Annotated in this window: 205 protein-coding genes, 3 tRNA genes, 1 other RNA gene and 1 riboswitch (2 of these 210 only partly in view); of the genes, 107 read left to right on the forward strand and 102 right to left on the reverse strand. The window is 42.7% G+C overall.

The window, feature by feature from the left end; translation table 11 throughout:
- Positions 1 to 81: the 5' end (the start) of a DUF4251 domain-containing protein gene (locus ACFQZS_RS07220; RefSeq protein ID WP_377098716.1), read on the reverse strand. Its footprint begins 513 nt before the window's first position; the window shows 81 of its 594 coding nt (coding positions 1–81); it begins with the start codon at positions 79 to 81; the stop codon falls past the left edge of the window.
- A gap of 124 nt (positions 82 to 205) precedes the next feature.
- Positions 206 to 2,089 (reverse strand): molecular chaperone HtpG, encoded by a 1,884-nt coding sequence (htpG, locus tag ACFQZS_RS07225; RefSeq protein ID WP_377098718.1) that lies wholly within the window; start codon positions 2,087 to 2,089, stop codon positions 206 to 208.
- A 291-nt stretch (positions 2,090 to 2,380) separates the two neighbouring features.
- Between htpG and ACFQZS_RS07230 the strand changes: the two genes are divergently transcribed.
- The 8 genes from ACFQZS_RS07230 to ACFQZS_RS07265 all read left to right on the forward strand — a co-directional run bounded on the left by ACFQZS_RS07230 (position 2,381) and on the right by ACFQZS_RS07265 (position 12,489).
- Complete coding sequence (locus ACFQZS_RS07230; protein WP_377098720.1) at positions 2,381 to 2,755, forward strand: response regulator; 375 nt, start codon at positions 2,381 to 2,383, stop codon at positions 2,753 to 2,755.
- An 81-nt stretch (positions 2,756 to 2,836) separates the two neighbouring features.
- Positions 2,837 to 5,608 (forward strand): glycoside hydrolase family 2 protein, encoded by a 2,772-nt coding sequence (locus tag ACFQZS_RS07235; protein ID WP_377098722.1) that lies wholly within the window; start codon positions 2,837 to 2,839, stop codon positions 5,606 to 5,608.
- Positions 5,609 to 5,756: 148 nt separating this feature from the next.
- The gene (locus ACFQZS_RS07240) at positions 5,757 to 5,999 is read left to right on the forward strand and encodes a PqqD family protein (protein ID WP_377098724.1); all 243 of its coding nucleotides are present in this window, start codon (positions 5,757 to 5,759) and stop codon (positions 5,997 to 5,999) included.
- 4 nt (positions 6,000 to 6,003) lie between these two features.
- Positions 6,004 to 7,062 carry an ATP-grasp domain-containing protein gene (locus ACFQZS_RS07245; RefSeq protein WP_377098726.1) on the forward strand — a complete coding sequence of 353 codons (1,059 nt, stop codon included), beginning with the start codon at positions 6,004 to 6,006 and terminating at the stop codon, positions 7,060 to 7,062.
- A 12-nt stretch (positions 7,063 to 7,074) separates the two neighbouring features.
- Positions 7,075 to 8,436: a hypothetical protein gene (locus ACFQZS_RS07250; RefSeq protein WP_377098728.1), complete on the forward strand. Its 1,362-nt coding sequence runs from the start codon at positions 7,075 to 7,077 to the stop codon at positions 8,434 to 8,436.
- Positions 8,437 to 8,537: 101 nt separating this feature from the next.
- On the forward strand, positions 8,538 to 10,709 hold the full coding sequence (locus ACFQZS_RS07255; protein WP_377098730.1) for an urea transporter: 2,172 nt from the start codon (positions 8,538 to 8,540) through the stop codon (positions 10,707 to 10,709).
- Positions 10,685 to 11,878, forward strand: coding sequence for a hypothetical protein (locus ACFQZS_RS07260; protein WP_377098732.1), 1,194 nt, complete (start codon positions 10,685 to 10,687; stop codon positions 11,876 to 11,878). Before ACFQZS_RS07255 ends, ACFQZS_RS07260 begins: the two co-directional genes overlap by 25 nt.
- The gene (locus tag ACFQZS_RS07265; RefSeq protein ID WP_377098734.1) at positions 11,866 to 12,489 is read left to right on the forward strand and encodes a tetratricopeptide repeat protein; all 624 of its coding nucleotides are present in this window, start codon (positions 11,866 to 11,868) and stop codon (positions 12,487 to 12,489) included. The genes ACFQZS_RS07260 and ACFQZS_RS07265 overlap by 13 nt, the downstream gene beginning before the upstream one ends.
- Positions 12,490 to 12,518: 29 nt before the next feature.
- Here ACFQZS_RS07265 and ACFQZS_RS07270 read toward each other — a convergent pair whose 3' ends face one another.
- Both ACFQZS_RS07270 and ACFQZS_RS07275 read right to left on the reverse strand, forming a co-directional pair.
- Positions 12,519 to 13,802, reverse strand: coding sequence for an alpha/beta fold hydrolase (locus ACFQZS_RS07270; RefSeq protein WP_377098736.1), 1,284 nt, complete (start codon positions 13,800 to 13,802; stop codon positions 12,519 to 12,521).
- 54 nt (positions 13,803 to 13,856) lie between these two features.
- On the reverse strand, positions 13,857 to 15,803 hold the full coding sequence (locus ACFQZS_RS07275; protein ID WP_377098737.1) for a tetratricopeptide repeat-containing sensor histidine kinase: 1,947 nt from the start codon (positions 15,801 to 15,803) through the stop codon (positions 13,857 to 13,859).
- A gap of 176 nt (positions 15,804 to 15,979) precedes the next feature.
- On the opposite strand from ACFQZS_RS07275, the gene ACFQZS_RS07280 reads away from it, so the two are divergent.
- Together ACFQZS_RS07280 and ACFQZS_RS07285 are read left to right on the forward strand one after the other, a co-directional pair.
- Positions 15,980 to 16,723: a hypothetical protein gene (locus tag ACFQZS_RS07280; RefSeq protein ID WP_377098739.1), complete on the forward strand. Its 744-nt coding sequence runs from the start codon at positions 15,980 to 15,982 to the stop codon at positions 16,721 to 16,723.
- A gap of 11 nt (positions 16,724 to 16,734) precedes the next feature.
- Positions 16,735 to 18,687 (forward strand): c-type cytochrome, encoded by a 1,953-nt coding sequence (locus ACFQZS_RS07285; protein ID WP_377098741.1) that lies wholly within the window; start codon positions 16,735 to 16,737, stop codon positions 18,685 to 18,687.
- Positions 18,688 to 18,875: 188 nt separating this feature from the next.
- Here ACFQZS_RS07285 and ssrA read toward each other — a convergent pair.
- The 4 genes from ssrA to ACFQZS_RS07305 all read right to left on the reverse strand — a co-directional run bounded on the left by ssrA (position 18,876) and on the right by ACFQZS_RS07305 (position 21,772).
- Positions 18,876 to 19,243: a transfer-messenger RNA gene (gene ssrA, locus ACFQZS_RS07290) on the reverse strand.
- A 211-nt stretch (positions 19,244 to 19,454) separates the two neighbouring features.
- Positions 19,455 to 19,943 carry a DUF3347 domain-containing protein gene (locus tag ACFQZS_RS07295; protein ID WP_377098743.1) on the reverse strand — a complete coding sequence of 163 codons (489 nt, stop codon included), beginning with the start codon at positions 19,941 to 19,943 and terminating at the stop codon, positions 19,455 to 19,457.
- 41 nt (positions 19,944 to 19,984) lie between these two features.
- On the reverse strand, positions 19,985 to 21,220 hold the full coding sequence (locus tag ACFQZS_RS07300) for a pyridoxal phosphate-dependent aminotransferase (protein ID WP_377098745.1): 1,236 nt from the start codon (positions 21,218 to 21,220) through the stop codon (positions 19,985 to 19,987).
- Between the two features lie 141 nt (positions 21,221 to 21,361).
- Positions 21,362 to 21,772 carry a DUF1573 domain-containing protein gene (locus ACFQZS_RS07305; RefSeq protein WP_377098747.1) on the reverse strand — a complete coding sequence of 137 codons (411 nt, stop codon included), beginning with the start codon at positions 21,770 to 21,772 and terminating at the stop codon, positions 21,362 to 21,364.
- 133 nt (positions 21,773 to 21,905) lie between these two features.
- On the opposite strand from ACFQZS_RS07305, the gene ACFQZS_RS07310 reads away from it, so the two are divergent.
- Positions 21,906 to 24,338 carry an alpha-ketoacid dehydrogenase subunit alpha/beta gene (locus ACFQZS_RS07310; protein ID WP_377098749.1) on the forward strand — a complete coding sequence of 811 codons (2,433 nt, stop codon included), beginning with the start codon at positions 21,906 to 21,908 and terminating at the stop codon, positions 24,336 to 24,338.
- Positions 24,339 to 24,581: 243 nt separating this feature from the next.
- Entirely contained in the window at positions 24,582 to 25,157 is a 576-nt protein-coding gene (locus ACFQZS_RS07315) for a nitroreductase family protein (RefSeq protein WP_377098751.1), read from the forward strand.
- 54 nt (positions 25,158 to 25,211) lie between these two features.
- On the opposite strand, the gene ACFQZS_RS07320 is transcribed toward ACFQZS_RS07315, so the two are convergent.
- Genes ACFQZS_RS07320 through ACFQZS_RS07330 form a run of 3 tightly spaced genes read right to left on the reverse strand, consistent with a single transcriptional unit; the run spans position 25,212 to position 27,787 of the window.
- Positions 25,212 to 25,742, reverse strand: a complete 531-nt coding sequence (locus ACFQZS_RS07320; protein ID WP_377098753.1) for a cytochrome P460 family protein — start codon at positions 25,740 to 25,742, stop codon at positions 25,212 to 25,214.
- A 45-nt stretch (positions 25,743 to 25,787) separates the two neighbouring features.
- Complete coding sequence (locus tag ACFQZS_RS07325; RefSeq protein WP_377098755.1) at positions 25,788 to 26,948, reverse strand: DUF1624 domain-containing protein; 1,161 nt, start codon at positions 26,946 to 26,948, stop codon at positions 25,788 to 25,790.
- Positions 26,949 to 26,977: 29 nt separating this feature from the next.
- Positions 26,978 to 27,787, reverse strand: a complete 810-nt coding sequence (locus ACFQZS_RS07330; protein ID WP_377098756.1) for a hypothetical protein — start codon at positions 27,785 to 27,787, stop codon at positions 26,978 to 26,980.
- 198 nt (positions 27,788 to 27,985) lie between these two features.
- Here ACFQZS_RS07330 and ACFQZS_RS07335 point away from each other — a divergent pair, with 198 nt between their 5' ends.
- Complete coding sequence (locus ACFQZS_RS07335; protein WP_377098758.1) at positions 27,986 to 29,017, forward strand: sensor histidine kinase; 1,032 nt, start codon at positions 27,986 to 27,988, stop codon at positions 29,015 to 29,017.
- Entirely contained in the window at positions 29,014 to 29,760 is a 747-nt protein-coding gene (locus tag ACFQZS_RS07340; RefSeq protein ID WP_377098760.1) for a LytR/AlgR family response regulator transcription factor, read from the forward strand. Before ACFQZS_RS07335 ends, ACFQZS_RS07340 begins: the two co-directional genes overlap by 4 nt.
- Here the strand turns inward: ACFQZS_RS07340 and ACFQZS_RS07345 are convergent.
- From ACFQZS_RS07345 to ACFQZS_RS07380, 8 genes are all read right to left on the reverse strand, one after another.
- On the reverse strand, positions 29,752 to 31,737 hold the full coding sequence (locus ACFQZS_RS07345; RefSeq protein ID WP_377098762.1) for an HRDC domain-containing protein: 1,986 nt from the start codon (positions 31,735 to 31,737) through the stop codon (positions 29,752 to 29,754). The genes ACFQZS_RS07340 and ACFQZS_RS07345 overlap by 9 nt on opposite strands.
- A 76-nt stretch (positions 31,738 to 31,813) precedes the next feature.
- Positions 31,814 to 32,245, reverse strand: coding sequence for an SRPBCC domain-containing protein (locus tag ACFQZS_RS07350; RefSeq protein WP_377098764.1), 432 nt, complete (start codon positions 32,243 to 32,245; stop codon positions 31,814 to 31,816).
- A 61-nt stretch (positions 32,246 to 32,306) separates the two neighbouring features.
- Positions 32,307 to 33,521, reverse strand: coding sequence for an acyloxyacyl hydrolase (locus ACFQZS_RS07355; protein ID WP_377098766.1), 1,215 nt, complete (start codon positions 33,519 to 33,521; stop codon positions 32,307 to 32,309).
- Positions 33,522 to 33,797: 276 nt separating this feature from the next.
- Positions 33,798 to 35,534: an MFS transporter gene (locus tag ACFQZS_RS07360; protein WP_377098768.1), complete on the reverse strand. Its 1,737-nt coding sequence runs from the start codon at positions 35,532 to 35,534 to the stop codon at positions 33,798 to 33,800.
- Between the two features lie 89 nt (positions 35,535 to 35,623).
- On the reverse strand, positions 35,624 to 36,760 hold the full coding sequence (locus tag ACFQZS_RS07365) for a four-carbon acid sugar kinase family protein (RefSeq protein ID WP_377098770.1): 1,137 nt from the start codon (positions 36,758 to 36,760) through the stop codon (positions 35,624 to 35,626).
- 1 nt (position 36,761) lies between these two features.
- Complete coding sequence (gene pdxA / locus ACFQZS_RS07370; protein WP_377098772.1) at positions 36,762 to 37,805, reverse strand: 4-hydroxythreonine-4-phosphate dehydrogenase PdxA; 1,044 nt, start codon at positions 37,803 to 37,805, stop codon at positions 36,762 to 36,764.
- Positions 37,806 to 37,940: 135 nt separating this feature from the next.
- Entirely contained in the window at positions 37,941 to 39,143 is a 1,203-nt protein-coding gene (locus tag ACFQZS_RS07375) for a PQQ-dependent sugar dehydrogenase (RefSeq protein ID WP_377098774.1), read from the reverse strand.
- Positions 39,144 to 39,324: 181 nt separating this feature from the next.
- The gene (locus tag ACFQZS_RS07380; RefSeq protein WP_377098776.1) at positions 39,325 to 41,793 is read right to left on the reverse strand and encodes a TonB-dependent siderophore receptor; all 2,469 of its coding nucleotides are present in this window, start codon (positions 41,791 to 41,793) and stop codon (positions 39,325 to 39,327) included.
- Positions 41,794 to 41,935: 142 nt separating this feature from the next.
- Here ACFQZS_RS07380 and ACFQZS_RS07385 point away from each other — a divergent pair, with 142 nt between their 5' ends.
- The 3 genes from ACFQZS_RS07385 to ACFQZS_RS07395 are packed head-to-tail and all read left to right on the forward strand — an operon-like array spanning position 41,936 to position 46,144.
- Positions 41,936 to 43,453 carry an ankyrin repeat domain-containing protein gene (locus ACFQZS_RS07385; protein WP_377098778.1) on the forward strand — a complete coding sequence of 506 codons (1,518 nt, stop codon included), beginning with the start codon at positions 41,936 to 41,938 and terminating at the stop codon, positions 43,451 to 43,453.
- Between the two features lies 1 nt (position 43,454).
- Positions 43,455 to 43,943: a DUF2271 domain-containing protein gene (locus ACFQZS_RS07390; RefSeq protein ID WP_377098780.1), complete on the forward strand. Its 489-nt coding sequence runs from the start codon at positions 43,455 to 43,457 to the stop codon at positions 43,941 to 43,943.
- An 8-nt stretch (positions 43,944 to 43,951) separates the two neighbouring features.
- Positions 43,952 to 46,144 (forward strand): PepSY domain-containing protein, encoded by a 2,193-nt coding sequence (locus tag ACFQZS_RS07395; RefSeq protein ID WP_377098782.1) that lies wholly within the window; start codon positions 43,952 to 43,954, stop codon positions 46,142 to 46,144.
- 128 nt (positions 46,145 to 46,272) lie between these two features.
- Here ACFQZS_RS07395 and ACFQZS_RS07400 read toward each other — a convergent pair whose 3' ends face one another.
- Both ACFQZS_RS07400 and ACFQZS_RS07405 read right to left on the reverse strand, forming a co-directional pair.
- Positions 46,273 to 47,259, reverse strand: a complete 987-nt coding sequence (locus ACFQZS_RS07400; protein ID WP_377098784.1) for an FAD:protein FMN transferase — start codon at positions 47,257 to 47,259, stop codon at positions 46,273 to 46,275.
- A gap of 45 nt (positions 47,260 to 47,304) precedes the next feature.
- Positions 47,305 to 47,793 (reverse strand): SRPBCC family protein, encoded by a 489-nt coding sequence (locus ACFQZS_RS07405; RefSeq protein WP_377098786.1) that lies wholly within the window; start codon positions 47,791 to 47,793, stop codon positions 47,305 to 47,307.
- Positions 47,794 to 47,993: 200 nt separating this feature from the next.
- Here ACFQZS_RS07405 and ACFQZS_RS07410 point away from each other — a divergent pair, with 200 nt between their 5' ends.
- Positions 47,994 to 48,737, forward strand: coding sequence for a TerC family protein (locus tag ACFQZS_RS07410; protein WP_377098788.1), 744 nt, complete (start codon positions 47,994 to 47,996; stop codon positions 48,735 to 48,737).
- 58 nt (positions 48,738 to 48,795) lie between these two features.
- Positions 48,796 to 49,131 carry a hypothetical protein gene (locus ACFQZS_RS07415; RefSeq protein WP_377098790.1) on the forward strand — a complete coding sequence of 112 codons (336 nt, stop codon included), beginning with the start codon at positions 48,796 to 48,798 and terminating at the stop codon, positions 49,129 to 49,131.
- Positions 49,132 to 49,262: 131 nt separating this feature from the next.
- On the opposite strand, the gene ACFQZS_RS07420 is transcribed toward ACFQZS_RS07415, so the two are convergent.
- The 4 genes from ACFQZS_RS07420 to ACFQZS_RS07435 all read right to left on the reverse strand — a co-directional run bounded on the left by ACFQZS_RS07420 (position 49,263) and on the right by ACFQZS_RS07435 (position 54,312).
- Positions 49,263 to 50,690, reverse strand: coding sequence for a COG3014 family protein (locus ACFQZS_RS07420; protein ID WP_377098792.1), 1,428 nt, complete (start codon positions 50,688 to 50,690; stop codon positions 49,263 to 49,265).
- 56 nt (positions 50,691 to 50,746) lie between these two features.
- On the reverse strand, positions 50,747 to 51,340 hold the full coding sequence (locus ACFQZS_RS07425; protein WP_377098794.1) for a penicillin-binding protein activator LpoB: 594 nt from the start codon (positions 51,338 to 51,340) through the stop codon (positions 50,747 to 50,749).
- A 40-nt stretch (positions 51,341 to 51,380) separates the two neighbouring features.
- Positions 51,381 to 51,803, reverse strand: coding sequence for a hypothetical protein (locus tag ACFQZS_RS07430; RefSeq protein WP_377098796.1), 423 nt, complete (start codon positions 51,801 to 51,803; stop codon positions 51,381 to 51,383).
- A gap of 148 nt (positions 51,804 to 51,951) precedes the next feature.
- Positions 51,952 to 54,312: an ABC transporter permease gene (locus ACFQZS_RS07435; RefSeq protein ID WP_377098798.1), complete on the reverse strand. Its 2,361-nt coding sequence runs from the start codon at positions 54,310 to 54,312 to the stop codon at positions 51,952 to 51,954.
- Between the two features lie 213 nt (positions 54,313 to 54,525).
- On the opposite strand from ACFQZS_RS07435, the gene ACFQZS_RS07440 reads away from it, so the two are divergent.
- Positions 54,526 to 55,350, forward strand: coding sequence for a mechanosensitive ion channel family protein (locus ACFQZS_RS07440; protein ID WP_377098800.1), 825 nt, complete (start codon positions 54,526 to 54,528; stop codon positions 55,348 to 55,350).
- 107 nt (positions 55,351 to 55,457) lie between these two features.
- On the opposite strand, the gene metE is transcribed toward ACFQZS_RS07440, so the two are convergent.
- Positions 55,458 to 57,749 (reverse strand): 5-methyltetrahydropteroyltriglutamate--homocysteine S-methyltransferase, encoded by a 2,292-nt coding sequence (gene metE, locus ACFQZS_RS07445; protein WP_377098802.1) that lies wholly within the window; start codon positions 57,747 to 57,749, stop codon positions 55,458 to 55,460.
- A gap of 345 nt (positions 57,750 to 58,094) precedes the next feature.
- On the opposite strand from metE, the gene ACFQZS_RS07450 reads away from it, so the two are divergent.
- Positions 58,095 to 58,556 carry an Lrp/AsnC family transcriptional regulator gene (locus tag ACFQZS_RS07450; protein ID WP_377098804.1) on the forward strand — a complete coding sequence of 154 codons (462 nt, stop codon included), beginning with the start codon at positions 58,095 to 58,097 and terminating at the stop codon, positions 58,554 to 58,556.
- A 256-nt stretch (positions 58,557 to 58,812) separates the two neighbouring features.
- Here the strand turns inward: ACFQZS_RS07450 and ACFQZS_RS07455 are convergent, their stop codons facing one another.
- The 3 genes from ACFQZS_RS07455 to ACFQZS_RS07465 are packed head-to-tail and all read right to left on the reverse strand — an operon-like array spanning position 58,813 to position 62,840.
- Entirely contained in the window at positions 58,813 to 60,264 is a 1,452-nt protein-coding gene (locus tag ACFQZS_RS07455; protein ID WP_377098806.1) for a TlpA family protein disulfide reductase, read from the reverse strand.
- Positions 60,265 to 60,302: 38 nt separating this feature from the next.
- A complete protein-coding gene (locus ACFQZS_RS07460; RefSeq protein WP_377098808.1) occupies positions 60,303 to 61,058 on the reverse strand; it encodes a LytR/AlgR family response regulator transcription factor in 756 nt (251 codons plus the stop codon).
- Between the two features lie 3 nt (positions 61,059 to 61,061).
- Positions 61,062 to 62,840: a sensor histidine kinase gene (locus ACFQZS_RS07465; RefSeq protein ID WP_377098810.1), complete on the reverse strand. Its 1,779-nt coding sequence runs from the start codon at positions 62,838 to 62,840 to the stop codon at positions 61,062 to 61,064.
- 383 nt (positions 62,841 to 63,223) lie between these two features.
- On the opposite strand from ACFQZS_RS07465, the gene ACFQZS_RS07470 reads away from it, so the two are divergent.
- From ACFQZS_RS07470 to ACFQZS_RS07480, 3 genes are all read left to right on the forward strand, one after another.
- The gene (locus ACFQZS_RS07470; RefSeq protein ID WP_377098812.1) at positions 63,224 to 64,597 is read left to right on the forward strand and encodes an aspartate kinase; all 1,374 of its coding nucleotides are present in this window, start codon (positions 63,224 to 63,226) and stop codon (positions 64,595 to 64,597) included.
- Positions 64,598 to 64,766: 169 nt separating this feature from the next.
- Positions 64,767 to 66,173 carry a glucuronate isomerase gene (gene uxaC / locus ACFQZS_RS07475; RefSeq protein WP_377098814.1) on the forward strand — a complete coding sequence of 469 codons (1,407 nt, stop codon included), beginning with the start codon at positions 64,767 to 64,769 and terminating at the stop codon, positions 66,171 to 66,173.
- A gap of 94 nt (positions 66,174 to 66,267) precedes the next feature.
- Positions 66,268 to 66,801, forward strand: a complete 534-nt coding sequence (locus ACFQZS_RS07480) for a pyridoxamine 5'-phosphate oxidase family protein (RefSeq protein WP_377098816.1) — start codon at positions 66,268 to 66,270, stop codon at positions 66,799 to 66,801.
- A 62-nt stretch (positions 66,802 to 66,863) separates the two neighbouring features.
- Here ACFQZS_RS07480 and ACFQZS_RS07485 read toward each other — a convergent pair whose 3' ends face one another.
- Positions 66,864 to 67,391 carry a hypothetical protein gene (locus tag ACFQZS_RS07485; protein WP_377098817.1) on the reverse strand — a complete coding sequence of 176 codons (528 nt, stop codon included), beginning with the start codon at positions 67,389 to 67,391 and terminating at the stop codon, positions 66,864 to 66,866.
- A gap of 113 nt (positions 67,392 to 67,504) precedes the next feature.
- A complete protein-coding gene (pyrF, locus tag ACFQZS_RS07490) occupies positions 67,505 to 68,335 on the reverse strand; it encodes an orotidine-5'-phosphate decarboxylase (RefSeq protein WP_377099619.1) in 831 nt (276 codons plus the stop codon).
- Between the two features lie 374 nt (positions 68,336 to 68,709).
- Between pyrF and rho the strand changes: the two genes are divergently transcribed.
- The 3 genes from rho to purS all read left to right on the forward strand — a co-directional run bounded on the left by rho (position 68,710) and on the right by purS (position 71,396).
- The gene (gene rho / locus ACFQZS_RS07495) at positions 68,710 to 70,299 is read left to right on the forward strand and encodes a transcription termination factor Rho (protein ID WP_377098819.1); all 1,590 of its coding nucleotides are present in this window, start codon (positions 68,710 to 68,712) and stop codon (positions 70,297 to 70,299) included.
- Between the two features lie 139 nt (positions 70,300 to 70,438).
- Positions 70,439 to 71,161, forward strand: a complete 723-nt coding sequence (locus ACFQZS_RS07500) for a CDP-alcohol phosphatidyltransferase family protein (RefSeq protein WP_377098821.1) — start codon at positions 70,439 to 70,441, stop codon at positions 71,159 to 71,161.
- Positions 71,142 to 71,396: a phosphoribosylformylglycinamidine synthase subunit PurS gene (gene purS / locus ACFQZS_RS07505; RefSeq protein ID WP_377098824.1), complete on the forward strand. Its 255-nt coding sequence runs from the start codon at positions 71,142 to 71,144 to the stop codon at positions 71,394 to 71,396. Before ACFQZS_RS07500 ends, purS begins: the two co-directional genes overlap by 20 nt.
- On the opposite strand, the gene ACFQZS_RS07510 is transcribed toward purS, so the two are convergent.
- On the reverse strand, positions 71,393 to 71,764 hold the full coding sequence (locus ACFQZS_RS07510; RefSeq protein ID WP_377098826.1) for an Hpt domain-containing protein: 372 nt from the start codon (positions 71,762 to 71,764) through the stop codon (positions 71,393 to 71,395). The two genes, purS and ACFQZS_RS07510, sit on opposite strands and share 4 nt — an antisense overlap.
- A gap of 22 nt (positions 71,765 to 71,786) precedes the next feature.
- Positions 71,787 to 72,266, reverse strand: coding sequence for a 2-amino-4-hydroxy-6-hydroxymethyldihydropteridine diphosphokinase (folK, locus tag ACFQZS_RS07515; protein WP_377098828.1), 480 nt, complete (start codon positions 72,264 to 72,266; stop codon positions 71,787 to 71,789).
- An 89-nt stretch (positions 72,267 to 72,355) separates the two neighbouring features.
- Here folK and sppA point away from each other — a divergent pair, with 89 nt between their 5' ends.
- From sppA to ACFQZS_RS07555, 8 genes are all read left to right on the forward strand, one after another.
- Positions 72,356 to 74,131 (forward strand): signal peptide peptidase SppA, encoded by a 1,776-nt coding sequence (sppA, locus tag ACFQZS_RS07520; RefSeq protein WP_377098830.1) that lies wholly within the window; start codon positions 72,356 to 72,358, stop codon positions 74,129 to 74,131.
- 97 nt (positions 74,132 to 74,228) lie between these two features.
- The gene (locus ACFQZS_RS07525) at positions 74,229 to 75,923 is read left to right on the forward strand and encodes a helix-hairpin-helix domain-containing protein (protein ID WP_377098831.1); all 1,695 of its coding nucleotides are present in this window, start codon (positions 74,229 to 74,231) and stop codon (positions 75,921 to 75,923) included.
- Positions 75,916 to 76,893, forward strand: coding sequence for a D-glycero-beta-D-manno-heptose-7-phosphate kinase (rfaE1, locus tag ACFQZS_RS07530; RefSeq protein ID WP_377098833.1), 978 nt, complete (start codon positions 75,916 to 75,918; stop codon positions 76,891 to 76,893). The genes ACFQZS_RS07525 and rfaE1 overlap by 8 nt, the downstream gene beginning before the upstream one ends.
- Positions 76,862 to 77,452, forward strand: coding sequence for a D-glycero-beta-D-manno-heptose 1-phosphate adenylyltransferase (gene rfaE2 / locus ACFQZS_RS07535; RefSeq protein WP_377098835.1), 591 nt, complete (start codon positions 76,862 to 76,864; stop codon positions 77,450 to 77,452). The genes rfaE1 and rfaE2 overlap by 32 nt, the downstream gene beginning before the upstream one ends.
- 48 nt (positions 77,453 to 77,500) lie before the next feature.
- On the forward strand, positions 77,501 to 78,103 hold the full coding sequence (locus ACFQZS_RS07540; RefSeq protein WP_377098836.1) for a DUF4254 domain-containing protein: 603 nt from the start codon (positions 77,501 to 77,503) through the stop codon (positions 78,101 to 78,103).
- Positions 78,104 to 79,132: a glycosyltransferase family 9 protein gene (locus ACFQZS_RS07545; RefSeq protein ID WP_377098838.1), complete on the forward strand. Its 1,029-nt coding sequence runs from the start codon at positions 78,104 to 78,106 to the stop codon at positions 79,130 to 79,132. It begins immediately after the preceding gene.
- Positions 79,132 to 79,764 (forward strand): porin family protein, encoded by a 633-nt coding sequence (locus ACFQZS_RS07550; protein ID WP_377098840.1) that lies wholly within the window; start codon positions 79,132 to 79,134, stop codon positions 79,762 to 79,764. Before ACFQZS_RS07545 ends, ACFQZS_RS07550 begins: the two co-directional genes overlap by 1 nt.
- Before the next feature lie 6 nt (positions 79,765 to 79,770).
- A complete protein-coding gene (locus ACFQZS_RS07555) occupies positions 79,771 to 80,250 on the forward strand; it encodes a SixA phosphatase family protein (RefSeq protein ID WP_377098842.1) in 480 nt (159 codons plus the stop codon).
- Here the strand turns inward: ACFQZS_RS07555 and ACFQZS_RS07560 are convergent.
- Together ACFQZS_RS07560 and queA are read right to left on the reverse strand one after the other, a co-directional pair.
- A complete protein-coding gene (locus ACFQZS_RS07560; RefSeq protein ID WP_377098844.1) occupies positions 80,247 to 80,945 on the reverse strand; it encodes a 2-C-methyl-D-erythritol 4-phosphate cytidylyltransferase in 699 nt (232 codons plus the stop codon). The two genes, ACFQZS_RS07555 and ACFQZS_RS07560, sit on opposite strands and share 4 nt — an antisense overlap.
- Before the next feature lie 71 nt (positions 80,946 to 81,016).
- Complete coding sequence (gene queA / locus ACFQZS_RS07565) at positions 81,017 to 82,066, reverse strand: tRNA preQ1(34) S-adenosylmethionine ribosyltransferase-isomerase QueA (protein ID WP_377098846.1); 1,050 nt, start codon at positions 82,064 to 82,066, stop codon at positions 81,017 to 81,019.
- Between the two features lie 247 nt (positions 82,067 to 82,313).
- Here queA and ACFQZS_RS07570 point away from each other — a divergent pair, with 247 nt between their 5' ends.
- Positions 82,314 to 83,561, forward strand: a complete 1,248-nt coding sequence (locus tag ACFQZS_RS07570; protein ID WP_377098848.1) for an ABC transporter permease — start codon at positions 82,314 to 82,316, stop codon at positions 83,559 to 83,561.
- A gap of 9 nt (positions 83,562 to 83,570) precedes the next feature.
- On the opposite strand, the gene ACFQZS_RS07575 is transcribed toward ACFQZS_RS07570, so the two are convergent.
- Positions 83,571 to 84,206, reverse strand: a complete 636-nt coding sequence (locus tag ACFQZS_RS07575; protein WP_377098850.1) for a bifunctional 4-hydroxy-2-oxoglutarate aldolase/2-dehydro-3-deoxy-phosphogluconate aldolase — start codon at positions 84,204 to 84,206, stop codon at positions 83,571 to 83,573.
- Positions 84,196 to 85,197, reverse strand: a complete 1,002-nt coding sequence (locus tag ACFQZS_RS07580; protein WP_377098852.1) for a 2-dehydro-3-deoxygalactonokinase — start codon at positions 85,195 to 85,197, stop codon at positions 84,196 to 84,198. The genes ACFQZS_RS07575 and ACFQZS_RS07580 overlap by 11 nt, the downstream gene beginning before the upstream one ends.
- Here ACFQZS_RS07580 and ACFQZS_RS07585 point away from each other — a divergent pair.
- Positions 85,184 to 85,783 (forward strand): YdeI/OmpD-associated family protein, encoded by a 600-nt coding sequence (locus ACFQZS_RS07585; protein WP_377098854.1) that lies wholly within the window; start codon positions 85,184 to 85,186, stop codon positions 85,781 to 85,783. The genes ACFQZS_RS07580 and ACFQZS_RS07585 overlap by 14 nt on opposite strands.
- Before the next feature lies 1 nt (position 85,784).
- Here ACFQZS_RS07585 and ACFQZS_RS07590 read toward each other — a convergent pair whose 3' ends face one another.
- From ACFQZS_RS07590 to pyrE, 5 genes are all read right to left on the reverse strand, one after another.
- The gene (locus ACFQZS_RS07590) at positions 85,785 to 86,381 is read right to left on the reverse strand and encodes a C40 family peptidase (protein WP_377098856.1); all 597 of its coding nucleotides are present in this window, start codon (positions 86,379 to 86,381) and stop codon (positions 85,785 to 85,787) included.
- Positions 86,382 to 86,460: 79 nt separating this feature from the next.
- Positions 86,461 to 87,279 carry a carboxypeptidase-like regulatory domain-containing protein gene (locus tag ACFQZS_RS07595; protein ID WP_377098858.1) on the reverse strand — a complete coding sequence of 273 codons (819 nt, stop codon included), beginning with the start codon at positions 87,277 to 87,279 and terminating at the stop codon, positions 86,461 to 86,463.
- Between the two features lie 4 nt (positions 87,280 to 87,283).
- Entirely contained in the window at positions 87,284 to 88,912 is a 1,629-nt protein-coding gene (locus ACFQZS_RS07600; protein WP_377098860.1) for an ABC-F family ATP-binding cassette domain-containing protein, read from the reverse strand.
- Positions 88,913 to 89,442: 530 nt separating this feature from the next.
- The gene (locus ACFQZS_RS07605) at positions 89,443 to 89,838 is read right to left on the reverse strand and encodes an SRPBCC family protein (protein WP_377098862.1); all 396 of its coding nucleotides are present in this window, start codon (positions 89,836 to 89,838) and stop codon (positions 89,443 to 89,445) included.
- 10 nt (positions 89,839 to 89,848) lie between these two features.
- Positions 89,849 to 90,493, reverse strand: a complete 645-nt coding sequence (gene pyrE, locus ACFQZS_RS07610) for an orotate phosphoribosyltransferase (RefSeq protein WP_377098864.1) — start codon at positions 90,491 to 90,493, stop codon at positions 89,849 to 89,851.
- Here pyrE and ACFQZS_RS07615 point away from each other — a divergent pair.
- A complete protein-coding gene (locus ACFQZS_RS07615) occupies positions 90,492 to 91,124 on the forward strand; it encodes an NUDIX hydrolase (protein WP_377098866.1) in 633 nt (210 codons plus the stop codon). The two genes, pyrE and ACFQZS_RS07615, sit on opposite strands and share 2 nt — an antisense overlap.
- Here ACFQZS_RS07615 and coaD read toward each other — a convergent pair.
- From coaD to ACFQZS_RS07630, 3 genes are read right to left on the reverse strand one after another with little or no spacing between them, the layout of a single operon-like run.
- Positions 91,099 to 91,560, reverse strand: a complete 462-nt coding sequence (coaD, locus tag ACFQZS_RS07620) for a pantetheine-phosphate adenylyltransferase (RefSeq protein WP_377098868.1) — start codon at positions 91,558 to 91,560, stop codon at positions 91,099 to 91,101. The two genes, ACFQZS_RS07615 and coaD, sit on opposite strands and share 26 nt — an antisense overlap.
- Positions 91,561 to 91,613: 53 nt before the next feature.
- On the reverse strand, positions 91,614 to 92,150 hold the full coding sequence (rsmD, locus tag ACFQZS_RS07625; RefSeq protein ID WP_377098870.1) for a 16S rRNA (guanine(966)-N(2))-methyltransferase RsmD: 537 nt from the start codon (positions 92,148 to 92,150) through the stop codon (positions 91,614 to 91,616).
- Positions 92,126 to 92,935, reverse strand: coding sequence for a DUF3822 family protein (locus ACFQZS_RS07630; protein WP_377098872.1), 810 nt, complete (start codon positions 92,933 to 92,935; stop codon positions 92,126 to 92,128). Before ACFQZS_RS07630 ends, rsmD begins: the two co-directional genes overlap by 25 nt.
- 63 nt (positions 92,936 to 92,998) lie before the next feature.
- Here ACFQZS_RS07630 and ACFQZS_RS07635 point away from each other — a divergent pair, with 63 nt between their 5' ends.
- The gene (locus tag ACFQZS_RS07635) at positions 92,999 to 94,423 is read left to right on the forward strand and encodes an ATP-dependent DNA helicase (protein WP_377098874.1); all 1,425 of its coding nucleotides are present in this window, start codon (positions 92,999 to 93,001) and stop codon (positions 94,421 to 94,423) included.
- Positions 94,424 to 94,628: 205 nt separating this feature from the next.
- Here the strand turns inward: ACFQZS_RS07635 and ACFQZS_RS07640 are convergent, their stop codons facing one another.
- Positions 94,629 to 94,853: a hypothetical protein gene (locus ACFQZS_RS07640; RefSeq protein WP_377098876.1), complete on the reverse strand. Its 225-nt coding sequence runs from the start codon at positions 94,851 to 94,853 to the stop codon at positions 94,629 to 94,631.
- 31 nt (positions 94,854 to 94,884) lie between these two features.
- On the opposite strand from ACFQZS_RS07640, the gene ACFQZS_RS07645 reads away from it, so the two are divergent.
- A complete protein-coding gene (locus tag ACFQZS_RS07645) occupies positions 94,885 to 97,887 on the forward strand; it encodes a glycoside hydrolase family 2 TIM barrel-domain containing protein (protein WP_377098878.1) in 3,003 nt (1,000 codons plus the stop codon).
- Between the two features lie 116 nt (positions 97,888 to 98,003).
- On the opposite strand, the gene ACFQZS_RS07650 is transcribed toward ACFQZS_RS07645, so the two are convergent.
- The gene (locus tag ACFQZS_RS07650; RefSeq protein ID WP_377098880.1) at positions 98,004 to 99,131 is read right to left on the reverse strand and encodes a PepSY-associated TM helix domain-containing protein; all 1,128 of its coding nucleotides are present in this window, start codon (positions 99,129 to 99,131) and stop codon (positions 98,004 to 98,006) included.
- A gap of 248 nt (positions 99,132 to 99,379) precedes the next feature.
- On the opposite strand from ACFQZS_RS07650, the gene ACFQZS_RS07655 reads away from it, so the two are divergent.
- Positions 99,380 to 102,139 carry a carboxypeptidase-like regulatory domain-containing protein gene (locus tag ACFQZS_RS07655; protein WP_377098882.1) on the forward strand — a complete coding sequence of 920 codons (2,760 nt, stop codon included), beginning with the start codon at positions 99,380 to 99,382 and terminating at the stop codon, positions 102,137 to 102,139.
- 156 nt (positions 102,140 to 102,295) lie between these two features.
- On the opposite strand, the gene ACFQZS_RS07660 is transcribed toward ACFQZS_RS07655, so the two are convergent.
- The gene (locus ACFQZS_RS07660) at positions 102,296 to 103,627 is read right to left on the reverse strand and encodes a sensor histidine kinase (RefSeq protein WP_377098884.1); all 1,332 of its coding nucleotides are present in this window, start codon (positions 103,625 to 103,627) and stop codon (positions 102,296 to 102,298) included.
- A gap of 242 nt (positions 103,628 to 103,869) precedes the next feature.
- On the opposite strand from ACFQZS_RS07660, the gene clpB reads away from it, so the two are divergent.
- The gene (gene clpB, locus ACFQZS_RS07665) at positions 103,870 to 106,479 is read left to right on the forward strand and encodes an ATP-dependent chaperone ClpB (protein ID WP_377098885.1); all 2,610 of its coding nucleotides are present in this window, start codon (positions 103,870 to 103,872) and stop codon (positions 106,477 to 106,479) included.
- A 61-nt stretch (positions 106,480 to 106,540) separates the two neighbouring features.
- On the opposite strand, the gene ACFQZS_RS07670 is transcribed toward clpB, so the two are convergent.
- Both ACFQZS_RS07670 and ACFQZS_RS07675 read right to left on the reverse strand, forming a co-directional pair.
- Complete coding sequence (locus tag ACFQZS_RS07670) at positions 106,541 to 107,449, reverse strand: hypothetical protein (RefSeq protein WP_377098887.1); 909 nt, start codon at positions 107,447 to 107,449, stop codon at positions 106,541 to 106,543.
- Between the two features lie 40 nt (positions 107,450 to 107,489).
- Positions 107,490 to 109,184, reverse strand: a complete 1,695-nt coding sequence (locus ACFQZS_RS07675; RefSeq protein WP_377098889.1) for a phospholipase D-like domain-containing protein — start codon at positions 109,182 to 109,184, stop codon at positions 107,490 to 107,492.
- A gap of 265 nt (positions 109,185 to 109,449) precedes the next feature.
- Between ACFQZS_RS07675 and ACFQZS_RS07680 the strand changes: the two genes are divergently transcribed.
- On the forward strand, positions 109,450 to 109,680 hold the full coding sequence (locus ACFQZS_RS07680; protein WP_377098891.1) for a hypothetical protein: 231 nt from the start codon (positions 109,450 to 109,452) through the stop codon (positions 109,678 to 109,680).
- 52 nt (positions 109,681 to 109,732) lie between these two features.
- Here the strand turns inward: ACFQZS_RS07680 and ACFQZS_RS07685 are convergent, their stop codons facing one another.
- Positions 109,733 to 110,083 (reverse strand): DUF7009 family protein, encoded by a 351-nt coding sequence (locus tag ACFQZS_RS07685; RefSeq protein ID WP_377098893.1) that lies wholly within the window; start codon positions 110,081 to 110,083, stop codon positions 109,733 to 109,735.
- Positions 110,084 to 110,471: 388 nt separating this feature from the next.
- Between ACFQZS_RS07685 and nirB the strand changes: the two genes are divergently transcribed.
- The 7 genes from nirB to ACFQZS_RS07720 all read left to right on the forward strand — a co-directional run bounded on the left by nirB (position 110,472) and on the right by ACFQZS_RS07720 (position 122,384).
- A complete protein-coding gene (gene nirB, locus ACFQZS_RS07690) occupies positions 110,472 to 112,964 on the forward strand; it encodes a nitrite reductase large subunit NirB (RefSeq protein WP_377098895.1) in 2,493 nt (830 codons plus the stop codon).
- A 143-nt stretch (positions 112,965 to 113,107) separates the two neighbouring features.
- Complete coding sequence (nirD, locus tag ACFQZS_RS07695) at positions 113,108 to 113,464, forward strand: nitrite reductase small subunit NirD (RefSeq protein ID WP_377098897.1); 357 nt, start codon at positions 113,108 to 113,110, stop codon at positions 113,462 to 113,464.
- A gap of 98 nt (positions 113,465 to 113,562) precedes the next feature.
- The gene (locus ACFQZS_RS07700; protein WP_377098899.1) at positions 113,563 to 115,098 is read left to right on the forward strand and encodes an alginate export family protein; all 1,536 of its coding nucleotides are present in this window, start codon (positions 113,563 to 113,565) and stop codon (positions 115,096 to 115,098) included.
- Between the two features lie 35 nt (positions 115,099 to 115,133).
- Positions 115,134 to 116,426 carry an MFS transporter gene (locus ACFQZS_RS07705; RefSeq protein ID WP_377098901.1) on the forward strand — a complete coding sequence of 431 codons (1,293 nt, stop codon included), beginning with the start codon at positions 115,134 to 115,136 and terminating at the stop codon, positions 116,424 to 116,426.
- 21 nt (positions 116,427 to 116,447) lie between these two features.
- Positions 116,448 to 119,966, forward strand: coding sequence for a molybdopterin-dependent oxidoreductase (locus tag ACFQZS_RS07710; protein ID WP_377098903.1), 3,519 nt, complete (start codon positions 116,448 to 116,450; stop codon positions 119,964 to 119,966).
- Positions 119,967 to 121,397: a rubredoxin gene (locus tag ACFQZS_RS07715; RefSeq protein ID WP_377098905.1), complete on the forward strand. Its 1,431-nt coding sequence runs from the start codon at positions 119,967 to 119,969 to the stop codon at positions 121,395 to 121,397.
- 282 nt (positions 121,398 to 121,679) lie between these two features.
- A complete protein-coding gene (locus ACFQZS_RS07720; protein ID WP_377098907.1) occupies positions 121,680 to 122,384 on the forward strand; it encodes a DsbA family oxidoreductase in 705 nt (234 codons plus the stop codon).
- Between the two features lie 7 nt (positions 122,385 to 122,391).
- Here the strand turns inward: ACFQZS_RS07720 and ACFQZS_RS07725 are convergent, their stop codons facing one another.
- Positions 122,392 to 123,057 (reverse strand): flavodoxin family protein, encoded by a 666-nt coding sequence (locus ACFQZS_RS07725; RefSeq protein ID WP_377098908.1) that lies wholly within the window; start codon positions 123,055 to 123,057, stop codon positions 122,392 to 122,394.
- Positions 123,058 to 123,194: 137 nt separating this feature from the next.
- Between ACFQZS_RS07725 and ACFQZS_RS07730 the strand changes: the two genes are divergently transcribed.
- The 10 genes from ACFQZS_RS07730 (at position 123,195) to ACFQZS_RS07775 (ending at position 130,631) form a co-directional block, all read left to right on the forward strand.
- Positions 123,195 to 123,341, forward strand: coding sequence for a hypothetical protein (locus ACFQZS_RS07730; RefSeq protein ID WP_377098910.1), 147 nt, complete (start codon positions 123,195 to 123,197; stop codon positions 123,339 to 123,341).
- Positions 123,342 to 123,434: 93 nt separating this feature from the next.
- Positions 123,435 to 123,635: a hypothetical protein gene (locus ACFQZS_RS07735; RefSeq protein ID WP_377098911.1), complete on the forward strand. Its 201-nt coding sequence runs from the start codon at positions 123,435 to 123,437 to the stop codon at positions 123,633 to 123,635.
- Positions 123,636 to 123,687: 52 nt separating this feature from the next.
- Positions 123,688 to 124,074: a hypothetical protein gene (locus ACFQZS_RS07740; RefSeq protein ID WP_377098913.1), complete on the forward strand. Its 387-nt coding sequence runs from the start codon at positions 123,688 to 123,690 to the stop codon at positions 124,072 to 124,074.
- Positions 124,075 to 124,096: 22 nt separating this feature from the next.
- Positions 124,097 to 124,573 (forward strand): HAD domain-containing protein, encoded by a 477-nt coding sequence (locus ACFQZS_RS07745; protein ID WP_377098915.1) that lies wholly within the window; start codon positions 124,097 to 124,099, stop codon positions 124,571 to 124,573.
- Between the two features lie 85 nt (positions 124,574 to 124,658).
- Positions 124,659 to 126,023 carry an exonuclease domain-containing protein gene (locus tag ACFQZS_RS07750; RefSeq protein ID WP_377098917.1) on the forward strand — a complete coding sequence of 455 codons (1,365 nt, stop codon included), beginning with the start codon at positions 124,659 to 124,661 and terminating at the stop codon, positions 126,021 to 126,023.
- A 323-nt stretch (positions 126,024 to 126,346) separates the two neighbouring features.
- Positions 126,347 to 126,748 carry a c-type cytochrome gene (locus tag ACFQZS_RS07755; protein WP_377098919.1) on the forward strand — a complete coding sequence of 134 codons (402 nt, stop codon included), beginning with the start codon at positions 126,347 to 126,349 and terminating at the stop codon, positions 126,746 to 126,748.
- 146 nt (positions 126,749 to 126,894) lie between these two features.
- A complete protein-coding gene (locus ACFQZS_RS07760) occupies positions 126,895 to 127,710 on the forward strand; it encodes a ThuA domain-containing protein (RefSeq protein WP_377098921.1) in 816 nt (271 codons plus the stop codon).
- A gap of 42 nt (positions 127,711 to 127,752) precedes the next feature.
- Complete coding sequence (locus ACFQZS_RS07765) at positions 127,753 to 130,062, forward strand: DUF7133 domain-containing protein (protein ID WP_377098923.1); 2,310 nt, start codon at positions 127,753 to 127,755, stop codon at positions 130,060 to 130,062.
- Positions 130,063 to 130,230: 168 nt separating this feature from the next.
- Positions 130,231 to 130,449 carry a helix-turn-helix domain-containing protein gene (locus tag ACFQZS_RS07770; RefSeq protein ID WP_377098925.1) on the forward strand — a complete coding sequence of 73 codons (219 nt, stop codon included), beginning with the start codon at positions 130,231 to 130,233 and terminating at the stop codon, positions 130,447 to 130,449.
- A 26-nt stretch (positions 130,450 to 130,475) separates the two neighbouring features.
- A complete protein-coding gene (locus ACFQZS_RS07775) occupies positions 130,476 to 130,631 on the forward strand; it encodes a Sec-independent protein translocase subunit TatA/TatB (protein ID WP_377098927.1) in 156 nt (51 codons plus the stop codon).
- A gap of 14 nt (positions 130,632 to 130,645) precedes the next feature.
- On the opposite strand, the gene ACFQZS_RS07780 is transcribed toward ACFQZS_RS07775, so the two are convergent.
- The 3 genes from ACFQZS_RS07780 to ACFQZS_RS07790 are packed head-to-tail and all read right to left on the reverse strand — an operon-like array spanning position 130,646 to position 132,277.
- Positions 130,646 to 131,416 carry an oxygenase MpaB family protein gene (locus ACFQZS_RS07780; RefSeq protein ID WP_377098929.1) on the reverse strand — a complete coding sequence of 257 codons (771 nt, stop codon included), beginning with the start codon at positions 131,414 to 131,416 and terminating at the stop codon, positions 130,646 to 130,648.
- Positions 131,413 to 131,895 (reverse strand): hypothetical protein, encoded by a 483-nt coding sequence (locus tag ACFQZS_RS07785; protein ID WP_377098931.1) that lies wholly within the window; start codon positions 131,893 to 131,895, stop codon positions 131,413 to 131,415. Before ACFQZS_RS07785 ends, ACFQZS_RS07780 begins: the two co-directional genes overlap by 4 nt.
- Entirely contained in the window at positions 131,876 to 132,277 is a 402-nt protein-coding gene (locus ACFQZS_RS07790; RefSeq protein WP_377098933.1) for a ribosomal maturation YjgA family protein, read from the reverse strand. Before ACFQZS_RS07790 ends, ACFQZS_RS07785 begins: the two co-directional genes overlap by 20 nt.
- A gap of 199 nt (positions 132,278 to 132,476) precedes the next feature.
- Between ACFQZS_RS07790 and ACFQZS_RS07795 the strand changes: the two genes are divergently transcribed.
- The 3 genes from ACFQZS_RS07795 (at position 132,477) to obgE (ending at position 134,345) form a co-directional block, all read left to right on the forward strand.
- Positions 132,477 to 132,550, forward strand: a tRNA-Arg gene (locus ACFQZS_RS07795).
- Between the two features lie 57 nt (positions 132,551 to 132,607).
- Positions 132,608 to 133,180, forward strand: coding sequence for an adenylate kinase (locus ACFQZS_RS07800; RefSeq protein ID WP_377098935.1), 573 nt, complete (start codon positions 132,608 to 132,610; stop codon positions 133,178 to 133,180).
- A gap of 163 nt (positions 133,181 to 133,343) precedes the next feature.
- Entirely contained in the window at positions 133,344 to 134,345 is a 1,002-nt protein-coding gene (gene obgE, locus ACFQZS_RS07805; protein ID WP_377098937.1) for a GTPase ObgE, read from the forward strand.
- 1 nt (position 134,346) lies between these two features.
- Here the strand turns inward: obgE and rlmH are convergent, their stop codons facing one another.
- Entirely contained in the window at positions 134,347 to 134,817 is a 471-nt protein-coding gene (gene rlmH, locus ACFQZS_RS07810; protein WP_377098939.1) for a 23S rRNA (pseudouridine(1915)-N(3))-methyltransferase RlmH, read from the reverse strand.
- Between the two features lie 43 nt (positions 134,818 to 134,860).
- Between rlmH and ACFQZS_RS07815 the strand changes: the two genes are divergently transcribed.
- Complete coding sequence (locus tag ACFQZS_RS07815; protein ID WP_377098941.1) at positions 134,861 to 136,678, forward strand: MutS-related protein; 1,818 nt, start codon at positions 134,861 to 134,863, stop codon at positions 136,676 to 136,678.
- A gap of 161 nt (positions 136,679 to 136,839) precedes the next feature.
- Complete coding sequence (locus ACFQZS_RS07820) at positions 136,840 to 138,021, forward strand: asparagine synthetase B (RefSeq protein ID WP_377098943.1); 1,182 nt, start codon at positions 136,840 to 136,842, stop codon at positions 138,019 to 138,021.
- 109 nt (positions 138,022 to 138,130) lie between these two features.
- On the opposite strand, the gene ACFQZS_RS07825 is transcribed toward ACFQZS_RS07820, so the two are convergent.
- From ACFQZS_RS07825 to ACFQZS_RS07840, 4 genes are all read right to left on the reverse strand, one after another.
- A complete protein-coding gene (locus tag ACFQZS_RS07825; RefSeq protein WP_377098945.1) occupies positions 138,131 to 140,317 on the reverse strand; it encodes a putative porin in 2,187 nt (728 codons plus the stop codon).
- Entirely contained in the window at positions 140,310 to 141,131 is an 822-nt protein-coding gene (locus ACFQZS_RS07830) for a purine-nucleoside phosphorylase (RefSeq protein ID WP_377098947.1), read from the reverse strand. The genes ACFQZS_RS07825 and ACFQZS_RS07830 overlap by 8 nt, the downstream gene beginning before the upstream one ends.
- A complete protein-coding gene (gene lpxK, locus ACFQZS_RS07835; RefSeq protein WP_377098948.1) occupies positions 141,103 to 142,155 on the reverse strand; it encodes a tetraacyldisaccharide 4'-kinase in 1,053 nt (350 codons plus the stop codon). Before lpxK ends, ACFQZS_RS07830 begins: the two co-directional genes overlap by 29 nt.
- Positions 142,156 to 142,270: 115 nt before the next feature.
- Complete coding sequence (locus ACFQZS_RS07840) at positions 142,271 to 143,365, reverse strand: AI-2E family transporter (RefSeq protein ID WP_377098950.1); 1,095 nt, start codon at positions 143,363 to 143,365, stop codon at positions 142,271 to 142,273.
- Positions 143,366 to 143,505: 140 nt separating this feature from the next.
- Here ACFQZS_RS07840 and ACFQZS_RS07845 point away from each other — a divergent pair, with 140 nt between their 5' ends.
- Entirely contained in the window at positions 143,506 to 143,682 is a 177-nt protein-coding gene (locus tag ACFQZS_RS07845; protein WP_377098952.1) for a DUF6496 domain-containing protein, read from the forward strand.
- 37 nt (positions 143,683 to 143,719) lie between these two features.
- Here the strand turns inward: ACFQZS_RS07845 and ACFQZS_RS07850 are convergent, their stop codons facing one another.
- From ACFQZS_RS07850 to ACFQZS_RS07860, 3 genes are read right to left on the reverse strand one after another with little or no spacing between them, the layout of a single operon-like run.
- Positions 143,720 to 144,244 (reverse strand): hypothetical protein, encoded by a 525-nt coding sequence (locus tag ACFQZS_RS07850; protein WP_377098954.1) that lies wholly within the window; start codon positions 144,242 to 144,244, stop codon positions 143,720 to 143,722.
- A 54-nt stretch (positions 144,245 to 144,298) separates the two neighbouring features.
- Positions 144,299 to 145,291: a Gfo/Idh/MocA family protein gene (locus ACFQZS_RS07855; RefSeq protein WP_377098956.1), complete on the reverse strand. Its 993-nt coding sequence runs from the start codon at positions 145,289 to 145,291 to the stop codon at positions 144,299 to 144,301.
- Between the two features lie 18 nt (positions 145,292 to 145,309).
- Positions 145,310 to 146,599 carry a bifunctional folylpolyglutamate synthase/dihydrofolate synthase gene (locus ACFQZS_RS07860; protein ID WP_377098958.1) on the reverse strand — a complete coding sequence of 430 codons (1,290 nt, stop codon included), beginning with the start codon at positions 146,597 to 146,599 and terminating at the stop codon, positions 145,310 to 145,312.
- Between the two features lie 136 nt (positions 146,600 to 146,735).
- Between ACFQZS_RS07860 and ACFQZS_RS07865 the strand changes: the two genes are divergently transcribed.
- Entirely contained in the window at positions 146,736 to 147,221 is a 486-nt protein-coding gene (locus ACFQZS_RS07865) for a hypothetical protein (RefSeq protein ID WP_377098960.1), read from the forward strand.
- Positions 147,222 to 147,227: 6 nt separating this feature from the next.
- On the opposite strand, the gene ACFQZS_RS07870 is transcribed toward ACFQZS_RS07865, so the two are convergent.
- Entirely contained in the window at positions 147,228 to 147,869 is a 642-nt protein-coding gene (locus ACFQZS_RS07870; RefSeq protein WP_377098962.1) for a PepSY-associated TM helix domain-containing protein, read from the reverse strand.
- Entirely contained in the window at positions 147,862 to 149,385 is a 1,524-nt protein-coding gene (locus tag ACFQZS_RS07875) for a DUF2271 domain-containing protein (protein ID WP_377098963.1), read from the reverse strand. The genes ACFQZS_RS07870 and ACFQZS_RS07875 overlap by 8 nt, the downstream gene beginning before the upstream one ends.
- A gap of 201 nt (positions 149,386 to 149,586) precedes the next feature.
- Here ACFQZS_RS07875 and ACFQZS_RS07880 point away from each other — a divergent pair.
- Positions 149,587 to 149,668, forward strand: a tRNA-Leu gene (locus ACFQZS_RS07880).
- Positions 149,669 to 149,711: 43 nt separating this feature from the next.
- Here ACFQZS_RS07880 and ACFQZS_RS07885 read toward each other — a convergent pair.
- The gene (locus ACFQZS_RS07885; RefSeq protein ID WP_377098965.1) at positions 149,712 to 150,344 is read right to left on the reverse strand and encodes a hypothetical protein; all 633 of its coding nucleotides are present in this window, start codon (positions 150,342 to 150,344) and stop codon (positions 149,712 to 149,714) included.
- A gap of 163 nt (positions 150,345 to 150,507) precedes the next feature.
- On the opposite strand from ACFQZS_RS07885, the gene ACFQZS_RS07890 reads away from it, so the two are divergent.
- Positions 150,508 to 150,834: a glycine zipper domain-containing protein gene (locus tag ACFQZS_RS07890; protein WP_377098967.1), complete on the forward strand. Its 327-nt coding sequence runs from the start codon at positions 150,508 to 150,510 to the stop codon at positions 150,832 to 150,834.
- A 69-nt stretch (positions 150,835 to 150,903) separates the two neighbouring features.
- Here ACFQZS_RS07890 and efp read toward each other — a convergent pair whose 3' ends face one another.
- The 9 genes from efp to hscA all read right to left on the reverse strand — a co-directional run bounded on the left by efp (position 150,904) and on the right by hscA (position 158,315).
- Entirely contained in the window at positions 150,904 to 151,464 is a 561-nt protein-coding gene (gene efp, locus ACFQZS_RS07895) for an elongation factor P (RefSeq protein WP_377098969.1), read from the reverse strand.
- A 117-nt stretch (positions 151,465 to 151,581) separates the two neighbouring features.
- Complete coding sequence (locus ACFQZS_RS07900) at positions 151,582 to 152,658, reverse strand: NAD(P)H-dependent flavin oxidoreductase (protein WP_377098971.1); 1,077 nt, start codon at positions 152,656 to 152,658, stop codon at positions 151,582 to 151,584.
- Positions 152,659 to 152,669: 11 nt separating this feature from the next.
- Complete coding sequence (locus ACFQZS_RS07905; RefSeq protein WP_377098973.1) at positions 152,670 to 153,050, reverse strand: nuclear transport factor 2 family protein; 381 nt, start codon at positions 153,048 to 153,050, stop codon at positions 152,670 to 152,672.
- 7 nt (positions 153,051 to 153,057) lie between these two features.
- The gene (locus ACFQZS_RS07910) at positions 153,058 to 153,792 is read right to left on the reverse strand and encodes an SDR family NAD(P)-dependent oxidoreductase (protein WP_377098975.1); all 735 of its coding nucleotides are present in this window, start codon (positions 153,790 to 153,792) and stop codon (positions 153,058 to 153,060) included.
- Positions 153,793 to 153,795: 3 nt separating this feature from the next.
- The gene (locus ACFQZS_RS07915) at positions 153,796 to 154,014 is read right to left on the reverse strand and encodes a tautomerase family protein (protein ID WP_377098977.1); all 219 of its coding nucleotides are present in this window, start codon (positions 154,012 to 154,014) and stop codon (positions 153,796 to 153,798) included.
- Positions 154,015 to 154,042: 28 nt separating this feature from the next.
- Positions 154,043 to 154,561: a YceI family protein gene (locus tag ACFQZS_RS07920; RefSeq protein ID WP_377098979.1), complete on the reverse strand. Its 519-nt coding sequence runs from the start codon at positions 154,559 to 154,561 to the stop codon at positions 154,043 to 154,045.
- 104 nt (positions 154,562 to 154,665) lie between these two features.
- The gene (locus ACFQZS_RS07925) at positions 154,666 to 155,244 is read right to left on the reverse strand and encodes a Crp/Fnr family transcriptional regulator (RefSeq protein ID WP_377098981.1); all 579 of its coding nucleotides are present in this window, start codon (positions 155,242 to 155,244) and stop codon (positions 154,666 to 154,668) included.
- A gap of 42 nt (positions 155,245 to 155,286) precedes the next feature.
- Positions 155,287 to 156,381 carry an MBL fold metallo-hydrolase gene (locus ACFQZS_RS07930; RefSeq protein ID WP_377098983.1) on the reverse strand — a complete coding sequence of 365 codons (1,095 nt, stop codon included), beginning with the start codon at positions 156,379 to 156,381 and terminating at the stop codon, positions 155,287 to 155,289.
- Positions 156,382 to 156,458: 77 nt separating this feature from the next.
- On the reverse strand, positions 156,459 to 158,315 hold the full coding sequence (gene hscA, locus ACFQZS_RS07935) for a Fe-S protein assembly chaperone HscA (protein WP_377098985.1): 1,857 nt from the start codon (positions 158,313 to 158,315) through the stop codon (positions 156,459 to 156,461).
- 103 nt (positions 158,316 to 158,418) lie between these two features.
- Here hscA and ACFQZS_RS07940 point away from each other — a divergent pair, with 103 nt between their 5' ends.
- From ACFQZS_RS07940 to ACFQZS_RS07950, 3 genes are all read left to right on the forward strand, one after another.
- The gene (locus tag ACFQZS_RS07940; protein ID WP_377098987.1) at positions 158,419 to 161,229 is read left to right on the forward strand and encodes a hypothetical protein; all 2,811 of its coding nucleotides are present in this window, start codon (positions 158,419 to 158,421) and stop codon (positions 161,227 to 161,229) included.
- Between the two features lie 30 nt (positions 161,230 to 161,259).
- On the forward strand, positions 161,260 to 162,222 hold the full coding sequence (locus tag ACFQZS_RS07945) for a helix-turn-helix transcriptional regulator (protein ID WP_377098989.1): 963 nt from the start codon (positions 161,260 to 161,262) through the stop codon (positions 162,220 to 162,222).
- 69 nt (positions 162,223 to 162,291) lie between these two features.
- Entirely contained in the window at positions 162,292 to 162,720 is a 429-nt protein-coding gene (locus tag ACFQZS_RS07950) for an SRPBCC family protein (RefSeq protein WP_377098991.1), read from the forward strand.
- A 98-nt stretch (positions 162,721 to 162,818) separates the two neighbouring features.
- Here ACFQZS_RS07950 and ACFQZS_RS07955 read toward each other — a convergent pair whose 3' ends face one another.
- Positions 162,819 to 164,153 (reverse strand): dihydroorotase, encoded by a 1,335-nt coding sequence (locus ACFQZS_RS07955; RefSeq protein ID WP_377098993.1) that lies wholly within the window; start codon positions 164,151 to 164,153, stop codon positions 162,819 to 162,821.
- A 181-nt stretch (positions 164,154 to 164,334) separates the two neighbouring features.
- Between ACFQZS_RS07955 and ACFQZS_RS07960 the strand changes: the two genes are divergently transcribed.
- The 17 genes from ACFQZS_RS07960 to ACFQZS_RS08040 all read left to right on the forward strand — a co-directional run bounded on the left by ACFQZS_RS07960 (position 164,335) and on the right by ACFQZS_RS08040 (position 183,157).
- Positions 164,335 to 165,672 (forward strand): DEAD/DEAH box helicase, encoded by a 1,338-nt coding sequence (locus tag ACFQZS_RS07960; RefSeq protein ID WP_377098995.1) that lies wholly within the window; start codon positions 164,335 to 164,337, stop codon positions 165,670 to 165,672.
- Position 165,673: 1 nt separating this feature from the next.
- Positions 165,674 to 165,940 (forward strand): hypothetical protein, encoded by a 267-nt coding sequence (locus ACFQZS_RS07965; RefSeq protein WP_377098998.1) that lies wholly within the window; start codon positions 165,674 to 165,676, stop codon positions 165,938 to 165,940.
- 8 nt (positions 165,941 to 165,948) lie between these two features.
- Positions 165,949 to 166,278 (forward strand): gliding motility protein GldC, encoded by a 330-nt coding sequence (gldC, locus tag ACFQZS_RS07970; RefSeq protein WP_377099000.1) that lies wholly within the window; start codon positions 165,949 to 165,951, stop codon positions 166,276 to 166,278.
- Positions 166,279 to 166,289: 11 nt separating this feature from the next.
- Positions 166,290 to 166,712, forward strand: coding sequence for a hypothetical protein (locus tag ACFQZS_RS07975; RefSeq protein WP_377099001.1), 423 nt, complete (start codon positions 166,290 to 166,292; stop codon positions 166,710 to 166,712).
- An 80-nt stretch (positions 166,713 to 166,792) separates the two neighbouring features.
- Complete coding sequence (locus tag ACFQZS_RS07980) at positions 166,793 to 170,227, forward strand: response regulator (protein WP_377099003.1); 3,435 nt, start codon at positions 166,793 to 166,795, stop codon at positions 170,225 to 170,227.
- 1 nt (position 170,228) lies between these two features.
- The gene (locus ACFQZS_RS07985; protein WP_377099005.1) at positions 170,229 to 171,056 is read left to right on the forward strand and encodes a CheR family methyltransferase; all 828 of its coding nucleotides are present in this window, start codon (positions 170,229 to 170,231) and stop codon (positions 171,054 to 171,056) included.
- The gene (locus tag ACFQZS_RS07990) at positions 171,046 to 171,633 is read left to right on the forward strand and encodes a chemotaxis protein CheB (RefSeq protein ID WP_377099007.1); all 588 of its coding nucleotides are present in this window, start codon (positions 171,046 to 171,048) and stop codon (positions 171,631 to 171,633) included. Before ACFQZS_RS07985 ends, ACFQZS_RS07990 begins: the two co-directional genes overlap by 11 nt.
- Positions 171,634 to 171,657: 24 nt before the next feature.
- Complete coding sequence (locus tag ACFQZS_RS07995) at positions 171,658 to 173,592, forward strand: hybrid sensor histidine kinase/response regulator (protein WP_377099008.1); 1,935 nt, start codon at positions 171,658 to 171,660, stop codon at positions 173,590 to 173,592.
- Positions 173,593 to 173,660: 68 nt separating this feature from the next.
- Complete coding sequence (locus ACFQZS_RS08000) at positions 173,661 to 174,344, forward strand: heme exporter protein CcmB (protein WP_377099010.1); 684 nt, start codon at positions 173,661 to 173,663, stop codon at positions 174,342 to 174,344.
- 64 nt (positions 174,345 to 174,408) lie between these two features.
- Complete coding sequence (locus ACFQZS_RS08005) at positions 174,409 to 175,611, forward strand: carboxypeptidase-like regulatory domain-containing protein (protein ID WP_377099012.1); 1,203 nt, start codon at positions 174,409 to 174,411, stop codon at positions 175,609 to 175,611.
- A 57-nt stretch (positions 175,612 to 175,668) separates the two neighbouring features.
- On the forward strand, positions 175,669 to 176,343 hold the full coding sequence (gene ccsA, locus ACFQZS_RS08010; protein WP_377099014.1) for a cytochrome c biogenesis protein CcsA: 675 nt from the start codon (positions 175,669 to 175,671) through the stop codon (positions 176,341 to 176,343).
- The gene (locus ACFQZS_RS08015; protein ID WP_377099016.1) at positions 176,343 to 176,552 is read left to right on the forward strand and encodes a CcmD family protein; all 210 of its coding nucleotides are present in this window, start codon (positions 176,343 to 176,345) and stop codon (positions 176,550 to 176,552) included. Before ccsA (ACFQZS_RS08010) ends, ACFQZS_RS08015 begins: the two co-directional genes overlap by 1 nt.
- A 153-nt stretch (positions 176,553 to 176,705) precedes the next feature.
- Positions 176,706 to 178,139 carry a Glu/Leu/Phe/Val family dehydrogenase gene (locus ACFQZS_RS08020; protein ID WP_377099018.1) on the forward strand — a complete coding sequence of 478 codons (1,434 nt, stop codon included), beginning with the start codon at positions 176,706 to 176,708 and terminating at the stop codon, positions 178,137 to 178,139.
- A 125-nt stretch (positions 178,140 to 178,264) separates the two neighbouring features.
- Positions 178,265 to 179,989, forward strand: coding sequence for a T9SS type B sorting domain-containing protein (locus ACFQZS_RS08025; protein ID WP_377099020.1), 1,725 nt, complete (start codon positions 178,265 to 178,267; stop codon positions 179,987 to 179,989).
- Between the two features lie 108 nt (positions 179,990 to 180,097).
- Positions 180,098 to 180,508, forward strand: coding sequence for a cytochrome c maturation protein CcmE domain-containing protein (locus ACFQZS_RS08030; RefSeq protein ID WP_377099022.1), 411 nt, complete (start codon positions 180,098 to 180,100; stop codon positions 180,506 to 180,508).
- A 9-nt stretch (positions 180,509 to 180,517) separates the two neighbouring features.
- Positions 180,518 to 182,995 (forward strand): cytochrome c biogenesis protein CcsA, encoded by a 2,478-nt coding sequence (gene ccsA, locus ACFQZS_RS08035; RefSeq protein WP_377099024.1) that lies wholly within the window; start codon positions 180,518 to 180,520, stop codon positions 182,993 to 182,995.
- An 18-nt stretch (positions 182,996 to 183,013) separates the two neighbouring features.
- Positions 183,014 to 183,157 carry a hypothetical protein gene (locus ACFQZS_RS08040; RefSeq protein ID WP_377099026.1) on the forward strand — a complete coding sequence of 48 codons (144 nt, stop codon included), beginning with the start codon at positions 183,014 to 183,016 and terminating at the stop codon, positions 183,155 to 183,157.
- Positions 183,158 to 183,270: 113 nt separating this feature from the next.
- Here ACFQZS_RS08040 and ACFQZS_RS08045 read toward each other — a convergent pair whose 3' ends face one another.
- The 3 genes from ACFQZS_RS08045 to mqnE form a co-directional block, all read right to left on the reverse strand.
- Entirely contained in the window at positions 183,271 to 184,014 is a 744-nt protein-coding gene (locus ACFQZS_RS08045) for a menaquinone biosynthetic enzyme MqnA/MqnD family protein (RefSeq protein ID WP_377099028.1), read from the reverse strand.
- A gap of 9 nt (positions 184,015 to 184,023) precedes the next feature.
- Positions 184,024 to 184,641 carry a histidine phosphatase family protein gene (locus tag ACFQZS_RS08050; protein WP_377099030.1) on the reverse strand — a complete coding sequence of 206 codons (618 nt, stop codon included), beginning with the start codon at positions 184,639 to 184,641 and terminating at the stop codon, positions 184,024 to 184,026.
- Between the two features lie 93 nt (positions 184,642 to 184,734).
- Positions 184,735 to 185,928, reverse strand: coding sequence for an aminofutalosine synthase MqnE (gene mqnE / locus ACFQZS_RS08055; RefSeq protein ID WP_377099621.1), 1,194 nt, complete (start codon positions 185,926 to 185,928; stop codon positions 184,735 to 184,737).
- A 440-nt stretch (positions 185,929 to 186,368) separates the two neighbouring features.
- On the opposite strand from mqnE, the gene ACFQZS_RS08060 reads away from it, so the two are divergent.
- The 6 genes from ACFQZS_RS08060 to ACFQZS_RS08085 all read left to right on the forward strand — a co-directional run bounded on the left by ACFQZS_RS08060 (position 186,369) and on the right by ACFQZS_RS08085 (position 193,227).
- Entirely contained in the window at positions 186,369 to 187,487 is a 1,119-nt protein-coding gene (locus ACFQZS_RS08060) for a trans-sulfuration enzyme family protein (protein ID WP_377099031.1), read from the forward strand.
- 173 nt (positions 187,488 to 187,660) lie between these two features.
- A riboswitch (SAM riboswitch) is annotated at positions 187,661 to 187,772 on the forward strand.
- A 177-nt stretch (positions 187,773 to 187,949) separates the two neighbouring features.
- On the forward strand, positions 187,950 to 189,005 hold the full coding sequence (locus tag ACFQZS_RS08065) for a homoserine O-acetyltransferase family protein (protein ID WP_377099033.1): 1,056 nt from the start codon (positions 187,950 to 187,952) through the stop codon (positions 189,003 to 189,005).
- A complete protein-coding gene (locus ACFQZS_RS08070) occupies positions 189,005 to 190,219 on the forward strand; it encodes a homoserine dehydrogenase (protein ID WP_377099035.1) in 1,215 nt (404 codons plus the stop codon). Before ACFQZS_RS08065 ends, ACFQZS_RS08070 begins: the two co-directional genes overlap by 1 nt.
- A gap of 105 nt (positions 190,220 to 190,324) precedes the next feature.
- The gene (locus tag ACFQZS_RS08075; RefSeq protein ID WP_377099037.1) at positions 190,325 to 191,506 is read left to right on the forward strand and encodes a glycosyltransferase family 87 protein; all 1,182 of its coding nucleotides are present in this window, start codon (positions 190,325 to 190,327) and stop codon (positions 191,504 to 191,506) included.
- Complete coding sequence (locus tag ACFQZS_RS08080) at positions 191,503 to 192,438, forward strand: glycosyltransferase family 2 protein (protein ID WP_377099039.1); 936 nt, start codon at positions 191,503 to 191,505, stop codon at positions 192,436 to 192,438. The genes ACFQZS_RS08075 and ACFQZS_RS08080 overlap by 4 nt, the downstream gene beginning before the upstream one ends.
- A gap of 3 nt (positions 192,439 to 192,441) precedes the next feature.
- Positions 192,442 to 193,227, forward strand: a complete 786-nt coding sequence (locus ACFQZS_RS08085) for a polysaccharide deacetylase family protein (RefSeq protein ID WP_377099041.1) — start codon at positions 192,442 to 192,444, stop codon at positions 193,225 to 193,227.
- A 114-nt stretch (positions 193,228 to 193,341) separates the two neighbouring features.
- Here the strand turns inward: ACFQZS_RS08085 and fabF are convergent, their stop codons facing one another.
- Positions 193,342 to 194,586, reverse strand: a complete 1,245-nt coding sequence (fabF, locus tag ACFQZS_RS08090) for a beta-ketoacyl-ACP synthase II (protein WP_377099043.1) — start codon at positions 194,584 to 194,586, stop codon at positions 193,342 to 193,344.
- Between the two features lie 432 nt (positions 194,587 to 195,018).
- On the opposite strand from fabF, the gene ACFQZS_RS08095 reads away from it, so the two are divergent.
- Together ACFQZS_RS08095 and ACFQZS_RS08100 are read left to right on the forward strand one after the other, a co-directional pair.
- A complete protein-coding gene (locus tag ACFQZS_RS08095) occupies positions 195,019 to 195,672 on the forward strand; it encodes a YiiX family permuted papain-like enzyme (RefSeq protein ID WP_377099045.1) in 654 nt (217 codons plus the stop codon).
- 8 nt (positions 195,673 to 195,680) lie between these two features.
- Positions 195,681 to 196,103, forward strand: coding sequence for a DUF1801 domain-containing protein (locus ACFQZS_RS08100; RefSeq protein WP_377099047.1), 423 nt, complete (start codon positions 195,681 to 195,683; stop codon positions 196,101 to 196,103).
- Between the two features lie 96 nt (positions 196,104 to 196,199).
- On the opposite strand, the gene ACFQZS_RS08105 is transcribed toward ACFQZS_RS08100, so the two are convergent.
- Complete coding sequence (locus tag ACFQZS_RS08105) at positions 196,200 to 196,940, reverse strand: hypothetical protein (protein WP_377099049.1); 741 nt, start codon at positions 196,938 to 196,940, stop codon at positions 196,200 to 196,202.
- Between the two features lie 101 nt (positions 196,941 to 197,041).
- Here ACFQZS_RS08105 and ACFQZS_RS08110 point away from each other — a divergent pair, with 101 nt between their 5' ends.
- Positions 197,042 to 197,899, forward strand: coding sequence for a glycoside hydrolase family 25 protein (locus ACFQZS_RS08110; RefSeq protein WP_377099050.1), 858 nt, complete (start codon positions 197,042 to 197,044; stop codon positions 197,897 to 197,899).
- Between the two features lie 271 nt (positions 197,900 to 198,170).
- On the opposite strand, the gene ACFQZS_RS08115 is transcribed toward ACFQZS_RS08110, so the two are convergent.
- Positions 198,171 to 199,058, reverse strand: coding sequence for an NAD(P)H-binding protein (locus tag ACFQZS_RS08115; protein WP_377099052.1), 888 nt, complete (start codon positions 199,056 to 199,058; stop codon positions 198,171 to 198,173).
- A 79-nt stretch (positions 199,059 to 199,137) separates the two neighbouring features.
- Here ACFQZS_RS08115 and ACFQZS_RS08120 point away from each other — a divergent pair, with 79 nt between their 5' ends.
- The 4 genes from ACFQZS_RS08120 (at position 199,138) to ACFQZS_RS08135 (ending at position 202,434) form a co-directional block, all read left to right on the forward strand.
- A complete protein-coding gene (locus ACFQZS_RS08120; protein WP_377099054.1) occupies positions 199,138 to 199,530 on the forward strand; it encodes a winged helix-turn-helix transcriptional regulator in 393 nt (130 codons plus the stop codon).
- A 40-nt stretch (positions 199,531 to 199,570) separates the two neighbouring features.
- On the forward strand, positions 199,571 to 200,440 hold the full coding sequence (locus ACFQZS_RS08125; RefSeq protein ID WP_377099055.1) for a bestrophin family protein: 870 nt from the start codon (positions 199,571 to 199,573) through the stop codon (positions 200,438 to 200,440).
- 2 nt (positions 200,441 to 200,442) lie between these two features.
- On the forward strand, positions 200,443 to 201,372 hold the full coding sequence (locus ACFQZS_RS08130; protein WP_377099057.1) for an NAD(P)-dependent oxidoreductase: 930 nt from the start codon (positions 200,443 to 200,445) through the stop codon (positions 201,370 to 201,372).
- Between the two features lie 81 nt (positions 201,373 to 201,453).
- Entirely contained in the window at positions 201,454 to 202,434 is a 981-nt protein-coding gene (locus ACFQZS_RS08135) for a zinc metalloprotease (protein ID WP_377099059.1), read from the forward strand.
- Positions 202,435 to 202,566: 132 nt separating this feature from the next.
- On the opposite strand, the gene ACFQZS_RS08140 is transcribed toward ACFQZS_RS08135, so the two are convergent.
- Positions 202,567 to 202,646, reverse strand: a tRNA-Leu gene (locus ACFQZS_RS08140).
- A 27-nt stretch (positions 202,647 to 202,673) separates the two neighbouring features.
- On the reverse strand, positions 202,674 to 203,201 hold the full coding sequence (gene hscB, locus ACFQZS_RS08145; RefSeq protein WP_377099061.1) for a Fe-S protein assembly co-chaperone HscB: 528 nt from the start codon (positions 203,199 to 203,201) through the stop codon (positions 202,674 to 202,676).
- 125 nt (positions 203,202 to 203,326) lie between these two features.
- On the opposite strand from hscB, the gene kdsA reads away from it, so the two are divergent.
- The 4 genes from kdsA to ACFQZS_RS08165 all read left to right on the forward strand — a co-directional run bounded on the left by kdsA (position 203,327) and on the right by ACFQZS_RS08165 (position 207,869).
- Complete coding sequence (kdsA, locus tag ACFQZS_RS08150) at positions 203,327 to 204,100, forward strand: 3-deoxy-8-phosphooctulonate synthase (RefSeq protein ID WP_377099063.1); 774 nt, start codon at positions 203,327 to 203,329, stop codon at positions 204,098 to 204,100.
- A gap of 83 nt (positions 204,101 to 204,183) precedes the next feature.
- Positions 204,184 to 205,125, forward strand: a complete 942-nt coding sequence (locus tag ACFQZS_RS08155) for a KpsF/GutQ family sugar-phosphate isomerase (RefSeq protein ID WP_377099065.1) — start codon at positions 204,184 to 204,186, stop codon at positions 205,123 to 205,125.
- A gap of 250 nt (positions 205,126 to 205,375) precedes the next feature.
- Positions 205,376 to 206,554, forward strand: coding sequence for an endo-1,4-beta-xylanase (locus tag ACFQZS_RS08160; protein WP_377099067.1), 1,179 nt, complete (start codon positions 205,376 to 205,378; stop codon positions 206,552 to 206,554).
- Between the two features lie 37 nt (positions 206,555 to 206,591).
- The gene (locus ACFQZS_RS08165; RefSeq protein ID WP_377099069.1) at positions 206,592 to 207,869 is read left to right on the forward strand and encodes an endo-1,4-beta-xylanase; all 1,278 of its coding nucleotides are present in this window, start codon (positions 206,592 to 206,594) and stop codon (positions 207,867 to 207,869) included.
- A gap of 258 nt (positions 207,870 to 208,127) precedes the next feature.
- Here ACFQZS_RS08165 and ACFQZS_RS08170 read toward each other — a convergent pair whose 3' ends face one another.
- The 12 genes from ACFQZS_RS08170 to ACFQZS_RS08225 all read right to left on the reverse strand — a co-directional run bounded on the left by ACFQZS_RS08170 (position 208,128) and on the right by ACFQZS_RS08225 (position 222,812).
- The gene (locus ACFQZS_RS08170) at positions 208,128 to 208,304 is read right to left on the reverse strand and encodes an RNA-binding protein (protein ID WP_377099071.1); all 177 of its coding nucleotides are present in this window, start codon (positions 208,302 to 208,304) and stop codon (positions 208,128 to 208,130) included.
- A gap of 49 nt (positions 208,305 to 208,353) precedes the next feature.
- Entirely contained in the window at positions 208,354 to 209,166 is an 813-nt protein-coding gene (locus ACFQZS_RS08175) for an energy transducer TonB (RefSeq protein ID WP_377099073.1), read from the reverse strand.
- Between the two features lie 78 nt (positions 209,167 to 209,244).
- A complete protein-coding gene (locus ACFQZS_RS08180) occupies positions 209,245 to 209,646 on the reverse strand; it encodes an ExbD/TolR family protein (protein WP_377099075.1) in 402 nt (133 codons plus the stop codon).
- Positions 209,643 to 210,344, reverse strand: coding sequence for a MotA/TolQ/ExbB proton channel family protein (locus ACFQZS_RS08185; RefSeq protein ID WP_377099077.1), 702 nt, complete (start codon positions 210,342 to 210,344; stop codon positions 209,643 to 209,645). Before ACFQZS_RS08185 ends, ACFQZS_RS08180 begins: the two co-directional genes overlap by 4 nt.
- Before the next feature lie 29 nt (positions 210,345 to 210,373).
- Positions 210,374 to 211,651: an HU domain-containing protein gene (locus ACFQZS_RS08190; protein WP_377099079.1), complete on the reverse strand. Its 1,278-nt coding sequence runs from the start codon at positions 211,649 to 211,651 to the stop codon at positions 210,374 to 210,376.
- Positions 211,652 to 211,698: 47 nt separating this feature from the next.
- Positions 211,699 to 213,501: a hypothetical protein gene (locus ACFQZS_RS08195; protein ID WP_377099081.1), complete on the reverse strand. Its 1,803-nt coding sequence runs from the start codon at positions 213,499 to 213,501 to the stop codon at positions 211,699 to 211,701.
- Positions 213,502 to 213,530: 29 nt separating this feature from the next.
- Positions 213,531 to 216,563, reverse strand: a complete 3,033-nt coding sequence (locus tag ACFQZS_RS08200) for a tetratricopeptide repeat protein (RefSeq protein ID WP_377099083.1) — start codon at positions 216,561 to 216,563, stop codon at positions 213,531 to 213,533.
- A gap of 264 nt (positions 216,564 to 216,827) precedes the next feature.
- Positions 216,828 to 217,190, reverse strand: coding sequence for a response regulator transcription factor (locus tag ACFQZS_RS08205; RefSeq protein WP_377099085.1), 363 nt, complete (start codon positions 217,188 to 217,190; stop codon positions 216,828 to 216,830).
- Between the two features lie 190 nt (positions 217,191 to 217,380).
- Positions 217,381 to 220,314, reverse strand: coding sequence for a M16 family metallopeptidase (locus tag ACFQZS_RS08210; RefSeq protein WP_377099087.1), 2,934 nt, complete (start codon positions 220,312 to 220,314; stop codon positions 217,381 to 217,383).
- A 106-nt stretch (positions 220,315 to 220,420) separates the two neighbouring features.
- Positions 220,421 to 220,894, reverse strand: a complete 474-nt coding sequence (locus ACFQZS_RS08215) for an RNA recognition motif domain-containing protein (RefSeq protein ID WP_377099088.1) — start codon at positions 220,892 to 220,894, stop codon at positions 220,421 to 220,423.
- A 116-nt stretch (positions 220,895 to 221,010) separates the two neighbouring features.
- The gene (locus ACFQZS_RS08220; protein WP_377099090.1) at positions 221,011 to 221,370 is read right to left on the reverse strand and encodes a response regulator; all 360 of its coding nucleotides are present in this window, start codon (positions 221,368 to 221,370) and stop codon (positions 221,011 to 221,013) included.
- 278 nt (positions 221,371 to 221,648) lie between these two features.
- Complete coding sequence (locus ACFQZS_RS08225) at positions 221,649 to 222,812, reverse strand: BamA/TamA family outer membrane protein (RefSeq protein ID WP_377099092.1); 1,164 nt, start codon at positions 222,810 to 222,812, stop codon at positions 221,649 to 221,651.
- Positions 222,813 to 223,029: 217 nt separating this feature from the next.
- On the opposite strand from ACFQZS_RS08225, the gene ACFQZS_RS08230 reads away from it, so the two are divergent.
- A complete protein-coding gene (locus ACFQZS_RS08230; protein ID WP_377099094.1) occupies positions 223,030 to 224,250 on the forward strand; it encodes a multidrug effflux MFS transporter in 1,221 nt (406 codons plus the stop codon).
- Between the two features lie 52 nt (positions 224,251 to 224,302).
- Here the strand turns inward: ACFQZS_RS08230 and lysA are convergent, their stop codons facing one another.
- The 6 genes from lysA to ACFQZS_RS08260 all read right to left on the reverse strand — a co-directional run.
- Positions 224,303 to 225,532, reverse strand: coding sequence for a diaminopimelate decarboxylase (gene lysA / locus ACFQZS_RS08235; RefSeq protein ID WP_377099096.1), 1,230 nt, complete (start codon positions 225,530 to 225,532; stop codon positions 224,303 to 224,305).
- A 142-nt stretch (positions 225,533 to 225,674) separates the two neighbouring features.
- Complete coding sequence (locus ACFQZS_RS08240; protein ID WP_377099098.1) at positions 225,675 to 226,985, reverse strand: aspartate kinase; 1,311 nt, start codon at positions 226,983 to 226,985, stop codon at positions 225,675 to 225,677.
- Between the two features lie 383 nt (positions 226,986 to 227,368).
- Positions 227,369 to 228,367 carry a glycosyltransferase family protein gene (locus tag ACFQZS_RS08245; protein WP_377099100.1) on the reverse strand — a complete coding sequence of 333 codons (999 nt, stop codon included), beginning with the start codon at positions 228,365 to 228,367 and terminating at the stop codon, positions 227,369 to 227,371.
- A 190-nt stretch (positions 228,368 to 228,557) separates the two neighbouring features.
- The gene (locus tag ACFQZS_RS08250) at positions 228,558 to 229,814 is read right to left on the reverse strand and encodes a metallophosphoesterase (protein ID WP_377099102.1); all 1,257 of its coding nucleotides are present in this window, start codon (positions 229,812 to 229,814) and stop codon (positions 228,558 to 228,560) included.
- 117 nt (positions 229,815 to 229,931) lie between these two features.
- Positions 229,932 to 230,114: a hypothetical protein gene (locus tag ACFQZS_RS08255; protein WP_377099104.1), complete on the reverse strand. Its 183-nt coding sequence runs from the start codon at positions 230,112 to 230,114 to the stop codon at positions 229,932 to 229,934.
- Positions 230,115 to 230,186: 72 nt separating this feature from the next.
- A protein-coding gene (locus ACFQZS_RS08260) for a Pr6Pr family membrane protein (RefSeq protein WP_377099106.1) crosses the window boundary here: on the reverse strand, positions 230,187 to 230,686 show its 3' portion. 145 nt of this gene lie beyond the right edge of the window; 500 of the gene's 645 nt are visible here — the last part of the coding sequence; its start codon lies off the right edge, out of view — the gene reads right to left on this strand; its stop codon occupies positions 230,187 to 230,189.

Raw genomic sequence — 230,686 nt, forward strand, 5'->3', positions numbered from 1 at the left:
TTTGGTAGTTTGTGCCACGCCTGTGCCAACACAAAACAGGCAAATAAGCAATGCGTAAAAAATATGTGATAACTTTTTCATAGCGAGAAACTTAAAGATTAATGATGGGCAGCGGTATAACATAAAATTATAAACAAAAAACGGCATAAACAATAAAAGCTGCCCCTGTTAATAGGACAGCTTTTATGCAAAATAGTTTAAAAAATTATATCAGGTTAACGCTGCGGTTTACAAACTCGGTCAATTCAGCACCGGTTAGCAAGCCTTGCGATAACAATGCCAGATCAAAAGCTTGTTTAGCCAGTTGAGCTTGCACTTCTTCGTTCTCCTCCTGCGCTATGCGGCTTACCAATTTGTGGTTACCGTTAACTACAACATTATAATTATCGGGCATGTTGCCATAAAAGCCCATGCCACCGCCCATTGCAGCCATATCTTTCATACGGCGCATAAACTCGTTCATGGTTACCGTAACCGGTAACTCATCAGGGCTCAAACTTTCAAGTTCAACCTTGTAAGCGGGTTTGCCTATGGCCTTATCAAAAACTGTTTTTACTTTGGTTGATTGCTCTTCAGTTAAAACATGGGCAGGTGCATCGTCTTTTTTGATCAGCTTATCTGCCACGTCTGAGTCAACCCGTTTTAACGAAGTTTTGTCCAGCTTTTGTTCCAGGTGACTAATGAAGTGATTATCTATAGGCGAATTCATCAACAATACATCATAACCCTTTTTATTAGCCGACTGGATAAAGGCATCCTGTTTGGCAGCGTCATTAGTGTATATGTAAACTACCTGGCCATCTTTATCAGTTTGCTCCGGCGAAACTTTATCCTTGTATTCGTTCAGGGTAAAGTTTTCTTTGGCGGTGTTAGTTAATAATACAAAGTCTTTTGCTTTGTCGTAAAACTTGTCTTCGCTGATAAAGCCATATTTTACAAACATGCCAATATCCGTCCATTTTTCTTCGTAAGCTTTACGGTCGGCTTTAAATAGTTCAGCCAGTTTATCAGCTACCTTTTTAGTGATATAGCTGTTGATTTTTTTAACGTTACTGTCGGCCTGTAAAAAGCTGCGCGATACGTTAAGCGGAATATCAGGCGAATCAATAACACCATGCAGCAGCATTAAAAACTCAGGCACAATATCCTTTACCTCATCGGTAATAAATACCTGGCGAGAGAATAATTTGATCTTGTTTTTCTGCATCTCGAAATCGTTCTTCAATTTCGGGAAATACAATACACCGGTTAAGTTGAATGGGTAATCAACATTCAGATGGATCCAGAACAAAGGCTCCTCGCTAAAAGGATACAGTTGTTTATAGAAATCAAGATAATCCTCATCCTTTAGCTCAGATGGCGCTTTGGTCCAGATTGGGTTGGTGTCATTAATAATGTTATCAACCTCAACCGATGTATACTTTGGTTTGCCTTCTTCATCAACACCATCCTCAACGCTTTCTGTTTTTGTGCCGAATTTGATTGGCACAGGTAAAAAGCGGGCATATTTATCTAATATTTCCTGTAAGCGATGCTGGCTTAAAAACTCTTCAGACTCGGCATTAATGTGCAGGGTAATTTCAGTTCCTCGTTCTTCCAACTGGCCAACGCCTATTTCAAACTCGGTGCTGCCATCGCAAACCCAGTAAGCAGGTTCGGCACCTTCCTGGTAAGATAATGTTTGAATCTCCACCTTATCGGCCACCATAAAAGCTGAATAGAAACCTAAACCAAAGCGACCTATGATCTCATTGGCATCTTTGGCTTCTTTAAATTTCTCCATAAACTCCGTAGCGCCAGAGAACGCTATCTGGTTAATGTATTTTTTTATTTCTTCGGCAGTCATACCCAAACCACGGTCAGATATGGTAATGGTTTTTGCAGCTTCATCAAAAGCCACTTCAACCTTCAGGTCGCCTAATTCGCCGTTATATTGGCCTAATGCTGCCAGGCGTTTAATTTTCTGCGTAGCATCAACGGCATTTGATACCAGCTCGCGCAAAAATATCTCGGTATCCGAGTATAAAAATTTCTTAATGATCGGGAAAATGTTCTCGGTGTGTATCGAGATTGTTCCTTTTTCTTGCATAGTTCTATAATTTACTTTTCGGTTATTGTTCAAGTATCAACCCTGCTTATCAATGCCTGTTCCAAAAGGTGGTTTGTTGTCAAATTGGCAGATAGTAAGTTGCCATTCGCAGGGAAATCGCTTTTAAAGATCATCACCTGGTTTTTTTGGCTAAGCCCTCGTTATTTTTGATTGATCCGCCCCATAAATGGAGCGGCAATGCTTGAGTTTTTAAAAGCATTTCCCTGCTCTTTCGCAATCTGTGTATCAGTTTTCTAAAAAATATTATATTTGAAACAAAACCCCGGTAGCGTGAGAAAGAAAATATTGATTATTGAGAATGACCAGGACATACGGAATATTATAGACTTCATTCTTGAAGAGCAAGGTTTTACTACCCTAAGTATACCCGAACCGCAAGATCTGGATGAGATCATTCCCTTTAAACCTGATCTTATCCTATTAGATGAATTTATTAACGACCGGCCCGGCCATCGTTTGTGTAAAAAAATAAAGCAGATAGGCGTTTTAAAAAACACCCCGGTTATTATACTTTCTACAGCCAACGATATTGAACTAATTGCTGCCGAGTGTAACGCAAATGACTATATCAGCAAGCCCTTTAACGTGCCCGACATGGTAGACAAGGTTATTCGCCTGGTTAACCACCTTCCGCTGGCTTATTAAAAACATTATAAAGCTATAACTCCACAATATCCTTTGTTATAAAAACGGGAAAGCTGTAGATTGCGACCATAAACCTGAATTATGAGTCGTAAAATTTTGCTTATCGTCGCTTTTGTTTTTTTTGCTGCAACTACTATGGCTCAACCGGCTGTGGTATCAGCCTCCAATCAAACCATTCGTCAAAACCTTTCGGGTACAGATAAAGACGATACCGTTAACTGGGATTTTTATTGTACAAAAGGCCGTAAAAGCGGGCAATGGACAACTATCCCGGTACCCTCCAACTGGGAGTTTCAGGGCTTTGGCGGCTACAACTACGGCCATGACAAGGTAAAGAACGACGAGGAAGGTTTATACAAACATCAATTTAAATTAGGCACCAACGCGCAGCACAAGCGGGTTTTTATTGTGTTTGAAGGGGTGATGACCGATGCTGAGGTGAAGATAAACGGACAGTTAGCCGGCCCTATACACCAGGGTGCTTTTTACAGGTTTAAGTATGATATAACAGCGCTGGTAAAAAATGGTGATAACCTGTTGGAGGTAAAAGTAAGCAAGATGTCTGCGGATGCCTCGGTAAACCGTGCGGAACGAAATGGTGATTTCTGGATCTTCGGCGGAATCTACCGTCCTGTTTATTTAGAGATAGTGCCTGAAAGTTATATTGATCGTGTTGCTATTGACGCTAAAGCCAACGGGCAAATAAGGTTGGATGTTTTTGATAAAAACACCGCCGCCAACCAAATAATTCAAGCCGAAGTGCAAACTTTAAAAGGCGTGCGGGTAGGAGAGCCATTTACCATCAAACCCAAAGGCGACAGCACCACATTAAGAGCTCAAATTAAAAACATCGCTACCTGGAACCCGGAACAACCCAACTTGTACAACCTGGTTGTTGCCATTAAGGTAGGTAACAAAGTTATACATCAAATCACCCAGCGTTTTGGCTTCCGCACGGTTGAGCTGCGCAAAGGCGATGGTATATATGTGAACGATAAAAAAGTAATATTTAAGGGTGTTTGCCACCACTCGGAATGGCCGGAATCAGGCCGGACACTGAGCAAAGCTATAGACCTGTTGGATATTAAGCAGATCAAAGAAATGAATATGAACGCGGTGCGGATGTCGCATTACCCGCCCGATCAGAGTTTTTTAGATGTTTGCGACTCATTGGGTCTGTTTGTATTGGACGAGATAACCGGCTGGCAGGCTAAATACGATAACAATGTTGGCCGCAAGCTGGTAAAAGAAATGATGGTGCGCGACGTAAATCACCCCAGCATTGTGCTTTGGGATAACGGTAACGAAGGTGGCTTTAATCGCGATCTGGATAAAGATTACCCACTTTATGATCCGCAGAAACGTGCTGTTATCCACCCCTGGGAACGCTTTAACAATACCGATACCAAGCATTACCCGGTTTATAATTATGTTGTAAACAGTAACCTGTATGGCAAAGATATTTTCTTCCCCACTGAATTTATGCACGGCCTGTATGATGGCGGGCATGGCGCGGGACTGGATGATTTTTGGAACCTGATGCTGAGCAACCCACACAATGCCGGTGGCTTTTTATGGGTATATGCCGATGGAGCCATAGTACGTACAGACAAAAACAATATTCTGGATGCGGACGGTAACCACGTACCCGATGGCATTGTTGGCCCGCACCGCGAAAAGGAAGCCAGCTTTTATACCATTAAAGAGATCTGGTCGCCGGTTTATATCAGCAACAGTGCTTTACCGCAAAACTTTGATGGTAAGTTGAATATCGAAAACCGTTACCTATACACCAACCTTAACAATTGCAGCTTTAGTTGGAAACTGGTAAGCTTTGCATCGCCACAGAATAAAGCCACTGCGCCAACCATCAATGCAGCTGGTAAGGTAAAAGCTTATAACCTGGCTCCGGGAGAAAGTGGTTTTCTAAAACTACAGCTGCCTGCTACCTGGAAAAACAGCGATGCATTATTACTAACCGTTAATGATGCAGCCAGTAACGAAATAGTAAACCGCAGTTGGGCAATTGCCAACCCGCAAAGCGTAGCAGTTAAATTGCTTAAGGGCGCTTCATCCACTGCGAGTACGGTGAAGGAAGAAAATGGCCAAATAGAAGTTACCTGCGATGCCATTAACTATTATTTTGATACGGCTACAGGTTACCTCAAAAAGGTGAAAGGTGCATCCGGCGATATATCGCTATCAGACGGACCTGTATTAGCTGGAGCCAATGTGCAATTGAAAGAGATCAGAAGATCCACATCAGGCAACAGCCAGATAATAGAACCTGTTTACTCTGATGCTAACTTTAAGGTAAAATGGACCTTTACCCCAGGCAAACCTGTGCAACTGCAATACGGTTATCTGCCACGTGGTAATGCTGATTTTTATGGTATCACCTTTAACTATCCAGAACAGAACATTACCGGGATGAAATGGCTGGGCAATGGCCCTTACCGCGTTTGGAAGAACCGTTTAAAAGGCGGTACGCTCAATGTTTGGCAAAAGGACTATAACAACACCATAACCGGCGAAAGCTGGATCTATCCCGAGTTTAAAGGTTATCACGCCAACCTATATTGGGCAACCATACAGAATAAGGAACACCCCTTTACGGTGTATACCGAGGATGAAAACATTTATCTGCAAATGTTAAAGCCTGCCAAGCCGGTAAGCGCACCTAATGATAATACCATTCCGCCATTTCCGGAGGGTAACATCGGGTTTATGACGGCTATTCCGGCCATCGGCACCAAATTTAACCCGGCTACTGATATGGGGCCGCAAAGTCAAAGAAACGTGCAGCTAAACATAACTCCTGTGTCAGGCACGTTGTGGTTTGATTTTAAATAGCGCAAAAAAGAAAAATTTTCATTATCACCGAAGGAAAAAATCAGGTTGATCGTCTAACCTAATAACTCAGCCAATACCTGGCTGAATACCAATTAGCGCCACAATATTTCATGAGCTGAAATAGGCAATAGACCGATTTAAACCTGTAATGAAACTTAAAAAGAACGTAGCCACCAGCGAGAATGGTTTTATTTTTAACCCTTCTACGGGCGATTCATTTTCCAGCAACCCCATAGCGGCCGAAATTTTGGGCCTGATGAAAGCCGGTAGCTCCTCACTGGATATTAAACAGCATTTATTGGATAATTACGAAGTAGAGGAGGCTCAACTGGAGCGGGACTGGGAGGATTGGATATTGCAGTTAAAAGACGCTAACCTTTTAGAGCAATAGCAACATGGTAAATAAAGTTGCTAAAAAACCGCTTGTTATAGCGGTCACCGGCCTCAATGCTATAGATAGCCCCGGCCCCGGAGTTGCAGTTATCCGTGCCTTGCGAGATGGGCTGGAACAGGAATTACGCATTATAGGCCTATCCTATGAATCATTAGAACCGGGGGTATATCTGCATGATCTGGTAGACAAAACCTATCAAATTCCCTACCCATCAGCCGGGGCCGAAGCCTTGGTTGAAAGAATACAACATATCCACAGCAAGGAGCATATAGATATTATCATCCCCAATTTTGATGCGGAGCTGTACAACTTTATTAAAGTTAGTGCGCAATTGCATGCTATCGGTATCAAAACTTTTTTACCTACCCACGAATCGCTGGAAGCGCGTGACAAAATAAACCTGGCAAAGTTTGGTAAGAAGTATGAAATGCATGTGCCGCAGCAAATGGTTATACACAAAGTGGATGATCTTAGAAAGGCAGCCGAGGAACTAGAATATCCGCTTGTGGTAAAAGGTAAATTTTATGATGCTTACGTGTGCCAGAATATTGAACAGGCGCAAAAAGCCTACTACCAGATAAGCGCCAAATGGGGCACACCCATAATTGTGCAGGAGTTTATTAAAGGGAGCGAAATTAACATTGCCGGCCTTGGCGATGGCAAAGGCAATTGCGTTAGCATTATACCTATGCGTAAACTTTATATTACAGATAAAGGAAAGGCCTGGGCAGGTATCACCATTGAGGGTGCCGATCTTTTAAACCTTGCGCGGCAGTTTACAAAAGCCACTAACTGGCGGGGTGGGTTTGAGCTGGAGATAATGCGGAGTAAAAAAGACGAGTTATACATTATGGAAGTTAATCCGCGTTTCCCGGCGTGGATCTATCTAACTGCAGGCGCGGGTCAAAATCAACCGGCTTCGTTGGCAAAAATGGCTTTGGGCCAAAGCGTTGAACCATTTGATGAATATCAAATTGGCAAAATGTTTATCCGGTATGCCTGGGATCATATTACCGATGTAGGCGAATTTCAGCAACTATCAGCCTTTGGCGAATTATAGCACATACATAAAATGAGCAAATTAAAATACGAACGCCCGGTTATTAAGAAAATGAACGCCGGTTTAATGAACAAGTTTGGTACCCGCAATACCTTTCAGCCTGTAAAGCAAATAGACGGTGTGCCGGTGCATAAATTGATAGAACAATATGGTTCGCCCTTGTTCGTGCTGTCTGAAAAGCAGATCCGCAGAAACTATCAGGCCGCCAACCGTTCTTTTAAAACACGGTATCCAAAGGTTCAGTTTGCCTGGAGCTATAAAACAAACTACATCAATGCGGTTTGCAACATCTTTCACCAGGAAGGCAGCTGGGCCGAAGTAGTATCAGGCTTTGAATATCACAAGGCTTTAGGCAACGGCGTGCCGGGCAACCATATAATTTTTAATGGCCCCGATAAACACCGCGATGATCTTATCCTGGCTATACAAAACGATTCATTAATTCATATTGATCACTTTGACGAGTTATATAGCCTGATTGACCTTTGCGAAGAATTGAATAAGAAACCGCGCGTAGCTATCCGCATTAACCTGGACACAGGCGTTTATCCAATATGGGATCGCTTCGGTTTTAATTACGAGAACGGACAGGCCTGGAACGCGATAGCAAAAATTGTCGGTTCGGGCAAAATGCAATTGGTAGGCCTACATTGCCATATTGGCACCTTTATGTTATCAACAGCGCCCTATGCCATAGCAGCCAGTAAATTGTGCGAACTGGCCATGCGCTGCAAAAACCTGCTTTACACCCATATTGAATACATTGATATGGGTGGGGGCTTTCCATCAACCAATACACTAAAGGGAGCCTATTTACCGGGAGTAGACACGGTACCTTCTGTTGATGAATTTGCAGAAGCCATTACCGCTGTTATACTGGGTTATGGCTTTAAGCAGGATGAATTACCCTTGCTTATATTAGAAAGCGGCCGCGTGCTGATAGATGATGCGGGCTATCTGTTAGGCACCGTAATAGCCAATAAAAGGCTGAGCGATGGCCGTCGCGCTACCATAATGAATTTTGGGGTAAATACCTTGTTTACCGCTTTTTGGTACGACCATAAAATTAGTCCAGCGCAGGATTTTACTGAGCACACAGAAGATATGGTATTATACGGCCCCTTGTGTATGAACATAGACGTGGTGCGCGATAGCATTAACCTGCCGCTGCTTAACCCAGGCGACCATGTTGTGGTACATAAAGTAGGCGCTTATAACATGACGCAATGGATGCAGTTCATCAGCATGCGCCCCGCTGTGGTATTAATTGATGAACAACAAAATACTATGGAAATACGCAAGGCTGAAAATTTGCAATATCTGGAAATGATGGAACGCATGCCCGAACATTTGCAGCAGCTTAAACAGGTATAGCCGGTTGGAATTTTGTCATTGCGAGCTGCGAAGCAATCGCACGGAGAAAAGTAACCATGCATAGTTCGCGATTGCTTCTTACAAAATTTATTTGAATTCACTTGAAAAGTAAAGTCTTATACTACTATAAAGCCATAATTAACAGCTATGCCATCCTGTTTTTTTCGCAAAGCCGGGTGTTGGGGATATTGCTGTTGGTGGTTTCTTTTTTTAACGCAGCAGCTGGTTTAACCGGGTTGGCAGGCACCTGCATTGCAGTGGCCATGGTAACCATGATGGGTTACGACAGGGTAAGCGCGCAAACGGGCGTATATAGCTTTAACGTGTTGCTTTTAGGCATAGCTTTCGGTACATTTTATCAGTTTAACATTACGTATTGGTTGTGGTTTATTGTGGCCTGTTTGTTAGTTGTTTCAATTACCATTGTGTTAACCGGGCTGCTCGGAAAATACGGTTTGCCGGTATTGTCGCTTCCCTTTATAATAACGTTTTGGATAATACTGGCCGCTGCAAATGGCTCCGGGGCGATGGGCCTGCAGCAAAAGGAAAGTTATATGCTGGTCGAGCTGAATATAGGAGGAGAACCCTTTATTGCCTGGGTTTTGTCTGCCTGGGATGTGGGGTTTTTGCCCAAGTACCCCGACTTGTTTTTTCGCTCGTTAAGTTCCATTTTTTTTCAAAACAGCGTTATCGCGGGTGTGATAATGAGTATAGGGCTTTTTATTCACTCGCGTATAGGTTTTAGTTTATTGGTTGTGGGCTTCGCTGCGGCCTGTATTTTCAACCAGCTTACTGGTTTTTATCCTGATGGTATTAGCCACTATCATTTAGGGGCCAATTTTATAATGATATCATTAGCTATTGGTGGGTTTTTCCTGATCCCCTCTTACCGTTCTTTTCTATGGGCCATTGTTACTATACCCTTAGCATTTTTAATAGTGAACGCCTTTACAAAGCTGTTGGGCGCCTACAACCTGCCGGTATTTTCGCTGCCATTTGCGGTATTAACTATAACCTTATTGTACTTTTTTATGCTGAGGGTAATTCCCGGCAAGCTCAAACTTACGCCTATACAACACTACTCGCCCGAAACCAACCTATATCAATACCTCAATGGACAAGAGCGTTTACACGATCTGAAATATTTGCGGCTAAACTTACCCTTTGTTGGCACCTGGACCGTATCACAAGGATACGATGGCGGAATTACCCATCAGGATGAGTGGAGTAAAGCGCTTGATTTTGTTATTACCGATGAAGATAACAATACCTACAGAGATACAGGTACCCGCCCCGAACACTTTTACTGTTTTAATAAACCGGTTTTGGCTTGTGCCGATGGCGTTGTAGAAGAAGTGGTGAGCCATATTGAGGATAACGCCATCGGTGTGGTAAATACCGGCCAAAACTGGGGGAATACCGTTGTTATTAAACACATTACGGGGATCTATACCAAGGCGTCGCATTTAAAACAACATTCTATAAAAGTAAAAATTGGCGACTATGTAAGACAAGGGGATATGCTGGGCCTTTGCGGCAATTCAGGCCGCTCGCCAGAGCCGCATTTGCATTTTCAGGTGCAGGTTACACCATACATAGGGTCAAAAACTTTAGCGTACCCCTTTGCCTATTATATCAATAGTAAAACCGATTTAAAAGATCTGAAAAGTTTTGAAACCCCTGCAGAAGGTACTCAAGTACACCCTGTTGATCTGAGTACGCAACTAAAACAGGCATTTACATGGCAGCCGGGTTATAATGCCCAACTAACCGGTGCCGATGGAAGAACAGAAAGGGTAGAGGTTTACACCGACGCGTATAATTCTACCCACCTCACCAGTAAAGAGTCAGGTGCTTCTATCTATTTCATCAACAACGGCACTGTTTGTTATTTCACCAGCTTTTATGGCGACGAGCGGTCGCTGCTTTACTATTTCTATCTGGCGGCTTATAAGGTGGTATTTACTGCAGATAGCGACATTACTGCAAATGATGTATATCCGTTGCAGGCTAAAGGCTTCAGTTTGAGCATTTGGCTGCACGATCTGCTGGCGCCATTTTATCAGTTTATGCGGTACAGCTATCAAAGCAAAACCAATTATCAGCAACAACAATTAGTAGTTGCTGCAAAGGGATACAAAGAGGTGTTTAATAAAAAGAAACAGGTTATGGATGCAAACATTTTTATAGCGGATAACGAGATCAGATCTTTTGAGATCAACTTAAACGGAAAAAATACCACAGTAAAATGGCAAACAGAAAATATCTTCTAGCCGCGCTGTTAACAATTTGCTGTTATTTAGCCGGCGCGCAAACTGTAACTTTCAGGCAGGTGGATAGCACATCGCTTGCACAATACAATGCAGGTAACTGGCGGGCTTTAATTGTTGACGGCAACTCGGCTATAAACAGCGGGATAGATTATCCGGTATTGCGCTTGCGTATCGCTTACGCGCAGTTTATGAGCAGCAACTATCATGGCGCATTGGCGCAATATAACCAGGTGTTGAAAAGCGACTCGTACAATCAAACAGCGCATTATTTCAGCTACTTGTGTAATAAATACCTGGATAATAACCCAGCCGCATCCTATCACGCTTCGTTTATAGATACCGCGGTAATAAACCGGGAGCATATTGCATCGTTTGGTCTGCTAATTGCGGGACTGGAAACCGGGGTAAAAATACCATCTAACGCGCAACGCGGCATGGGCAGCTATACCCGTGCCTCATTGGGTAACCGGCTGGGCTGGCGGTTGCAGGCAGATCAATCCCTTGCGTATTATAACCAATCAATTACATCAACAACGCCAACTAACGGAACAACGCCGCAAATAACCCCCACCAACACTACCTTCGCCAATACGCAGTTTGAATATTATGCTAAACTGGGTTACTCAATTAATTGCAGGTTAACGTTGTTGGGCGCATACCATTACCTAAATAACAGCTTTGGCGATGTTAATTTTCAGAACCATGTAGCAATGGCTGGCATCAAATACGCTGCACCGTTTTTTACTTTACAGGGCGATGCGAATGTTAGCAGCATTACAGGTGCCCGCGTAACCCAGTTTAATGTGCAGTTAAGCACTTATCCCTTAGGTAATTTAAATTTTTATACCGCCAGCAGGTTATCTGTACAAACCGGTGATATTAAACAGAATATATTTACGCAATTGCTGGGTTTTAAATTAAGCAAACAATTATGGCTGGAGGCATCGGGCAGCTTTGGTGCCATGAATAATTATTTGGAAGCCGATGCCTTATATGTATACAGCGCCATAGACGTTAGCCAATGGAAAGCCGGTTCCACAGCTTTTTTCGCGCTCGGGCAACATGCCGTGCTTTGCCTTAATTATACTTTTGAACAAAAACTAGATTACTATTTAAATAACAATTACAAACAAAATTCAATTACCGGAGGTCTGATATGGAAGTTTTAAAGAAGATATTTTTTGCAGCTATGCTATTTTATACGTGCTCAGCGGCATATGCGCAAAGTGGTTCCACAGCCCTGCAAAAAGCCTTTAAGAATAGTTATGCTAATGAAACCAAGCAAAACTATCAGGCTGCAATAAATGACATCACACCATATTACGCCGATAACAATTACGAAACTAACTTAAGGCTTGGCTGGCTTTACTATTCAAGTAAGAACTATACTGCTGCAGAAAACTATTATGCAAAGGCAGTTAATTTGAAACCTAATTCCATTGAGGCTAAATTTGGTTATGTAAAACCTTTATCGGTTTTGGAGCGCTGGGATAAGGTTATAGCGCAATACAACGCCATTATCAAATTGGATGCGCAAAATACCCAGGCCAATTATTGGCTGGGCGTTATCAACTATAACCGCAAGCAGTATGAAGCCGCTATTAAATACCTTAGCAAGGTAACCACGCTGTATCCCTTTGACTATGATGGCAACCATATGCTGGGCTGGAGCTACCTGTTTGCAGGCCGCAAAGCCGAAGCGCGGGCCAGTTTTGAAAAAGCATTATTGATAAAACCGGAGGATACCTCAAGTGCCGATGGTTTGAATAAATCAAAGTAGATCCGGGAAACAGAGATAGTCTTTTGAAGCTATTTTAAGCTGTTAATAAACTCCACCAAAGCTGGTACAAGGTCGGGGTGAAGAGGTAGATCGGGCATGGTGTAAGTAGCTGCGTTTTGTTGTTTATCGGCAGAGCCTACCTTTAAAATGTGGCTCATTTGTGGTATCAGTTTTAGCTGCGCTGTGGGAGCGGCGCGCTTTAAAGTTTCGGCATCCTTCACACTTATCTGTATATCATTAGTACCCTGTACAATTAATACCGGTACTTTTAGCATGCTGATGGCCTTTGCCGGGTCATATTTCATCCAGGAGTTAAGGTAGGGTTGTACAGCGGTATTAAAGATAGAGTTAAACGCGGTGCTCATTTTTTGCGTGGTAAAATTGCCTGCTTTTACACTGTCAATAATTAGAACAGCCTTTTCATAATCAGCAGCTGATGCCCCCGCTTTAATTTGTGTTTTTAAAATTAAATCCGCCGGGAAGCCGGGGCCTGATAGCGAGATAAAAGCATCAGCCTTTTCGCCTTCGGCAGCCAGCATGCCTATCAGTGATCCTTCGCTGTGCCCCGCTACAATTACTTTACTAAAGCGCTTATCAGCTTGCAGCGTTTTAATGATAGCGCCGGCATCATCAATCATGTCGTTAAAAGTTATCTCCGCTGCAGGTTTGGTAGTGGTGCTTTGGCCCACTCCGCGTTTATCGTACCTAAAAACGGCTATATTTTTGGCTTTAAGGGCATCACTTAGCAAAAGCAAATAGTTAGGTTTCCCGTTTGCCAGCATAGAGTTTCCGTCCCTATCCGTAGGCCCCGAACCTGCTATTAAAAGCACCACCGGAACCGGTTTTGAAACCTCGGGCAGCGCAAGCGTTCCTTTTAAAACCGCGCGGTGTGTTTTAACGGTTAGTGTACCCGGCGTGTCGCGCTGGTCAGCAGATACAAAAAAACCCATTACATTGTCCGCAATATCAAAATTGATGTACAATACCGGGCCAGATCTTTCAAAGGTAGCTATGTATATTTTGGCCCCTTGATCATAGTTGTAATATTCGCTTTTTACCAGATTACCAAGGCCACCTTTTAATTGCTGAATGGCGATCTTTAGCGCGGGCAACGGTATCTTCTCAATTGCCACGTCGCTAAAAAGGGTATATAAACTGTCGGCGTTAGCAGCGTTATAATAGCTTATAAACTGTGCGGCTTTTTTATCGGTAACGGCGTTTTTTTGAGCGTAAGCCGGGCCCAGCATTAGCAAGGTAATAAGGACTGTTAAAAAGGATCTTATCCGGATGGAATTAATTGGCGTAGTTTGCATGCGATGGTGAATTTACATCATCCGGCGGAAATTACCGGTAACGCAACGCAAATTTTATCGCACAGGTACAGTAATGTTAACTGCAGTGCCCTGGCCGGGCGCAGAAACATAGGTAACGGTTCCTTTTAAGTACTCAATGCGCGTAGCGATATTTTTTAAGCCTATGCCGGCTACTTCGTCTTTAGTAGTAACATCAAACCCAATACCATTGTCTTTCACGGTAGCTACTATCTCGTTTGCTGATCGTACCAGTTTGATATCTAACTCAGTGGCTTTGGCATGTTTAATAACGTTGTTAACAGATTCCTGTATCACGCGGTACAATACAATTTCAACGTTATCTTCCAGTTTGTTTTTAAACCCAACGGCTTCAAAAGTTACCTTTAGCGCTTCTGAATCTATCTTCTCAATAAAGCTTTTTACATCAGATGCTATGCCCGATTTTAAAAGCATATTCGGCATCATCTGGTGCGAAATATGTCGTATTTCCTTACAGCTCTCATCAACCAGGGCAAGCGTTTTTTCAATTAAAAACTGGTCAGCCTCCTGGTCTATCTTTATGCGCCCAAACAAGCCGTTCAAATTTAATTTTACTGTTGAAAATAGCTGTCCTATGCCATCGTGCAAGTCGCTTCCAATGCGTTTTCGTTCGTGCTCCTCGGCTTCTATAACAGCTTTAGTAAGTTGGTCCTGCTGTATCAGTAATTGCTCCTGTAAGCGTGCCTTCTGTTTAAGTTTGTTGCGATTGTACAGCAAAAAAGCGAAAATTCCACTCAATATAAACAAAGATGCAATCACCAAAATAGCCATTCGCTGCTTGTTTATAGCCAACTTATCAATAGTGGCCTGCTGATTTAGCGACTCTATCTGGTGCTCTTTCTTTTCAGTTTCATACTTCACCATCAGTTGGTCCATAGCCTTCAAGTTATCTGTCGCTTCAACCGAATCTTTAAAATTGATAAATTTTATGCTGTAGGCATAGGCCGAGTCTATCTGCTTATTGCGTGAGTAAAACTGTGATATGCTCTCGTATGATTCCGCAATTTGTTTAGTGTTTTTTAGGTTTATGGCCAAGCGGTTAGCCTCTTTTATGTAATAGATGGCTTTTGCTGTCTGTCCGGCCTGCTCAAAAGCCTCGCCTAAATAATTTAGGGTGTAGGCCAGTTCAACCGTTTCGTCCAGCTCCGTCCGCATCTTAATAGATTTTTGCAGATAAGAAATGGCCAGCGAAGGCTGTTTGGCCGCCAGATAAGTTGCGCCCAGATCATTATAAATATAGGCCACGCGCGATGAATCGTTTAAATTTTCTATGGCTTTTAGCGATAGCTGATGATATTTTAAAGCTTCTGCATACCGTTTCTGACGCGTTTTTACTATGCCGATGTTGCCCAGTGTCATAGATTCCTCCAGAGCCATACCTAATTCCCGCCTTATTTTTAGCGCTTTAGTATGATAAGTGATAGCCGGATCGTAGTCTTTTTTACCCACATATAAAAGAGCTATGCTGGTGTAACTATCGGCCATACCTGCCTCATAATCAGCTTTTTCAAAGTATATAATAGACTTTAAAAAGTCTTTGATAGCCAGTTCTAATTGTTGTTTTCTTCTGTAAATACTGCCCCGCATAACAAGGCACGACCCCATCAGCGCGGGGTCCTTGTCAAGCCCTTTTACCAGCAAGGCGTTATTGATAAATATAGCCGACGAATCAAGATCGCCTAAAGACATGGTTATGTTAGACAGATTCAAGCCTGCCCAGGCTTCACCTTTAACAAACTTTGCTTTTTTTGCTTCGGCAAGCGCTTGCAGCGACAATGCTTTAGCCCGGTTGTTATCGTTTCTGGCAACCCTGCCCGCCAGCGTATTCAGGATCTCAATCCGTTTATTAGCGTCCAAGCCGCCTTTTTTAAGCACATTGGCCAAGCTATCTGTAAAACTTGGCTTGTGGTCTGCCACTAAGGTTAAAGGGAAAATAAAAAGTACAAAAAACAGGGTCTTCATTAATTAAGGGGTATAATAGCCGTATAAATATATTGTATATTATATTGTTATCTAACAGGTTGTGTTAAAATACTTCATTTGTAGTAGTGGGTTTGCCATCTACTGAAAAATACTAATATATTTGTAATCAGTCCAACCAGTTATATAACACCGCAACGTGTCACATCTTTAATGAAATGAATAAACCATTAATTGCCTTTTTGTCGATAATGCTTGTTATCGCGTCTGCTTCCGCAAGTGTTGCGCAAACACAAAGAAAACGCCCTGATCCGGTATATATCGATGCTACCGAGAATATGCTGGTGCGTAGTTTTATTGACCTGCCCGTTGGTGGCCGGGTAACACATAGCATAAATGTGGGTAGCCCTACTACCGTGCACTATACCTATGATCTGGATAAAGGAGCCATAGTAGTGGTGTGGCGCGGCGATTTCCTGAATGCATCAAGTATGTGGATTGAGCGTGGCGATGGTTCATCGCGCGTACGGGGTAAGGCAACTTACTTTGGCAAGCCAGCCCTAACGTTAGCTAAGTTGGCTTCAGATCAGGCTCCATGGATTGCTGATACCGCTGGCACGGGCTACAAACCCAAGGGCTATAAACTGGACGATGCCGGCCTGCCAACTTTTATGTACCAGTTAAACGGTGCGCAAGTTAGCGATGCCAGTAAAGTAATGGCTAACGGCGAAGGGATACAGCGCCAGATAAGCGCTAAGGGTGCACCTGCAGGCATGTTCGCGCGCCTGGCAGCCGGTAAGCAAATAATTAAATTAAGCGATGTATTATATTCCGTGGATGATAAAGCGTACCAGATCCGTTTGGATAATGCTGCTGCAAAACCCACAATTCGCATAAATGCCGACGGGCAGGAATTGCTTATACCTTTCCAAAACCAACTAACCTATTCTATCATTTTTTGAGATCACCGTCAATGAAAAATATATTATCTAAAACATACAACGCGCTATTACCTGTATTGGCGGCTACCTGTTTGTTAGCGGCAAACAATAATGCTTTTGCACAGGCAGAATCTCCTAAAGAAGACGATTACTTTAAAATAAAGAACGTTACCGCGCCTGCCGGTAGTATCTTAGAAATTGGTGGCTTATGCACGTTGCCTAACGGCACGCTGGCGGCTACAACACGTCGTGGCGATATTTTTATGATCCAGAATCCGCAATCGCAAAACCCTGTTTTTACAAAATTTGCCTCGGGTTTGCATGAAGTATTGGGTGCCCAGTATGTAGACGGATCACTATACGTTGCGCAGCGTGGTGAGTTAACCAAAATTACAGATACCAATAAAGACGGCAAAGGCGACCTGTTTGAAACCGTATATGCGTGGCCTATAACCGGCAACTACCACGAGTACAGCTTTGGCCCTAAACTGGCACCCGACGGAACTTTTTTTGTAACACTCAATTTGGGTTTCCCCGATGAGTGGTGGCACCCGCAAAGTATGGCACCATGGAGGGGATGGACCTTGAACATTACCAAAGACGGTAAAGTAACCCCATGGGCCGCAGGTATGCGCTCGCCATGCGGAATTAGTATGATTGATGGCGAATTATGGTATACCGATAACCAGGGCGATTGGGTAGGGTCAGGCAGCTTAATGCGGGTACCTAAAGGTGGCTTTATGGGTCACCCAGCCAGCCTGGTTTGGACAAACCAACTTAACTCGCCGCTAAAACTTACTCAGGAGCAGTTTTACGCCATTAACAACCCACGTGTTGAAAGGGATGCCAAGGGGAAACCATTTAAGCCTGAAAATATTGTGAACGAGGTTTACAAAACCAAGTTTGATGAAAAGAAAACCTTCCCGGAGCTGCAAATGCCTGCCGTTTGGTTGCCGCACGCTATTTTGGGTATCTCCAATACAGAAATTGTAAAGATCCCTAAAGGGTCTTTCGGGCCGTTTGAAGGGCAATTGCTAGTGGGGGATCAAGGCCAAAGTATGCTGAGCCGTGTGTTTTTAGAGAAAGTTAACGGAGAATACCAGGGCGCCGCCATAGCATTCAGAAGCGGTTTTCAGTCTGGTGTTATCAGGTTAGCCTGGTTGCAGGATGGTTCATTGGCGGTTGGCGAGAGTAATCGTGGCTGGGGATCAGCTGGTGAAGCTACCATGGGCCTGCAACGTTTGGAATGGAACAACAACACGCCTTTTGAAATGAAAGCGATACGTGCGAAAGCTGATGGATTTGAAATTGAATTTACGCAACCTGTAGACAGAAAATCAGCCGAGGATCTTGCTTCCTATAAAATTGAAGGATTTACATATAAATATCATGGCGTATATGGCAGCCCACCGGTAGCGGTAGAAAATTGCCCTGTGGTAGGCGTTAAACTGTCTGATGATGGTTTAAAAGCGCGTTTAATAGTTAACAATATGCGCAAATCATACATCCACACTATTACTATTGATGGCGTGCGTGAGAAGGAGCATTTTTATAGCCTGGTACACCCAACCGCCTATTATACGTTGAACAATATTCCTACGGGTCCAAAGCTAGCAGTGGCGGGTGTAAGTCGTAAAAACTCATCGTTGGTGGTTGCCAATGGTGTTACTAAACCCGCTGTTACACCAGCAAGCACCGCTAAAAAAGCGGTAGCTGTTAGCAAGACGCCTACTTATGCAGAGGTGCAGCCGCTATTAGCAAAAAACACTTGTTTAGCATGCCATACAGCTGATAAAAAACTGGTAGGGCCTGCTTATGCAGATGTAGCTAAAAAGAATTATACCGTGGCGCAGATCATCGCTTTGATAAAAAACCCGAAGCCTGAGCACTGGCCCGACTATTCAACACCAATGCCACCAATGCCACAGGTAAGCGCTGCTGATGCAACAAAAATTGCCCAGTGGATAATATCGCTGAAGAAATAGTTAAGCTTAACTGATCTAATAAAACGCCCATTATATTTTCTAATGGGCGTTTTTTATTTAAACAATATTTACAGCTAAAATTGATGGACAACGCATAAATTTAAAAAACACATATTAATGTGGGACAGCTTAGCGTATGGTATAAAGCAGAAAGCCTTCAGCTTTACGCTAAAGGCTTTTTGTTTTAATGGTGGAGCCGGAGGGATTCGAACCCTCGTCCAAACATGGTATAAGGTAAGCTTTCTACATGCTTAGTTCTGTTAAATTGTAGGGAAGGGGAAGGTCAGTAACTCACCTATACCTTCTTCCGTAGGTGCTGTTTCTTATTTGCCTTCCGCACCACCGGCAAACCAGTTTCATCTTTCGATGCCCCTGATGCCGGCCCGATGAAACGGAAAACCGGCGGGACAAAAGCTATGCTAATTCTAAATTAGGCAGCTAAGGCGTAGTTATTTTCGCCATTTGTAAGTTTGAACGTTCAGATTAGAGCGCTATTACGTACAACGCGCTGCATGCTTACCTACTTATCTCCATCCTGTCAATTCCGGTCGACCCCATTTTTTAAGTGGGCAGTTTTGAGTTGCCAGTTTGCTTAAAGCGATTACAAATATAAGGGTTTTGGAGCTGAAGCTGAAAGAATAAAGCTAAAAGCACCAGCTTATTTTGAAAACGAATGTCATGCTGAACTTGTTTCAGCACCCCATGCGCTAAAATGCGGGTTACCTATCCGGTGAGATGCTGAAATAAATTCAGCATGACGGTTGGGGTTATTTTACTGCAGCCAGTGTTTCAGTAACCTGCCCGCAGGTCAGCATCGTTTTGCCGTAAAAAGGGTTTTTAATGGCAGCGGTTTCGCTTAGCCAGTTCACCTTTTTCATGGGGCAATATTGCTGATATACCGGCGCGGCGTTTGCCTTAAGCGCCTTGGCCGCAATTATTATATTGTCAGACAGTATTGCGAAATAATCACGCTGACCATCAATATCTTTGGCCTCGCCAATACGGGTTGCGCTGAGTTGAATTCTCTTCCAGGTGGCCAGTTGTTCGGCAGGTATTTTATCGGCAGGCACTGCTTTTATAGCCGTAGCTAGCTCTGCCGTGTGTGTTTTTGTCGCTGCTAAGTTATCAGCTGCCAGATCATTTTTTACGGCGAAATAGGCAGTCAACACACCATTGAAAGATTTATCCTGCGCTTTGGCGGTGCTTACAAACACAACAAACGCCATCAGCAAAAAATATAATTTACCTGGTTTCATAAAATCAAATATTATAAATGCTTTCAGCTTTTAGTCAAGTACTACAAAACGCTTTCGGCCTTAAGTTTTCCGCTTTCCAACACCACTCTGCCCGGATATACCTTTAACGCTTCCGCAAGGCAGGTCATTGCTTTTTGCAGATCGGTGTTATTTAATACATAAGCCAATCTAACCTCATTTAAACCTAAACCCGGTGTGCTGTAAAAGCCCGTAGCGGGTGCCATCATTACCGTTTGGTTTTCATAGGTAAACTCTTCCAGCATCCACTGGCAAAATTTATCAGAGTTGTCAATAGGCAGTTGAGCCATAACATAGAACGCGCCACCCGGATTAGGGCAGTAAACGCCTTCCATTTTGTTTAACGCGGTAACTATTGTATTACGCCTGCTGTTATATTCTGCCTTTACATGCGCAAAATAGTCGTCGGGTGTATCAATTGCGGCTTCACCGGCAATCTGCTCTACCATACCCGGACTCAGCCTTGCCTGTGCAAATTTGATAGCCGTTTGCCAGAATTTTTTATTTTTTGTGATGATGCAACCCAAACGCGCGCCACAAGCGCTGTAACGCTTGCTCACAGTGTCAATAATAACCACATTTTCATCCAAACCTTCCAAATGCATAGGCGATACAAATGGCTGATCGCCATAAACAAATTCGCGGTAGGCCTCATCAGCAAACAGGTACAGATCGTACTTTAAAACCAGCGCCTTTAATGCCTCCATTTCCTCGCGCGAGTACAGATAACCCGTAGGGTTATTAGGGCTGCAAATAAAAATCGCTTTGGTTTTGGGTGTGATATGCTTTTCAAATTCAGCTATCGGAGGCAATGCGAAGCTGTCTTTTATGTAAGATAATATAGGCGTTACCACAATATCGCTCTGGCTGGCAAAACCATTGTAATTGGCATAATAAGGCTCCGGTACCAGCACTTCATCACCCGCGTCAAGGCAGGTCATAAAGGTGATGGATATAGCTTCAGAACCACCGCTGGTTACAATAATATCCTCCGGAGTGATGTTATATCCGTTGCGGTTGTAGTATTTGGTCAGTTGTTTTCTGTAGGATAATGTACCTTCAGACGGGGTGTAGGCCCAAACCTTAAAATCTATATTTTTTATGGCATTGATCATGCCTTCAGGTGTTTCAATGTCTGGCTGACCAATGTTTAGGTGATATACCGTTTTACCGTCGCGCTTAGCTTTATCAGCAAAGGGAGTTAGTTTACGGATAGGGGAAGCAGGCATTCGCTGCCCCTTTTTGGATATATTTGGCATAAGTGCAAAATTAATAAAAAGATAATACTGTAACGGATTTATACATAACAAAAAAACGGCCTCTGTTACCAGGGCCGTTCTCAAATATTTTTTGTGACCCTATCTCCCGGTTAAGAGATCAAGGGTGTGGTACTTAAACTCTTAACGTGTACTTGCCGGTGCCGCCGCTGCTGCCGCAACAACTTCGCCAGATATTACAAGATTTTTTTGTGGCGTTGTGGCGTTTGATGTTACCACAATGGCTTTAGTGAAGCCACCCGCAGCTGCCGCGTTATAAGTAATGGTGATAGCACCTTTGTCGCCTTTTTTAACAGGGGTTTTAGTGTAGTCAGCAATGGTACAACCGCAGGTAGGCTGTACGCTGGTCAATATCAACGGCTCCTCACCAACGTTGGTAAACAAAAACTGAGTGGTAACAGGTTTACCCTGAGGTATTTTACCAAAATCGTGTTTTTCTTCATTAAATTTAAATTCAGCTTTGGCGCTGCCTTGGGCAGCTGCATTAAAAGCGAAGCCTAATACTACAGCGAAAACTAAAACTAATCTTTTCATAATACATGTTTGATTATTACAAATATAAAAGGTTTAACCTAAAATCAAAACTAATGTTTGCACGCTAAGAATAAATAGAAGGTTTAGATATACTCATAGAATTTTATAATTTTACAATTCAAAAAAACAATTTATGCCCGAAGCTGCAATTATAGATCACGATAAATTTGATGTTGCTGAGCTTAGCTTTGCCGACTTTAGATCCATCGTTATAAATGATTACCGTATAGCTTACGAAAGCAGGCAGGCCAGCTTATTAGGCAGGCGCGAGGTGCTAACGGGTAAGGCAAAGTTTGGCATATTTGGCGATGGCAAAGAAATAGCCCAACTGGCTATGGCTAAAGCTTTCCGCAAGGGCGACTGGCGTGCGGGTTACTATCGTGACCAGACATTTATGTTTGCTACCGGGATGACCAATATGAGGGAGTTTTTTGCTCAATTATATGCTCACCCTGATATTGAAAAGGAACCTGCATCGGGCGGCCGCCAAATGAATTGCCATTACGGTACACGCTTTGTTAATACCGATGGCAGTTGGGTTAACCAGGTTGAGGCGATGAACTGCGCGTCTGACATCTCAACCACCGGCGGCTCTATCCCACGGTTACTAGGTTTGGCTTATGCCTCTAAACTATACCGCGATAACCAGGAACTTGCTGATCTTACTAATTTCTCGGTTAACGGCAATGAAGTAGCTTTTGGCACCATAGGCAATGGCGCTACATCTGAAGGTTTGTTTTTTGAGGTGTTAAATGCTGCGGGCATATTACAGGTGCCAATGGCGCTCTCTATTTGGGACGATGCGTATGCTATATCTGTTCCGGCAAGTTTGCAAACGGTAAAAGAAGATATATCCGAAGTGGTAAAGGGGTTCCAACGGGAAACCGGCACCAACGGAGTCGAAATATTTAAAGTGCGTGGTTGGGATTATGTTGCCCTGTGCGAGACTTACGAGATAGCTATAAAACTATGCCGTGAGGAACACGTGCCCGTATTGATCCACGTTACTGAAATGACCCAGCCGCAGGGGCATTCCACTTCAGGATCGCATGAGCGGTATAAATCTGAAGAGCGGTTAGAGTGGGAAGCGGAGCACGATTGTTTGCTGCAAATGCGCAAATGGATGCTGGAAGCCGCGATAGCAACCGAAGAGGAATTAGTGCAGTTGGAAGCCATTGCAAAGAAGACCGTACGCGCGTTTCAACGCGAAGCATGGAACGCATTGGGCGACGAAATAAAAACGGATATAGACCAGGCTGCGCGGTTATTAGATAATTTAGTTAACCACTCTGCCTTTGGCGATGATATACATGTAATTGCGGCAGCCTTGCGGGCATGTGTTGATCCCGGAAGGAAAGAGGCCATATCTGCTGTCAGAAAAGCTTTGCGCTTAACCGCGAAAGAAACTACCGGGCCCAGAACCGCTTTAGTTAACTGGCTAGCAGATGAGAACGCAAAAAATTATAAAAGATTTAACACTAAGCTATTCACGGACACACCGGAGTCGCCGTTAAAAATAGAAGCGGTGCCTGCTGTTTACGAGCCGAACGCCCGTATGCTGGATGGACGCGAAATACTTAACGCCTGCTTTGATGCCAACTTTGAGCGGGATAAGTCTATTGTTGCTTTTGGTGAGGACCTGGGCGCGATAGGTGATGTTAACCAGGGTTTTGCAGGTTTACAGGCCAAGTATGGCGATTTGCGCATATCTGATACAGGGATACGCGAAACTTCAATAATAGGGCAGGGTATGGGTATGGCCATGCGCGGCTTACGCCCCATTGCCGAAATACAATACATGGATTACCTGTTGTATGGCCTTACGGTTATAAGCGATGATCTGGCCAGCCTGAGCTACCGCACGGCGGGCGGACAAAAAGCTCCGCTTATTATCCGTACACGCGGGCACAGGTTAGAGGGTATCTGGCACTCGGGTTCGCCTATGGGTATGATATTAAGTACTATGCGCGGGCTGCATGTATGCGTTCCGAGGGATATGACACAAGCTGCCGGTATGTATAACACCCTTTTGCGTGGCGATGAGCCTGCAATTGTGGTTGAATGCCTTAACGGGTATCGCTTAAAAGAAAAAATACCTGCCAATGTGGGCGATTTTACCGTTCCCTTAGGCAAAGCGGAGTTAATGCGCGAAGGCAACGATATTACCATCGTGTCTTACGGATCAACCTTGCGTGTGGTAATGGAAGCCGCGGACGAACTGCAGGAGTTAGGTATTAACGTTGAGGTTGTTGACCCGCAAACGCTATACCCTTTTGATACCGAGAACCTATGCGGAAGTTCATTGAGCAAAACCAATAAGCTGCTTGTTGTTGACGAAGATCTTCCAGGGGCGGCATCAGCCTATATACTGCAAAAGGTTATTGAGGAGCAAAAAGGTTACTATTTGCTGGATTGCCCGCCACGCACGCTTTGCGCTAAAGACCATCGCCCGCCTTACGGAACGGATGGCGACTATTATACCAAACCATCAGTTGATGATGTGGTAGAAGTGGTTTACAGCATGATGAGCGATAGCGACCCTGTTAGATTTCCGCCGATATATTAGGGGTGTTGCATAGATATGTGCAACACTTTGCAACACTTGCAACAGTATTTTTTGCATGTAGTTGACTGTCAGGTTTTTATAACTATTGTAAGTTTAAACATACAACAGTTTGCAACACACGTATTCGTCTGGAGATTTAGCTGTAATTTGTGTGTAAATTATTCATTATCAGTGTTTTGAAAATGACCATAAAATCTTCTTTTTAATAACTTATCTGCAACAGGCAAAAGCTGAATATTTTATATGACCGAGCAATACAACACCGTAGCCAACGTAATTAAAGATCGCCGTAGCGTAAAGCCATTTATGATGAATGGCCGTAAAATTGCCCATGAGCAGGTGCAAAGTTTACTGGAGCTGGCCGACTGGGCACCAACGCACGGCCTTACCGAGCCATGGCGATTTGTGGTGTACGCTAATTCATCAGATTTTTGCCACCAGCATGCCGAATTATATAAAACGAATACGCCTGCCACTGAGTTTATACAAGGCAGTTATGACAACTTTTACACACAAGGCGATAAAGTATCGCATGTTATAGTTACAATAATGCAACGCGGTAACCTGCCCAAAATCCCTGTTTCTGAGGAGGTAGCAGCTGTTGCAGCCGCCATCCAAAATGTATTATTGGGTGCTACCGCGCTGCATATCGCTTCGTTTTGGAGTACCGGCGGCATGATACTCAAGCCTGCTATGCATTCCTATTTTAACCTGAGAGAAGAAGATCAGATAATGGGGGTTATTTATTTAGGTTATGCTGATGAATATCCAAAGGGGGTGCGCAGAGTGCCTTTAAGCGAAAAGGTGGTTTGGAAGTAAGATACCTCCATTGCTAAATACTACAACGCGTAACGATGCGAGGGCACCAATACCCTAATCTTTAAAACTGCTGAACACGGCATCCGTTTTATCCTGTTTTTGATGGCAGCTTTTATAGCAGTTTAGCGCATGCATTCCTGTTATACGTCCGTCTGTTTTTGAATCACCTTTAAACTCCTCAAACCCCCAGCCTCCTGTTTCTTTAAAGCGTTTACCATCCTTATACATAACATCAATAAATTTTCTTTTTCCTGAGCGCAGATAGTCGGCAATGGTATCTACTTCATGCTTATCAAATACAATGCTCGATCCATCGGGGAATACGCCGGTTTTGTACCCTATAAGGGCTTTGTTGTTAGCGTAAATGTGTTGGTAACCGTCAGCCGGTGCATGCGTAGTTTTATTAAATCCGGTTATAGCGGTCTTAACATGTGTCCAATGCCGGTAATCTTCTGGATAGGGGATCTGAAAATTATCCATACTGAGCCCTACGGTTGTAAATGCTACTGTGGTAAACCCAAAGAGCAATGCTGCTCTTCTTGTAAAAATACTTTTAAGTTTTGATGTTGATGTAATTGGTTTCATTGTACTATAATTTAATGGTTGTTGTTTATTTTAATTAATAAGCTGTTAGATATATCTGAGCCACGATTTTTCCTTATGCCGCTGCTTGTATTTTCCAAACCACTTACAAAGCGGATACATTAGCAGTACCAGCCCGGCCCAAACCAGGTAAACCGCCCACAATTCAATACCGCTTCCGGTTTTGGGCCGGCCAAAGCTGGAGCCAAATACCATATCACCCCATGTAAAGCCCTGCAGAAAGATCATTATAAATACCAAAGGGTGAATGATGTACCAATGCACCAAAAAATAAAATAGCGGGGTTTTGCCGTAAGTGCAAACTATGGTTGTAAACTTGTTATTTACACCTTGAACCAATGCTACCACCAGCAACATTATGCCCAGAAAAAGCAGGCTAAATTGCAGAGAGGGGGGATATTTAGAGACATTTAAAAAAGAAAGGATAGAAAACAGCGCGCTTTTTTGAACAGACCATTTTGCGGGATCGCCATAAATATTAATTAACCTGAGCAGGAAGAACAAGCCAATGGCTATTAAACCCGATCGGAAAAATAAAACCCTTTGCTTTTGCTTCGACAGGGTAAAATAATGCCCCGCGCCAAACCCTGTTAACATAATACCCAGCCACGGAATTGGCGGATACCCCATAAAAAATAGTTTTCCGTTGCCATACGGGAAAGCGCCGGGCGCAAAGAGCGACGCCAGTATTTTTTCTGAAAATGGAGCAGAGATGGCGGGAGTAAACGAGATGAAATTATGGCAAACCAATATACCAACGCCAATTAATCCAATTGTACGGGCAGGAATATTGATAAGTAAGCCTAGTATCAGAAAACTGAAACCTATAGCTGCAATTACCTCGAAAATTAAAAAGCTAAATTTTACATCAAACCACATCCCGAAATTAACCACGGTGAATTCAAGTACAATAAGCCATAAACCCCGTTTAAATAAAAAGGCTCTTGTAGCCTCAACATCATTTTTGCTTTGCATGGATAGAAAGGCAGAGGTGCCCGAGAGGAAAACAAATGTTGGCGCACAGAGATAAGTGATCCACCTGGTGAAAAACAACACCGGCGTAGTAAAGCTTAGATCAGTGGGAGATTGTGTAAGCGATGTAACATGCATCAGATCACGTACATGATCTAAGGCCATTATTATCATCACCAGGCCGCGCATAAAATCAATACTTTGGTTTCTTTTCATTCTTTCAGTTAAATGTGTGTGCTGATCTATCAAACCCAGTTTTCAATATCTTCTACCAGTTTCTGCTTTTTCATTGTCAGCGCGATTAGCAAAGCTATACCACTAAAAGCAAGCGCATCAAAGGCACTGGCCAGCAGATTGCCCCTGTTAGCTGCAAACGGTTTTGAAAGTGTCCCCGGAACGTGTACCATCCAAAGCCACAGGAAGATCTGTAACGATAACAGCAGGGCAATTATCCTGATACGTAGCCCCAGGATGATGGCTAAACCGCCTGCTGTAAGCGTAATACCTGTAAATGTTACCCAAAAAAGGTGTTCGGGCAACCATTTAGGCACTATGCCCACCAAAAAAGTACCGTAAAGAATATGCGAGATACCAAAACTGGTCATGGTAGTTAAAAAGAATAAATTGCCGTATGGTGCCAGCTTTTCTAAAAAGTTTTCCTTTAAAACATAGTCGGTGCCGAATGAATAAGCGACAACAAAAGCACCTCCCGCCAACGCGAGTTCTTTAAGCTGGGCCGTCCAAAGGCCTATATGATATATAGAAATTGGTTGGGATATAAGCTGGTACGGCACCTGCGTGCACAGAAAGAGCGATAAAAACACTCCACCCATAACCAGCGATGCTTTGCGTCCCTTTCCCGGAATAAAAATGAGCACCCCGGTTGCAATGAGGTAAATACCGAAAATATAAGATAACACATTTAAAAGCGGTAGGTGCTGCTGATAGGGCGAGAAAAATACATCGCGGAAAGTGCCGAAGTAAAGTTGTTGTAACCCGTATACCATCAAGGCTAACGCGTAAAAGGTTCTGCCGGCAATTATTAATTTTTTCATTATGATAATTTCTTAAGTGTCTGGCTCAAATATAGATGCAGCAATGCCCGGGAGTTTATTTCTTCTGCACACAACCCAGGTAATCGATATATGGCGTTTACAGAAAAAAAACGTAGTTGGTCGAAATACACGGCGTCGCGCTTTTCCGCAAGGTATATTGCGGCTTAAAAACTGTTATCTTGGCTTAAAAAACAACCAATGAAGTTTAGTAATGATGCGATTTTTAACGTTGTTTTCTGGCTATTATATTTTTTATACCAGTGGATGGGCCTTGCGTCGTTGTATGGCGATTATGGCGCTTATTTTATAAATGCCTGCCTTGCGCTTCCGGTGTCTTTGCTGTTTTCCATTATTACTATCCACGTGTTTTTCCGCAAGTTTTATCAACGCGGGCGCAGGCTTGCTTTTTGGATGTGCGTTATAACAACCTCTGTATTGCTATTGCTGATCAGAAGGTATTTTAATTATTACATCATGTATCCCCGGTATTTTCCCATAGGGCTTCATATGGGTTTGTTCTCGTTCGGTAAGTTATTGGTTGAGTTTGCAAACCTGTATGCTATAAGCGGGTTATACGCGCTGTATTATTTTATAAGGTATTGGTATCAGGAAAAACACAGAGTGCAGGAGTTGCTGCAGCAAAAAACACTGAGCGAACTGGAACTGCTTAAAATGCAGGTGCAGCCTCATTTTGTGTTTAACACCTTAAATAATATTTACGGCACAGCTTTAAAAACAAGTGCGGAAACAGCCCAACTGATAGCTCACCTATCAGGCTTTCTATCCTATAATCTGTATGATGCAAGGGAAAGAACCGTCAAGCTTACTGATGAATTAGCCTATATTAAAAATTATATTGAGCTTCAGAAAAACAGGTACGGCAGCCGGTTAGATGTTGCTGTAAATGTTTTTGATGATGTTAGCGATATTAGTTTGGCTCCCTTGCTATTACTTCCGCTTATTGAAAATTGTTTTAAGCATGGTGTTGCCGGTTCGGTAGAAAAAAGTTGGGTGAGGGTGGATGTGTCCAGACAAACAGAATTATTTTCTGTCACCATAGAAAATAGTTGCGATAACATGATGAAACAGAACGAAGGTAACGGGGGCATTGGCCTTGCGAACGTAAAAAAAAGGCTTGAATTGCTCTATCCGGACAGGCATGAACTGAAGACCATTGAAGGTGAAAATTCATACCTTGTTATATTAAAAATTAACATGGAAAGTAAATGATAAGGTGTTTGATAGTTGACGATGAAGAGCCGGCGAGGGAGTTGATCAAACTGCATCTTGCTGGTTTGCCCGATTTTGAGGTGGCTGCTTGCTTAGACAACGCGCTGGAGGCTTTTACTTTTCTACAAAAATATTCGGTTGACCTGGTTTTTCTTGATATCAGCATGCCCAAAATTTCGGGCCTGGAATTATTAAGATCATTAAACATAAAACCCAAAGTTATTTTAACCACAGCTTACCGGGAATATGCGGCGGAAGCATTTGAAATGGAAGTTTTTGATTACCTGGTTAAGCCAATAACCAGGGAACGTTTTATGAAGGCGATAGCCAAGTTTATTGATTATCGCGACAGTCAGGTTAATAAAGGCGCTCCTATAAGCGATGACGGCGCTTATATGTTTTTTAAAGTGGGCAGAGAGCAGGTCAAGATTTTTTTAAAGGACATAATTTTTATTGAGGGCCTTGCGGATTATATAAAAGTACACACAAAGGACAGGTCCTATATCGCTTCGGAGAAATTGGGTTATATGGAGCAAAAGCTTCCTTTAAACGCTTTTGTACGCATCCATAAATCTTTTATTGTGGCGCTTGATAAAATTACGAGTTATACTGCCGAACAAGTTATACTTGATAATAAGGCATTGCCTTTGGGAAGACTTTTTAAAGCCGGATTTTTAAAATCTATCCAAACCAAAACTTCACTTAGCCTGCCTTCGCCAACCGACAGAAACCTATCAAAATAGATTATTCTGGGCTGTTATGCCTGTTAGTTTTTGTTGGTAATCCCGTATCAATTGAATAATAACCGGCCCGTATTGCGTAGTTTTTAATGGTCCAATACCTTTAATGGCACTCAGGGCCTTAAGCGTGACAGGTAATTTTTCGGCTACGGTTGCAGCCGTTTTTTCGGTTAATATCATATTGGGCATTATGTTCTCCTTTTTCGCCTGTCTTTCGCGCCAGAGCATTATATCATCAAATAGCTCCTGGTTAGGCTTTGCGTCCAACAGTTTAATGTATGATATATCGGGCTTTACTTTGCCCCTGGCTTTCAGGTCAAGGTAATCCTGGTTATTAAACTCAGCTACCGTAAAATGTTTCATCATTGCAGCGCGCGTCATCAGCCAGCTGATCAGCTTGTCGGCTTTGCCGGCAAGTTCTTTGGATGTGCCCACTAATAATGGCAGTTGCAAATGCAGGCTTTCTATTGTACGCGTCAGTTTCTCCAAAAAGTAAGCGGAAGCATCTTTGCTGCGTTCGGGTTTTAGCTGCCGAATGAATTTTTCTGATACCTGCAGCAAGTCTTTTTCAATGCCGGGTGCCAGGCTTTCAAATCCTTTTACCTTATTTTCCAGAGGCTTCAAATCAAAAAGTTCGCTCAGCAAAAAAAGCCGGTAATTATCTTGGGCAGTCAACAAACTTGCAGCGTCCGGCTCAGTTTGGCCGGCCTGCTCGTTAAAAAGGCTTACCGCCGGGTCGCCGATGATATTATCAGCAGTAACCGGGTTGCGCAATATCAGGCCCGATAAAGTACGGCAGCGGCTCAGGGCTACATAAGCCTGCCCATGTGTAAAAGCCTCGCTCACATCTACAATGGCGCGGTCAAAACTTAATCCCTGACTTTTATGAATAGTGATGGCCCAAGCCAGTTTTAATGGAATTTGGGCAAAACTACCCGCATTGGTTTCGCTTATCTCCTCATCTTTTAAAGCATATTTCACGTTGGTCCATTCCACGGCTTGTACCATGATCTCTTCACTTTCGCCACAGCGAACATGTACCGTGTCTGTATCCAAACGTTCTACGGTGCCAATTTTACCGTTATAATATTTCTTTTCTGCCGAGCCATCATTCTTCACAAACATAACCTGCGCGCCAATCTTTAATTTTAGCCCGGTTTCTGTGGGATAAGCATCTTTTGGAAATTCTCCGCGTATGGTTGCCTTAAATTCTTGTTCCGTTCCCGGCAGCGCAGCTAAAAACTCGCTATTAACTTGCTGTACAATGCTGTTGTGCGTGGTGAGTGTAATATAAGGTTCGTCTGTTGCCGGAATAAAATCAGGTATGAATCTTTCGTTTAGCAAGGTTAAATTTTCGGTGCTTAACCGCTGGTCGCGCACCTCATTTAAAATGTCTACAAAGGTTTGTTCTTTTTGCCTGAATACTACGTTGAGTTCAATGCGTACAAAAGGCGTTTTTTTTAATATCAGGCTGCTAAAAAAGTAAGGCGTGTTATAATAACGGCTCAGCATAACCCATTCCTCATCGCGGATAATAGGACTTAGTTGAGAAAGATCACCTATCAGCAACAGCTGCACACCACCAAATGGGTAATTGTTTGTTTTAACGGTACGCAACACCAGGTCTATCTGGTCAAGCACATCCGGGCGCACCATACTTACCTCATCAATCACCAATAATTCCAGGTTGGCCAGTAGCTCCAGTTTTTCTTCGCTGTAACTGCGTGCCGCCTGCGCAGAACCACCGGGAATAAGCGGCCCAAAGGGTAATTGAAAAAAGGAATGGATGGTCATGCCGCCGGCGTTAATAGCTGCCACCCCGGTAGGAGCAACAATCACCGTTTTTTTGCGGGTATATTGGCGGATATGCTGTAAGAGTGTAGTTTTACCCGTACCTGCTTTACCCGTAAGGAAAACCACTGTGTTGGTGGTTTCCACATAATCCATCACCAATTGCATTTGCGGGGTAAGTGTATTCATAGCCGTGGGGCTAAAATACTGCTTTGTGCTAAATAAATTAGTATGGTCGGTGCAGTTTAATTGATCTCCCCGTGCTTTAGTTATTTTTTTCTACCAGCTTTTTCAAACCCTTCAATACTTTTTGCCAACCTTTTACTGACCGGTGGTAACGCTTTTCGGCACCATCGCCACTGCCAACGTCGTCAGTAATGGTCAATAGGGTATGGCCGTTTTCAAAGGTCAGCTCATCTGTAACAGTGGATTGGCTTGCATCTTCGCCTTTTCCGTTTTTTAGTGTGTATTTAAGCAGCTTTCCGGGAACAGCTTTTAATATTTTACCTTTCATCTCAAAGGGAATTATCCGAAACATACGCCCTTTAAAAGTAATCGGGCTGCCTTCTTTCCACTGCGATATTACACGGGCATTAAAAAAATATTCCTTTGTTTTTTCGGGGTTGGTAAGTGCATCCCACACCGCATCCACAGGGGAATTTAGCTTAACTTGCTGATGTACAATGTAGTTTTTCATGCCTTAGCAAGGGCAAACTTTGTACCAAAATATTTTCCGGGCGCTTTTAAGACAAGATCCGCTAAATACCTACCTGCACCCCCACGCCGCCAAAATTATTAAGATAAGATTTAGCTGCCAACGCAATTTTAGGCGTTATAAAGTACTTAGCCGATACGGTACTGTAGAACATACGGCCGTAAACAAATTTGTTGGTGCCGGTCTGCGTGTAAATATAACGTTCGTATCCGCCTAAAAAATAGCCGTAACTGCCTGAGAAAACCATCCTGCCCAGGCGCAGGTCAACACCGGCATTAACGCCAACATTAACATGGCTGTATACCGGTGTGTAGTTACCCTGAAATGTTTGTATAAAGCGGGCGGTGTCTGAGGTAGCTGAGCCCAGCGGCGATGTTTTGGATGAATAAACCAGGTCTGTACCCACTTTTAGCCCCAATACATGGTTTACATAGCGACTAAACGAAGCAGATAAACCCGCTTTAAAAATGGGAGTTGCCGACTTGCGGAACGATTTATCTAATTGTAAGTTAACGCCGTTCAACTGGTAAAAGCCGGTTGTTATTTGGCCGGTGTAACCGCCAATAAACTCAAAAGCCAGCGCGTTTTTACCCAAATTGAATTTAGGAGCATGTGTACGGGTTGGTGCTGATGACAGGCCATGTGTTATACCTATAAATGATTCTATTTTGTTTAGCCCAACATTTGGCTTGCTGGTATTAGAGTTAGAGGAGTGCGCCACAACAGCACCTATTTGCAGGCTGGTATTGTAAGTTACCGGGAAAACCAGCTTTAACTTAGCGCTGCTTATAATATTTAAACGGCCACCCATAACCTGGTTAACACCGCCGGTAGTGCCATAATCTTTGGTTGAATACAAAAGCCCCAGCCCGGGTGCAAATAATACTTTAAAGCCGTTTGCATTAAGCAATCTAATGTCCAGACCTCCTGATAAAGCCACGTGGGTACCAAAGTAGCCGGTTTCGCGAAATTTGGGATTGAATGCCGTTAACGCGTTGCCGCCGCTAACGCCACCCATGTTATATAAAGTGGCATCAATGGTTATATTCTCTACATTCAGCATGCTTGTCCACTCAGCCTCGCTGTTAGCCACGTTTATATTGTAATTAAGCCCGATGCCCTGGTATGCGCCCTGTGTAGCTGCCATGGTGGCCCCATACATAAAATTTGCGCCTATAGAGTTTCTGTTTTGCGCGTACGATACTGATGTTATCGCCAACAGTAATAACAGTAGTTTTAGTTTGCTTTTCAATCTCATATATCAAAATTTTAAGCAGTAGTTAATCAAGCATTAAAATGGTTCAAGGCAATGATTTACGCTAAAATGAAATATGAAAATCTAATACTGATCTGATTTACACGCGCGGGGGATCTCGTTGAACAAATCATTAATGTTTCTCATTTTAGGTAGCATTGCTATCATCCCCCGGGTAGGTAAAAGAGCGCCCGAAAGCAATAGCAACACTCCGTTTAACGGAGCGCAATTAATTTTTGTTACAGTTAGAAGTTGGCTCTGGGTAGATTAAATTAAGGGCTAATTATCATACTCTCCTTGCAGCGCGTATTTACCTAACAGGCATAGGCCTGTGGCAGCCAATGGGGTTATAATAGCGGTTACAATAATGCCGAAGATCATGTCATCCTGTTTGCCCGATATTATTTTGGAGATGCCCAGCTTGAATATGCCTACGTATACCGCAAGCAAGCCGAGTGCTATCCAAACAACGCCCATTATCCTTTTAATTTTTATAAGCAGTGCCGATGATGGTCTGGGTTCGCCCTGGTGCTCTTTGTACTCTTTGAGGTAAAGTAAGCCAATTACAAATGATATGCACATCATTAAGATAGGATAGGAGAGGCCCGCCAGATAGTAATCTTTGCTCCCGGCTTCTGTAGCTTTGTTTACAAGGTAAGTAGATATAACCATGCACATACCCCCAAAAACGCCAAAGCCAATATGATACGGGAAAGATATAGATGTATACCTTATTTTTAGCGGAAACATCTCAACCAGATAAGCAGCCAGCGGGCCGTATGCCAAAGCAACTATACCCAGCAATATGGCAACATAGCCAATCAGTACCCACTTATCATGTTTGTTTAGGGTGATACTTTTAAGTACTTCGGTACTTGCCGGTTTGCCGTTATTAAGCGTTACCTTTTCTACTTCCTGGTAAACGGTTTTGTCTGTAAAAAAATGGCGCGTGGTGGTAGTGATCAATGCTCCGTCCTGTTTTTTGTCGACGGTAATTTTGCTGATGTCTTCCGTTTTATTCTTCAGGTTTACGGTTTGATAGATCTGCTCGTATATCGGTCTCGACCCCACTATCGCTGTAAATAAACTGAGTAATATTAAAGGCTTGCGGCCTGTTTTGTCAGAAAGCCATGCCGATAGTACGTATACAGGCATCCCTATCAGGAACGCGATAATAAGGATGCTGTTTACTTCATTAAAATCAAGGTATACCGTTTTTAGCAGGAAGGTTTGAATAAACGTAAAGAACTGGCCGTTAAGTACGCCATTACCCAAAGTAACACCAAACACCGCCAATAATATCAACTTTAAATTGGCCTTATTGCCAAAGGTATCTTTCAAGGGCGTTGCAGATGTTTTACCCTTTGCCTTCGCGTTGGCAAACAACGGCGACTCGGCCATGTTTTTGCGGATATACACCGATATTGCAACCAGGAAAATGGATGCCAAAAATGGCAACCGCCAGCCAAATGTCTCCCAATCAGCGGGGCTTAGTACGCTTTTTATAAACAGTACCACACCAAGAGAAATAAGGAAAGCGATAACCGCTGTTACCTGTATCCAGCCCGTCCAAAAGCCGCGGTCTTTAACCGGCGAATGCTCAGCTACAAAGGTGGCCGCCCCGCCGTATTCGCCGCCTATGGCCAAGCCTTGCAGTAACCTTAAAATAAGTACCAGCACGGGTGCCAAATAGCCTATGGTTTGATAAGTGGGTATGGCGCCGATCAGGATGGTAGAACCACCCATTACCAGCAGTGTAACCATAAATGTGTATTTACGACCTATCAGATCGCCCAGGCGGCCAAAAAATAAAGCTCCGAACGGGCGTATTACAAAACCCGCGGCATAAGTAGCTAAAGTGATCAGAAAAGCAGCGGTAGCGTTGCCCTGCGGGAAAAATTTAGTAGCAATAACGCTGGCGAGGCTGCCGAAGATGTAAAAATCATACCATTCTACAATAGTGCCTATGGACGAACCGACTATAACCGGTACCAGGGAGTTTTTATTAAAAGCCATTATATTCAGGTTGTGCCTGTTAGGTTATCTATTCAGATTCAGACAATTGAAAGGTATGTAAAATTTAGCAAACAGTTTACGCTAACTAATTACTTATCCCAAACCATCACCGGCCAATTATAACTGCCGGGCTTTAAGGTCAGAAACAGATCTTCTTGCGCTGTTGCTTTCATACGCACAACCCCTGTACTCAATTCATCAACCGGGGTAAAGCGGGTTAGGTTTAATTGTTTGATAATTGCCGAGGCTGTAGCACCGCCCTCAATCAACAATTCTTTCACGCTCGTTTTTTCAAACACTTTTTCAACTACTGCAGCCGTTTTTTCGCGCAGATTGGTTGCCGCTGTAGCAATGCCGGCAATAGCAATTACGGCTTTTTTCTGTGTGGTTAGCAGCGCTGCTATCTCATCGGCCCAATTATCCAATAAATTTTCGCCCGGGTTTTCCAAATCAACAATATGCAGCGGCATATAACTAACCCGTGTGCCACTGTTTTTTATGTTACGTATAAATTCCCTGCTTTCTTCAAAGGTTGTACCGCTAACAAGCAACGTTGGCTCTTCCAAAATAGCGAACGTACCATTTACTTTTGATAAAAAACCGGCAGCTTCTAACAAAGCCGCGAAGAAGCCGGAACCACCGGCCAGCAGTGTTTGCCTGTCGGCTTTTTGAGCCCACTTTTTAAGGTCGCTGGCTTCGGCGCATTCGCCTACAATTATGCCCGTCGCGGGTAAATTGTCATCAGTGGTATTTATAGCTATTTCGCCTTTATCGCAACGCAAAAGAGAATGTATTTCTGATTGGCTGACCGGAAAATCCGGATCATGGGCAAAGTTGCTCAAGTGAATAGGCAGGCCTTTAATAAAATATTGGCCATCAGTAATGGTCCGTTTTAAAGCCGGGTTGGCCGGAACTAATAAAGTTTTTTTAAACCGCATTACGTCTGCATGGGCGTTAAGTTCGGCCAAAACATGCCCGCGTAATACAGAATCAGTTTTTTTGAAAAGCAATTCGGGATTTAAAGCTTTTAGCCGGGCAGTGATTTCCGTCATTGTAGCAACAGCTTCCTGTTCGGGCATAGACCGGGTATCGGTAGCAACAACCAACAGATCAACATTGGTATTTTGGCCAACCGTGGTAACAACTTCAACCGTTAGCCCATAACGCAAACCTATGCCCGCTATTTCAACGGCTCCGGTTAAATCGTCTGCAATAACGGCTATCATTTTAGCTGGTGGCTTGCTTGCGGTACTTGCTCAACTGCACGGCCGACTCTATAGCTAATATCATAGCATCCGCGCTCGCAACTCCTTTTCCCGCAATCTCGAAAGCTGTACCATGATCAACAGAGGTACGGATAATAGGCAGCCCCATGGTGATGTTCACCCCCTTAACGCTCTTCATTTGTTGTTTCACAGCGTCCCACTGAAAGCCCGTTAGTTTAAAAGGAATATGCCCCTGGTCGTGATACATGGCAACCACGCCGCCATAAGCACCTGTTGCAGCTTTGGCAAACAAGGTATCAGGCGGCACCGGGCCATCCACATCAAAACCCCTGCGGCGGGCCTCTTCAATGGCGGGCAATATTTCCAGTTCTTCTTCGGTGCCAAACAAACCGCTGTCGCCCGCGTGGGGGTTAAGGCCCGCTATACCTATTTTTAAATTCGTTTCGCCCAGGCTGATAAGGCCATTGTGCAACAGATCAACAACCTCCAGTATGCGGTCCTTTTTTACCAGATCGCAGGCCTGCCTTAACGATACATGGGTTGATACGTGGATCACCTTCAAATTATCCTCCACCAGCAACATCGCATATTTGCGTGTGCCGGTAAGGTAGGCATATATTTCTGTATGCCCGGCATAGTGATGCCCGGCTTCGTTGATGGATTTTTTGTTGATGGGGCCGGTTACCGTAGCGTCAATATCGCCTGCTAAAGCCAGTTCTATCACCTTTTTAACCGACTGAAAAGCCGCCTCGCCCGCCGCTGCCGAGATCTCGCCAAAATTAAACTGACTGATCTCAATATTATACAGGTCGAACACATCTATCACCCCAAACTCAAAGCGTGCTTCGCTTACGTTTTTTATTATGTTGATTGACGCGTTTAAACTCAATCGCTTAATTATGGCGTCAAACACCACCGCGTCGCCCACCAACAAGGGTTTGCAGCTATCGTATATGCTTTGGTTCAGCAGCGCTTTTATAGCTATTTCGGGCCCGATGCTGGCCGGGTCGCCCATGGTAATTCCTATAATTGGTTTATCAGGCATTGCGTTTATGGAGTAGAGGTGCAATTTACTTTTTTGGGGGATGGGTTGCAAATACGCAATTGTTTGGCGTAACTAATTAAAACAAAAGCGGCCCGAACTTTCATCCGGGCCGCTTTTTATATCAGTTTAAAATAACTATTGTTTAGAAATTTTATATAGCTTACCGCTGTCAGTTCCGGCATAAATAGAACCGTCTTTACCGGTAGCTATGCAGCGCCAGCGCTCGCGTTTATCAGCTAACAAGCGCTCTTCGCCTACTACTTTATTTTTTTCAATAACAAGGCGGGTAATAAACATACTGCTCAATCCGCCAATAAACATGTTGTTTTTCCACTCGGCAATGTTGCCGGTATAAAACATCATACAGCCCGGCGATATTACAGGATCAAAGTAATAAACAGGTTGTATCATTCCTTCTTTTTGTTGTATACCATCATAAACCTTTACGCCTCTGTATTCAATGCCATAGGTAATTACGGGCCAGCCGTAGTTACCACCTGCTTTAATTAAATTTACTTCATCGCCACCGCGTGGGCCAAACTCAACTTCCCAAAGGTCGCCGGTAACCGGGTGAAAAGCCATGCCATCCTCGTTGCGGAAGCCATAGGCATATATTTCGGGTTTAGCATTGGCTTTACCAATAAAAGGGTTGCCGGCAACCGGTTTACCTTCTTTTGTTATACGGAGTATCTTGCCGGTGGTGGTGCTCAGATCCTGCGCTTTTACGCGTATGGCATCATCCATACGGTCGCCTGAACTTACCACGATGTTACCTTGCTTATCAAATAACAAACGCGAGCCGAACTGACCGGCACCTTTGTAGCGCGGGGTAGCTTCGTAAATAACCTTTACGTTTTCCAGTTTGGTTTCGTCTGCAGATAGTTTTCCTTTAGCTATTGCCAGCGTTGCACCGTCTTCGCCGGGTTGGGCGTAGGTCCAGTATACCATGCGGTTTTTGGTAAAATCTGGGTCAATATTTACGTCAAGCAAACCACCTTGATTAGCAAATTGCACCGCAGGGAAACCGGTAATGGTTTTATCCAGTTTACCATCAGCAGTTAATATTTGCATATTGCCGGGTTTGCCGCTTATCAATAAACGGCCATCAGGCAAAACATGCATACCCCATGGGCCCTTTAATTCGGTATTGATAACCGTTGATGTGTAAGGGGTTTTGGTGGTAACGCTGCCAATACGGGTTTGCCCGGCAAATGCGGGTTTGTAATCGCTGTTGGCTTTAGCGGTTTCTACCGGTGCGCCCGTTTGTGCCATTACCGCTGTAGTTGCCGATATCAATATGGCCGCCGCTGCAATAGACGTATAAAATTTTGATCTCATAAAATCTGTTTTGAATTAATAGCTGCAAGTTACAATGTTATAGTATACAAGTGCAAATGCTATATGTTTTTAATACACAGCCCCGGCAACAATTACCTCACAACTATTTATCTGTGTGTATGAAACGCAAAAAAGCCGGGTACTTTTGGTACCCGGCTTTTAAATTAATTAGTTTATCCTATTAGAATTTGTAAGACAATGTTGCAGAGTACATACGCGGAGGTATTGGATTAACGCTGTAATTCTCGTGCACTGTATAGTTAAGCTCATTGGTTATGTTAGATAGTTTGGCTAATAACGATAGCTTTTTGTAAGTATAACCTGCAGTAAGATCAACAGTAGTATAAGCTGCCACATCAACAACCGCGCCCCGTGCCTTAGCAGGTGCTTTAAGTGTGTTAAAGCCCATATTACGTCTGCCTGTGTAAAAGCCCGATGCACCCAATTTTAGCCCCTTAACCGCACCGCTGGTAAAGGTGTAAAAAATTGTTCCGTTAGCGGTATGGGGTGTAGTACCGATGATACGTTCGCCCTCTGTAATACCGGCGGTATATGTAGTGGTGGTACCAACAGTTGTAGCAACAACAGGCGCTGTTTTGCTGTAGCGGAAATAGCTATAGCTGTAACCTGCAAGGAAATATAAACCTTTTGAAATTTTACCGTTAATATCTACCTCTAAACCATCGCTTTTAGTAGCACCGCTAAACTCTCTGAAAAGGGTAGACACGGTTCCATCAGGCAAAATGGCGTTCTGTGCAAACCTGTTATTAGCTATGCGGTAAGCAGTAACATTTACGCTTAATTTACCGTCCATAAAATCGTTCTTAACACCGGCCTCGTATTGGTCAATAATTGATGGGCCCATGGGGTTGTTATTAACGTCAATACCTGTGTTAGATGTAAAGTTGTTAGCGTAGCTTAAATAAACTGATGTTGTTTTTATTGGCTGATAAACTAAACCGAACTTAGGTGAGAATGCCTTGTCTATTTTAAAGCCATCTAAACCGGTATTAGCAAGCGTAGTTACGCCGGTATCTTCGTTATAAGCACTTGATCTTGGCGTTCTTTGATAGGTATAACGTATACCTGCCAACACCTTAAATTTTTCTGTAAGGGCTATCAGATCCTGCGCAAATGCACCCATACGGTATATTGGCGCGGTGGTAGTTTGGTACGCACGGGTATAAGGAATATCCATGCTGGTTGCGTAAGTAGATGGGTCAAGCAAATTTACCGGTGTAGCGTTGGCTGTGGTAGGCGAGGTACTTAAACCACCATATTTAAACGCGTTGGTTTTAGTAAGCGATTCGTCTGCATCAGCACCAAACAAAAATGTATGTTTTATTGAACCGGTTTCTGCACTGCCTGTAAGCGTTAACTGCTGGTTATAGGTAAGTTCATTAATTTTTGAGCGGGTTAAAGCACGTATCGCTAATACAGGTGTACCGTTTGCGGCAGTTGTTTGTTGCGGACGCTCTGCACCAAAATAGTTACGGGTGTAATTTTGAACAGCAACTATTGCATTCAGTTTCCAGTTATCATTAAAACGGTGAGTCAGGTTAAACTGAGCGCTGCTGGTATTGGTATTGTTATATGCCCATGATGTGTTAACGAAGGCGTTACGGCCGATATTAGGAATTTTACCGTCAACGGTACCTAAACCAAAGTCGGGCGTGTAATTACTCTTCAGGTAATCGCCCTGTACAAGCAGATCTGTTTTCTTGCCCAGTTTGAATAATAAAGAGGGATTAACATAAAAACGATCTGTTTTTACCACATCGCGAAAGCTCCTGGCATTTTCTTTTGTAGCGATGATCCTGAAAGCTACATTTTTTGAGATAGGGCCGTATACATCAACAGTTGGCTTATATAGCTGGTAGCTGCCTACACGCATGCTCACTTCGCCGCCATAGTTAAATTTGGGTTTTTTGGTGATAAGATTCACTACCGCACCACCTGTAACGCCGCCATACATAAGCGCCGCGCTACCCTTCAAAATCTCTACAGACTCTAATGTACTGGCCTCCGGAGAGCCACCTATTGTTGTACGTGCACCATTTTTTAACACGTTGTTACCACCCAATGAATAACCACGGGCAAAGAAGGTATCACCTGTTGAACCACGGTTTTCGCCCATTACTATGCCGTTTACGTTTTTTATAACATCAGCTAAGCGATTGGCCTGCTGATCAGTAATAATAGTGCTGTCAATCACCTGGATAGCCTGCGGCATATCCATTGGCTTAATGCCGGATTTGCCTACACTAACCGGTTTGTTAAGCCGGTTTGAACCTGCAATAACAACCTCATTAAGCTGTGAAGCGTTTTCTGAAAGCGAAAAGTTTACTACGCTTTCCTTGCCAGATTTAACAGTTACCTGCTGTTGCTGCGTCTGCATCCCTACAAAAGATACTCTGAGTGTATATGTACCTGCCTTAACGCCGGTTAGTTTATAGTTACCATTATCATCTGTAGTTGTGCCCTTATTAGAACCGGTAATGCCAACACTTACAAAAGCGGCCGGGTGGCCGTCGCTGGTTTGCACATGGCCCTTTATGCTGCCATTTTTTTCGATATCATCATCACCGGCAACGGCAATTACTGAGATAAACAGGAGGGACAGTAAAATTGTGTAGAGTTTGTTTTTCATTTATATATTTATTTAGACTAATTCTTAATTGAGCGCAAAGATAGATTTTGAAATCGTTTTGTCAAGGCTATTTAGATTAATTTTAAATAATGTTTTTATTTAGACTGTTTCTTATTAACTTCGTGCACTTTAAAAAATCAACATGAAAAAAATACTGATCGCAATTTTAGCTTTAGCTGCATTTACAGCGCAAGCACAGCAGAATACGCTTTTAGAAGCTTCGTTTTGGCAGGGAGCGCCAACAGTTGACGCCCTGAAGGCCGAAATAGCTAAAGGAAATAATCCGGCGCAGTTTACCAGCAATATGTTCGACGCTGTAGTTACAGCTATTAATGCTAATGCACCTACAGAAACTGTAAAGTATCTTATTGAGCAGCCGGGTAACGATGTTAACAAACTAACCCATGATGGACGTATCTATTTACACTGGGCAGCAAGTCGCGGTAATGTTGAGTTGGAAGAGTACCTGTTAAAGAAAGGTTCAAAGTTAGATCTGGTTGATACGCATGGCAGCACACCCCTGTTGTTCTCGGCTAACCAAAAAAATACCAAAATATTTGACACGTTTATAGCCCACGGTGCCAACCTGCAAAAAGATGTTAATGCTGATGGCGCTAACATACTATTGCTGGCCATAGCTAACGACAAAGATTTTACACTGACCGATTACTTCGTATCAAAAGGTGTTAGCTTAAATAGCGTGGACAAAGCAGGTAATAACGCGTTTGCTTATGCTGCGCGGTCAGGCAATATAGAGTTTTTGAAAAAACTGGTTGAAAAAGGCATTAAACCCAATGCTAACGCCATGTTAATGGCTGCGCAAGGTGGTGGTGGCCGTGGTGCGGCCCCAGCAGCTACAGGTTTAGCTATTTTTGAATATTTAGAAAGTGTAGGCATTAAACCAACCGCTGTTGCAAAAAATGGCGAGAACGTTTTGCACGCTATAGCACGCAAACCAGGCCAGGCCGAGCAAATAAAATACTTCCTGGCAAAAGGTGTATCTGTTGATCAGGTAAATGAGGATGGTAACAATGTATTGATGGCTGCGGTAGCGGTTAACCGCGATCTGGCCGTGCTTGATCTGCTGGTACCTAAAACAAAAAACATTAACCAGGCTAATCTTCAGGGTCAAACAGCTTTAGCATTGGCTGTTAAAGGTAACTCGCCCGAGGTTGTTAGCTACCTTATAAGCAAAGGTGCTGATGTTAAAGCGTTGGATAAAAAAGGTAACAACCTTGCGTTTTATGCAGTAGAGTCTTATCGTTCGGCAGGCGGCGGTCGCGGTGGTGCAGGTATGGGTGGCCCTAAACCTGAAGATTTTGATAATAAACTGGCCGCTCTTAAACAGGCCGGCTTAGATATCGCTGCTCCGCAAAAGGATGGTAATACTTTATATCATTTGGCTGTTGCTAAAAATGACCTGTCATTGGTAAAACGTGTACAGGCTTTAGGTGTTGACATTAACGCTAAAAATAAGGAAGGCATTACGCCATTGCACAAAGCAGCCTTAATAGCTAAGGATGATGTGATGTTAAAGTACCTGTTATCAATTGATGCTAAAAAAGACGCTGTTACCGGCTTTAAAGAAACAGCTTTTGACCTGGCTAAAGAGAACGAAACCCTAACTAAAAATAAAGCAGACATTACCTTCTTAAAATAATATGATATCTAATTTTCTAAAAACCGCATTTGTAGTAGTGGCGCTGGTTTGTGTTCAATCTGCAACATCAGTAGCGCAGACAACTAAATACAAATGCATGATACAGATGACCAACTACATGGGCGATGGCGCTTACATAGTTATCTCTTTAATAGATAGCAAAGGCGCTTACGAAAAAACGCTGTATGTGTTGGGGTCTGACAAAAAATGGTACAAAACCATTAAGGAATGGAATAAATTCTATCTGAAAAAACCTGCGGCAGTTAACGCTATTACAGGCGCATCAGTAACCGGTGGCGACCGTGCCGTTAATGTAATTGAAATTGAGAACGCAAAGATAGACAAAGGCTACAAGTTGCGTTTTGAAAGCGCCGTTGAGGATAAAGCTTATAATTTAAAGGACGTTGAAATACCCCTGACAACTGAAACCCTTGCCGCAAAAACCGAAGGCACGGGCTACATTAGGTACGTGAGGTTCAGCGCCAACTAAAATTTAATATGACGATTTCTGTATGGAGATATAGCCACTTAGCACTGGCTATATCTTCTTTTCTTTTGCTCACGCTGGCCTCTGTAACGGGCGTTATTCTGGCCTTCCAGCCGGTGACTGAGAAAATGCAGCCCTACCGCGCGGCTGATCTGGATAAGGTAACTTTAGCACAATCTTTACCCGCTCTTCGTAAAACATACCCCGGCATAAGCGAGCTTTCTGTAGATGCCCACCAGTTTGTACAGATAAAAGGAAGCGATGCCGATGGTAAAGAACTGTTGGCCTATGTTAACCCAATTACAGGTAAAATATTAGGCAAACCAAAGCCTGTTGATGAGTTTTTTCAATGGGTAACCGCCCTGCATCGCTCACTGTTTATTCACGAAACGGGTAGATTTTTTATAGGACTTACCGCCTTTTTATTGTTGTTGATAACCATATCTGGCACCGCGCTCATTATTCAGCGGCAGCGGGGGGTAAAACGGTTCTTTACCAAAATAGCCCGCGACAACTTCGCGCAGTTTTACCACGTTGTTTTAGGGCGATGGTCACTTATCCCGATATTTATTATCGCGTTAAGCGGCACTTATTTGTCGCTGGCAAGGTTTGGATTAATTGATATCAATAAAGCCTCAACTAAGGTTGATTTTGATAAGATCAAATCAGGCCCGAAAAAAAAAGCGACTGATTTTGGGGTATTTAAGCAAACCACGCTATCGCAGGTAGAAACTGTGGAGTTTCCATTTTCTGAAGATGTTGAGGATTATTATACCATCAAACTAAAAACCGGCGAGGTAGCGGTTAACCAGGTTACCGGCGATATTTTAAGCGAGGTAAAATATCCGAAAGCCATAATGCTCACTAACCTGAGCCTTGATCTGCATACGGGTAGAACCAGTATAATATGGGCCGTTATCCTGGCTATTGCTTCAGCCAATATCCTTTTCTTTATTTATTCGGGTTTTGCCATAACATTTAAGCGTTTGGGCAGTCGCACAAAAAACAAGTACGAGGCCGAGGAAAGCAAATACATTATTTTGGTTGGGTCTGAAAATGGAAACACCTTCAGCTTTGCGCAGGCTATTCATCAGCAATTGCTAAAAAAGGGGGAAAAGTCGCATGTGGCGCAATTGAATGATTACCGGGTGTTCCCCAAGGCAGAGCATTTAATTATAATGACAGCCACCTACGGTTTAGGCGACCCACCAACCAACGCTGTTAAATTTAAAGAGCTGCTGCAAAAGTTCCCGCAATCACAAGCCGTACTTTATTCGGTAGTAGGGTTTGGTTCCCATGCCTATGCAGATTTCTGCAAATTCGCGTTTGAGGTGGATCAGATAATGGCAGCACAGGGCTGGGCCATTGCATTAACGGATATTCATACGGTTAACGACCGCTCGCCTGATGAGTTTAGCCTGTGGGCCGAAGCATGGTCGCAGCAGGCAAATGTGCAGTTAACTACGCTGCAACTACAGGATACCAATAAAAATCGTTTAGAAACTTTTACAGTAAGTGCCAATACCGCCGCGACGCGTACAGACGGAACATTTACACTGAGCTTGCAAGGCAGCAAAAAATTGAAAGTCACTTCCGGCGATCTGTTAGCTATTTATCCCGCTGATGATCACCGCGAACGGCTTTACTCCATTGGCGTTGTTGATGGAAAAATTCATCTGAGTGTTCGCTTACAGTCGCATGGGTTGGGCTCAAGCTATTTACATTGCCTAACCCAGGGGCAAAAAATACGTGCAAGGATAGTGAACAATAAACATTTCCATTTCCCCACAGATGCCCCCGAGGTTTTGATGATAGCCAACGGCACAGGCATTGCGCCGTTTTTAGGCATGCTTAACCAAAATAAGGCTAAAAAGCCTTGTTATTTATACTGTGGTTTCAGGGAGCAGGCATCTTATACCGCTTACCAGGATCTGATTTTAGAATGTAAAGCTACTGCCCGGCTTAAACAGCATCACATAGGATTTTCCCGCGAGGGCAAAAAGCAATACGTAAGCGATTTGATTAAAGATGATGCCGCGTTTGTAGCAGCACTTTTAGAAAGAAAGGGCGTGCTAATGATATGCGGATCATTAGCCATGCAGAAAGATGTTTTTGAGTTGCTGGATACCATTTGCAGCGAACGCACGGGCAAAACCCTAAGCTATTACCGCTCGCGAGATCAGATACTGACGGATTGTTATTAGGGTAGGTGTTTTTTATTTGATTGTCCTTTCGAGTGATAACTAGAAATCTATACATATTCTCATCCGCAGGTAGGCTTGTGAATAGATCTCTCACTATCGTTCGAGATGACAACTTTTAATAAACTTGCTTAAGTCCTCCGCTTTTTTACACCCAATTGCGGAGATGAAATGATCTGCCCATCATCAGTAATAATCAAATACTTATAAGCCGGAAACTGCTTAATGAATTTTAACGCCGCATCCTTACCTAACACCATCATTGATGTGCTAAACCCATTGGCTCTCTCGGCACTTGGGCCAAATATGGTTACGCTGGTGAGGCCGGTTGCGGGGTAGCCTGTTTTGGGGTTAATAATATGGGCGTAGCGCTTGCCGTTAAATTCAACAAATTTCTCGTAACTGCCTGATGTAACTACCGAGCCTCGTTTTAGCGCTACTACTTTAATTAATTCAGTTGTTTTAGCCGGGTTGGTTATGCCGATGGTCCAATCTTTTCCATTAGGTTGACTACCCCATGTGCTCATATCACCCGATCCGTTTACTATACCCGCTTTAATGCCTCGCGCCAGCATAATTTGCCGGCAGCGGTCGGCAGCGTAGCCTTCGCCTAATGCGCCAAAGCCAATCTTCATGCCCGGTAACTTAAGGTAAATGGTGGAGTTTACACTATCAAGAATGATGTTTTTGTAGCCAACCTTTTCTACTGATCTTTTAATGGCATCCGGCGAAGGCATCACCGTCATGCTGCCATCAAACTTCCAGATCCTGTCCATTGCCGCAAAGCTGATGTCAAAAGCGCCACCTGTAATTTCTGATAGATGCAAAGCACGCCTGGTTAACCCAAATACTTCGGCAGATACTTTCACCGGGCGTATTCCCGCATTACTATTTACCTGCGATACCTGGGTTGATGGTATCCAATCAGATATCAGGTGCTCTATCCGACTTACTTCGGCAATGCAGGTATCAATATTTTGTTCGGCAGTAGGGCCATCTTTTGCAACAATGGTAAAATCCCAGCGGGCACCCATTAGTTTAGTGGTACGCTTGCGCAATACCTGCGCATTGGCGGTAGAGCAAACCAGTATAAAAAGCAGCAGATATGCGTATCTCATGTTAGATATAACGCAAATATCCGTATTTTTTTATGCTTAAGGATGCTATTCGCCTGTAGATAATTTGGCCTCTGTTTCCGTTTGAGGCGCGCCGGATTTGTTTGGACTACCAACTCCAGTGCTGATCAGATTTTTTAAACTTGTCTGCATATAAAATGTCCAGCCCTGGTAACAGGCATCATAACACTCATATTCGGGTACAAGTCCGTAATGCGTAAGCGTCATTTCAGTTTGATTGCCTTTAGTATTAACATCAAATACCACTTTAGTGTTTACCCATTCGGTTTTATCCCGGGTAAAGTTGAAGTTGTTTTCGAGTATGCGCCATACCACCTTTTTTCCGGGGGTAAGCTCTTCAATTTTAACCTTGCAGAAATGAACATCTTCAAAATGATAATCAAATACATCATTTACGTTGTCGGCACTTCCCGTAATTTCTTCAGACCACCAAAGCTGTGGATGTATGATAGCATCATAAACTTGTTGAGGGGTTTGATCCACTTTAAAGCTTGTAGTAAAATCCTGTTCTTTCATGGTTAAAATGTTTATGTAAACAAATTTAGGCTTAACGGATGGGGTTAAAAATGGTCTGGATAGACATTAATGGGGGTTGTTTTAGACAATAAGTTTAATTATAGCGCCAGCCAAACAGTTAAGCTGTCCCGGCGTTTTGTGAAAGTACGGTATAGGCAAATTAATGTTTACCGTGGAATTTCATTTTGTAAATTAGCCCTATGGAAATATTCGCTCAGGCCGACTCCTGGATATCACTTTTAACACTTACCGTTCTGGAGATTGTTTTAGGTATTGATAACATTGTTTTTATATCAATTTTAACAGACAAACTACCTAAAGATCAGCAGAAAAGGGGCAGAACAATTGGCCTGGCAGTAGCCATGGTTACCCGCGTGTTGCTGCTGCTATCTATAAGTTGGGTAATGACACTTACCAGCCCGCTGTTTAATGTGGCTAACTGGGTGGGCGTGACTAATGAGCAATGGGTAAGTAATCTGGCAATCTCCGGCCGTGATCTTATTTTATTGATAGGCGGCCTGTTCCTGATCTACAAAAGCACCGCTGAAATTCATCATAAGTTAGAGGATGAGGACGAAACAGACGTAAAAGTAAAGGGTCGCTCTTTTTGGGGTACCATAGCGCAAATTGTGGTGTTAGATATCGTTTTCTCGCTTGATTCTGTTATTACAGCAGTTGGTATGGCAGAGCATATTGAGATAATGATAATAGCTGTGGTACTGGCCGTGGGCGTTATGCTGTGGGCCGCCGGCGGTATAGCTTCTTTTGTAAACAAACACCCTACGGTTAAAATGCTGGCGCTGTCTTTTTTATTACTGATAGGCGTATCGTTACTGGCTGAAGCGTTAGATCAGCATATCCCTAAAGGATATATCTACTTTGCAATGGCGTTCTCGGTGTTGGTAGAGGTGCTGAATTTGAAGTTAAAGAAGAAAAAGGCATAATTTTTTGTTTGGCTTAACAAAACGCTGACGGTCTTGTTATTAATGAAACAATTGACTTATGACCGATAAAGAATTCCGCGAAGAATATAAACCCCTGCAGGTGCCCGCGCACTTTGATAAGACAGCGTCTATTGCCGACCAAACCTTATATGCTTTAGGCCAGCTGGGCAGCGCTACTGCCGATGAAGTAGCGGGCGAATTGATGAACCTGCATAGCGATGAGGCAGGAAAAGACCTGATAGGCGGCGTACATTTGATACTTACCGAATGGCATACCAAAGGACTAATTGCCGCTACAGACGAGAATGGCGACCTGCATTACAGCCTGCAAAAAATTACGGAGGCTAATGATGGCCATGTTAACCCGGATCTGTTAGCGCCTGGGTTGGACTAAATCAATTTAAAAATATAAATTGTCATTCTGAGCGACAACGAAGAATCTTGTAAACTAAGCTGAGCAAAGCGCTTAGTTACAAAGCGTATAAGATACTTCGCTGCGCTCAGTATGACAGTCTTTTTTTTTACTTACCTTAACGTAGCGTAATTATAAAATTTCAGCTTACCATCGCCATTAATATTGATGGTTTTTACCTCATCGGTTCCGTTGGCGCTTTTTAGGGTAAGAGAGATCTGGTTCTCGCCTTTTTTTAGTGGGATACGGGCGTACGAGATACTGCCCGGTAATGATTGCCAGCTGCGGGTATCTGCTTTTTCTGATAGCAGGCTATAAAGCTGCATACCGTAGCCAAGTCCTTCTAATACCGTATTAGTTTGGCCGTTGCTGCTTTTGGCACTTTCGCGTAAGGTATATTCGGCTATTTTTTTTACCGCTAAGCGCGATAATACTTTACCCGCTTCGCTCAAGGTGCGTTGCTGCAAAGTTTTAATCGCTATCTCGTTTACATCCTCCGTCTTCTCAAGCGGAACTTTTACGGCATCGTTGCTTACAACAGCGCCGGTAAAATAAGGGTTTTGCGGTATGTATTTAGGGAACGCGGCCCTTAAGCTTTCTACCGATTTGGTATTCACCCTGCGCCTGTCGCCGGTATAATTAAAAGGGATAACCCAGCCGCCGGTAGCATCGCTAAAAAACATATCGCCGTTGCTGTTTTTTATCAGCCCGAAATACATATCAACCTGTGTTTTTATGGGTGCGGGGCCGTTCTCCCAAAAAACAACTAACTCTCCACCGTCTGACGGTGGTATGGGCATATAGGTAACACCAAACTGCTTTTCGTATTGGTCAGCCTCAGCTGCAAAGCCGTTTGCTTTGGCCGTGCGTATCAGGTCAAGCTTTAAGCCTGCGGGTATACTTGTACCGTACCAGGTTTTGTCGGGACTATTTTGGTAAATTTCCACAGCGTTACGGTAGGATATAAAAGCGTTATTTATATCGCCATCGCTTTCATAAAGCATACCCTGCAACATTAGCGAGAAGGCATCGTTGCTGTAACGGTTAGTTTTATTATTGAATTTGTCGCCTTGTTCCTGTGCCTGCAGGGTTATGCGGCGCGCCTCAACAATGGCATCTTCTTTTTTGCCCAGGTAGATGTAGTTAAGCGCCTTGTAATAATGGATCATAAATTTCTCCACATCCTCGCCCTTGTAACGCTGCGACATAGAGTTGACCAATACACCAACGGCTGCATCGCCCGCGTCTGTCAGGCCCTTCTCTAACAAAGAATCGGCACCGTTAAAGTATTGATTACTCTTTTCGTATTCGCCGTTGAGATGACTGATGCGGCCCTTTTCCATTAAAAAAAGCAGCTGGTTACGTGGCTTTTGGATAAGGGCATTCTTGTTCAGTTGCTTCTCGGCTTCCGCATAATTTCCCGTACGCACGTTTTTATAATACGGCAGCACCTGGTCGTTATACGTAGCGCAACCCGATAAAAAGAGCATCAATGCTATAAGGCATGATGCTCCGGGAAAATACTTTTTAATAAATGTCATTACAAAATTGGATCTGCCGTAAAACGGGGCAGGGCGGGGGCAGTACATCAACAAACTTAGTTCTTAACAGATTTGGCAATTTTCTTTTCGCCTATCCAAACCACCTCGTTTGTCTGTATGTCTGTTAGTTCTAAATTCACCTGGTAATAAACAACTTTTTGACGCTTGTGCGAGTCGACAATAGAGTTAATAGAGCCTTGCATTATGTAATCAGCTCCGTTTTCTAAACCAAATTTTTTCATGGTTGATACACTGGCGTTGGTTTGCTGATCGGCTTTTTCCGCGCGCAATTCTTCGCGTTTTTTACCGCCTTGTACCAAACGTACACGTTGTGTATTAACAAAAGTGCTTTCTACATCCTTTATAAATGTTTCGGCCTCAATATGCTCATGACTTTTATTTTGAACCAAACCAACAACCACCGTAGGTTTTTTGCCAGGATGCGCCGTTGCATAGTTGCTTATCCATGGGGCGTTTAACACTTGATTGGTTAGCTCCTGAGCCACCATGCGCGAGTCGCTGTTGTTCCATGATCCGCTAACGTCTATGGTTTCATCAGTACTAACGCGGGTAACCTGCCTTGAGCAAGCAGTAAAGCACAATGCCGATGCAGCGATAGCCACGCCGGCTAATAGATTATTAATTTTCATATATATACAAATTGTAAAAGCTTAGATTGAATTTATTTAATTACCAGCTGTAGCCTATGCCTACACCCCAGCGACCGCCACGGCCACGCCAACGGTTGCCATAGCCATAGTTGCCGTAACCATAGTTACCAAACGAGCTGTAAAAAGGATAGTAGGAAGAATAGCCACCGTACAGATCCCAGCCGGGCGAATAATTGTAATAGCTGCCATACGTATTGCGCCATTGGCGGTTTTGCTGGCGGCGCTCTTCGCGGGCGGTGTACCAATCATACGCCTTGTAAGTGTTTTGCACTGTGGTACCTTGCTGCAGGTTTATAGAGTCGGCTACAAGCCTGTACTTGTTAGCACTTTCGTGGTAACGCGGATTTTGATCGGGAGCTAAAGCAGCTTGCTGCGCAATAGCTTTATTGCCAAACAGGCTTCCTGCTGCTAAAAGGGTTATGATGATGAGGTTACGTTTCATCTGCTAAAAAATTATATTGCAAATTACGGGTTAAGCTAGTAAATAAACGCCAGTTTATTGTAATTATTTTGGCCGCTATTTATCCGGCTTAGGCCCTATTTATGAGTAGACGATTTTAAGAGGCGAAACGTTACAAGGAATTTTACTTTTATTCTGTACGGATGCTTTTTACCGGGTTGGTAAGCGCTGTTTTTATAGTTTGAAAACTTACTGTCAGCAGGGTTATAAATATTGCCCCGGTAATTGATGCCGCGAATATCCACCACGATATTTCTGTGCGGTATTGATAACGCTGCAGCCATTGGTTAAGAAAATGCCATGTAAACGGTATAGCTACAAAGCAGGAAATGATAACCAGCCCGACAAAATCTTTTGACAACATTTGCCATATATTAAGTACCGATGCACCCAGTACCTTGCGCACGCCTATCTCTTTTTTACGCTGCTCTGCAACAAACGATGCCAGGCCCAATAAACCAAGGCAGGATATAAAGATGGCCAGGGTGGCAAAAAACGCCGCCAAATTGCCAACACGCTGTTCTTCGGCAAACTTGCGGGCATATTCATCATCAATAAATTTATATTCAAAGGGGCTGCCGGGGTTATATTTTTTAAATACTGATTCTATTTGTGCCAAGGCCTTTTGCATGGGCATAGCTGGTTTTATTTTAACCGTTATTAAATTAGCCCAGCTGTATTGCATATGAAAAACGGTAGCTACCGTGGGCTTGTAAGGCGATTCCATCACCATATCTTTCACAACACCCACAATTAAATGATCTTTCCCGTTCCATTTCATAATTTGCCCTACCGGATGTTTTAAGCCACTTAGTTTTACAGCTGCTTCGTTCAATATAAAAGCGCCGGTGTCGGTGGAGAAATTTCTGGAGAAGTCGCGTCCATCAATTATCTTCCAACCCACTGTCTTGCCAAAATCATGTGTAACGGCTAAAGTTCCAAAAAGAGGATTTGCATCAGGGGCCTTACCTTTCCAGTCAAAGCCATAATTGCTTGACCATATTTCTGTTGCCGAACTGTTAGACTCTGCCATGTTTTCAACTGCGCCGGTTGCTATCAGGTCATCTCTGAGCCCGTTATAGTGCTGATATAACTCCGGCGTATTCATTACAACTGTAATAAGCCCCTCACGCGAGTAACCTACGGGCCGGCCCTTAGCAAATTGTACCTGTTTAAAAACAATGATGGTGCTGATGATAAGCGTTACCGAAACGGTAAACTGAAGCACCACTAATACCTTCCGTGGTAACGAAGCATGTCTGCCTGCACGGAAACTACCCTTTAAAGTACTTACCGGACTGAAGCCCGATAGGTAAAACGCCGGGTAACTCCCGGCAAGCAGCCCCGTGAACAAAGTAAAAGCCAGCACCAGCAACCAAAATACCGGATTGAACCACGGTACAGCTATTTGTTTATCGGCTATGCTGTTAAAAAATGATAATGAAATCCTGGCCAATACAACGGCTAAAACCAATGCCATTAAAGCAACCAATAACGATTCGCTTAGAAATTGACCAATAAGTTGTCCTCTTAATGATCCTATCGCTTTTCGGATACCTACTTCTTTTGCCCTTTTCTCGCTTCTTGCCGTACTGAGGTTCATAAAGTTTATGCAGGCCAGCAACAATACAAATATCCCTATAATGCCAAATAACCAAACAAATTCTATCCTGCCGCCAACGGCTTTGCCATTTTCAAACTGGCTGTATAAATGCCATTTACTCATGGGATGTATCATTATCTCCTCGTTGCCAACCTTTAAGTGCTCCTTTGGTATATTTTTTATCTTTTCGGTTGTTTTGGCAAAATCGGCATGCTCATTCAATTGAATAAATAAGCTGCTGCCATGATTATCCCAGGCAGCGGTTTGGGTATTCCATCTGTTAGCTTTATTATCCCAGGGAAGCAAAAATTTGATATCAGTTAACGTCGTATTGCGGGGCAGGTCCCGGTAAACGCCGCCTACCTTCATATCAGTTTTATTGTCAACCCGCACTGTTTTATTTGTCGGGTCGGTTTGCCCAAAAAGCGCCGTAGCAACAGAGCGCGATAGCAGTACGGTAGAAGCATCTTTAAAAGTTGACGCATTTCCGTATATCATTTCAAGGGTGAACATGTCGGGTAAGCCTGCCTGCGCCCACATACCTCTTCCCGATAGCTTTTTGTCGCCTGTGGCTAAGATGTTGGTGCTCTCCCAAAATAGCGACAAGTCCTTAAAATCGCTGCTGTATTTTACCCGAAGTTCATTTTCCAGCGGCACAGCTACTGACGAGCCGGTCTCGACAACTCCGTTAAAAGTTTGTGTAACGGCTATCTGACCAAGGCTTTTCAGGTTTTTATGATAAGTATCGAATGAAATTTCATCCCATATCCAAAGGCCTATCAAAATAGCAACCGCCATGCCAACGCCTAATCCAGAAATGTTGATGAGCGAATAGCCTTTGCTTTTTATCAAATTCCGCCACGCTATTCTGAAGTAGTTTCTTACCATTGCTTTACAATAATGTAAAATTTATGCCAAGTTTATAATTTATTGACTATTAGATTTTTACCTGTAAATTTCCATTTACGGGTGTTCGTATTCGTACAGTAAATGTGCGTAAAGGAACAATTAAATTCGCTCAAATGGTCAATTTGGTAATCACTCGCATAAGCGCCAATTTAAGCCCACCCAACACTTTTTACGCTTCATTGTTGTAACTGAATGATTGATGTAATTAAAGTAGCAGAAAAGAAAGAACCCTGGACCTTAGACAGGCTATACGATAATGCATACGCGTGGATTATTGATAAAGGCCCCGGCATAATTGCAGGCATCGTTGTTTTATTTATCGGCTTAAAGGTGATCAAATGGATAGTTAACCGCTCGCACCAAAAAATGCACGATAAGGAGGTGGCCGACTCTGTAAAGCCCTTTTTGCTGAGTTTGCTTGGTGTAGCGTTGCGCATACTGCTCATTATTGGCGTAATGCAAATAATAGGCATCCAATTAACCTTGTTTACGGCTATAGTAGGTGCCTTTGGTGTGGCTGCAGGTTTGGCGCTGTCTGGTACTTTGCAAAACTTCGCCAGTGGGATATTGATATTGCTGCTAAAGCCTTTTTCGGTAGGGGATAACATTATTACCCAGGGCCTGGAAGGAACGGTTACAGAGATTGAGGTATTTTACACCATGGTAACTACGTTTGATAACCGGCAGGTTATAGTACCCAACAGCAAACTATCAAACGAGGTGATCATCAACATAACCCGCCAAGGCAACCGGCGCTTGGATATCAATATGAAGATCCCGAATGCTATTGATATTAAAGAGGTGAAAAAAGTGATCAACAAGGCAATAGACGGTTGCGAAAATGTGCTGGCCAAGCCCGAACGAAGGATAGGTGTGGGCGAATTACAGTCAGACGGTTACCTGCTTTCTATTAACGTATGGGTAAACGCGCACGGTTTTCAGGATACCCGGTTGGCTATACAGGAGGCAATATTGCAGGATGTGAAGGATGCAGGCATTAAGTTGCCGGGCATGTAGCTAAGTCTCTGCGCACTCTGTGCCTCCTCTGCTCTCTCCGCGATTAAATTTACCACGGAGAGCACAATGAAGGCACGGAGTAACAGAGAGAATTTTATCTATTAAGGTTAGGTTAATTGTTCCCTGGCGTGTTTAGCCGCTGCCACCATGTTTATCAACGCTGCTTTTGTTTCCGGCCATTTACGGGTTTTTAAGCCGCAGTCCGGGTTTACCCACAGGTGTTGCACCGGTAATAGCTCGGCGGCTTTAGCCAGCAGCGATGCCATTTCCTGGGTTGTAGGCACACGCGGCGAGTGGATATCATAAACGCCCGGACCTATCTCATTAGGGTATTCAAATTGGGCAAAGGCCTGCAGCAATTCCATCTGTGAGCGCGAGGTTTCTATCGTAATTACATCCGCGTCCATAGCGGCTATATGTTCAATTATGTTATTAAACTCGCTGTAGCACATGTGGGTGTGTATTTGTGTTTCGTCTTTTACGCCATTGGCCGTAATATGGAAAGCTTTTACGGCCCAGTCTAAATAATAAGGGCGTTTGGCCGTGCGTAAAGGCAAACCTTCGCGAATGGCGGCTTCATCTATCTGAATAATACCTATACCCGCCGCTTCTAAAGCTAAAACCTCATCGCGGATAGCTAAGGCTATCTGGTTGGTGGTAACATCCCGTGGCTGGTCATCGCGCACAAACGACCATTGTAAAATAGTTACCGGGCCGGTTAACATGCCTTTCATAGGCAGATTGGTTTGTGCGGCTGCAAATTGGGTCCAGCGTACTGTCATGTCTTTTGGGCGACTTACATCACCATAAATAACGGGCGGCTTTACACAGCGGCTACCATAGCTTTGCACCCAGCCATTTTTGGTGAATAAAAACCCATCCAATTGTTCGCCAAAGTATTCAACCATATCGTTGCGTTCAAATTCGCCATGTACCAGTACATCAAGGCCAATTTCTTCTTGCCAGCGTATCGCGTCAATAGTAGCTTGCTCTATTTGCTTTTCATATTGTTCAAGGGTGAGGTCGCCTTTTTTAAGGTGCGCACGTAACTGGCGGATATCGTCGGTTTGCGGAAATGAACCAATAGTAGTAGTGGGGAAGGCCGGTAAATTAAAGCGCACGCGTTGTAATTGCTGCCGGGCGCTAAACGCGTTGTTACGGGTTACATCCGCATTGGTTAAGGCAGCCGCACGGTCTTTAACAGCCTGTTTATGCGCTTTTCGCGATGTTCGCCTGCTTTCAATGGCGTTTTTATTAGCGTCTAACAGCTGTTTATTTCCTGCAATGATCTGTTTTAATTCGCTTACTTCTGTTAGCTTTTGTTTAGCAAAGGCCATCCAGTTTTTAATTTCGGGGTCAATTGCCGTTTCGCCGTCAAGGTCAATGGGGCTATGTAACAGCGAGCAGGAGGGGGCGATAATAATTCTATTCGCACCCAGTTTTTCAACCGCTTTGTTGATCAGGCTTAATGATCTTTCGTAATCATTCTTCCAAACATTACGCCCGTCTACCACCCCAAGCGATAATTGAAGATTGTCCGGAATCAACTTAAGCACTTCATCTAATTGCTCCGGCGCGCGCACCAGGTCAATATGCAATGCAGCAACCGGCAGGTTAACCGCTAATTGTGTATTGTCTAACAAGGCTTCAAAATACGTTGCTACCAATAGTTTAACACCGCTAACCCTGTTGGTAATGCTGCGGTAAGCCCATTCAAAGGCTTCTTTTTCTTTTGCAGTAAGATCAAGCGCCAGGCAAGGCTCATCCAGTTGAATCCATTCGGCACCGAGTTGTTTAAGGCGGTTGATGATCTCTATGTAAACCGGCACCAGCTTTTTTATCAGGTCAACACGTTCAAAGCCTTCCTCTTTTTCTTTACCCAGCAACAGGTAGCTAACCGGGCCAACCAGCACAGGCTTAGCCTTTTGGCCAAGCAGTTTTTTGGCAGATGCATATTCGCCAAACACGTTCTCGTTAAACAGCTTAAATTCCTGTTTGGCGGTAAACTCCGGCACTATGTAATGGTAGTTGGTATCTAACCACTTGGTCATTTCCATCGCGGTAATATCCAGGCCGTCTTTTTGATAGCCGCGCGCCATGGCAAAGTAGAGGTCAATTTCCTGGTTGGCTTTTACCTGCGATAACACGGGCGTGTAACGCTGAGGGATAACGCCTAGCATCAGGCTGGTATCCAACACATGGTCGTAAAAGCTAAAATCATTGCAAGGGATAAGGTCAATGCCCGCATCCAGCTGCGTTAGCCAGTTAGTTTCCTTTATCTGGCGGGCAGTTTCCTTTAATTCGCCCAGGCTTATTTTGCCCGCCCAGTATTGTTCGCAGGCTTTTTTTAATTGTCTTTGGCTACCAATTCGCGGGTAGCCCAGGTTTTGCGTTAGCATTTTTAGATAGATAAGATATATTATTTAAAGTTTTGTGTCCCTTAGAAATTTCCGTCAAAACTCCACTCTACAGAGGGGGTGAGTAGGAATATGCGACAGCGGGTTTGCGTTGGGCTTACTGCTTAACACACCCCTACACCCCCTCTCAAGAGGGGAATCGCACCAGCCACTGCTTTTTTTTGAGTAATCACTTTTTAATAGGATCATTTTTCCTACAAAGCTATTTTAACAGATTTAAATGCTGAATTAAATTTATTAATAGGTAATAAAATCTATATTTGTTGTATTGTAAGGTAAATTATGCTGATTTATGTTTTTTAATCACCTAAAAAAGAAAATTATTCTGTGGAACAGTTAGACGATGTAGACCTGCGCCTGCTTATGATGCTGGGGCAGGACTCTGAAATAACCATAAAAGATATGGCGGCCCATGTTAACCTGTCGGCGTCGCCCGTGTTTGAAAGGGTAAAGAAGCTAAAGGCCAATGGGTATATTAAAAAATACATTGCCATTATTGATGCCGAAAAGCTTAATTATGGGCTGATAATTTTTGTCAACATAAAACTTAAACAGCACGATAAAAGCATAGGCCACAAATTTGTAACCGATATTTTAAAGCTGGATGAGGTGACGGAATGTTACAATATCTCGGGAGATTTTGACTTCCTGCTAAAAGTTTATGCAAGAGATATGAAGCACTACCAGGACTTTGTGTTTAACAAGCTAGGATCAGTAACCAGTATAGGCAGCACGCACAGCACCTTTGTAATGTGCGAGAATAAGAATACGTATAACATTAATTTGTAGAGGAAGTTAATAGCGAAATAGCTATTTATGTTGTCATTCTGAGCGACAGCGAAGAATCTTATACGCTTTGCAAGCTGAACGCGCGGTTTTGCATGTTTTACAAGATTCTTCGCTGTCGCTCAGAATGACAACTTTTTTTTAATGGTAGTGTCGGGTGTCATCCTGAGCCTGTCGAAGGACGACGCGCGGAGAGGCCCGCCCGCATATCCTTCGACAGGCTCAGGATGACATAGCTCGTTGTCAATCCACAACAAACCTATTTCTTCAACAACTCATCAACAGCCGCTACCAGTCTTTTCTTTTCTGATGGCCGGGGCGCATCCGTAGTAGCTATTTCGCCTTGTTTATTTACCAATACGTACGATGGATACCCGGGTAATTTATACGTGCTCATAAACAACTTTGAGGCATCACCGGTAAAGAAATAATTTTCTCCTTCAACGTTCTTTTCTTTTACAAACTTTGTCCAGTTTGCAGCGGTTGATTGCAGGCACAGGTTTACAAAAACTACATCTTTTCCCTGCATTGCCTGGTACATATCGGGTGCACTTTTCATTTCTTCAATACATGGGCCGCACCAGGTAGCATAAACGTCAACGTATAATACCTTGCCGGGATATTTTGCCGCCAGATAACTAAAAACATTAGTTCTGTTAACCGGCACGCTTCCGCTTTTACCGTTTAGGTATTGTATGCCCGATATTTTTACTGCCGGGAAAACCGGATTTTTACCACCCAGCGCCAGCTTTTGCAGTTGCTGATTGTAAATAGCAGTACTGAAGTATTTATTAGCATTTTTAAAGGATTTTAACACTTCCGGATATTTTGCGGCAAGCTCTTTCAAACGGTGAAAAATCATATAATCACGGCATTCGCCAATAGGCAGTTTTACACCTTGTACTAATATCTTCTTCATCATATCTGTAGCGGGCATATTCTCTTTAACCGCAATGGTTTTATCAAGATCTTTAAACTGATAGAAGTAATTATCCAAATGATATGGAAACATCATCGACTGAAAATTTTCGGCATTATACATATCAAAAAATGGACCGCTGAAAATATTGAGGCGCGCTCTTTTTTGTTGGTCCGACAGATTTTTCTCCCTCGGGTAGTCACTAATAGTATTTGATATCAGGTATTTTATATCTTTTTTAGCCCAATTGACCACCAAAGGGTCAAGGTTGTTTTCGGCAGCGTAAGTATTAAGCGCAGTTAAATACCTGGCATAGTCCTGCTTTATCATGGCCTCCATCTCATTGGGGGGCAGTTCCATATTGTAATCATGTGTCTTCAGCTGGTAAATATAATTGGCACATAAATTAAGCTGGGTTTTAATATTGGCGCCATCACCGCTGATTTTTAGCCACGCGAATTTAGGCTGATCAAGCAGCGCCGCATCTATGGTTAAATGCACCGAGTCGCCGGGCTTTACAAGCAAGTTAATAAAGTAATTGGCGTAGTTAACCGTCATGTTGTGGGTGTACAGCATATCCTGCTGCACGCTGAATTTTTCTGTTCCTGTCACTTCTATGGATGGGGATTCATTTATAAGTGGATTAAGGAAATTGAATTTGATAACTTTTGGGGTTTGCTCTGTTCCATTAATAATGTTTCCGGTAATTATAACCGGTTTCATGGCTTGTGACCAGGCTGTGCTATAGGCAATAAGCAGCACGGCCGTTAATAATAACGACAATTTTTTCATGTTTTTAATGATTTGTTTGGGTGATTTATTCGCTGCGGTTAGTTTATTCCGCTCAGCGTTTTCTTTATCTTATCAAGATTTTGCCTTGATATGGGTATTTTTGATCTGTCTTCCATCAGCAGTTTCCCGCCATCTTCTTTCAGCAGGCTTTTAACATATTTTATATTCACCAGGTGCGATTGATGGGTGCGCTCAAAACCATAAGGTTTTAAAAGTTCGGCAAACTCCTTCAGCGTTTTGCAAACCAGCACCTCTTCGCCCTGCGGTAAAAAAAATGTGGTGTAATTGTTATAAGCCTCGCAGCGTATAATTTCGCTCACTTTAACATAGCGGGTTTCGCTCATGGTGGGTAGCGCTATCTTGGGTACATCCTGCTGCGTGTTTTTTATAAATGATAACAGGTTGCCTATATTTTGATTTTGCTGCCGGGCCGCTATCCTTGCTTTTGCTTTTTCTACCGCCTTTTTAAGCTCTTCAATATCAATTGGTTTAAGCAGGTAATCCAGTGCCGAAAATTTTATGGCCTGTATGCCGTACTGATCAAACGCGGTTATAAAAACAACTTCAAATGTTACGGTTTCAAAGGCTTTCAATACCTCAAAGCCCGATTTTTGCGGCATTTGTATGTCTAAAAAAACCACGTCGGGTGTGGTTGCTCTTATCGCCTCAATTCCCTTGTCTGCGCTGCCTGCGCAAGCAGCCACATTAACGCCCGGGCACCATTTTTCAAGCAAGCCCTTTAGGTTTTCTACATTGTTAGCCTCGTCATCAATAATTACACAGGTTATATCCATTTTTTATATCCAGTTATTTAAAGTGATCTGAATTTGGGTGCCGCTGTTTTGCGATTGTACCAGTAATACCGCTGTACCCGCGCCATATAACTGGTTGATCAGATCAATACGCTCATAGCTCAGTTTTAAACCAAAGCCCTTTTGCCCCTCAGTTGGCGCGTTAAAACCTTTGCCATTATCGGCAACCGTTAAAACAAGGTTTTTTTCGCTTTGCGATGCAGTTACGCCGATAGATCCATCCTTTTCCAGCAACGCCACGCCATGCTTTACAGCGTTTTCAATAAAGGGTTGCAGCAACATGGCCGGCACTTCAATGTTGTCTGCATTAAGTTTGCCATCAAGCGATATGTCGAATTTAAAACCAAAACGAAGCTGTTCCATTTGCAAATAGTCTTCGGCTATTTTTAGTTCTTCTTCCAGGCTTATCATTTCCTGTTCGCTGGTATCTAACGCTTTGCGTGTTAAACCTGCAAATTTGGCCATGTAGTGATTAGCTTCCAGCAATTCGTTTTTGTTCATCAGGTTTTGAATAGAACTTAACGCGTTGAACATAAAATGCGGGTTAAGCTGCGATCGTATGGTTTTTAATTTTAACTGCACAGTAGCCTGCTGGCGTTGCGCTTTCTTTATTTTTTGTTTACTGTAAAACCTAAAAACTATTATGCCGGCAACAAGCAGCGCTGTTACACCTGCCATGTAGGGCAGTAATTGTTTAAAAGATATTTTCTTTGCTAACAGGTCTGGTTCGGTCACATCAAACGGGATACGCAGCATCAGGGCATCATCCCAAACATTGTATTTTTCCTGCTTTTTTATAATAATTTGATAATGGCCCGGTTGGCTGAAATAATTACCGCTTACACGGCAGTAACCATACTGATCTACAAAACCCAGCATTGAAGTATCGGTTTTGTTGTTCACATTACTAATTAAATAGACCTTCTGCACCAATGTTACCTGTTTTTTTAGGTTGATGCCGATGTTGGTCACACTATCAACCGGAAATTTAAAGTCGAGCGGAACACCTGTTTTGCTGTCAAACCGGGTGGCGTAGCCTTTGTTAAGCGTATGGTAGGCCAGGTTGAAATAGGTTTTAGGTGTGCTTACCGATATTTGCTCAATAACAGGTTTAAAGCCAACCTGCCAGTCGAATATCACGGCATCGCGTATGCTGTAATTGTTTACGTCAGCTACCTCAACCATCAGCCTTTTGCCGGGCGCGTTAAATCTGCCGATAAAGCCGTAGGGTTGTTTTGCGCCATATTTTTGTTCTAACCGGGCTATTGGCGACCATGGAACCAGTTCCGCGCTGTCATTTTCAACCACGCGGTATTTATAATTTTTAAAATTTGAGCGGTTTATACCCATTGCTATCAGTATAGCGTCTGAGCTGTCGGCTATAACAAAGGTTTGGTAATGTTTAGATACCGATTGAACATAGGCCGAAAAGTATTTTGATAGTGCAGGGTTCAGTTTAACCCCCAGCATTAACGGGCTTTTGGGCATGGCCGATCCAAAGTAATCGCCGGCTTTGGGTTTAAGTTTGTCAAATATGCCGTAAATGGCGGTATCACTTACTTTAACATACACCTGCTCATTGATCATGTTTTTTTTACCCGCCCCAATTACCTCAAAAGTGAAATTGCTCCCAAAGTTATCCGGTACATCTTGCGCTCTCGTTTCTGATATGCAGGTAATGCTGTATATAATGGCAATAACCAGCATCCTGAAAGCGGTAATGCTTTTAAAACTTGACGGTATGTTTAACAGGTTTAAATACATGCGTTTTAATGACAATACAAACTTGCCTTAAATAACCATAGGCGACAATAGCCGGCGAGAATTTGGCTGTGGTTATTTAGAATTGAGAGTGATGGCAGGGATTGATGTAAACCTACATAAGTATTCAAAATTTGTGCAACAGGTGGGACAAAAAGTTAACATTTTGCAATTAATTAAATATCAGGCTATTACGCCAAATTTATAGCTAATTCTCCTGACGAATAAGTTATCTCACTTTGTCCCACCCCAAAAATTGAACCTACTAACTGTCAGGTAGTTACTAAAAATTCTGTCCCACCTTGTCCCATTTTGTCCCATACATACGTGAGACAGGCGTGCACGTCTAAAACAAATTATGTAGTTTTGAGCCCTTTTAAAATCTTATGCTAACGGTAGAAAAAATTGGCGGCACATCAATGAGTGCCCTTCATCAGGTAATTGATAACATAGTATTATACAACAAAACCGGCGCGGAACTGTACAATCGTGTGTTTGTAGTGTCGGCGTTCTCTGGCGTTACCAACATATTGCTAGAGAACAAGAAAACCAAAGCGCCGGGTGTCTATCAAAAACTGGCCGCCCATGAAGATTTTCGCGCCGAGTTGAACGCGGTTGGCCAACATTTAAAAGAGCTTAACAAGCAATACGAGCCGCTTGGCCTTAACCTGGTACAGGCAGATGCCATGGTTGACACTACCATGCAAACCGCCCTTAATTATCTGGAAGGCGCGGTAACCATGCTGGCATCAGGCTACCTTAACGAGGGAATTTTGCTTGCAGCCAGAGAGATTCTCGCATCGCTGGGCGAAACGCATTCTGCCTACGTATTGTCAAGCATTCTGAAGCAAAAAGGTATTAACGCGCACTTCCTTGATCTGGCCGGCCTTACCGATGCCCGCGCACTCACTATAAGCGAACGGATAAAGGATGCCTTTTCAACTATAGATCTGAACAGCTGTGTTGTTATAGCTACCGGCTACGCAAAAGGCACCGAGGGTATTATGCGCGAGTTTGACCGCGGATACTCTGAAGTGACTTTCAGCAAGATAGCAGAGGTATTAAAACCACAGGAGGCTATTATTCATAAAGAGTACCACCTTTCTACTGCCGATCCGGGCCTTGTGGGTATTGAAAATGTGCGCCCGGTAGGCCATACCAATTACGATATTGCCGATCAGTTGGCTGACGTGGGTATGGAGGCTATACATCCAAAAGCTGCTAAACCGCTTGAGATGGCGGGTATTCATTTACGCATAAAAAACACCTTTGAGCCGGAGCATCCGGGTACCCTTATAACAAAGGGTTACGTATCTAACATAAAAAGGGTAGAGGTTATAACAGGCACCGACAAGCAATTAATGGTTGACATATACGACCCGTTAATGACCGGCAACGTGGGCAGCGACTTGCGCATAATGCAGGCCTTTTACAATCATGGTATAAGCTATACGTACAAAGTTACAAGCGCTAATAGCATCAGCATTGTTATTTGGGAAAACGACCTTAAACAGGAACTGATAGACGAACTGCAGCAAAACTTTGAACGCGTAACCACCGAACCGGTAGCTATGGTATGTTTATTAGGCAGCAATATGGATCAGCCCGGGTTGCTTGCCAAAAGCGCTGCCGGCTTAGCCAAGGCTGATATTAATATATTAAGCGCAGGTGTAGCCAAAGGCAAGGTAAATATTCAGTTTGTGGTGGCTAAAGATCAATTTAAAGCGGCTATTATAGCGCTTAACCAGGCAGTAGGATAAGGTATTTTAACGATTGTGTTTCACCTGTTTAAAAATTGTGAAGCCTGTTAACTGTTTTAATTTTTTGATTTTCCCCAAAATCGAAAACGTTATAGTAATTTTTTAGAAAAATGAACGTAAGTAATTGTGGATAATGGTATTATTGCCATCCGCAAATACAAATAACTTAATGAAGAATTTTCTGGACGACAATTTCTTGCTCAGTACCAAAACGGCACAGACTTTATATCACGATTACGCTGCCGATAAACCTATCATAGATTACCATTGCCATTTACCTCAGGCCGAAATAGCCGGCGATAAACAATTTGAAAACATCACTGATATATGGCTTAAAGGCGATCATTATAAATGGCGCGCCATGCGTGCTAATGGTATTAACGAAGCATTTATAACCGGAAATAAAAGCGACAGGGAGAAGTTTGAAATGTGGGCCGCAACCGTGCCTTACACGCTGCGCAACCCTTTATTTCACTGGACGCATCTGGAATTGCAGCGCTACTTTGGAATTAAAGAGATTTTGTCGCCTGCAACTGCCGGGAGAATATATGATGAGTGTACAGAGAAACTGCAATCGCCTGAATTTAGTGTGCGCAGCCTGCTTAAAAAGAATAAGGTTGAGGTAGTAGGTACAACGGACGATCCGTTAGATAACCTGGCAGATCATATAAAAATTAAACAGGATAATTTTGAAGTAAAGGTACTGCCTTCATTTCGCCCTGATAAAGCCATGAATCCGGATAGCGTTATAGGGCTAAACGAATATATTGATAAGCTGGAAAATGTTTCTGATACCAATATATCGAGTCTTGACGAATATCTGTCTGCCTTAAAATCGCGCCATGATTTTTTTGCAGCTAATGGCAGCAAGTTATCAGACCACGGTTTAGACTACGTTTATGCTGCTGATTATACCGATGCTGAAATAGCCGCTATATTTAAAAAAATAAGAAACCGGAGCGCGATCACCGCTGATGAAAATTTAAAATTTAAGTCGGCCCTGCTTTATCAGTTTGCTTTGTGGGATCATGAAAAAGGATGGGTGCAGCAGTATCACGTAGGCGCATTGCGTAACAACAATACACGCGCCCTTGCCACTTTAGGGCCTGATACCGGATGGGATTCCATAGGCGACTTTACACACGCAAAAAGCTTATCCAAATTTCTGGATAAACTGGATACTGATAACCGTTTGGCCAAAACTATTTTGTATAACAATAATCCGGTTAATAACGATCTGTTTGCTTCAATGGCAGGCAATTTTAATGATGGATCTGTAGCGGGAAAAGTACAGTTTGGTTCTGCCTGGTGGTTTATGGATCAAAAAGAAGGAATGATCAATCAATTAAACTCCTTATCAAACATCGGTTTATTGAGCCGTATGGTGGGCATGCTTACAGATTCGCGCAGTTTTATGTCGTTCCCACGGCACGAATATTTTAGGAGGATACTATGCAATCTGTTAGGTAACGACATTGAAAACGGCGAGTTACCGAATGATATAGCCTGGACGGGTAAGATAGTGGAGGATATTTGCTACAACAATGCCCGCCAGTACTTCGGCTTTTACGAATAAGCTTGCCTTATTTATTCGTAACGTTCTTGTTTTTTCAATTCATTAAATGATTTGGCGGACTATTTGATATAGTACTGTTAAATCATTTACTGTTATGAATAGCATTAACCAACAACAACCCGAAGACAACCATAAAGACCTTACAGGTCCGGAAGCTGTTAAAAAATTTAAAGAGCTTGCAGATAAAGCCACCTGCTTTTTTTGCAGCAACATCAAAACCGGCATCCCTTTTTCAACACGCCCTATGGCCGTACAGCAGATTGATGATGAAGGCAACTTCTGGTTTTTATTTGCTAATGATAGCCACACTTATAAAGAAATAACCGCCGACCCATTTGTGCATATGTTGTTTAAAGGATCTGAGCATTCTGATTTCCTAAATATTTACGGCATGGCGACAGCAAACGCTGACAAGGCTAAAATTGCTGAACTTTGGGACCCACTGATGAAAACCTGGTTTACCGAAGGACAGGATGATCCGCGCATTGCTGTATTAAAGGTAGAGCCATCTGAAGGTTATTATTGGGATAACAAACACGGTAACGCCGTAGCATTTGTAAAGATGTTAGTAGGCGCAGCCATTGGTAAAACACTGGATGATTCTGTAGAGGGAAAAGTAGAAGTGTAATAGCATAATTTTCTCTAATGAGACGAATTTCGCGAATTAGCATTTTTGCTGATTCGTGAAATTTAGTGGATCTTTTTATTTACCGAGGTAAAATCTATCCTTCCGTTTTTGCTTATCTTACCTTTTTTAAACAGCGTATATTTTTGAGTGCTGGTTTCCTTAATGTTTCCCATGCTATCGCAAGCTGAACTTTTGATAGAATCAGCCGAGAAAATAGTTAAGTCGGTTTTAATTTGTATAAATTCAGTGCATTCAAAACCGCAATCAGACCCACATTGCCCTACACTCATGTATTCTTTCTTGATAAATTTTCCGGTCTTTGTAAATGTAGCTAAAACAGGCACATGTATTTCGGCAGGCTCCAGCCAAATTAGTTTATAAGTACCCGTTGTATCGGTTAGCATTCCATAAGCATAAAGCTCATTTGGATATTCTGATTTAACGAAGATATTATCCTCGCCGGTTAATTTACGTTGCTTCGATACATCTATCTCTAATGTATTAATACTTAACGGAAGTGATAGCAATTTAAATTTGGCCTTGAATTTTTTAAAAGAATTTTCGTTTTGGTCGCCGTCTGTTAACGACAAAGTGTTTTTTGTAGAATTACGTGCTTTTAACCGGTTTGAATCCGCTTGGCACCCATGTAAAATAAATGCAGTTATTAAAAGAGTTAATACTTTAACGGAATACATAGTATTGTTTAAATAACTCCAATTTTCTTCAGTTCTACTTCCATTTGTTGCTGAATGGCAAGCGCTTCTGCTCTTGCCGCATCAGCAAAGTCCTCGCCGTTACTGGCGTAAATTATTCCGCGCGAGGAATTGACAAGCAAACCACAATCTTTTGTTATTCCGTATTGGCAAACATCCTGTAAACTTCCACCTTGTGCACCAACGCCGGGTACCAATAAAAAGTTATCAGGTGCGTGTTTGCGTATCTCGGCAAACTCGGTGCTTTTGGTTGCGCCTACTACGTACATCAATCTATCTGCACCTGCCCAGGTATTGGCCTTTTTTATTACGGTTTCATACAAATGGCCGTCATCGGTTGGTAAATACTGAAAATCTTTACTGCCCACAGACGAAGTAAGCGCGAGTATGATAATCCATTTGCCCTCATATTTAAGGTACGGTGTAATACTATCATTACCCATATAAGGAGTAACTGTTATCGCGTCGAAACTCATTCCGGATGAGGCCTCATCTAAGAATGCTTGCGCGTATTTATCAGATGTATTGCCAATGTCGCCACGCTTGGCATCAATAATACTAATACAATCTTTAGGTAGATATTCCCACGTCGCTATAAGGCTTTGCAGGCCCTTAACACCACGGCACTCATAAAAAGCAGAATTGGGTTTATAAGCCACACACAGATCTTTTGTAGCATCAATAATGCGCTTGTTAAACTCAAATATCGGGTCGGGGTAGGAGAGCAGAAAGGAAGGTATCTTTTCAATATCGGTATCAAGGCCAACGCATAAAAAAGATTTTTTTTGCTTTATCTGGTTTATCAGTTCCTGGCGCGAGATCATATATACGGCTATTATGTATTTATCTGTTCGCCAAAAAAACTAAAAAATAGATTAAGTGTTATCCTATTGTACATATTTTTTTAAAAAGTTTGTTTTTTAAAATTAATTAATTAGAATTGCACTGTTTTCCTGAATTTTTCTTGCACTAAAGAAACAAGTTTAAATCCCACAATTTGATATTACTTTAAATACTTTGGGTTTTAACGTTGAAAGTCAAGCTGCAGTTTAAATTTCTTAGTTAATACTCTATTATTTGCTTACAAGCTACTTCATTATTTTATTACAAAACAACCGTGGCGTTGGTTACTTATGGTAACACCCGCAAATAATACAAACACACAACGTAAAATCCCCTTGAATTAAATTCATTTATGTTTGATACCACTGAATTGAACGACAAGCTCGTATCTGAGCTGCGCGAAATTGCAAAAAGTTTAGGTATAGCCGATGCTGATGAGCTTAGGAAACCCCAGTTAATAACCGGCATTGCCGAGATGCAGCAGCTTATTGAAGCAGCGCGTTCGCAACAGGCTGCCGTAGAGAATAACTATACGCCTGTTAATGCACCGGCTAATGATGATGCTGACGGTAAGCCGCGTAAAAGAAGCCGCGTTGTTAAAGGCGCAAAACCTCGTGTGGAAGTTCCATTGGATGATACTAATTTATTTGAAGTAGAAGAAGATGCACCCGCCGAAGATAACGAACCGGAAGTAAGCAGCCCAGTTGTGCAGGAGTTTGAAACGGCTCCGCAACCACCTGAAGAAGCTGCAGATACACGCCCGCAGAAGTTTGATCGCAGGGTAAATAACCAGCAAAAGCAACAAGAGCCCGCAATAAATCTAGATTTTGACAATGTTATAGTTAACGAAGGTGTTTTAGAGATCATGCCTGATGGTTATGGTTTCCTACGCTCTTCAGATTATAACTATTTAACCTCTCCTGATGATATTTATGTATCACAATCGCAGATAAAGCTTTTTGGGTTAAAAACCGGTGATACTGTACGTGGCAGCATCCGCCCGCCAAAAGAAGGCGAGAAGTATTTTCCGCTGGTAAGGGTTGAGGCTATTAATGGCCGCATACCTGCCGAGGTGCGCGACCGCGTTCCTTTTGATCACTTAACACCTTTGTTCCCATCAGAGCGATTGAATTTATTTACTGATCCGGGTAACTACTCAACCCGTATAATGGACCTTTTTTCGCCGATAGGTAAGGGGCAGCGTGGTTTAATTGTGGCGCAACCTAAAACAGGTAAAACTATGCTGTTAAAGGACGTTGCTAACGCCATCGCCAAAAATCATCCCGAGGTATATCTTATCATTCTTTTGATTGATGAGCGCCCGGAGGAGGTAACCGATATGGCTCGCAGTGTACGCGCAGAAGTGGTGTCGTCAACCTTTGATGAACCGGCTGAGCGCCACGTAAAAATTGCCAACATAGTTCTTGAAAAAGCTAAGCGCATGGTTGAGTGCGGCCACGATGTGGTTATCCTGTTGGATTCTATCACTCGTTTAGCGCGTGCTTACAATACTGTGGCCCCGGCATCCGGTAAAATATTATCAGGTGGTGTTGATGCTAACGCGCTGCACAAGCCAAAACGCTTTTTTGGTGCGGCACGTAATATTGAAGATGGTGGCTCATTAACAATTATCGCCACTGCCTTAACAGAAACCGGCTCTAAAATGGACGAGGTGATCTTTGAAGAATTTAAAGGTACCGGTAACATGGAGCTTCAACTGGATAGAAAATTATCTAACAAACGTATATTCCCGGCTATTGATATTACAGCATCAAGCACCCGTCGTGACGATTTGCTGTTGGAGCGCGATACGCTTCAACGGATCTGGATATTGCGGAATCACCTTGCTGATATGAACTCGTTAGAGGCAATGGAGTTCTTGCAAAGCCAGATAAAAGGCACAAAATCAAACGAGGAATTCCTTATTTCCATGAATTCTTAATAAATTTGAGATGAAGTGATCGGTTGATCCGTAGTTAGAGGTTAGTTAAAAATATAACTAACCTCTAATGTACTAATCACTAATCAACTATCGTTAAGTTAACAATTTATTAAGGTATTACCCCTACCTTAGCCGCATAATGAGGAAACGAGTTAGAAAGCATATTCCCAATTTTATTACCTGCGCAAATTTGTTCAGTGGCTGTGTAGGGATAGTTTTTGCTTTTCAGGGAGAACTGATATATGCTGCTTATGCCTTGTTTTTAGCCGCCATATTTGATTTTTTTGACGGCTTTGCCTCAAGGGTTTTAAAATCATTTTCGGGCATTGGGAAAGACCTTGATTCCCTTGCTGATATGGTAAGTTTTGGAGTATTGCCATCTGTAATACTTTACCAATTGTTTTTACAGGCCCCGCAAATTGATAAGGTAAGTACCTATTTAAATTTCTCGGCGTTTCTTATCCCGGTATTTTCTGCGCTCAGGCTGGCAAAATTTAATACGGATACCCGGCAGGCCGAAATATTTATAGGTTTGCCCACACCTGCCAATGCTATTCTAATAGCTTCTTTTCCACTTATTCTGCAACAGTATCCTTCGCTATCTAAGTACATACTTAATCCTTACGGGCTTACGGTATTTATTATTGTTATGTGCGCGTTACTGGTTATGGAAATGCCGCTTATGTCGCTTAAATTTAAGAACCGCGATTTCAACAGAAATATTTACCGTTATTTACTGCTACTCTTCTCGGCAATATTGATACTATTTTTTAAATTTGTCGCTGTTCCGGTGGTTATTTTTATTTACATCACCTTATCTATAATTCAATTTAAATTTGCAAATGATAAAGTTCCAGGCTGAAATTGACGTAATGCCAAAAAAAGAAATTCTTGACCCGCAAGGAAAAGCGGTTACAGGAAGCATGAAAAATTTAGGATTATCCGAAATTCAGAATGTACGCATCGGCAAACATATCTCATTGCAAATTGAAGCCGAAAATGAACAGGCTGCCCACGCTAAGGTTGACCAGGCATGCAAAAACTTGCTGGCAAATTTAATAATGGAAAGCTACAGCTTTAAATTAGAGCAGGTTTAGGCTCCCGCGTCAGCTTTTATTTTCAGAAGTTTCTCTGTGTTTTCGGCCATGTTGGCCTTAACCTGGTTGTATTGCGCAAGTACTTCGGTTACGTTAGGCGTGCCGCTTTTGCAGCTTAACTCAACTTTATGAATAAGTGCCTGGCTCTCCAGCATCCCAAAAAAACCAAGTGTTGATTTCATTTTATGTGCTGCCGCGCCGGCTGTTGGCCAGTCTTGTACATTTATGGCGTCAATTACCTGTTGTAAAGATTCCGGAGTTTGTTGCAGGAACATTTCTATAGAGTCAACAATAAATTCGTCGCTGCCATCGGCTATCTCCAATAACAATGATAGGTCAAAATCTGGTCCGGAAGGGTATTCTGTCATATAAAAGGTTAATATTTCAAATTTATAATTTTTTTACTACCAAACTGTCTGTCAGTTGGTTTTTCAATTCCAACATCGTTTTGTTAAGTACAGGGTGAACAAGCCCGGGAGCTATCTCTGCAAGCGGCTCTAAGGTAAACCTTCTGTTTTGCAATTCAGGGTGAGGTATTTCTAAAGCATCTTGTTTAATAATCTCGTCATTATAAAACAAAATATCAATATCTATCAGCCTCGATCCCCATTTTTCATAACGTTTGCGCCCCATGCCGGTTTCTATCGCCAGTATTTCGTTAAGTACGTTAATTGCCGTTAGTCCGGTTTTTAAAAAAACAACCTGATTTAAGTAATCAGGCTCACCCGTCTTTCCCCATGCCTGTGTCTCGTATAAGGCCGATGTTTGCAATACTGCGCCAACTCTTTCACTTATCTGTGCAATAGCTGTTTGTAATAGCAATTGCCGGTCGCCAAGATTGCTTCCCAATAATAAAAAAACGTTATTCATTGTTGTAACAAATATAAGCGGCAAGGCTCTTAATAATAATTTAATACCTTGCCTTTTATTAAGTTTGCATAGTTATAGAATAATATTAAATGAAGCAATTTTTCAAGTTTGTATTGGCAACCATTGTTGGTGTAGTTTTATCGTTTTTTGTGCTGATACTGGTTTTCGCACTTGTTTTGGGCGGGATAATAGCATCTGCCGGGGGCGAAAAGAGTACTATGGTAGACAATAATTCTATACTTTATATCTCAATACAAAAGGCTATTGAAGAACGCACTCCTGATAACCCATTGGAAGGTTTAGAGTTTTTAGGGCTTGGCGGCGATAAGAGCATAGGTTTAAAGGATATCCTTGCCAACATTAAAAAGGCTAAAACAGACGATAAAATAAAAGGCATTTTTCTTGACGAAAGCTATATGCAATCCGGGCAGGCCACTACCGAGGAAATACGTAATGGCCTTATTGATTTTAAAAAATCGGGCAAATTTGTAGTTGCTTACAGCGAGATCTATACCAAAGGATTTTATTACCTGGCATCGGTAGCTGATAAGATCTACCTGAACCCTAAAGGTATGCTGGAGTTTGATGGTTTCAGTTCTGACGTGACTTTCTATAAGGGTGCTCTTGATAAATTAGGTATAGAGGCTCAGGTAATTAAGGTAGGCACCTATAAAAGCGCGGTTGAGCCCTATATCCTTACAAAAATGAGCGATGCCAACCGTTTACAGGTCAACTCCTATATCAATTCGCTATACAATCATTATTTAAACGGTATAAGTGTAAGTCGGAAGATAAATAAAGACTCATTATATAAATATGCTGATGACCTTTATATCAGAGAGCCTGAAGACGCGCTAAAATATAAATTGGTTGATGGCTTGAAATACAAGGATGAAATTATAGCCGAGCTAAAAAAACGTACTGGCACCAGTGCAAAAAATGATTTACACACTGTTGATGTGGTTGATTACACCAACGCACCCGTAGGCGATAAAGACGACGTATCATCTAACCGCATAGCGATGGTTTATGCATCGGGCGAAATTGCGGGTGGGGAAGGCAATGACAATAGCATTGGCTCAGAAACGCTGTCAAAAGCGCTCCGCAAAGTTCGGTTAGACGAGAAGGTTAAGGCCGTGGTGCTACGTATAAACTCGCCGGGAGGCAGTTCTTTAGCTTCTGATGTAATTTGGCGCGAGGTATTGTTAACACGAAAAGTAAAGCCCGTTATTGTTTCAATGGGCGACGTGGCAGCATCAGGCGGCTATTACATAGCTTGCGCGGCAGACTCTATTTACGCGCAGCCCAATACAGTAACCGGTTCAATAGGCATATTTGCCATACTGCCCAACATGCAGAAATTATTAAATGATAAGCTTGGGATAACGTTTGATAACGTAAAAACGGGCAAGTATGCAGACATGGGTTCTGTTGACAGGCCACTTACTGCTGATGAACGTGCCATACTACAGGCGCAGGTTAACCGTGGATATTTTGATTTTACAAAAGCCGTGGCAGACGGCCGACATAAAACGCGCGAATATATTGATAGCATTGGCCAGGGCCGTGTATGGACAGGCGAACAGGCCATAAAAATAGGTTTGGTAGACCGTTTAGGAAGTATCAATAATGCTGTTAAATCGGCAGCTAAAATGGCTAAGTTGAAGGATTATCGTGTGGTAGATTACCCTGATCAAAAAAGCGTATTGAAAAGCCTTAGTTCAAGTTTTAGTGCTAAAATTCGGGAAGATATGGTGAAGGAAGAATTGGGCGAACACTATGGCGTGTACAAACAAATAAAAGGGTTAACCCAAATGATGCGCGTACCCCAGGCGCGTATGTTCTATAATGTTGAAATAAGGTAGATTGCCCGTTTAAACAACAAAGGCACAAACAAAGCTATTGCCGTTATAGTTATGAACTAAGCGGCAGCTTTTGTACTTTTACTGCTTCAGCTAAATTATGGAAAACAAAGCCATTGCACGTAAACTCCGGTTGCTTTCGCAGCTGATGGAACTGCATGATGTTAATCCCTTTAAAATTAAATCAGTAGCTAACGCTGCTTTTAAGGTTGATAAACTGCCTTTTAAACTTGCCGATAAAAGCTATGCCGAATTGGAAAAGATAGACGGCATTGGTAAAAGCCTGGCTGCTAAAATTGTTGAGTTGTTAGAAACCGGCACCATGGCAGAAATGGACAGCCTTATCGATAACACCCCTGCAGGCGTTGTTGAAATGATGGGCATAAAAGGGATCGGTCCAAAAAAAGTTGCCGCCATATGGCGCGATATGGGCATTGAGACTGTCGGTGAGCTTTATTACGCCTGTAACGAAAATCGACTTATTGAAGCTAAAGGTTTCGGCTTAAAAACACAGGAAGATATACTTAAGGTGATAGAGTTTGTAATGGCAAGCCATGGCAAATTTTTATACGCGCAAGTGGAGCCTGAAGCAAAAGGGTTGATGGACGAGCTACGAAGTGTTTTTGATAACATTTTGATAGAATTTGCGGGTGAATACAGGCGGAAGTGCGAAATTATTAATGAATTGGTGATCGTATTGGGTACGCGCGATCCTGACATGACTGCGTGTACACTTTTAACTTCGTCGGCTTTACATAGTATAACCCGCGAGGGCGATTGTATTATCGCCCAAACCGCTAACGGCCTTAAAGTAAAAATACCTTGTGTTGAAAGACGCTATTTTTTTAGAACGCTATTCTTTGAAACGGGGAACGATGAGCATGTTGCCGCTGTCATGAAACGCGAGACCGAGGAATCCGATCAGCCGGAAAGTGAATTGCTTATTTATCAAAAGGCAGGTTTAGCGTACATGCAACCCGAACTGCGCGAAGGTGATACGTTTATAGAAAAAGCCGCTAATGATAAGCTTCCGCAATTAATTGGATTTGCCGATTTAAAAGGGTCTTTACACAACCATAGCACCTGGAGTGATGGTGTTAACACCATAGAGGAAATGGCTGCTTACTGTCGCGATACCATGCATCTGGAGTACCTGGGTATATCAGACCATAGCAAAAGCGCGGTGTATGCCAAAGGCTTGAGTATTGAGCGGGTTTTACAACAGCACGAAGAAATAGATCATTTTAATAAAAGTGCCGACGGCTTTTATGTGTTTAAAGGCATTGAGTCTGATATTTTGGGCGATGGTTCTTTAGACTACCCCGAGGAAATATTAAAGCGTTTTGATTTTATTGTCGCCTCTATCCATTCTAATTTAAAAATGGACGAAGAAAAAGCAACGGCAAGGTTAATAAAAGCGATAGAAAACCCATATACCACTATGCTGGGCCACCCAACCGGCAGGCTGCTTTTAAGCCGCAATGGTTATACAATTGATTATAAAAAAGTGATTGACGCCTGCGCCGCCAATAATGTGGTGATAGAGGTAAATGCCAACCCCTTGCGCTTAGATCTTGATTGGCGCTGGCACCAATATGCTTTGGATAAGGGCGTTTGGCTGTCCATTAATCCGGATGCGCACCGTAACGAGGGTTTTAACGATATGCAATACGGCGTATGGGCCGCGCGCAAAGGAGGTTTATATAAAGAAAGATGTTTAAATGCGCTTTCATTGCCTGAAATAAGCCGGTTCTTTAAAACCAAAATACTAACCGAAAACGCCATAAATGCTTAAGGACAAAGTACTTTCTGTACGCGATAGAGACATAAAGCCAACCATATTGGTTATAGGCGACCTGATGGTTGACCATTATATATGGGGCCAGGCTACCAGGCTTTCGCCCGAGGCGCCCGTGCCCGTTGTAAATGTTAAAAACGAATCAACCACGCTGGGCGGGGCCGGCAATGTAACCCAAAATTTAGTTTCGTTAGGCGCTGATGTGATCTTAGCCGGGATAGTTGGAGACGATATGCAGGGTACTCAGTTAAAAGAAATATTACAGGCAGAGCATGTTGCAACGGATTGTATAGTAACTGATAATAGCCGCCCTACAACAGTTAAAACAAGGGTATTGGCCGGTAGCCATCAATTGGTTAGGATAGACCGGGAAGTTACGGATGAGATCAGCCTTGAGGTGGAGGATGAACTGGCAGGCAAGATCATTAAAAGCATGGATGCTGCCGATATTGTTATCTTTTCTGATTACAATAAAGGAGTATTCTCGCAAGGTCTTACCCAAAGGTTGCTGCAAGCGGCCGGCAAAGCACAAAAGAAGGTAATTGTTGATCCTAAAGGATTAAACTATGCCAAATACAAAGGAGCCTACCTGATAAAGCCTAATCGTAAGGAACTGGCCGAGGCAGCCAAACTGGAAAAAATTGGGAATATAGGCGACTTACAGGAGGCAGCAAAAACAATTTTTGCCCAAACCCAAACAGATTACCTGGTGGTAACGCTATCAGAAGAAGGAATGGTTATTTTGACTGAGCTGGCTTATAAAGCGCTGCCGGTTAAAGCTACCGAGGTTTTTGACGTTACCGGCGCAGGCGATACCGTACTCGCTGCCATAGCCTATTTTCTGGCTGCCGGCTTTAGCGTAGAAGAGGCTTGTGAGGTATCTAACCATGCAGCGGCTATTGTAATCAGACAGGTGGGCAGCGCGTCGGCAACAATTGACGAAATATTGGCTGATATGGCCGGTTAATGATATCGTTACCACCTATCTAAGGCAAATTGACAGCAGAGGGTTTTTAAATACGTTTATGATGAGGACACAGTTAGAAAAAACCTTATTGGATAAGATAACAGATGCTACATCGCTTAAAAGAAAGCTGGCTGCGTGGCGCTTTCAGGATAAGAAGATAGTTTTTACTAACGGTGTTTTTGATCTGTTGCACACCGGGCATATAACTTACCTTACCAAGGCCGCAGAACTGGGCGAAAAGTTGGTAATCGGCTTAAATACCGATGCTTCCGTAAAACGTTTAAAGGGCCCTGACAGGCCGGTAAACGACGAGAATAGCAGAGCTTTACTGTTGGCTTCATTTTTTTTCGTTGATGCTATAGTTTTGTTTGATGATGATACGCCGCTGGGCCTGATCAATGACCTTAAGCCTAATATTTTGGTTAAAGGTGCCGATTATGCGATAGAAAATATAGTGGGGGCCAAAGAAGTAATTGCCAATGGCGGCGAAGTAAAAACTATCGATTTTGTTGAAGGTTTTTCATCAACATCCATTATCCAAAAGATCAAAGGCCATTAAAATCAAAGTTCAATAGCTTTATTGTTATATTTGGCTTTGTTATTTAATATGTTTAGCGAGCACTGCAACAAAATATTTGAACAGGTTATTACAGACTATCATCAATTCAATGATATAGACCATGTTCCGCAAAACCCATTTACTGCCAATACCATAGATCACTTGCTGTATGCCAAATGCTGGATAGATACCGCGCAATGGCACATGGAGGATGAGATACGCAATCCGTCAATAATACCCGAGGAGGCTGTACTGTGGAAGCGGAGAATAGATAAATCTAACCAGGACCGCACCGATATTGTAGAGGTTATTGATGATTATTTCTTCACTAAGTACCAGGACGCTAAGCCTAAGGCTACTGCCCGTTTCAATACCGAAAGTCCGGCAGGTGCCATTGATCGTCTTTCCATTTTATTATTGAAGATCTACCACATGCGCGAGGAAACTACACGTGCAAATATTGACGAGCAGCTACGCGAAAAGAACAATACCAAATTGGGTATACTTTTACAACAGCGCGAAGACCTTTCGTTAGCAATTGATGAACTATTAGAGGACATTGAAAAAGGGGATAAGTACATGAAAGTGTATCGCCAAATGAAAATGTATAATGATCCAACGCTTAATCCTGTTTTATACAATAAACAATAGATGACTACGCCCAGGCATTTACTGGTGATGCGCTTCTCTGCAATGGGCGATGTTGCCATGACAGTACCTGTTGTTAAAGCGTTATTGAACCAGTATCCTGATCTCACGGTTACTTTTGTTTCGCGCCCCGGTTTCAGCAGTTTCTTTTGTGATATCCCGCGCCTCAATTATTTTGCAGTTGATTTTAATTCAGAACATAAGGGCCTTCCCGGCCTTTTGCGGCTGTATAGCCAGCTTAAAAGTAAGGCAACTTACCATGTAGTGGCCAATCTTCACAATAATTTACGTTCAAACGTTTTAGGCTCATTATTTAAATTATCGGGGATAAAAGTTAAAACCGTAAATAAAGGCCGTGAGGAAAAGAAATTGCTTACCCGCTTCCCCGGTAAAGTTTTAAAGCCTTTAAAACGCACTACGCAGCGCTACGCGGATGTTTTTGCTGAGTTAGGATTTCCGGTTGAATTAGACTATCAGTTAAAAGGTGGGGCAAGCATTTTAACTGACGAAATAAAGCAAATAACGGGCGAGAAGGAGCAAGCATGGATAGGGATAACCCCCTTTGCACAACACATTGGCAAAACTTATCCAGAAGAAAAAATGGCGCAGGTGCTTCAATTGCTGCAACAGTATAAAGTAAAAGTATTTCTTTTTGGCGGCACTCCGCGAGATAAACAGATCTGTGAGATGTGGGAGCAAACATTTGCCAGTGTAACATCAACCGTGCATAAATTAAATATGCAACAGGAGTTAAAGTTGATAACCAATTTAAATGTGATGCTGAGTATGGATTCGGCAGGGATGCATTTAGCATCATTACAAGGGGTTCCGGCGGTATCGGTTTGGGGCGCAACACATCACTTTGCCGGGTTTTTAGGTTATGGTCAATCAGAAGAAAATATTGTTGCAGATGATATAGCCTGCAGGCCATGTTCTGTTTACGGCAATAAACCTTGTTTCAGAAAAGATTATGCATGTTTGCATAATATAACCCCCGATGTTATTGCAAATAAATTGCTCAAATTTGTATAATGACTAAACGTGTATTTCTTTTTTTCTTCTTATTTACAGTAACAACCGTAAGCTTAAAAGCGCAGGTTTTATATGGTGTACGCGTGGCGGGCGGCTTCGCTTATCAGCAGGTTAAAAGTTCAATTGTGCGTAGTACGGGTAGCAGTGTAAAAACCTTTAACGTATACGGGTTTGCGCAGATATCGTTGGTGGATGAGTTTTGGTTAAGCACAGCTTTAGGCATTGCCAACAAAGGCTCTGTTGTGTATGATGACGCGTTAACCACAACCACGCATTTAACCTACTTTGATATGCCCGTAAGCGTGCTCAGAAAATTTACGTTTAGCAACACGGGTGTGTTTTTTGTAGGCGCGGGGGGATACCTGTCAATGGGCTGGAAAGGGCGGCTTAATTACGAGACTCCCGGCAGCTATACTACGGATATTATTAAATATGGCAAAGAGAACGATGTTAAAAAATTTGATACCGGCCTTTATTTTTCAACTGGCTTTGAGTTGCGCAACCGACTGGTATTTAATGTGGGATATTCGATGGGTTTAAATAATATCGCATCATTGTCACAACAAGATAGCGGTACAAGTGTTGTAAAGAACAGGATATTTTCAGTTGGATTGGGGTATCTTATAAAATAATAAGTTATGAAAAAACTTGTCATTATACGGCACGCAAAGGCTACGCATGAAAGCGGCTATGTTGATTTTGAAAGACCACTTACCAGCGGAGGAATGCACGATGCAGCTATAATGGCCGGTCGTTTAAAAGAGAATAACCAGGCTCCGCAAATGCTGGTATCCAGTCCCGCGTTGCGTACTATAAGTACTGCAAATATCTTTTCACAGCATCTTAATATTCCTGCTGCCGAGGAGATAAAGGGCATTTATGAGGCTGATGTGGATGATCTGGTTGAAATAGTGTCAGAGCTTCCGGATAATTTAGACTGCATAGGCATGGTGGGCCATAACCCGGGCATAGGGCAATTACTTTATTATTTTAGCGGCGCTGCACATGATGTTCCTACCTGCGCTGTGGCTGTTATTGAGTTTGATGCAAGCGTATGGGCTTCAGTTACTTCAAACAGCGGGAAATTGATTTACTACGATTATCCTAAAAATATTTAGGATCCGGCAGCGCCACGGTTCTTCAATATTAATTCTGCTATAGCAATATCTTCGGGGAAAGTTATTTTAATATTTTGATGGTCACCTTCAACAAGGTGTATTTTAAACCCTGCAGATTCTACCACGCTCGCATCATCAGTAAAAGCATTATTATATGCCTGTAAATAAGCGGCCTTTAATTGCGCGTATTGAAATGTTTGCGGAGTTTGCACCAGATAGATCTCATCGCGTTTGAGGCTTACAGACGTGTCTCCTTTTAATTGTCTCACCGAATCACGGCTTTTAACTGCAACTATAGCATTCCCGCTTTCGGCTGCCTGCTGGTATGCTGTATCAATCAGCAAACTTAATATAAGCGGCCGTACGGCATCATGTACTGCAATAATGCTGTTAGTGTCGCTTATTATATCAAATGCTGCCTTAACCGAGTGAAAGCGCGTTTCGCCGCCACTAACTAAGGTATGTGGGATATCGAAGTTGTGCGTACTGCATAACTGTTTCCAATAATCGTGAAAATCGGTATGCAACGCTAAAATAAGTTGAGGTTTTGAAGCACTGTTGTAAAATGCAAGTAATGAATGCATTAAGATTGGTAAGCCGTTTACGGATAGAAACTGCTTGGGAATAGTTGTACCCATCCGCGTGCCAGAACCTCCGGCAACTACAATAGCGTAGTGGTTGGTGTCATTGGTCATTGGTCATTCGTCATTAAAGGTTTGAAAATTTAATTAACGACATTAATGACCAATGATATAATGACTAATGACTAAATGATAAGCATGGCATCGCCATAGCTGTAAAAGCGGTATTTTTCTTTTATGGCCACTTCGTATGCATTCATTACATGCTCATAACCACCAAACGCCGATATCATCATCAATAAGGTCGACTCAGGTGTGTGGAAATTGGTGATCATTGAATTAGCTATGCTAAAATCATACGGAGGGAAGATGAACTTGCTGGTCCAATCGTTAATAGGCTTCAACATTTTACCAGCGGATACAGCCGATTCAATGGCCCTCATACTGGTAGTACCTACAGCGCAAACGCGTTTTTTACGCTCAATGGCCCTGTTAACAATATCAGCTTGCTTAGCTTCAATTATTATTTGCTCCGAGTCCATTTTGTGTTTGGTCAGATCCTCCACTTCAACAGGGCGGAAAGTACCTAAGCCAACATGCAGCGTAACCTCTGCAAATTCAACACCTTTTAATTCCAGGCGTTTCATCAGCTCGCGGCTAAAGTGCAAACCAGCTGTTGGGGCTGCAACCGCGCCTTCGTGTTTAGCATAAATGGTTTGGTAACGCTCTTTATCTTCGGTAGTAGCTTTGCGTTTAATATATTTTGGCAATGGTGTTTCACCTAATATCTCTACGTTGCGGCGGAACTCCTCATCGGTACCGTCAAACAAAAAGCGTATTGTGCGGCCACGCGAGGTAGTGTTGTCAACAACCTCTGCAATAAGCAGGTCATCCTCGCCAAAATACAACTTATTACCCACACGTATTTTACGGGCCGGATCAACCAGTACATCCCATAGGCGCAATTCTTTATTAAGTTCCCTCAATAAAAAAACTTCAATAGTTGCCCCGGTTTTCTCTTTGTTACCGTACATACGGGCCGGAAATACCTTGGTATTGTTAAGGATCATTACGTCCTTATCGTCAAAATAATCAAGTACGTCTTTAAAAACCTTATGCTCAATTTTGCCAGAATCGCGGTGTAAAACCATTAAACGGGCCTCATCACGCTCTTGTGAGGGGGTGTGGGCGATAAGTGATTCGGGCAGATTGAATTTAAATTGAGATAACTTCATTGTTTATTATTATAGGAATTTTAGGGCGCAAATGTACAAATATATTTATTGATTATGCTGTTTATGTTGGCGATTACACAGATACACACTTAATTACACCCGCTTGCGCCATGCAAATATAAATGTAGTTTAAGTTTATTAATTAATTGATGTAACTTAAGCCCCGTGTATTTATCTAATACATAACAACAATTTTGTTATTCAGTTTGAATTCTGTTGAAATCAAGTAATTCAGGTAGTTCGTAATATGATATTTTTAAAACTCTTCAGGGAAAGCTTTTTGTTTGCGTTTGATGCCTTAAGGCAAAATCGCCTGCGCACAATGTTGTCTTTACTTGGGGTTACAATAGGCATATTTACTATTATAGCGGTTTTTTCGGCTGTTGATACTTTGCGCGATAACCTGCAAACCAGCGTTGACAAACTGGGCAGCAACAGTGTATATGTTGAAAAATGGCCATGGGTTGGCGATAACAATTTTCCGTGGTGGAAATACATGCAACGCCCTGATTCAAAGATCAGAGACTATGTAGAACTAGAGCGCCGGAGCCAAACTGCCGAAGCGATTTCATATGAAGTGAGCATAGCTAACCGCACCATTAAATATAACAGTAACTCAATAGAAGGTGCTCAGATCTACGCAACATCGCATGATCACGATAAAACCTGGAATTTTGATTTGCAGGACGGAAGGTATTTCACAGAAATGGAATCGCGCACCGGTACACCTGTAGCGGTTGTAGGGGCTGATATATCAGATAATCTTTTCCCCGGCGGAAATGGAGTTGGCAAAAAAATAAAAGTAATGGGCAAGTACGTTACCATTATTGGCGTTTTTGCAAAAGAAGGCGATGATATGCTGGGTATATCAAGCGATAAACAGGTTTTGATACCCCTTAATTTTGCCCGAAACATTATTGATGTTCAATCTTCAAGATATAATCCTTCCGTAGTGGTAAAAGGTAAGGCGGGCATTCCGGTTGAAGAGGTGGTAGGCGAACTGCATGGCCTTATGCGCTCTATCCGCAGCTTAAAACCCGGCCAGGATGATAATTTCTCATTAAATGAGAGTACAATGCTTACCGCGCAACTGGATATTGTGTTTGCCATAATAAACAAAGCAGGTTTATTTATAGGTATTTTTTCAATTTTAGTAGGTGGCTTCGGTATCGCCAACATCATGTTTGTATCAGTAAAAGAGCGCACTAATATCATCGGCATTCAAAAATCATTAGGTGCAAAAAATTATTTTATCCTGCTTCAGTTTCTGATAGAGGCAATTGTGCTTTGCCTTATGGGAGGTATAATAGGATTATTGATGGTATATGGGGGTACTTTGCTGGTTACCGCATTGGCCGATATAACCATAAAACTATACCTTAAAAATATCATCATTGGTATAGGAGCATCTGTAGGTATAGGCACAATATCAGGTATTGTACCTGCATGGTTCGCCTCAAAACTTGATCCGGTAGAGGCTATACGCACCAATTAACAGAAAACGCTAAGCAAATTTCTCTGCAAATTTTTGAAGATGAGCTTTAAGTTCGCTCCAGTTTTCCTGTTCTATTAATTTTTTATCAAATAACGAGCTTCCCAATCCGTAGGCATTGGCACCTGCATTTTTAAAAGTTTCAATGTTATCAAGGGTGATGCCGCCGGTGGGTGCTAACTTTATTTTGTTAAGCGGGGCTTTTACCTCCTTAATATAATTAGCGCCCATTTGAGTAGCCGGGAATATCTTTACCATATAGGCCCCCATTTCCCATGCGTTATAAATTTCGGTAGGGCTAAAAGCTCCCGGAAATATAGGTATGTCTATGTTAACGCAACGTTCAATTATTTTTTGGTTCACAACCGGCGTAACAATAAATTGTGCTCCCGCGTTTAGCGCTATATCAAGTTCAGCCTGCGTGCAAACGGTTCCGGCACCAACGTTTAATGTGCTGCCAAAATTATCGGCAATAAACGCTATCATTTCGGCAGCGCCCTCGGTATTCATTGTTATTTCTATCGTGTTAAGCCCGGCATCCGCATAAACAGAAAGTATGTTTTTTATGGTGTCAAAAGGCATGCCTCTTACTATGCCCACTATAGGTACTTTTAAAAAAAGCTCTTCAGAAAATTTATTAGTTTTCATATAAAGGAGTATTATTTTGAGCGATAATGATCTGGCCCGCTATGGTGGCGCGGCTTAACACGTCGGCAGGCACAATTGTAGTGCGGGTTAAAAGCCCAAGGCATTCAAATGCCAGCCTGTATAGTTTATGTACGGCGCCGCCGGTACATAATATCAGTGGTACATCTTCATGTTTTTGCAGGCCGGCCAATTCGTTGCCCATCAACAAACCGCTTAGGTAAAGGGCATTTTGTTTTTTACCCAGTTTATTAAATAACTGATTCGTCCTCACGCTGAATAAGCTATTTAATATGTTGACTGATGCTGAATTGTGTACACCCCTTACAAATGCTTCTTTATCCTCCGCAGAAAGTTCCTCGGGAACGTTTACGTCTACCGAATCTTTCAATATACTATGGTGTGTAAGTATATTGTATAACTCGCCGGTCATAAAAGTTTGTATATCTACAAGCTTATCTGCTCTCACACTTAGATGTTTACTATGTGTACCCGGCAATATAAAAACTGTTTCGGTAGGGGTGTTGATGCCTAAAAGCTGAACCAGGCCTATCAATTGTGCTTCTTCGCCACGCATTACATCGCTGTCGCTTTTAACACCCGAAATAAGTATGATCCTGTTTTGAAAAGATTCTTCGGCCTCAAATATTTGAACACGGGCCTGGCTGCCATCGGTAGCGAATGGCAGATCGGCGTAAGGCAATTCGTGCATGCCGATTGACGCGGAAGCCATACCGGATATCACAATATCCAAACCAGACAGATCTACCGATGATTTATTGCTGAGTACGCTTAAGTTTGTTTTAAGCTGTTCTAAAAAATACTGTTTTCTGCTCAAATTGCTATGCGCAGCATTTGCCTGGTAGGCGTTAAATGTAAAAATAATGCCTTCGTCGGTTAACACCTCACTTAAAACGGCTTGATTTGTCCGGTCAACCAATCGCAGTCTGAAAGATGTTGAACCCCAATCGCAGCTTATTATGTGTTTTTCCATATTGGGTTACGGCTATTGGCAAAACCGTTTAGCGCATTTTAAGGCGATGTTTATAGATATGTTTATTAACTTCAGGGCAAAGATAAATTTTAGCGCCGTTAAAATGCAAGCTCAGGAACCTTTGGTGAACGATAAGTTTTTATTGGAAAAAGCTAAGGGCAAAGGTGGGTGGACCTACACCGTTTTACCCGAAACGGTACGCAAAAAGAAAACCCCGTTTGGTTGGATACAGGTAAATGGTTTTATAGATGATTTTGAATTGAAGGCTTATAGATTAATGCCCATGAGCAGCGGACAGTTGTTTTTACCTGTAAGGGCAGAGATCAGAAAAAAGATAAAGAAAAAAGAAGGCGACTGGATACATGTTGTATTATATGCGGATAACGCGCCCGCAGACATTCCCGAAGAGTTTTTATTGTGTTTGCAGGATAATGAAGAGGCCTACAGCAACTTTTTAAAATGCACCGATTTAGAGCAACGGGCGTTCATTAATCATATCTATTCTGCAAAAAGAGAAGATACCCGGATACAGCGCATAGTTCAAACTTTGCAGCTGTTAGAAACCGGGCAGAGGCTACCGAAATAAACTACCTGTCGTTTTGCCGAAATATTCTGATGGTATGCATATACCGGCCCTGGTAGTAGGCATTAAGCGGGGTTTCTGTTACGCCATCATCCTTACCTGAGGTTGAATGCAGAAATGTGATCTGTTTACCCGGATCAATTTTAAGAATACCCATATGCCCCACAACTTTTACGGTACTATCTGTGCCGGTAAAAAGGATCAGGTCGCCGGTTTTGGCATTTTTTATATCAATATGCCGGTTAACGTACGTAAACCCGACTGATTGCCGTGGCACAGCAACATTAAAATGATTAAAAACGTAAGTAATAAATCCGGAACAATCAAACCCCTTAGCCGGATCTGTAGACCCGTACAGATAGGGGACACCTTTTAGTGTTTCTGCATATTGTATTAGGGCTACAGGTGTTAAATTACCGGTGGCAATGGTTGTATAACCTGCATTATCAGGTTTTAGTGGAGCTAAAGAGATAGTGTTTTTGGCTAATGGTGTATCAGCTTGCTTTGATATAGGGGCATTGTAAACAAAATCGGGTTTATCTTCACCATAACAAGAGTAAAGTAAGATAGAAACGGCACAGATGTACAGCAATTGCTTCATACACCTTACGACACCTTAATTTATAGAATGTTTTGAAATAGATGTAATAAACCTATGGATAGACTTTATAGAGAATAATTTAATACTCTGCCGTAACATTAAAACCAACTCCCGCAATACCTAACTTTTCCCAGGCCGCCTGGCTGGTTTCGCGCGATATGATAGGACTTGCAAAAAACAACGCCGCCGAAAACATAAGGCCGTGCCCGGGTTCTGTTTTTATCCATTCCAGCCCAATAAAAAACTTATCCTCCACCATAATATTGTATGGCGTAAGGTCTACATCAATAGCCTTTTGTCCTTTTTTTACGGTTACAAAAATGTTGTCATGTAACAGGTTTTTGTCCGGCATGCCGTCCTTCACACTGTAAACATTTAATCGCATTATAACAGAGTCCAGATCGTTTTTTACAATTGACGCGTTAAAGCGTTTCAGCCAGGTAGGCGACCTCTTGGTTTTTATGATGATACCGATCTCGTGCCCAAGTTGGTTATCATGAAAACCTGCGCTTGTTGATTGGGATTTGGTAGTATTGCCCAACACCCCGGTTTTCCATTTGCGGTTAGTTACCTTAACTTCGCCAAGCTGTTTAACATCAGGTACCAGGGAAATATTTAAATCGCCCTGGCGTGTAGCCAGTTCTTTTATAACGTAAGCTTGCGGCTTGTAACCTATCATAGAAAACCTCAGGCTGTCATCCGCATTGTTATTAAGCGTTATGCTATATTTTCCTGCATCGTTACTTACAGTTCCAACCGCCCGGCCAATAACGCCAATATTTACATAGGGCAGGGTTTCGCCGGTTTTAGCATCCTTAACCCAGCCACTTATCTTTTGGGCATGCGCAAGGCTGATTGATAGGATCAGTATTAAAAAAGCTGAAAAGATCCTTTTCATTAATTTAAGCTGTCGCGTATAATTCTTCCCTTTGCTTTTGTACTGCATCACTGGTTATATACTCGTCATAAGTCATTAGTTTATCAATAATGCCGCCCGGAGTAAGCTCAATAATACGTGTAGCAACGGTTTGTACCAACTCATGATCTCGCGAGGTGAACAACATAGTGCCTCTAAAATCATTCATGCCGTTGTTTAACGCGGTGATGGATTCCAGATCAAGGTGATTGGTTGGCTCATCAAACATTAACAAATTAGCTCCCTGTAACATCATACGGCTAAACATGCAGCGCATTTTCTCGCCACCTGACAGCACCGTAGCTTTTTTCATTACCTCTTCGCCGGAGAACAGCATGCGGCCCAAAAAGCCACGAATAAACTGATCGTCTTTTTCGCCGGGCGAATATTCGCGCAGCCAGTCAATCAGGTTATCATCTTTGCCTGCAAAATAATCGGCGTTATCCATCGGGATATCTGCAATGTTAATGGTCACGCCCCATTTAAATTCACCTTTAAAATCTTTATCCCGGCCGGTTAAAATGTTGTACAGCGCGGTAGTAGCTAAACTGTTTTGGCTCAGTATGGCTATCTTATCACCTTTATTCACCATAAAGTTAATGTTGGAGAATAAAGGTTCGCCGTTAAGGCTCTTACTTAACTTTTCAACCTGTAATATCTGGTCGCCCGCTTCGCGGCCCAGGTTATTAAATATAATGCCCGGGTATTTACGGTTAGATGGTTGTATCTCGTCCAGATTGATCTTATCCAAAGCCTTTTTACGGCTGGTAGCCTGTTTTGATTTTGACGCATTGGCGCTAAAGCGGCGTATAAAGTCTTGAAGTTCCTTTACCTTATCCTCGGCCTTTTTATTTTGATCAGCGCGTTGTTTCAATGCCAGCTGGCTAGACTCGTACCAGAACGTATAGTTACCGGTGTAGATGGTCATTTTACCAAAGTCTATATCAACTACGTGCGTACAAACGGTATCTAAAAAGTGCCTGTCGTGCGATACCACTAATACAATAGCTTCGTAACCTGCCAGGAAATCTTCCAGCCAGCTTACGGTATGTATATCAAGGTCGTTGGTAGGCTCATCCAGCAATAATATATCAGGTTTACCAAACAGCGCCTGCGCTAATAGCACACGTACTTTTTGGGTGTTATCCAGGTCTTTTACCAGGCTGTAATGAAATTCTTCTTTAATGCCCAGGTTGCTTAAAAGAGTTGCGGCATTGCTTTCGGCATTCCATCCGTCCATTTCAGCAAACAGATTTTCCAACTCGCCCGCGCGTTCTCCATCAGCATCGCTAAAATCTTCTTTAAGGTAAATGGCGTCCTTCTCCTTCATCACCGCGTACATTTCCTTATGGCCCATCATCACTGTTTCTAAAACAGTAAATTCGTCAAAAGCGTAGTGGTTTTGGCTTAGCACAGCCATGCGTTCCCCGGGCGTAAAGCTCACAGAACCACTTGTAGGGTCAATATCGCCTGACAGTATTTTCAGGAAAGTTGATTTACCCGCGCCGTTGGCGCCAATAATACCGTAACAATTGCCCGGGGTAAATTTTAAATTAACGTCTTCAAATAGGGTACGCTTTCCATAGCGTAAAGATAGATTGGATACTGTAATCATGCTGCACCTTGTGTTTGCCGCAAAGGTAGTGTTTATAATGATTGGTTAATTGGAGAATACAAATGAAATTGAACAGGATGGCAAATAAATATAATGATGAGTTTTCGGTGTTTCGCGCTTTAATTTTGCGGAGCTATTTCTACACAACGGCAACTTTAAACCCCAATAAATTTGTTGACTCAATTTAAAAGAAAATGTACCGGATTTGCTTCAATAAAAAAATGTTAAAAAAAAGTTAAACTAATTTTCAAACATTACGTATAAAGCAATATATAGACCTATTATAGCCGATATTTTAACGTTTTTGCTTCAGTTAGATAGTTTTTGTTGCCTAAAAGTAAAAAACTTGTTAAGCAGCAATAAACCATTACTTCTAAAAGTTTTAAATTAAGGAACGGGTTTTGTAGAGGTTTAAACAATTATACACCTAAAAATAATTATTTATGTTTGCAGTGATAGTAAGCTTGATAGTTATCAATATTTTGGTACTTGCAGGCAAAGTAAACGATTCTAAACAAAGAATTTAGTACTTAGTTAAGCTGGGTAACTAATGCTTTTGTTTGATGGTCAGCCAGTTTTTGTAACGGGGCTGATGCCATCATTTTCATCATCATGTTTAATTCTGCGGTAATGATAAAAGTAACCGTGCTTGTATCATTATCGCCTTTTATTTCCCAATTTAATTTTACTGCAAACGGAGGTTTTTCTACCGGCGAAATTTCAATGTAATTATTGGGTTTGCGCTCAGTTATTTTCAAGCTGAGTTTCAGCATGCCCGGCACCTCAAAATAAGCATCGTTATAGCCGGATTTCCAATTAACCACATTATCAGGCATTAAGCCCTTGTGATTGTTAAAATCTGCCAGAAAGTTAAAAACTTCATCAACAGAGCGGTTAACGGTAACAGTGCTTTTAAAGGTGCTCATAATATCAATATTATACTCCCCAAGTTGAAGGAGATTCTCGCCATGATCTTAGCATATCTACATCCTTACGTGTAATGTATTGATGTTCTTCTGCGTAATTTATAAGCGCGGTGTAATTAGAAAGCGTTATATAAGGGCAATTGGCATTTTTAAAATTCTCTTCGGCAATATTAAACCCATAGGTAAAAATAGCTGCAAGCCCGGCTACATCGTATCCGCCTTCGCGTAAAGCTGTAACTGCTTGTAAGCTGCTTTGGCCGGTAGATATCAGGTCTTCAATAACAACCACGCGCTTTCCGGTCATGCTATCATCACCTTCAATCATATTGCCGCGGCCATGTTCCTTAGCCTTGGCGCGTACATAAATAAAAGGTAATCCCAGTTCCTGGGCAACTAATGCACCTTGTGGTATACCTGCTGTGGCAACACCGGCTATGCACCCAACCGAACCAAATTTTTCCTGTATGGCTTTTGATAACTGCTGGCGTATATACGTGCGTACAGTTGGATGAGACAATGTAATACGATTGTCACAGTAAATGGGCGATTTCCAGCCCGAGGCCCATGTAAATGGATTATTAGGTTGTAATTTAATTGCTTTAATTTGCAGCAGGAACTCCGCTACTTGTTGTTCAGTTTCACTGGTATTAAACATGGCTCAAAAATACAGAATTTATATTAACGAAAAAGTTATCTTATTAACAGAAACACTTCCCGAACGCTTGGATAACTATCAACAAATTGACAGCCAGACGTTTGATCTGAAAATTATTTACACCTGGATTGTTGCCCATAAAAGAAATCTGTTTTATGTGCTATGCCCCAATGCTAAAGCCTTTTTAAAGCAAGTAAAGCAAAGCGTTACGCTGATAAAAGCTGCCGGCGGACTGGTTAAAAACGAGAAGAAAGCTTTTTTGTTTATCTATCGTAACGATAAATGGGACCTGCCTAAAGGTAAAATTGAGAAAGACGAGACCGTTAAGGAGGCCGCGGTGCGCGAGGTGGAAGAGGAATGTAATATAACCGTTAGCAAGTTAGAGGATAAGATCTGCAAAACCTACCATGTGTACGTTAGTAAAGGCGATGTAGTGCTCAAAAAAACCTGGTGGTATGATATGAAATGTAAAGGGCAAACTAAACTTAAACCGCAGTTGGAGGAAGGCATAACGGATGTACGCTGGTTTAAAAAAGATGAAATTGATCCCATCCTTTCAAATACTTTTCCTTCAATAATAGATGTTTTAGAGAAAGCTGAGCTGATTACAGAAAGGCAATGGCCTCTTTAGGTATAAACTGACTTACATCGCCATTGTAACGCAAAATTTCGCGCACTATGGTTGAACTGATGGAAGAGTAGCCCGGCTTGCTTACAATAAAAATACTTTCAATATCGGGCGCGAGCGAGTGGTTCATCTGGGCTATGGCTTTTTCATACTCAAAATCTGATACGGTACGTATGCCGCGTATCATATAACCGGCGCCAATGCTTCTGCAAAAATCTACCGTAAGGCCATCGTATGCTACAATATGTATTTTGGGTTCAGTTTCAAAAATTGCGCGCAGCATTTGCTCACGTTTTTCAATGGCAAGCAAACCTTTTTTCGAGCTGTTGTCGCCGATACCTATATACACTTTATCAAATAATCCTACCGAGCGTTTTACTATGTCGACATGGGCTTTTGTAACCGGATCAAATGATCCCGGAAAAAGGGCTATTTTCATGAATTGCGTATTTTTAAGTAAATGTACAATTTATACGTGTTTAGCTAAGGTTTTTATTGTTGTCTGAAAAACGAGAACGAAGAATGCCCGTACTTACGCTGCTCCGTAAAATTAGGATGATTGCTCAAATTCTGCATAGACTGATGTTCTACGATCAGCAGGCCATCAGGCAGTAATAAGTTTTTTTCAAATACTGTTTTGGGTATTTCGGGTATGCGGTTCAGGTCATACGGCGGATCGGCAAATATCAGGTTGTATTGATCGGTTTCCAAGTCCAGGTATTTAAAAACATCAGCTTTAAAAGTCTTTATATTACTCAACTGATGTTGTTTGGCGGTATCCTTTATATAATGGATACAATGTATACTGCGGTCTACAGAGGTAACCTGTTCAGCCCGGCGCGAAGCGAACTCAAAAGCAATGTTGCCGGTGCCGCTAAACAGGTCAAGCACCTTTATATTGTCAAATTCTATTTGGTTTTGCAGGATGTTGAACAGCGCCTCTTTGGCCAGATCTGTAGTAGGGCGTACCGGTAAATTTTTTGGCGGATTTAAGCGCAGCCCTTTTAACGTGCCTCCGATGATACGCATAGCAGCAATGCAGATAGCTTAAGCAACTGACCTGAGTTCAACTCTTCTGGCAGTTTTGCTATTTTCAACTTATTAATATCCACCACCGGGAAAAACTCAGACAAACGTGCCCTGTATTCTCTGTTTACCGCAGCTCCGCTTAAGTATAAATGTACCTCTCTTTGCAATACCCCCATCTGTTTAAAAACCACAGAAACCGCATACGCAAGGTCGTCTGCTGTTTTATACTCAAAAGTATTGTATAGCCTTAGTTTTCCGTTTTTAAACCGTAGCAGCTCCGCAACTCCTTCTTCAATATTTATATATATGGTATTGTAAGCGGGGTTGGTGTTTGCAATCACATTTATCCAGCCCCTGCTGCTGTGTACGCAGCGGTCCAGATTAAATTTGCCAATGGCTTCAAAAACTACTGCTTTTATTTTGTAAATTATAAAATTGTCGTCGTCAAGCTGTTGGGCCAAAACCTTTTCATCTTCTTTTACATCAAAAAAGCGGGCGTAGCCGGCCACCTTGTCCGTACTGTATAACTCTGCCGGAACTATGGTAAATGCCTCAGCATCCACGCCTACTACAACGTCTTTAAAATTGGCCAAAAGTTCATTGACCATTTCGGTTGGCTCAACCAGCTCCTCAAGGATGCAATTTTCGGCCAGGGCCATCAACCTGTCGTTATAAAAAACGGCATAAGTAAAGAGGGTACTGTTTACCTGTAGTACCATGGTGTAGTAATACGCCAGGTTAAGGTCAAAGTCCTTGTGCCGATAGGTATAGTTAATTTCGCCCATGCTATCAGCAAAAGTAATATTTTTTGCATTACATAATTCAGCTACTTATAAGCATTTTTGCACGTGGCAGTAACAGAACATATCCGCAAAGCTTTCCCGCATGAGCCAACCGATCAGCAATTACAACTGTTTGGCCTTTTAGACGACTTTTTAAATAAAGATGAGGGCGATGAATGCTTCATTTTGCGCGGCTATGCGGGTACAGGTAAAACTACCATTGTAAGCGCGTTGGTAAAGGCTTTGCGTAGCTACAATTTTAAATCGGTGTTGCTGGCACCAACGGGGAGGGCTGCTAAAGTAATATCTGCCTACTCCGGCCGCAAGGCTTTTACTATACACAAGCGCATCTACCGGAAAAAAACCGCGCTTGATATTGACGACAGGTTTATGATAGCCGAGAACATGGCCAATAACACCCTGTTTATTGTTGATGAGGCATCCATGATATCTGATCAGTTGAGTGGCAGCAACCGTAACTCGTTGCTGTATGACCTGGTGAACTACGTTTACAACACCAAAAACTGCAAGCTGATGCTGGTAGGCGATACCGCCCAGCTGCCGCCTGTAGGCTCTGATAACAGCCCTGCACTTGATTCAGCCTTTGTTAAGAAAGAGTACGGACTGGACGTACACAGCTTTGAACTAACGGATGTATTGCGCCAGCAAAAGGACTCGGGTATATTGTATAATGTTACCCGCGTGCGCGATATCATCCGGCAGGAGAAGGAGATCATCCCCAAGATCACTACCAAAGGTTATAAGGATGTTTTCAGGATGACGGGTGAGCGCTTGCAGGAGGGACTGGAGTACGCCTATACCAAATATGGGCATGATGATACCCTGGTGGTTTGCCGAAGCAACAAAAGCGCAAATCAGTACAATATGCAGATCCGCAACAGGCTGTTGTACCGCGAGGAGGAGCTAACCGGCGGCGACCAGATAATGATAGTAAAGAACAACTACTTTTGGCTGCAGGATAAAGAGGAAGGGAGTACCGCTTTTATAGCCAACGGCGACATTGCCAAAATACGTAAGGTGCGTAAGATCGAGGATATGTACGGTTTCCGATTTGCGGACGTGCAGATAGAGATGACCGATTATACCGAAGATCCTATTTTAGATTGCAAGGTACTGTTGGACACGCTCTACACCGAATCGCCGGCTTTGACGGCCGATGATCAGAAACGATTGTACGAAGAGGCTATGAAGGATTACGACCACATACCCAACCGCCGCGCCAAACATAACGAACTTAAAACCAACCCGTATTATAACGCGCTGCAAATAAAGTTTGCGTATGCCATTACCTGCCACAAGGCGCAGGGCGGGCAGTGGGGGGCTGTATTTGTTGACCAGGGATACCTTACCGACGAAATGGTAAACACCGATTTTCTGCGCTGGTTCTACACCGCCTGCACACGGGCAACTCAGGAGCTTTTTCTGGTTAATTTTAACCAGCAGTTCTTTGCAACTCCCGAAGAGTTGTAGACGGGTGTTGCAGAGAATATGGCAACACTTTGCAACACTTGCAACAGCGTTTTTTGAATGTGTCTGAAAGTCACGCTATTATAAGTATTGTGAGTTTAAACATGCAACACTTTGCAACAGACTTATTTGTCAGTAAAATTAGCTGTAAATTTCACGCATATATTTCATTATCAAATATTTAAAAAATGTTAAAATGGGCGCTTTTTTAACCCTGCCTTGCAACAGCAAGCCAGTTGGCTTTTGCTTTAAAATCGTTGCCGTCTAATTCGCCGCTTAGCTGGTAAATGTATAACTTAGCCCACCAATCACCTGTTATTATCCATATGAAGTTTACCGTATTTTCTTTTTCTATCGTCGCCCTTCTGAGCTTATCAGCTACAACGTTTGCGCAATCCCAGAATGATTGGGAGAACCCCCAGGTGTTAGGCATCAATAAAGAACAAGCCCACGCGAGTTTCTTTATGGAAAAAGAAAAATCGGCAAACCCTAACGTTGTATCGCTGGATGGTGTATGGAAATTTACCTGGGCTGTTGATCCTGACCATCGCATAAAAGACTTTTACAAAAACGATTACGATAACTCAAAATGGAGCGATATAGTGGTGCCGGGCAACTGGCAGTTACAGGGATTTGACCTGCCGGTATTTGTAAACATCCCATACCCCTTTAAACGCGACCAGCCTTTTGTAATGGGCGAGCCGCAAAAAAACTATTACACATTTGACCACAGAAACCCGGTAGGCAGTTATATAACCAGCTTCACCATGCCGCAAAACGCGGTTAATAAGCAGGTGTTTTTACATTTCGGCGGGGTTGAATCTGCCATGTATGTGTGGATAAACGGGCAGAAGGTAGGTTTCAGCAAAAGCTCTATGGTGCCTGCCGAATTTGATATTACCAAATACCTGCGTAAAGGCAAAAATAAATTAGCGGTAGAGGTTTACCGCTTTTCTGACGGAAGCTACCTTGAGGATAATGATATGTGGCGCTTAAGCGGCATTTTCCGTTCTGTTGATCTGCATATACGCCCAAAAACTTATGTCCAGGATCATTTTATTACCGCTGTACCCAGCACTGATTTTTCAAAAACAAGTGTTGGAATTGATCTGAACCTGGAGAACAGAGCCGAAACAGCGGCAAAAAACCTGCTGGTTGAAGCACTTATCACTGGTAACGATAAAACAGGAAAACCGGTTAGTATCACCCTGACAAGGAAAATACCTGTAGTAAACAAGCAAGGCGCAATTAAAGTGTCGTTATCGGCGCTTATTAATAATCCCAATTTGTGGTCGGCAGAGCATCCTTATCTATATAATGTACAACTAAAATTGCGCGATAGCCGTAACCAGGTTATTGAAACCATTCACAACCGTTTTGGCGTTAAAAAAGTAGAGGTAAAAGGCGAGCTATTTTACATTAATGGCCAGCTGGTAAAGTTAAAAGGCGTTAACCGCCACGAGCATCACCCGCGCACGGGCAGGCATGTAGACAGGCAAACTATGCTCACCGATATCCGCCTGATAAAACAGGCCAATATTAACATGATCCGTACATCGCATTACCCTAACGAGCCTTATTTTTATGAGTTGTGCGATGAGTACGGCATTTATGTAATGGACGAGGCTGATAACGAGTCGCACGGCTATGGCATAGGTAACCGTAATTTAGGCGAGGATCCTAACTGGGAAAAGGCACACGTAGACAGGGCCGTATCTATGTTGCAGCGCGACAAAAATTACGCTTCAATAATTCTATGGTCCTTAGGTAACGAGGCAGGCAGAGGCAGAAATATCCGCGCCATGGCCGATACCGTTAAAAAGCTGGATCCTTCGCGCCCGGTTTATTATGATTCTGACCGGAGCGTATCAGCAATTTATGATGAGGGTTATCTGCATCCCGATACTTTGGCGGCTTTAGGTAAACGTATAAAGGACAGGCCTGTTTTTCTGCGCGAGTATCACCATACCATGGGTAATTCTGGTGGTAACCTGCAGGAATATTGGGATGTTATATATGCTGATGAGAGCCTGGTAGGCGGGGCTATATGGGACTGGGTTGATCAGGGAATTGCTAAGAAAATTGACGGATCGGCTTTAAAGTATGATGCGAACCCGGCTAATCTTAATTTAAAGGCCGACGAGTATTTTGCCTACGGAGGCGATTTTGGCAACTATTTTAATGATGGTGCCAATTGCCTTGACGGGATAGTATCATCAGATCGTACACCACAGCCTGAATACTACGAGGTGCAAAAGGTTTATCAGAATGTAGTTTTTAAATTGGAGAATGCCGCTACACCCACAGTTGCTATAACAAACCATTTCAATTTTACCCCTTTAAGCGATTTTGATATAAGTTACGAATACACCCTGGCGGGTAAGGTTATAAAGAGCGGAAAGCTTAATAGCCTAAACATATTGCCCGGCGCAACAGCAAAAACTACCATCCCGCTGCCTCCGAATGCCGAAGGCGAATTATGCCTTAATTTATATGCATCGCTAAAAAAAGCGACGCTTTGGGCTGCTGCAGGCTATCGTATAGCACGTGGGCAATTTATAATAAAGCCTTTTGATTTTAAGAAGATGGCACCCGTTAGCGCCAATGCGCAAGCAACGCAAACCAGCACAGAAATAATAGTAACGGCAGGCCAACACCGCATGGTTTTTAATAAAGCCAATGGTGCATTAACCAGTTGGAATCAAGGCGATACGGAGTTATTGAAGGGCGCACTTGAACCTTATTTCTGGAAACCGGCGAACGATAATCAAAAGCGTAATAACTACAACCGCGATCTGCGCAAGTGGAAGACCGCGGCAGACAGCCGGGCGGTTAAAAGCTTTGAGGTGGAGGATAAAAATGGCCTGGTCAACATCAACTTCAATATGTTGTTACCTACTATAAACGCTGATTATAAGTTGAGTTACGTGCTTAACGGTGAGGGAAAACTGCAGGTGGATGCCGATTACAAACCACTGGCCGATACTATTCCGCTGATACCAAAATTTGGCATGCGGATGCGAATCCCCGCTAATTATTACAACGTACAATGGTACGGACGTGGTCCTTATGAAAACTATCCCGATAGAAAAACCGGATCAATGGTAGGCTTATACAGCCTAAAGCTGAAGGATTTTATGACGGATTACGCGGCATCGCAGGATAACGCCAATCGCACTGATGTGCGTTGGTTTTCTTTTGGGGCTGCGGATGGTAACGCCATTAAGGTAGAAGGTTTACAGCCGCTTTGTTTCCATGCTTGGAACTACACAGAGGATGACCTGGAAAAAGTTAGACATAGCTTTGAATTGCCCGAACGCGATTTTATTAACCTGAACATTGATCTGAACGTGCACGGCCTTGGTGGTAATGATTCCTGGGGAGCAAAAACCATGTCTAAGTACACTATTGACGGTAAGAAGCCTTATCATTATGGTTTTGTACTTGCTTATTCAAAAGGAAAATAATGCGTCGTAGACGCAAAAGGTCGGTAGAAAATAAGAATTGAAATCAGCATGCCGTAGGTATGCTACCCAAGTTAAGGCAGACAATCGGCAATTTCTGCGAGTGGACAGATCAGGCCTTAATTCCTTTTTTTACGCCTTCCCCACCAAATTATAAAACCCGTAACAGGCATGCTGGCGGCTATTAAGCTTGCACAAAATGCAATAATTTTGCCTGGCAAACCTGCTATGGCACCTATATGGATATCATAATTCATGCGGGCCAGTTTATCGGCCGCGCTCGCTTTCTGCAGCTTGCCGTAAATGTGTTTTACAGGTATTTCCTTTAGCGTGTACTGGTCGTAATAAATGTAATCGCTTTTCCAGTAAGTGTAAGTATCGGGGTTAATAGCAACTTCAATGGCGGCTTTGTTATTTTCGGGGATGTGAACATCAATGCTACCCTTAAAACCGGGTAAAGCAGCGCGGGTTTTATTCCAGATCTGGTCAATAGCGGGTAGGTGTTGCACTGTTTTAGCAGTGGTGTCAGACTCCGCCTCATAATAAGCAACCTGGGTTTTACCACCAGACGATAGCCAATACACCGACCCGGCAAACCACTGGAAACCCATTACCATGCCAGTTAGCGCGATAAAAATAATTACCCAGGCCATGTAAAAACCCAGCACGTTATGCATATCATAATTTACCCTGCGCCAGCGGGCGTTTAATTTAATGCTGAAACGCTGCTTTGCCGCTGCTTTGTTTTTTGGCCACCAAAGTATCAATCCGCTTATCAGCAACACAACAAATATCAGTGTGGCCGACGTTAAGATTGGCTGCCCAACGGTTGGCGGAAGCCACAGGTAATAATGCCCATCCAGCACGATCCGGAAAAAATCGGTGCTCATGTTCTTTACCTTTAGTACCTGGCCCGTATAAGGGTTTATGTAAACAATCCAATAATATTCCGGGTCGGCGTTATAGTAAGCCGCCTGAGCAGATTTGCCGGGCTGATAACTTATGCTATGCGGATCGTGTTTATCAGGTAATGCTTTATTAGCTATAACTCTTAATGCTGAGGGTGGCAGCAGGGTTTGGTTTTGAGCTGTGGTGAAAAGATAAGGTTCAGTAAACCCGCGTATTTCCTGCTCAAAAGCCAATATACAACCGCTAATACCTAAAAAGCAAACAATAAGGCCCGAAGCCAGCCCCAGCCACAAATGCAGCCTGCCTGTCCAGTACTTAAAGTTTCTTTTTTTTGCCATTATTATTAGGGTTTTACGTTTTGCGTTTAGCAGGTTCAATACATTTATAAGCTAAACTGCCGTAAATTAACGTGCCCAACCTGATGTTTTACCGACGGCAAAAGTATTATTTAAAATGATTCTAAACAATAGGGTTGGTAATAAGTTTCACTGAATCGCCCCGCTATTTAAATACAACTATTGTATTAGTTATATAATTGATTTACCTTTATCAAAACCACTTTACAACCTAACATCTGATAAAGCGTATGCCTAAAAGCGGTATTATCAATATTTGCGTTACGTTAATGCTTTCAATTGCATTTAATGCAGTACATGGGCAGTCTACACGCTCCGTTCAGCAGCAGATAAACGCCATTTCTGCCTATAATACCGCTCATACTCCCGAGAAAATATTCATCCAAACCGATAAGCAGAACTATAATAAGGAAGATACGATATGGTTTAAGGCTTACGTATTTGATGCTTCAAGCCTTAGCGCATCAACCAAAACCGGCCTTATTTACATGGAGATTACTGATGCTACTGATCGGGTGATCAACCGCAACATGGTATCGCTTACCGCGGGCCTCGGTTGGGGCAATATTCCGCTGGTGGATAATCGTTTCCCTGAAGGAACTTACACCTTACGCGCTTACACCAACTGGATGCGCAATTTTGATGAGCACTACATCTTTACCAGGCAATTTACCATTGAGGGGGCCCTGGATGAAGACTGGATGATCAACTCGCGTTTTGAACTGACAGAAAAGGAAGGACAAAATAATGTAAAAACCGGGCTGGCTTTTTTTACTAATGAAGGCCACCGCATGTTTGCCGAAGCATTAAAGACCAGAATAACAGCGGGGCGGCGCAATCTGTATCGCACCAACCTGACTACGGGTGTTGACGGTACCCTTGACTTTGATTTTAATTTACCGGATAAAGTAACCACGAAGGATATAAACATCAGCCTTACAAAAAAAATAAAAGGCGAAAAGGAAGTAACCTTTAATGTGCCTGTAATAATAAACCGGGATGAAAAAACGGACCTGCAGTTTATGCCCGAAGGTGGCAGCCTTATAAACGGTATGCTTAACAACGTTGCCTTTAAAGCGATAAACGAAGAGGGTAAGGGGGTTAACGTGCAAGGCGAAATTTATAATTCCAAAGGGCAAAGTATAACCACTTTCAGCTCAAAACGCTTAGGGATGGGAGCGTTTAAGTTTCGGCCCGAGCCGGACGAAATATATACCGCCCGTGTAAATTTCCACGGAAAGTTGCTCAGCTTTCCGTTGCCGCAGGCCAAAAGTTCGGGTGTGATGCTTAACGTAGATAACATAACAGATAAAGACTCTGTTTTTATTACAGTAACACCCTCTGCCAATGCCAGGCAGTTGGGCGGCATATATTACCTTATCGGGCAGTCGCCGGCTATGGTTTGCTACGGGGCAAGGGTAAATTTGACTAAAGGGGCCAGCACCTTTAGCGTAAACCGCGAGGCATTCCCAACGGGGGTCGTCCGGTTTACTGTGCTATCTGCAACAAGTGCACCTGTAGCAGAGCGTATTATTTTTATTGATCACAAAGATCGGATCAGGATTGATGTTATTCCGTCCAAAACTACTTATGGTAGCCGCGACAGTGTAAGCCTGGCTATTATAGCGTCAGATAAAGATGGATTTCCGGTGCAGGGCAGCTTTTCGCTGGCTGTTACAGACAATGCCCAGGTAAAGCTGGATTCGACAACCCTGCCCAATCTGCCCGCGAAATTGCTGCTGGCAGATGATTTAAAGGGCGAGATTGAAAACCCGGGCTGGTATTTTTCAAAAGGCGATTCTGCACTTAAAGTGCAGGCGCTTGATGTTTTGCTCCTTACACAGGGATGGGTAAATTATAAATGGACAGATGTTTTTGCGGCTAAGCCAAAACCACTCCTCTTTAAAGCCGAACCCGAATTTGCTGTAAAGGGAAGAGTGCTAAACGCTTTTAATAAGCCGGTTGAAAAAAGTAACATCATTCTGCTATCGCTTAAACCTGTGATTGTGGCAGACACCATGACCAATGCCGCCGGCGAGTTTTCTTTTACGGGCATCAGTCCCCCCGATACGGTTGCTTTTAACCTGCAGGCGCGGAATAAAAGGGGCAGGTCTTTTAATGTTGGGATAGAATTAGATGATTTTACGCCTCCCGTTTGGTCTGCCAGCCAGCAACGCCTTATTCCGCCGTATGTTAATATAGATACATCGCGTTTGAATGCCATGCGTACAAAAGCCTTATACAACCAGGAGGAGGCCAAAATAACGGGCCGGCAGTTGCAGGAAGTACAGATAAAAGCGAAGAAGATAATTAAGGAATCTAAAAGTTTGGTGGGCCCCGGCGAAGCAGATTTTACGTTAAATAGCGATGATATAAAATCAAAGGGAAAGATGACCATGGAGGACCTGTTTAAAAAAAACATACCGGGTTTTGTTGTCAGGGAAAATGGCATGTATACTTCATATATTATTGACAACAAAGCAGTTGTGCTGATAATAGACGGTATAAAATCTTCGGTTTTTATGGGGCCCGGTTTCGGTTTAAAACAGATGCTGCAATATATGGATGCAGACGACGCGAAAGGAATAGAGGTTATGACTACGGGTAACAATCAGATTCCTTACACACAACAACATCTGTCTCCCCTGGCAAAATTTTGGGAATACGCGTTTATTGAGCTCACCACTTATTCAGGCAACGGTTTTACACAAAAAGTGCCCGGTACTTACATTTATCGCCCGCCGGCTTTTGCATCAAAAAAGGAGTTTTACTCGCCACGTTACGCGGTAAAGCGTACAGAGCCGGGCGTTGATACGAGGCCAACCCTGTTTTGGGTACCTAATATTACGACTGATGAAATAGGCCGCGCAACCGTAAGTTTTTATACAGCTGATAAAACCGCCACTTATACGGTAAATATACAGGGTGCCGATATGGATGGGCTTGTGGGAGCGGCACAAAGCAAAATTAAGGTAGTAACGAGTAAGTGATTGGTTATTGAAGATTGGTTATTGAAGATTAAAGATTAGTTGGTGAAGATTAGTTACTGAAGATTGGTTATTGAAGATTAAAGATTAGTTGGTGAAGATTGGTTATTGAATTTACTAATGACAAATGACCATTGGCCAATGACAAATGCCCAATAACTAAACAACCGGTAATTCAATAACAAAGGTAGTGCCTTTGCCTTCTTCGCTTTCAACCTTGATAGTGCCTTTGTGGCTTTCAATAATCTGCTTTACAATGCTCAGGCCTAACCCGGTTGATTGCTCGCCTTTTAGACCTGTACGGCCCGCTTTAGAGAAACGTTCAAAAATATGGGGCAACATATCCGCGGGTATCCCCAGCCCATGGTCCTTCACTTTGATGGTAACCCTATTGCCCTTTTGTTCCAGATGTAACTCAATATTGTCTTTCTCTTTTGAGAATTTCATGGCGTTGCTGATCAGGTTATCCAGAACGCGCTGAAATTTTTCGTTATTGATACCTGCGTGTATGGGGCTTCCGCTGCTTTTAAGCACAATATTATTTTTAAGATCCTTCTGGATCTTCCACATATCAATAATACCCCGCAGCCATTGGTTCAACTCAGTTTTATGCAGCTCAATATTGCTAAGGTTTTCGTTTTTAGCGGCCTCTAACAGATCAGATATAATGCTGCGCGCTTTAACACACGATGCCTTTATCATGCCAACGCTGTCCAGGGTGTCCTCGCTCAGTTCATCGTCAAACTCCATCATCATCGCCAGCGATTCAACCGCCGCTATTGGGTTGCGCAAATCGTGCGCTACCATGCCTAAAACCTGGTTTTTAAATACAGCGGCTTTTTCAATCTCAATGTTTTTATTGCGTATTTCTATTATCTGCAGGTAATAACTTGCTTTGTACGAGTAAAAATACCGGGATATCAGGTAGAAACCAGCCAGCAGTATAATGGAGATAAGCTGATCATACAACATGCTTGTAGCATCAGTATGGGCAACAAATAACAAGGCGGTATAAACTATTTCAATTAGTATGATCATGGCTATCACCTCATCATACTCAAAAACGCACATTACGCTAATTACACATAATGCTATTAAATAGATAGTGAGCGCGTTGCGTGGGTCAGACGTGGCTATAAAAGCGGAGTACATGCCGGCCATTATCAGGTAAAAAGAAAATATAAAAACAAAAACGATCATGCCCGCGCCGGCTTTTTTTGTTTTTTTGATACGCCTGAGCAGTAACTCGCTGATAAGGAAAAAAACGGGCGTAACTACAATATACAACCAATTGGTAAACGTAACTTCCGGGAAGTTTTGCGCCTTTGTAATATTTACCGGCAGCACCCAGATCAGTATACGCAACAAAACATTTATCAGCAAAAAAGCTATACTGCTATTACGTATAGACAGCAGGTTTTGCAGTGTATAATAATTGCGGAACGCCGCCCGGTACCGGCCGGGTAAACTTCTAAAATAATGGGTATCCAAATTATTGAGGGGTGCTTATGGCTATCAAAAATATAAAAATCAATCACTTTGAAAAAAATGATAATTGTTTTTTGCTTTTAATGCTAATGATTTGCGTTGTAGTTAGATGCATTTTCGTTAGGGCAGCGGTGTGATTCTTGCTGCTTGTCAAAAAGGCGTATGGAATTCAAATTGAATGACACTTTTTCAGGGCAATGCTAATGGCAAGCGTTTTGAGGCGATATAGCTGAAATAATTTAACTATGAATTTTAACAACTTCACCATAAAAGCACAGGAAGCCGTACAAAAGGCATCCGAAATAACAGTTGGTAACCAGCAGCAGGCTATTGAAACAGCGCATCTGTTAAAAGGCTTGCTTTTGGTTGATGAGAATGTTATATCCTATCTGCTTAAAAAATTAAATGTAAACCTTAACAGGTTAAACACCACGCTTGATGAGCAGATCGCATCGTTCCCTAAAGTAAGCGGCAGTAATGTTTACTTATCATCGGGTGCTAACTCGGCGCTGCAAAAGGCACAAACCTACCTTAAAGAGTTTAAGGATGAGTTTGTGTCGGTTGAGCATATTTTACTGGGTATCTTATCAGTAAGCGATAAGGCCAGTACCGCTTTAAAAGACGCAGGCGTTAATGAGAAGGACCTGAAAAAAGCCATTGTTGGCCTGCGCGGCGACAATAAAGTAACCGATCAAAATGCCGAAGCTACTTTTAACGCACTGAATAAATACGCCCGGAATTTAAATGAGTATGCCGAAAGCGGCAAGCTGGACCCGGTTATTGGCAGGGACGAAGAAATTCGCCGCACTATCCAGATCCTGTCGCGCCGTACCAAAAACAACCCTATTTTGGTGGGCGAACCGGGTGTAGGTAAAACCGCTATTGCCGAAGGTATTGCTTTCAGGATATTGAAAGGCGATGTGCCCGAAAGTTTAAAAAGTAAAACCGTTTACTCATTAGATATGGGCGCGCTAATAGCGGGCGCTAAATATAAAGGCGAGTTTGAGGAGCGTTTAAAAGCAGTAATAAAAGAGGTTACCCAGGCAGATGGCGAGATAGTATTATTTATTGATGAGATACACACACTGGTAGGTGCAGGTGGGGGCGAGGGCGCTATGGATGCGGCCAATATTTTAAAGCCCGCCCTTGCACGCGGCGAATTAAGGGCCATTGGCGCTACAACGCTTAATGAGTATCAAAAATATGTTGAGAAGGATAAAGCCCTTGAACGCCGGTTCCAGATGGTATTGGTGGATGAACCGGATACAGCCGATGCCATTTCTATATTAAGAGGATTAAAGGAACGTTACGAGTCGCACCATAAAGTGCGTATTAAAGATGAGGCCATTATAGCCGCGGTTGAAATGTCGCAGCGTTATATATCTGACAGGTTTTTGCCGGATAAGGCGATAGATCTGATGGACGAAGCCGCGTCAAAACTGCGTATAGAAATGGACTCTGTACCCGAGGCGGTTGACGAGCTGCAGCGCCGCATAATGCAGCTGGAAATTGAGCGCGAGGCGATAAAGCGTGAAAAAGACGATAGGAGAGTTGCAGAATTGAGCGAAGAGATAGCTAATCTGTCTTCCGAACGCGATTCGCTTAAAGCTAAATGGCAGGGGGAAAAAGATGTTGTGGATGGCATTAACTTAAAGGTTGAGCAGATTGAAAACTACAAACTGGAAGCGGAACAGGCTGAACGTGCAGGCGATTATGGCAAAGTGGCCGAGCTGCGCTATGGAAAGATCCGCGAAGCGCAAGAGGAAGTAGAGAAACTGAAGGAAGCCCTGCAAGCTAACCAAAGCGAAAGCCGCATGCTGAAAGAGGAGGTTACCGCGGATGATATTGCAGGCGTGGTTTCCAGGTGGACAGGCATTCCGGTTTCTAAAATGATCCAAAGCGAGCGGGAAAAGTTGCTCAGTTTGGAAGATGAGCTGCACAAACGCGTTGCCGGGCAACAGGAAGCTATTGAAGCCATAAGTGATGCTATACGCCGCAGCCGCGCCGGTTTGCAGGATAAGAGGAAGCCTATTGGCTCATTTATATTCCTGGGAACTACAGGTGTAGGTAAAACAGAGTTGGCAAAGGCTTTGGCTGAGTACCTGTTTAATGATGAAGGTGCCATGGTGCGGATTGATATGAGCGAGTACCAGGAGCGCCATGCGGTATCAAGGTTAATAGGCGCGCCTCCGGGATATGTGGGGTATGATGAAGGCGGGCAGTTAACCGAAGCTGTACGCAGAAAACCTTACAGCGTAATTTTATTGGATGAGATAGAAAAAGCGCACCCGGATGTGTTTAACATATTGCTACAGGTGTTGGATGATGGCCGTTTAACCGATAATAAAGGCCGGTTGGTGAACTTTAAGAACACCATCATCATCATGACGTCTAACATCGGCTCCAATGTTATACAGGAGAACTTTCAGTTTTTAGAAGATGGCGACCGCGATGCGATCATCGCCAAAACAAAAAATGATCTGTTTGAGCTGTTGCGCAAAACCATACGCCCGGAGTTTTTAAACCGTATAGACGAGATCATCATGTTTACCCCGCTTAACCGCGATGAGATAAGCGATATTGTTAAACTGCAGTTTAAACAAGTGCAACAAACACTGGCCGAAATGGGCATCAGCATAGAAGCTTCAGAAGAAGCCCTGGATTGGCTGGCCCAGTTAGGTTACGATCCGCAATTTGGTGCCAGGCCATTAAAACGCGTAATACAAAAGCGTGTATTGAACGAACTTTCTAAACAGATACTGGCGGGTAAAGTAGATAAAGACAGCAAAATAAAGCTGGATATGTTTGATAACCAGTTTGTGTTTATGAATACGGAAGAAAAAACGCAGCAATAAGTTTTTAAAAGCTAATAAAGAGCCCGTAGGTAATGCGGGCTCTTTATTATTTTATACTATTCTACTTGTCGCCGGTGCCTTTTTGTTCGTTGGTGCCCTCGCCACCCTTGGTATCAGTATTAGAAAATAAAGATATACCAACAGCTAATCCTATCCAGGGTTTACCTTGATATTTCCAGTCTCTGCTTTGCAGGCCGGTTAAATAATCACTGCCTATAAACGCCCCTATTTGAAAGCTTCCGTGCGCGTAAAGCACCCCTGCGTTTATGGAGAATGCGGCGGCGCTGGTGCTTGCAGGTGTAATCCCGCTTTTTAAACTTAAGCTATCGGTGCGCACATTTGCAATGCCTACACCTGCTATATAATTAATTGACTTTTGCACAGTGCCCTCTAATTGATGCCGCAAGCCAAATACAAATCCAAGATTTAGCTTTTCCTCATAGCTAAAAAAGCGCTTGTTTGAATCTCCCAGTCTGAGCTTTATTGGCAGGGTCATCACTCCCCATGTAAACTGATTTTTTACGCCATAGTACGGAACAACTGAAACATCAAACTCTTCTGGCGTAATAGCAAACTCTTTGTAGTTTGCCCATTTTCCGATATAAGCGTTCTTAACGTCAAAATCGTAAACAGCAGCCTTGCTTCTAAGTTTTTCGTAATACTCGTTTGTTTTAGCATAATTCTTTCTCAATGTTATTTTTTGAGGCTCGGTCAAGATGGTATCATAAACTGTAGTATTATAGCGCCAAAAGGTGATCTTGATATTATGAGATGTGTCAAATCCGGTAACGGTAAATTTGGTGTTACTCGGCGCTCTGAATTTATACTGCTTTTGGAAAACGTTATTAGCGTCAACGCCATATACATTTACAAAATCGGGTGTAATTGTGTACATTTTGCCAATAATGGCCTGTGCATAGCCGCCCATGCTCATAAAGAGAAGAGCCGCAACTGTGATAAGTTTACGCATGAGTTTAAGATTTAGGGTTAGTGAATAAAAAAACAAATATCTATGTTGTCCAGAAACGAATTTCACGGGCTTTCTCGCCGGTGGCATACCATTTCTGCCAAATGTCGCTCTTAACATTTCCTGACCATTTTGGCAAGGTGGTTTCTGCTGAACGATAAAACCTCCAGCGGTAATGATGGTATACAGCTGTCATATGGATTGCATATGCCCGGGCTAATTCTTTATTGCCAATAATAAGGTTAAGGTTATCATCATTTGATTTGCTGGCCTTACCACCCATATTATGCGAGCCTGTAATTAACACCGGGTTGTCTGAAAAAGGGTCAATAAGAATTACTTTGCTGTGAATGGTGACATTTTTTTTGCCCATTTCTTTGGTCCAAAATTCAAAAGGATCTGCAATGCTTGCGGGTAATGCAACATCCATATCGCCCTCCTGGTATTTATTTTTATGCAGAAACGCAATGGTAGGATAGTCTTTACCACCGGGATCAGCGTTTATAACACCATTAACAAGCAAGTTTCTGTCTTTAGCTTTTTCCAGAATAGTGTTATACAACAACCTGCTCTTGGTTTTAGCGCCGGTTATAACACCAGGCTTAAACATCAGGAAAAGTATCCCTTTGGTTGCGGCATTAATATACTTGTCTGCCTCATCCATGTCAATCTGATTGCCAACAGGGGTAAAGTAGGTGCGTATGGTATTAGCCTGGTTTTGCTTTACTGTGCCGTTAAATTTTTTAAAATCTTTGCCATAAAGTCCCTTCCCTTCATTATCACAATCTTTTAGCATTTCATCCCACTCTTCTTTGTAGTATTTAGCTACATCAGTATCATTAATAACCACCGCGTTATTTACCTGGGTATGTAGGCCGTTAGTTGTCCAATTTGTGCTGCCTGTCCAAACTTTTATTGGCGTCTCTACCTTATCCGGCGTTGTTTGGGTGATAACCAGAAATTTGTTATGGGCAAAATGTGGTGTGCCAACTATGCGCCTTGTAAGGTTTACTTTAGTCAATAGATCGGCGCTCTCTTTTTCCGGGTCGTTATTATCCTCGCTGAAAGCGCCATTTGCAAGTATTATATTAGCCCGCCGGCCTATTTTATTTAACCGCCGTATAAGGCCAGGTTCATTGCATTCGTATAAGGCGCCATATACTTTAAGCGTTTTTGTTTCTGCTATGGTCTCTAATAAGCTGTATAAAGCAGCCAGCAAATTACCACCCATAAATTGTTTTAACGGCGATTTTTCATCGGCCAAAATATTGCTTAATTCTTTACTTCTATCTTTGTCTGGAACGTTAGCCAAACGCCTTGATACGAACTGAGATGATACTAGACCACGGTTAAAGTAAGCTTCATTACCCGGCGAGTTGCCAATGGTTAACCATGCCGACCACTCTGATGCCCTCTCCATATCTTTAACAAGCCCGTTTGGGGTGTTAATCATCGGGATAACTTTATAACAGATCTCATCGCCTGTTTTTACAAAATAATCACTCCACATATATTTTTGAATCGGCCATTGTGTACTGGGGCGCATCTCTTCCGGCGTGTGCGGGTCGCCTTCAAATCCTACCGAAGTAAGTAATGGCTCTGCCTCAAGGTCGGTTTCGCCTTTTCTTTTGCGGAATATGGCAAATCCATGGCAGTCTTTTATAAATGTGGCGTTAGGTATGATGATAGTTGCATCATCATTGTTTGAGTAGGCCTGGACAGACAGTTTTTGTTGCATAATAAAGATTTAGGTTGTGATATTATTCTTATGCTAATATACTGATAATTTGAAAGATAGCAATCTCAAACGCAGATTTTTATTAATTTTTGATCTTAACCGTTTTTCAAATTTTAAGTCCGTGCTTTTTTACAAACATTGCGATCGGTTTTGCCACCGGCGATCAAGATTACTACTGATGATAATTGACTTACCGGATTCAGTTTTTACATTATAAAACATTGCCTGGTTTTATAGGTTGATACAGTATACTATATTATATACTATGGAAACAAAAGATCTAAATAACCCCGACCAGCAAGATAAACGCCCCGATTTTTTAAAAAATACGCCCGAAGTTGAGGGCTTTGGCGATGAGGTAGACGAAACGCTAAAACAGGAAAGTCACCCTGATTTGGGTAATCAATCGCAAACAGGGGCGGCAACTAATAATAACGGGTTGGATATTGAACCGGAGCCCGGCGATACCGGCGGTATTGTAGGCACTGATGATTAATAACAAAGGGCGGTAAAATTACCGCCCTTTGTTATTATTATAGAATTGTGTCTTAACAAACCAGAGCCGGGTTTGGGTAATTATCAGCCTGGTCCTCTATGGTATTATCTAAACACTGAAAGTCTTTTTCTATTAAAAGGGATAGTTTATTATCCACTCCGCTAAAACCAATTTTATCTGTTGTCTCCCATTCTGTAGCCATAAGCTGCGATAGGTGTACTATTATCTTATTTTGCTCAAAACTTGCCGTAACCGTTAATTCCTGGTGTATTTTTAGGGCGTAGATCAATTTTTGATTGCCAAAATCTACAATTTCTTCTAAATACCCTGTTTTAATAAACCTTTCTACATCTGTTTTACTCAATCTGTATCTAATTGAGTTTCCTTTAATCCTTATTTTCATATTTTTTTGATTTTTTTATCGATTATATATTTTATATATCAGATTTTTTTGAGTTTTGTGATTTTATTTTGTGTTTTCAAGTATTTAAAACTATTAAACGCGATTTATAAAAGTAATTTTTTGTAATTTTTATTAAAATGTCAAAAACCTTATCTAAAATATTGTATTTATTAAAGTAATTTTTACTAATAATTGATTTTGATGTGAAATTTTTAACAAAATTATGTTTTATATCAGACTAAAATTGATTTTTAACCAAAAATTATGTGATATTATATGATTATGATGATGTAAAAATTGTAATTCTGATTTTTTTTATATAAAATTGCTATGCAAACACAATATTAGGTCGCTTTTTTATTGTGTTGGTGATAAAAGCTTTAACAATATGGAAAAATCAACAGTCGTAGTGATTGGAAATGGGATGGTTGGTTACAAGTTCTGCGAAAAACTTGTAACCAAATCATCAAACTTCAACCTGATAGTATTTGGCGAAGAGCCCCGCCAGGCTTATGATCGCGTTCACCTCAGCGAATATTTTAATGGCAAGTCTGCTGATGATCTGTCAATGTCTTCCAGGTCATGGTACGCTGAGAATGACATCACGCTTCACCTTGCAGATCCCGTACAGGAAATAAACCGCACAGATAAAACAGTGCATTCTCTGTCAGGCATTACAATTAAATACGATTACCTGGTTTTAGCAACGGGGTCTTCCGCCTTTGTCCCGGATATTCCGGGAGTAGAAAAGGAAGGGGTATTCGTATACCGTACTATTGAGGACCTTGACCTTATTAAAGCATATGCCGCCAATGCAAAGACCGGTGCCGTTATGGGCGGCGGTCTTTTAGGTTTAGAGGCAGCCAAGGCCTTGATTGATCTGGGTATAGAAAGTACACATGTTATTGAGTTTGCCCCACGCCTTATGCCGAGGCAGATCGACTCGGCAGGAAGTGCCATGCTGCAGTCTAAATTAAAAGAGCTTGGATTAAGTATACATTTAAATAAAAGCACATCCTATATAGGTGGCGAACATAAAGCCGAATCACTGAACTTTAACGACGATACGGAACTACCCATTGATATGCTGGTTATATCAGCAGGAATCCGTCCGCGCGATGAACTGGCTAAACTGGCAGGCTTACATGTGGGTACCCGCGGCGGTATTTTGGTTGATGCCAAAATGCAAACCAGCGATGAAAGCATTTTTGCCATTGGCGAATGCGCGCTGTATGAAGGAATGATATACGGCCTGGTGGCACCCGGTTATGAAATGGCCGATATTGTGGTATCGCAATTAACAGGCGGCAGCAAGCTGTTTTACAGTTACGACATGAGCACCAAACTTAAACTGATTGGTGTGGATGTAGCCAGCTTTGGCGATGCCTTTATTACCGAGCCCGATTGCCGCACCATAGTTTTTGAAGATACCCACAAAGGCATTTACAAACGCATTAATATAACTACGGATGGCAAGTATCTGCTGGGCGGTATTTTAATTGGCGATGCTGATGCTTACAACATGTTGCTACAAACCGTTAACAACAAACTGGTATTGCCGCCAAACCCCGAAGATCTGATACTGGGATCAAGAGGTGGTGCGGAAAGTGAAGGAGCCGGTGTAATGAGCCTGCCGGATGACGCATTGATCTGCTCGTGCGAGGCGGTAACCAAAGGGGCAATTTGCTCATCAGTAACAGACCTGGGTATTACTAATGTAGACGGTATAAAAAAATGCACCAAAGCAAGCACCGGTTGCGGTGGTTGCGTACCCATGGTAAAAGATCTGGTGAATGGCACTTTAAAAGCTAACGGCGCCTACATTAAAAATACCATTTGCGAGCATTTTGATTACTCGCGCCAGGAACTGTATGATCTGGTAAAAATGAACCAGCTAAAAAACTACGACCTCGTGTTGGATCATTTTGGTAAAGGCGATGGCTGCGAAACTTGTAAACCGCTGGTGGCAAGTATCCTGTCGAGCCTGTGGAATGAGGTAATTGTAAAACAATCAACCATACAAGATAGTAACGACCGTTATCTGGCCAACATACAAAAAGGGGGTACCTACTCGGTGGTACCACGTATTCCCGGCGGCGAGATAACGCCTGATAAACTGATTGTAATTGGTCAGGTTGCTAAAAAATATAACCTGTACACCAAAATAACCGGCGGCCAGCGTATCGACTTATTCGGCGCGCATGTTAGCGATCTTCCATTGATATGGGAAGAACTGATTGATGCCGGATTTGAAAGCGGCCATGCTTATGGCAAAGCCCTGCGTACGGTTAAAAGCTGCGTAGGCAGTACCTGGTGCCGCTTTGGTTTGCATGATAGTGTATCCTTCGCTATTGAGGTGGAGGACAGGTACAAAGGCATCCGTGCGCCGCATAAAATTAAGGGGGGTGTAAGTGGATGTATCAGGGAATGTGCCGAAGCGCAGTCAAAAGACTTTGGCATTATAGCTACCGAAAAAGGATGGAACTTATATGTATGCGGCAACGGCGGATCTAAACCGCAGCACGCGCAGATATTAGCTACGGATATTGACAAGGAAACGCTGGTAAAATACCTCGACAGGTTTTTAATGTTCTACATAAAAACTGCCGACCCGCTTACCCGCACCGCCACCTGGCTCAACAAAATGGAAGGCGGCATGAGCTACCTTAAAAACGTAATTATTAACGATAGCCTGGGTATTTGTGAGCAGTTGGAAGAAGAAATGCAGCTATTGGTAAACACCTACCACTGCGAGTGGAAAGAAGTGGTTGATAACCCTGAGCTGCGTAAAAAATTCTCGCACTTTGTTAACGAGCCTGCACAAAAGGACCCCAACGTAAAGTTTGAGGAAATGCGCGGGCAGGTAAAGGCGAATTGGTAAAGAAATAAATAATAAAGGTCATCCCGAACTTGTTTCGGGACCCCACAGGACAAGTACACCGCAATGCATGTGGGGTGCTGAAACAAGTTCAGCATGACGTTTTTAATGGTTCGGACTAACGATACTAAAACAACACACAACGTATGGAAACACTAACAGCAATTAATTGGATCCCGGCCTGCTACATTGATGATGTTCCGGAAAACGGCGGGGTTTGCATGAAACATGGCGATGAGCAAATAGCCATTTACAACTTTAGCCGCCGCAACGAGTGGTATGCTACTCAAAACCTTTGTCCGCATAAACAGCAAATGGCGCTTTCGCGGGGTATGATAGGCAGCTCCGGCGAAGATTGCGAGCCTAAGGTGGCCTGTCCGTTCCACAAAAAAACCTTTTCGCTTTTAAGCGGCGAGTGCCTTACCGGCGACGATTTCAGCATAAAAACCTACCCGGTAAAAGTAGCCGACGGTAAAGTTTATGTAGGCGTAAATGCCGCTTAATATTTTTTGTACACCCAATAAAAAAGCCCTGCCGGGAGGTCGCATTCCCAGACAGAGCCATACAGTTTTTATCGCTTTAACAAAAAAAACCTCACCAAATGTACAAAAATGTATTAAACCAAAACGGCGTGGGCAAAATACTGCTTTTGTCGTTAAGCTTGTCGTCTATCAAAGCATCGGCGCAGCTTAGTCTTACCGGACAGCTCCGAACGCGGAGCGAATTGCGTAGCGGGTACGGGACACTGCAACCGCTCGGCAATAGCGCATCGGTGTTCACGGCTCAGCGCACCAGGCTCACATTTAACTACAGATCAAGCAAGCTTATTTTCCAAACATCCGTTCAGGATGTAAGGCTTTGGGGGCAGGATGCCTCTACCATCAGCACCGCCGATGGCAATAAATTAGGAATACACGAGGCCTGGGCCGAATTGATATTATCCAACAAAAAAGACACCTCGTTTAAATCTTCGCCCTTTGATTACTTTGCTATAAAGCTGGGCAGACAAGAGATAGCTTATGATGATGAGCGCTTATTAGGCGCGTTAGACTGGACAACACAAGCACGCCGCCACGATGCCCTGGTGTTTAAACTATTACAAAAAGGATGGCAGGTTGACCTGGGTGTGGCTTTCAACCAGCATACTGATGCCATTAACTATAATGGCACTTATTATACCCCTGCCAACGTACCCGCAACGGTTAAGGATAATAATGGCAACCTGACTAATACCCCTGCCGGTTTTTTACCACTGGTTAATACCGCCGGGAACAGCGATAAAAAAGGCGGTCCGGTGTTTGTCAATCCGCCAGGAACAAATGGCTTAACACAAAACTATAAGGCGTTTCAATATTTATACACCGCTAAAAAGATCGGTAAAACCAAGGTTTCGGGTTTGTTCTTTGCCGACCAGTTTGGCAAGTATAAATTAGACTCTGTTAAAAATATCGCCAACGGCAATACCGGGTATATTTACGGAAGGCGCTTTAACCAGTCGGGCGTTAATACCCGCATCACAACAGGGCTGCTGGTTAATCCGGTATTTGGCGCGGGCAACCAATGGGCAGCAACAGCAGGATATTATTACCAGGGCGGGCGGGATAAGGACAGCCTGCAATTGAACGCTTATATGCTCACCTCATCATTGGCATACAAAGCAGGCAAAATGAGCTACACCGCGGGTTGGGATTACCTGTCGGGTAACAACGCCTTTTCTGCATCAAAAACCAACCACAGGTTTGATCCCCTGTATGGCACTCCGCACAAATTCTGGGGGTACATGGATTATTTCTACGCGGTAAGCGGCGCGCCAAATGGTGGCCTGTCTGATCCTTATCTGAAGGTAAAACTAACTTCTACCCGCTTTACCGCAGAGCTGGCCGGGCATTATTTTATGTTAGGCAACGATCAGAAAGATGCAAGCGGACAAGCTTTAAGCAAGCACCTGGGCACCGAGCTTGATCTTACCGCCGCTTACAAGCTGAATAAACTAACCACTGTTGACCTGGGCTTATCCTACATGGCAGCATCCCGCAGTATGGAGTATGCCAAAAATATAACGCCGGGCACTACCAATTTAAGTCCGGTTTGGGCCTACCTGCAGATCAATATCAAGCCAGATTTTTTGAATAAATAATTCCCTTATCAATAACCCTGTAACACAATAATACAATGGAAAAGCAACTCACAAAACTCAATATATTTTCGGGCAAGGGCGTTCAAATGCGCACTTTCCACATTACCTGGTTAATGTTCTTTGTATGTTTCTTCGGATGGTTTGGTTTGGCGCCTTTAATGCCAACCGTTCGCGCCGAGCTGGGCCTTACCAAAGCACAGGTAGGCAATATCATCATCGCATCTGTAACAGCTACCATTATAGCCCGCTTGATTATAGGTAAACTGTGCGATAGCTGGGGGCCACGCAAAACAGCGGTAAGGCTTTTATTGGTTGGCGCAATACCGGTATTCCTGGTAGGGTTGGCCCATAGCTATATAACTTTCTTATTGTTCAGGCTGGCCATAGGCGTTATAGGTGCTTCGTTTGTTATTACGCAGTTCCATACCTCCATGATGTTTGCGCCCAATATTAAAGGCACAGCAAACGCGGTTACAGGTGGCTGGGGCAACTTAGGTGGTGGAATAACCAATATGGTAATGCCGCTGATATTTGCCGCCATTGTTGGTTTTGGTTATACCCCAGCCGAAGCATGGCGCTATGCCATGATAGTACCCGGTTTAATGATGCTGATAATGGCCTTTTTATACTACCGTTACACCAAGGATACCCCGAATGGCAACTACGATGAGATAGGACACAAACAGCAAAATACCAAAACAGACTGGAGCGTGTTAAGCGACTGGCGTATTTGGGCGCTAATGCTGGCCTATGCCATGTGCTTCGGTATGGAGCTTACGTTTGATAATGTGGCCGCACTGCATTTTGTGGATAGCTTCCATTTAAACCAAAGCACAGCAGGTTTCTGGGCAGGGATATTTGGTTTCATGAATATTTTTGCCCGTGCCCTGGGCGGTATAGCATCAGATAAAGTGGGTAAAAAATTCGGTATGCGCGGCAAGGGTTTGGTCCTGGCAGGTGTGCTTTTGCTGGAAGGCTGCGGTTTGATATTGTTTGCACAGGCAGGCTCGCTGTTTATGGCTATAGCATCTATGTTAACGTTTGCCCTGTTCCTTAAAATGTCAAACGGTGCTACTTATGGCATTGTCCCTTTTGTAAATACTAAAAATGTGGGTTTGGTAAGCGGCATTGTCGGTGCCGGTGGCAACGTTGGCGGTATGTTGTTTGGCTTCCTGTTCAAGTCAGAAACCATCACTTATGTGCAGGCATTTACTTACATAGGTTACATCGTAATTGCTATATCTGTTGTGATACTTATTACCCGTTTTCAGAAACAACCCGCTGCCGATGCTGAACTAAATAACAACATGGCAGGCAGCGCTGCATAACATAATTCTTATTAACTATCCATGACCAGAAAAAACACCGAAAGTTATACATCAACCTGCTGTTACTGCGGGGTGGGCTGCGGCGTGGTGGTTAATAAGGAAAAAAACGGCAGCATTACTGTTGAAGGGGACAAGATCCATCCGGTTAATAAGGGTATGCTTTGCAGTAAAGGAATAAACCTGCATCATACCGTTAACGACAAGACCGACAGGCTGCTTTATCCGCAGATGCGGTATAACAAAAGCATGCCCATGCAGCGCGTAAGCTGGGACAACGCTCTTGATCGTGCTGCTGCCGTTTTTAAAACTTTTATAGATAAATATGGGCCTGATTCGGTTGCGTTTTACGCTTCGGGCCAGTGCCTTACAGAGGAATATTATGTACTGAACAAGCTGATGAAGGGCTTCATCGGAAGCAATAATATTGATACTAATTCGCGTCTGTGCATGAGCAGCGCGGTTGTTGGGTACAAAAAAGCATTGGGCGAAGACAGTGTACCGGTTTGTTATGATGATATTGAACTGGCCGACTGCTTTTACGTTACCGGTGCCAACCCGGCCTGGTGCCATCCTATTTTGTGGAGAAGGGTTGAAGCGCATAAAGCAGCCAATCCGCAAATAAAAATTATTGTGGTTGACCCACGGGTTACAGACAGCGCAAGCATTGCCGATCTGCATTTACAGATCAACCCCGGCACGGATATAACCCTTAACCATGCCATAGGGAGGGTGCTGATAGAGAACGGCGACATAGACCTTGATTTTGTGACCAACCATGCCGAAGGCTTTGAAGCTTACAGCGAGCTGGTGTTTACCAAAACGGTGCACAATGCCGCGCTGATCTGCGGAGTTAGCGAAACTGATATTCGTTTGGCCGCAAAGTATATTGGTAACGCCAATGGCTTTATCAGCATGTGGACAATGGGGCTTAATCAAAGCGCTATTGGCGTAAATAAAAATTTGAGCCTCATTAATCTTAATTTAATAACAGGAAATATCGGCAAACCTGGCTGCGGACCGTTGTCGCTGACCGGACAACCCAATGCCATGGGTGGGCGCGAGGTTGGTGGGCTATCCAACTTGCTGCCTGCACACCGGGATATGGCTAACCCCATGCACCGTGCAGAGGTACAGCAATTTTGGGGAGGAGCAACTATTAACCCGCAGCCGGGGCTTACCGCTACCGAAATGTTTGAGGCATTGAACGATGGGCGCTTAAAAGCGATTTGGATATTGTGTACCAACCCAATGACCAGTTTGCCCAACGTGCGGTTGGCAGAGGAGGCTTTAAAGAAAGCCAAATTTGTTGTGGTGCAGGAGATCACTAACAGATCTGAATGTTTGCCTTATGCGGATGTGATCTTGCCGGCAGCGGCCTGGGCCGAAAAGGAGGGAACCATGACCAACTCCGAAAGGCGCATAAGCTACCTGAATAAGGTTATTGATGCACCGGGAGAGGCTTTGCCGGATGCAGAGATCATTTGTCGCTTTGCGAAAAAAATGGGTTATAAGGGTTTTGATTTTAAAGACGCCGCGGCTATTTATGCGGAACATGTAAAGCTGACCGAGAAAACCAACATAGACATAAGCGGACTGAGTTATGAAATTTTAAAGGAACGCAAAACGGTGCAGTGGCCCTATAAAAAGAAAAGCGCGCTGCATGGTACGCCGCGTTTATTTGCCGATAAGAAATTTTATACGCCATCTGCCAAAGCCATTATCCATGCTGTACCCGATGAACTGACCAGCGAAATGCCCGACGCGCGTTTCCCTTTTATATTAACCACGGGCCGCATCCGCGATCAGTGGCATACCATGAGCAAAACCGGTAAGGTAAACAAGCTTAATCAGCATTATCCGCAGGCTTTTTTAGAGATCCATCCAACAGATGCAGAAGCATTGCAAATTAGCGAAGGAGACGTTGCTGTAATCACCTCAAAACGCGGCGAAGTACAGGTTAAAGCAAAAATATCAACCCAAATAAAACAGGGTGTTGTTTTTCTGCCCATGCATTGGGGCAAGGTTTTAGGTAACGATCTGAACAGGGCCAATAACTTAACGTCAGACAAGATAGACCCCATGTCTAAAGAGCCTGACTTTAAGTTTTGCGCGGTAAGGGTGGAGAAGTATAAAAAGCCTTTTCAGCGGATTGTGGTGATAGGGGCAGGGGCGGGTTCATATGGTTTTGTAAAAGCCTACCGCGAATTAAATAAGGAAGATAAAATTACAGTTTTCAGTAAAGAGAACTTCCCGTTCTATAACCGCATTATGCTGCCCGATTACATCAGCGGCGAGCAAAAGTGGGAGCAGTTGGTGAAGATGACAGATGAGGAAGAGCCGGAATATAACATTAACCTGCTGCGCGGGGTAAGTATTGAAAAAATAGACCGCGCCAATAAAGTAGTTACTGACTCAAGGGGTGTTAAAACACCTTATGATGTTTTGCTGATGGCTACCGGCAGCAGGGCCGCAGTGCCCAAAAATGTACCCCAATTGCCTGGTATTTTTACCATGCGTAACCGTAATGATGCCGATAACTTTAAAAAGCATGTGCCGCAAAACGGCCATGTGGTAGTAGTTGGCGGCGGTTTGCTCGGTCTGGAAATGGCGGCATCGCTGCGCGAAATAGGTATCAAGATCACCATTATACACCGTACCTCCCGGTTTTTAAACAGGCAGTTAGATGCATTGGGTAGCCAGTTGCTGCACGAAGAAATGGCCGACCAGGGTTGCGATATTTATTATGATGACGAAATCCAGTTGTTTTATGGTCGCTCAAAATTAACGGGTGTTGGTCTAAAAAGCGGTCGCAAGTTAAATTGCGATGCCATAATACTGGCAATAGGCACCAACCCTAATTTTGAGATAGCCAAAGAAAGCGGATTGGAGTGCCGCCGCGGCGTGATCGTTAACGAGCGCATGCAAACCAGCGACCCGGACGTATATGCGATAGGAGAGATAGCGGAGTTTGATGGAACGTTATACGGCATATCCGCAGCCGCTGAACAACAGGCTGGCGTAGTTGCCGCCTACATGAATGGTGACATTGCCAGCTATTACAAGGGCAGCCTGTTTATGAATATTATCAAGATTCATGGCTTTGATCTCTGCAGCATAGGATTATCAGAATGCCCTAATGATACCGATTACGAGGAAGTGGTGTTTATAGATAAGGCCAAGCGCTACTATAAAAAATGCATCATACACCAGGACCGGCTGGTAGGAGCCATCTTAATTGGCGATAAGAGTGAGTTTTTAGAGTTCAGGGAACTGATTGCCAACAAAACCGAATTAAGCGAAAAACGCCTGCAGTTGCTGCGCAGCGGCAATGCTGCCGAACCGGTTATAGGCAAACTGGTTTGTAGCTGTAACAACGTGGGCAGCGGTAATATTCAGAATAAAATTGATAGTGGTTGCCACAGCTTGAAAGAATTATGCGCGGCTACCGGCGCGGGCATGGGTTGCGGATCTTGCAAGCCCGAGGTTAAGCGTCTGCTGGATGCCGCGCTGCAAAATAACGTAATGGCTAAAGCGGGATAAATGATGGAGCATCTGATCAAAATAAACTTACCGGGAGGCTTTATATCAGCAGGCGATCTTTATGAAATATTAGTGATTGCCGGGAGTGCCGGTGCCGACAGCATCCGTTTTGGTAACCGGCAACAGCTTTATTTTACCATAGATGCGGAAAGGCTGGAGGATCTGGAGCTGGATATGCTTAAATCAGCCATCAGTTATGAGGTTGATGAGGATAACTGCCCCAATATCATCAGCTCCTACGTGGCCGATACTATTTTTACTCATCACGATGCCTGGCTGCGCGAGGGGGTTTACAAAGACATTTTTGATGGCTTTGACCATCAGCCCAAGCTAAAGGTAAACCTGGTAGACAGTAACCAAACCTTTGTGCCGTTTTTTAGCGGGCATATTAATTTTATAGCATCCAATACCAATAATTACTGGTTTACCTATGTGCGGTTTCCTAAAACAGATCAGCTGTATTGTTTACCCACGCTGGTTTATTCGGAGGATATCCCGGCGTTAGCTAAGGCTATAGAAGATACCATCCTGCAAAAGAAAGAGCTGTTTTTTAACCAGGCAGGGGTTGATACCGACCTGTTCTATAAAATGGCGATAAAAAAACTGAACGTGGTTTTTAAACAGGTAACCGAAGCTTTAAAACTGCCTGATTTTTATCTGCCTTATTACGAGGGCTTTAACAAATACAGCAATAAGTACTGGCTGGGTGTTTACCGCCGTAACGAGCTATTCTCGTTGGGCTTTTTAAAAGATGTTTGCCTGTTGTGTTTAAAAAGCCGTATAGGGCAGATCTATACCACGCCCTGGAAATCGCTCATTATTAAGGGCATTGAGCCGGCAGATAGGCCGCAGTGGGGCTTGATACTAAGCAAATACCATTTTAACGTACGCCACGCTGCCAATGAGTTAAACTGGCAGGTAGAAGATGTTTGCAGGGAAGGCCTCGAACTCAAATTGCAATTGGTACGACAGTTTGAGGAGGCCGACCTGCGAACCTATCAACTTTGCTTTGCTATTAAAACACAGCCCAAAACAGGTTTGCAGGGGTCTATAATTATTAAGAAGGAGGGTGATGACCTTTATAATATTTCGCATACGCGCGATTTTAACCCGAACTCAAGGGAGGAAATTATATATGCGACGGGGGTAGCGCAGGATGGATTAAGTGAAAAGTTAACGGCATTGTGCCACCACTTTCAAAACCTGCAGTGCGAAGCGATTGAACCTGTAGACCTACCCAACAAACCTATACTGCACGAAAAGATAAATGTTTACGAGTGCTGTTGCTGCCTGAGCCGGTACGATAAACAATACGGAGATCCATTAAATGATATAGCGCCGGGCACTGATTTTGAAAATATCGGCGATTATAACTGCCCCGTATGCGATGCGCCCAAAAATGATTTTATACTGATTGAAATAAACAATTAGCCTGGAGTTTAGTGCTGAAATAGATTTATAAAGTGGGACAAAAAATAGCTAATTTGCAATTAATTGATTATGAGTTATTTACAGGTAATTTACAGCTAATTTTCCTGACGAATAAGTTGTCTCACTTTGTCCCAAGCCAAAACTGCAAACTGCTAAATTTCAACTGATTACTAAAAATATTGTCCCAACTTGTCCCACTTTGTCTCACATCCGCGCGGGACAACAATGCTAATTTTACTTTGCGCTTACCCCTTTAAAAATCGCCTTAGGTAAATTTGTACCATGAAAGTACAAATTTGGTCTGATGTGATGTGCCCGTTTTGCTACATAGGCAAACGGCGGTTTGAGCAAGCTTTGCAGCAATTGGATAGCAAGGCTGATATTGAGGTGGAATGGAAGAGCTTTCAGCTTAATCCGCACTTAAAAACAGATCCATCTTTAAACGTAACGCAATACCTTGCTGATATTAAAGGCTGGACAATTGACCACGCCCGCCAAATGAATCACCATGTTACTGAAATGGCCGCCGAGGTTGGATTAACTTACGATATGGACAAAGCCGTTGTAGCCAATAGCTTTGATGCGCACCGCTTTGCCCACCTGGCCAAACAGAACGGCAAAGGAGACGAGGCCGAAGAAGCCCTTTTTAACGCTTACTTTACCCAAGGCAAAAACATAGCCGACCATGATGCATTGGCCGAACTGGGCGAAGCCATTGGTTTAGATAAGACCCTGGTTAAACAAACCCTGGCAACCGACGAATACGCTGCAGATGTTAACGCCGATGTAATGCAGGCCCAACGATACGGCATAAGCGGTGTACCGTTTTTTGTGCTAGATAACAAGTACGGTGTATCCGGCGCACAGGCAGTACCGGTATTTTTGCAAACACTCGAAAAGGCGCATCAAGAATGGGCGTTAGATAATAAGCCCGCTAAGCTGGATATTATTGAGGGCGATAGCTGCGGGGTGGATGGGGATTGTTAAAGGGTAACTAATCCTCCTTATCGCTTTCTGCCTCAGCCTTTTTAGTTTCATCGGATAAGTTGGTGGTAATGGGATTTGCTGCCAGTAGTTTAGCCATAAACGCCAGGTTAGATGTCATGTAGCGCAGGCTTTTATTGGTGTACAGATAGCGTTCGGCCCCGGCCTCAACATAGTCTTTTTCGCCGCCTGCCACGCCAACCCAGTAAGCGTTTGCGTTGGGTGGAATGGTAAAGCCAACTTCCTGCATGGCCCATAGTACCTGCGCGGCGCAGGTATGGGCGCCGTCTTCGTTACCGGTAACCAGGCAGCCGGCTACTTTGTTGTAAGGCATAAACTGGCCAGTCTCCTTATCCATCAGGTTTTCATCCCTGAACACGGCATCTAACCGCTCAATAACTTTTTGCGCTGTTGATGCCAGGTTTCCCATCCACACCGGTGTAGCGATTATAAAAACGTTACAGGTCTTAATCTTTTCAAGAACAGCTGGCCACTCATCGCAGTCTCCTTCGTCAGACGAGTTTCCCGTTAAAACGTTATAGTCGTTCAGTCGTATAATTTCCGTTGATATGTCCAGCGCGTCCAATTGCTCAGCAGCTTTTTTTGCCATGGCGCCGGTATTTGAAAACTTGTCGCCCCGTTTTAATGTGCAGTTTATTATTAGCGCTTTCATCATATTTTAACAACGGCCTATAAGGCTTATTGTTTAATAATCAGTAGTGTTAATTGGAGTGATTTTTTGAAGTAAATGGTATAAATTATACTTTTAGCTACACACAATCCCCGTTTAACCATTAAGCCTAAACTCTTAATATGAATAAAATATTAAAGCTGCTTTTATATTCAACGTTAACATTGTTTGCCGGTAGCAGTTGGGCACAGTCAAAAGCTTTTAATACAGACTCGTTACACGCAAAACTGTTGTTATATTCCGGGACGCATCCGTCTGAAATAGTGTAAAGGGTAGGCCATTTTTGGCGGGGTATATCAGGGATGTACCTCAATGAGTCAGGAAGTATTAGCCATATATAGCACACTAGTGAATTTTATAGTTTGAATAGAAGCCTCGACGGACTACTGGAGCAACAATATCTGTCTACCTTATTTTGGAAACCCGACCTAACCACTAACCGGAATGGCAAGGCATCATTCTCTTTCTATACAGGCTATATAACGGGAAAGTTCAGGATAATTGTGCATGGTATGAGTGGCAAAAGCGTAGTTTATGGTAATGAGGAGATTGAGGTGAAATAAATGAGTTAAAGAATAATATATAATCGCATATTTATTTAAACTATCCAATTATATGAAAAATATAACGATTGAATTTATTAAGAAGTTTATAGCTTCCAATCACATTCCATTTACTCCAACACAGCAAAGATTATGCGTTCCTATTATTTTAAGAATGTGTCAAAAGATGTCGAACGATATCAAATTTGATGAGATAAAAGTATGCGATGATTTAATTATAGACGGGCATCATAGATACTTAAGCTCATTGATGATGAATTTTAAGCTTGACCATGTGTTAAGTAATAGTACTTCAGCAACACAAAAAATAGAGTGGAGGCTAGTGGAGTTTGATGAAGAGGATTGGGATACACAAGCTAAGATCGAGTATCTAAACGAAATAGATGCTAAATTCAATAATGTTGAAATTGAATTTGTGCGACAAATAACTTCAAGATAAATAATAAGTTGTAAATTTGAATATGTTAATTTTATTAGATATAGATGGTGTAATGGTTCCGGCAAACTCTTGGAAAAAACCGGAGTTTATGGATGATGGGTTTTCTGTATTTAATTCAAAATCAGTTAAAGCACTTCAACGCATCCTATCCGAAACAAATGCTTCAGTTCTGTTAACAACCTCGCATAAAACTAAATACAACATTGCGCAGTGGCGGGATCTATTAAAATCAAGAGGTATAAATGCTAAAAGTGTTAAAAGGCTCGGCACAAACAGTTTAACTACTACTCGAAAAGATGAAATTTTGCAGTGGTATAGAAAAAAACATGTGGAGAGCGAAGATTTTGTGATAATTGATGATGATAAATTTTTAAACGAACTGCCTGATAGTTTAAAGGATAAACTGGTGCTTACCAGCCCGTCAATTGGTCTTACCGACGAGCTTGCTGACCAGGCAATTAGTATCTTAAAAAAAAGCACCTTTCAACTTTCTCAATAGGTCCCCATTATTTAGCAGGGGGTGATTAAATCTTTTTTTTAAAATCATAACTAAATAAATTAGCAAAACTTGCTAACTTTACCCTGTGTACGCCATAGTAGATATTGAGACCACAGGGGGGCATGCCAGCGCGAATGGTATTACCGAAATAGCCATTTGCCTGCACGATGGCAAAAAGGTTACGCAGCGTTACAGCACACTCGTTAATCCCCGCAGGGAAATACCTATTTATATTAGCGCCCTAACTGGTATTACCAATGATATGGTAGAACAGGCCCCGCCTTTTGAGGATGTGGCCGCCGATATTTACCACCTGCTGCACGGAAAGATCTTCGTAGCCCACAACGTTAACTTTGATTACTCGTTTGTACGTTACCATTTGGGCCAGGCGGGTTATGACCTTAACACCAATAAGTTGTGCACTGTTAGGCTGGGGCGCAAAATATTGCCCGGTCATGCATCGTACAGCCTGGGCAGGTTATGCCGCAGCTTAGGTATTGATAACGAAAGCCGTCACCGTGCTTTAGGCGACGCGGAAGCAACAGCAGAATTATTCGGGATGATGCTGCGTGCCGATAGGGATGACCATATAAAAAAGGCGCTTAAGCAAAACTCAAAAGAACAATTACTGCCCCCGCATTTACCCAAAGCAGATATTGAAGCACTGCCTATGATGCCCGGCATATATTACTTTCATGACGATAAAGGGAAGGTGATATATGTAGGAAAGGCGCGGAATATAAAAAAACGGGTTTGCAGTCATTTTACCGGTAATAATCCTGGTCCGCAGCGGCAGGAGTTTTTGCGCAACATCCACCGGGTAACTTTTAAGGAATGCGGTACAGAACTAATTGCTTTTGTGCTGGAGGCGGTGGAGATAAAAAGGCTTTGGCCAAAATACAACCGGTCGTTAAAGCGCTTTGAGCATGCTTACGGGCTGTTTGTTTTTGAAGACCAAAGCGGCTATATGCGTTTGGCTGTTGATAAAAGGCGGAAATTCGCTCTTCAGCCTGTGTACACCTGTAACTCAATAAACGAAGGTTACAGCATTATCCATAGCCTTATAGATCAGTTTGAACTTTGCCCCAAGCTTTGTTTTATACAGCGTAACAATAGTGCTTGTAGCGGTGCTCATGCAGGCTCTTGCGCCTGCGAGGGTTTGCAGCTTGTTGCAGATTATAATAGCAAGGTGGCCAACGCTATTGAGGGCCTGCGAAATGCCTTGCCCACCTTTGCCATAAGAGACGAAGGACGCAATTACGATGAGCATAGCTGTATACTGGTAGAGCGGGGACAGTTTTATGGTATGGGCTATATCGCGCCCGGTTATCCAACCAATGATCTGCAGCAACTAAAGACGCAGCTTACGCCTTACCCGGGTAATGATTATATCCGCAATATGGTGATTAACTACGGCGAAAAGTTTCCGGACAGGATGGTGGTTTTTTAACAAATCGGTGGGCTTTTCCGGTCTGCTTGCAATCGATTGCTATTATTTGAAATTTAGTTTTAGTAACAATTATACTACAGTTAAATTATTTTTTAGGGTAACAGTTAGGTAAGTGTATCCTTTACAGTAAGCTTGCATGTATTATTTGTAATTATTTAACACTTTTTAAACTTTCGGTGCGTTTTAACGTCAAAAAAAAGAAGCTAATAAATTTTTGAGTAGTATGGTTACACTTGCTTTTGAGGCCATATTTTCTAAATTTGTTGGCTCAACCTACAGAAGTTTTAAATACTAATACAACAATTAATTATATACTAATAGAAATGAAGAGAACTATCGTATTAACAAGTTTTATATGTGCTATGCTTGTTGCTAATTTGTCATTCGGTCAAACTACAAAAAAAACCACCACGGTTAAAAAAACCACTACCGTTACAAAAACAGTTGTGTCAAAACCAAGTGCGGCCGATCTTGTAATGGGTAAACAGGCGCTTACAAAATCAGACTGTTTGGCTTGCCATAAAGAAGATACAAAGGTTATTGGCCCTGCTTATATTGATGTTGCAAAAAAATATGCACCAACAGAAGCTAATTATGATTTGCTGGTAAAAAAAGTAATAGCTGGTGGCTCTGGCAACTGGGGAACTACACCAATGTCGCCGCACCCATCATTGCCACCGACAGATGTAAAAAAGATGGTACAATATATATTGTCGCTTAAATAAATACTTAAAAAAGCTCTACCTTTAATTAGGTAGGGCTTTTTATTTTATTAAAATAAATAAATATTTGTACTTCACGATCAGAGTACAAATTTTCCTGTTTTTGATCGGCCGATTCATATTAAAACCAAATTATAAACCATTTTTACATGACAAACTTTACAAAGTATTACAGGCTGATCTGTAGCGTTGCGCTAATTGCTGCTATAGGTATCACAGCGTCGTGCTCAAGCGCAAAAAAAGGCTCTTCAAAATCAAATAAGGTTTTGGTGTTTCATAAAATAGGCGTTGACAATAACGGCAGAAAGGCTTATGCACATGCTTCCAGAATTCCCGGGTCAATAGCCATAATGAAGTTGGGTACTACAAACAATTTTGTTGCAGATACCACCAGCGATGAAAACAAGTTTACGCCGGAGAATTTGAAGCAATACGCAGCCGTAATATTTATAAGCACTACAGGTGCCCACATCCTAAACGATGCGCATAAAGCCGCATTTACTGCCTACATACAAGGTGGCGGTGGTTATGTAGGTATACACGCAGCATCAGATGGTGAGTACGACTGGGCCTGGTATGGTAAATTGGTAGGTGCCTACTTCAAAGCACACCCTATGGGCACACCTAATATGACAATTGACGTGGTTGACAGAACTTCTGCCGCTACAAAAATGTTACCTGCACGTTGGGAACGTAAAGATGAGTGGTATGCTTACAGAGCCATGCCACAAGATGTACATGTGTTGTTAAAGCTTGACGAGTCATCTGCCGCTCCGGAAGTTTACACCAGAAGCCCGCAAGCCAAAATGGGTGCTGACCATCCGTTAGCTTGGTGGCATGATTATGATGGCGGGCGTGCATTCTACACTGCACTGGGCCATACAGATTCTTCTTATGAAGAACCACTTTTCCTGCAACACCTTTTAGCCGGCATAGAATACGCTATGGGCCGCAAAAAGATGTAATGTTAAATCTGAAAAACTAGAAACTAAATATAACCTGGAATAATGAAAAATAACAACAAATGGCTTTTGGGTATAGCATGCATATCAGCAGTAGCATTTTATACTTGTAAGCCGGCTCAAAAGTACGCTACACAATACCCTGTAGAGCGCGATGCCGCAGGTAGGATAAAGGTGAACATGCACCCTGATCCTACGCCAAAATCGCCTGAAGAAGAGATGAAGCACATTTACCTGCCTAAGGGTTACCATCTGCAGTTAGTTGCTTCAGAGCCAATGGTAAGCCAGCCCGTTGCAATAGCATGGGATGGTAAAGGCCGCATGTTCGTAGCCGAGTTAAATACCTATATGCTTGATGCAGATGGTACGGGCCAACGCGATGAAAAATGTAGAATTAAACTTTTAGAAGATACCAATGGCGACGGCGTAATGGATAAAATGACCATTTACGTTGATAACATTGTAATGCCACGTACCTTGCAGCCATTGGATAATGGCCGCTTATTGGTTAACCTTACCTGGACAAATGATGTGTTCTGTTTCCAGGATACTGATGGCGACGGAGTATCTGATAAAAAGACAACTGTTTATACCAGCCCTACCGTTGGTAATAACAACAACCTTGAGCACCAAAAAAGCGGTTTGATATGGAACCTGGATAACCGTATGTATGTATCTTACGATCCGGTTCGTTTCACGCTGCAAGGCGAAAAAGTAATAGGCGAGGAAATACAGGAAGGTGTACCACCACAGTGGGGTTTAACACACGATGATTATGGCCGTTTATTTTATTCAAACGCCGGTGCAGAAGTACCCGCGCGCGATTTCCAGCAGAACATCCACTACGGACAATTAGATACGAAAGATCAGTTTGATGCCGAGTTTCAGGAAGTTTGGCCAATTGTAACTACACCTGACGTTCAGGGTGGCCCAATCCGTTTGCGTTCAACAGATAGCACGCTTAACCACTTTACAGCGGTTGCAGGTCAGTCAATCTATCGTGGTAACATGTTGCCTAATGATCTTTACGGAGATCTTTTGATCCCTGAGCCCGTAGGCCGTATCATTCGTCGTGCTAAGGTTACCAATACTAACGGTAAAATAACCTTGCGTAACGCTTATGATAAACAAGAGTTTATTGCTTCAACAGATATCAACTTCCGCCCTGTTAACACAGCAACCGGCCCTGATGGCAGTTTGTACATAGTTGATATGTACCATGGTATTATCCAGGAAAGTAACTGGACAAGAAAAGGAACTTTCCTTCGTGGTAAAATTGAAGATAAAGGCCTGCAAAAAAATATAGGCCGTGGCCGTATTTACCGTTTGGTACATGACGATTACAAGCCTGATTTCAAAAAGAAATTTGACTTATACAAAGAAACCAGCGCGCAATTGGTGGCGCATTTAAGCAACATCAACAATGGCTGGTGGAGAGACGAAGCGCAGAAATTGCTGGTTATTCGTAACGATAAATCAGTTGTGCCTGAATTAAAAAGATTAGCGCTTGATGCAGGTGTTAACCATTTAACCCGCATACATGCTTTGTGGACCTTGAACGGTATGGGATCATTAGATAACGCTACCTGGACAGCCGCTATGAAAGATAACGATGCACGCGTACGTAAAACTGTAGCATGGATAGGAGAGGACGTTATAAAAGCCGACCCTAAAGCTATCGACCAGTTAGCTACTATGATGAATGACGCTGACGCTGATGTTCGTTTCCAGGTAATGCTGAGCGTACGTTTTGTTGATTCTGATAAATCTAAAAAGATCATTGCTGATCTGATCAAGAATAATCCTAATGATCCGATGCTTGCTTTATCTCAAAACTCAAGAGAAACCAAGCTGAAAGCTAAAGCAGAGCAAGCAGCCCGTCAGGCAGCTTTAAGTGCTCAAAGCGCTAAATTGGTATCTCAGGGTCAGGTTATTTACAAACAGCTATGCTTTACCTGCCATGGCGGCGATGGTAAGGGTGTTATTATTGGTGGTACTACCTCAACAGCTCCGGCGCTTGCAGGTAACCCTGATGTTAATGCTTTTGGTCCTGAGAAATTGATCCGCACTTTATTACACGGCTTAACAGGCCCTATCCGTGGTACAACTTATCCAGATGCTATGCCTGCTTTAGGTGGTAATGATGATGATTACATCGCTTCAGTACTAAGCTATATCCGCAGCGACTTTGGTAACAAAGGAGCGGTAGTATTGCCGGAAGATGTTGCTACTGTTAGAAAAGCTACAGCTGCAAGAACTGCAAGCTATACCATGGCTGAACTGGATACCATTCGCCCTGTATTGCGCGGAAGAGGCGGTTTTGGACCTGGTGGGCCAGCCGGACCTCCAAGATAGTAAGAAATGAATTATTTAAAGGGAGCTTCCACAAGGAGGCTCCCTTTTTTTATGGTTGAAATTGGTGTTTTATAACCTGATGTTGTGGCAAAAGAGATAAAAAGGCCTGATTATAAAAATCCTTAAAACTTTTTTTGCGTAAGTATAGTTGTAACAGCACTACAGATAATGCAGCACTTAATAGAAAGCATCCGCACCACGAGAGAAAACCTTGGCTATTCGCAGGAGTATATGGCCATGAAACTGGGCATTGGCCAAAACGGTTACAGCAAAATAGAATTAGGCTACACCCGTATAACGGTTGACCGCTTGTTTGAGATTGCTAAGATATTAAATACCGATATTTTCGTTTTACTGCAGCATCCGCAGTTAAAAGAGGCTGTTTAACACACATCATTAAAATCTATAAGAATATGGGAATGCCCGAAATATTAGTTATCCTGGCAGTAGTACTACTGCTTTTTGGCGGAAGAAAAATACCTGAATTAATGCGCGGTTTAGGAAAAGGCGTAAAAGATTTTAAAGACGCGCAGAACGAAACACCTGCTCCTGTTGAGGAAAAAGTTTAGCTAAACAGATCGGGCTATGCCTTAATTGCCCGTACATCTAAGCTTTTAATTTGCTCTTTATAGGCTGGTGGTAGTAATGCGTTCCTAAAAAAGCCATCAATCCCTGCTTGCCTCAGTAATTTGTAAATACCCATAGCCGGTAGTATCCAAAGCCGTTTTTTAAAGTTGAGCAGACTGTTTACGTGTGGCGCAACTAAAATGCGCTGCACCTGCAATACAATTTGATACCTAAAGGCACCCAGGTGTTTTTTATATTGCTTATACAGATCGTAAGTAAAATTACTGCGCACCATGTTTTGCTTAAGGGATGCATGGCGCATTATATACCACTCCTCAATATTTGCAGGTAAGCCAGCTATCTGCATCCTTTTGCCCATGCGGTTAAATACATCAAATATTTCTTCTTTTTCCGCTTGGGTTAGCTGCCTGTCCAATAGTTCAAATGATCGTATGCTGTAATCTATCAGCATAAATAGAACATCACGGTAGGCCCAGTCGGGTATAGTAGCGCCGCGGTTTTGCTGTACACCTTTATGTATGGAGGTTATTTTATCAATGGCTTGCAAAGCGGTTGCCTCATCAGCAAAAATTATCACTCGTGAGTAGGTTATGGTTGAGAATAACCTGCCTAAAGGATCGGCAGGCAGCTTACCGGTAAAGTACAGCCAGTCAACAGCCTTGTTCAACGCAAATTCGGCGGCAGCGCCGGCAAAGATAAATAGTGTTGTGTCTGCACGCCCCCAGATCTGGCGCACAACAGAACTTTTGTCTACAAACGTTTTCATGCTGCAGCCTCCAGTTGTTTTATCCATTTATAACAGGGCAATAATATAGCCAAAGTAATAACGCCGAATGAACAGTCTATATATTGCCAAAAGAAAGGTATTCCCCTTATGCTGCCTGCAATAAAGGCCAATGGAAAAATAAGGACGGCTGCAATTATGCCAAACTTTATCACCCAGATATTGCGCACGGGGTCCATCAGCGGGCCGATGAATAGTATAGCCAGCATAACATGCGCAAAGGCCAGCCAGTCGGTGCCATAGCTAGTAAACGGATATTGCATGTTTATGTCCCTGATAGCTATATATACCTTATTTAGCCAGGTACTTAGCAAAGATGTGCCCTGTGGCTGACCCTTTATCAATAAGGCCAATTCGGTTTCGATAGGGAAGGCCGTAATACCGCTCAAAAACAATCCAATTATCACGGTCCATATGCACCATTTTACACGGGTTCTAATGTTATTTAAGTATGCTTCCATCTGTTGGTTTTAGTTTGTTTGTTTTTAAATAGGTCTCTATTCCAATAATTACCAATGTACCCAGGGCGTACATCAAAATATCGGTAAAAGAAAAAGAGGTCCCCAACACCGTTGCAGCCGTAGCTGATCTGCCCCAACCCAAAAGCGCCACCAAATGGAAATATTGAGATACCTCTATCAGGCAAGCAAAAACGAAAACCATTAAGGCTGTTTTTACCGGCGCGGTGTTAACAAAAGCTTTAGCAGCGCAGTAAACTAATATTACCACCAGCAGATCGCCAAAGTAGGGGCGTATAAAGTTATCATTGAGGTAAGCCGCTATTGCTGCTTCAACAATAAATAATGCAATAGCCAGAATAAAATAGAGGAAATGGAATTTCATATATAAAAGTACTTTGTAATGCAAAGTAAATGAATTTTATTCATCTTTCAAAAAATAAATAAACCTTTACATCAGTATTTTATAATAGGCAGATGGTATTTTTTTAATTTTTTTAGACAAGATTGAAAAGATATTCTATCTTTGCAGTCCGTAAAAAAAGGCAATAATTAGCTTTTTTATATTGGATATTAAATAAAAAGCATTTGTAGCTCAATTGGATAGAGCATCTCACTACGGATGAGAAGGTTTGGGGTTCGAATCCCTACAAGTGCACTGAGAACAAAGCCTTTCTGTATCAACCGTAGAAAGGCTTTTAATTTTTAAATAAGCATGCTCAACTTAGTACTCTTTGGCCCTCCCGGGGCTGGTAAAGGCACCCAATCACAAAAACTTATTGAAAAATATGGTCTTATCCATCTTTCAACCGGCGATTTGTTGCGTGGTGAAATTTCGCAGGGTACGGCTTTAGGTTTAGAGGCTAAAAAACTAATGGATGACGGATTGTTGGTTCCGGATGCTGTAGTTATTGGCATGATCAGCAATAAGCTTGATGCCAACAAAAATGCTAAGGGCTTTATTTTTGACGGTTTCCCGCGTACAACTGCACAGGCAGAGGCGCTTGATTCGTTACTAAAAAGCAAAAAGTCATCAATTACCGGTATGATTGCGCTGGAGGTTAATGATGATGAGTTAGAGAAACGCCTTTTATTGAGAGGCAAAGACTCCGGCCGGCCTGATGATGCGAATCCCGAGATCATCCGCAAAAGAATAAAAGAATACAACGATAAAACTACTCCGGTTGCCGAGTACTATAAGGCACAAAATAAATTTACCGGTATAAACGGTATTGGTACTATTGACGAAATAGCAGCAGCTATTGACGCGATAATTGCCGGTTATTAATATTTCGGATTTCGGATTTTCGATTTTCGGACTTGCCGATATAATATTTCGAATTTCGAATATTCAATTTCGAATTTGAGATATAAAATCAAAATGCACTGTGCCTTGTTGTAATACATGGTGCATAAATTCGAAATTCGAAATTTCAAATCCGAAATCAAAAATGTCTCAAGGTTCAAATTTTGTTGATTACGTAAAAATATGCTGCCGGTCCGGTCATGGCGGGGCAGGCTCTGCACATTTGCACCGCGACAAACATACCTCAATGGGCGGGCCTGATGGTGGCGACGGCGGACGTGGTGGCCATGTTATTGTAAAGGGTAACGCCCAGCTGTGGACCTTGCTGCACCTGAAATTCAGAAAGCACGTTATAGCAGGCGACGGTGAAAGCGGAAGTAGCGGAACCAGCACCGGAAAAACCGGACGCGATGAGATATTGGAAGTACCTCTGGGTACTATAGCACGCGATGCTGAAACCGGTGAGATCTTATTTGAAATAAACGAAGACGGCGAGACCCGCATTTTAACAGATGGTGGTCGCGGCGGTTTGGGTAACTGGCACTTTAAATCGCCAACCCAGCAAACCCCTCGTTTTGCACAACCCGGCGAACCCGGTAAAGAAGAGTGGAATATTCTTGAACTGAAGTTATTAGCAGATGTTGGTTTGGTGGGTTTCCCAAACGCGGGTAAATCAACCTTACTTTCAGTTGTATCTGCTGCCAAGCCTGAGATCGCTGATTATGCTTTTACCACGCTGGTACCCAATTTAGGTATTGTGGCTTATCGCGGCCATCGCTCGTTTGTAATGGCTGATATACCAGGGATAATTGAAGGTGCATCGCAGGGAAAAGGCTTGGGCATACGTTTCCTTAAGCATATTGAACGCAACGCGGTGTTGCTGTTTATGGTGCCTGCAGATACTAATCGTTCAATTAAAGAGGAGTTTGACATCTTGTTGAAAGAACTGAACGAATATAACCCGGAGTTAATGCACAAGCCACGCGTACTGGCTATTACCAAGTCTGATATGCTGGATGAAGAGCTAATGGCGGAAATGAAAAAGGAAGTACCTGCTGATATTCCATCCGTATTTATATCATCAGTTGCGCAAAAGAATATAGATCAGTTGAAGGACCTGCTTTGGGCCGAAATAAACAAGCAATAATTTATTCGTGATGATAGGGCTCGCCCTTTAGAATGGTAAAGGCGCGGTACAATTGTTCGGTAAATAACAACCGGATCATTTGGTGCGAAAACGTCATGCGCGAGAGCGAGAGTTTATCATTAGCCCTGTTGTAAACAGACTGATCAAAACCATAAGGGCCGCCTACAATAAATACAATATCCGCTGCGGCGTGTCCACGTTTTTCCAGGTAATTGGCGAACTGCTTTGATGATAGTTCGGCACCATGCTCATCTAACAATATCACAAAGTCGGTAACATTTATTTTTTTTAGGAGGAGTTCGGCTTCTTTAGTTTTTTGCTGATCCTGCGTTAGGGCTTTTGTGTTTTTAAGTTCCGGAAGCTCCACCACTTCTAATTTGGTATAGTGTTTTAGGCGTTTTACGTACTTATCAATACCTTCTTTCAGATAATTGTCCTCTGTTTTACCTATAACAAGGAATGTGATCTTCATAGCGCTAAATTAAAATATAAGTGCTTATTTAGCCGCAGATTTTATGGAAGATATAATTAACACCTATCAGGGCCACGCTGCCAATGCGGCTGCAGAAGCAAAACGCTTTAAAGAACAGGCCAACAGCTACTCGCTTTTGCGCCTGCTGGTTTTTTTCCTGATGGCGATATCTGTTTACGCGGGTGTTGTATCTGATAGTTTTTCTGTTATCGCGGTAAGCTTTGTAGTGCTTTTATTTTGGTTTGCCTGGCTGGTACAACGCCAAAGCATCTACGAGAAAAAGAGAAAGTATTACAACGACCTGGAGCGTGTTTATAATAACGAAATAGTAAGTATAACTCAAGGCATCAATATTTACGATACCGGGTCGCGTTATAGCAACGAAAAGCATTTTTATACTTCTGATCTGGATATTTTTAGTAATGCATCATTATTTGGCCTTATCAATCGCGCAGCTACTTCTTTAGGTAACCACAAATTAGCGGCCTGGTTAAGTGCGCCTGCCAGCCGGGATGTGATCATTTCGCGCCAGCAAGCGGCACAAGAAATTGCTGCCAAAGGCCAATGGAAGCCCGAATTGCAAACCCTGTTGTTGTTTGCCAATGGTACTGACATAAATCGCTTTCAGCAGTTGTTCAGTTATCTTAAAAGTCCGCTAAATATCCCCGGTGAGAAAGCGCTTTCAAAATACATAACAATAGCGCCCATTCTGTTAACAGCTGCAATTGTTGGTGCCTTTTTTAGTCCGGTTTTTAAGTTACTGGCGCTTGTTTTGGCGGCGGCTAACCTTATCATTGTATCTTCAAAAGGCAGCTATATTATTAAGTCATCATTTATTGCCGATAAAATAAGCGATGTTTTGGCGGCCTACGCCATAGCCTTTAATAAAATTGAGGCAGAGAAGTGGGATGCTCCCTTAAATAAGGAACTTGCCGGGCGGATCATATCTAAGCAAACATCAAAAAACATTGCTCAGTTATCACAACTCATTCATAAGCTGGGGTACAACCTGGTAATGATAGTGAACTTTGTGCTTAACGTTTTCTTTTTATGGGCACTTAAACAGGTTATAGCAATTGAAAAATGGAAGCGCGACAATTACCACGACCTTGAAGAAGCATTTGATGTAATAGCCGAATTTGAGGCCCTTTACAGCGTTGCAGGTTTACGCATCAATTATCCTGCATGGGCCCTGCCGCAGATAGCAGAAGGCGGCGGTTACACGGTAAGCGGTAAAGCGCTGGCACACCCGCTCATCAGGTCGTCGGGGCGTGTGGAGAATGATTACGAGTTAACCGATACTTTTAAGGTTGATATTATAACGGGCTCAAACATGGCCGGTAAAAGCACGTTTTTGCGCACCGTGGGCATTAACAGCGTGCTGGCCCTTTGCGGCGCGCCTGTTTGCGCCGAAAGTATGACGGTATCGGTAATTACGTTGGTGAGCTATATGCGGATCAAGGATTCGCTAAACGAAAGTACCTCAACCTTTAAAGCCGAGCTTGACCGCTTGCAGATGCTGCTGGCTGCTGTTGAAAACGAGCATAAGGTTTTCTTTTTAATTGATGAAATGCTGCGGGGAACTAACTCGGTAGATAAGTACCTGGGCTCAAAAGCGGTAATAGAACAACTAATTAAAAAGAAAGGCGTGGGCATGGTAGCAACGCACGATCTGCAAATTGCAAGGCTGGAAGACAAGTACCCGGATTATGTTCGTAACTTCTATTTTGATATACAAATAAGTAACGGACAGATGCTTTTTGACTACAAATTGAAGCAAGGCGAATGCAAAACCTTTAACGCCAGCCTGCTGCTAAAACAGATAGGTATTGATGTGGATACCGCCGATCAGGGTTTGTAAAACTTTTGTTGCCCTAACGCCTTCATATATTGTTTGTTATATTTGTTATAGCAACACTGCTGAATTCAATCGCGATATATATGAGGCGGATCAAGAAGTTTTTGATTTTTACTTTACTGCTTTTGCCTGTTGTTAGCAGGGCGAATTCGATCCTCTTACCCATGGACGAAGCGCAGAAAGAACATCTAAAAGCTTACGGCATCGCGTTTTGGGTTTTAAAAGCAGATAAAGAGGTCCAGTGGCTGCTTAACTATCGCGCAGGCAGCTTCCTGATTGATTACAGCAAAGCTTTAGAGGATGAGTGCAAAATACGCGGGGTGAGTTATGAGGTTGTAAGCGATGCCACCGTAAGTGGTATTATGACTACCATAAACGACCCTTCTGTAAATATGGATGTGGTTAAACTGCAGAAGGCGCCAAGGGTTGCTGTGTATTCGCCGAAAGATAAAGGGCCTTTGGAAGATGCCGTTGACCTGGTGCTTAAGTACGCCGAAATACCCTTCGATTATATTTATGATGAAGGAATTTTAAAAGGAGACCTCCCCAAATACGACTGGCTGCACTTGCACCACGAGGACTTTACAGGGCAGTTTAGCAAGTTTGGCAACGGCTTTGGCAATTACGAATGGAATATGCGTAACCGCCAGATGCAGGAGGATGTAGCTAAGAAGTTTGGCTACCCTAAGGTGTCAAAAATGAAATTGGCAGTTGCGCAAAAGATAAGGGAGTTTACCGCAGGCGGCGGCTTTTTGTTTGCAATGTGCTCGGGCGCAGATAGTTTTGATATAGCTTTAGCAGCGTATAACACAGATATTGTAGACAGTGAATATGACGGCGACCCCATTGATGATAATGCGCAAGCAAAGCTGGATTTTTCGCAAACCTTCGCGTTTCAGAACTTTACTTTACAGTTGGGGCCACGGGCGCGTAAGTTTAGCAATATAGATACACGCACGTTAAACCGCCTGCCAATGCAGAACGATTTTTTTACCCTGTTTGATTTTTCGGCCAAATGGGATATTGTTCCGAGCATGCTAACGCAGGATCATGAAAGGGTGATAAAGGGTTTCATCGGTTTGGCCACTGCCTTTGATAAGCAACTGTTAAAACCCGGCGTAACCGTAATGGGCGAACTTAAAACCGAAGGTGAAGCCCGCTACATACACGGCGAGTACGGCAAAGGGCAATGGACCTTTTATGGCGGCCACGACCCTGAAGATTATCAGCATTCGCCCGGGTCGCCGCAAACAGACCTTAAACTGCACCCCAACTCGCCCGGTTACCGGCTGATATTGAATAATGTGTTATTCCCTGCCGCGAAGAAGAAGAAACAGAAGACGTGATTTTTTAGTTGGCAGTTTTTAGTTGACAGTTTGCAGTTTTTCCTGGTTATAGGTGCCGTGTAATTAATTTACTGCCCACTGCAAACTACCCACTGCCAACTGAATAAACCTACTGATAAAAATTCCACCTCACACCAAACTTTAACATGCTTGATAGTTGCGGGTAACGGTTAACAGTATAATAACCTTTGCTGAATAATCCCTGATTGGCGTAATCGTACATCACCAGCAGATCTGTGTTTTTGATGTTGGCCTTTAAAAACACGCTGGCGAAAGGGTAGGAGGAGAACTGCACATCCGGCCCGTTGTAAAACTGTCCCAGCCCGGTGGCGTATGATGGTGCCGAATAAGGCGTATTATAACGCACAGTAAAGCCCGTTGAAGTACGCAACACTTTAAATAAAAAGGAATTAAGGTAGAAACTACTATAGGTATATACCTCGGGTATGCGCAGTGTTTTATCGTAATCGGTTTTCTCGTAAACCGCAAAGTTATCAAAGTGCCAGTTGCCAAATGCAAGGTTTTTGCCTACGCTTATTTTAAAAAGGTTTATAGGCGTTGAAAGTTGTACGGGGTGCGCATCAACACCTCCCGGCGATGATTCGTAATACAGGTAATCGTTCAATAAAAAATACTCCGCCTTTATATCAAATTTCAAAGCATCATTGATGTAATTGAATGACAGCGCCGTTGTTTTTTGATTAGCAAAGGTATTATTGAAGACATAATGATTAGTTATCCAGCTGGTTGCCATCAATGAGGGTGAACTGCTCTGTTGATAAGCATTTAATATAATTCTTCCGGCCTTATCACTGCCAGCCAGGAGCAACTTAGCATCATATAAAAAATCGCCGAAGTTGCGCCCCACAACAATTTGATTTACAGAGGCCTGTAAATTTATTTTGTCGCTAAGCCGGTAACTGGCACGCCCGTTAAGGGTGATGTTTTGAAAACTGGCCTGTTGCTGTTTTTGTGGCAATACCACCTTTAAGCCATATTGGTTAAGTACAGTATCAACTACGTACTGATTGTAATTGTAAAAGTCGTGTGTAAGGCCAATATCTAACTTAAACTCATTTTTTACAAACTGGCTTGATTTGCCACGCAGGTAAAAACTGTACGAAAATTCGTTTTGGATATTATTTACCGTTAACGAGTCTTTTGTTCTGTTTGAACTGAAATAATAGTCAGGGAAAACATGGTAAATATCCTGGTCAAGCACCTGATAAATGTATTTTTTCTGGCTTACATTTAAAGTGTGCGAAAAACGCTGCGTGGGTAAAATATTAGCGCTGCTTTTATTTTTAACAAGTGTAGTATCAATCCGGCCAACATAATAGAACTGTTTAATATGCAAGCCCATTTCCTTCCAGTTTTCGTAGGAATTTGGCAGGCGTACGCGCTCAGTGTTTCTGTCGAAGGAGCCACGGGCGCTGGTAAAAAGCGAATCGTTCAAAACCGAACCGGTTTCGGGCGATTTAAGGTTATTAAAAATTAGTGTACTTAATAAATTATACCGCTTGTTTTTTGATTCGTACCAGCTAAAAACATTGCCGGTAAGGTTGCTTACGTTTTGCCCTAAAATATTGGTGTTGGCATACGTTCCGCGCGAACCAAGAAAGTTTAAGCTAAACCCAACATTCCAGTTAGGCTTTACATTTTGCGTGTGGAAAGCTTTAAAATATTGTTCCTGCGAGCCGCCGGTAACCATTGTTAAAAGCGTGTAGGGCACGCGGGCATTAAAATAGTAAACATCATCGGTAGTAAACAACCAGGGCTCAAGGGCGTGTAATCCAACATCAAAGCCAATAGTTTTACGTGGCTCAATTAACAAGGGGCGGGCGGCGCGGCCCATGGTGCCGTCTAAACTTATTTTGGGGTTACGCGCGTAAAAAAGCGGGTTATAATTCTCAAAATCAGTAAGCGAGGTATCCAAGGGAAACAACTGCGTACTGTCGCGAAGCAGAGCTTCGTTAGTTATTTTAATAAAACGCGTGCTAAATATAACCGAATCCATGCGCTCGCGCTCGCGTTTGCGAAGCGTATCAAGCATTTGATCGTTGGTTAAGACTTTGGTACGGTTTCGCGTCGTGTCGTTATAGTTGTAGTTGTTTTGGTAACGCGGATCGTTATTGCCGTTGTTATATCCCCCGTTATTGTACCCGCCGTTATTATTGTAGCCCCCGTTGTTATTGTACCCGCCGTTGTTATACGGAGGCCCGTTTTGCGCAACAGTTGTTGTAACCCAAAAGCAACTCAATAAGAATAGTAAAAGGAGCTTTGATCTATCAGGCATTTAAACTTGCTATCAGTTCTTTTAATATCAACGTCATATTGGGTTCAGCAGTTTGCGCAACAGCGATGATCTCTTCTACTGATACAGGTACCAACTCTTCGCCAAAGCCTTCATCCGTTAGTACCGATATAGCAAAAACCGGCAAACTCATATGCCTGGCAACAATCACCTCGGGCACGGTACTCATGCCTACAGCATCGCCGCCAATAATGCGCAGATAACGATATTCGGCTTTTGTTTCCAAATTTGGCCCCGGCACAGCAACATACACACCTTTGTGGCAGGTAATATTGTTCTGTTTGGCAATTTCAAGCGCCTTGCTTATCAAGGTACGCTTATAAGGCTCGCTCATATCAGGGAAGCGTGGGCCAAGTTCCTCATTGTTTCTGCCGGCCAAAGGGTTTTCGGGTTGCAGATTGATATGATCTGATATCACCATCAGATCGCCCTTTTTAAAATCGGGGTTTAATGAGCCGCTGGCGTTTGATACAAACAAAGTTTCTATGCCAAGCATTTTCATTACCCTAACCGGGAAAGTTATCTCCTGCATACTATATCCTTCATAGTAATGCAACCGACCCTGCATGGCAACTACATTAACCCCTGCTAACTTGCCGAATATTAGTTTACCCGAGTGAAACTCAAGGGTAGATATGGGAAAATCAGGGATGTTTGAATACATCAGCTGCTTTTCAACCTCAATTTCGTTAACCAGGCCACCTAAACCTGTGCCTAAAACTATACCTACTTCGGGTTTAAAATCGCCTATGCGATTTTTTATATAACTAACTGTGTGGTAGATGTTCTCTAACATAATTTAAAACTGTTTGGTCAAAAATTTGCTGCTGCTGTAAAAATTTAACGCCTATAGGCTGTATATATACGGGCAGTTTATTAAGTATTTCTCTTAGTTCATGCAATGCTAAACGCTGCGCATCCTTTTCTGTTGTGATGATCAGTTTTTTTTCTGATTTGCACGCGCTAAAATCTCCCGCAAGTTTAGCGATATTTTTTAAGCTAAAGCTGTGGTGGTCGGGATAATTATGATGTATTACGTTTGAAGTTTGAGTTTTTATGTGATTAACCAACGGAGCGGGATTGGCTATACCTGTTAGTAAAAAAACAGTGGTGTCTGCATCAATTTTGGCGTTGGTAGGTTGTCCATTAATGTCATTCAGAGGCAGATAGCTTATAGCTAAAAAAAATAGCTGCTGATAGGGGAGCGGGTTTATTTTATCAGTTATCTTTTTTTGCGCGGCATCGCTAATATCTTCGGGACATTTGCTGATTACTATTACATCCGCGCGCCAGCGGCCGCCAAATGATTCGCGCAAGTTTCCGGCAGGTAACAAAAACTGAGGCTGCTTTATGCTATTGTAATCAAACAACAATATACTCAACCCGGGTTTCACTGCTCTGTGTTGATATGCATCGTCAAGAATAATCAGATCGTGATATGCTTTTAGTTGTTCAATTCCAAAAACCCGTTTCTCGCAAACCGCCACTGTAATTTCAGGAAACTTGTGTTTAAACTGCGCGGGCTCATCACCAATTTGAGCAGCGTCGGCGTCGTTACCCGCTATAACAAATCCTTGTGTATCCCGGCCGTAACCCCTGCTAAGCGTGGCCAGTTTGTGTTGTTTTTCTAAAAGGCGTATCAAATATTCTGTCATGGGGCTTTTGCCTGCACCGCCAACTTCCAGGTTACCCACCGCTATAACGGGCGTATCAAACTCATGGCTTGCAAACAATCCTGCATCATAAAGCCAATTGCGCATCATAACAACAAGGCCGTAAATAAGCGAGAATGGAAATAAAAGCAAACGCAGGTATTTCATAGCGCGAAGATAGTGATTGATTGATTGAAGATTGGTTTTTAAAGATTAAAGATTAGTAGTAGCAATTCTGGTAATATGCAAAAACCAATCTTTAATCTTTAATTACTAATCGTCCTCACTCCGTTTTCATTCTTTTTTGAGCGGCACGCTTAAACTCATAATCGCCGCCCAATAAATATCCCCAGGGTTTTGTGCTTTCTATCCTGTCGAATATGATTTTAAAGATGGCAATAACCGGGATGGAAAGAAACATACCCGACAAACCCCACAACATTTCGCCTAAAATAATGCCGAGGAAAGTTATCAATGCATTTAGCCTCACTTTAGATCCTACAACCGTGGGCAATAGTAAATTGGCATCAACAGCATGTATAATAATTATGCTTACAGCAACGCCAACGGTGTTGCTTACCGGGCCGGTGGCAAAAGTTATGGCCACACTTAAAACAAGCGCGGTAAAAATTCCCAGATATGGAATTATGTTAAAAAGACCAACTATAATGCCCAGCAGCACAGCATATTTAATGCCGATCATCCAGAAGGCGGTGCAGGCAATTGCGCCAACTATTATCATTTCAAACAGTAAACCTAAAATATATTGGCGCAGAATACTTTGTATGTTTTGCGCTATATCGTTTACAACGTGGCCATGCTCTTCCTTAAATACTTTTAACACAAACCTGTAAAGCAGCCTGCGGTAAAAAAGTATAAAAAAAGTAAAAATCATTATAAAAACATAAAACAACACTAATGACGAAACCGCGCCAAAAGTGGTGGTTATAACCTGGCTGCCTGAAGAAATTAGCTTTTTCGCGGTATCGTCAACCAGTGTTTTTTGGCTTTCGAGATTGATCTGGAGCCTTCCCTCTATCCAATGCGAGAGGTCATCGATTGATTGTGTAAGCTGATTTTTAAGCATGGGCCAATCAGCTGTTAAGCGCGATATCTGAGCGCCAATTAAATAAAGTATGGCCGTAACCATACCTACAAGTAAAATAACAGAAAGAAACGACGATACAGAACGCGGCATGCGCCACTTACGCTCAAAGAAATTAGAAAGCGGCAACAGTAAAATGGCAAACAGAAAGCCAAACATCAACGGATCAAGCAATTCTTTTCCCTGCACAATTAAATAGCCCAGTACTACAAAGCCTATCAGTATTAATGCTAAACGTTCATAAAATGGGGCAATTGTATTTTTTGGTACCATATGGGTTTTAAACTAATGCGCTAAGCTAGCTGTTTATTTAATGTTTTGAATATAGCGATATATTACCAAACGGAAAGTTGCGCCGGATAATGTGGCAGACATTTTGCAGCATGTTCAATTATTTAACTAATGAAAATGTTATGGCAAAGTATTCTGAAAAAGCAGGCGAAAAAGTAGAAAAAACCATGCACGAAATGAAGGAAGGCAATCTTAAAACCGGTAGCGGCAAAAAAGTTACCAGCAAAAAGCAAGCGATAGCTATTGGTCTTTCAGAAGCCCGGAAAGAGGGGGCTAAGGTTCCTAAAAAGAAAGATTGATCTGTTAAAGGGGTGGAGTTATTTTAACGGTTCCTTTTTACTTTTTACCCAGTTCTGTCGCTATCCAATTCTCTAATTTGCCCTCACTGTCCAACTCCGCCAACATCTCTACGTTTTTATCTTTGGAGCGTTTTTTTTCAGAGTTATACTTGGAGATTATCGCTTTAAAACCTGCCAATTTAGCTTTGTTAATATCAAAGCTTGTTTTATCTGTTCGGCTTTGCAATGCATATTTTGCATAGCCGCCCATATAGGAAAACGTTAACTCCTTATTTTTTTCCATTATTTCCATAAGGATCTTATCGCCAAGCTCTATGGTAACTGTAGGGCTGCCAGACATCCATGCCAAAAAAAATGAATTAGCTATTTGCCTTTCGCCATTTTTTGAATTCCAGGGCGTTTGTTCTAACCAATTGATGACGTTTATTACGTCTTTTTCATATTTATTATAATCTTCCGGAGTAGTAAGCGAGTAACTTTTTGGCACCGGAGATAGCTGCGCGGCGCAGTTTAAGCTAATGGTCAAAAGAAATATAGTAACTAAATAGGGAATAACCTTCATAAAAGTTTAAGTGCTATTTTTACTAAAATAGGTATTTTTTTTAAAACCAACTATTTATCGTTGGTTGATGGTTTTGGCAAACGTATCTATTATATCCATTAAAATAATTGCATCATCCAAACTACAAGGATTATCGCCCTCATTATTAAAATAATTAACCACCTTTTCTATCATTGGATAGCCAATATGCTCAGGCTGAATAAACTTTTTTGTAATTTCACCATCATTGTTTTTTAATGTTACGGTATAGGGCTCGTTAAAAAATGGAAAGCTTATGCTGCCTTTTGTACCAACAATTATACATTCATCCGTCACTTCAGATGGTGCAACATTAAAGCACCAGGAGCCGTTTACAACAACTCCGTTCTCAAAAATTATGCTGCCACAAGTGTGGTCGGTAGCGCCGTAAGTGCCTGCCTGATTGATCGAAAAACCGCTGTATTTTGCAGGCGCGCCAAAATAAAACAACATAAGATCTAACTGATGGGGTGAAAGGTCGTTAAAATAGCCACCGCCCGATAAATGAGGCATAATACGCCAGTTATCGGGTGATAGGTCCTCATTATCCGGCTTTGCGCTTTTCCATGTTCTTATTTGTACGCTTCGTACCTGGCCAATAGCACCGTTGTCCAATAATTGTTTTATATGCAGATACATGGGTAGCGCCCTGCGATAATGCGCTACAGCAAGTTTCCCTTTGCTTTGCTTTAAAGCTTGGGCCATTTGCCGTGCTTCGGCAGCATTCATTGCTACCGGCTTATCAACGTATACGTTTAAATCATGGTTAAGACTTGCAAGAACATATTCTAAATGCGATGATGGGGGTGTAGCAACGTAAACAGAATTGATTTCGGCATCATTCAACAGTTGTCCGGCGTCGCTGTACCATTTACCCACACCATGCCTGCGGGCATAATCTTCAGCTTTGGCAGCGTCGCGGCGCATTACGGCAATTAAACGGCTATTAGGTACCTTATAAAGTGGCGGCCCACTTTTTACTTCGGTAACATCGCCGCATCCAATTATACCCCAGTTTATTGTTCCCATGTTTTATATCAATATCATTTAAATTATTTCTGCAACTACAAATGTGCTTCCGCCAACAAAAACCAGGTCGGCAGTTCCGGCGTTTTTTTGCGCGGCTGCCAACGCTTCTTTTACCGAGGGGTAGCTCTTACCCCTTAAATTAAAGCCAAGCGCTTTTTCGCGTAGAGTATCAGCATCTAAACCGCGCGGAATATCAGGCCGGCAGAAATAATAGGTCGCGTTTTTGGGCAGTAGTGCTAACACTTTGCTGCTATCTTTATCGCTAACCATACCCATCACAAGATGTAAATGTTGGTGCGGAGTAGCTGCAATGTTTTTTAACACCTCTTGTATGCCATCCGGGTTATGCCCGGTATCGCAAATAGTTAAGGGAGATTTACTTAGCACATCCCATCGCCCGCGTAAGCCGGTAAGCGCTTTTACGTTACTTAATGCAGTTTTTACGTGCTCATCGCTTATGTTGAAACCCTGTAGCCGTAACTCATCAATAGCGCTTAAAACAGCTTTTATATTTTTAAGCTGATAGCTCCCCACCAGGTCAAGTAATAATGAATACCTATGTTGCGTAAGGGTATGTTGCGCTATTATACTTAGGTTCTGCTCAGTTGCGCCATCTGTCATCTGTACTTCCCATTCATCAGCAGCAAAGCGTATGGGTGCTCCAACATCATTAGCCTTGTTTACAAATACATCAGCCACTTCATCCTGCCGCTCACCAACTATAGCTGGCACATTCGGTTTAATTATACCGGCCTTTTCTGCAGCAATAAGCGGTAGCGTGTTGCCAAGCAGATCGGTATGGTCCCAGCCTATATTGGTAACTATTGATAGCAATGGTTTGATTACATTGGTCGAGTCGAGCCTGCCACCCAGGCCAGTTTCAATAATAGCTATGTCAACTTTCTCTTCCGCGAAAATATCAAAGGCAAGGCCCACGGTCATTTCAAAGAATGACAGGTTTAAACTTTCAATATCTTGTTTATAACGCGCAACAAAATCAATAACGGTCTGCTCACTTATCATGGCGCCATTTATGCGGATACGTTCCCTGAAATCTTTTAAATGTGGCGATGTGTAAAGCCCCGTTTTATAACCCGCCGTTTGTAACACGGCAGCAAGCATGTGCGAGGTTGATCCCTTACCGTTGGTGCCGGCTATATGCACACTTTTAAATTGGGTTTCAGGATGGTTGAGCAATTGGCAAAAGGCGATAGTATTACTCAGATCTTTGGTAATGGCTGATGCCCCTGTGCGCGAAAACATGGGCAGGCGGGTATAAAGGTAATTGATGGTTTGCTGATAGTCCATAAGGTTGCAGCGGTAAATTTAACAGAATTATAACTGTGTTTTTTGTACTAACGCATTTGTGAGCCTTAGCTGACGATAAATTTAAAATAAAGCATTTTTTGAAAAGTTTAGTCATTTGAGTATAATTACACTCGTAATGAGAAAATTTCTGTTATCCGTGTTAATTTGTTGTTTTGGCGCATCTGCCGGGGCACAAAGCATCACGTTGTTAAACCTGATGAATTTAACCAGCCTTAATAATAAACAAGCTGCTGATGATATAGCCGCACGCAAAGCCTTTAAGCTGCAGTATGGCGAGGAAGTAGACGGATTTTTAGTAGAAGGTTACACAACCACGGCACCAAAAAACAAGTTAGAAACCATTAATGTGGGCCGCGGGTTTAAACTGGCCAGTGGTGGCGTGCTGCACACGGCCAGCTATGTTAGCGCTAACCCACAGGATGTTGTTAATCTGATGGGACAGGTAAAGGGCGCTAACCTGAAGCAAACCTTCCACGGGGCCGACGATAAGGATAACATTTATATTTACGACAGCTTTTTATACCACATGGTGGTGCGCATGAGTTTTGATGGTACCCGTTCAACCATTGACATTAGCCAGAAACAGGTTTTTGTAGAGTAACCCAGCCTAGGGCACCAACAGGTAATATATCAGCCAGCATATAGCTCCGCCTAAAATAGCTACCAGCAGGCCGCTTACCTTTCGCTTCTTTAAAAATAAAAGCATTACCAAACCACTTACCGAAACCAGTATAAGGAATACCGCTGCTACATCAATAAGCCAGCTCCAGCCTTTGCCGGTATCGCGGCCTTTGTGCAGGTCGTTGAGTACGGCTCCAAGTCCCGATTTAAGTTCATTAATTTCAAATTTCCCGTCTTTGCGCGAGATAAAGGCATCGGCGCTATAGCCAGGTCCTTTAAAAGACACGGAGAGTTGGTCATCCTGTATCAAAAAATCACTTACATAGCCCTTAATACTATAGGTTTTTCTAAGTAGCTCTACTATCTCCAGTTTTTTTATCTGTGCGGTGTCGGTAACATTAACCCAGGCAATGGGTACACCGCCACTGTATTTTTGCTCTACTTCTTTCCCCTCAAACCAATTGGCATGGTTAAGGGTAAGGCCCGTTACCGAAAAGAAGAGCACCACCACAAAACTCAGCATTGACAGGTAAATGTGCAGCCAACGCGAAAAGGCAGCTGTTTTTTTCTCCAGAACACTTTTCGGCCGTTTATCGGCAGCATTTGTAGTTGTTCTGCTCTTAGTCATTTGCTTTTTTACGAAGATCTAATGATGCCGAACTTACTTCAACATTACTGCCCAGATCAAAATGCTGTGCCTGGGCTTTACTGATAACTATATCTTGTGTCATTAGTTGATGGGTGCCATGTTCGCGCGCTGCCTCTATATATACCGTATACGTTCCTTGTTTAACCAGGTTGCCTTTATCATCCTTGCCATCCCATTTAAGGCTGTATTTACCTGCGCTGCGGGTGGCGCTTGTTGTTGAGGTAACAACCGGGTTGTCATTAATCAAATCTTTGTAATATACAGCATACCATAACCGCAGATCCCATACATATTTTTCCTTATCTGCACGCATCCAAAGCGCTATCTGCCTTACAGGTTTTTTATCGGCATTAACTACCCATACTGCAATATAAGGGCGATTTACCCGCATACCCGGCTGCGTAGCCAATTCAAGGTTTACAGCTAATTCATAATTCGGATCCCAGGATTGTTGTAAAATTGCGGCAGATGGAACTACAACGCTGTTCTTTTCCGCTGGCATTTCCAATTTTTTCCAGCCCGCACTTTCAACGCGTTGCCCATCTGCAGTTACCAGCATGAACTCTGCACCCGGCACTGTTGCCACTAGTTTTTCAGCTTCGGCAGGGCTTAGTACATTAAGGGCTGTAGCCAACGCGCCTGCATCAGTGGCATTAGGTGCAGCTACCGTAGCGCTGATAACGCCACCCGCAGGTTTACCCGTACGCGGATCAACAATATGCGAATACCAAACACCTTTAATTTCTTCGCCACGACGGTAGTTCCCGCTGGTGGCTACAGTTAGGCCCGATACTTTTATTTGCGTTATAGGCTCCGCGTTTTCATAATCGGCTTTTGGGTCGCTTACTTTTATTTGTTCGGTGTGGTCGCCGCGTACCAAAATATCGCCTCCAATGTTCAATACAAGCCCATTAACTCCACTAACACCCATGGCCGCAGTAGCAGCCTTGTTCAAGATATAACTTTTGGTGAACGAATTAAGCATTAACGGCGCGTTATCGGTACGCAGCGCTGTGTGATTCTTTTCATTTAAAACGTAATGCTGTTGATGCACCTGAGCAAGCGCAGCGCTTATCTGCGTGCCGGTAGGCAAGGTGTTTTTAGCTGCCGCATCGCGCCATAGTTTATTAATGGTTTCTGCGGATGCATTCAAAGCGCCACCTGTTCTTTGGCGCCAACTATCAAACAGGCTCAGCACTTCATACAACTCATACGAAACTTTTACCGGTTTTTGCGAGGTGCGCATCCAGCGGCTAAACTCGCTGTCGGCATCGTAACCACTTAGTATTTTATTTAGTCTATCTATTTCGTCCAAAGCCGCTGCCTCGGCCTTTTGGGCTCCGGCATCGGTTTGGGCTTTTATTTTAATTTCAAAAGATGTACCCAGCACGTTCTCGTAATTGGTTACATATAGTTTGCTTTTGGGCGGATGGGTAGCCCGGGCAGTCGGTGCCAGCATTGCCAATGCAACCAGGCAAAGAGTTAGTTTTCTCATAATGGTTTTAGTTCGACTTAAAAGTATGTAAAAAGTATAAACGCGTACTATTAAAGTAGACCAAACCCCTTATTTGCGAGACGAAACTGCTGGTCTGATAATATAAACCACCAAAGACACAGGCAGGTAGCCAAAAATGTTAAATTACTTTTCTTAATATGTTAAATAAAGCTATCTTTGCCACTCATTAAAAATCCTAATGCGGAAGTGGCGTAATTGGTAGCCGCACCAGACTTAGGATCTGGCGCTTCACGGCGTGGGGGTTCGAGTCCCTTCTTCCGCACTTAATGAAAGAAAACCCGGTCAGAGATGATCGGGTTTTTTGTTTATTTTTTCCGTACTAATTTGTCTAACCAACTATCTCGATCTTTTACAATCCCCAGATATTTGTGATATCTCAGCCCGGAAGTTTCTGCACTTGCATTTTGTTCAGCTAGTGCTTCAAAATAAGCAGCTGTTTCAAAATCCTTTCTGTGACTGTATATAATTGAAAGAATGGAATATCCTTTATATTTTTCGATGGGAAATAAAGAGCTATTAACCCTTTTTATAATTATTTTCTCAACAAAATCGTAAAACTCCGTCTTTTCGGTTTTCACAACTAACTCTGAAAAATAACTGTAAGCTTGCGTTTTTACCTGTGGATAAACTAATTCAAAATCAAGAGCCTGCTTATAATAATACACGGCCTTATCGATGTTTCCTCTCTGTTTGTAAATGTTACCCAAAGTCACCAAGGCATCGGGACGATTAAATCTATCTTCTGGGTATTCTGTAAATAACTTATCGATTAATTTTTCAGCAGCATCGAGCAATTGTGGAATTCCAGTTTCGGTTAATTCAAGTGCTTGTATTTTTAAATATTGAGCCCGTCCATCTTTTCTTGCCCGCGCAAGTTTTGCGAAGAAGTATTCTTCGTCAGCCTTCGACCAACTTTTCTGTCTATACCAGTCTGCCATAATCAAATATACTACAAGTGAAATATATAAATAGCTGTCAGTATTAATTATCCAGCTGACCTTTATAATGTACACTACCGCAAATGATTTAAGCTGCTCTCCACTTAATTCATTACTGGCTTACTATTTGCCTGTCTCTTAAAAATATTATCAAGATACGACTATGAAAAAGCTAATTGTATATTCCGGAATTGTAGCCTCTTTGTTGTTTACAACAGGCAACTTAGCAAAAGCACAAAACAAAATAAGCGACCAGGGTAAAGGCGCAATAATTGGTGGCGCGGCCGGCGCGGTTGTAGGCGGCATTGCCGGTAAAAATGTGGGCGGTGCTTTAATTGGTGGAGCTATTGGTGCAGGTGGCGGTTACGTTATAGGTAACGAAACCCGCAAGGCTCGCGAGAAAAGACAACGTATAGCGTACCGCGAAGCTTATTATAAAAAACACGGACACTATCCAAACAAATACGTTTACGTAAAACCAAAAAAATAAACAAAAAACCCGGTCACTTTTTGACCGGGTTTTTTGTTTGCGGATGTTGAAGCTTTAAGAGAGCGTATTTTATTTTACCCGCTCAGTATATTCTCCGGTGCGTGTATCTACCCTTATTTTATCGCCCTGGTTTATAAAAAGCGGCACCCTTAACTCAATGCCATTATCAGTTGTTGCCAGCTTAAGAGCGCCTGATGAGGTATCGCCTTTAACTGCCGGTTCGGTATAGGTAATTTCCAGCTCAACAAAGTTGGGAGCCTGCGCCATAATGGGTTCTTCGCTTTCAAAAGAAACGATTACGCTCATTCCTTCCTTCAGAAATTTTACAGCCGGGCCGAAAAGCGCTTTTGGAATGGTATGCTGCTCAAAGCTTACGTTGTCCATAATAACCATAAAATCGCCATCCTCATACAGATATTGAAAATCATTGGTTTCTACACGGCAAATCTCAACCTGCTCATCCGTACCCAAACGCGCCTCAACAATTTTACCGGTTTTAATATTACGGAACTTGTCTAAATAGAATGCCCCGCCTTTTCCTGGTGTGCGGTGCAATACTTCGGTAACGCTTACCAGTTCGCCGTTGAAGCGTAATATATTGCCTACTTTAATTTCGGATGCCTTTGCCATGAGTGTATTTTGTCAAAATTGAGCGCAAATATAAATTAACTTATGATAATGGAAAGGATACCCAATCACAATTCAAAAACAGAAGTACATCGTCAAACGACTTAAAGAGATAGCCCTTTAGCTTCTTAAGTATTCTCCCGTCTCCTTAATCAAAGCTTTCATTAACTCAGCCGCCTTTGTATGCTTCAGTATCGGTGCAATCTGCCCTCCCCAAAAAAGCACCATGTCCCACTTTTCCTGCTCCAAAGCTGCTTTGCGCAAAGGTGCCATAAAGGTGGTTTGCAAGGGGAAGGGTAAATGGCCTGCTTTCTGATAAAGCAGGTCTTTAGCTATACGGCTTGTTATGCCCCTGCCTAACCTGCCGGTAAACGCGCGGGATAGCATTGTATATTTGGCAGCGTCAGAAAACAGCATTTGTCTGTGAATGGGTAACGCGTTTGATTCATCAGTAGCTAAAAAAGCGGTACCTATCTGCGCTGCATCTGCACCTAAAGTTAAAGCCGCGGCAACGCCCCGGCCATTGGCTATGCCACCAGCGGCAATAACCGGAACCTTTACTTTTTCTTTGATCAATTGCAGCAACACAAACGTGCCAGTGGTTGACGCTTCGGCCGAGGCGAGAAAGGAGGGACGGTGCCCGCCCGCTTCAAAGCCTGAAGCGATGATCATATCCACACCCGCGTTTTCCAGGTAAATGGCCTCATCCAAAGTAGTAGCTGCACCAACCGTAACAATGCCCCGTTTACGGCTTTGCTCTAAAATATCAGCCGAAGGCACGCCAAACATAAAGCTGAAAACTTTCGGCTTAACATCCAGTATCACCTGTACCTGGTTTTCAAAACGGGTTTTAAACGGCGCGGGTTTGGCAGGAAGGGCTATACCCGCCTCATCAAAATAGGGTTTAGAAAGAGCCTTCGTTTTTTCAAACTGCTCATCGCTCACCGTGCCGTCAATCGCGTCGGTGTCTGATACCCAAAGGTTAATATTATAGGGTTTATTGGTAGCTGCTTTTATCTGCCTGTCCACATCAACTATCTCCTGCGGACTTAAAGTGTAAGCGCCATATCCGCCCAGGCCACCCATGTTAGATACTGTTGCCACCAGCTCAACCGATGACAGGTTACCCCCAAACGGCCCTTGCAAAATGGGGTATTGTATGCCTAATAGTTCTGTTGCTTTTGTATTGTACCACATGGCTTTAGTTTTTATGAGTTAACGTCGCTCATCATTTTGTTTACAATGAGCCACTTACCATCAATTTTATGGAAAGATAAAAAATCGTGATAGTTAAAATCGTACATTTTTACCCTTACTTCGGCAACGGCTATTGATTGCACTACTTTTATACTAAGTATCTCGCCGCTAAACGGTGTACCGGCATCTTCCGGACTTTGGCGATTAACTACCCCATTTAAATATTCGGGCAGGGTTTTGGAGTATGGTGCTCCCTTCACGTCGCCAAATAATAAAGTGCCGGGATGGTAGATCTTTTTCAATAAGGCTGTATCGCCGGTATAGATCCCTTTTATATAATAGTCTTCCAACAATTTTGAAATGGCTATTGCATCAGTTCTTTGCGTTTCCATTTTAATATCAGTTTAAATTATGACCAGCGCTCATGCCACCATCAACATTAATAATGGCACCGCTTATAAAATTACTTTTAGCTATGGTATAAACCATTTCGGCAACATCGGCTACCTCGCCAACTCGGTTAAGCAGGTGTATCCCGGCATTTGCATCCGCACCTTCGCCGTGCATGGGCGTACGGATTACACCCGGAGCAACTGTATTTACCCTGATATTATCCTTACCAAACTCGGCGGCCAATTGTAAGGTTAAAGCATGTATAGCGCCCTTGCTGGCTATGGGTGCTGTAGCAGGCGCGCCACCCAGGGCATGCCCAACCAGCGGCGTACCTATGTTGATTACTACACCCCTGTGCTGTTTAAGCATTTGCGGTATTACAGCCTGGGTTGTAAAGTAAGTACCTTTAAGGTTGGTATTTAAAAATTTGTCCAGATAGGCCTCATCAACTTGAAGAAACGGTTTGTTGCCGAATATGCCCGCATTGTTAACCAATACATCTGCCGAGCCAAATTTTTCTACGGCGATGGCCACCATTTTTTCGCCTGTGCGCTTATCACTCACATCCCCTGCTACCATGGCCAGGTTAGGCCCGGCACCCAATTCGTGATATACTTTATCTAATTTTTCGGCGGTGCTTGAATTGATCACTACGTTATCGCCTTTTAGCAAAAAGTAGCGGGCTACCTCTCTGCCTATGCCGGATGATGCCCCGGTTATTAATACTGTTTGTTGTTTCATGGCTTATTTTTTATCGGCTGTTATACCTTTTTCTCTTAATACTGATACCTGCTCGCCGGCGTAACCCCAATCATCCAGTTCTATTTCCTGTATCACTACGTGGGTTAGGTGCGGGTCTTTGTTAAGCGTATCGCTAATTAAATCCGTTACGCCTTTTATTATAATTTGCTTTTGTTCGCGGGTAACCCCTTCTCGGGTTACTTCTATTTTAATGTACGGCATGGCTTTAATAATTTAAAGCTAAAGCAGTTTAAGCTGCTTTAGCGGTTATACTTACGTTCAAATCAAAATCATTGTAGATCAGGGTATCGCCAAGGTCCTTAAAAAAGTTACCGGAGCGAAACCTCATTTCGTATTTGGTACGGTCTATAACAATTTTGGCATTTGCGCTCAGGGTATCGCCATTTACGTTTACGTCGGCATCAAATGCTATAGGGTGAGTAATGCCTTTAATGGTGAGGTCGCCGTTGATCCGGTTACCTTCAACCGAAGTGATCTGTAATAATGCTTCCGGATATTTTTCGCTTGAGAAAAAATCGTCAGATGCCAAATGACCTGCAAACTGCGCGTTGGTAGCCGGGTCAGTAATATCCAGAATGTTGATAGCAGTGGTGTCTATAACAAACTGACCTCCACTTAATTTACCACCTGTTAAAATAAGCCAACCTGCTTTAATAGCTATTGTGCCGTTGTGTGCGCCGGTTACCTTACGGCCTATCCATTCAATATTGCTTTGGGTGTTTTCAATTGAGAATTCTTGTGTTTCCATTGTCTTTATGTTTTAAATAACAACACAAAGTTGGGTAGGAAAAACGGGGTAGGCGTGTGACCTACATCACATTCAAAACAAGGGGTGAGTTTATGTGATGTATATCACTTTTCGTGTGTGTATAACCGGCTTAAGGTCTCGCGCGATACGCCTAAATAAGCGGCTATCAGGTTTTTTGGTACGATGTTATACAATTGGGGGTACATTTTTAATAACTCTTCGTAGCGGCTTTTAGCGTCGTTATTCATTAGCGATAGCAGGCGTTTCTGGCTGGCTACATAGCCCTTGTTGGTGCGCCAGCGGAAGAAATGTTCCATAGGGTGTAATTCGGCGCACAGCTTTTCGCGGTCGCTGTTACTCAGGCACAGCACTTCGGCATCACTAATACAATCTACGTTGATAGTTGCCTTGCTGCCGGTGTAAAGAGCGTTAAAATCCGACGTCCACCAGGTAGGCATGGCAAACTGCAGGATAAACATTTTCAGATCATCGTTAATATAAAACGATTTGAGGCAGCCCGATAGTACAAAATATTCCTGATCTACCTTATCGCCGGCGGTTATTAAAGCCTGTCCTTTTTTAAAGGATCGCGGTTTAAAGTGCGCCAATACGTAATCAAATTGTTCATCTGTTAGGGTGATGGTTTTAGAAAGATGTTGCTTTAATATTTCGGCGGCTTGCATAGCCTAAGTTAGGTTTTTTTATGGCAATTGATATGCTTTACATCACTCAAAATCCCACCAAACCGTGTGCTTAGGCGGGTCGCCCAGGGTGTATGGTTCGCCAATCAGGGGTACGTTTAGCAGGATCCCAGCCTTTTCGGCAGCCGGGATCAGCTTTTCTATAGGCTCGTTCCAGGGATGATCTGCCGCTACAAATTTACCCCAATGGATAGGCTGCAGCAAGTTGGCCTGTAGATCGCCCGCTGCTTTTACGGTTTCGCCAAATGTAAGGTGCGTCCATGGCCAGTTAGGACTATATTGCCCGCATTCCAGCAGTGCCAGATCAAATGGGCCGTATTGTTTACCTATCTGTTTAAAATGTGGGCCATAACCACCGTCGCCACCGTAATAGAGTTTGTATTGTGCTGCCTGGATAACAAATGAAGCCCAAAGCGTTTTGTTAGCTGTGTTATATGTGGTGCGGTTGCTTTTGTGCTGCGCGGGCGCGGCGGTTATTTTAAGGCCGCCCGGCAAGGTTACAGACTGGTTCCAATTTAATTCTGTTACTTTTTTGGGGTCAAATCCCCAGTATCGCAGGTCGCCGCCCACACCTACAGGCACTACCGCCATTTTAACGCGACTTTTCAGTTTTTTCAGCGTACGAAAATCCAGGTGATCATAATGATCATGCGATATAATAAGTACATCAATTGGCGGCATATCTTCAGCATGGTAGCCCATGGTGCCTTTAAACGCAGTAACCAGGCCCGGTACGGGCCCCGCGTGGTTGCTAAAGATAGGATCGATAAGAATATTACCCTGTGCAGTTTTGATAAGCAGGGATGAATGCCCAAACCAAACCACGGTAGGCGCGGGGGCGGCCAGTTTTTTAAGGTCAGTAGTAACTGATGGCAGCGGTTTAGATGGCCTTATAGTGCCAGGGCGCTTATGCAGAAAAAGCCACTTTTTGTACTTAACCGCCGAGTCTAAACGTTCAGTGAGGTTTTGAAAACTGCCTTTTTTGTAATTGGTCAATGTATCCCATCCGGCACGGGCATTCCCCCTCGGGTTTCTGCCCACAGATCTTATTACGCCGCAGCTAACAATGCTTGCCAGCAACAGTATAATTACCCCAATTTCGCGCGCATTGATTTTCATATCCCTGAAACACATAATAACGCGTAAGGTTCAGTGATATTTATAAAATAAGAAGTAGATGTTGCTTTTAAACGGTATTAGTCTACCTTTTTACCCTTCATAGCGTGCGCAATAGCGGTGTCCATCAGCCGCTCAGCAAAGGGGCGCGTATACTCGTTTAAAGCATCAATTGCCTTATGTATACCATCCTTATCACCGTTGGATAGTTGTTGCTTCAGGTTTACAACCAACTTGTTGGTTTCAATCCCTTCTTCCAAAGTAACATGTTCGCCGTTCTTCTGTAAAAAGCGTTCAACGGTATAGATCATTTGCTCGCCTTCTGTGCGGGCTTCTATAATCATACGCTGTGCCACGTCGTCCTTAGCGTGCGTAATGCTGTCCATCAGCATTTGCTCCACCTGGTCGTCGGTAATGCCGTAGGTAGGCTTAACCTCAACCTCCTGCTTAACGCCCGAGCGCAGTTCAATGGCCTGGATCTTTAAAATACCGTCGGCATTAAGCAAAAAGTTAATATCCACCTTGGGGAAGCCTGCAGGCATAGCGGGTATGCCTTTCAGTTCAAACTCCGCCAGTTTGCGGTTCTCGCTTATCAGGTCGCGTTCGCCTTGATAAACGGCTATTTTCATGTTTACCTGGCCGTCTTTTGAGGTGGTATACTGTCTGCCTGCTTTGGTCGGCACCTTGCTGTTGCGCGGAATTATGACATCCATCAGCCCGCCCATAGTTTCAATACCTAATGATAGTGGGGTAACATCCAGCAGTAAAATATCGCGGCGGTTACCGGCCAAAATATCGGCCTGAATAGCGGCCCCCAGGGCAACCACTTCATCAGGGTTAACATCATCATGCACCGGGCGACCAAAAAAGTTAGATACCATTTTTTTAACCAATGCCGTGCGGGTTGAGCCGCCTACCATTACCACTTCATCAATCTGCTTTACGTTTAATTTTGCATCTCTCAACGCGTTCTCGCACGCAGTAATGGTTTGCTGTACTTTAGGCAGTATCAGTTGTTCAAACGTTACTCTGTCAAGCGTGCACCATATATCACCTATCTTCTCGTTAAACAAACTCTGGTGGGCAAAGGCTTTTTTAGCCTCCTCGGCCTTTAAACGCAATTGCTGCGCCAACTCGCGGTTTTGGCTTACTATGTTTATATCCAGCTTGTTTTGATCGATCCAGTAATCAACAATAGCGCGGTCAAAATCATCACCACCTAAAAAGGTATCACCATTGGTTGACAGCACCTCAAAAATGCCGTTCTGGATCTGCAGAATAGAAACGTCAAATGTGCCGCCGCCCAAATCATATACCGCAATGGTCTTCGTCTCATCCGGATTTAAACCTATTCCATAAGCTAAACTTGCGGCAGTCGGCTCGTTCACTATGCGTAAAACGTCCAGTCCGGCCAGTTTACCTGCATCGCGGGTAGCCTGGCGCTGCGAATCATTAAAATAAGCAGGCACCGTAATTACAGCGCGGTTAACAGGCGTTTTAAGCGCATGCTCGGCACGGGCTTTCAATTCTTTTAATATCAGGGAGGATAGCTCAATAGGGGTATAAAATTTATCGCCTACGTTTATTTTCACCAGGCTCTCGCTGTCGTCATCAATTACTTTGTACGAGAAAAAATCTTTGTAATTGGCAACGTCCTTAAAAGAGCGGCCCAATAATCTTTTAACAGAAAATATAGTGTTCTGCGGATCGGTTATCAGGTAGTTTTTGGCTTCATTACCTACCGTGATATCACCTGACTGGCCAAAGTGCACTATTGATGGCACCAAAACGCCTTTGCCTGTATCATTAATCACCTGCGGGTTTTTGTCGGGGTTGATGAAGGCCACCAACGAGTTGGTGGTACCCAGATCAATACCTACAATAATTTCTTCTTTTTGTATAGAGCCCGTTGCCAGGTTGATAGAAACTTTAGCCATGGTGTAATGTTAACAAGGGGCAAAGGTAGGTAGTTTTGGCCTATGCTGTGTCATGATATTGTGAATTGCAGCAAAACGCATAAATTGCATGGCGAATAAAATTATGAGCACTCAATTGCGGTTAAGGTATTTTTTAACTTTTTGGTTGCTTAGTACAACCATTACCGGGGCTTTTGCGCAGCAATTTGGCGGCAACCCGCCATCGGTTAAGTGGCGGCAGGTAAATACGCCTGCAGTAAAAGTGATATTTTCTCAGGGTTTAGATTCTGTAGCTTTTAACATTGCCGGCGTTATTGATCGCGTTAACCCAGCGGTTCAGCCCACAATAGGTAATAGACAGAAAAAAGTTAGCCTGGTTTTGCAGGACAAGACCACAATCCCCAATGCATACGTTGGCTTGGCACCGTTTAGAAGCGAATTTTATTTAACACCAGATCAAAACAGCTTTGAACTGGGTAGCCTGCCCTGGGCAGATCAATTGGCCATTCACGAGTACCGGCATGTGCAGCAATACAATAATTTTAATGTGGGCCTGTCGCGGGTTTTATCAACCATTTTTGGGCAGGGGGGACAGGCGGTTGCCAATAGTTTATCTGTACCCGACTGGTTTTTTGAAGGTGACGCCGTTTATAACGAAACGCTGGTGAGCCGTCAGGGCAGGGGCAGGCTGCCTTATTTTTATAATGGATACCGGGCCTTGTGGGCAGCCAATAAAAATTATAGCTGGATGAAGCTACGTAATGGCTCCTATAAGGATTATATCCCCGATTGGTATCCTATGGGCTATATGCTGGTATCATACGGCAGAGAGAAATATGGCAACGAGCTCTGGCGCAATGTAACCCATGATGCTGCCGCGTTTAATAGTTTGTTCTATCCGATGCAGCATGCTGTAAAGAAATATACAGGTAAGGATTTTAAAACTTTCAGAACAGAAGGATTAAATTATTTTAAACAGCAATACCAGTATAAATCAATAATTCAATCATCCAATAATTCAGTAATTAATAATGAGTTTCCCGCCTTTGTGGATGAAAACACACTCATCTATGTTACATCAGCTTACGATAAACTGCCGCAGTTTACATTAAACAAAAATGGTGTAGAAACTAAGGTAAGTGTCCGTTCCCGTTCATTAGATAACTATTTTGATTACCGAAACGGCAAGGTGGTTTACGCCGCCTACCGCCCTGACCTGCGATGGACCTATCGCGACTATAGCGAACTGCGCGTTTTGGACATTAGCACAGGTAAGGAAAGGCAGCTTACCCGCTCTACCAAATATTTCGCACCCGCTTTTAACGCTGACGGAACGCTGATAGTTGCTGTAAAAACCGTTGCCGGCCAAAGTTGGCTGCATATTTTGGATGCCGCAACAGGTAAGGTTATTGATGAAATACCTAACCCTGATAAGTTATTCTACACTTATCCAAAGTTTTATAATACCCAAACGCTGGTAGCTGCTGTACGAAACTCAAAGGGAGAAATGACCCTTGCCTTTATTGATATAAAAACCGGTGTTGCAAAATATTTGCTGCCCTGGTCATTTAATCCTATTGGGTTTATTGCAGTGAATAGCAATAAGATCTATTTCTCGGCAACAGCAGGTAAAAACGACAGGTTGTTTTCTTTCTATCCTGCAACCGCGAGACTACTCGAGTTTAAATCAAATATTGCAAACCTTAATCAATACCAGCCTGCTGTTTCGGGCAGTAAACTGGCTTGGGTGGAGTTTACGGTATACGGTTATAAGGTTAATGAAGCTACCAGTACTTCATCACAATGGATAGAGACGCCGCAACAGACTATCCAAAGCTTGTCTGATTTTAATATATCGGTGCTCGCTAAAGACTCATCGGCGAATTTACTGGGCGCTGTATCAACACCAACACTCGCGGTTTCCAAGTACAGCAAGGCACATGGCTTGTTTAACTTCCACAGTTTGATACCTGATTTTAGCGATCCGAACTACAGCCTTACCCTGACAGGCGAGAATGTGCTGAACACATTCCGCTCTGAGGTATCATTTAATTACAACCGGGATGAAGGCTCAAAGCAATTTGGTTTTGCCGCTTTGTATGGAGGATTGTTCCCGTTTATAAGAGGCGGCGTTAATTATACGCTTGACAGGCGCAGCCTGTTTAACGGCGAAAGGATCTATTTTAATGAGAAAGATGTTTACGCGGGTTTACAACTACCTTTAAACCTAAGCAATGGCAAAAATGTCACATCACTTTCTGCCGGAAGCGATGTTTATTATACCAGCAATACCATTCAGGACCCCTTCCGAACCCGGTTCCGTGATCGTAATTACACCTACCTTAGTCATTCAATAAGTTTCAGCAACCGCATACAGCAGGCAAAGCAGCATATTTATCCACGCTTTGGTCAAAACATCAGCTTGAGTTATCGCTATGCAATAAGTAGCTTAACCGCCAGCCAGTTTTTGGCTAACGGCACCTTGTTTCTGCCGGGTGTTTTGCGCAACCACAACCTGGTTATTAATGTGGCCCACCAGGAAAAAGGCCAGAGCAATGCGGTTAATTTTTCTAACAATTTTCCGTTTTCAAGGGGTTATACCGCCGAAAATTTGCAACAGATGAATAAGATAGGCGTAAACTATCATTTGCCTTTGTTTTACCCGGACGCAGGGCTTGCGCAAACCGTTTATTTTATGCGGGTACGTGCTAACCTGTTTTATGATTATACCCGTGCCCAGGATACTTTCAGTAATGGAAAACCCTTTAATGCCGACTTCCGCACAGCAGGTGCCGAACTGTATTTTGATACTAAATGGTTTAACCAGCACCCGCTTACATTTGGTGTTCGCTACAGTTATTTGCTGGATAATGATATTTTTGGCGGCTTGGGTAAAAACAGGATAGAGCTAATTTTGCCTGTAAGCTTTTTTTAATCACACATACATTTACTAATTTGGCACGTAATGAACCGCATAGACCGCATAGCCGCCATATTGATACAACTGCAATCGCGCAGGGTGGTAAAAGCGGCTGATATAGCCGAACGCTTTAACATCAGTTTACGCACTGTTTACCGCGATGTAAAAACGTTGGAAGAGGCAGGTATTCCTTTAATTGGAGAAGCCGGAGTTGGTTATTCCATAATGGATGGCTACCGCCTGCCGCCTGTAATGTTTACCCGCGAAGAAGCCACCGCGTTTTTAACCGCCGAAAAGTTTATAGAAACACTTACAGATACCTCTACCAGCGCAAACTACAGCTCGGCCATGTATAAAGTGAGGGCTGTGTTAAAGAATACCGAAAAGGAATTACTGGAAGGTATGGACGATAGGATAGAGGTACTAAAAAGCATGGCCCGCGCCAACGTGGCACCCACAGATCATATCCAAACTATACTGCATAGCATAGCGCAAAAAAAAGTGTTAGGACTTAACTATTTCGCGCAACACAGTCAGGAGCTTACCAAGCGTTATGTTGAGCCTGTTGGCATATTTTACTCTGCAAACTATTGGCATTTAATAGCCTGGTGCAGGCTGCGTAATGGTTACAGAGATTTTAGGATTGACCGTATAAAGAATTTACACGTTACAGAAGATACTTATACAAATGAACATCCCACGCTAAAAGATTACATAGCACAAACCGCGCATGATCAGGATCTGGAACGGGTGGTGATAAGTGTTGATCAACATGTGCACTCGCATATGGAGCAGCAAAAATATTATAGTGGTTTTGTATCTGAAAGAAAGGTTGGTAAAAGTATAGAAATGACTTTCCTTACTAATTCGGTTGAAGGTTTTGCCCGTTGGTATATGATGTTTGGCGATAATGCCGATATCATCGAATCAGAAAAACTCAGAGACCGGGTAAAAGCAATATTGGAAGCTACTTATGTGCGAATTAGCGCGGGCGTTGCAGTGGTGTAACACCTAAACCGGCAAATTTCTGAAACACAAGCTGGTTACTAACGTTGTTAAATATAAAAAAGCAATGTTATGGCAAAGCTCAGTTTAAAAACAAGTATCGACATAAACGCCCCCGCAGCAGAGGTTTGGGAAGCGTTAACTAATCCGGCTATCATCAAACAATATTTTTTTGGAACAGACCTTAACACGGACTGGAAAGAGGGAAGCCCAATTGTATGGACCGGCGAATGGCAGGGAAAAACCTATCAGGATAAGGGTAAAGTGCTTCAAGTTGACCCCGGTAAATATGTAAAATACAGTTATTGGAGCAGCATGAGTGGCACCGAAGATAAGCCGGAAAACTATCAAAACGTTAGCTATACCTTAACCGAAAACAACGGCGTTACCAGGTTTGAATTAGAGCAGGATAATATTAAAGATGAAGCAGCTAAACAGCACTCTGAACAAAACTGGCAAACGGTGTTTGAAAAGATGAAGGAGCTGGTGGAAGGTAAGTAAAGTGAACAGTTGGGTGTCACTCTGAGCTTGTCGAAGAGCGGTGCGTAAAGGCCTCTGCGCACTATGGTTCGACAGGCTCACCATGACAGCCATTAAAATTATCTCTCAAACGTCATCCTCAGCCCTGAATCCTCTGTAGTGAACTTGCCATTGCTCCAGGCCAATTTGCCCGAAATAATTGTATGCTCAATGCTTGAACGGAAGGTAGAGCCTTCAAAAGGGCTCCAGCCGCATTTATATAAAATGTTATTTTTATTTACCTGCCATGGTTTGTTCAGGTTAACCAGGGCCAAATCGGCATAATATCCCTCGCGTATAAAACCACGTTTAGCTATTTGAAAACAGGTAGCTACATTGTGCGCTGTTTTTTCTGCTATCTGTTCCAGGGTTATTTTACCATGATGATAAAGCTCAAGCAAAGCAGGTAAAGCATGTTGCACCAAGGGGCCGCCGGATGGCGCTTGCAAATAAGATTGCGCTTTTTCTTCAATGGTATGTGGAGCGTGATCGGTAGCAATAACGTCTATACGCCCATCCAACACTGCTTTTAAAATACCATCGCGGTCTTTGGCCGTCTTTACCGCCGGGTTCCATTTTATCAGGTTGCCTTTGGTTTCATAATCTTCGTTGCTGAACCATAAATGGTGCACACAGGCTTCGGCTGTAATGCGTTTATCTTTCAGCGGTATTGTATTATCGAATAAATGCGTTTCCTTTTCGGTAGAAATATGTAAAATATGCAGCCTGGCATTATGTTTTTTAGCCAATGCTACTGCCATTGATGATGACAGATAACAGGCCTCCTCGCTTCTTATTTTAGGATGAAGGCGCACGGGTACATTATCGCCAAATACTTGTTTATAATGGGCCAGGTTGCTTTGTATCGTAGCCTCGTCTTCACAATGGGTAGCAATAAGCATGGGCGAACGGGAGAATAAATTCTCTAACGTAGTTGGATTATCCACCAGCATATTACCGGTTGATGAGCCCATGAATACCTTTATACCGCATACATTTTGAGCATCAGTACGCAAAACCTCATCCAGGTTATCGTTAGATGCACCCATGAAAAACGAATAGTTAGCTAAAGAGCGTTGCGCTGCTATGTCGTATTTATCCTGAAGCAACTGCTGCGTTAAAGTATTGGGTACGGTGTTCGGCATCTCCATAAAAGATGTTATTCCGCCAGCCACCGCCGCGCGCGATTCTGTATAAATATCTGCCTTGTGTGTAAGGCCCGGCTCGCGAAAATGCACTTGGTCGTCAATCGCTCCCGGGAGGAGGTACAATCCTTCGGCGTTAATAGTTTCGTCGGCCTTTACATCAATCTGGCTATCTATCCGTTCAATAAATCCGTCTTTAATAAAAACATCTGCATTAAACTGTTTGCCTTCATTAACTATGGTAGCTGATTTGATGAGGAGAGTAGACATATAGCAAATATAGCTTTTGAGGCTGAAAGGTGAAAGGCAAAAGGTAAAAGGCGAAAGGTTTTGCTTTGAAGAGGGGCTCAGAGCCCTGTGAGCCTGCATTGTTTAGGGGTTAGCGGTTGGGATAACACCTATTACCTTTCGCCTTTTACCTTTAACCTTTCAAAAAAGCTATCTTTGCCAAATGGCAGCTACTTTTGAGGACTTTAATTTTAACCGGCAAACGCTAAATGCCATTGCTGATGCCGGCTATACCGAACCGACGCCCATACAGCAAAAGGCCATGCCGCCTATTTTGAACGGGCAGGATGTTATGGGGATAGCACAAACAGGTACAGGTAAAACCGCTGCTTATGTGTTACCCATTATTATGCGCCTTAAATACGCGCAGGGAGAGCATGCCCGTGCGCTTATCCTGTCGCCGACACGTGAGTTGGCTATGCAGATAGAGGAAAATATCAGAACCTATTCAAAATATACCGACCTGCGTGTAGTTACGGTTTACGGAGGTTTGGGCCCTAAAACTCAGATAGAGAACATCAATAAAGGCGTAGATATAATAGTTGCTACACCTGGCCGCTATATGGATATTTATTTGGCCGGGCACATTGTTACTAAAACCCTGCAAGTGCTGGTATTGGATGAGGCCGATAAAATGATGGACATGGGCTTTATGCCGCAAATAAACCGCATTTTAGAAGTAGTACCGCGTAAGCGCCAAAATCTGCTGTTCTCGGCAACCATGTCAGAAAAAATTCATCAGCTATCAGCAAATTTCCTGGAATTTCCTACCGTTATAGAGGTAACTCCGCAGGCTACTCCTGCGCAAACTGTAGAGCAAAAGCTGTATTATGTGCCCAACGTGCGCACAAAAATAAACATGCTTAAAAAGCTGCTGGATGAAGAAGGTGATATAACCAAGCTGATGGTTTTTTGCAAGACCCGTGCCGCGGCAGAAGACGTATATAAATTTTTAGGGCGCAAATTTGGCGAAGGCCAGGTTAAGGTGCTGCATGCCAATAAAGGGCAAAACACGCGCATTAACGCCATGAATGCCTTTAAAAATGATGAAGTAAAGATATTGGTAGCTACTGATGTAGCTTCGCGGGGTATAGATGTAAGTGATGTAAGCCACGTTATTAACTTTGATGTGCCGGTAGTAATTGAGGATTATGTGCACCGTATAGGCCGCACCGGTAGGGCACTGCAAAGTGGGGTAGCCATTACCTTTTGCAACCCGGCCGAAGTGTATTACCTCGGTAAGATCCAGAAGCTTATCCGCCAAACCATCCCCGAGCATAAAATTCCGGCAGATGTTTTTATAGAAGAAACGCCGTATGAGGAAAGACAGGATCAGGCCAAAGAAATAGATCTGCAAAAACGAAAGGAAAACCCCGACTTTAAGGGTGCCTTCCACGAAAAGAAAACGCTTAATCAGCGCAAAAAATTTGATGCCGAAAAAGCTAAGCGGGTGGGGCATGTGGGGCAGCCTAAAAGATCAAAACCAAAAAAGAGACACTAATATGAAATTAAAAGTAACTCCGCTTAATTTTGCCACAGCTTTCTTTTTATTTTTCGCGGGTTTCGTGTTTATAAAAGGTGCCAACGTTACCGGTATGGGTTTCGCCCATATGGATACCGCGATAGGGCTTATATTATTGCTATTTGCCTTTGTAGTGTCATTTCTGGATGTAATATTCCGTAATTTCTTTGCTGACCTTAAAAAGTTATGGCTAATAGAGCTAAGCTTTATAACTTTAGCGCTTGTTATTTTTTTAATTGTTAAATAGAAACCTTAATGAAAAAAGCCGAGATAAAGCTTATAGTTGAATTGGATGATAATAATGTGCCTGAGCGCATAACCTGGGAATCAACAGATTCCGCTAATAAAGAAGCCCTTCCAGTAAATGCTTTTATGTTATCGCTTTGGGATCATCATTATAAAAACGCGTTAAAAATTGACCTGTGGACGAAAGAGATGCCGGTGGATGAAATGAAACGCTTTTTTTATGAAACCCTGCAAACCATGGGCGACACTTTTTTACGCGCTACCGGCGAGAAGAATATAGTAGAAGACCTGCGTGATTACTGTGCCCACTTTGCCGATAAAATGGAAATAACCAGATAAAACAACAACCTATGCGAATAAGTTCTCTCGTATCATTTGCCGGTTTTTTATTGATCATTATAGGTAGTTATTGTCCTTTATTACGCCCTTTCGGTTTGTTTAACATGAATGTTTTTAAGTTGAGCCAGCCGTACGGAATGACAATTTTGTTAGTAGCCGTAATTGGTATTTTAGGTGTTTTTTTAAACAGAATTCAACTGGTTAAATTTTCGGCATGGGTGGCGCTTATCTTAGTGTCATTACTATTATTAGCCTCGGTATTAAAAGTTAACACAAGTTTTAGCTTTATACCTTTTAAAAGCATATCGGGGTTTTTAGCAAAGCAAATAAGATTTAAGTGGGGTTGGTATGTATTATTTGCCGGGCCTGTGTTGGCTTTGATCGGCGCTTTTTCAACCCGGCAATTATCAAAAATACAGAAGCCTGACTTATAAAAATTCTATCTTTATAAATCGACTAAAAAACATCCTGCGTATATATAGCGTTATCTGTTAAATTTATAAGCACCTCCGTAATGTTCAAATTATCCTTTCGCAGCCAGGTACTCATTGGTTTTGGCTTTTCTATAGTACTTGTATTTATAGTAGGTATACTTTCCTACAGCAGCATAAACCAGCTGGAAAGTGATACAGAAATGGTTGAGCATACCCAACAGGTTATTAAACGTTCAAATAACCTGTTGCAAAGCCTTATTGATGCTGAAACCGGCATGCGCGGTTATGGGGCTACTGCCAAAAAGATATTTCTGCAACCTTACAGAAAAGCTATCCCGTTAATTAATAATGATCTGAAGGAACTAAGAGATCTGGTAATTGATAACCCACAGCAATTGGTAAGGATAGATTCTTTACAAGAGGCGGTTGGAGATCAGTTAGATATCTTAAAAACCAATGTCGAAACCCGTGATAGCAAGGGTTTAGAGTTTATGGTGCAAAACAACATGTTTGTTAACGGCAAACAAAACATGGATGATATCCGCAGTATACTTACTTCTGTAATAGATACAGAAAACAATCTGCTGGCCCAACGTAAAGCTAATTCAAGGGAAGCATCAAGTAACGCCATTATATTCATTGTAGCGGGTTCGGCAATATTCCTTATCATTATTATACTGCTGTTTTATTACATACAGGCAACGTTTGCTCAGCAAAAAAAGATAGAACACGAAATACTTGTTGCTAACACAGAACTTGGAAAAGTTCTGGCAGAAAACGAAGCTAAAAACTGGCTGCTTACCGGCACAGGTCAGCTTAACGAGAAAATGCAGGGCCAGCAATCTGAGAAGGAGCTGGCAGCCAATATATTAGCAGAAATAGGCACTTATACCGATGCCTTAGCCGGTACTTTCTATCTATATAATGATACTGAAAACAAGCTCGACCTGTATTCTACATATGCTTTTTCAAATTTAGATGTAGTTAAAAAGTCAATATCAGCCGGCGAAGGCTGGTTGGGACAGGTTTTGCAAAACAAGCAGGCCACTTTAATAAAAGGAAAAATAAATAGCAAACTAAGTCTGGAATCATCATTAGCCAATGAAGAACTTACAGAAATATATCTTCTTCCTTTCTTTTTTGATAAAAAACTAAAAGGGGTAGTTGAACTTGCATTCCGCAATCAAATGGGGGAGAGCGTAAAAGAGTTCTTATCCCTGGTGTCGAATGATATCGGTGTTGCGGTTAATACATCACAGGCCCGCACCATAATGCACGATTTGTACGAGGAAACGCAGCAACAGGCCGAAGAACTATCTGCTCAGCAGGAAGAAATGCGCGTTACTAACGAGGAGTTGATGAATAAGACAGAAGAGTTGGAAGCATCAGAAGAGGAACTGCGTGTACAGCAGGAAGAATTGCGCACAACAAACGCGGAACTTGAAGAAAAAGCCAGCTTGCTTGAAGAAAAGAACCAGGCTATTGAAGAGGCGCGCCAGGCAATCAACACCAAAGTACAAGAGCTTGAAACTACCGGTAAGTATAAATCTGAGTTTTTGGCCAACATGAGCCATGAGTTGCGTACGCCACTTAACAGTATTTTGGTACTGGCGCGAATACTAAAGGATAACAAGCCGGAAAATCTTTCAGACGATCAGATAAAATACGCCAGCGTTATTTTCAATGCAGGTAATGATCTGCTCACACTTATTAATGATATTCTTGATCTGTCTAAAATAGAATCAGGTAAACTTGATATGCAGAATGAGCATATCAGGGTGACAGACATTTTAGAGGATATGGAGATGCTGTTTGCTGAAGTTGCAGGCAATAAGAAAATAACCTTTACAAGATCAGCAGAAAACGTACCGGCAACTATATTTACTGATAAGGTACGGGTGGAGCAGGTTATAAAGAATCTGCTTTCCAACGCGTTTAAATTTACGCCGGAAAATGGCGTTATAAGTATTAGCGCATTACCGGGCAAATCAGCGGATACAATCAGCTTTAGTATAAAAGATTCTGGTATTGGTATTGCCGAAGAGAAACAGAAAATTATCTTCGAAGCGTTTCAACAGGCAGATGGGTCAACCAGCAGAAAATACGGAGGTACGGGCCTGGGCCTTTCTATAAGCCGCGAACTCGCAGCGCTGTTAGGTGGTTCAATATCTTTAAAAAGTAAACAGAATGAGGGTAGCGAGTTTACATTGACCATACCGCTTGAAGCTGCAGCCGTAGCTAAAACTGAAGACGAAGAAGATCTGCCAACCGCGCAAACATTTATTCCCCAAATACCGCTGCAGCCGGTAGCTCAGCGCCCGGCTGGTCAGCAAAACAGGGATCCTTTAGTTGTTATTGTTGAAGATGATAAGAATTTTGCGTCAATTTTGCAGGATTACGCAACCGACCATGGGTATAAATCTGTAATGGTTAATGAGGGTGCCAGCGCGGTTGAAGCAGTAAAAGAACATTTACCAGATGCCGTAATATTAGATATTATGCTACCGGGAAAAGACGGATGGCAGATATTGAAGGAATTAAAAGCTGATGAAGAAACGGCACACATTCCGGTTCACCTCATGTCGGCAGGTGATGCCGCTGCTAACAGGGTACGCCGCGAAGGTGCCATCAGCTTCCTGAAAAAACCTATAGACACCAACACGCTCGATAAGCTGTTTGGTGATATAATGGTAAGCACCGGTACCAGGTTTAAGCAAATTTTATTGGTAGAAGACCACAAGGCACAAAGCCAGGCACTTAAAGAAATGATGCAAAACAATGGCATTTCTGTTGATCAGGCGTTTGATGGCGAGTCTGCTTTCCGTATGCTTAACGTTAACGATTACCAATGCGTTATCTTAGATCTCAACCTTCCTGATATTTCAGGCCTTGATCTGTTAGATAAAATAAAGGAAGTTGAAAAGTTCTCTGCCCTGCCGGTTATTATTAACACCGCCATGGAGCTGGATAAAACATCAGTAAGCAGGCTGATGAAGTATGCCAATGCTATGGTGGTTAAAACCAATAAATCTTCTGACAGGCTGATTGACGAGGTGAACTTGTTTTTAAATAAGATCAGCAATACGTTGCCACAACCTGATAAAGTTAAGTCGCAGGTTGCTACCATGGGCAAAGCTGGTGTAAAGGGCAAAAAAGTTTTAATTGTTGATGATGATATGCGCAACATTTTTGCTTTGAGCAGTGCCTTGCAAAGCTATGATATGGAGGTTGAGATTGCAGGCGACGGCGAAGAAGCGCTTGCCAAGCTTGATGAGATAAAAGGCATTGATATAGTGCTGATGGATATTATGATGCCCAAAATGGATGGTTACGAGGCCATGCGCCACATACGTAAGCAAAACAAGTGGGCCAGGTTACCTGTTATAGCATTAACAGCAAAGGCCATGAAAGACGACCGGGAGAAGTGTATTGAAGCTGGCGCCAATGACTATATAACTAAGCCGGTTGATATTGACAGGCTGATCTCATTAATGCAATTGTGGCTGGAAAAATAATATGCATGCGCAAAGCGAGATAACCATTCAGCAAATAACTGAACTGATTGCACTTATTGAAAACTTGTATGGTTTTGATTTTAGCAATTACTCAAAAGCATCGCTGCGCAGGCGTGTTATCCGTATTATGCAGCTTCAAAAACTGCCTTTTTACGATTTAAAGCACCAGTTAGTTAATAAGCCCGGCTTTTTTCAGCATTTTTTAGAGGAAGTAACGGTTAACGTAACAGAGATGTTTCGTGATCCAAGCTTTTATCAGGCGCTTAATAACCAGATAATACCTTACCTGTCATCCTATCAGCATTCTAAAATATGGAGTGCCGGGTCTTCATCCGGCGAGGAAGCGTATTCTCTTGCCATATTGCTTAATGAAGCCGGCTTGCGTAAAAAGACGTTTATTTATGGTACGGATATTAACACCGAAATGCTTGATGAGGCACGTAAGGGAATATATAGCCTGCGTAAAATAAAAAGCTATGCCGAAAACTACCAGATGACAGGCTTAAGCGGATCTATAATTGACCATTTTACTGTGTTGTATGATGCGGCTACAATTCATAATGAGCTAAAGCAGAATACTTTGTTTTCTGTACACAACCTGGTGTCAGACGGTGTGTTTAATGAGTTTCAGCTGATTTGTTGCCGCAACGTTTTTATCTATTTTGAAAACGCGTTACAGGAGCACGTTCTTGACCTTTTTTACAATAGCCTTGCGCCGTTAGGGTTTTTGTGCCTGGGTACAAAAGAGACAATACGGTCTGAGACGTTCAAAAAGAAGTTCAGAGTAATCAATCAGAAAGAAAACATCTATCAAAAAATTGGCTCTTGACGAAAATATAATTGCCAGGTGGCGCCAGTCTGAATTGCTGGTTTTAGGCGGATCAGCAGGTGCGTTCAAACACATCTATAATGCTGTTCGTGTTTTCCCGGCTGAACTGGATAAAGCCGTATTGATCGTCCTTCACAGAAAAAAGAACTTTTTTAGTGAGATAGAAAATCTGTTTGCCCAAAATAGTCGTATGTCTTTGCGCGAAGTAAGTGATAAGGATGCTATTAAGAAAAATACGTTATACATAGCGCCTGCAAATTATCACACTTTAATTGAAAGTAAGCACAGTTTCGGTCTTGATGTATCAGAGGCTGTGTGGTATTCAAAGCCATCAATTGATGTAAGTTTTGAATGCGCCGCTGAAGTGTTTAAAAAGAAGTGTACTGCGGTGCTTTTTTCGGGCGCTAACCAGGATGGTGCAAAAGGCCTGCTTTCTTTACGGAATAACGGGGGGCTTACCATAGTGCAAGATCCGGACGAAGCCGAAATGCCAGAAATGCCGCAGGCTGCAATAAGGGTAAACGCGGCAGAATATATATTAAGAACAGAGGATATACTCGACCTATTTAAAACATAATTTAAATACTACCACAATTACTACATGCCGACCCCGATAAATATCCTCATTGTTGACGATCGCGAAGAAAATATAATAGCCCTCGAGGCCTTACTTACACGAGACGATGTTAAAATTTTTTCAACTACTTCTCCAAACGAAGGCCTTAAAATAGCCTGGGAAAACCAGATAGCCATTGGTTTGATAGACGTACAAATGCCGGAAATGGATGGCTTTGAGTTTGTTGAAATGCTTAAGGCTAACCCGCGTACAAAAGATATATTGATACTTTTTGTAACTGCTATATCTAAGGATGCAAAGTACGCGGTTAAAGGCCTTGGTGTAGGCGCGGTTGATTATCTCTACAAACCGCTTGATCCGTATATAACTTCGGCTAAAGTTGATTCTTTTATTCAACTGGCTAGGTATCAGTCAGATATTATTCAAAAAAATGAAGAATTGCAGAATTTTTCAATAATAGTGAGGAATTCTGCAGATATAATTTGTGTTGTTAACGCAGAAAATTATGGCATAATATCAATAAACCCCGCGGCAGAACGCATACTTGGGTTTAAACCCGACAGTCTGGTAGGAACAAGTGTAATTGACAGGGCCATTGAGGCAGACCGCATTGCTTTTCGATCTGCACTTGGCGGGCTGATAAAAGACAATATAGCAACGTCATTATTTGAATTTCAATTCACTACGTTTTCCAAATCTGTTATTTGGGTAGAGTGCCGGATTGCCTATCGTAACCGCACTTTGTTTTTAAATATAAGTGATATATCCGCGCAAAAAAGCTATCAGGAGCAGCTTATTAAATCAAAGCAGTTGGCAGAATATGGAAAAAAGGCAAAAGAGACCTTTTTGGCCAACATGAGCCATGAACTGCGTACACCTGTTAACGGAATCATCGGCCTGAGTAATTTGTTGCGAAAAACAGAGCTTACCGATCAGCAAAGCAGCATGATAGAACTGCTTGAAGTATCGTCTCGCTCGTTACTTGGTGTGATTAATGATGTGCTGGACATTTCAAAGATAGATGCCGGAAAGTTCAATATAACCCGCTCGCCTAATAATCTTTATGATGTATTGCGCTCTGTTTACAGGTTGCTGAAGTTTAAGGCGGATGAGGAATTTATTGAGTTCTTTTTAGAAATTGATCCGGATGTTCCTGAATTTGTGGTATTCGACTCGCTGCGGCTGAATCAAATATTAATGAATTTACTGAGCAACGCTTTAAAATTCACCAAACGCGGCTATGTAAAACTTAAGGTATCGGTTTTAGACAGACATAAAAATAAAGCGCAAATAAGGTTTAGTGTTGAAGATACCGGTATCGGCATTCCGGCGCATCGCTTAAACGCTATTTTCGATTCTTTTGAGCAGGCAGAAGATTATACCGCTACTAAATACGGCGGCACAGGTTTGGGATTGGCTATTGTTAAAAAATTAGCTGAGCTAAAAGGAGGGGAGTTGACCGTTGAAAGCGAGTTAAACAAGGGAAGTGTGTTTGCTTTTACAAATTGGTATACCCTTGCAACTAAGCCCAAAGAAGAAGAGGTAGTGGGCGGCGGTCTTCACGACTTTGAAAACGTTAGTATATTGGTTGCGGAGGATAACCTCATTAATCAGTTTATGCTATCTAAAATATTAAAGGATTGGAAGGCTGATGTTGATATTGTGAGCAACGGGGTAAAGGTGCTTGATAAACTGGCTGACAATAATTATGATATTATTTTAATGGATACCCACATGCCCGAGCTGAATGGCTATCAAACCGCCCGGAAAATAAGGCTTGACTTTGCCGAGCCGAAGCGCAGTGTTCCCATCATCTCGCTTTCTGCAGCCTCGTTTGACCACGAACAGCAGGAAGCAATTGCTGCAGGTATGAATGATGTGCTTTCCAAACCCTTCCAGCCGGAACAGCTGCACGCTAAAATTCAGCACCTTGTTTTTGAAAACGGAGAAAAGAACTGATAGGCGAATTGTTTTAAAATAAGGCGATCTGTAGGAAATCTAATTGATCAATCGCTTACATTTGGTGCATGAAACTTTTTGACCAAACCTGGTACCTTCTTAAAAAAGAAATATTACTGGAGTGGCGTTCTAAATATGCCTTTAACGGCGTATTGTTATACGTGGTGTCAACGGTTTTTATTTGCTATATAGCGTTTCATCTTACTCCGGGTTTTGTAGGTAGCGGCGGATATAAAATAGTTTGGAACGTGTTGTTCTGGATCATTATCCTATTCGCTTCGGTTAACGCCATTGCCAAAAGTTTTATGCAGGAAAGCAAGGGGCGGCTGCTCTATTATTACTCCATAGCAAGTCCGCAGGCCATCATCTTGTCAAAAACCATATACAATATGGCCTTAATGATATTGCTGAGCACATTGGCCCTGTTAGTTTATCTGGTGTTTTTTGAAAACACAATAGGCGATCCGCTATTTTATTTCCTGGCGGTGGTAATGGGTGCCTGTAGTTTTTCAACCGCGTTCACCATGATCTCTGCCATAGCATCAAAAGCGGGTAATAACGGTACCCTTATGGCTATTTTGAGCTTTCCAATTATTATACCGGTAATATTAATTCTGATACGTTTAAGCAAGCGCGCTATGGATGGGCTGGACCGTAGCTTGAGTTACAGCGATATAGGCGTATTGGCCGCTATAAATGCAATAGTAATTACTACTGCGCTATTGTTATTTCCGTATTTGTGGCGAGATTAAAAACAATTTTAATTACCGTTTTTAGTTATTTACTTTAGAATTATTTTCTTCCTTTAATTACCCCATGCTTTTTAGATGGTTTGCGTTTCTGTTTATTATGCTACCGGCAGTTTTGCTGGGACAGAACCTTACTATTAACGGTAAGATAGTTAATAAGGAAAGCAGCCGCGGGGTTGCAGGAGCAAGCGTTTTTTTAAGCAACTCATCTTTCGGTACCACCTCATCTTCTGATGGTACATTTACCTTAAGCCGCCTTAGGCCCGGGCAATACACGTTGGTGGTAACTGCTATTGGCTATGCCGTGTATAACAAAATTATTATGGTGAATGCAGATGTTGCAGACCTGACCATTACCATGGAGCCAAGGGCTATAATGTTGCGCGAGGTAACCATATCCGGCAGCAGCAGGGCCAACTGGAACCGTAATTACGAAATGTTTAAAAAAGACTTTATAGGTAATGATGAAAACGCCAAGCAATGTGTTGTTATTAACCCTAAGGTTTTGGATTTTACTTATCGTAAATCTAAGCAAACCCTGATAGCCAGCGCCGACGAATTCTTAATTGTAGAAAATAAAGCACTTGGTTACAGGGTTAAGTTTTTGTTAAATTCCTTTAGCCTTGATAATTTAGAGCAGAGGCTTACTTACCAAGGGAGCCGCCTGTTTGAAGAGTTGCCCGGCAGCGCCGCGCAAAAAAAGAAATGGCTGCTAAAACGAGATCGCGCTTATTATGGATCGGCTATGCACTTTTTAAGGTCACTTTATCAAAATAAGCTGAAAGAGGAGGGTTTCGAAATGCGGAAATTAACCCGTGAGTCTGATCCTTCGCGTCCATCAGCAGCAGTAATTCAACAAAAGATGCAGCAATTTAATGGTGTGTCGCGCGATTCCTTTCAGTATTATCATGATTTTTACATCAGTCCCAGATATATCCACCAAAAAATCTCAACCGTACCCTGGCTCAGTTTTGAGGTATTGCGTGATGGGCCGCAGCCAGGATTATACGCTATTACATTCCCCCAGTATTTATATGTGATATATAAAAACAGAGAGGAAACAGAAGCCTTTAAGGATATATACCGCCCTTTGGATATGCCCAATTACGAAGTAAGCGTATTAACATTATTTAATGATCCGCCTTACGCTTTATTTGATAGTAACGGGATTGTGGTAGGAGAGAGCCCGTTGTTTGAGGGAGCGTGGTCAAAGGCTCGCTTATCAGAATTGTTACCGGTTGATTACACGCCATCTGCGCCGCTCAATTGACCAAACAATTTACAAAAGCGCAATACAAATAATTATTACATTTGTCCCCATATCAATATGAAGTTTATTTATCAAACCTGGTGGAAGGTACTTGCCGTTGTAATAATATTTTACACGTTAATAGCGGGTTTTTTAGGGGGCGTGCCAAAAACATTTATTTTGCATGAAACCATAAGGAACACGTATTTTCATGTGCCTATGTGGATAGCCATGTTTACTGTTTTTACCATCTCGGTAATATACAGCATCAGGTATTTAGCCACCGGTAAAGAAGAGTACGACCTGATAGCGGTAGAAAGTGCCAATACAGGCATATTCTTTTTTGTGCTGGGCCTTATAACAGGTATGATGTGGGCCAGATACACCTGGGGTGAGTACTGGAGCAACGATCCGAAACAGAACAGCGCGGCAATAGCATTTTTATTATACTGTGCCTATTTGGTGCTCAGAAACTCAATTGATGAGGAACAAAAACGCGCCAAAATATCAGCTATATATAACATATTCGCTTTCCCCATAATGGTAGTATTGATAATGGTGCTGCCACGGTTAACAGATTCATTGCATCCGGGTAATGGCGGCAACCCTGCTTTTGGCCGGATGGATATGGATAACAGAATGCGGGTGGTGTTATACCCGGCTTTTATAGCATGGGGTTTATTTGCGGTGTGGATAGCTACTATACGTTACCGCATAAGATTAATAGAATATAAAAAGAACGAGATAAATTGATGAAAAAGCTTTCAGTATTTTTTCTGCTTTTGCTAAGCTATGCAAGTTGTTTTGCCCAGAATAGCGATGTTCCGGAAATGGCAGATATTATGGAGAGTAACGGAAAGATCTATGTGGTAATTGCCACTATCGTTATCGTATTTGCCGGATTATCGGTCTATCTTTTCAGTATAGACAGGCGATTAAGAAAGATCGAAAAAGAAAAATAACCCGCCTAAAATAAACTACGTTTGTTTAAACATAGTTTTTATACCATTGTTAATAACAGTATAAAAATAGTTCTGCTTAATAGTTTGCAATATTGATAAAATTTGTACCATTTTTGCGTTCTATTTTAAGAAAAATATAATTATTAACACCTTATGGCTACTATAATTTCAGCTGATAACGATACTCACTTTTTTGCCGATGTATGTAAAAATTTTGACTACGCAGCGCAATTCACACAACACAATCCGGGTTTATTAGATCAGATCAAATCATGTAACAGCGTTTACCGATTCCGTTTCCCTATCCGCAGAGGAAATGGTTTCGAGGTAATTGATGCATGGCGCGTAGAGCACTCGCACCACCAATCACCAACAAAGGGTGGTATACGCTATAGCGAAATGGTTAACGAGGACGAAGTAATGGCGCTTGCTGCGCTCATGACTTATAAGTGCGCTATTGTTAACGTGCCGTTTGGCGGCGCAAAGGGCGGTATAAAGATCAACCCAAAGAACTATACCGTTCAGGAACTGGAGAATATTACCCGCCGGTATACCGTTGAATTAATTAAGAAGAACTTTATTGGCCCCAGCATAGACGTTCCGGCTCCAGACTATGGATCGGGCGAGCGCGAAATGGGCTGGATAGCTGATACCTATGCTACCATGAATCCCGGTCAATTGGATGCTATGGGCTGCGTAACCGGTAAACCTATAGCATTACATGGCATACATGGCAGGCGCGAGGCTACAGGCCGCGGAGTAGCTATTGCCACACGCGAGTGCGTTAGCGTTGCCGAGGATATGGCTAAACTGGGCCTTACTCCGGGTATTGAAGGTAAAAAGATAATTGTGCAGGGATTGGGTAACGTAGGTTACTATTCAGCTAAGTTTTTAGCGGATTTTGGTGGGTTAATAGTAGGAATATGCGAGTTTGAGGGAGCGATTTATAACGAAGACGGATTGGATGTAGAGGCGGTTTTCCAGCACCGTAAATCAACAGGGTCAATACTTGGCTTTAGCGGCGCTAAGAAAGAGTTCAAAAACTCAGGCGAAGGGTTGGAGCAGCAATGTGATATATTGGTTCCGGCAGCGTTAGAAAATCAGATCACCAAAGACAATGCAGCCAGTATTAAAGCCAAAATTATAGTTGAAGGCGCGAACGGCCCTACCACGCCCGAGGCTGAAGCAATTTTTTATCAAAAGGGAGGCATTATAGTACCCGATTTGTTTGCCAATGCCGGTGGTGTAACTGTATCCTACTTCGAGTGGTTGAAAAATCTTTCGCATGTTGCTTTTGGGCGCATTAACAGGCGTTTTGAAGAAAACTCTAACCTTAACCTGGTTAACATGGTTGAGGGTATTACAGGCCTATCGCTTACGCCTTTACAAAGGGCAACTATAGTAAAAGGAGCGTCTGAACTGGAGTTAGTAAATTCAGGACTGGAAGACACCATGATCCGTTCTTATCACGAAATCAGGGAGATATACAAGGCAAACCCTAAAATAGATACTTTGCGTACAGCTGCATTGGTGGCTGTAATTAATAAAATAGCTATATCCTACCAGAATCTGGGTGTGTGGCCATGATGGAATGCCGGTAAAGAAAATTTAAAGGACCTGCCTAAAGCAGGTCCTTTTTTTGTTAAAACAAGTTGGCAATTAATGGCTTGTAAAAGTCGTTTCTAAAAGGTTAAATTTACCTTTACCAAAAAATGAACCGGTTATTTAAACTTCTGTTAGCAATATTACTGTTATTCGTGGGGATAGGTGCGTACGCGCAGTGCCCTGAGAATATTGGTTTTGAAGATGGATCCCTTAAAAACTGGCAAATTTATGCAGGTCAGGAGAGTACGGGCATTTCAGTACCCGTAACCGAAGTTAGCGAGCCACAGGGCTCCCGTGTGGTAATTATGAGGGCCAGCGATAAGTTAATAGATCCCTACGGGCATTTCCCTACCACTAGCCCCAACGGTAGTGGTTATGCAGTACGGTTAGGAGATGATCAGACCCGCGGAATGATTGATAGGTTAACTTATACTTTTACCGTACCCGCTAGTGGGCAATATGGCTTAATTGTAAACTATGCAGCTGTATTACAAAACCCTAATCATACCGATTCAGAACAGCCGAGATTTAAAATTAACGCCTACAATGTAACAGATAATAAGGAATTAGATTGTCCCGCATTTAATTTCACCGCTACCAATTCCAATGCGTTTAAGCTTTCTGATATAGAAACTACCACCACGGGGGCTGGAGGTAATGTTGATGTTACATCGATATATTATCGGGACTGGACAACTACTACTATTAACCTTATAGGATATGCGGGTAAAACTATTCGCTTAATTTTTAACAACAATGATTGTACAAAAGGCGGGCATTTCGGTTACGCCTATTTTGATATAAATGAGCAATGCAGCAGCCCTGTAACAGGAAATACCTACTGCGAAGGGCAAAGCTTTTTAACGCTTAGGGGGCCTCGTGGATTTACTGGTTACAAGTGGTATACTAAGAATGACATGAACACTGTATTAGACACTACGCAGGTACTTAAACTAAGCCCGGCACCACCGGCCGGTGCTGAATATGCCCTTGTGATTGACGCTATAGATGGGTTAGGATGCCGCGATACTTTATATACCACTATTTTTAAATCGCCTGCAACATTTACTTTTAAAGTAAAGCAGCCGGTGTTTTATATTTGCGAGGGAGGTACGTTCAATTTAACAACGCCTGATATTACCGCGGGTAGTTCTACAGGATTGCTTCCGTTTGAATATTATACTGATCCGGTCACGGAAGCGTATCTGCGCGATCCGGATAAGTTAACCAAGCCCGGTATTTACTACATTAAGGCCACTAATGATGAAGGATGTTCTAATACCTTACCCGTCGAATTAAAATATTTTGATCCGCCAGCTACCGTAACAACCAATCCGGCACCTGTACAGTATCCTAAATCAATTAATCTTTCTACAACCTTTCAACACGATGTTGGCTATACGTACACGTATTATAAAGATGCAAAAGCTACCCAACTTGTTGATGACCCCGACCATGTAGTTGCTACCGGCAAATATTACATAAAGGTAATTACCGGCAATGGCTGCCAGAAAATAGTATCAGTAAACGTTACCGTACTGCCACCGCCGCCTTACATCATCTCGGGCCCAACCGCGTTCACACCTAACAGCGATGGTATTAACGACCTGTTCAACATAACCATAGATGGCTTTGTTGATTTTACCACCGTAAGCATTTACACTCGCAGCGGACAGTTTTTATTTAAGGCCAATAAGCAAGCTATGAGCTGGGATGGCAGTTTTAACGGAAAGCCCATGCCGCCGGGTACCTATTATTGGTTATTTGAAGGTGTAGATCAATATTATCATACAAAGGTTAATAAAGGCGGGTATGTCAGTATTATTAAATAATGGCATTTATCTATAACAATTCTAAATAAAACATATCCCTTGTAATAAATATTATTCCCTCAACGTTTTGTACTTTTGTGGTCGCAAATTAAGAGAGGTAACCCTGTAATGAAAAAAAGCTCAATTTTAGGTCTTGTTGTAATTGCAATTGCCATTGGCGTTGTTATAAGTTTATATGGCAGTGCCAGTACTTACGGCTCATTTGCGGATGCCCGTGAAACAAGCAGCGAATTACATGTGGTAGGTAAGTTAAACCTGCAAAAAGAATTGCATTACGAACCGGTTAAGGATGCTAACTATTTCTCTTTTTATATAATTGATGAAAAAGGAGAGGAGTGCAAGGTTGAGTTTAGCGGAGCCAAACCACAGGATTTTGAACGTTCAGAACAAGTAGTTATGGTGGGTAAAATGGAAGGCAATAAGTTTCATGCATCGCATATTACATTAAAGTGCCCTTCTAAATACACAAACGATAAAGTAGAATTTACAGAATTCAAGGCTAAGCAAGCCAATATATAACCAATTTTAATGGATACAGCTTTTGTAGGCGAACACCTTTTACCGGGCCAGTTGGGCCAGTTTTTCATAGTTTTAGCATTCGGTTCCGCGTTATTTTCAGCCATAGCTTTTTATTTTGCAACTACGGATAAAACCGGCGATAAATCCTGGGATCTCCTTGGCCGCATAAGCTTTTACACCAACTCAATTTCGGTTGTTGGAATAGGTGCGTGCCTGTATTACATTATATTAAATCACCTTTTTGAATATTACTACGCGCATGAGCACTCGTCAAGAACGTTGCCTGTTCAGTACATTATTTCAAGTTTTTGGGATGGACAGGAGGGTAGCTTTTGGCTGTGGACGTTCTGGCAGGCGGTATTAGGTAATGTTTTGATATGGAAAGCAAAATCATGGCGGGCACCTGTTATGACGGTTGTAGCTTTCTCTCAGGCCATGCTGGCTACTTTTTTAATGGGCGTTGAAATATTTGGTACGCGTATTGGGTCTTCGCCTTTTATTTTGCTTCGCGAAGCGTTTAATTTGAAAGAGTCGGCACCGATATTTACTACTAACCCCGAATTATATAAAAATTACCTGAGCTATATTAAAGATGGCAACGGTATGAATCCCCTGCTGCAAAACTACTGGATGGTTATACACCCGCCAACCTTGTTTTTAGGCTTTGGTTCAATGATCATTCCGTTTGCGTATGCCATTGCCGGTTTATGGCAAAAACGGTATAAAGAGTGGATAAAACCAGCTATACCTTATGGTTTGTTTGCCATGATGATTTTGGGCACAGGTATTATTATGGGCGCTTTCTGGGCGTATGAGTCGCTTACATTTGGCGGTTTCTGGGCCTGGGATCCGGTGGAGAATGCCTCTATTATACCCTGGCTGATATTGGTAGGCGCGGTACACGTGCTTATTGTTTATAAAAACTCGGGTCACTCGTACATTACAGCTACTATCATGACGCTGTTGAGCTTTGTGCTGGTGCTATACGCGTCGTTCTTAACCCGTAGCGGTATTTTAGGCGATACTTCGGTTCACTCGTTTACAGATGCTGGCATGTTCTGGCACCTGGCTATTGATGTGATAATATTCCTTATTGCTGCGATATTCTTACTGGTAATACGCTGGAAAGACTTACCTGTCACGCAAAAAGAAGAAGAAACCTACTCTCGCGAATTCTGGATGTTTGTAGGATCGGTTTTTTTATGCCTGTCTTGTCTGCATCTTGTAGGGGTATCTTCGCTTCCGGTATTTAATTTAATTTTCGGTACAAAAGCAGCAATTTCGAATCCTGTTACGCATTATAATATCGTTCAGGGGGGTGCTGCGGTTATCATTATGCTGTTGAGCGGTTTTACACAGTTTTTAAAGTATAAAAAAACTAATACTAAACAGTTTGCAATAACAACCGGCGTATATATGGCGGTGGCTATTTTATTAACTGGCGTAATTGCTTATTTAACAGGTGTAAATAAACTCAACTTTATATTCATAACAGTTATGTTTAGCAGTATTTACTCAATACTGGCTAACGGAAAAATACTGGCTGAAGCTATAAAGGGTAAATTCAAACTGGCAGGTTCGGCAGTGGCGCATATTGGTTTTGGGTTGATGCTGGTTGGCGCGCTAATTTCTGCAGGTACAAGTAAGGTTATTTCAGAAAATACTACCGGCGAGCAATATTCAGAAGAGTTTGTTAAAGGGAAAAATAACCCCTTAGAGAACATCACCATGTACAAAAACACTCCGGTACAAATGGGTAAGTACCAGGTAACGTACGTAGGCGACTCAATAGCGCCGCCTAACCATTATTTTAAGGTGCAATACAAAGCCTTTGATAAAGATGGAAAGGTTACCGAGGAGTTTATGCTTAAGCCCAACGCGCAGGCCAATCGTAAAATGGGCCTAATCTCGTCGCCGGATACAAGGCATTACCTGTTTAGTGATATCTACACGCACGTAAACATGGCAAACTCCATTACCTACGATGAAACTGCAGAGGCAGATGCGCACGAAGGCGAGGACGACGATAGCAAGTATGAAGCTCCTTTAGTTTATGAGGTTGCAGTAGGAGATACGCTGCCTTTTAGAGAAGGCTATGTTTTGCTGCAAAGCATAACAAAAATTGATAAGGTAAAAAGCATTAAACTTGAAGGAAAAGATGTAGCTGTTGAGGCGAAATTACAGGTGGTATCAAATGGCAAAACATATACGGCCACACCAATCTACCTCATCAAAAACAACAACGCTTTTGACTTTGCTCATAAAGTAGACGACTTGGGCATAAAGCTTCGCTTCTCTAAAATAATTCCGGCTAAGAATATGGTAGAGATAACCCTTTACCAGCAACCGCCAAGCGCGCGTAAGTATATTGTAATGCGTGCTATACAGTTTCCGTTTATAAACCTGTTATGGGCAGGTACCATTATTATGGTGATAGGCACACTGATGGCGATATTCAGAAGAAATAAGGAACTGAAAACAGTATAAATTATACCTTAAGGGGTAATGGAAGATAGTTCTAATCATAGTAAAGCCTTGTTAACGCAAGGCTTTACTGTTTTGAATGAAATTTATACATCTGAAGAACTGCAGCAACTAAATACGCTTATTGAAGCTGCAGATCAATCGGGAGATACTTTCAGAAAATAACCATAATAAGTCTTGTTTGTCATTGCGAGGTACGAAGCAATCGCAAGCAGAAAAGCCGACATGCAAAGTTCGCGATTGCTTCGTACCTCGCAATGACAAAAAATCGGCCTAACTTACAAAGCTTTTAAATACTCCAAAAAAAGATGCAGGGCTTTCCGCTTCTCTTCAGTCAGATCAAAATCTATCTTATTCATTAAATAATCATGAATATCAAAATCTGCTCTTGCGGGTATTTCAGCAAATAGCGCTTCGCGGTGCTGTAATCCATATTTAAGGGCCTCATTAAACTCATCCACAAAAGTTTGCGGAACAGGCTTGTTAGCTATCCAGGCAGCAAAAACAAAGGGCAATCCTGTAAATTTCTCCCATTCGCCGGCCAGATCATACGCGTAGGCGTACTTATCTTTTTTGCCGAAGGTACGGTCGCCTATTTGTACAAAAGCGGTTTCGCTATCGCTTAAATTTGAATATTCAGGGTCATTTGTTATTAGCTCCGGTGCTACCTTCCAGTAGTTTTTCAATAACACACGCGCTAAATTATTAGAGGTACGCGACTCCGGGTCTAATTGAAGACGTTTTATACTGTGAATGTCGCAATTGCTAAAAATGAAAACCGAATTAACAGCACCCTTTGCCCCAATGCAATAATCAGCAACAATGTTCCAATACGGCATATTAAGGGTAGCTGCTACCGGTATCAGCCCGATATCTACCTTGTTATCAATAGTTTTCTGCGCGCAATCAGCCGGGATATCAAGGCTGAGTTCTATTTTATCAATAATGGCGGTATGTTGAATACCGTATATAAAAGGCTTTGTATTAGTATAGCTAACAGCCGATATTTTTATTTTTTCCACGTAGGGCTCTTAGTTATCTTTTAAATGGTCGGCGTTATTAAAATCGGCAATTTGGAATTTTTCGCCGTCAAATACAACCTTGTATAACACCAGGTTTTGGTGCGGAAAGTCCTCGGCCTCGCTTGCCGGTTTGCCGGTTAGTAAACACAGAAATAAGCGCATGGCCCGGCCATGCATGCATATCAGCACCGTTTCTTCCTCCGGATGCGACATAATCACCTCCAGCGCTTCCCGCTGCCTTGCCTGCACCTCGTTGGGGCTTTCGCCGCCTTCAAATTTGCTGTCAAGGTTTCCGGCTACCCATTCGCGCACTATCCGCAAAAAGCCGGCCTTTGTTTCGGGTGTACTTGGCTGCCCCTCGTAAATTCCCCAGGCCAGTTCGTCCAAACCAGCCAGCTTTTCGTAGGGTAAACCCTCGTCAATAAACTGCTGTATGCTTTGCTGCGTGCGTTTAAGTTTGGATATATATATTTTATCAAAAGCGATATTTTTGTAAGCCTGATAAAATTGATCAGCCTGGCGGCACCCCTCATCATTCAGGTCGGTATCCTTACCACGCCCCTGTACAATACCCAGTTTGTTTAGTTCTGTTTGCCCATGGCGAACGATATATAGTGTTTTCGTCATTTAGCCCCTCTAAATCTCCCCCGGAGGGGGAGACTTCTTTTTGTTATACCCCAATTAAACAGTCCTCCCTACCGGGGAGGATTTAGGTGGGGCTCAATTAATCACTGGCAGCCTATAAAACTGTGGCTTTGCCTCAGTGGCAAACTGATGGTCTTTATAATCTGTAATTACATTATATAAAGTATCGCGTTCTATAGGATGGCGGCCCACCTGTTTTATTAACTCCACCAGTTCTTTGGTGCTCATGGCTGGTGTTTGCTCTTCGGCCCCTGCCATTGAGTATATTTTTGTAGTGTCGTCTAACGTGCCGTCTATATCATCAACACCAAAATTGAGCGATAACTGCGCCGTGTTACGGCTTATCATGGCCCAATAAGCTTTTATGTGATCAAAGTTATCCAGATAGATGCGTGCTATAGCGTAGTTACGCAGATCCTCAATAACGCTTACCTCGGGCACATGCGACATCTGGTTATCTTTATTGCGGAATTTAAGCGGGATAAAGGTTTGGAAGCCGCCGGTTTTGTCCTGCAGCCGGCGCAAACGCTCCATATGGTCAACCCGGTGATGGAACTCTTCAATATGGCCATACAGCATGGTAGCGTTAGAGCGGCCGCCTAATTTGTGCCATTCTTCGTGTATATCCAGCCATTGCTGCGATGTGCATTTATCTTTGGCGATCTGGTCGCGTATGCCTTCATCAAATATTTCTGCACCACCGCCGGGGATAGAACCCAAACCGGAGTCCATCATCAATTTCATGCCGGTGGCATAGTCTATTTTGGCTTTTTTAAATATGTAATGATATTCTACAGGTGTTAGTGCTTTAACATGCAGATCTGGCCGGTACGCCCTGATCCTGCTGAAAAGCTCAGCGTAAAATGCTACATCGTACTGCGGTAAAACGCCGCCTACTATATGCACCTCGGTAACGGGTTCGCCATCGTATTTTTTAACGATGTCAAACATTTCGTCCATGGTATATTCCCAACCCTCTGACCGTTGTTTTATCAGCCTTGAGTACGAGCAGAATTTGCAATCGTAAACACAAAGGTTAGTAGGCTCAATATGAAAATTGCGGTTAAAATAAGTAACGTCGCCGTGGCGCTGTTCGCGTATATAATTGGCCAGCGTGCCCAGGTAGGCCAGTTCGCCTTTTTGGTAAAGTAAAACGCCCTCGTCAAAACTGATGCGCTCATTCTTCAGCACCTTCTCTGCAATGCTTTTCAGATCAGCAGAAAGGGCGGCGTCTTGTAGTAATATTTGTAATCTGCCTTCGGCCCCCATTAAAAAAACTTTTAGCAAAAGTAGCAAATGTAAATGTAATGGTAGTGCAAATTTGGTGTTAAACCAGTCTGCTGTTAAAATCTTACATTCATATTTTAAAAGTAGGGCAGTAGTTAAGATAACATCCGCATTAAACAAAAAAGTGTTGCAAAACGCCGGCAAAATTTACCACTTTTCATTAATTTGATTATCAATAACTTATAATAAGATTATAGCTAACCGGCACTGACGAATATGTCTGTTGCAAAGTGTTGCATGTGTAAACACGTAATTGTTGTAAAGTTTTAATTATCAAACACTTGCAAAAAAAGCTGTTGCAAGTGTTGCAAAGTGTTGCCTGTATTTCCTGCAACACCCGCTATTCTTATTCTTTAAATTATAATCGTTAAAACACATTGTAATGACATTAAGGTTGAGGCTATTTTTATAAGTTTGTTTTTATGAAGCAGGAAACCATAGCTATACACGCAGGCAATCATACCGACGAATTTACCGGTGCGGTTGTGCAACCCATAACCCTGTCGACCACTTTTGAGCGGATGAAGGACGGCAGCTTTAGGGAGGGGCATATTTATAGCCGGGCTTCAAACCCTAACCGCGCGTCGTTAGAGAATGTACTGGCTAAACTGGAAAATGGTGTTGACGCGGCAGCGTTTGCATCAGGCAATGCCGCGGGTATGGCTGTTTTTCAGTCGCTGGCACCCGGTACGCACATTATCGCTCCTGATGATATGTACCATGGCCTGCGCAATCAGTTAAAGCTATTGTTTGCAGGCATATTGGAGTTCGATTTTATTGATGTAGATAACAGCGAGGTATTGAATGCGCACATTAAGCCCAACACAGGCTTAATATGGGTAGAGACGCCATCTAATCCCTTGCTTAAAATAACTGATATAAAGAAGGTTGTGGCTATTGCCCGCAAGCACAAAATCAAAGTAGCCTGCGATAACACTTTTGCTTCTCCTGTTTGCCAGCAACCCTTAACCCTGGGGGCTGATATAGTAATGCATTCATCAACGAAATACTTTGGCGGCCACAGCGACCTGATGGGCGGCGCATTAGTAACTGCTGAAGATAACGACTGGTGGCAACGCATCCGCGAGATACAAACGATGGGAGGAGCGATACCATCGCCACAAGACTGTTATATGCTTACCCGAAGCATAAAAACGCTGCCTTACCGTATACGCGGGCATGTTAGTAACGCGCAGGCGCTGGCTGAGTTTCTGCAACAGCAACCCGCTGTTGAGCAGGTTTTATACCCGGGTCTGCCATCGCACCCCGGCCATGAAGTTGCAAAACAGCAGATGACGGGCTTTGGCGGCATGTTATCATTCACTTTAAAGGATGGCCCCGAGGCAGCAAACAGGGTAATTAATAAACTACAGCTATTTACCCGCGCCACCAGTTTGGGCGGTGTGGAGAGCTTAATAGAGCATCGCGCCACCATGGAAGGGCCGGATACCAAAACACCATTTAACCTGTTGCGCATATCAGCAGGGTTGGAGCATATTGACGATCTAATAGCGGATATGAAGCAGGGCCTTATGCGTTAGGTTTAGAGGTGGAAGGCTAAAGGTAAAAGGCTCTAAATCGCTCCAAAAATACCTTTAACCTTTTGCCTTTAGCCTTTTGCCTCTAAAATATTTGCATTTACCCAATCAAAACTTATATTTGCACCCTATTGCAATAGCAATGTAATTGATCAATATTCCTTTCAGGCATATTTGATTTATAAAGAAGCGGCGAGAGATCAGGCTCCGTGACCCGCTGGCAACCCTCGGCAAATGCAGAGAAGGTGCCAATTCCTGCCCCGGTAAATATCCCGGGAAATATAAATTAACAATATGGAAAATTTAAAAAACACCCTTCAAGTAAACTTTATTAATACCCTAAAAGGTACTTCGCTTTGCTATGCCCCGGGCATGTTTATGCGTCGCTGTAGCTGATACAGTTTAATCATCCGGCTTGCTAAAGCCATAAACGGATAAAGTTTATCTTAACCACCTTTAATACGAATGATCGCTAAAACCTATAAATATTCACAACCATTTGAACTGGAATCGGGGCAAACGCTGCATGGTTTGGAAATTGGCTATCATACCTATGGCCGGTTAAACGCCGATGGCAGTAATGTAATATGGGTGTGCCACGCGCTTACCGCTAACTCTGATGTGCTGGATTGGTGGAAAGGTTTATTTGGCGAGAATGATTACTTTAATCCAACAGACCATTTTATAGTTTGTGCCAACGTGCTTACGTCGCCATACGGCACAAGTAACCCCCTGAGCATAAACCCGCAAACCGGCGAACCATATTACTTAGATTTCCCGGATGTAACCATACGCGACATGGCTAAAGCGCATCAGCTGCTTGCCGCATTTTTGGGAGTTGATAGCATAGAAATTGCCATAGGCGGATCACTTGGCGGGCAGCAGGCTTTAGAGTGGTCTATAATGCAGCCGCATCTGATTAAAAACCTGATAATTATAGCTACTAACGCGCGCCACTCGCCTTGGGGTATCGCGTTTAATGAGTCCCAACGATTGGCATTGCTGGCCGATGAAACCTTTTTGCCCGGCCAACCTGATGGCGGTAAAAAAGGGTTAAAAGCCGCACGAAGTATGGCATTGCTGTCCTACCGTACTTACAAAACCTACAATATCAGTCAGCAGGAAGACGATGATAACATTCAGGACGATTTTAAGGCATCAAGTTATCAGTCTTACCAGGGCGATAAGCTTGTTAACCGCTTTAACGCCTATAGCTACTGGTATTTGTCAAAAGTAATGGACTCGCACAATGTGGGCCGTAACCGCGATGGCGTTGAAAAGGCGCTTAGCCTGGTAAAGTCGCGCACTTTGGTTATTGGTATCCGTTCAGATGTGCTTTTTCCGATAGAGGAGCAGGAATATTTGCACAAGAATATTCCACAGGCGGAGTTTGCAGAGTTAGACTCCTTTTACGGGCACGACGGGTTTTTAATAGAAACCGAAGCCCTCACTAAAATTATTACTTCATTTTATAAAACAGACGCAGCCGGAAGTAACATCCGGTTGCACACTACCGCGTAATGAGCAAAAAATTGACTATTGGCCTTTTCGGCTTTGGAGTTGTTGGGCAGGGCCTTCATGATATTATCAAAACCAAAAACCTAAACATCGAAATAAAGAAAATAGCTATTAAAGACGCTACCAAAGAGCGGTCTTTACCGGCAAGCTACTTTACCACTGATAAAGACGAATTACTTAACAATCCCGAGATCAATACGATCATCGAGCTGATAAACGATACTGACGCTGCTTTTGAAATTGTATCTACAGCGCTCAGATCAGGCAAGAATGTAGTATCGGCAAGTAAAAAAATGATCGCGCTTCATTTAGAAGAGCTGCTTAAAATACAGGAAGAGCACGGTACCTCATTATTGTACGAAGGGGCGGTTTGCGGTAGTATACCCATCATCCGTAACCTGGAGGAGTACTATGATAATGAACTGCTGCACTCCATTTGCGGTATTTTTAACGGATCATCTAACTACATCCTTTCTAAGGGTTTTTTAGAAGGAATGGATTACGCTACCGCCTTAAAACAAGCCCAGGATCTTGGCTTTGCCGAAACCGACCCTACAATGGATGTTGGCGGTTACGATGCAAAATTTAAACTGACAATTGCCGCGGCCCACGCCTATGGGGTTGTAGTTGAACCGGATGCAGTTTTAAATATCGGTATAGAAAATCTGGCCGCCAGCGATATTCAGTATGCCCGCGAAAAGGGTTTGAAGATAAAACTGGTACCCGTAGCAAAAGAATTGGATGACCAACATGTTGCATTGTTTGTATTACCAAAGCTGGTAACAGAAAGCGAATTTTTATATAACGTAGAGTATGAATACAATGGCGTTATAGTACAGGCAGCCTTTGCAGACCAGCAGTTCTTCTTCGGAAAAGGAGCAGGGGGGCATCCAACCGGGTCTGCTGTACTTTCTGATATTGCCGCGTTGCGTTATGATTATCAATACGAATACAAAAAATTGAAGACCAATACCGGCCTTAAATTCACCAATGATATTGAGCTTTGTGTGTATCTGCGCTATGAAAATGATGATTTTGTTGATGCCCTTGATTTTAAAGAAATAAAAGAGCGTTATTACTCAGGTACTTATAAATATATTATCGGAAAAATAAATCTCAGCAAACTGATTGACCTTAGGCAACGTATATATGATGAAAAGGCATTCCTTGCCTTTGCCGACCAGCTAACGGGGGTCAGCTTAGTTTCGGCAAATTAACATAGGCTTTTGGCTTTGTTATTTAGAAAGGCTCTTTACAAAGGAGCCTTTCTTATTTAAGTTCATTTTGCCTATTTTCGCTCACCAAAATTCATCCTCGTATAAATGGATAAAGTTACCCGGGTATTAACAAGCAAGCCCTTTGTACTCACCTTATGGTTCGGCCTTTGTTTGTTTCCGGTAATTAAGAGTGTTATTGAGGGGCATAGCCATATCCATAACAACTACTTTGTTTACAAAGGGAATTTTTGGCACGTTCTCCATCAGCAAAACCTGTTTGCTTACTATCCCGATCAATATTTTGATCTGAACCATTACGGCCCTATATTTTCGCTGGTTATTGCGCCATTCGCTATGCTGCCCGATTGGTTGGGCGTGCTACTATGGGTGGTGTTCACGGCCTGGCTATTATTAAAATCGGTTGAGCAATTGCCAGTTACCCGTGAACATTACCTGTTGATCATTCTGTTGTGCGCGCACGAGTTGATGACGTCGACAGCCAATGTACAGATCAATCCGCTGGTGGCCGCGCTTATTATATTCAGTTTTACTTTTATACGTAAAGAGAGGGATTTTTGGGCGGGGCTAACCATTGCATTGGGCATTTTCATCAAGCTGTATGGTGTGGTTGGGCTGGCTTTCTTTTTCTTTTCGAAGAATAAGATCAAGCTGATAGGTAGTTTACTTTTTTGGTCGGCAGTGTTATTTGTTTTACCGATGCTGATCTCTTCGCCATCTTTCATCGTAAAAACCTATCACGACTGGTACCTTGATCTGGTAGCCAAAAACGCAGAGAACGAAACATCAACCCGTGTAGATGTATCTGTAATGGGAATGATAAGGAAGATCGCTTTTCCTCAACTTTCTAATATCATCGTACTCGTCCCGGGAATTATTCTTTTCGGTTTATCGTATCTGCGCATAAAGGCATTCCGTAACCTTAACTTCCAATTGTTGATACTTTCATCAACGCTTATTTTTCCGGTTATTTTTAGTACCGGGTCGGAGTCGCCAACGTATATAATAGCTTTTGTGGGCGTTGCGGTATGGTTTATCAATGCAGAGCGGCCATTAAGCAAGCTGGATATTTTTCTGTTGGTTTTAGCGCTGATATTAACCAGTCTTTCACCGTCTGATCTGTTCCCCCGCTATATCAAAAAAACCTATGTAGAGCCTTATGCATTAAAGGCGCTGCCGTGCTTTTTGATATGGCTGAAGATCATTTTTGAAACATTATTCCGTAATTTCACTAAAAAGGATTTAAACTTGCCCTCACAGACGGTATGAAGAAAAAACTTTCCATTGTAATTCCGGCGTATAATGAGGAAAAGAACATAGCTCATCTAATTGCCGAGCTAAGTAAATCCATCAGCAGCACAGGATACGATTACGAGCTTATTTTTATAAACGATGGCAGCAGGGATAATACATTGCAGGCTATCCAGCAACAGGCAGACATTTATCCGCACGTGTATTACATTGAGCTATCCAAAAACTTTGGTAAAGACTACGCCCTTAAAGCCGGTATTGACGCTGCTAACGGCGATGCCATTATTACTATGGATGCCGATTTGCAGCATCCCCCGCATTTGTTACCCGAGCTACTTAAAAATTGGGAAGAAGGATTCGACATTATTTACACTTATCGCGCAGAGTCTAACCGCCATGCAAGTGCTTACCAGCGCTTTGCATCAAAACTGTTTTATAAGATAGTAAATACGCTATCAGATATTAAACTGGAGAATGGTATATCTGATTTTAGGCTGATGGATAAAAGGGTGGTAGATGAGCTAAAACAGATCAATGAGTACGAGATATTTTTCCGGGGGATGGTAAAATGGGTGGGTTTTAAGCAAAAAGGCATACCCTACACACCTGCCGAACGCCATACCGGCGAAGCCAGTTATTCGTTTTTTCGCCTGTTTAAATTGGCAGTAGGGGGTATTATGGCATTTAGCGTGCGGCCCTTGTATATTGCCACCGGGTTAGGGCTGTTCTTTTCGTTTGCAGCAATCCTTTACATACCCTACGTGCTCATCAGCTATTTTGGCGATTATGATAAGGTTTCGGGCTGGGCATCGTTAATAGCTACGGTAGCTTTTTTTGGGGGATTACAGCTTTTGGTGCTCGGTATAATAGGCTCGTACCTGGGTAAAATATTTATGCAAACCAAGCAACGCCCAACTTATATAATCCGCTCCACTAATCTGCAAAAATAAATAATGATACTGTTAGGGTTTGATGTAGAGGAGTTTGATATGCCGTTGGAGTACGGCAAAAACCTGCCTTTTGATGAGCAACTAGCCGTATCTACCCAAGGCACCAACACCATTTTAGAAATATTAAGCAAAGCAGACATAAAAGCCACTTTTTTCTGCACCGCCAACTACGCGGTTAACAAACCCGATGTCATCAAAAAAATTGTTGATGCCGGGCACGAACTGGCCTCGCATGGTTACTATCACTCTGATTTTAAGGTAGAGCATCTACTGCAATCAAAATTGAAACTTGAAGAGGTTTCGGGAGCAGAAGTTAGTGGCTTCCGTATGGCACGGATGATGCCGGTTGATGAGAAGGAAATACAAAAGGCAGGCTATACCTATAACTCGTCTATCAATCCAACTTTTATCCCTGGCAGATACAATAACTTTAGCAAGCCCCGCAGCTGGTTTTTTGATGAGGGTGTTTTGCAGATCCCCGCATCGGTGTCGCCGCTTATTCGTTGGCCACTTTTTTGGTTAACGTTTCATAACCTGCCTATGTCTGTTATTAAATGGATGGCAGCAGCGGCACATCGTAAAGATGGTTACCTTAATCTGTACTTCCATCCCTGGGAATTTACTGATCTGAATCAACCCGAAAAATATGGTTTCCCGGGTTATGTGGCTAAAAACTCAGGGGAGGCTTTTGTAAAACGTATTACCGACTTTATTGCTTGGGCAAAAAGTAAAGGTTATGCGTTTGGCAGGACGGATGAGTTTGCGAGGGGGGTTATCAACAATAAATAAGTCCCTTTTAAATTCTCTGCGCAACTCTTCCTATTCTTCGTGTACTCTTTGTTAAAATAAACGCAAAGTGCGCCAGAAGACGCAGAGGTCACGGAGCCAGTACAATTTAACGCCCTACACCCTCCCAAACACCACTGTACCATTATGCCCGCCAAAGCCAAAGGTGTTGCTCATGGCATATTTAACATCGTGCGCAACAGCTTCACCTAAAATAATGTTCATGCTATCGTGAATAGCCGGATCTAAACTTTGCGTATTAATGGTTGGGGGGATAATGCCATTGCGGATAGCTAAAATGCTTAAAATACCCTCAATTGCACCCGCAGCGCCTAACAGGTGGCCGGTCATTGATTTGGTTCCGCTTATTTGAATAGTGTTTTTTTCTCCTCCGGTAAGGTTCAATACAGCGTTTATTTCAGAGAGGTCCCCCACAGGGGTGGATGTGGCATGCATGTTCAGGTAATCCAGTTGCCCGGTGGTTATTCCTGCTTCGTTCAGGGCCAATTGCATGGCCTTGGTGGCGCCTTTTCCTTCGGGATGGGTACTTGTCATGTGGTAAGCGTCGGCGGTCATAGCGGCTCCGCAAACTTCTGCATAAATGGTGGCGCCACGCTTAACCGCGTGTTCATATTCTTCCAGCACCAAAGCGCCTGCACCTTCGCCCATTACAAAGCCATCACGGTCCACATCAAAAGGCCGCGAAGCTGTTTGCGGGTCGTCATTGCGATGCGACATGGCCTTCATCGAACTAAAACCGCCAAAAGAAGCGGGCGAAATTGGTGCTTCTGAACCGCCGGTTACAATGATCTTAGCCTTATCTAAACGGATATAGTTAAAAGCATCCATAATTGCGGTATTAGAAGTGGCACAAGCCGAAACCGGGGCATAGTTAATACCCATATAGCCATGGCGCAGCGAGATCAAGCCCGAAGCCATATTGATCAAAAACTTAGGAATTAGGTAAGGATTAAAGCGTGGATGACCATCGCCTAAGGCATATTCGCGCACCTGGGTTTCGTAAGTTTCCATACCACCCTGTGCAGACCCCCATATAACGCCAACATCAAATGGATCCATTGCGGCAATATTAAAGCCCGAATCTTTAATAGCCTCGTCTGATGCTATCATAGCATATTGCGTGTAGGCGTCGGTTTTTTTGATATCGTTCCTGTCTAAAAAATCGGTAACGTTATAATCTTTCAGCTCGCAGGCAACCTGCGATCTGAATAGCGACGCGTCAAAACGTGTAACCTTGCCTGCTCCGCTAACGCCTTTAACAGCATTATCCCAAAATGTTTTAACATTATTACCAAGCGGGGTTAGCGCGCCAATGCCGGTTACAACAACTCTTTTTAACATAGTTCTTAAAAAAATTTCACAAAGGTATAATTATAATGCAAATGTCGGCAGGGGGTAGCTTTCTCAAATTTGAGGCCCGAGGGTATTGCAATGATTAAAGAATATTCAATTGCTACACTAAGGTGTACCATTTTAATAATTAAATTGAACTGTTTTTTATCGTGTGCTATTTTTTTAAATTGCTTATAATCAGATAATTTGCATTTTATAAAATGTACCACCGTCATTACTTTTAAGTCGGTAAAATTAGCTGTAAATAATAGTTAAATATTTAATTATCAGTGTTTTGTAAAATTGAAATTTTCTTAAATTTTGGTACACCAAATGGTACACTTTTCATTACACTAAGTGAAGTGTTGAACAAACGGTAGCGAAACGTTTTTCGTTTTGCAAACCTTTTTATATAAATAAGCTAAAATTGTATATTTAAACATGAAGAAGATCATATTTTCTGTTATGTTACTATGTGTGCTGGGTTTGGCGGGTTATGAGCTAGCATTTAGCAGCGCAGCACCAAAGGTCTATCGATTTGTAAACTATGATGAACTGCAGGATGGCGACATCATTTTCCAAACCTCAAGTTCGCCGCTTAGTGTAGCTATACAACTGGCCACGCACTCAAAATACTCGCATTGCGGAATAATTTTTAAAGAAAAGGGTGCCTGGTATGTTTACGAGGCAGTTCAACCTGTTAGTATAACCCCGTTAGAACAGTGGATAGCGCACGGCGATGGCGGCAAATTTGTAATAAAACGTTTAGCCAATGCAAAACAGACGTTAACCTTATCGGCTATTAATAAAATGAAACAGGCGGGCAAGCAATTTATGGGAAAAGATTACGATGGCACGTTTGAGTGGAACGACGATAGGATCTATTGCTCTGAATTGGTTTGGAAGATCTACAAAACCGGAGCCGGTATTGAAGTTGGGAAGCTTAAGAAACTGAAGGACTTTGATCTGAGCAGCCAGGCGGTAAAAACTAAGCTAAAAGAACATTATGGCAACAAGATACCATTGGAGGAGCCGGTAATTTCGCCGGTTGCTGTTTTTGATAGTCCGTTGTTAGTAACAGTACGATCCAACTAAAACCATATATGGCGAAGAACACCAATAAAACCACCGAGAACGATGGGAGCGTAGTTGATTTTTTAAACAGCGTTGCCGACGAAACCAAACGCTCCGACAGCTTTAAAATAGTTGAACTGATAGAGCAGCACACAGGCCTGCCTGCTAAAATGTGGGGACCTGCCATCGTTGGTTTTGGCAGCTACCACTATGTATATGAAAGTGGGAGGGAAGGCGACGCGCCCTTGTTTGGCTTTTCGCCAAGGGCGAACAATATTTCACTTTATCTATCGAGCGGCTTTTCCCGCCGCGAAGAACTGCTTGCCAGGTTTGGTAGGTATACCGAAGCTAAAGCTTGTGTTTACATTAGAAAATTAACGGATGTTGATACGGAGGTGTTAAAGACCATGGCAGAAGAGTCTATGATGCACATTAAGGAGAAATATTCGTAATGATATATAGGTTTAAGCAGAGACTTTAGCACCTGTTTTTAGTATCAACAGAACGCCCAACGTTAAAGGGGCTTAACGCTTGTTTGATTGAATTTATTACTTTTTCCAAAGACGCGGCTTCAGCGCCTTGTTGTCCGGGTAAAATATTTCAATTTTCTCGTTGTAACCGGGGCCTGCATATAGGTAGTGTTGTTCATTGTAAGTTTTTGACAGATCTTTACTATATTTACAATCATCCGCAATCGGAAATACAAAAAAGGGGTGATAGGTTCCAATTTGTCCGCCTTTTACTGTTTTATAAAATTCGCCGTAGCCCCTGTAGATAAAGCATAGCCTGTCATTCCTTTCAAGATCGGTTAATGCAATCGGTATTTCAACATCTAAACTCACAGTGCCCATAGTCTCATCAGATTCATGGTCAAAAACCATTTTTATATTGTTATTTTCAATGTTTATTATTGAAAATTCTCCACCGTATCCTGCGCCATCAGTACCGCCTGACATAATTATAACAGTATGCAGATTTGTTTTTTGAACAAATACATTTTTTGATTTAACCAGATTATGATTTGATGCCAGTAACTCAGCTTGTATTTCAGCCCAGTAGTCTTTTGCCGTGAAGATTACCTTTTTAGCGCCCGACATTAAGATGGATATTCTGTTGAATGATGATTTATCCGTTAGCGATGAGCTCAATATTATGGTATCAATTACATCATCATTATTAAGATCAATGCGAAAAGTTTTGAAATGATTATATGTTACAGACTTTTTACTCTTTTGCGCTAAGGCAGCAAAGGAGATAGTTAAAAATAAAGCCAGAAGCAAATTTTTCATATCGATAAAGATAAATAATCAAACCTGTAATATTCAATGATTTTGTGTTGCGACGCTTTTGCGTATGGCTATTTTCCGCAACGCATTCTTACCTTTGCCCTGTGCCAGCAAGGAAACCCAAACCCAAAACAACCAGGAAAACGCCTGCAAGAGCAAAAAAGTCGGCTAAGAAAAATCCGTCGTGGAAATTGTTGCTGGCAGGTGCGCTCCTTATCCTGCTTTCGCCCTTTTATTACGGCTATGTGCTAAAATTCTTCAGCACAACCTGGCGTTGGGTTACAGATATCGGCGAATCGCCAAACTATCGCACCTATCAGAGTTTTGGCATCCGCATCCCGGTTAAGTATAAAATTCATGGCATAGACGTTTCTTACGCCCAGGGAAAAATTAACTGGCCAACGGTGCGGGCCATGAAAGAGGATAGTGTACGTATAAAATTTGCCTTTATTAAAGCTACGGAAGGTTTAACAATAGCTGATCCCTATTTTAAGCGCAACTGGCGCGAGGCGGCCAAGGCGGGGATTGTTTGCGGAGCCTACCATTTTTTCAGGCCCAAAAAAGATGGTTTGTGGCAGGCGCGTTTCTTTTTGCAGAACGTAAAGCTGGAAACTGGCGACTTGCCCGCTGTGGTAGATATTGAGGTATTGGATGGAGTATCACCTGCAAAGATGCGTAAGGAACTAAAGGCGTATATAAAAAAGATAGAAACTGCAACAGGCGTAAAACCGCTCATTTACACAAGCCTTAGTTTTTATAAAGACTATCTGGCCGGTCATTTTGATGCTTATCCTTTATGGATTGCTCATTATTATCAGGGTGAGCTGAAAGTGGCTAATGGTACCAACTGGTGGTTCTGGCAACATTCGGATAAGGCAACTATCAACGGCATTGGTCATGTGGTAGATTTTAACGCCTTTAAGGGGGATAGTCTGGATTTGCAGCGGTTGTTGGTGAGGTAATGCTTAGCTGTTCATTCTAAGTTATAAAATCCAGGGCCTGTAAGGGTGGAATTATAAAGAGCGTTGTCATCCTGAGCCTGTCGAAGGATATGCGGGCGGGCCTTCGCGTTCACCCTTCGACAGGCTCAGGATGACAGCCCGCGTGAGTTCATAACATGTCATGTAGCGCCAGCGAAGAATCTTGTAAGCTAAGCTATGCTACGCCAAGCGCTTAGTTAACAAAGCGCGTAAGATTCTTCGCTGTCGCTCAAGATGACAAATTATAGGATATTTAAGCTTTATAAGCAGCAGCAAACTTAACTGCAAAATCTTCCAATTTAGTTTTACCAATCAGTTCGGCATTATCCAGATCAAAATCATCCCAAATCAATCCCGTCCTGATGGCGGCACCCATTTCAACATAATTTTTAGCGATATCTTCGGGCAAGCCAGCACCTCTCATACCATCGTAAGCTTGCTCATCAGTAAACTCAACCCAGGGTAATTCAGGTTTGCCAATAGCTTTTCCCAATTCAGCGGCAACTTCGCTAAGAGTGCGTTTGTCGCCTCCGATGTATAAAACGGATATGCCTGTAAAGCCTTTTTCTATGTTTTCTGCAGCAATAGCGGCAATATCCTCCGGATCAACCATAACCAGTGGCTTATTAGCGCCAAAGTTTGATCCTATTATACCCGCATGTTTTATCATATTGATATCAGCATAAAAATTATTGTAGAAGTACGATGGGCGAAGGATAAGCAGATCAACACCCTCCAGTTGCTTCTTTAATATTTCTTCTGCTCTGTGTATACCTGCAATGGGGCCTGTACCTTCCGGCAAATGCGCGCCCAAACTGCTTAACAATATTACTTTTTTTATGCCCGATGCCTTAACCGCGTTGGCATAGTGTTGGGCCACTTCGGCTATGTTAGCTTTAATGTCGGGTGCAGAAAAATCGGTAGGTATCATAAGATAAACCACATCAGCATCTGTAAAGGTCCGGGTTAAAAAATCTTCATCGGTAATTGAACCAATCGCCGGTGTAGCGCCTATACTTTTTATCTGCGCTGATTTGTTACTATCACTGCTGATAACGGTTACGTTATGGCCGTTTGCTGCAAGTGTTGTTGAAAGCGGGCGGCTTATATTGCCTAATGACCCTGTTATAATTATTTTCATGATTTTGTATGTTTTTGTTGAAAGCAAAGGTATATTTGTACTTACTTTTTTACAAGTACTTACCCTAAAGTATGTATCTATGACAACCATTAAAGAATCTTCAACCATCAACATTAACAAACGGGCTAACAGGGCCAATTGCCCGGTAAGTTATGTTATAAGCAAACTGGGCGGTAACTGGAAGCCCCTTATTCTGTTTGAGTTAATGCACGGCCCACGAAGGTACAGCGAACTAAAAAGGGCGATACCAACGGTAACAGAAAAAATGTTGATACAACATCTGAAGGAATTACATGAGGATGGTTTAATTAACCGCCACGCAGAGAATGTAGTTCCGCCGGTGGTAACCTACAGTTTAAGTCCTGACGGAGAAGAACTAGGGCCAATTATGGATGAGATGGTGAGGTGGGCCGAAGGCAGGTTTAAACCCAAAGAAGGGTCGGATGTAAGTGGCTATCTCACGGTAAAATAAATTCTTACGTTTTTAGCCTAATTTACCACCTTTGCACAGTATGATAGACTATAACCCTAAAAGCTGGTTCACATTTATTTTTCGCGTTCATAAAGCCGATACCTTTCGTAAACTTTTGCCGCTTATGCTGGCAATTGCAGCCTACTCAGGCGTAATTGTTTACCTGGAGGTGAACGTTTTTAAGCTATCGCAGAATAGCCATATCAAAAACATTAGTCTGGTGCATACGATACTCAGTTTTGTTATCTCTATGTTGTTGGTTTTCAGAACCAACACAGCTTATGATAGGTGGTGGGAGGCAAGACGGGTATTAGGATCGCTTACTAACACTTGTCGCAATATTGCAATTAAACTGAAGGCCATTAACATCGGTGCTGATCAGCGTGCTTTTTTTTCGACAGCCATACCCATGTATGCCGATGCATTGCGCCAGCACTTACGCAATGAGCGCTGGGATGTGGCAAGTGTCCCTACTATAATGGTTAATCCCGATGAACATGTCCCTAACCAGATAGCGGGATTATTAACGGAGCAAGTTTATAGCTTACATCGCGATGGGGTTATAAACCGGGAAGAGCTGCTGCTTATAGGGCCTGATCTGGCCGCGCTAACAGATATTTGCGGTGCCTGCGAACGTATCAAAACCACGCCTATCCCTTTTTCCTATAGTGTGTTCATCAAAAAATTCATCTTCTTTTTTACCATGACTTTGCCTTACGGCTGGTCGTTTAGTTTAGGTTACCTGGTGGTGCCGCTGGTGGCCTTTGTGTTATTTGTATTGGCCAGCCTTGAGCTTATTGCCGAAGAGATAGAAGACCCATTTGGCTACGATGCCAACGACCTGCCGGTAAACCGCATATGCACCAACATACATAAACATGTAGCGGAGTTGTTAAAAAAAAATAATTAATAATGAGCAAGACCTATAAAATATTCTGTGCCGATAGCCTTCCGTTTTTGGATGAGGTGAAGCATCTTTTTGAAAATGTTCAGATTGATTACTGGCCAGAGGCTACTACCATTACCGAAGATGCTTACAGGCACGCTTTTAGTAATTATGAAGGTGTTATAACCACCCATACGGTTAAAATTGATAGTCGCCTTTTTAACGATGGTTTTAAAGTGAAAGCCATATCCAGCTACGGCACCGGGCAGGATTATATGGATAAGCCATTTCTGGCATCAAAAGGCATTAAAATAATAGGCATTGCTACAGAACATGTTTACTCCACTGCCGAGTTGGCTTTGGGCCTGGGCTTAAATTGTATTCGTAATATCAGTACCTCTAACAACTACGTTAAACGCGGAGAATGGGATAATACAGGATTAACCCTTTACATGGGCGATAACCTGTATGGCAAAACCTGGGGAATTGTTGGCATGGGGAAAATTGGTGTTACATTGGCTAACATGCTAACAGCTTTCGGTTGCAATGTAATATACACAGCCAATAGCGATCATCATAACGAATGGGAGTATTGTACTAAAAACGAATTACTGAAGCGGAGCGACATTATATCCCTGCATATACCACTAAATGAGGATACAGTAAACTACATTGACGAACCAGAATTGAAGCTGATGAAGAAGAATGCCATACTGGTTAATGTGGCGCGAGGCAAGGTGGTGAACAATGCTAAATTGTATGAGTATTTAAAAAACGGCGCTATAGCATCTGCAGCGCTGGATGTTACTGACCCTGAACCGCTAAGCGACATCGCCATTGCTAATATACCTAACTTGTTAATTACACCCCATATTGGCACCGCCGCGGCTTATACCCGCAGGCAAATGACGGAGGCATCTATTAGAAATTTGCTCAAGTTGCTGGGGCAGGGTTGATATGCTATAGCGTCATTACACAGGTTATATTATTTAGTTCGATATTGTAGCGTTTGCGCCAGCATACACGTTTATTGGGGTATGCTCAACCTGATAAACTATCAAAAGCGACTTGTAAGATATTTAACGTTTCTGATATTAATTGTTGTCTCTTGTAGCAAAGGCGAGCACTCGCCGGCTCCTGATCCTGTAGCGGAGGAAGAAATAATTAAGATACCTGTAGTAGTTCATGTAATTTATTCTGAAGATCAATTCAATATAAGCGACGATAAAATTCGCTCACAAATTAAAGTCTTGAATGAGGATTTCAGGATGCGTAACCCGGATCATCTGCGGGTGCCGGATGAGTATAAATCCGTTGCCGCGGATGTTGGCATTGATTTTCAACTCGCCTCAATTGATCCCGAAGGCAATCCAACTAATGGCATAACCCGCACACGAAGCATTTTGATGGGATGGCACGGCAGAGTAACAGCGCAGGCTGATACTTTAGAAAAACTCCCGCTTTACCATACAAATAAGGGCGGGCACGATGCATGGCCAAGAGATAAGTACCTGAACATTTGGATTGCCGACCTTAGCGACAGAAACGGCAACGTTATAATTGCCGGTTATTCACAATTTCCGGGCGCACCTGCGGCGGCAGACGGAGTGGTTATTGATCCGCGTTGTTTTGGTACTTTACCCCCGCTCACTCCTCAGCAATCACTCGGACGTACCGCAACACACGAAATAGGACATTGGCTAAACCTGTACCATATTTACGCACAACCATCTGATGATGTAGATGATACCCCACCGGGATGCCAGCCAAACCTAAGCAGGTTAAGCGCCTTATCAATAAAATGCGTTACTGAAGGGGCATTGCCACTAAAAACAAATTCACCAAGTTCAGCCGATTGCGGACCGAGCCCCATGACCATGAATTTTATGGATTATGTGTCTGATGAAAATATGTATATGTTTACCAGGGGCCAAAAAGAAAGAATGAGGAGTTTGTTTAAAAAGAGCGGTGCAAGGGAAGCATTGTATCGGAATAACACGCTGATCATTAAAAACTAATCTTTGAATATCCAAACCAACACGGCTCCGGGGAAAGATCGGGACCGTTACCCGGCAATTGTCGGGATAGCAAGAATGGAATATCGTTATGGTTTGAAACAACAAAGCCCCGATATTTCTATCGAGGCTTTGTACCCAGCGCCGGAGTCGAACCGGCACGGTTTCCCACAGGTGTTTGAGACCAGCGCGTCTACCAATTCCGCCAGCTGGGCTTGCTGTATGAGGGTGGATTTAAGTCCTCAGAAGCGGGATGCAAATGTATTTAAACTCTCCTTAATTCGCAACAGATATTTTTGCCTGAAATAAATATTTGCAATATCGTTTAGCTTGCCCTCTTTGGCCTTATCGTCTAATTGTTTGTAACCTGCTGTAAGTCTGTTTAATTCTTCATTCAGATCGCCCTCAATGGCAAGTACTTCATTGGTTAAGTGAGATAGTTCGTCTTTGTCGTTAACCTCCATTAGCCGCTCATTTATATCCATCATCTCCATCAAAAAATCTCCCGGCAGTTGTGGTTTGGCGCCGTCTTCAACTAAATTATGCTCGCGTAAAATGTATTCTAATCGTTTATTAGGGTCAGATAAAGTTTGGTAAGCCTTATTGTTTATAGTAGATAGCTCCAATATTTCCTGCTGTTTTTCCTCGCCTTCGTTAGCATAAAAATCGGGATGATATTCTTTGCTTAGCTGGTAGAACTTCTTTTTTAGCAAAACCGCGTCCGGGTTAAAGCTTTCGGGTATATCGTAAAAATCAAAATAGTTGATCATGGGGCAAAGTTATGTGTTTTACCCGGTGCTAGTTTTAATTAGAGAAAAAAACGTAAAACATATAACGTAATACGTACAACTTATAAAACCTATAAAAAATCTATCTTTGCTCAAAATACGCCTTTATGTTATTTGAACAAATGCGGCAAAAGCCGTTTTTTATACTTGGCCCCTGCCAGATGGAAAGCCTGGATCTTTTATACACCGTTGCCGAAAAGGTAGCCGAGATAGGGCAGAAGTATAATGTGCCGGTTATCTTTAAATCATCGTTTGATAAAGCTAACCGCACTTCTATCCACTCCCAACGCGGGCCGGGCCTTGAAAAAGGCATGGAAATGCTTCAAAAAGTAAAAGAACAGTTCGGCCTTCCGGTTACTACTGATATCCACGAGCCTTTTCACGCCGCTGTAGCTGCGGAGGTAGTTGATATTTTACAGATCCCCGCCTTTTTATGCCGCCAAACCGACCTATTGGTAGCCGCCGCACAAACCGGAAAGATTGTGAACGTTAAAAAAGCGCAATTTCTATCTGGTCAGGATATGTTTTACCCTGCACAAAAGGTTATTGAAGCAGGTAATGAGCAGGTGATATTAACCGAGCGTGGCAACATGTACGGCTACAATAACCTGGTGGTTGATTTTAGGAATATTTATGATATGAAAGGATTTGGCCACCCGGTATGTATGGACTGCACACACAGCGTTCAGCGCCCGGGCGGTGCAGGTGGCAAAACCGGTGGCGACCGCACCTTTGTACCTATGATGGCGCTCGCTGCAAAAGCTTTTGGTGCCGATGGCTACTTTATGGAGGCGCACCCTGACCCGGATAATGCGCTTAGCGACGGACCTAATATGGTAAAGTTGCACTTGTTAGAGGAAGTAATTAAACCGTTACTATAAGAGTTGTAAGTTGTGAGTTATAGGTTGTAAGTTTTTTACGACTTAGGTTACTTGCAACTTACAACACACAACTTACAACCCAAATGAAAAATATAGCCAAACGTGTTTTTGATATTGAGATTGAGAGCCTGCAAAAGGTAGCTGCCTCATTAGACGAAACTTTTACCAAGGTGGTACAAGCTATTTTAGCCTGCAACGGAAAGGTTATTGTAGCCGGCGTAGGTAAATCGGGTATTATTGGGAAAAAAATATCAGCTACCTTGGCAAGTACAGGTACCCCCGGCTTCTTTTTGCATCCCGGCGATGCCTTTCATGGTGACTTGGGCATTTTGAGCCCGAATGATGCCGTGTTGCTGATCTCTTACTCTGGCGAGACGGACGAATTGCTGCGTATTATCCCATTTTTAAAATGGAATAAAAATCTGATAATCAGTATAACGGGTAATGCTACCTCAACAATAGCAAAAAATAGTAACTACCATTTAAATGCTACCATTAGTCGCGAGGCCTGCCCGCTGGCCCTTGCGCCAACATCATCTACTACAGCGGCCCTGGTTATGGGCGATGCCCTGGCAGTAGCCCTGATGGAGGAGCGTGGATTTAAGGAAGAGGACTTTGCGCGCTTTCATCCCGGTGGAAGCCTGGGGCGCAAGTTACTTACGCGGGTAAGTGATCTGATGCGCACCGATGATCTGCCCTTTATTAAAACTGATGCCTCATTTACAGATGTATTAATGCACATGTCTACCGGGCGCCTGGGCCTGGTAATTGTGGGCAGTGCTGATGCTGTTGAAGGCGTTATTACGGATGGTGATCTGCGCCGTGCATTGCTCAAAAATCCGGATACCTCAAAGCTAAGCGTTACCGATATGATGACCGCCAACCCGGTAATTGTTAACGACAATGAATTCATCAGCGCTGCCGAGCAGGTGATGATGGAAATGAAAATTACCACCCTGCTGGTTGGCTCGGCAACGCAACGTACCATCAACGGCGTTTACCAGATCTATAATACTGCACAATAGCACACGTAGCGTTTCACAAAATATATGGAACGGATGAACGAATGACACGATTTTTTCGTAATCATTTGATCGTTAATTTGTTAATCTTTAGCGATGAAACGCTGTGAAATTACTTATTCCTCAGGAAGATTAAGCTTAAATTTTTTATAAAGCATTCATAATAAGGACGCTGACGAATAACAGTTTTGTTACTTTTTATGAAACGCTTTTATTATTAGATTTAAAATTCAAACCAATTAGCCTACAAATCATGAATAAATATCGCGGGAAGAGTTTCGTCCTTATTGCAGCGGCGTTTGTAACTGCCACATTATATATGCAGTGCTCGCCTAAAATGGCCCCAACCGTTTCATCTTTGCCTAATACTACGCCGCAGGCTGATTTAAGTAAGGGCCTGAAGGATTATTTTAAAAATGATTTTTTTGTTGGTGTGGCAGTTGGTTCCAGATCAATAAGAACAGACTCAGCGTTGATTATAAGGGAATTTAACAGCGTTACTGCCGAGAATGATATGAAGGTAGGGGTTATTCATCCTACAGAAAATACGTACAACTGGAAAAACGCCGATGATATTGTAGCCTTTGCCGAGCGGCACAAAATTAATATACGTGGCCATAATTTGCTTTGGCACCAACAGAATGCTGAGTGGATGTTGGTTGGCCCGGACGGTAAGCAGGCGAGTAAAGAGTTAGTATTGAAGCGCTTAAAAGAGCACATATTTACGGTTATGAACCGCTATAAAGGAAAAATTTACTGCTGGGATGTGGTGAACGAAGCTATTGACGACAGCCAGGATCCCGCAGTGATGTATCGTAAAACCAAATGGCTGGAGATATTTAACGGACCTGAATTTATAGATGCTGCATTCCGTTTCGCGCACGAGGCAGATCCTAAAGCAAAATTGTATTATAACGAGTTTAACAGCGAGCGCGAGGTTAAGCGTGAAAAGATATTTAAGCTGATAAAAAGGCTAAAGGCAGACGGTGTACCAATTGACGGCGTTGGATTCCAGGCACATTGGTCTTTAGATTATCCAACAGTTACACAGCTACGCACTGCCTTAGATCAGATCGTGTCATTAGGTTTAGAGGTACAAATAACGGAGCTGGATGTTACTATACATCCACGGCCTTTAGGAGCACCTGCACCTACAACGCCACCTGTAGATGCTGGTTTTACACCTGATTTAGAGGCCAGACAAGTAGCCAAATACAAAGAAATATTCGACATTTTGCGTGCCTACAAAAAGAACATAAAAGCAGTTACTTTTTGGAATGTGAGCGATAGAGGAAGCTGGTTAGACAGCCGTGGCGGTGGTTCTGCCGGCGATGCAAAACCTGCAACGCCGATGATACTTAAAGCATATCCGCTATTGTTTGATGTTAATGGCCAACGTAAAAAAGCGTATTGGGCTGTAGTGAATAATTAATAAGAATCCAGTTTTTAAATAAATACCAGTATAAACGATGAACAAATATTTACTTAACATTAGCCGCAAAAATATAGTACTTGCTGCAGCAGCTGTTGCAACTACATTGTGCTATATGCAATGCTCACCTAAAGTAACACCAACTACCGCGTCGGGAGCAACCCCAACTGCTGCTGCTACGCCCAACACCACGCCGCAGCTTGATCAGAGTAAGGGCCTGAAAGATTATTTCAAAGACTATTTTCTGGTTGGAGTGGCCGTTGGTTCACGCTCAATACAACAAGATTCTGCTTTGATGATCAGGGAATTTAATAGTGTAACCGCCGAGAATGACATGAAGATGGGCGTTATCCATCCCACAGAAGATACTTATAACTGGAAAAACGCTGATAACATTGTAGCCTTTGCAGAACGGCATAAAATGAAGATCCGCGGCCATAACTTATTGTGGCATACACAGGCTGCTGAGTGGATGTTTGTTGGCCCAGACGGTAAACCTGCGAGTAAAGAATTACTGCTAAAACGCCTAAAGGATCATATTTTTGCTGTGGCCGGCCGCTACAAAGGCAAAATATACGCCTGGGATGTAGTGAACGAGGCTATTGATGATACGCAGGATTCAACAATTGTCTACCGTACAGGCACAACCAAAACACAGAAACCCAGCCAATTCTGGGGTATCTTCCAAAGCCCTGAGTTTATAGATGCCGCTTTTAGGTTTGCACATGAAGCGGACCCTAAAGCCAAATTATACTATAATGATTATAGCAGTGAGCGCCCGGCAAAACGCGAGAAAATTTTTAAAGTGGTAAAACGGTTAAAAGATAATGGCGTACCAATAGATGGGGTAGGTTTCCAGGGACACTGGACGCTAAATATTCCTACTGCATCACAATTACGTACTGCCTTAGATCAAATAATTTCGTTAGGGTTAGATGTGCAATTTACTGAAGTAGATGTTGACGTACGCGTACCTCAAAGGCCATCAGGGCCTCCTGCAAATGGTGCTGCTCCAACAGCCACACGCCCTGCAGCTACAACACCTGATGTTGATGCGGGTTATACACCTGAAATAGAGGCCAGGCAGGTAGCGCAATATAAAATGATATTTGATATTCTTAAAGAGTATAAAAAACATATCAGCAGCGTAACTTTCTGGAACGTTTCAGACAGAGCAAGCTGGTTAGATGGTCGGGGCACAGGTGGCGCTGCAGCATCGCAAACCGGTCCGCGTACAATACGTAAAGCTTACCCGCTTTTATTTGATGTTAACGGGCAACGTAAGAAGGCTTATTGGGCGGTAGTGAATAAATAATACAACTATTGCTTTTTCAGTCGCGTTAATGGCTGATAATTCGTGCTGCGCAGGGTCTCTTTCGGGAGAGCCTGCGCAGCACGGAATAAATAGTAAAGGGGGATTCTCAAAGGCATTGTTTCTTTAAATCAAGCACTGTCATGCCGAACTTGTTTCGGCACTTCACGGACAGGTAATGAACATAACAGGCAACCGGCAGTACGTGACGTTTGCCTGGTACGCGTAATGCAGAAACAAGTTGGGCATTACGGATAGGTGTTATGCTACTTCTACGTTCTTAGCCAACGTTTTAAAGCAGTCTCCATTAGCTTGAACGACTGTGATTGTTACCGCTCCCGTTTTACTGGTATTAATATCGCGAACAATACCTGATTTGCCTTTGTGGGTACCACCAATCACGTTGCAAGATGCTCCGTCGGTTATCTCTTTACTCAAAAATGGTTTGTTTTGCTATGAATATGAACTATCGCCTACGAACCGACTGCTACTGCGCCTGAAACATAAACGTTACTGTACCCAATTGTTGCTCCTGGGCATTTTCAAGAGCGTTAAGGCGGGCGCTGCGAACGGCATCTTCACACTTATCTAACAAGGCCGGATCAGAAATGGTAGTGCCACGGGCACCTGCACGTGCGTAAACAACGCTGCCACTTTTGTCAACACGCAATTCAACCACTACTCTGCCTGTTTGCCTGCCGGTATAGGTTACTATCGGCCTTGATGTGAAGCTACGCTGAGCCATGGATAAGTTACCCCCATTGCCAGATCCCGTACCATCGTAGTTATTGGTAAGCGTACTACCGGTAGGTTTGCCTTGGTTGCCGGGCGCGTTGCCATTTCCGTCGCCCTCACCCTGGCCATTATTGGTTTTGCCTTTATAAAGCGCGTTTTGATTAACTGTGGGTTTAGCAGGTGTTTTGTTGGGCTGGGTAGCAACAGTATTGCTCGGTTTTTTCGCGTTAGCACTAATTTCGGGCGCGTCTTCGCTATTTTGGGTCACAACATCTTTATCGCTGCTCTCTACCTGTGTTTTCTCAGGGGTAGGTGTGGCGTCGTTCACCTTATCGGGTTGGGTATTGTTAGCGTTCTCCGCAACCGATGGTTCATCAATACTCATGTAGTCGCTGCCCATACCTTCATCAACCGTACCGTAATTAACCAATATGCCGCCGGTGCCATTTTCGGGTAGGGGTGGTGTACCAAACACAATAAACCAGCACGCGGCAATAAGCACAGTCATTATTATGCCTGTTGCTAAAAAAGCTTTGGGGTAGTTGTTTTCCTCGTATTCGGTCATTCAGTTTACATTTTACACTTCTCAGTTTGCAGTGATAAGCCTGCATACAAGTGCAAACTGCCAACTGCCAACTGTTAACTACGCCTTCGGCGCTGTCGCTAAAACAAGTTTCATATTCAACTTTTGCGCGGTGTCCATCACTTGTACCACATCTTGTATGGCTACCGTTTTTTCAACATACAAAACTATGGTAAGTTCTTCTGCCATTTTTTTGTAGCTCTCCAGGGTGGTGCTTAAATTGGCTACCGGTATTTCCTTTTTATCAACGTAATATTTCAGATCCTGCGTTATAGATACTACTATTGTTTTTTTTGATATTGATTTTCCGCTGGATGATTTAGGCAGCATCAATTTTATAACGTTCGGGTTTGCTACCGTTGATGCAATGAGGAAAAACAAAAGCAGGAAGAACATAATATCGTTCATGGCCGACGTATGTACCTCGGCAGAAGCTCCCCTTTTTCTTTTTCTTAAATTCATTTGCTTGGTTCTTCTAACAGGTCAATAAATTCAATTGCGTCTGTTTCCAATTTTAATATCACCTTATCTACCATCATATTTAAAATGTGATAGCATATGTAAGCGATCATACCTACAAACAACCCAGCGGCTGATGTCACCATTTTTACATATAAACCACCTGATATGTTACCTATGCTGATGTCGCCACTTTGTGATATATCAAAAAATATTTTAATTACACCGGCTATTGTGCCCAAAAAGCCCAGCATAGGCGCTATGCCGGCTATAATGCCCAAAATGCCTATGTTCTTTTCTAATTTTGAAACCTCAAGTTTACCAATGTTCTCTACAGCGCCTTCAATGTCTTTTATGGGTCTGCCAATACGCAGCAAGCCTTTTTGCAGCATGCGGCCCAATGGCGTGTTGCTGTTACGGCAAATAGCAATAGCCGAATCTAAATTGCCTGATAATACACTGCCACGCACCTGTTGCATTAATTGCGACTCATTTTTTGCCGCTTTGCGGATGGTAAAATACCGCTCAAAAAATATTACCAAACCTAATACCGCTAAAATACCTATAGGTAGCATAACCCAACCACCTTTTAATATCAGGTCGCCAAAGCGTAATTCCTGGGGTGGTGCCGTTGCTAATTGCTGTACGGCGTGATTTGCCGTATCTGCCAAATGATTAATGGTATCTGTAACTGCCTGCATTATTTGTTATTATAGGTTATTATATTGGTTTATTTATTGATGATCTCGAGCGTATAAGACCCTTTGGATAAATTCTTCTCTTTTATCAACTTTTGTCTCATCGCCTCGCTTTCGCTTACTGAGCGAAAGGTGCCCAATGATACTTTAATGTAATTTCCGGGCATATCTTCGGCCAATTTAGCAGTTGGTATACCCATAGCCTTATATTTTTTCACCGCCTTGTCAGCCGCCCACAAATTTTTAAACCCTTTGCCGCTTATCAGTTCAAAACGCGATTTGGCAACTGTATCTGTTGCAGCAATGCCTGCTGAATCATTTAACGCATTTTTTGCGGTATCAGTATTCAAAGAATCAAGCTCGGGAATCACTATTGTGTTTGGCCTGGTTTCAGCAGGAACGGCCGGTTCAGCATTTTTCCAGAATTGTAGCTTATTAAAAGTATCGGGCGCGTACATATAAAGCCCAACCACGCCGGCCCCTAATACGGCAAGTATAATCAATGTGATTAAAATGCCACGCAGTGGGCCACGCCGTTCCTCCTCTTCTTCTTCGGGAAGATCAAGAAAAGCCTCATCGTAAGTTGGTGATACAGGGGCTTCAATTGTTTCTTCAGGCAGATCACTAAAAACTTCATCGTAACTTGATGTTATAGGATCGTCAAATTTTTCTTCGGTAACAGGTTCAAACTTTTGTTCTGCAACGGGTTCAAATCTTTCCGCTATAGGTTCAAATTTTTCTTCCGCTATGGGTTCAATCTGTTCTTCAGCAACAGGTTCAATCTGTTCTTCAACTACCGGTTCAGTATATAAAGCGGCAGTATCCGCTTCCAGTGTCTCAGGGTTTTGCGGCGGTAGTAATGTTTCTGTCCATGGTTCATGCTGACGGGCAGATACGGTGTGGGTTTTATTTATTTTGATAGGCGCGTAACCGTAAACTTCCAGATCATTGCTCAGCTTGTCAACCGGTTTAAAAGAAAGTTCTGCCCTGTCGGTATAAAAATAACCCAGGTTGCCCAGCGGTACATCGGCAACTATTGCCTGCAGGCGCAGGTTAGAAATATATTTTTCTATAAAATATTTAGCCGACGTAAGCGATATACTCTTTTTTGCAACCAGATACGCCGCTAATGCATCATCATCTATATCAGCCTGCGCCTCAAAATGAACTTTGTTATAGGGGGGGTAAAAAGTTGCTTCGTTCTCATCATAATAAGCGCTCATGCGTACCTGCGAAAAGTTTCCTAAACCGGATACCTTTACTTCGCCCCGCAACATAAGCAACTCGCCTAAATAAAAACCTACATCCATGCGCTAAAAGTAAGGGTTAATCGCATAACATCAAAACACCGCGGGGCTTAAAAACTATAGCTTGCACCACCAAATATATTAAACCCATAATTTGGGTAATATAGCCAGTTTTGACTGTTGGCATTCAGGATGTTGTTAACCTGGCCAAAGATGGTTATCTTTTTGGTTACCTTATATTCAACGCCTCCACTCAGATCGGCAAAGGCATCAATAGACGATCTTGTAGCACCTGCTGTCAGCATAGACGAACTCACATACGGATCAAACGTCTGGCCCCTGTATAACAATGTACCGTTGACGATTACCTTATCATTTATACGGATGGATGCCCCGCCTTTTAGCTTAAACTTAGGCAGGTTCCAGGCGGTAGTTTCAGAGGCTAACTGATAATCAACAAATTCGGCACTTCCAAAAATGTTTACGTCTTCGGTGGCTTTGTAATCCACTTCGCCGGTAAAGCCGCTTACGCGCGCAGTCCCGTCGTCGTATCTCACCGCAAACTTGTTGTAACCCGCCGCGATATTGAAATTGCTTACCATTAAAGGCATATTTTTAACGTTGTTGCGGTAGATGGTAGCTTTAAAGTTTAAGCCCGGCGCTAGTGTTCCTTTTAAACCGGCGCTTATATCCAATTCATCAACCGAGTTGCGGATGCCGATATTTTGGCCCAGAAAAGGGTTGATAGCATAAAAATTGCGAAGGGTTGATTTATTGATGTCGCCTTTTGCCTCAACAAACAGACGAGCATATTTGGGTATAACCTGCAGCTCTGCTTTGGCTGCCGGAAATATGAAAAAGCGTGAAGAAAAGCCAAACTCTGTAGCCAGCGTAACCCCCGCATCAATTTTATAATTGGTGCCCTGAAACTTTATGTAAGGATTAACCCGCGCAATGCTGTTGTTAATAGAGTATTGCTCATCTTTTTGCGTGGTCAGATCAAGCGAGGCGCTTGCCCCTGCGTAAAACTGTTTAACGGTTTGATTAAGGAAACCGGATATAGCCACATTGTTTTCGCGAGCTTTGTATCTGTCTGCAAAACCGTAGCCCTGCAATTTAACCGCGTAAGTAAAGTCGTTCTCTACGTCGCGGTAGTTCTTAGCCAGTTCGCCCTCGGCGCTTATGGTGTTGAAGTACTGATGCGATGGGTAAAATACATTTGCCGGGGGTGGGTCGTAAGGGTTAAAGCCATAGAAGTAATTGCTGCGATTGCTGAAGTCAATACGGCCGCTCAATGAGTTAACCGGCCCAATGCTCTTGCCAAATACACCAATCTGATTGTTAATAGTGTTCTGCTTTTCAAAAGCGGTACCACGCTGACCCATGTGTTTAAAGTAACCCGCAACCTGTAAGGCCTCGTCCTTGCCGTTTCCAAAATAACCTTCGGCAAAAGTGGTTTTAAGGCTTCCCACTCCCACCCGTACAAAATTGTTGGTAGGTATTGAATCTACCTCGGCAGGCATACGCATAGCGTTTAGCTGTTTTATATCTGTATTACGTTCCAGGCGCTTATCAATTGGGGTATAGGTTAGCGGTGCCTTAAATGGTGCCTTGTCCTCCATATCCGGGTTACGGCGCAGTTTAACAGCATCAGCCAAAACAGGTTTGTAGGCTGTGGTAATTACAATTTCTTCAGACAGGCTGCCCCCGTTTTGCTGCGGATTGTTACCAGCGCCACCATTTTTTGTAGTATCGACTTTTACTTTTGATGCGGCGTCGCCTATATTTTGCGCATCTGCTTTTTTGGGTGGGGTGGCGGGTTTTTGTGCCGGCCTCCTTTGTGCATCAGCCGAAAACGTGAAGCAAAGCACCATCAGTAAGGTAAGCAGGGTAGGTATGTATCTTAATTTCATTGCTCGTGTATCGTATTTTGCTTGTTGCCTTATTTTTTTTGAGGAGATATCGCATCCAGTTTTTGGCGGGCAGTTGTAACGATATCGTCATCGCCTTTATAGCCATCAATTATACTTTTCAAGGTCTCCCTGGCCTGGAAAGTGTCTTTTAACCCTACATAATTGTCTGCTAACAAAATATAGGTTTTAGCTACCCAGTAATCATAGGCAGACAGATCCTTCACCAGATCAAAGCATGTTTTTTGCGATGCCTTATACTGGCGTTTTAAATATTGCACGTTAGCCATGTTATAACGCGCCTCCGCGGCAGCAATGGTTTTAGTATTGTCTGCCGTGTAGGTTAATTCCTTTACAGCGGTTGTTGTATCAGCCAGTTGCAAATAAGCCAATCCGGCGTAAAGCCCTGTTTTAAACTTATCTTCCTGAGATGTTTTTTCATTTGCACGTACCAGTTCTACATAGTTTATAGCATCCTCAGGCATTCGCATTTGCGAGTAGCAAAGCATTAAATTATTAATTGCGAAGGTATAATCTGCCTTAAATTCCGAAGTTATTTCCAGCTTTTTCAGGAAAACCACTGCATCGTTCCATTTTTTTTGTGCCATATACAGCTTAGCCATGCTTATAAGCGATTGCTCTGTGTATGCGCTGGTCCAGTCGTTCAAAATAACATTGTAGTCCATAACAGCCTCATCGTAACGTTTAAGGTTAACTAAGCTCTGCGCACGGGTAAACCTGGCCTGTTTTTCGTATATCGGTTTGTTATTAAACTTGTCAAAATAAGCGCTAACGGCATTTGCAGCTCCCTGCCAATCGCCTCGCACGTACAGGTTATTTGCTGCCGACATCATAATATTTTCCTGCTCCGCGGTTGTATAATTGCCAATAGGCGTACTTACCGCATAGCTTAAATAAGTTTGCGCATCGCCTTTATCGGTATAAATTTTCTCAATTTGCTTAAGCGCTTGTTTGGCTTCGTTGGCAGAAGGATAATCTTTTACTACACGTTTAAAATCTTCTATGGCAGCCATGTCATCGCCGGCGTTATAGTCTATTAATCCAATTGTGGTAAGCGCACGCGGAATGTAACTGCTGCGCGGATATTTTTCAACCATAGTCTGAAGCGCGGTTTTAGCAGTGGCACCATCATTTTTAACAAAATAGGTGTAGGCTATCTCAAAATCGGCATCATCGGCATAGTCAGAATTCGGGAACCTGTTTAAAACCTCTTTAAGCGTAACGATCTTAGCATCCGGATTACCCTGCAAGCCTTGTATCATGCCGCGTTGAAACAACGCGTAATCTTGCCCTTTGCTTCCCTGTGCAATTATGCGGTTGTAATAATCAAGGGCCTTACCATAGCGTTTCAATACAAAATAGCTGTCGCCAACGCGGGTAACAGCATCATTTATACTGTTTTGATCTTTTTCTTCGCCGCGTAAAAAGCGTTCAAAAAACTGGGCCGCTTTGCTGTATTTTTCATCATAAAACGCGGCGTAAGCCAAAGCATAGTTGGCATAGTTTGCCACATTTGTTTCGGCAGCTTCGGGCATCTGTAAAAACTTTTCGAACGTCTCAACAGACTCGCCGTACTTGCGCACCTCGTACATTGCCTCGGCCATCCAATAAGTAGTTAGGGCTTTTATATTGGCATCCAAAGGGTTTTGCAGTGAACGCAGAAAAATACCAATCGAATTTTCAAAGGCGCGTTCATTATAAAACTCCAAACCACGATAATAGGTAACTTTTTGGTAAGCTATTTTAGCGCTTTCTGATTTATTGGGAATAGGCTCCAATATTTCAACCGCCTCTTTATAATTATGCGAATTTAAAAGCACCTCGCCTAAAAGCACCTTTACCTCGGTGTTACGCGCCGAATTAGGATAGTTTTTTAGATAAGCCCGGGTAGCATCTAAAGCCTGTGTATAAAAATCAAGTTCGTAGGATAGCTTGGCATATTCATACAGGCCGTCTTCCTGCAATTGCTTGTCAAAACTTAACTTTGAAGCCGCCAGGAAGGCATTTCTGGCGCTCTCTTTATTGTTCATCTTCAGGAAAACCTGGCCCAATATGTAGCTGCCGTTTTGTGCATAAACATCATTATCACCCACCAGCTTTTCCAGTTCGGTGGCCGCTTTTGCAAAATTGCCCACTTTAAAATAAGCATAACCCATTTGATAGCTATCCTGTGTGTTTTGCGTTTTGCCAAGATCTCTGTCTTCAAACCGGCTGTAGTAGTTAACAGCGTTATCATAATCGCTTTTTGCAAAGTACGAAGCCGCAATTATGCGTAGCATTTCGGTCTCGTTTTGCTGGCGTGTGCTTTTTAAAATGGGTACGGCATAGTTTATAACATCGTCGTATCTTTTATCCAGGAAATAAACGGCAGTAATGTAGTACGGGTAACTGTTCTCGTATTTTTTTGAATTTTTTAACTTTTCAAAATTTACCAGTGCCAGGTGATAATCCTGGTTAAGGTAGGCTATATAGGCAAAATAGTAGATAGCATCATCTGTAAATTGCGAGCGCTTGTTTTTTACTTCGCCAAACAGTTGCTGCGCATTTTTATAATCATTAAGCGAAAAATAGGCGTAACCTTTACGGAATTTATATTCATTATTTTCAGGCCCTGTAAGCTCGCTGGCGTCAATCTTATCAAACCATTTAAGCGTTTCCTGATATTTGCTTTGTTTTGAGTAGGAGCGGCCTATTTGGTAAAAAGCCAGCTTGGTAAGCGTATTTTCCGGATGCTCTTTAATGAATTTCAGGAAAAGGCTTTCGGCATCGTCATTACCTAACTCCAGCGCGCAAAGCGCAAGGTAATATTGCGAGCTTTCTTCTATCAGCGACAGCTCAGACTCAAACTTTGACTGATTAGAAGTTTTTAGCGCCAGGTTTTGCACCAGGTGATATTGCTGGGCCGCGGCAACATATTTTCCATCATCGAGCAGGCGTTTGGCAGCATGATAAGTACTGTACAATTGCGATGAAGGGTTTTGTTGTGCTAATGCAGGCGCGCTGACTATGAAAAGAGGGAACAGGTAGTATTTTAGTTTTATCATAAAACGCGGACAAAAAGTTCTGCAATTTAATTATTCAAAAAGCTACTATTAACACAAGTAATTAACACCTGTGGAAAATTAGTTTTTTAACGCAGTAAATTTTGGGATGGTATGAATGTGGAAAAGTTTAGTGGTTGGTCACTGGTCAATTGTCATTAGTTACAATTGACTATTGCGCGTTGCTACATAAAACGAAAAAATGATTTGTCGGAATATTAATCAAACGTGTAAAATGACTAATGCCCAATGACTAGTGCCCAATAACTAAGCTACAATCTGCCGTTGTACACAAGATAATAATGCGTCAATATCAAAAGGCTTGGCAACAAAAGCATCGGGTTGGCAGTTTGGAGAGTTTATATCTTTAAGCGCGTGGCTTGCAGAGATCATAATTACCGGGATAGCGTGTGTTTCTAAGTTGGTTTTTAAATCGCGACACAATTCACGGCCATCCATATTCCCCAACATAATATCCAAAATGATGAGGTTGGGTTTAAACGCTCTCACTTTATCAAATAAAAAATGTCCATCTGTAAGGGTCTCGACGGTATAACCTGAATCGTCCAGAATAAATTGGATTATTTCAAGGATGTCTTTATCGTCGTCGACCACTAAAATCCGTTTCATTGTTGAAATACTATATAAAAAAAATGGTACAGCAAGTACTTATTCTTTAAATAAGCAATTGCTGTACCATTTCTTAACTACAACTTAATTAACAGTAGTTCTAATAGTTTTTATATTAGAAAACTATTAGAACTACATTTTATATTACACAAAAATTATAATGCATTTTATAACAACTTTCGTTTCTGTCCTAAAAACCAAATAGTTGTTTAAGGTCAGGCTTTATAACTGTACCATATTTTTTCAGATCATCTTCGTTTACTTTCTTCTCGGACGCTACAATGCAATAAGTATAAGTCTTGTTTTTTATTTGCGCGTCATGGAACGCTTTTAAATCGGCAAAGCTCATTTTATCAAGATTGTCAAAAACATCTTTACGCAGATCGTGGTCAAGCCCCAAGCGCTTTGCATTTAAATAATCAGATATAATACCATCTTCGGTAATACGCTCTGTTTCTATTGATTTACGTACGTTATCCTTGGCAAGTGCCACACCCTCTTTTGATTCGGGTAGGGTAGTAAGCAAATCATTCATGCCCTTTATCGCTTCGTTCAGCTTATCAGCTTGTGTACCTATGTAAGCTGCAAACACGTCGCGGTTTTCTTTTTTACTTGGTGTTGCATATTGCGCGAAGGTGGAGTAGGCCAAAGCTTTAGACTCCCTGAGATCCTGCAATACTATTGAGCTAAAGCCGCCTGTGCCGAAGTAATTGTTAAACACTGCAATGCCGGGTGCTAAAGCAGGGTTATACTTTTCGCCGTTACGTATCCAATAAATTTCGGCCTGCACCATATCATAATTGGCAAAAAGTACTTGATTAGCCGTGCTTGTAACCTGCGTAAATTTAACTGCTGCCGGGTAAGGGGTAAATACAGCCGGCACTTTATGTAATGATGCCACTTCCGTTCCGGCTTCGGCAGCTGTTTTTGGCCCGTAATAAAGCACTGTATGGCTGTAATTACTAAGGTCATGCAGCACCTTGATAAGGTCCTCTGCTTTAACTGCATCAAGTTCTTCATTGGTTAAACCGTAGTTATACGGATTAGTTGGGCCATATTGCGCATAGCTAATAAGCCCCTGCATAATTGCCGATTTGTTTATTTTTGAATTCTCCCTGGAACGCTTTATCCTTGTCTTTAAACTTGCCAGCGCGACCTCATCGGGCTTACAATCGGCCAACAGATCTTCATAAAGCTTTAAGGTAGCGGCAAAGTTTTCCTGCAATCCGTTAATGGTTACGGTGGTTACCTCGTTACCTGCGCTTATGCTATAGGTAGAAGCTAACTTATAAAATGCTTTGCTAAAGTCTTCAGAAGTTTGTGAGCCTGTGCCCAAAAACTGCAGGTATTGCGCAGCTATGGGCAGCAGCTTGTTGTTCCAGTTGCCCATCTCATAACGATAGTATAATCTAAACAGGTTGTTGTCGGTGTTTTTTACCGCTAACACGTCAAGATTGCCTGCTTTAGCGCGTTGTATGTCTTTTTGATAATCTAACCAAACAGGTTTTATATTGGTAACCGGCATAGCCATAACCTGTTTTAAAAATGGCGACTGCGCTGCCGAATTTAAATCAACAGGAGTGATGGTTGGCTTATCAACTTTAACAATATTTTTATCCTCGCCCTGGTGTTTGTAAACTATAACATAGTTTTGATCACTAAGGTATTTGTTAGCGAAAGCTACTATCTGGGGCTTTGTAACTGCCGAAAGTTCCTTTACTGTACCCACAACGGTTTTCCAATCAACACCTGATGTAAAGGTGTACATCAGATCTTCTGCCCTTGAAGAGTAATCCTCATTTTTCTGGATAAGCGCCTTTTTTTGGTTATTTACTATAGATTGAATAAGATCATCAGAAAAATCGCCTGCGCGCAGTTTAGCTATCTCGGCCAGCATAAGGTCGCGCACTTCTTCCAGAGATTGCCCTTTAACCGGGTTGCCACGCAGCAATAGCACACCGTAATCTTTTAAAGTATAACTGCTTGCACTCGCGCTTAGCAGTTTTTGTTTTTTTATCAGATTGAGGTCAAAGAGGCCTGCTTTACCGTTAGTTAGCATTGCGCCTACCAGATCAAGCAAACGGGCATCGCGTGTGTTAGCGCCCGGAAAACGGAACGCCATTGTAACGTTTTCGGCATTAGGCCCATACACATCTGCCTTTACAGGCGCGGTTATGGGTTGTTCCGCATCAAACTTATAGGGTGGGATAGGCTTTGGCTTAAGGTAGCTAAAGGCCACGTCAATTTTTTTAATAACTGCATCCGGATTAAAATCACCCGATAGGATAACACCCATATTATTCGGAACATAGTAATCATGATAATATCTGCGGATGGCAACCAGCGAAGGGTTTTTTAAATGCTCAACCGTACCTATTGTGGTTTGTTTACCGTAGTTGTTGTTAGGGAAGAGCTTTGTAAACATAGCCTCGGTAACCTTACGGCCATCATCATCAAGGGTGCGGTTCTTTTCCTCATATACTGCTTCCAGTTCGGTATGGAAAATGCGCAGTATAGGGTTTCTGAAACGCTCTCCTTGCACCTTCAGAAACTTGTCAATGGCATTGGCAGGTATATCTTCGGTGTAAACGGTTTGTTCAAATGATGTAAAAGCATTACTGTTCTGCCCGCCCATGGCGGTCATCATCTTATCGTATTCGTTAGCAATGGCGTATTTGGCGGCCTCGCCCGATGCTTTGTCAATTTCTTTATATATCTCCTTGCGTTTAGCTTCGTCTTTTGTGTTATTATACTGCTCATACAACACATCAACCTTAGTAAGCAAAGGTTTTTCTTTTTCCCAGTTTAATGAGCCAAACTTATCAGTTCCTTTAAAAAGCATGTGCTCCAGGTAATGCGCCAGGCCGGTATGATCTGCAGGATCTGTTTTGCTTCCGGCTTTTACAGCCACATAGGCTTGTACACGCGGCTGTTTTTTTGTTGGACTTAATATAACCGTTAGCCCGTTTTTTAAAGTATAAAACCGCGAATGTGTAGGGTCGCCGGTAACATATTTATAATTGTAACCTGCCGCGGAGGCCTGTTTCCAGGCAATGGTTGTTTGTGCCGTTAAGTTTTGGGCAACAAAAAATAAAAGGCCGATAATAAGGAATCTGTATTTCATGATATTATAGGATTGGTGCAATAAAAGTATCTAAAAAAATACATATAAAAAAAGCCAACGCAGGTTAGCGTTGGCTCATTATTTATTTTTTAAAAGAAAGGTATTGTTAATAGTCAGAATCGCCGCTGTTGCGGTCACGGTAATTGTTGCCACCGCCGCTGTTTTTATCGCGGTAGCCATTTCCTCCGCCACCGCTGTTACGGTCGCGATACCCATTGCCACCTCCACTGCTGCGTCTGTCATCATTTCCGTATTTTTTGTATCCGCCGCCGCTGTCGTTTCCACCACGGAATCCGCCGCGGTTACCACCGCCAAAATTGCCGCCGCCTGCCGGTCTTTCTTTTTCGCGGGCTTCGCTTACGGCAATGTTTTTGTCCAGAACCTTTCTTTCGTTCAGTTCGGCAATTGCGGTGTTGGCTTCGTTGCTGTCGGGCATTTCAACAAATGCAAAACACTTGCTTCTGCCGGTTTCGCGGTCCATAATAAGGTTAACAGAGTTTACCGTACCGTACGCGGCAAATAGCTCCGTAATTTGGGCTTCCTGATACTGATAGGGCAGCCGGGCTACAAAAATTTTCATTAAACTATGATATGATGATTAAAAAGCAAGTTTATAACGTAAATATATACTATTATAAACTTATTTACAATTACATAGCAAAGGCTAAATTGTTTTAAAAACGAGGGCTTTTTAAACTATTTTATAAGATGATTTACCTTTTCTACCAGTTCAGTAAGGTCAAAGGGTTTGTTGATTATGGCGTCGCAGCCATAGGCAAATAATTCATCGGCGTGATTAACGTATGCCGAGAAAATAATTACAGGTACATGTTTAAAATCAGGGTGTGATTTTATTTGCCGGCATAGTTCGCCGCCGTTGGTGCCGGCTACCCGGTAATCTAATATAACCAGGTTAGGATCAAATTGCTCTACAAGCGGAATTACATCCGCGCTTTCAGATGTGCTTTTAACATCAAATTTTTCATAGGATAATGTTTCGTGAACAATATCCAGAATGTCTTGATTATCGTCCAGAACTAATATTCGTTTTGACATCTGTAATTTTCAATATTTCCGACAGACAAGCAATGTATAAGGTCTTTAAAGCAACGCATCGGATAAAAAAAATCTTCGGATATATAGTGTGTAAAAGTAATTTATTTTTCTTGTATTATTCAACAAGGAAAAAACATGTTGAACGATTTTTCAAACTTATTTGTTTTACTTAAGCAATGCTTTTTACAAATATATAATTCCGGCGTATCAAATTAAATAGCGCTTATTTTTAATATTTTTTTTCTGAAATAATATCGGTGCTATATTAAGGGCAATAGTTAAAACGCCTCGCCCACAGTAAGTAATAATGAGTTGTAGCCCTTGCTCACGCCAAAATCAAGCCCAATATTGGTATCAGATTTTTTGTTGTATTTTATGCGTATGCCTGCGCCGGCAGCGGGGTTCCAGTATTTAAATTGCCGGGTGTTAGATTCGCTGGCAGAGTTAATATTTGCAAATACTACAAAACCCAATAAGCCATTTTGAGTCAGGTCTTTGCGGTATTCGGTTTCAAAATACAACAAAGCCTGGCCGCGATACCGGTTTTGGGCTATACCCCGGCCAGACCGTTGGTTGGGTTCCATGCCAATAGCAGGTAGATTTAAATAAGGTGTAAGGGGCGTAAGGGTGGCCCAGTAATACGTCCAAAAGGCCAGCATGTTCTTTTTGTTGTCAGTACTAAAGGAATGGTACTTACGTACATCTACATATAATGATTGCCAGCTGTTGCTGCTTCCCCATGATTTATAGTTAAGGCGGTAAATGAAATTACCGTACCAGCCAGGCAAAGGGTTAAGGGAGTTGTTGCGGCTATCATACAACACGTTAAAGCTAGGCCCGGATGAGAAGGAGCTTTGGTTTGCGCGCGTACCGTACTCGTAGTTGGTAAACTGCTCAAAACTGGTTTTGGCGCCATTATCACTGTCAACATCAAAATAGTAGTCCAGATTATAGCCAATACCCAGGTATAAATAGGATGTTATACGCTTAACAACGCTTTGGTAAAAGCGTACATATTTATAATCAACCAAAAATTTATGATCTGTAGGTTGGCCGCCGCCCAAACCCCAGGTATATTGCGGATACACCAGCAGCCGTGTATCACCCTGAATGTTGAACATATTGTGTTTTAGCCAGATATTGGAGCGAATGGGTAAACCATAGCGCCCGCTGAAGTTAAAGTAGGGCGTAAAGTTTACGTTAGATATGTAAGTGGTTTGCGGATTGCCTAAATAAAAACTGGCTGTGGTTGATGTTAACAGCATCCTGTCGGGCCCTGCGTTTGATGAGGAGACAGGTAAAATAGAGAAATATATTTTTTTTCCCGCCGTATCCGGTGTTCGTTTGCTTTGAATATTGAATACATCGCGGGCAATATCTATCAGGTCGGTTTTGCCTGCCGTATCAATAATGTTTTTGTTTTTAGGGTGATCGCTGCTCATTTGTGCAAAAAGCAGAACAGGTGAGGCACAGAGGAAGAAAAGGATTAGATATTTAAACATCGGCAAATAACAACACAAATATAATAACGATAAGAATATACAAATTGTACACAGCAATATCAAAAAAATACTTGTTAAAAATTACGCTGGTAAAGCATTCACTTGCGGCAAAAAAACGATCTTTGCAGCCCTAGTGGGTGCTTCTACTTTTAAATACATGACGAAAAAGAAATACTTTTTTACCGTACTGATATTAGGTTGCTTAACGGCCCTTTCGCCTTTTTCAATTGATATGTATTTGCCGGGTTTCCCGGATATTGCCAAATCATTAAATACCACCACTGCCCAGGTAGCGCTGTCGTTGTCAAGCTATTTTATAGGCCTGGCCGGTGGGCAGTTATTGTACGGCCCTTTGCTGGACAGGTTTGGGCGTAAACCACCTTTATACATTGGCCTGGCGGTTTATATAGCCGCATCGGCAGGTTGTTTTATGTGCACAGATATTGATACACTCATCATACTCCGTTTTATACAGGCCGTTGGCGGCTGCGCAGCGGGTGTAGCATCAATGACCATGGTTCGTGATCTTTTCCCGGTTGAAGAAAATGCAAAGGTTTTTGCCTTGTTAATACTGGTATTAGGCGCCTCGCCGATGGTAGCCCCAACTGCTGGTGGTTATATCACTGCGGCATTTAACTGGCATTTAATATTTGTTGTATTGGGTATTATGGGGATACTATTAATCCCTGCCGTAATATGGTTGCCGGATACCTATAAACCCAACCCCAATTATTCATTAAAACCGGTACCAATAATTAGTGCCTTTTGGGAAGTAGCTAAAACGCCGCAGTTTTTTACTTACGCGCTGGCGGGAGCATTCTCGTTTATGGGTTTGTTTGTATATGTCGCCGGTTCGCCAATGGTGTTTATGGAGCTTTTTAAAGTTGATAAAAAAGTATATGGCTGGATCTTCGCAGGCTTGTCAATCGGCTTCATCGGTGCCAGTCAGGTTAATAATGTGCTGCTTAAAAAATTCACGAGCGAGCAAATTGCCAGAACGGCGTTAACCGTGCAAGTAATAAGCTCAGTTATATTTTTTATAGGATCAATCTATGGCGTATTTGGCCTGGCCGGAACAATAGGAATGATATTTATAATGCTCTGCTGTGTGGGTACTACCAACCCCAATGCTTCAGCGCTTTCGCTTGCACCATTTGCAAATAATGCTGGTACTGCATCGTCGCTGTTAGGTGCGCTGCAATTGGGTTTGGGATCTTTTGCCACTATGCTGGTGAGTTATTTTCACAGCCCTACAACTTTGCCAATGGCGGGCATAATGGCTGCATCAGCAGGTATTGCTTTAATTGTGTTGCTGGTTGGAAGAAGGTTTGTGAAGCATAAGATTGAAGCCAGCGGTGTTGTGGTGGCCGGGCATTAGCCCCCTCTAAATCTCCCCCTGAAAGGGGAGACTTTTATAACGACGCAATCCTCTATTCAGAATAAACACTTTCCGCCTTCGTGCGCAAATTATATCCCGAAGCCATTACCTCGCCATAAGCACCGGCTGTACGCACAGCTATCAGATCACCGCGAAACGACTCAGGTAGCGGAACATCCTTGCGGAAACAATCTGTACTTTCGCAAATAGGGCCTACTACATCGTAGTGAGTGGTGAGTGGTGAGGGGTGAGTAGGTTTATCTTCCGAACTTTCAGACCTCCCAACACCTGGACTTGATAACTGCCCACTGCCCACTGCCCACTGCCTACTTATATTCTCCACTTCATGATACGCCTGGTATAACATAGGGCGCATTAGTTCTGTCATACCTGCATCCAATACCAGGAAATTCTTTTTCTGCCCATTTTTAACATACAGCACACGCGATATCAGCGAAGCGCATTGCGCCACCAGCGCGCGGCCCAACTCAAAGTGTACTTCCTGCCCGGGTTTAACGTTCAGAAAATCTTTAAATACTTTAAAGTACCCTTCAAAATTGGCTATGGTATTCGTATCAGGGTTGTAATAATCTACACCCAAACCGCCGCCGGCATTTAGCACCTTTACCTTAAAGCCGCGATCCTCAAACCAGTCCTGCATCTCGTTAATGCGGATACACAGGCTACGATAAACTTCCAGGTCGGTAATTTGCGAGCCAATGTGAAAATGAATACCTAAAAACTGCAGGTTTTTGCAGCCGCGTAATGTTTCGGCAACATCGCCCAACTGCCAGGTATTTATACCGAATTTGTTCTCGTCTAAACCTGTGGTGATGTAATGATGGGTATGCGCATCAACATTTGGATTAATGCGAATGGCAACGCCTGCGGTTTTATTTTTAGCTTTAGCCAGATCATTGATGATGACTAATTCCTGTACAGATTCAACGTTGAAGCAGAAAATGTCGACATCCAATGCCGCGTTTATCTCCTTATCAGATTTGCCTACGCCGGCAAAAACAACCTTCTCCTTACCAAAACCATGTTCAATGGCTGCCATTACTTCGCCGCCGCTCACGCAATCGGCACCGAAATCAAAAGATTGGATCATCTCTAGCACCTTCGGATTAAAATTGGCTTTCATAGCATAATGTACATGGAAGCCATATTTAGATGATGCCGCGTGGCATGCCGCTAAAGTTTGGCCCAGCACCTCCATATTATAGTAATAAAAAGGTGTTTCAATATTTTGAAAACGGGAAATGGTATCTTGGTTAAACATTGTAGCCCCCTCTAAATCTCCCCCTGAAGGAGGAGACTTTTATTTATTTTATTAAGTTATATAATTATTATTAATTGATTTAGCTTCCTGCTGTTCCCTTCTTACCAGAAGTCTCCCACTTCAGGGGGAAATTTAGAGGGGGCTAAAACAACCTGCTATGCAGGCTTCTTAAAGCTTCCACTTTATCTTCGGTTTTAACTAAAACCGATAGGTTATGCTTACTGCCGCCATAGCTTATCATACGCAAGGGCAGGTGCTTCAATGCTTCCAGCACGCGGGAACCGAATCCGTGCGAATTAGCGCTAAAATCGCCCACCACACAAATAATGGTTTGTTGGTAATCTATCTCTACGTTGCCAAAAGCTTCCAGTTCCGCTAATATTTCTTTCAGATAAGTAGTATCATCTATACTTAATGATACGGCCACTTCTGATGTGGTGATCATATCAATTGATGTTTTATAGCGCTCAAACACCTCGAATACGCGGCGCAAAAAGCCGTAGGCAAGTAACATACGGCTTGAGTTGATCTTTATAGCCGTAATGCCATCCTTGGCAGCAATTGATTTTATTTTATTCTTCTCGCTGTCGTTGGTTATCAGCGTGCCTTTAGCCTTTGGCTCCATGGTATTAAGCAGGCGTACAGGTATTTTGTATCTCTGCGCCGGGAACACGCTCTGCGGATGCAAGATCTTTGCCCCGAAGTAAGCCAGCTCGGCAGCCTCGTCAAATGATAGCTGCGCGATAGGAGAGGTGCCGCTAACAATGCGGGGATCATTGTTGTGCATGCCATCAATATCCGTCCATATCTGTACTTCTTCGCTGCGGATGCCTGCCCCAATTAATGACGCGGTGTAATCACTACCACCACGACGCAGGTTGTCTATCTCGCCAAAAGCATTGCGGCAAATATATCCCTGCGTAATAAATAAATTATTGTCGGGGTGCCGCTCAAGTATGGGTGTTAAATGTGCTGTGATATAATCAACTATAGGTTCATTATCCTCATCGATCTTCATAAATTCTAACGCGGGCAACAATACCGATGGAATGCCTATCTCTGTTAAATAAACGTGATATAGGGTGGTTGAAAGTAATTCCCCCTGTGCCAGTATTATCTTTTCTTCAACCGAAGTAAACAGATCATTAGCCACACCGCTTAGCAACGAAAAATGATAATCTATAACATCTTTGCCCTGTGCTAAAAACTCAGGCTTTACAAAAAGTTCTTTAATGAATATCTCGTATTTGTCTTTTAAAGCACCTATAAGCTGGGCCGCCTTTGGTTTATCGCCCAGTAAATAAGCCTGTCCAATTTCTACCAAACTGTTGGTTGTGCCTGATACAGCCGAGAGCACCACTATTTGCCTTTCAGAAGCATCAATAATATCAAGCAGCTTCTTCATCCGCTCCGGGCTGCCTACTGATGTTCCGCCAAATTTTAAAACTTTCATTGCGTATTTCTTATTGCAAATACCGGCGATAAATAAGCTTGCCGATACGTGTTTTTGAGGCGCTAAAAATAGGATTTTTAAAAGGATATATTGTAATAACCACAATTAAATTGGTGGCAGCCTTCGCCTGCGCGACGTATCAAGGATTAAAAAAAATTAGCATTATACCACAATTAACGAATGAAAAATGGCTCGTTATTTTACAGTAACATAAAGTCATTGCTTTTAATGATATAAAAACTGACTTATAAGTCAGTTTTTATAAAAAGATTACACGATGCTTTGTTTGGCAATAAATTATTGTTGAGATTTACGATAAGTTATTTTAATAGGGGTATTAAATAGCTACAAAAAGTCGTCTGCGTAAGCGGATGGCTTTTTTTTTAGCTATTCACCAGCACGTGTTCCCTAAATATCATCTCTAAAATTTCGCGGGTATTATCGGCATAATCCACTTTTATTGGGGTGCCATTGTTAAGCCAATTTAAAATAGTTTCGCTGTGTTTGGGTTTAAGGCTCTTAATAACCGGCACACCCATGTCTTTTAAGGCAGCAGCGTTTAGTTGCTGCTCGTACTGGTTTTTCATGGGGATAACCAGCAGTTTCTTTTTCATATACAACGCTTCGGCAGGGGTTTCAAAACCCGCACCACAAAGCACGCCTTCGCTCTCGGCCATGCTTTTTATAAAGGCCTTATTGTTAATGGGCTGTATTAATATGTTGCCGTATTGCTTCGTTTTGCTGTTATGTTTAGAGAATACGTCCCAATACACGTCCTTAAACTCAGAAAGGCGTTTTATTAACCGTTTATCATCATAGGCAGGCAGATAAACTGTGTAGTGGCCTTTATTACTTATACGCTGTTCGCGCACCTGCTGGCGTATTACCGGAGTAAAAGTTTTTTTATCGAATTTTTTAAAGTGGAAACCGTATGACGCGGTTACCGGTGCATAGTTTTTTAGCACCAATTTACCAATCATGTCGGTCTCTTCCGGCTTGGGCGCATTTTCGCTTAATACCGCAGCCTGGTGACTTAAACCAATGCAAGGTTTATCGGCCAAATAGCAGGCCCATGACGAAACGGGTTCAAAATCATTTATTACAACATCGTATTTGTCTATTGGCAGTTCTTTAATTTCTTTAAGAAACTTCCTAAAACGCGATTTTAGAAATGATTTCCATAGATCAACACCGCCGGATTTTCCGAAGATGAAACCAAAGCCGTTAAATTTATATTTTATAGGGAAGGGGAGGTTCAGGTCGCCTTGATTGCCGCTAACCAGCACATCAACATCGCCCATTTGTTGCAGCAGCGGCACAATATCCATAGAACGGCTCAGATGTCCGTTGCCAGTACCTTGTATTGCGTAAAGTATCTTCATCAATTAATAAGTTAAAGCGTATAAACAAATAAAGAGAGCTGTTGTTGCTCTCTTCATTTATTAACTGATCTTATTAGTCAATGAAAAAAGAACAATAGGGTAACACATCATTTGAATAACGATGCAAAGCTAAAGTTGGCTTATTAAACTAATGTTAAGTTACTGTTAGGTGTTAATAGAAGTTTGGAGGTTAAGCCGTCTTTCTTTTTAACGTGATAACGGTTATTTCAGGCCAAATACCCAACCTGCCCGAAAAGGCCAGAAAGCCAAAACCCCGGTTAACGTACAGGTTGCGGTTTTTTTGATTAACAAGGCCGGCCCAATCCAAATAACGGTATTGTACAGGGCTCCAACGTATACCCGCTACCTCTACGCCAAACTGCGCACCGTGGGTATGGCCGGATAAAGTAAGATGAATATCAATTGGGTTGTAGCGTACCTCTTCCTCCCAATGCGTTGGGTCATGCGATAACAGTATTTTAAAAGCGTTTTTATCAACACCTTGCAAAGCTTTTTTCAAGTCGCCTACCTGTTTAAATCCCTTACCCCAGTTTTCTACACCGATCAGCGATATTTTTTGACCGTTTTTTTCCAGATCGATGTTTTCATTCAATAGCAATCTAAAGCCAAGGTCTTTATGGTGCTGCTTTAATTTATCCAGATTTGCCTCTTTTGCCTGTGGACTTTCCCATTGCACATAGTCGCCATAATCGTGATTTCCTAATATCGAGAATTGTCCGTATGGAGAACGCAGCTTGCTGAAATTATCAATGTATTGCTCAATCTCGTCAGAGTGGTTATTTACCAGGTCGCCGGTAAAAACAAACAGATCGCTTTTTTGCGCTTGTGCCAGGTCTATGCCTTTTTGCATGGCGGCCTCATTGTCAAAACTTCCCGAGTGTATATCAGACAATTGTGTTATGGTGAAACCATCAAAAGCTTCGGGCAGGTCATCAAAATAAATGGTTTGGCGGTGTACTTTATAATCGTACTTGCCCCGTATTATAGCATAGATAAAACCAAAAAACGGAAAAGCGGCAATAAGCAAAGCCACTTCGCTTATAAACTTACGACGGCTTGGGAAGTGCGTAGCCGCTTTTGGCTCAGCAATCAGGCTGTATATACCTACAAAAAATCCGCCCAGATCGCCCAGGCCAAGTATTATGGCAAACACCAATTTCGTAACAAAGAACATCAGGAAAAGGCTCAGCATCCACTCGTTAAAGTGGCTCATACCGCTGCGGCCACGCATGGTGCCAAAGCTTATCAGAAATACTATTGTAACGGTGATTGACAGGAGGGGAAAGCCATATGCTAACAACCCGCGTGCTACCTGCGACTTCCAGTCGGCGGTGAGTGTTTTAAGGCCCGAGAAAACATACCAATCAAAAATGAAACTTATTACTGCAATAAATATGAAGATAGAAAAGAAGCCGCCTCTGCGCATAAATGGAAATGTATTTTAAACCGCAATTTAAAAAAGGAAAGCTAATCTGGATGTAAAATTTAGTTGCGTGATGAAATAAAAAATCCCCTGCAGTAAGCAGGGGATAAACTTTTATGTTTAATACTGGCGCGGCAGTGTATATCTGTGGTCGCGTTCGTAATAACTGCGGCCATAGTGCTCATAGCGGTCATTACTATAGCTGTGTATTCTCCTTGGATGGCGTTGCACTGTGCAGCTGCTTATTATAATTGTTAATATTATTCCCGTAAGTGCTATTATATTTATTATAAACTTTTTCATGATATCGCTCCCTTCTAAATCAAGTTCTATATCAATTAAACTATAAAAATTTATAAAGGTTTAAAAAAGCGATCAGGCGTTGGCCTGTTTTGCAGAAAGCCGGCTTATAAGTATGAATATGGCATTAAGTATTATAAATCCAACTAACAAAAATCCGCAGTTAGCCATTACCTTACCATAGCCCAAAGTATTTACCTCTAAAAAGTTATACGGATAATAACCCGTTAATGCACCGCGTACAAGAATGTAAATGGTATAGATAAGCGGATATACCAGCCACAAAAGTATATTTATCCACTTGATTAAGGGTTTATTGACCAAAAACAACCAGAATGCAATAAACGCTATAGGACTTACAATATGAAAAATATCGCTTGTTACTTTAAAAAGCCCCACCGGGTGAAATTGAGTACGCAGCATAAAATGATATACCAAGCCTACAATGGTTATATAGGCTGCCATGGCGCTTATTACATGGGGTTGGGCAAAAAAGCGTGCCCATTTTGATTGCGGCTTTATAACCAGCAAGCTTAGCAATAGCGCCAACAAAAAATTGGTTTGAATGGTGAAGT

Origin of the sequence: Mucilaginibacter calamicampi, from assembly GCF_042676765.1 — a bacterium.
Lineage (GTDB): Bacteria > Bacteroidota > Bacteroidia > Sphingobacteriales > Sphingobacteriaceae > Mucilaginibacter > Mucilaginibacter calamicampi.

What these genes read in the sequence shown, in the direction of transcription:
- metE (WP_377098802.1), bottom strand. Translation starts at nt 57,749, where the DNA reads ATGCTAACGCAAAACCTGGGCTACCCGCGAATTGGTAGCCAAAGACAA.
- ACFQZS_RS07720 (WP_377098907.1), top strand. Translation starts at nt 121,680, where the DNA reads ATGAAAGTACAAATTTGGTCTGATGTGATGTGCCCGTTTTGCTACATA.
- ACFQZS_RS07275 (WP_377098737.1), bottom strand. Translation starts at nt 15,803, where the DNA reads ATGAAGACCCTGTTTTTTGTACTTTTTATTTTCCCTTTAACCTTAGTG.
- ACFQZS_RS07670 (WP_377098887.1), bottom strand. Translation starts at nt 107,449, where the DNA reads ATGCGTAAACTTATCACAGTTGCGGCTCTTCTCTTTATGAGCATGGGC.
- ACFQZS_RS07330 (WP_377098756.1), bottom strand. Translation starts at nt 27,787, where the DNA reads ATGAAAAAATTAATAATTGCCGGCAGAACCTTTTACGCGTTAGCCTTG.
- rho (WP_377098819.1), top strand. Translation starts at nt 68,710, where the DNA reads ATGTTTGATACCACTGAATTGAACGACAAGCTCGTATCTGAGCTGCGC.
- ACFQZS_RS08015 (WP_377099016.1), top strand. Translation starts at nt 176,343, where the DNA reads ATGAAAAAGCTTTCAGTATTTTTTCTGCTTTTGCTAAGCTATGCAAGT.
- uxaC (WP_377098814.1), top strand. Translation starts at nt 64,767, where the DNA reads ATGAAGAATTTTCTGGACGACAATTTCTTGCTCAGTACCAAAACGGCA.
- ACFQZS_RS07975 (WP_377099001.1), top strand. Translation starts at nt 166,290, where the DNA reads ATGCGAATAAGTTCTCTCGTATCATTTGCCGGTTTTTTATTGATCATT.
- ACFQZS_RS07390 (WP_377098780.1), top strand. Translation starts at nt 43,455, where the DNA reads ATGATATCTAATTTTCTAAAAACCGCATTTGTAGTAGTGGCGCTGGTT.
- ACFQZS_RS07540 (WP_377098836.1), top strand. Translation starts at nt 77,501, where the DNA reads ATGTTTAGCGAGCACTGCAACAAAATATTTGAACAGGTTATTACAGAC.
- ACFQZS_RS07395 (WP_377098782.1), top strand. Translation starts at nt 43,952, where the DNA reads ATGACGATTTCTGTATGGAGATATAGCCACTTAGCACTGGCTATATCT.
- ACFQZS_RS07480 (WP_377098816.1), top strand. Translation starts at nt 66,268, where the DNA reads ATGAATAGCATTAACCAACAACAACCCGAAGACAACCATAAAGACCTT.
- ACFQZS_RS08220 (WP_377099090.1), bottom strand. Translation starts at nt 221,370, where the DNA reads ATGTCAAAACGAATATTAGTTCTGGACGATAATCAAGACATTCTGGAT.
- lysA (WP_377099096.1), bottom strand. Translation starts at nt 225,532, where the DNA reads ATGTTTAACCAAGATACCATTTCCCGTTTTCAAAATATTGAAACACCT.
- ACFQZS_RS07550 (WP_377098840.1), top strand. Translation starts at nt 79,132, where the DNA reads ATGACTAAACGTGTATTTCTTTTTTTCTTCTTATTTACAGTAACAACC.
- clpB (WP_377098885.1), top strand. Translation starts at nt 103,870, where the DNA reads ATGAATTTTAACAACTTCACCATAAAAGCACAGGAAGCCGTACAAAAG.
- ACFQZS_RS07640 (WP_377098876.1), bottom strand. Translation starts at nt 94,853, where the DNA reads ATGCCTAACACCTGGGGGTTCTCCCAATCATTCTGGGATTGCGCAAAC.
- ACFQZS_RS08040 (WP_377099026.1), top strand. Translation starts at nt 183,014, where the DNA reads ATGGAAGATAGTTCTAATCATAGTAAAGCCTTGTTAACGCAAGGCTTT.
- ACFQZS_RS07525 (WP_377098831.1), top strand. Translation starts at nt 74,229, where the DNA reads ATGGAAAACAAAGCCATTGCACGTAAACTCCGGTTGCTTTCGCAGCTG.
- ccsA (WP_377099024.1), top strand. Translation starts at nt 180,518, where the DNA reads ATGGATACAGCTTTTGTAGGCGAACACCTTTTACCGGGCCAGTTGGGC.
- ACFQZS_RS07415 (WP_377098790.1), top strand. Translation starts at nt 48,796, where the DNA reads ATGACCGATAAAGAATTCCGCGAAGAATATAAACCCCTGCAGGTGCCC.
- ACFQZS_RS07790 (WP_377098933.1), bottom strand. Translation starts at nt 132,277, where the DNA reads ATGAAATTCCATTTCCTCTATTTTATTCTGGCTATTGCATTATTTATT.
- ACFQZS_RS07655 (WP_377098882.1), top strand. Translation starts at nt 99,380, where the DNA reads ATGCCTAAAAGCGGTATTATCAATATTTGCGTTACGTTAATGCTTTCA.
- ACFQZS_RS08125 (WP_377099055.1), top strand. Translation starts at nt 199,571, where the DNA reads ATGATAGACTATAACCCTAAAAGCTGGTTCACATTTATTTTTCGCGTT.
- ACFQZS_RS07980 (WP_377099003.1), top strand. Translation starts at nt 166,793, where the DNA reads ATGTTCAAATTATCCTTTCGCAGCCAGGTACTCATTGGTTTTGGCTTT.
- ACFQZS_RS07300 (WP_377098745.1), bottom strand. Translation starts at nt 21,220, where the DNA reads ATGCCAAATATATCCAAAAAGGGGCAGCGAATGCCTGCTTCCCCTATC.
- ACFQZS_RS07825 (WP_377098945.1), bottom strand. Translation starts at nt 140,317, where the DNA reads ATGCCTGATAGATCAAAGCTCCTTTTACTATTCTTATTGAGTTGCTTT.
- ACFQZS_RS07730 (WP_377098910.1), top strand. Translation starts at nt 123,195, where the DNA reads ATGAATAAAATATTAAAGCTGCTTTTATATTCAACGTTAACATTGTTT.
- purS (WP_377098824.1), top strand. Translation starts at nt 71,142, where the DNA reads ATGATAAAGTTCCAGGCTGAAATTGACGTAATGCCAAAAAAAGAAATT.
- ACFQZS_RS07940 (WP_377098987.1), top strand. Translation starts at nt 158,419, where the DNA reads ATGAGCACTCAATTGCGGTTAAGGTATTTTTTAACTTTTTGGTTGCTT.
- ACFQZS_RS07260 (WP_377098732.1), top strand. Translation starts at nt 10,685, where the DNA reads ATGGCAAACAGAAAATATCTTCTAGCCGCGCTGTTAACAATTTGCTGT.
- ACFQZS_RS07420 (WP_377098792.1), bottom strand. Translation starts at nt 50,690, where the DNA reads ATGACATTTATTAAAAAGTATTTTCCCGGAGCATCATGCCTTATAGCA.
- ACFQZS_RS07765 (WP_377098923.1), top strand. Translation starts at nt 127,753, where the DNA reads ATGAAAAATAACAACAAATGGCTTTTGGGTATAGCATGCATATCAGCA.
- ACFQZS_RS07580 (WP_377098852.1), bottom strand. Translation starts at nt 85,197, where the DNA reads ATGGAAAAACACATAATAAGCTGCGATTGGGGTTCAACATCTTTCAGA.
- ACFQZS_RS07780 (WP_377098929.1), bottom strand. Translation starts at nt 131,416, where the DNA reads ATGAAAACGTTTGTAGACAAAAGTTCTGTTGTGCGCCAGATCTGGGGG.
- ACFQZS_RS07510 (WP_377098826.1), bottom strand. Translation starts at nt 71,764, where the DNA reads ATGACAGAATACCCTTCCGGACCAGATTTTGACCTATCATTGTTATTG.
- ACFQZS_RS08105 (WP_377099049.1), bottom strand. Translation starts at nt 196,940, where the DNA reads ATGAAAAATTTGCTTCTGGCTTTATTTTTAACTATCTCCTTTGCTGCC.
- ACFQZS_RS07770 (WP_377098925.1), top strand. Translation starts at nt 130,231, where the DNA reads ATGCAGCACTTAATAGAAAGCATCCGCACCACGAGAGAAAACCTTGGC.
- ACFQZS_RS07545 (WP_377098838.1), top strand. Translation starts at nt 78,104, where the DNA reads ATGACTACGCCCAGGCATTTACTGGTGATGCGCTTCTCTGCAATGGGC.
- ACFQZS_RS07235 (WP_377098722.1), top strand. Translation starts at nt 2,837, where the DNA reads ATGAGTCGTAAAATTTTGCTTATCGTCGCTTTTGTTTTTTTTGCTGCA.
- ACFQZS_RS08005 (WP_377099012.1), top strand. Translation starts at nt 174,409, where the DNA reads ATGCTTTTTAGATGGTTTGCGTTTCTGTTTATTATGCTACCGGCAGTT.
- ACFQZS_RS07575 (WP_377098850.1), bottom strand. Translation starts at nt 84,206, where the DNA reads ATGAAAACTAATAAATTTTCTGAAGAGCTTTTTTTAAAAGTACCTATA.
- ACFQZS_RS07595 (WP_377098858.1), bottom strand. Translation starts at nt 87,279, where the DNA reads ATGAAAAGGATCTTTTCAGCTTTTTTAATACTGATCCTATCAATCAGC.
- ACFQZS_RS08080 (WP_377099039.1), top strand. Translation starts at nt 191,503, where the DNA reads ATGAAGAAAAAACTTTCCATTGTAATTCCGGCGTATAATGAGGAAAAG.
- ACFQZS_RS07700 (WP_377098899.1), top strand. Translation starts at nt 113,563, where the DNA reads ATGTACAAAAATGTATTAAACCAAAACGGCGTGGGCAAAATACTGCTT.
- ACFQZS_RS07365 (WP_377098770.1), bottom strand. Translation starts at nt 36,760, where the DNA reads ATGATAGCCGTTATTGCAGACGATTTAACCGGAGCCGTTGAAATAGCG.
- ACFQZS_RS07675 (WP_377098889.1), bottom strand. Translation starts at nt 109,184, where the DNA reads ATGCAACAAAAACTGTCTGTCCAGGCCTACTCAAACAATGATGATGCA.
- ACFQZS_RS07950 (WP_377098991.1), top strand. Translation starts at nt 162,292, where the DNA reads ATGGCAAAGCTCAGTTTAAAAACAAGTATCGACATAAACGCCCCCGCA.
- ACFQZS_RS07295 (WP_377098743.1), bottom strand. Translation starts at nt 19,943, where the DNA reads ATGAAACCAGGTAAATTATATTTTTTGCTGATGGCGTTTGTTGTGTTT.
- ACFQZS_RS07915 (WP_377098977.1), bottom strand. Translation starts at nt 154,014, where the DNA reads ATGCCGTACATTAAAATAGAAGTAACCCGAGAAGGGGTTACCCGCGAA.
- ACFQZS_RS08120 (WP_377099054.1), top strand. Translation starts at nt 199,138, where the DNA reads ATGACAACCATTAAAGAATCTTCAACCATCAACATTAACAAACGGGCT.
- ACFQZS_RS08095 (WP_377099045.1), top strand. Translation starts at nt 195,019, where the DNA reads ATGAAGAAGATCATATTTTCTGTTATGTTACTATGTGTGCTGGGTTTG.
- pyrE (WP_377098864.1), bottom strand. Translation starts at nt 90,493, where the DNA reads ATGTTTAATACCAGTGAAACTGAACAACAAGTAGCGGAGTTCCTGCTG.
- hscA (WP_377098985.1), bottom strand. Translation starts at nt 158,315, where the DNA reads ATGGCTAAAGTTTCTATCAACCTGGCAACGGGCTCTATACAAAAAGAA.
- ACFQZS_RS08195 (WP_377099081.1), bottom strand. Translation starts at nt 213,501, where the DNA reads ATGAAATTAAGATACATACCTACCCTGCTTACCTTACTGATGGTGCTT.
- ACFQZS_RS07455 (WP_377098806.1), bottom strand. Translation starts at nt 60,264, where the DNA reads ATGAAAAAATTGTCGTTATTATTAACGGCCGTGCTGCTTATTGCCTAT.
- ACFQZS_RS07745 (WP_377098915.1), top strand. Translation starts at nt 124,097, where the DNA reads ATGTTAATTTTATTAGATATAGATGGTGTAATGGTTCCGGCAAACTCT.
- ACFQZS_RS08025 (WP_377099020.1), top strand. Translation starts at nt 178,265, where the DNA reads ATGAACCGGTTATTTAAACTTCTGTTAGCAATATTACTGTTATTCGTG.
- ACFQZS_RS07270 (WP_377098736.1), bottom strand. Translation starts at nt 13,802, where the DNA reads ATGCAAACTACGCCAATTAATTCCATCCGGATAAGATCCTTTTTAACA.
- ACFQZS_RS07995 (WP_377099008.1), top strand. Translation starts at nt 171,658, where the DNA reads ATGCCGACCCCGATAAATATCCTCATTGTTGACGATCGCGAAGAAAAT.
- ACFQZS_RS08230 (WP_377099094.1), top strand. Translation starts at nt 223,030, where the DNA reads ATGACGAAAAAGAAATACTTTTTTACCGTACTGATATTAGGTTGCTTA.
- ACFQZS_RS07375 (WP_377098774.1), bottom strand. Translation starts at nt 39,143, where the DNA reads ATGAGATCAAAATTTTATACGTCTATTGCAGCGGCGGCCATATTGATA.
- ACFQZS_RS07560 (WP_377098844.1), bottom strand. Translation starts at nt 80,945, where the DNA reads ATGACCAATGACACCAACCACTACGCTATTGTAGTTGCCGGAGGTTCT.
- nirB (WP_377098895.1), top strand. Translation starts at nt 110,472, where the DNA reads ATGGAAAAATCAACAGTCGTAGTGATTGGAAATGGGATGGTTGGTTAC.
- pdxA (WP_377098772.1), bottom strand. Translation starts at nt 37,805, where the DNA reads ATGCCTGATAAACCAATTATAGGAATTACCATGGGCGACCCGGCCAGC.
- ACFQZS_RS07570 (WP_377098848.1), top strand. Translation starts at nt 82,314, where the DNA reads ATGATATTTTTAAAACTCTTCAGGGAAAGCTTTTTGTTTGCGTTTGAT.
- ACFQZS_RS07285 (WP_377098741.1), top strand. Translation starts at nt 16,735, where the DNA reads ATGAAAAATATATTATCTAAAACATACAACGCGCTATTACCTGTATTG.
- ACFQZS_RS07605 (WP_377098862.1), bottom strand. Translation starts at nt 89,838, where the DNA reads ATGAGCACCTTTAAAAGCACTGTTACCGTTAACCGCTCTGTTGATGAA.
- ACFQZS_RS07590 (WP_377098856.1), bottom strand. Translation starts at nt 86,381, where the DNA reads ATGAAGCAATTGCTGTACATCTGTGCCGTTTCTATCTTACTTTACTCT.
- ACFQZS_RS07705 (WP_377098901.1), top strand. Translation starts at nt 115,134, where the DNA reads ATGGAAAAGCAACTCACAAAACTCAATATATTTTCGGGCAAGGGCGTT.
- kdsA (WP_377099063.1), top strand. Translation starts at nt 203,327, where the DNA reads ATGTTATTTGAACAAATGCGGCAAAAGCCGTTTTTTATACTTGGCCCC.
- ACFQZS_RS08135 (WP_377099059.1), top strand. Translation starts at nt 201,454, where the DNA reads ATGCTCAACCTGATAAACTATCAAAAGCGACTTGTAAGATATTTAACG.
- ACFQZS_RS07460 (WP_377098808.1), bottom strand. Translation starts at nt 61,058, where the DNA reads ATGGATATAACCTGTGTAATTATTGATGACGAGGCTAACAATGTAGAA.
- ACFQZS_RS08060 (WP_377099031.1), top strand. Translation starts at nt 186,369, where the DNA reads ATGAAGCAGGAAACCATAGCTATACACGCAGGCAATCATACCGACGAA.
- ACFQZS_RS08050 (WP_377099030.1), bottom strand. Translation starts at nt 184,641, where the DNA reads ATGACGAAAACACTATATATCGTTCGCCATGGGCAAACAGAACTAAAC.
- ACFQZS_RS07885 (WP_377098965.1), bottom strand. Translation starts at nt 150,344, where the DNA reads ATGGCAGACTGGTATAGACAGAAAAGTTGGTCGAAGGCTGACGAAGAA.
- ACFQZS_RS08000 (WP_377099010.1), top strand. Translation starts at nt 173,661, where the DNA reads ATGAAACTTTTTGACCAAACCTGGTACCTTCTTAAAAAAGAAATATTA.
- ACFQZS_RS07740 (WP_377098913.1), top strand. Translation starts at nt 123,688, where the DNA reads ATGAAAAATATAACGATTGAATTTATTAAGAAGTTTATAGCTTCCAAT.
- ACFQZS_RS08210 (WP_377099087.1), bottom strand. Translation starts at nt 220,314, where the DNA reads ATGAAATACAGATTCCTTATTATCGGCCTTTTATTTTTTGTTGCCCAA.
- ACFQZS_RS07340 (WP_377098760.1), top strand. Translation starts at nt 29,014, where the DNA reads ATGATAAGGTGTTTGATAGTTGACGATGAAGAGCCGGCGAGGGAGTTG.
- ACFQZS_RS08200 (WP_377099083.1), bottom strand. Translation starts at nt 216,563, where the DNA reads ATGATAAAACTAAAATACTACCTGTTCCCTCTTTTCATAGTCAGCGCG.
- ACFQZS_RS07305 (WP_377098747.1), bottom strand. Translation starts at nt 21,772, where the DNA reads ATGAAAAGATTAGTTTTAGTTTTCGCTGTAGTATTAGGCTTCGCTTTT.
- ACFQZS_RS08215 (WP_377099088.1), bottom strand. Translation starts at nt 220,894, where the DNA reads ATGAAAATTTTTGTAGCCCGGCTGCCCTATCAGTATCAGGAAGCCCAA.
- ACFQZS_RS08085 (WP_377099041.1), top strand. Translation starts at nt 192,442, where the DNA reads ATGATACTGTTAGGGTTTGATGTAGAGGAGTTTGATATGCCGTTGGAG.
- ACFQZS_RS07905 (WP_377098973.1), bottom strand. Translation starts at nt 153,050, where the DNA reads ATGGAAACGCAAAGAACTGATGCAATAGCCATTTCAAAATTGTTGGAA.
- ACFQZS_RS07955 (WP_377098993.1), bottom strand. Translation starts at nt 164,153, where the DNA reads ATGTCTACTCTCCTCATCAAATCAGCTACCATAGTTAATGAAGGCAAA.
- gldC (WP_377099000.1), top strand. Translation starts at nt 165,949, where the DNA reads ATGAAAAAAGCCGAGATAAAGCTTATAGTTGAATTGGATGATAATAAT.
- htpG (WP_377098718.1), bottom strand. Translation starts at nt 2,089, where the DNA reads ATGCAAGAAAAAGGAACAATCTCGATACACACCGAGAACATTTTCCCG.
- ACFQZS_RS07465 (WP_377098810.1), bottom strand. Translation starts at nt 62,840, where the DNA reads ATGTATTTAAACCTGTTAAACATACCGTCAAGTTTTAAAAGCATTACC.
- ACFQZS_RS07435 (WP_377098798.1), bottom strand. Translation starts at nt 54,312, where the DNA reads ATGGTAAGAAACTACTTCAGAATAGCGTGGCGGAATTTGATAAAAAGC.
- ACFQZS_RS07875 (WP_377098963.1), bottom strand. Translation starts at nt 149,385, where the DNA reads ATGAGAAAACTAACTCTTTGCCTGGTTGCATTGGCAATGCTGGCACCG.
- ACFQZS_RS07310 (WP_377098749.1), top strand. Translation starts at nt 21,906, where the DNA reads ATGCCCGAAGCTGCAATTATAGATCACGATAAATTTGATGTTGCTGAG.
- hscB (WP_377099061.1), bottom strand. Translation starts at nt 203,201, where the DNA reads ATGATCAACTATTTTGATTTTTACGATATACCCGAAAGCTTTAACCCG.
- mqnE (WP_377099621.1), bottom strand. Translation starts at nt 185,928, where the DNA reads ATGGGGGCCGAAGGCAGATTACAAATATTACTACAAGACGCCGCCCTT.
- ACFQZS_RS08250 (WP_377099102.1), bottom strand. Translation starts at nt 229,814, where the DNA reads ATGCGCAGAGGCGGCTTCTTTTCTATCTTCATATTTATTGCAGTAATA.
- ACFQZS_RS07325 (WP_377098755.1), bottom strand. Translation starts at nt 26,948, where the DNA reads ATGAAAAGAAACCAAAGTATTGATTTTATGCGCGGCCTGGTGATGATA.
- ACFQZS_RS08030 (WP_377099022.1), top strand. Translation starts at nt 180,098, where the DNA reads ATGAAAAAAAGCTCAATTTTAGGTCTTGTTGTAATTGCAATTGCCATT.
- ACFQZS_RS08175 (WP_377099073.1), bottom strand. Translation starts at nt 209,166, where the DNA reads ATGACCGAATACGAGGAAAACAACTACCCCAAAGCTTTTTTAGCAACA.
- ACFQZS_RS07860 (WP_377098958.1), bottom strand. Translation starts at nt 146,599, where the DNA reads ATGGACTATCAGCAAACCATCAATTACCTTTATACCCGCCTGCCCATG.
- rsmD (WP_377098870.1), bottom strand. Translation starts at nt 92,150, where the DNA reads ATGCGTATCATCGGAGGCACGTTAAAAGGGCTGCGCTTAAATCCGCCA.
- queA (WP_377098846.1), bottom strand. Translation starts at nt 82,066, where the DNA reads ATGAAGTTATCTCAATTTAAATTCAATCTGCCCGAATCACTTATCGCC.
- ACFQZS_RS07630 (WP_377098872.1), bottom strand. Translation starts at nt 92,935, where the DNA reads ATGGGCGAAATTAACTATACCTATCGGCACAAGGACTTTGACCTTAAC.
- ACFQZS_RS07865 (WP_377098960.1), top strand. Translation starts at nt 146,736, where the DNA reads ATGAGAAAATTTCTGTTATCCGTGTTAATTTGTTGTTTTGGCGCATCT.
- ACFQZS_RS07815 (WP_377098941.1), top strand. Translation starts at nt 134,861, where the DNA reads ATGGAAGATATAATTAACACCTATCAGGGCCACGCTGCCAATGCGGCT.
- ACFQZS_RS07425 (WP_377098794.1), bottom strand. Translation starts at nt 51,340, where the DNA reads ATGAAAATTAATAATCTATTAGCCGGCGTGGCTATCGCTGCATCGGCA.
- nirD (WP_377098897.1), top strand. Translation starts at nt 113,108, where the DNA reads ATGGAAACACTAACAGCAATTAATTGGATCCCGGCCTGCTACATTGAT.
- lpxK (WP_377098948.1), bottom strand. Translation starts at nt 142,155, where the DNA reads ATGAAATACCTGCGTTTGCTTTTATTTCCATTCTCGCTTATTTACGGC.
- ACFQZS_RS07820 (WP_377098943.1), top strand. Translation starts at nt 136,840, where the DNA reads ATGGACGAAGCGCAGAAAGAACATCTAAAAGCTTACGGCATCGCGTTT.
- ACFQZS_RS07855 (WP_377098956.1), bottom strand. Translation starts at nt 145,291, where the DNA reads ATGGGAACAATAAACTGGGGTATAATTGGATGCGGCGATGTTACCGAA.
- ACFQZS_RS07890 (WP_377098967.1), top strand. Translation starts at nt 150,508, where the DNA reads ATGAAAAAGCTAATTGTATATTCCGGAATTGTAGCCTCTTTGTTGTTT.
- ACFQZS_RS07380 (WP_377098776.1), bottom strand. Translation starts at nt 41,793, where the DNA reads ATGAAAAACAAACTCTACACAATTTTACTGTCCCTCCTGTTTATCTCA.
- ACFQZS_RS07845 (WP_377098952.1), top strand. Translation starts at nt 143,506, where the DNA reads ATGGCAAAGTATTCTGAAAAAGCAGGCGAAAAAGTAGAAAAAACCATG.
- ACFQZS_RS07360 (WP_377098768.1), bottom strand. Translation starts at nt 35,534, where the DNA reads ATGGCTTTTAATAAAAACTCCCTGGTACCGGTTATAGTCGGTTCGTCC.
- ACFQZS_RS07265 (WP_377098734.1), top strand. Translation starts at nt 11,866, where the DNA reads ATGGAAGTTTTAAAGAAGATATTTTTTGCAGCTATGCTATTTTATACG.
- ACFQZS_RS07755 (WP_377098919.1), top strand. Translation starts at nt 126,347, where the DNA reads ATGAAGAGAACTATCGTATTAACAAGTTTTATATGTGCTATGCTTGTT.
- ACFQZS_RS07650 (WP_377098880.1), bottom strand. Translation starts at nt 99,131, where the DNA reads ATGGCAAAAAAAAGAAACTTTAAGTACTGGACAGGCAGGCTGCATTTG.
- ACFQZS_RS08155 (WP_377099065.1), top strand. Translation starts at nt 204,184, where the DNA reads ATGAAAAATATAGCCAAACGTGTTTTTGATATTGAGATTGAGAGCCTG.
- rfaE1 (WP_377098833.1), top strand. Translation starts at nt 75,916, where the DNA reads ATGCTTAAGGACAAAGTACTTTCTGTACGCGATAGAGACATAAAGCCA.
- ACFQZS_RS07870 (WP_377098962.1), bottom strand. Translation starts at nt 147,869, where the DNA reads ATGACTAAGAGCAGAACAACTACAAATGCTGCCGATAAACGGCCGAAA.
- ACFQZS_RS07850 (WP_377098954.1), bottom strand. Translation starts at nt 144,244, where the DNA reads ATGAAGGTTATTCCCTATTTAGTTACTATATTTCTTTTGACCATTAGC.
- folK (WP_377098828.1), bottom strand. Translation starts at nt 72,266, where the DNA reads ATGAATAACGTTTTTTTATTATTGGGAAGCAATCTTGGCGACCGGCAA.
- ACFQZS_RS07840 (WP_377098950.1), bottom strand. Translation starts at nt 143,365, where the DNA reads ATGGTACCAAAAAATACAATTGCCCCATTTTATGAACGTTTAGCATTA.
- ACFQZS_RS07900 (WP_377098971.1), bottom strand. Translation starts at nt 152,658, where the DNA reads ATGTGGTACAATACAAAAGCAACAGAACTATTAGGCATACAATACCCC.
- fabF (WP_377099043.1), bottom strand. Translation starts at nt 194,586, where the DNA reads ATGTTAAAAAGAGTTGTTGTAACCGGCATTGGCGCGCTAACCCCGCTT.
- ACFQZS_RS07965 (WP_377098998.1), top strand. Translation starts at nt 165,674, where the DNA reads ATGAAATTAAAAGTAACTCCGCTTAATTTTGCCACAGCTTTCTTTTTA.
- ACFQZS_RS07355 (WP_377098766.1), bottom strand. Translation starts at nt 33,521, where the DNA reads ATGAGATTGAAAAGCAAACTAAAACTACTGTTATTACTGTTGGCGATA.
- ACFQZS_RS07920 (WP_377098979.1), bottom strand. Translation starts at nt 154,561, where the DNA reads ATGGAAACACAAGAATTCTCAATTGAAAACACCCAAAGCAATATTGAA.
- ACFQZS_RS08115 (WP_377099052.1), bottom strand. Translation starts at nt 199,058, where the DNA reads ATGAAAATAATTATAACAGGGTCATTAGGCAATATAAGCCGCCCGCTT.
- ACFQZS_RS08185 (WP_377099077.1), bottom strand. Translation starts at nt 210,344, where the DNA reads ATGCAGGCAGTTACAGATACCATTAATCATTTGGCAGATACGGCAAAT.
- ACFQZS_RS07785 (WP_377098931.1), bottom strand. Translation starts at nt 131,895, where the DNA reads ATGGAAGCATACTTAAATAACATTAGAACCCGTGTAAAATGGTGCATA.
- ACFQZS_RS07710 (WP_377098903.1), top strand. Translation starts at nt 116,448, where the DNA reads ATGACCAGAAAAAACACCGAAAGTTATACATCAACCTGCTGTTACTGC.
- ACFQZS_RS07930 (WP_377098983.1), bottom strand. Translation starts at nt 156,381, where the DNA reads ATGAAAATCAATGCGCGCGAAATTGGGGTAATTATACTGTTGCTGGCA.
- ACFQZS_RS07800 (WP_377098935.1), top strand. Translation starts at nt 132,608, where the DNA reads ATGCTCAACTTAGTACTCTTTGGCCCTCCCGGGGCTGGTAAAGGCACC.
- ACFQZS_RS07500 (WP_377098821.1), top strand. Translation starts at nt 70,439, where the DNA reads ATGAGGAAACGAGTTAGAAAGCATATTCCCAATTTTATTACCTGCGCA.
- ccsA (WP_377099014.1), top strand. Translation starts at nt 175,669, where the DNA reads ATGAAGTTTATTTATCAAACCTGGTGGAAGGTACTTGCCGTTGTAATA.
- ACFQZS_RS08165 (WP_377099069.1), top strand. Translation starts at nt 206,592, where the DNA reads ATGAACAAATATTTACTTAACATTAGCCGCAAAAATATAGTACTTGCT.
- ACFQZS_RS08180 (WP_377099075.1), bottom strand. Translation starts at nt 209,646, where the DNA reads ATGAATTTAAGAAAAAGAAAAAGGGGAGCTTCTGCCGAGGTACATACG.
- ACFQZS_RS07385 (WP_377098778.1), top strand. Translation starts at nt 41,936, where the DNA reads ATGAAAAAAATACTGATCGCAATTTTAGCTTTAGCTGCATTTACAGCG.
- ACFQZS_RS07400 (WP_377098784.1), bottom strand. Translation starts at nt 47,259, where the DNA reads ATGAGATACGCATATCTGCTGCTTTTTATACTGGTTTGCTCTACCGCC.
- ACFQZS_RS07685 (WP_377098893.1), bottom strand. Translation starts at nt 110,083, where the DNA reads ATGAAAATAAGGATTAAAGGAAACTCAATTAGATACAGATTGAGTAAA.
- ACFQZS_RS07240 (WP_377098724.1), top strand. Translation starts at nt 5,757, where the DNA reads ATGAAACTTAAAAAGAACGTAGCCACCAGCGAGAATGGTTTTATTTTT.
- ACFQZS_RS07405 (WP_377098786.1), bottom strand. Translation starts at nt 47,793, where the DNA reads ATGAAAGAACAGGATTTTACTACAAGCTTTAAAGTGGATCAAACCCCT.
- ACFQZS_RS07680 (WP_377098891.1), top strand. Translation starts at nt 109,450, where the DNA reads ATGGAAACAAAAGATCTAAATAACCCCGACCAGCAAGATAAACGCCCC.
- ACFQZS_RS08160 (WP_377099067.1), top strand. Translation starts at nt 205,376, where the DNA reads ATGAATAAATATCGCGGGAAGAGTTTCGTCCTTATTGCAGCGGCGTTT.
- ACFQZS_RS08020 (WP_377099018.1), top strand. Translation starts at nt 176,706, where the DNA reads ATGGCTACTATAATTTCAGCTGATAACGATACTCACTTTTTTGCCGAT.
- sppA (WP_377098830.1), top strand. Translation starts at nt 72,356, where the DNA reads ATGAAGCAATTTTTCAAGTTTGTATTGGCAACCATTGTTGGTGTAGTT.
- ACFQZS_RS07585 (WP_377098854.1), top strand. Translation starts at nt 85,184, where the DNA reads ATGTGTTTTTCCATATTGGGTTACGGCTATTGGCAAAACCGTTTAGCG.
- ACFQZS_RS07925 (WP_377098981.1), bottom strand. Translation starts at nt 155,244, where the DNA reads ATGCAAGCCGCCGAAATATTAAAGCAACATCTTTCTAAAACCATCACC.
- ACFQZS_RS08190 (WP_377099079.1), bottom strand. Translation starts at nt 211,651, where the DNA reads ATGGATGTAGGTTTTTATTTAGGCGAGTTGCTTATGTTGCGGGGCGAA.
- obgE (WP_377098937.1), top strand. Translation starts at nt 133,344, where the DNA reads ATGTCTCAAGGTTCAAATTTTGTTGATTACGTAAAAATATGCTGCCGG.
- efp (WP_377098969.1), bottom strand. Translation starts at nt 151,464, where the DNA reads ATGGCAAAGGCATCCGAAATTAAAGTAGGCAATATATTACGCTTCAAC.
- ACFQZS_RS07910 (WP_377098975.1), bottom strand. Translation starts at nt 153,792, where the DNA reads ATGAAACAACAAACAGTATTAATAACCGGGGCATCATCCGGCATAGGC.
- ACFQZS_RS07280 (WP_377098739.1), top strand. Translation starts at nt 15,980, where the DNA reads ATGAATAAACCATTAATTGCCTTTTTGTCGATAATGCTTGTTATCGCG.
- ACFQZS_RS07775 (WP_377098927.1), top strand. Translation starts at nt 130,476, where the DNA reads ATGGGAATGCCCGAAATATTAGTTATCCTGGCAGTAGTACTACTGCTT.
- ACFQZS_RS07440 (WP_377098800.1), top strand. Translation starts at nt 54,526, where the DNA reads ATGATTGATGTAATTAAAGTAGCAGAAAAGAAAGAACCCTGGACCTTA.
- ACFQZS_RS08245 (WP_377099100.1), bottom strand. Translation starts at nt 228,367, where the DNA reads ATGAAGATACTTTACGCAATACAAGGTACTGGCAACGGACATCTGAGC.
- ACFQZS_RS07960 (WP_377098995.1), top strand. Translation starts at nt 164,335, where the DNA reads ATGGCAGCTACTTTTGAGGACTTTAATTTTAACCGGCAAACGCTAAAT.
- ACFQZS_RS08100 (WP_377099047.1), top strand. Translation starts at nt 195,681, where the DNA reads ATGGCGAAGAACACCAATAAAACCACCGAGAACGATGGGAGCGTAGTT.
- ACFQZS_RS08205 (WP_377099085.1), bottom strand. Translation starts at nt 217,190, where the DNA reads ATGAAACGGATTTTAGTGGTCGACGACGATAAAGACATCCTTGAAATA.
- ACFQZS_RS07555 (WP_377098842.1), top strand. Translation starts at nt 79,771, where the DNA reads ATGAAAAAACTTGTCATTATACGGCACGCAAAGGCTACGCATGAAAGC.
- rlmH (WP_377098939.1), bottom strand. Translation starts at nt 134,817, where the DNA reads ATGAAGATCACATTCCTTGTTATAGGTAAAACAGAGGACAATTATCTG.
- ACFQZS_RS08240 (WP_377099098.1), bottom strand. Translation starts at nt 226,985, where the DNA reads ATGAAAGTTTTAAAATTTGGCGGAACATCAGTAGGCAGCCCGGAGCGG.
- ACFQZS_RS07760 (WP_377098921.1), top strand. Translation starts at nt 126,895, where the DNA reads ATGACAAACTTTACAAAGTATTACAGGCTGATCTGTAGCGTTGCGCTA.
- ACFQZS_RS07250 (WP_377098728.1), top strand. Translation starts at nt 7,075, where the DNA reads ATGAGCAAATTAAAATACGAACGCCCGGTTATTAAGAAAATGAACGCC.
- ACFQZS_RS07830 (WP_377098947.1), bottom strand. Translation starts at nt 141,131, where the DNA reads ATGTTAGAGAACATCTACCACACAGTTAGTTATATAAAAAATCGCATA.
- ACFQZS_RS08225 (WP_377099092.1), bottom strand. Translation starts at nt 222,812, where the DNA reads ATGAGCAGCGATCACCCTAAAAACAAAAACATTATTGATACGGCAGGC.
- ACFQZS_RS08255 (WP_377099104.1), bottom strand. Translation starts at nt 230,114, where the DNA reads ATGAAAAAGTTTATAATAAATATAATAGCACTTACGGGAATAATATTA.
- ACFQZS_RS07600 (WP_377098860.1), bottom strand. Translation starts at nt 88,912, where the DNA reads ATGATTACAGTATCCAATCTATCTTTACGCTATGGAAAGCGTACCCTA.
- ACFQZS_RS07350 (WP_377098764.1), bottom strand. Translation starts at nt 32,245, where the DNA reads ATGAAAAACTACATTGTACATCAGCAAGTTAAGCTAAATTCCCCTGTG.
- ACFQZS_RS07320 (WP_377098753.1), bottom strand. Translation starts at nt 25,742, where the DNA reads ATGAAACCAATTACATCAACATCAAAACTTAAAAGTATTTTTACAAGA.
- ACFQZS_RS07645 (WP_377098878.1), top strand. Translation starts at nt 94,885, where the DNA reads ATGGAAAAAGAAAAATCGGCAAACCCTAACGTTGTATCGCTGGATGGT.
- ACFQZS_RS08075 (WP_377099037.1), top strand. Translation starts at nt 190,325, where the DNA reads ATGGATAAAGTTACCCGGGTATTAACAAGCAAGCCCTTTGTACTCACC.
- coaD (WP_377098868.1), bottom strand. Translation starts at nt 91,560, where the DNA reads ATGAAAATAGCCCTTTTTCCGGGATCATTTGATCCGGTTACAAAAGCC.
- ACFQZS_RS07245 (WP_377098726.1), top strand. Translation starts at nt 6,004, where the DNA reads ATGGTAAATAAAGTTGCTAAAAAACCGCTTGTTATAGCGGTCACCGGC.
- ACFQZS_RS07715 (WP_377098905.1), top strand. Translation starts at nt 119,967, where the DNA reads ATGATGGAGCATCTGATCAAAATAAACTTACCGGGAGGCTTTATATCA.
- ACFQZS_RS07725 (WP_377098908.1), bottom strand. Translation starts at nt 123,057, where the DNA reads ATGATGAAAGCGCTAATAATAAACTGCACATTAAAACGGGGCGACAAG.
- ACFQZS_RS08130 (WP_377099057.1), top strand. Translation starts at nt 200,443, where the DNA reads ATGAGCAAGACCTATAAAATATTCTGTGCCGATAGCCTTCCGTTTTTG.
- ACFQZS_RS08070 (WP_377099035.1), top strand. Translation starts at nt 189,005, where the DNA reads ATGAGCAAAAAATTGACTATTGGCCTTTTCGGCTTTGGAGTTGTTGGG.
- ACFQZS_RS07410 (WP_377098788.1), top strand. Translation starts at nt 47,994, where the DNA reads ATGGAAATATTCGCTCAGGCCGACTCCTGGATATCACTTTTAACACTT.
- ACFQZS_RS07430 (WP_377098796.1), bottom strand. Translation starts at nt 51,803, where the DNA reads ATGAAACGTAACCTCATCATCATAACCCTTTTAGCAGCAGGAAGCCTG.
- ACFQZS_RS07470 (WP_377098812.1), top strand. Translation starts at nt 63,224, where the DNA reads ATGCTAACGGTAGAAAAAATTGGCGGCACATCAATGAGTGCCCTTCAT.
- ACFQZS_RS07315 (WP_377098751.1), top strand. Translation starts at nt 24,582, where the DNA reads ATGACCGAGCAATACAACACCGTAGCCAACGTAATTAAAGATCGCCGT.
- ACFQZS_RS07985 (WP_377099005.1), top strand. Translation starts at nt 170,229, where the DNA reads ATGCATGCGCAAAGCGAGATAACCATTCAGCAAATAACTGAACTGATT.
- ACFQZS_RS07615 (WP_377098866.1), top strand. Translation starts at nt 90,492, where the DNA reads ATGGCTCAAAAATACAGAATTTATATTAACGAAAAAGTTATCTTATTA.
- ACFQZS_RS07345 (WP_377098762.1), bottom strand. Translation starts at nt 31,737, where the DNA reads ATGAATACACTTACCCCGCAAATGCAATTGGTGATGGATTATGTGGAA.
- ACFQZS_RS07945 (WP_377098989.1), top strand. Translation starts at nt 161,260, where the DNA reads ATGAACCGCATAGACCGCATAGCCGCCATATTGATACAACTGCAATCG.
- ACFQZS_RS08065 (WP_377099033.1), top strand. Translation starts at nt 187,950, where the DNA reads ATGATCGCTAAAACCTATAAATATTCACAACCATTTGAACTGGAATCG.
- ACFQZS_RS07335 (WP_377098758.1), top strand. Translation starts at nt 27,986, where the DNA reads ATGAAGTTTAGTAATGATGCGATTTTTAACGTTGTTTTCTGGCTATTA.